Source organism: Ilyomonas limi, assembly GCF_005233845.1.
Classification (GTDB): Bacteria; Bacteroidota; Bacteroidia; order Chitinophagales; family Chitinophagaceae; genus Ilyomonas; species Ilyomonas limi.
In genome coordinates, this window is the sequence record NZ_SZQL01000010.1 from 1 (window position 1) to 228,084 (window position 228,084).

The window sequence follows — 228,084 nt, forward strand, 5'->3', positions numbered from 1 at the left end:
TTCATTCTATCGGGTCAGGTTATCCCTTAAAAGGTTGCTCCTCAGCAGCGCCTTTCTCCGTTTTGCCTGACAGCATAAATGTAACATAGGAAAATCTTTTGACACAGTTTAAATTACACTCCCGTTTTCAGTCAGCAAACATCTATTTTTCTCGATTTATCTAATCAATGTTATAATTCCCCGTGCTGTTTCAGATGTGCCATCAATATCTGTCAGTGAAATTATTCAAAGCTTAATGCAATGCTGTATACATGATTATATGTACAGTAATGCGAGGCTTGCTGTGTCAGCTATAGTTTAAGAGCCGTCTACTCGATTGATAGAACACTTTTACTTAAAAAAAATTTAATTAACAATGAGGCATTGCTACATTCTTAATGCTGCGTGTGCACCCTATTTAAAGAGCCCTTTTACTTTGTCTACCACCCCGCCGCTGCCGGTAAAGAATGCTTTAAGGTCCTGCAGATCTACATCACCATCAGCATCCCTGTCCAAACTTGTTTTAAACTTGTTCAGCATTCCCCGCACATTAAGTCCTTGTGTTTTACCCTCACTCACCTCATTGAAAATCTTTTGGAGATCAAAGCTGTTATCAGCAGGATCAGCAGCTTTTTGTACCAGTCTCTTCAACACCGTTGGTATCAGGTTGTTGGCTATGTTTGCTGCGTGTTGGACATTTAAGCCGAAATGGCTCTGTAGCCGGTCCATAAAGCTGCCGGTAGCTTGTTGGGTAACAGGGTTGGCAGTTATATTTTCACCATTACTGTTAAAGAGATTAGCCACTTCTTTTACATTGCCGTTGGATAAAGACGTTTTTAAAGAATTCTCAATAGCAGTGCTGGCTTCCTGTACAGCTTCTTCATTCCGCTCATCAGGGATGGCCGTATTGTTGATGATAGTGGTATCTGCGTTTTGTTTTACGAGGTGGTTCAAATTTTCTATCATAAAAATTGATTTAGTTGTTTTATTACAATAGCTAAAATTAATACTTTAAACACAAATGTTTTATTACTCTGATGCAACAAACATTTTATTTTAAAGAAGCCATATAGAGTTTTAACAAAAAAGACTTCCGGGTGATAAAGAACTTTGAGTTGCAAAACAAAAAGGTCAGTTATCATGGAAGTCTTAAACAAAGATACGATTGAGTAGTGGATAGTACCACATTTGAGCAGTGGCAGGCGTGGTACTAAGGTGCGGGTAGAGTCCTGGAGAATAGTAGCAGCTATTCTGTACCGGTTGAAAAGCGGGTGTCAGTGGCAGATGCTACCAGTAGAAAAGTTCTTTACTTCGGAAAAGCGCTTAACCGCTAATGGTGTATATTATCATTTCAACAAATGGGTAAAGAATGGCTGTTTTAAAAAGGTGTGGATAGAACTATTAAAAACTAATCATAAGCTTTTAGATTTGTCTTGTATGCAACCTGACGGCTCACATACACCTGCAAAGAATGGAGGTGAGCACATTGGCTACCAGAGCAGAAAGGCAGCCCGCACTACCAATGCACTTTTCTTTAGCGATAATCAGGGGCTGCCGCTTGCTGTGGCTACCCCTCAGAGTGGTAACCACCATGACTTGCACGACGTCGAGCAACTGTTTGAAGAGTTGTATCATCTGCTCAGCGAAGCAGATGTTGATCTAAAGGGTGTATTTATGAATGCAGATAGTGGCTTTGATGCACAAGTGCTGCGTGAGCAGTGCAGTGAAAAACAAATAGAAGCCAACATTGAAGTCAATGAAAGAAATCAGAAGCAAGCGCTATCAACTGATTATGTTTACTTTGATGACCTGCTCTATAAAAGAAGATTCGTAACAGAGAAGATGAACGCCTGGATAGACTCCTTCAAAGCTTTGCTCATCCGATTCGAAACATCTGTTAAAGCATGGATGGCACTGCACTTCATCGCCTTTTCCGTGCTGTTGTGCAGAAAAATCCCAAACTGTTAAACTCTAAATAGGTTCAAGGTATATAAGACTTGTCTATGACTAATTTATCGCCTGGTAAATCAACTTCAAACAAATAAGGAATGCGCACATACCGGCCAGTGATGTTTTTGTGACTATGAATAGACATTAACAGTTTGCCATCTAATGTGCGGAACAACATTCCATGACGGTAATTAGGCGGTGTAATCGGGTCTTTCTCCTGAATCCAGAAACCATCGAGGGTGCCGCTTTTGAGTAAGCCACGCCTTGTGTATATACGTCGTAAATCCAACTGGTCCATATCATTCCCAACTGTCCTGTTTTTGTTTGGAACAAGTAAGCGCCATCAGTTATTTTGTTCGGTATGTCATTGCCGTTTTCGTCTTTTTCAAGACTCCAGGGAGCGTCACTGGCACGGAACAACACCTTGCCTTTACCAATTGTCCCACTTAAATTTGGTTTCAGTTCCATATTTTCGATAGTGCCGTTCCAGTTCTGTAGCCATTCGTAGCAATAGACCATATAGAGTTTTCCATCTTTATCTATCCAAAAAGTTCTATCTAAAGTAGGCATATCAACAGGTAAATAAATGGAATCCTTCATTGGTACATAAGGTCCATCAGGCTTATTGCTTACCAGTACGTGGCAGGCTCGCCGTTCTATGGCGTTTTCTCTAACGGTATCAATCTTGACGACTCAGTTGGTGAAGGTGGCAAAATAATAATATTTATTTCTGTAGGGGTGAATTTCAGCGGCCCAAATAATATAGATCTTCTTTAAAACTTTTAAATCAGAATATATTTGAAATTCTAAGCCTGAATACGATAACAGAAATTCTAAGCCTGGATCTTTAATTTATTAAATTCCAAATGATATAACGTAGAATTGATTTAGGAAAGTATATAACTACTTATCGTGCAGCTTTTGAAGATAATTCTACATTTTCGAAATTCCAGTTGCCTTGTGAAATAAAGCGTAGCACTTAAAGAGGACTTTTATTATAACTTTTTTATTGTTTAGAAGTAAGTTTTAAAATAGATTCTGGAATTGCATTAAATAGCGTTTTAATCAGTTCGATAATATCTTTAATTCCCTCGCGATTGCCAAGGACGTTTACTTCCCATCCTTTGCCTGTTTCATATTTTATTTTTGAGGTCGCTAAAAGCATTATAAAAGAAACAACACCACCCATAGCAAGAATAACCTCTGCGGATTGCTCATCGTCCTTGTAATTTTTAATGGCTTCGGCTAAGGCAGGCGCTGTGTTTTTTTCCTGGGCGAGTTGCAGCAAACTTGCCCTGGCAAATTTGATGGCTTCTTCTGATTCTAACGGCATGGAATATTGTTCCTGATTATCCATAACCGTTTTCATTTCCGGAATGTTTTTCACATTCGCCGGTAAATGCCTGATTATTGTTTCGGCGTCTGCATCAACCTTGTCGAACAGCGTTGTGCTAAAGTGATTAAAAAATCGCAACAGCCGAAAACCGTCCATATTTTCTATCAAACTTATTGTTTCTGATTTCATATAAATAAATTTGGTTTTTATCTCCAGTCACCTGACAAGATCATGCCTGCCCAATAATAGGGGCCGTGGTTTTGAAAAGGCACTTCAGACATTATTTCGAGCATTGCCTTTTTGTAGGCGGCTGCTTTAGTAAGTTTTTCTTTAAGCCAATAGTGATAGAAGCGAATACAGAAATTGTTTGCCCATACGATTGAAATATTCCATCCGGCGGTCAACATGCTCCTAGCCCCGAGAAAGAAGGCTGCGTTTTCCATACCAAGAGCATCACCCCCTACGCCTTCTTTAGAACGTGCACTAACGCATGCCTGAAAAGTAACATGACTATTTTTCCAGCTTTTATCAGCATCAAATAATTTGCAGGAATTTAGAAAATAACTTTTTTCAAAGTAATTAAATTTCGGATCTAAAGCAGGCAGCTTTTCACCATCTTTTAGTAGTAAGCCACTATTGTAAAACGGATTTGCTTTTGCAGGATCAGTCCCGGGCGACGGAAAAACACCGTGTGTTGAAAAATGGATAAGTGAGTTTATGTAATCGTTTCTTGAAAATTTATCAAGGGAGTCAGCTTCGGATACTCCGTCAAAGGACGAGTAGTTTTTTGATAACCATTGTTTTACTTCTGAAAACTGCTGTATTTTTTCAGAATTGTCCAGATCCTGCACTGCCGGTACCGTACAGCAAATAATTTTCGTTGGGAGAACAGGTGAATGTTCCAAAAGAGAGATTAATTGATACGCTCCGTGTATCCTTGACAGCGAAAATTGCTGAATCAAATAACTGTTATTAAACAAAGCATATTGCAGAGGAAACAAAAACAATACTTCATGGGGCGAATAAATCAGGTGATCACCCAAATTTAAATTTCCTTCCTCCAAAGCTCTCTTCAGAACATTGAGAAGCTTGCCTAAGTTCTCCGGAATATTAATCTTTTTGGTGAAAAACCCCTTAGTGGATTTGCTGTTCCATTCTTTGGGATCATCCAAATGGTCATCAACCCATTTCTTCATAACTGTTTTATCAACGTCAGGTGTACGCTCAACATAAATCTTTCCGTTCGATGTCAGCAATACGCTGATAGAGTAGTCATCATACAAAAAGAAACTAAGATAAGATGCATGGTTCTTCAAAAGCAAAGAAGGTAATTTCTCAACGGGCAATTCATAATTAGCCACCTCCATTTCAGTATCTGATTGTTCTGCGATCGCATCTGCCAGCAGTCTGCCTTTTGAAGCTTCTATGGCTTTTAATACACCTCTTTCATTCCCACTTCGGTGATATAGTTCTATAAGGCTTGGAAAAAGATATTCGAAAGTTTTAAATACACCCGCCCGTTCTTTTTTATTATAAATTGATGCGCGTTTATGCTCCAGGTTTACCCTTAATTCTTCTAAGGTGTCCGCTCCTTCGGCAGACAAACGCAGTCGTTTTTGGCAAATGTGGATACTCCACAATGTGTCGTTGGATTCGTCTATATATTTGCTTCTGAATTTGGGAAGTAGCTGTTGAAGGTCATGTAATGTGTTTTTCAACACATCTGGATTTGATTTAGTAGAGTCATTTAAAAATACACCCTGCAGATCGTAAAGTTTCAGGCGGAGATCCATTATGTTGTATTCCTCCTTTTCTTCACTTACCGTTTTAAAATAGTTATTAAATTTACGGTAAATACTTGTTGCATTATTAAATTGTTCGTTATTGTTTCCCGTATTTCCTATTAAGGGTCTTAACTGATTGATCATTTGGGAAATTTCATTTGATTGTTGTGTTTCACCTTCGGATGTTTGCGTAAACATTTCACCAATAGCATCAATCATGTTTTTTAACTCAGCCTGCTGTTCTTCTGTTTCTGATTTTTTTGCTTCTTCAGAAGTAACACTGATTTCTCTGAATAATGCTTTTATTTTTGTTCCTAACCGCTCATAATTAATTCTTGAATAATAAGGAATATTACCAGGAGAAAGGCTTTGAAATATGCTTCTTGCCGTTTCAGGATTATCAATGGCGAGATATAATTCAACAGCATTCAACTGTGCAGAGATGAATTCGGGCTTGTTAAAATGTTTTTGGAAATCTTTGACCGTCCTGTCGTAAAATTCTATTCCTTCACTATAGCGGGCGCTATCGAGATATGATTTCGTAATGAAATTGGCCGACGAAGCAGCAAAGTATAGTACTTCTTCTTTTCTCCTCTCAGCCGATTTAAATAGATAGTGATACACACATTCATACGTTGCTAATCCGTACAGCAAAGCATGATTGTAATTGCCGCCCTGCGCATAAGCGCTTGACATGGCGTTTAAGCTGCAAATACTATAAAATGGATCACCACTTGTCATCATCGCAAGTGAACTTTCAGTGTTGGCATTTTGTGGTGAATTCTTTATGAATTCTGTGATGAATTTAAAATCTCTTTTAAGGTATGCCCGGATAAGAATTTGAAAATTGATTGAAGTCATTCTGTAGAATTAATTGAGGTGAGATGAAATATGAAAACAAATGCAACTTCAAACAAGCGAAAACTACTTCAATATGAAAGTTTCAATGTAGGATCTCCGAAAACGATATTACGATAAGGATGTGGAATTTGTCCTGCCACGTTTTCGTTACGCATCAGTTGAAGTATGCCGTCGCCAAGACATTGCCCCTGTTGCCACGCCTCATAAACCGGCGTGTAGTCCGCTGGTATACTGGTTACATTATGTGCAAGTACTGCTAAACCATTACACCGCATGAGGTAGGTTACCGCAAGATTTTGGGCGCCATACTGACGGTGTAATGGTGTGGCTGGTGAAATTCTCTCGCCGGCAGCGAGATATTGTGGCCGGTGTATGATATCACCCACATCACATCCACCCAAGAGGTAAAATCTTGAATACGGAGAACGGTTTGGAAGTGCAAAGTGGTGCAATGCTTTTACAGAAGTTTGTCCTCCAGGCACACTTACGCTAAACACTGAGCCAGGACTCGTAAAGCTTTGAGGAAAGGCTGCCGGCACCACTTCTGTACTTCCCGGTTGTGCTGCAAAGTAATGATTAAGAAAGTCACTGTGCATCATATAGTAGCATACAAGATGCTCTTCCGAAAATGAGTTGAAGTAGTTTTCTATTGTCGCCCATTGTGTTGCGGGAAGGGAGTTACTATCTGCATTCACTACAATGCTTGATTGTGTAACAGAATTCGTCCATTTATTGCTTTCCGATTCCCAGCCACCTGCAAAATCCAGGTCAAGAAATATATACCCCCGCCGTTGGCGCGATGTTGTCCGATGCTCGTGATTTCGATTAAAATAATCTACAAGAAGCCTCAGTTCTTCTTGTTCTGAATACTCCAGTCCACTTTGACCAGTACGCCATGCTGATTGCGATGCCGTAATGCGGCCTACCCAAAACTTAGAATCTGCAGCATGCTTTTGATTAGTCCGTTCAGCGTGATGAACCTGCCACTGAGCAAGGGCGTGCGTAATAAAACCTGGCGCACTCCACTGATTGCGATTGTAAAGACTTCCATTCGGGTGGCGGGAATCATCGAATGGAAGCCTTCCGCCAAGATTGCTCCCGGGAGGAAAGGTGGGGGCTGTAGCCATCCACTCCCAGTACCCATGCGGATCAGCAAGTACTGCGTCAACCGAAAAATAATCCAATTCATGTTGTTCGAGTATTTGTCCAACTTGCCGGTCTTCAAGATTTACTATACCTGCGGTGGGGAAATCTCCAACCAGTAATACGCCCCCAAGCGTTTGTGCTGCATGGTAAAACTTTTTAACGAATCGGTAGAGATCCAGAAATTCATCGGGTAAATGGCGGTGATAACGTTCCCTGGTTTCATGGCTGCGTACATCTAAACTGTATGCTACTACTTCCCAGCCTTCGTTTTGCAGGTCATCAAAAAACCGGGTAAGTATTGATATTCCGTCAGAAAGGCTTGACAGGAGTGCTCCCGAAATTCGTTCTTCAACAATTACCAAAACACGCTGTGCTCCTGGTGAACTCGCCCTATAGTCAATAGGAAGAATTCGGGGGTTATCAAATGAGAGCTCCAATAAAGGCGAAGGCATTCGCCGGCCAAACCAGGTATAAGAACTTCCAGCCTGCAAAAAAGTTCCTCTGAGGTCATCGCCTCTAACCTTTGCAGAATATTGTTGATCAATTCCGGATCGGGTAAACCTGAGTTCATCGTTGATGAATGATAATGAGGAGAGATTTTCGGTATTAGAAAGGTCGTCAAATTTTATTTGTCCATTTAAATTGTTACCAGCTTGCCATAAGTGTAAAGAAGCTGGATTTTCATTAGCGACAATACGCCACATCCCAAGGATTTCATTAAGTGTCATATTATTTAATTTAATGTTTGTACAGTCGGCACATCTTCTAAATCACCAATGCCCTTTACATTTTTATTTCTTTGCCGATAACAGATTAAGTTAAGTGCATGTATTTTTCCAAAATCAATCCAGTTGTAATCAAAAAGACATTTATCTTCATTGTTATCAGGAGGTTTATTGGGATTAAATTTTTCTGTTTCAGTCATATTAAGTTTCGGCATTCTTACATCGGTGACAAATCCTTCAAATAATTGAGAAATTAACTGATCTCCTTTCGCACTTTCTGATGTTAATTTTCTCTCAACAAATACAATGATTGCTTCACGGTTTGTTACTGTACCGCCACTGATTTTTGATCCATAATCAACCCCCAATACTCCATCGTATTGAATGAACTTTTGCTTTGCATTTAAGTATGCATGAAAAAGTTTAGTATTCATAAATTAAAATTTAATTTGTTGTCTACTCTTTGAATTGGATTTACGGCATACTCCTTTTTAGTTTATGTAGAGTTTATTTATTAAATTGTATTGATCAGTAGTTGCAACAGGGCTGGGCAGTTGCTCAAGTCTTATCAATGATAAAACATATTTGATGTGTCAATTGTTAACCGCTACAATGTCGGTCTGTATGGTACATCACATAAGGATTACCATAATTGTATGAATTTTAAATAATTTTTATGCCTTTGATTATTATGCCTTTCGTTTTCGCTTGTGTTAATTGTTTAGTAACGTAAATGCAGAAATAATTTTGCCCTGCCTGCCAAAGCTATCAATGGAAATTGCTCAGGCACTCTCAAAGCTATCGTCAACTACTTCCCATCACCATGTGAAAAACATCCTCTATTACACCGCGTTTAGCCAGGGAAATCAGTACGAACAATCAGGAAAAAAAAGTTAAGAATTGAATTTGATAGGCTAGTGGTTCTTATAATCGTCTAAAGGGGCTAAGTATTAGGCTTGAAATAAAGATAAAACATTTTTAATTATAACATCCAGACAAAAAATTTTACAATAAGAACACATGAAGTTTTTAGCTCTTCCAAAAACTTTGCACAAATATATTACTACATATAAAGCAATATATAGCTTGTTTTGTTTTTTAATATCTCAAATGCACATTTGACTGCTTATGTCAATTCCTGATACCAAAAAAGCGAAATCAGATACCCGAAAAACGAAATTCTTTGTTTTCAAGTAGTACTGATACTCTGTTTTATTCTTTGTTTCCCCAAATTAAATTTCCTACCGCACCCATGAAACGAATCAATCATTATTTGTTGTTTTCCGTTTTACAATATTAGAGTTTATCTCAAAAACAGGTTATTCCAGGTATATATCTGAGCGATAGGGAGTAGACGATAATAGAGCCGCTATTACCAAAGGTGAAGAGAAGAAAAGATGGCAGGGGTAGACTGCCACGGCATCCGCACGAAGTACTCAGCCGCCATCCTTATACTACTGAGATATTTTTGAGATAATCTCTGGATATTTATCCAAACCTGGTGACCCAAAATTGTCAAATACCTCATTTTTAGCAATCGTTAAAAAGGCTCACTGCTACATACGTACTTATGCTAGCACTTACCAACCAATAATACCTAAATACAGGATTTAGATGGATATAACTGAGCATTCGCAAAAGCAAGTTTCAACTCTACCAATTATCCTACTTTTCATTTCAGTTCCTACACTGTCTACAAAGCGTGCCAGGTATTGCATCATTATGTATCATACTGCATCATTGTTGCCCGTCATTTCCTTTTTCATGTGATTTCGGTTACAAACTGGATTAGTAACCGGATTCGTCACAACATTATGGCTACTAAAGGCAAAGAAAGGCAACAATCGGCAAGAATAAGTGGCTGTAAAAGAATGTAAACCCCACAGAATGTGCGTAAACAGTGGATTGGTTACTTTCCGATACAGAAAGTGAAATGTGTTTTTTTTAATGGATTGTAGCGTTTTTAGTAACGGAACAGTAAATTGAGTATAGAATCAAGTACATTAGGCAATTTATAATAATTTAGCTTCCATCTAGGTTTAGTCATGGTTCCATAAACGGAGTTGTAAAATTTCTTGCTTTAATTATATGTTTGTGGCGGTTTATGCTAATGCATCAAGTACATTAGGCAATTTATAATAATTTAGCTTCCATCTAGGTTTAGTCATGGTTCCATAAACGGAGTTGTAAAATTTCTTGCTTTAATTATATGTTTGTGGCGGTTTATGCTAATGCATTTAAGTGTTATCATTAAGCATTATCAATTTGTTTAAGTTGCAGCCAACAACTGCCCTTTCCGGAAGGAGCGACATTGACAAAACAGAAGCTGAAGAAAGATAAATAGCTAAACGAACTATTCTTTCAATTCATAGTAATTGTCCAGCCGCTCCTTTTGAGGACGAATGTAGGAGGAAGCAGTTCTATTTTTGTTCTAAGTTTTAGCAAATTGGTCAGCACTCAACACTTCGATTCCAACGAAATCTTCACTCCCCTCCACCCAAGCATCATGTCCTGGAGGAATGGTGTAAGATTCACCTCCTTTAATTGTCTTCTGTGTGCCATCATTCATGCGCACGGTAAGCGTTCCTGATACTGCATATCCAACATGGGAAAGCTGGCATGAATCAGTGTGAACTACGGGCTTAATGCATTGTGACCATCGCCATCCCGGTTTCATGTTTAAGCGTCCAATAGTAAACCCTTCCAGCCGGACAATCTCGACTTTTGTCTTATCAGGCTGCCGAATCTCATCCGGGGTTTCATGAGATTTCGTTTCGAATTTTTTTACTGTTACCGGATCCATGTGATTTAAATTTATTTTGCCTACTTTTTTGCATGATGCAGGGATTTTCGGCATTTTTCCCTTTTTTGTTTCAGGAAGGATCAGTTGACAAACTAACCATTTATTAAAGATAGGATAATATTTGGGGCGTCTGTTACTGTTGCCATCAACGTCCGGCGATATCTGCTGAAGTATATGAATTTTAGAATACTTCAGTTCATTCTATTGCTGAAGCAATGTCGAAGTTCTTCCGCTTGGTTTTATATTGTCATTGACCGCCTTTTTTGAAAGCAGTTGTAGTGAGCAGTTGTTTCTAATGCCGCTTGCAAGATGATTGATACGAGAATGGCTCTATTTAGCGTTTAAAGCTACCGTAATCCGGTTATATGTTTTTCTTGGTGAAATCCTGCTAGGACGAGCAATATCCGTTTGGGGAAGAAATAAACGTTATCGAAGGATAGGTGTCTTTTATGCCCTTTCGTTTAATGGTGCGTGTTTATACTTATTATATTATTGAATATAATTGGCTTTACTCCTTTGATCAACTGTCTAAAGATCATTTGCGCATGTGTGCATAGCATAGTGAAAGAATAATAAGAATACCACAAATAATACAAATAATACAATTGTTATCCTGTTAAGACCTTCCTTATTATAAGATATTATGTTGGTTTACTCTGATCAGATTTCTATTGGATTGCAATCTCCTGTTTAGCATTTGTAATATTTATATTATTTGGATTATTTCACATTTTGTCCAAGTACATAAACACACAAAATAGGGTAGAGGTGAATTCGCCAGTTACCTCCCTCTTTGACAATCAAATCATATTATCTAAATGGCAAATTTTATCTCGTGACGATACAGAAAGTGAAATGTGTTTATTTTAATGGATTGTAGCGTTTTTAGTAACGGAATAGTAATGCGAAACAGAAACGTGATGAATATCTATTTCATCATTATATCTAATCATCGTTACAGTCCCCTGTGCTGCTGCAGATATGCCATCATTATCAATCAGTGAAATCTTCCATATATACATTCCTGCATCTTGATCAACATTGTTAATAGTTCCATTCCAGCCTTTGGCAATGTCGTAACATTCAAACACTTTCTGTCCAAAGCGGTTGTAAACAATCATATCAAAGTGTTTTACAGGAAACGGATACTTTACTTTGAATACGTCATTGAGTCCATCCTTATTGGGTGTAAAGGCAGAAGGCATCATCAGTTTACAAAGCTGGCTGGTGATACGAATAGAATCAGTTAGCACGCCGCACTGATTACTTGCTGTTAACCTATAGACACCTGCTCATTCGCTTTTTGTATTTTCAATGTTCGGTAATGCGCCGTAACCTTTAGTCAAAGGAGTGCATCGATTGAAATAGAATAGCCATTTGGAGGAGGTTGGCAGTACTTTACATATGCTGAGCATATTAGGATTTATTCTTTTCTGTTCTATACTGCTCAGCACAATCCAGAACAGGAGCTTACATAAGGAAATTACGCTAACTGGAGAGGAATATTATGAACGATTGGTAAAGGCAAGGACCGGGGGCTGAGGTTTAATGATTGAAGACTTTGAAGAATCATTTTCATCCTTTACTTCGAGGTGCGCTATCGCTAACACCTCGAAGAGCGGGAATAAGGGCTTTAAAATCTTTTGAAAATTATATGACCATCATATCTATAAACTCATCAACTGGTGTATTAACAAGCCTATAAAAATCGAGTGAATTTTCCAATACTTTTCTTTGCTGTTTTTCAGGAAAAACACGCGCAAGATTAATCCTGAACTTATTTATGAGTTGCGGTATTCCTTCTTCTCTTCTACGTTTATGCCCAATCGGATAATCGACCTGAACCTCCTCTAAAACAGTTCCGTCATTTAATTCAATAGTTATTGCATTGGCAATAGAACGTTTGGCAGGATCGTGATAATCTTTTGTAAACTGAACATCTTCCACGCATTCTATTTTATCACGCAGCACATCAATCCAAATATCTGAAGCAATATCATCTTCATAATCCGAAGCTGTTAATCGCCCATAAATCAACGGCACAGCTACCATGTATTGAATACAATGATCGCGATCGGCAGGATTGTTCAACGGACCTTTTTTATCAATGATTCGAATCGCAGCTTCGTGTGTGCGAATCGTTATTTTCCGAATATCTTCCGCTGATTTATTCAAAGCCTTTAATTTATAATGTAATGTCATCGCCGCTTCCACAGCCGTTTGCGCATGAAACTCTGCCGGGTAAGAAATTTTAAATAACACGTTTTCCATTACATAGGAACCATAATCTCTTTGAAATGTAAATTGATTTCCCTTGAAGCACACATCATAAAATCCCCAGGTTTTCGCAGTAAGCACAGAAGGATAGCCCATTTCGCCGGTTTGTGCAATCATTGCTAAACGCACTGCTCTTGAAGTGGCATCACCGGCTGCCCAAGATTTACGGCTTCCTGTATTTGGTGTATGCCGATATGTTCTTAAAGATTGTCCGTCAACAAATGCCAGTGAGAGTGCATTAACTAACTCTTCATGCGTTAGCCCTAAAAGTTTTCCTACAACTGCTGTTGATGCAACCTTTACCAATATGACATGATCTAAACCCACTTTATTAAAAGAGTTTTCGAGTGCCAATACGCCCTGTATTTCATGCGCGCGAATCATCAGGTCCAATACATCTTTCATAAAGAGTGCAGGTTTGCCTTCTGCAATAGATGTTCTGGAAATCCAATCTGCAGTTGCCAAAATGCCTCCTAAATTATCAGAGGGATGCCCCCATTCTGCTGCCAGCCAGGTATCGTTGAAATCCAGCCAGCGAATCATAGTGCCAATATTAAAGGCAGCATGAACCGGGTCTAATTGAAACTGCGTTCCCGGCACCTTAGCACCATGTGGGACTATTGTACCTTTTACGACTGGTCCTAAGAGTTTGGTGCACGCAGGATAAGTTAAGGCTTCAAATCCACAGCCAAGTGTATCTAAGAGGCAATAATGCGCAGTTTTCCAGGCTAAGTCACTTTTAATCTCATAGTTTAACACATAATCCACTATATCTACCAATACTTTGTCTGGTTGTGTTCTTTCATTTATGACAGGCGATGCCATTATTTATTTAATTTTAAATTTAGGTTGTACGATTTTCGATTGAGATAAAGGCTCTATTTTCCGGGCCGATATAATTTGCGCTCGGGCGAATAATTTTTCCATCCTGCCGTTGCTCAATAATGTGTGCGCTCCACCCTGTAACTCTCGATACAACAAACAGTGGCGTAAACATCATGGTTGGTACGCCCATCAGATGATAGGAAACTGCCGAAAACCAGTCGAGGTTGGGAAACATTTTCTTTTCATTCCACATTACCGTTTCTAATCGTTCTGCAATATCAAACAATAGCCTATCACCCGCTTCGTCAGAAAGTTGTTTTGCCACTTTCTTAATCACTTCATTTCTTGGATCTGAAACAGTATAAACCGGGTGGCCAAAACCAATGATTACTTCTTTATTTGTTAATCGTTTTTTTATATCGGCTTCCGCTTCATCGGGCGAATGATAACGACTTTGAATATCATAAGCTACTTCGTTGGCACCCCCATGTTTTGGTCCGCGCAAGGCACCAATGGCGCCGGTTACAGCAGAATAAATATCAGAACCTGTTCCTGCAATTACTCTTGCTGTAAAAGTAGAAGCATTAAACTCATGCTCTGCATACAACACCAAAGAAATTTGCATTGCTTTTATCCAGGAATCCGAAGGCTTTTTGCCATGTAACAGGTGAAGAAAATGTGCACCAATGGTATCTTCATCCGTTACTGTTTCTATTTCTTGTTTATTGTTTGCATAATGATACCAATACAATAAGGCGGAACTGAAAGATGCCAATAACCTGTCCGCAATGGTTTTTGCGCCTGCTTCACTATGGTTATCTTCTTCCGGTTCTATAGTACCAAGTGCCGAAGCGTAGGTACGCATTACATCCATCGGGTGCGCTGTGGGAGGAATGTTCTTCAGTATATTTTTTACCGCATGGGGTAAACCTCGTAATGACTTCAACTTATTTTTATAATCATCCAATTGCTGTTGCGTTGGCAATGAACCGTAAATTAATAAATAAGCCACTTCCTCAAATGTTGCGTTAGCTGCAAGGTCCAAAATATTATAACCGCGGTAATGTAAATCGTTGCCACTTTTACCAACACTGCACAGCGCTGTATTGCCTGCTGCAACACCGGAGAGTGCCACACTTTTCTTGGGCTTGAATGTTGTTTGCTGATTAGTTTCCATTATTGCTTCTTTTTAAACAGGCTATCTAATTTTTGTTCGTAATCATAATAACCGATGCTTTGATACAAAGCTTCTCTTGTTTGCATGGTGCTTAAAACATGTTGCTGCGTGCCGTCTTTACGAATATGTTCATATGCATTTTGCGCAGCTTTATTGGCGGCACGAAAAGCAGACAAAGGATATAGTATCAGTTCAACACCAGCAGCTTTTAATTCATCAACGGTGTACATTTTTATCATACCAAACTCTGTAATATTTGCCAGCACAGGAATGCCGGTTGCCTCAACAAACTTCCTGTAAAGCGCTAAGTCATTCACCGCTTCGGCAAAAATAAAGTCGGCACCGGCTTCTTTATAAGCCACCGTTCTTTCTAATGTTTTTTCCAAACCTTCATTAGCAAATGCATCCGTTCTTGCACCAATTACAAACTGTTCATCTGTTCGTGCATCAACAGCAGCTTTCAACCTGTCCACCATTTCTTCTTTGCTCACCACTTCCTTGCCTGGTCTGTGCCCGCAGCGTTTAGCGCCAACCTGGTCCTCAATATGCAATGCCGCAGCACCGGACTTTATCAATGACTTTACTGTGCGTGCAATATTGAAAGCAGAAGGACCGAAACCCGTATCTACATCCACCAACAAAGGCAATGTACAAACGTTGGTTATGCGATTAATATCAATCAGCACATCTTCCAATGTGGTAATACCTAAATCAGGAACACCCAATGAACCTGCAGCCACACCGCCACCGGAAAGATAGATAGCATTAAAACCGGCTTGTTGCGCAAGTAACGCATGGTTCGCATTGATTGTTCCAACAATTTGTAAAGGCTTTTCTTGTTTCATTGCTTCGCGAAAACGAAGACCAGCAGAATATATTTGTGTTGTTTCCTGCATTAGTAATAATGATTTTAAATTTAAAACATTAGCATTTGTTTGCATTATTTCGGCGAAGATAACATGATATAAAAAGAATAAGACCTTTCAAAAAAGGTCTTATTCTTTTTAAGGCATATGACTTATTGCTTATACTCAGAATTACGAACCACAACTGATGCGGCCATCCTGCATGGAGCAGGTTGCGCCGGTGACATTTTCATCTTCTTTTTTACTCAGTATGATTTGTGATTTTAATTTTTTTTCACCTGCAATTGGCTCAACAACCTGGTTTCCTTTTTCAACTGTGAACTGCACTGCCTGTGCAGCAGCTTTTGTACGCAGATAATACATACCTGTTTTCAATCCTTTTTTCCGCGCATAAAAGTGCATTGACGTAAGCTTTGAGGTGGTGGGATTTACCAACAATGAATTCAGTGATTGCGACTGGCAGATAAATGCACCGCGATCTGCTGTGTCATACTGTAGGCTTCCCCGAAGTTCAGCCAGTGAATTTAGAGTTAACAAACTGAAGTAATGTTAACTTTAAATTTTATACACAATGAAAAGGAAGTTTACCGAAAGCCAGATAGTGGCTGCTATTAAGAAACAGGAAAGCGGCATAGCAGTAAAAGATATATGCCGGGAGTTATCCATCAGCGATGCAACATTTTATAACTGGAAAGCTAAATATGGCGGCATGGAAGCATCAGATGTAAAAAGGCTTAAAGAACTGGAAGCTGAAAATGCTCAGCTTAAAAGCATGTTTGCAGAGATGAGCATTGAAAACCGTGCACTGAAACATCTACTGGAAAAAAAGTTATAACGTCTGAAGTGAAACGGGAAGCTGTTCAGTACCTGGTAACAGAAGAGCAGCTTAGTAACCGAAAGGCGTGTAAACTGGTAGGTATATCCCGTACTACCTGCCAGTACAAAAGAAGATAAAAGATGACAGCGAGGTGCAGACAGCCCTTAGGGAGCTCACCGGATAAACATGCAGCTATAGGCTACTGGCAATGCTGCTACCGGCTGTGGGACAAGATACCAGTGGAACCATAAGCGCATCTACAGAGTGTATACGAGCATGAAGCTCAACATACGCAGAAGGGCAAAGAAAAGACTGCCTGACAGGATTAAACAACCACTTACAGTGCCTAATGCACCTAATGAGATGTGGAGCATAGATTTTATGAGTGACAGCCTGGTAGATGGCAGGAAGTTCCGCCTCCTGAATGTAATAGATGACTTTAATCGGGAGTCGCTGGCTATAGAAGTGGACACCTCACTGCCATCCTTAAGGGTCATCCGGGTGCTGGAAAGATTGATAACAGACAGAGGAAAACCACTTGCCATTAGAACAGATAACGGACCTGAGTTTATCAGCCATCAATTGCAGCAGTGGTGTGAGAAGAATGCTATTACGATACAGTACATTCAACCGGGCAAGCCCATGCAGAATGCTTATATTGAAAGAAAGAACGGAAGTATTAGAAAAGAACTGCTGGATGCTTACCTGTTTTACAGTCTTACAGATGTAAGAGCTATGAGTGAAGAGTGGCGGGCAGATTACAACCATCAAGACCGCACTCAGCATTAAGTTATCTCTCACCCGTAAAGTTTATGGAAGCTTGCAAGGAGAAAACGCAGCAGCTTTATCCACAAACGGCGACAGCGTAAAACCCTCTCAAATTGAAGAGAGCCGTTTAGTGGATAAAGCGGTCAAAACTTGACCATCTAACAATTAGAAAACTCTAATTTCTATTGGCTCTAAAACAAGGGAAGCTGACAATTTCCCTTTTCATGCTAAAATGGTTACAAACTGAATTAGTAACCAGAATCGTCACAACAAAATGGCGAACAAAGGCAAAGAAAGGCAAGAATAATTAGCTGTATATGAATGTAAACCCCACAAACACTGCGTAAACAGTGCATCGGCTACTTTCCGATACAGAACTTACTAAAAATAAAATCCAACTGATCTTCATTCGTGATCTCCCCGGTGATCTCCCCAATATGATACAAGCAAGCTCTGATATCAGAAGTAATTAAATCCAAAGGTGTTCGTTGTGCAAAGCCATCTTTAATCAATACAATAGATTGCAATACTTTCTCCAGTGCTGCTACATGCCGCGTGTTGGTTACAATTGTTTCGGGCGTACCAACCTCGTCATTTACTACTGATGTATATAAAGCATCTTGTAACACATCCATATTGCGCTGGTAGCGTGCAGAGATGAATACTATACCAGCAATACCAGTAAACTTTGTTGCATAATCCACACCTTCTTCGTCTGTCTTATTTGCAACGGCGATTATTTTACTGCCTTCTGTTTGCATAGTTGCTAATGTTTGTTGCAGTTCCGCTTTACTTATGGCGGTAGCATCAAATACATACAGCACAATATCAGCACTGCGCATCTTTTGCAGACTGCGTTGCACGCCTACGCTTTCAATTACATCCGATGTATGCTCGCGGATGCCGGCAGTGTCAATGAGTCTAAATAAAATGCCATTGATGTTTAATGTTTCTTCTATCGTATCCCGTGTAGTGCCGGCAATCTCACTTACTATTGCGCGTTCTTCATTTAGCAATGCATTCAGTAAGGTGCTTTTACCGGCATTTGGCTTGCCGATAATGGCTACCTGTACGCCGTTTTTTATTACATTGCCCAGCATAAAAGATTGTAATAACTGCTTTACTTTATATGCTGCTTCATCCAGTAAATTCATCAATCTGCTTCTGTCTGCAAACTCCACATCTTCCTCCGAAAAATCGAGCTCTAATTCAATTAATGCAGAGAATGTAAGCAGTTCTTCTCTTATATTTTTCAAGACTTCTGTAAAGCCACCGCGCATAGTATGCAATGCTGCTTTACGGCTGGCAGCGGTATTGCTTGCAATCAGGTCTGCCACTGCTTCCGCCTGGGCTAAATTCAATTTACCATTTAAAAAGGCCCGTTGCGTAAATTCGCCTGGTTTTGCTGCCCGTGCGCCGCATTGCGCCAGTATTTGCAAAATATTGTTTTGTATAAAATAAGATCCATGACAAGATATTTCTACCACATCTTCTCCCGTATAGGAGCGTGGGGCTTTATATAATCCAATCACCACTTCATCAATAATGGTATCGTTATATTTCAAATAACCAACATGCAGTGTATGTGTAGGCGCTGCCTCCAAATCTTTTGAAGGAAATAATCCATTTACAATGGCTATGGCTTTAGGTCCGCTTACTCTTATTACGCCAATTGCGCCAACACCTTGCGGTGTGGCTAGTGCTGCTATTGTATCGTCCCACCCTGCTAATTTACCTAACATGCGCCAAAAATAAGAAGAAGCCCTTAACTCCCTAAAGGGGAAAGCAGAGTTCCTGTTCTCTGAAAGAGGAATAAAACTTTAGAAATTTCATTAAACAGTTTTGTCTTCCTAAATATTCAATATTATCTGTCCAATATCCAACCTTTATCCCAGTAATCCTTTCCATCCCCAATCCCAGTCCCTTTTGATACTTTCCCTCTTTACAATTAATTTCGCTGCCTGAAAAAAGTAATAATTATTATTACTTCAGCAGGTAATTACCTTTAACATTGTAAAAAACACTCCTCTATGGCATACGACGTTATAGTCCTCGGCAGTGGCCCCGGCGGTTATCCGGCAGCCATCCGTGCCTCACAGCTTGGTTTTAAAGTAGCAATTATAGAAAAAGAAAGCCTCGGCGGCATTTGCCTCAATTGGGGTTGCATACCTACTAAAGCCTTAATTAAAAGTGCCAATGTGTACGATTATTTCAAGCACAGCACCGATTATGGTATTAATGTAACCGGCGGTCAGCCCGACTTTGGCGCAGTGATTAAGCGCAGCCGCGGTGTTGCCGATAAAATGAATAAAGGTGTTGCCTATCTCATGCGCAAAAACAAAATTGATGTGATCATGGGCTATGGCAAACTCACCGGCAAAGGCAAGATTGAAGTAACCGCCAATGACGGCAAAAAGCAAACGGTAGAAGCAAAACATATCATTATCGCTACCGGTGGCCGCAGTCGGGAGTTGCCTAATCTAAAGCAAGATGGCAAAAAAGTAGTGGGCTACCGCGAAGCCATGGTGTTGCCGCAACAACCTAAAAGCATGATTGTGGTAGGCAGTGGCGCAATAGGTGTTGAATTTGCGTATGTGTACAACAGCATGGGCACCAAAGTAACCATCGTTGAGTTTATGCCGCGTGTTGTGCCGGTAGAAGACGAAGAAATTTCAAAAGAACTGGAAAAACAATTCAAAAAGCAAGGCATCGAAATAATGACCAATGCTACTGTTGAATCGGTAGATATATCGGGCAATGGCGTAAAGGCGCAGGTAAAAAAGCAGGATGGCAGCACCGTAACGCTGGAAGCTGATATCGTGTTGAGCGCAGTAGGCGTGGTAGCGAATGTTGAAAATATTGGCTTGGAAGAATTAGGCATAAAAACAGAAAAGGGCAGAATTGTGGTAGATAAATACCAGCAAACCAATGTGCCCGGTTTTTTTGCTATTGGCGATTGTACACCGCACCAGGCGCTTGCCCATAAAGCCACAAGAGAAGGCATTAATGCAGCCGAATATATTGGATATATCGAAAAGAAAGCCCCGCACCAGCCCGATGTAATGGATTATTCCAATATTCCCGGCTGTACCTATTGCACACCGGAAATTGCGAGTGTAGGTCTTACCGAGAAAGCAGCAAAGGAAGCTGGCTTTGAAGTGAAAGTGGGTAAGTTTCCATTTAGTGCCAGCGGCAAAGCTACGGCTGCCGGTGCCACCGAAGGTTTTGTAAAAGTAATTTATGATGCGAAATACGGCGAGTTCCTCGGTGCACACATGATTGGCAATAATGTAACCGAAATGATTGCCGAAGTGGTAGTTGCCCGCAAACTGGAAACCACCGCGCACGAAATCCTCAACGCCGTTCACCCGCACCCGACCATGAGCGAAGCAGTGAAAGAAGCTACTGCTGTTGCGTATGGGGAGGCTACGGATATTTAGTTTTTAACCTTATAATTATAAAAAAAGTCCCGTTCAAAACGGGACTTTTTTTATGAAGTATGATCACTTACGATATACCACTTGCCAGCCACTTTTTTAAACAATAAATCAAAATGCCCGCTTGCATTACCCTTTTCTCTTTCTAACATAAATTTTCCTACTACGAAATAGTAATTCCCGCATAGCGGTTTTAATTCCTTCAATTCAAAAGTGAGCTTCCCCATCGTTGCCCTATCGGGATAACCTCTCTTATAATGCGCCAATGTGCTGTCCCAACCATATGTAATGCCATTATGACCAATGAACATAATGGAATCACTCTTCAGATACGTTTGCATAAAGCTTTCAATATCGCCATTGTTCCATGCCGTTACCTGTTGGTTCATTACGGCTCGTATGGCTTGTTCATCGGTGGATTGTGCATGGCATATTACACAAAAGCAAAGCATTGAAGCAGCTAGTAGGTATTTCATAGTTTTTGTTTTCATAAACTAACAAACAGGGAATTTCATCGAGTTAAATTATAAATATCGAAACCGCTATTCCGCCCTTTTATAACTTATTACTACTTGCAAAATACGGCGCTTTGTGCATGATCTGTGAATGGTAGTAAAATTAACGGTAATGCAAATATTACTGATTCCTAATGGCTACTTGCAGGTAAATTCAATCTGCAGATTTATGCAAGGCTGCTGCAAAACCCAAAGTAAAAACAGCAATGTATCGGCAGCTCTGCGAAATGACGAACCGCCTGCAATTCCATAATTTTCTACCAATTTTCACCACCAAAATCCCCTTACTCCAATTTAAACAATCCATTTTATCGTTTTACAGTATGTTCGCAGTTGATAAAATTAAAAGAAAAAGTGCGCTTAAAATCATTAGAGATTAAAGGCTTTAAAAGTTTTGCCGATAAAACGGTTGTTCATTTTGATGAGGGAATTACCGGCATTATCGGCCCGAATGGCTGTGGCAAAAGCAATATTATTGATAGTATCCGCTGGGTAATTGGCGAGCAAAAAATTTCCGCTTTGCGCAGTGAAAACCTGGAAGCGCTGGTTTTCAACGGCAGCAGAACGCGTAGCGCCAGCGGGCTTGCCGAAGTAAGTCTCACTTTTGAAAATACCAGGCAGTTATTACCTACCGAGTTTACCACCGTAACCATTACCCGCCGCTTTTATAAAAACGGGGAAAGCGAATACCGCCTCAACGATGTGTCCTGTCGCTTAAAGGATATTCACAACCTGTTTATGGATACAGGCGTAAGTACCGATAGTTATGCTATTATTGAGTTGGGAATGGTGGATGACATCATAAAAGATAAAGAAAGCAGCCGCCGCCGCATGTTGGAACAGGCAGCCGGTATTACCATTTATAAAACACGAAAAAAAGAGGCTAAAGCAAAGCTGGAAGCCACCGAGCAGGACATTAACCGCATTGAAGATTTATTGTTTGAAATAAATAATCAGTTAAAAACTTTAGAAAACCAGGCTAAAAAAGCAGAGAAATATTACGAGATAAAGAAAGATTACAAAGAAGTTTCTATTGAATATGCCAAAGCGGCATTAGAAGGCTTCAATGTAACATATAAAGATTTGCAGGAAAAAGGCGAAACTGAAGCTGCCAAGCGCGTGCAGATAGAAACAGAGATTGAAAAAGAAGAGGCAGAAATAGAAAAACATAAAGCTGGTTTTAACGAAAAAGAAAGTCAGTTACAGCAGCAACAGCAAGCGTATAATACGCTGGTGCAAGGGGTAAGAAGCAAAGAAAATGAGAAGAATTTAGCTACTCAAAAGCTGCAATATTTGCGCGAGAAGCAAGCATCAATTAAAGATTTTTTAGAGAAGGCAGAAGGGCAGCTAAAAGGTTTAACCAGCGCTATTGAAGTTACGCAGTTGCAAACAGCAGATGAAGAGGAAAAATTAGATGAGCTGCAGGCGCGGGTGCAACTGGCAAAAGGTACGATTGAGGATAAGCGTACGGTGGTAGATGAAAAAAGAAAGAGCTTGAATGTGCTCCGCAACGAATACCAGCAGTTACAGCGCAACCAGTTTGAAGCCGAGAAAAAAGTTGCTGTTGCCGATACGTCCATCCAAAATTTGCAACGTCAGCATTTGCAACTTTCCGATGAACAACAACAGCGCAGCCGCCAGTTGGTACAACTGCATACCGAGCTGGAAGAAAAAGAAGCAGTACTGCAAGACAAGCGCGATTTGCTACAGGAACTGCAGGAGCATCACGAAAAAACAAAATCACAAATCTTTGAGGCGCAGGCAGGGCTTGAAAGGCTGCGCAATGAATTAGCTGAAGAAAGTCGCAAATTAGATGCGCGGCGCAACGAACATGATTTGCTCAAGAGCCTTATAGATTCTATGGAAGGCTATCCGGAAAGTGTAAAGTTTTTGCACAAAAACAAAAACTGGAATCATACCGCACCTATTTTATCCGATATTATTTATGTAGCGGAAGAATACCGCACCGCAGTAGAAAATGTGCTGGAACCTTATCTCAATTATTATGTAGTAAATAACTGGGAAGAAGGCTTGCAAGCCATTCATTTACTCGATCATAATAAAAAAGGGAAAGCCAATTTTTTCATGCTGGAAAAGTTGGACGAAGTGAATGTAGAATCGCATCAGCCTGCAGGCACACTCAAAGCATTGGATGTAATAGAAGTAGAAGACCGCTATGCAAAGCTTGCCGAGTATTTATTAGCCAATGTGTTTATCGCCGATAATGAAGAGGTGATTGCCAGCAGCAACGGCGCAGTGGTATTGGAAAAGAATGGTAAATATGTAAAAGGAAAATATACCTTATCTGGTGGCAGCGTTGGGCTATTTGAAGGAAAGAAAATTGGCCGCGCCAAAAACCTGGAAAAACTGCACGATGAAATAGTGTTGCAGGATGCAGTAGTAAATGCATTAAAAATTGAAATTAAAGATTTGCATAATCAGGTTGTCGCTTACAACGAGCAATTGAAAGAGGGCGCTATTAAGCAAACACAAAACGAAATTAACCAGCTTACCAATAATGTATTTGCAACAAAAAATAAAATAGAAAATCTACAGGCAGCCCAGCAACAGGCGCAAAATAGAATTGCAGATACCGAAGAACGATTGACAGATGTGCAGGATAATATTGCTGATACCCGCGAACAATTACATACGATAAATGAAAAAATGCAGGCACTTACTGCAAATTTGAAACAAGCTGAAAACAACTTTCATTCAGCAGAGCAGGAGTATAATTATGCTTCCGCGCATTACAACGAAATAAATATGCAGCTAATGCGTCAACAAAGCAAGCTGACTTCTTTGAAGCAGGATCTGACTTACAAGCAAAATCAATTACAAAACCTAAACGGGCAAATTGCGGCAAACAGCAGGCAATTAGAAGAATCGGTTATTACCATACGAGAAAACGAAGCTGCCTTGCAGGATGCAGAAGGCGTATTGCAACAACTAATAAATACTAAAGAAGAAGCGGAAGAAGCGTTGAGTATTGCTAATAAAACGTATTACAACATTCGCAACCAGTTGCAGGATAAAGAAAGCGCTTTACGGTTAAAGGTAAAAAGCCGTGAAATCATCGACCAGGTATTGAATTCAGTAAAAGATAAACTGAATGAGTTGAAACTGCAACTTGCCGGTATGAAGGAACGGTTGAGTGTGGAATTTAAAGTAGAACTGGATGCTATTTTGGATGAGCCACGCAATACCACTTCGCCATTGGAAGAGTTAGCGGCAGCCAGCGAGCGTATGCGCAAGCGCTTAGAAAATATTGGTGAAATTAATCCTACGGCAGTGGAAGCTTTTACCGAAATGAAAAAACGCTATGAGTTTATATTGGAACAAAAGGCTGATTTGACCTCCGCAAAAGATAGTTTACTCCAAACTATCCAGGAAGTGGAAGCCAGCGCCAACCAGCAGTTTTTAGATACTTTCAACCAGGTAAGAGAAAATTTCCAGCGTGTTTTTAAAGCCTTATTTACCGAGGAAGATACGGCTGATATGATATTGGAAAACCCTGAAAATTTAGCTGAGACAGGCATTGATATTGTGGCAAAGCCTAAAGGCAAACGACCATCTTCGATTAGCCAGTTAAGCGGCGGTGAAAAGACCTTAACCGCAACAGCTTTGCTATTTGCTATTTATTTGATTAAGCCCGCACCTTTTTGTATCCTAGACGAAGTGGATGCACCACTCGATGATGCGAATGTGGGTAAATTTACCAATATGATTAAGCAGTTTAGTCAAAATTCGCAGTTCATTATTGTTACGCATAATAAAACTACCATGAGCACGGTTGACGTAATTTATGGTGTAACCATGCAGGAGCCGGGAGTAAGTCGTTTAGTGCCTGTTGACTTTAGAAATCTCAATTAAGCTTGTATAAAATTGTAGCGATATTATTCATTGTTTGTTATCCGCTGTTTGTGTTGTACACGCGCGAGCCGGATTTTCAGGACAGCGATTATACCAAAGGCATTATTCATTTTGTAAAAGATTCATCAAGCAACCGTATAGAGCCGGTTGCTTTTTTTATTTTTCTTCATCAACAGTATATTGTTAAGGCAGATTATCTGTTTAAAACATATAAGGAAGGTCAAAAGGTAGATATTATTTACAACACCGGCGATCCTTCCGATGCGAGTGTGTACAGTTGGTGGGGCTATTGGATACGGTGGAAAGAATTGCTGGCATTCCTTGCCGTGTTTATAGGATTGTACCAGATAGCAGCCGCTTTAACCAGCAATCCAACGCCCGAAGCACTAATAGAAGAACTGGAAGGCAGGGAAAATAGGCCAAAGCGAAGAAAATATGATGATTAAGATTACTGGTGCCAGCGTCTTTTTGTGTCAGGTTTTTATGAGCGTCCGCTCAACTGTAATTTACCTCAAATGAAAGCATTGCATATTGTGGAAGGCTTAGAAGCGAATGCTTCGGTGTGACTGGCAGAAATAACCATTTGTGTCAGTGATTACCGTAAAAAATGTGTTTCATCCGTGTACATCTGAAAGAGGATGCTTGAGCATAAGCAGCAAATCATCCCTACAATCTGTAATTGTAAGAAAAAATAAAGGTGCCCGCATCCGCGGCGCACCTTATTTTAACCCCTGCTGCAAAAATTATTGTAACTTAAAACCATTTTTACACTCACAACAATTCATAGATATTGCAAAAAGGGAAAGGTTTAAAAGGAAAATAAATTTTTTTTTATTCCATTCCATTCATCAGTTCGCGCTCTATTTCATCCATTTGCACAATGTCCCATGCTTCACTTTCGGTAGGGGTAATATTTAGTACATCCGGCAGATCTTCATTTTCAAACTGGGGCATTATTTCCTTTGTCACTTCACAAATCACAAAAGAAGCATTGTTATCGTAAAAGTGCTTTTGCAAACCTGTCAAATCATTTACCGCATCGGTATCCGCTTTTTTCACGTGGCGCAGATTAACTATTACATTATGCGGAGGTTCGGCGAGGCGCATTGTGGCGGTTTTCCACAATTCACCTGCTATATTGGCATCTAAACAATCCGTTTCCGGCGTAATTACCGTAAATTTTTCCTTGGTATCAATTTTGAAATTCATAAGTGTTTAATCGTATTTTGAAATAGTAATTAAATCGTATTTTAACGTAATTAACGGATTGGTGCTGAGTTTAGCTCAAAAATATTCGTTATACTTGTAACTCAATTTAAAAATCATGGATAATAATTTTTCAGCTCAGGTTAAGGAAATTATTTCATTCAGCAGGGAAGAGGCGCTGAGGCTGGGGAATGATTTCATTGGCACAGAACATCTGCTATTGGGTTTGATAAGAGAAGGAGAAAATACAGCCATAAAAGTTTTAAAACAACTCAATGTTGACTTGTACGAACTCCGCAAAGAGGTAGAGCTTGCGGTAAAAGATAAAACAGGAAAAAATATCGCTAACATCAATAGCTTGCCGCTTACCAAACAGGCAGAAAAAGTAATACGGGTAACCGTTTTGGAGGCGAAGGCGCTCAAAAGCCCGTTGGTAGAAACAGAACATTTAATGTTATCTATTCTTAAAAACAGGGAAAATATCGCTACCCAAATTTTGGGTCAGTTTGATGTGGATTATGATATTTTCCGCAACGAAATTGGCGTAGTACGCAGTGGTGAGCCGCGCAGCGAATACACCGAGAATGATGATGACGATTTTGATGATGAAAAGAAAGGCAGCTTTTCTTCGCAGCAGCGCAGCAGTAAGCAAAGCAATGCCAAGAGTAAAACACCGGTTTTGGACAACTTTGGTCGCGACATTACCAAATTGGCAGAGTCCGGCTCACTTGACCCGATTGTAGGCCGTGAGGAAGAAATTGAACGTGTTTCACAAATTCTTTCGCGCCGTAAAAAAAACAACCCAATACTCATTGGTGAGCCGGGTGTAGGCAAAACCGCCATCGTAGAAGGCCTGGCACTGCGAATTGTACAGCGCAAAGTAAGCCGCGTATTGTTCGATAAGCGCGTGATTAGTCTTGACCTGGCAGCTTTGGTGGCTGGTACAAAGTACCGCGGTCAGTTTGAAGAGCGCATGAAAGCTATTATGAATGAGCTGGAAAAGAACCGCGATGTGATTTTGTTTATAGATGAAATACACACGATAGTAGGTGCCGGTGGTGCCAGTGGCTCATTGGATGCCAGCAATATTTTCAAACCCGCATTGGCAAGAGGTGAGTTGCAGTGCATTGGTGCATCTACGTTGGATGAATACCGCCAATACATTGAAAAAGATGGCGCCTTAGACCGTCGTTTCCAGAAAGTAATGGTTGATCCGCCAAGCGTAGAAGAAACGATTATGATATTGAATAATATCAAATCGAAGTATGAAGACTATCACAATGTTATTTATAACGATGAAGCAATAGATGCCTGCGTAAAGTTGAGCGACCGCTATATGACCGACCGTTTGTTGCCCGATAAAGCAATAGATGTGCTGGATGAAGTAGGCGCCAGAGTGCACCTGAAAAACATCAATGTGCCCCAAAACATTCTGGATCTGGAAAAGAAGATAGAAGAAATTAAGCTTGAAAAGAACAAAGTAGTAAAAAGTCAGCGTTTTGAAGAAGCTGCTGCATTGCGCGACAATGAAAAACGCCTGGGTGAAGAACTGGAAAGAGCCAAAAACATTTGGGAAGAAGAAAGCAAGCACAAACGCTACCCGATAGATGAAGAAGCCATTGCCGAAGTGGTAAGTATGATGACCGGCATCCCTGTAAAACGTATGGTACAGGCTGAAACAGAAAAGCTCCGTAAAATGAGCGAAGACATGGCAGCTATGGTGGTTGGTCAGGAGGATGCCATCAGCAAAGTGGTAAAAGCCATCCAGCGTAACAGGGTAGGTTTAAAGGATCCTAAAAAGCCAATCGGTACCTTTATTTTCCTGGGACCAACCGGCGTAGGTAAAACAGAGTTGGCGCGTGCATTAGCCCGCTACATGTTCGACAGTGAAGATGCGCTCATTCGCATAGACATGAGTGAGTACATGGAAAAATTTACTGTAAGCCGTTTAGTAGGTGCGCCTCCCGGCTATGTTGGCTACGAAGAAGGTGGTCAGTTAACAGAGAAAGTTCGCCGCAAACCATACAGCGTTATCCTGTTGGATGAAATAGAAAAAGCACATCCGGATATTTACAACATTCTCTTGCAAGTGTTGGATGATGGTATTTTAACCGATGGTTTAGGCAGAAAGATTGACTTTAAGAATACCCTTATCATCATGACTTCCAACATTGGTGTACGTCAGTTGAAAGAGTTTGGCGATGGTGTTGGTTTTGCTACCGCAAGCCGCGTTCAAAATCAAGATGAGAACAATAAAGCGGTGATAGAAAAAGCGCTGAAACGCACATTCTCACCCGAATTCCTCAATCGTATTGATGATGTGGTCATCTTCAACTCGCTCACTAAAGAACACATCTTTGCTATTATTGATATATTAATGAGAGGTGTGGTTAAGCGTTTGAACAATCTTGGCTACAGCCTTGAATTGACAGAAGACGCGAAGAACTTTATTGCCGATAAAGGATATGATGTTCAGTTTGGTGCGCGTCCGTTACACCGCGCCATCCAAAAATACCTGGAAGATCCTTTGGCCGAAGAAATCCTGAACATGAACGTGAAGAACGGAGATGTGTTGATTGCTGACCTGGATAAAGAAGCTCAAAAGATAAAATTTGAATTTCGCCAGAAAGAAGCAGAAGCAAATGTTTAAATGGGAATAGTTGATAAAAGAAAAGCCGGTTTTTGACCGGCTTTTTTGTTTTGTGCTCTAATAGATTGACAAGATATCATCCGTTCTTCCGCAATTGCCGCTAATTTGGTGCTGCACTACTTTAAATTCAATGGCGGCTTTGTGCGAAGTCTGTTTCATGCCTTCAGTTGCAAATAATTGTTAGGAAATGCAAATACAACTTTCTGCATTTGCTTTGATTTCGCTACTACCTACAGTTTCGGCACAAAGCCGCCGCAAGGTTGTAAGTAATAATAAGTTCTTATTGGCGGCAATTGCTGAAGGATAGGCTTGCCTGCACCTTTTAACTATTATCTTGCATATTTTCCACGAATTACTTATCCATTTACTAAAGCTTCTTATGCAAAAAGTAATCAAAGCCATCATTTTCGATTTAGACGGCGTTATCATAGACTCTAATCCTGAGATAGAAAAGTTCTGGCACCGATGGGCAAAAAAAACAAAGCGGCAACTCACCCGGCAAAACATCACCGAGCACATTCATGGGCGTAAAGGTGTAGAAACGTTAGCAGCCTTATTCAACGATATAGATGATAAAACCAAAGAAGCCATCATTAAAGATGCTGTTGAGTTTGACAGTCAGATGAATCCTGAACCGATCAAAGGGATTTATCATTTTATCCAAACTTTATTACAGTTAAAAATACCTGTGGGCTTGGTTACCAGCTCACATGAAAAGCGGGCATTGCTCATGCTGCAAAAACAAAACCTGCACAATAGTTTTGAAGCACATGTAACTGCCGAAGAGGTAACAAATGGTAAACCGCACCCCGAGCCGTATTTGACCATTGCAAAAAAATTAAATCAGCATCCGGCGTATTGCCTGGTCTTTGAAGATGCTATTAGTGGTGTACTATCGGCAAAGGCTGCGGGAATGGAAGTAATTGGTGTTAATACTGAAGAAGCTGCTCAAAGTTTGTTGAATTATGGTGCTGCCTGTATAATTTCCAGCTTTGAAGAGTTGCGCGTGGAGCAAAACATATTACTTGGAAAAAACGGTATTTCCTACACACTTCAGGCGCCTTAGCTAGTGCGTTCCAGGTGCTTGTTGATGGTTGCCAATAAGTCATTTACTTCAAAGGGTTTATGGATAAAATCGTCTGCACCGTATTCGTGTATGTTTTCGGCGGCGCTTGGGTTTGCCGAAAACATTACAATCGGAATATTTTTGGTAGAAGGCTTGTGTTTTAGTTCGCGGCAAATGTCACGGCCGTCATTTCCCGAAAGCAATACATCCAGCAATAAGAGATGTGGCTTAAACGTTTCTACTTTTTCGTACACTTCTTCCCATCGGGAGAGCGCTACAACGTCAAATCCCTTCGTTTTAAACAAGAGTTGCATTACGGCCAGAATATCCAGGTCATCATCTAAAATCAAAATCTTTTTTGAAGCCATTTTATTGCTTGATATCGTTTGTTTCTTTAATTGGATTCACACGTTATTTATGCCTGCGCGTCAGGCCGCGGTTTTATAAAGGAAAAGGGGATAAAAAAGCCTGCATCATGTCGCAAATAGAAATGCTATGTTATTTCCGTTACTTCAATTGTGTACTAATTGCTGTTTTGCATCTCCCTCACAATAAAGCAAATATGACGTATTCCCTTTTAAACACAAAAAAAATTAAAGTTGTTTTAAAAAAGTTTTTATTAGAGAATTTATATACATTATCACAATTTTCTGTTTTTTTATTTATACATTCATCTTACCTTTGCCGCCTTATGCATTTTGCTGTTTTCTGTCCGGTTCTGTCTTTCTTATCAATAAAAAATAAACCATTATATCAGTTTGGAGTTTTGTGCTCATTCGTATGCTATTGATTGCTAATCAATAGCATTGATTTTTATTGCTATGGAAAACACCCTATAAAACAGGTAAAACGAATGTTGTTTACCAATTTTTGACAGGCGGCAAACTGCAACATTTAAGCATTTAAAACTGCAATTTTAAAATATGGCCATAAAAAAAGAAAATCGCCCAAGGGCAACTTTCTCCAAAATCACCATCGGGTTGGCTAGCCCCGATAGTATTTTGGAGCGCAGCTTTGGAGAAGTATTGAAGCCTGAAACAATCAACTACCGCACCTATAAGCCGGAGCGCGATGGTTTGTTTTGTGAAAGAATTTTCGGGCCGGTAAAGGATTATGAATGTGCCTGCGGTAAGTACAAGCGCATCCGCTACAAAGGTATTGTATGCGACCGTTGCGGTGTGGAAGTAACTGAAAAGAAAGTGCGCCGCGAAAGAATGGGGCACATCAAACTGGTAGTGCCGGTGGTGCACATCTGGTATTTTAAGAGCCTGCCCAATAAAATTGGTTATTTGCTGGGTATGAGTTCTAAAAAACTCGAGAGCATTGTTTACTACGAGCGTTATGCAGTAGTACAAGCTGGTGTTCGCGAAGATAAAGGCCTGCAGATGGGCGACCTTTTGACCGAAGAAGAATACCTGGATATTTTAGATAATTTGCCGAAAGACAACCAGTTTTTGCCCGATGAAGATCCGCAAAAGTTCATTGCCAAGATGGGCGCTGAAGCGGTACACGATTTACTGGCAAGAATTGATTTGGATGAATTAAGCTATACCTTGCGTAATGCCGCTGCCACCGAAACTTCTCAACAGCGTAAAGCCGATGCTTTAAAACGTTTGAGTGTGGTAGAAGCGTTCCGCGATGCAGCAACGCGTATTACTAACCGTCCGGAATGGATGGTAATGCAATACATTCCGGTTATTCCACCAGAATTGCGCCCGTTAGTTCCACTGGATGGCGGCCGTTTCGCATCTTCTGACCTGAATGACTTGTATCGCCGTGTGATCATCCGTAACAACCGTTTGAAGCGTTTGTTGGAAATCAAGGCGCCTGAAGTGATCTTGCGTAATGAAAAACGTATGCTGCAGGAAGCGGTGGACAGCTTGTTTGATAACAGCCGTAAGTCCAATGCCGTTAAGGCTGAAGGCGGACGTGCGCTGAAATCACTTTCTGATGTACTGAAAGGTAAACAAGGTCGTTTCCGTCAGAACCTGTTGGGTAAACGTGTGGACTATTCTGGTCGTTCGGTTATCGTGGTAGGTCCTGAGCTGAAAATGCATGAGTGCGGTTTGCCAAAAGATATGGCTGCCGAACTGTTCAAACCGTTTATCATCCGCAAGCTGATTGAACGCGGTGTTGTAAAAACCGTAAAATCGGCTAAAAAATTAGTAGATAAAAAAGAAGCCATTGTTTGGGATATTCTCGAAAACATATTGAAAGGACATCCTGTAATGCTCAACCGTGCACCAACACTGCACCGTTTGTCCATCCAGGCATTCCAGCCCAAACTGGTAGAAGGTAAAGCTATCCAGTTGCACCCGCTTGTTACCGCTGCTTTCAACGCCGACTTTGATGGTGACCAGATGGCGGTGCATGTGCCATTGAGCAGTGCTGCAATTCTGGAAGCACAACTGTTAATGCTTTCTTCTCACAATATCCTTAACCCGCAAAATGGTACACCTATTACACTGCCTTCTCAGGACATGGTGTTGGGCTTGTACTACATCACCAAAGGCAGAAAATCTATGGATGGTGAAGTGGTGAAAGGCGAAGGAAAAGCATTCTACAGCCAGGAAGAAGTGTTGATTGCTTATAATGAAGGTCGTGCAGATTTACATGCCAACATTAAAGTAAAAACAAATGTGCGTGAAGGCGGTGAACTGAAAAAGAAACTGATTGAAACAACCGTTGGACGGGTGTTATTCAACCAGTTTGTACCAAAAGAAGTAGGCTTTGTAAACGCATTGCTTACCAAGAAAAGCCTTCGTGAAATCATTGGTGATATTATTAAAATTACCGACGTTCCTAAGACAGCTAAATTCCTCGATGATATCAAACAGCTTGGTTTCCGCATGGCGTTCCGTGGTGGTTTGTCATTTAATGTAAATGACCTTATTATCCCGGATATGCGTAACGAATTGCTGGATCAGGCGAAAGCTGAAGTAGAAGAAGTGTGGGAAAGCTACAACATGGGCTTGATCACTAATAACGAACGCTACAACCAGGTAATTGATATTTGGAGCCGTGTGGATACCCGCATTACAGAAACGCTCATCCGTGAGATGGCAACAGACAAACAGGGCTTCAACTCTGTATATATGATGCTCGACTCCGGTGCGCGTGGTAGTAAGCAACAGGTAAAACAGTTGGCTGGTATCAGAGGTTTGATGGCGAAGCCAAGAAAATCTGGCTCAACCGGTTCTGAGATCATCGAAAACCCAATCCTTTCCAACTTTAAAGGTGGTTTGAACGTATTGGACTACTTCATCTCTACCCACGGTGCGCGCAAAGGTTTGGCGGATACTGCCTTGAAAACAGCCGATGCCGGTTACCTTACCCGTCGTCTCGTGGATGTTGCACAGGATGTGGTAATTAATGAAGAAGACTGTGGTACACTCCGTGGTATTGCTACTTCTGCATTGAAAGATAACGAAGACATCATTGAACCATTAACAGACAGAATCGTTGGCAGAACTTCGTTGCACGACGTGTTCAATCCTGTTACAGATGAATTGATAATTGAAGCTGGTGAAGAAATCACTGTGGATATTGCGCACGCCATTGAAGCGGCTGGTATTGAAACTGTTGAAATCCGTTCGGTACTCACTTGCGAAAGCAAGCGCGGGGTGTGTGTAAAATGCTATGGCAAAAACTTAGCTACCGGCTATACTGCACAACGCGGCGATGCAGTAGGTATTATTGCAGCACAGTCAATCGGTGAGCCAGGTACACAGCTTACATTACGTACCTTCCACGTGGGTGGTATCGCCGGTTCTTCTTCTGTAGAATCTACTTTGGCTGCTAAGTTTGATGGTACTATACAGTTTGATGGTTTGCGTACCGTAACTGCAGAGAATAATGAAGGGGAGAAGGTCCAGATTGTAATTGGCCGTACCGGCGAAGTGAGGATTATGGATGTGAAGAACGACCGTTTACTCATTACTAATAATATTCCTTATGGTGCTACACTGAACGTGAAAGATGGTCAGCAAATTAAGAAAGGAGATATTATCTGTACATGGGATCCGTTCAACAACGTAGTAGTTGCTGAAACTGCCGGTGAAGTGAAGTTTGAAAACGTACTGGATGGTATTACTTACCGCGAAGAAGCAGATGAACAAACCGGCCATCGCGACAAAGTAATCATCGAAACAAAAGATAAAACGAAGATTCCGGGTATTATTGTAGAAGGTAAAGACATTAAAAACTATAACCTTCCGGTGGGTAGCCGCCTTATAATTGAAGAAGGCGAAAAGGTGAAAGCAGGTCAGGTGATTGTAAAAATTCCACGCACGCTTCGCAAGTCTGGTGATATCACAGGGGGGCTTCCTCGTGTAACCGAATTGTTTGAAGCACGTAACCCAAGCAATCCTGCCATTGTATGCGAAATTGATGGTGTGGTTGCATTCGGTAACATAAAGCGTGGTAACCGCGAAATCATAGTAGAAGCAAGAGATGGAGTTGTTAAAAAATACCTTGTTCCGCTTACCCGCCAGATTTTAGTTCAGGATGGCGACTTTGTAAAAGCTGGTACTGCTTTATCTGACGGACAAACCGCACCAGCAGATATTCTTTCTATTAAAGGACCTTTTGCAGTACAGGAATATGTGGTGAATGAAATACAGGAAGTGTATCGCTTACAGGGTGTGAAAATCAATGACAAGCACATTGAAGTGATCGTTCGCCAGATGATGAAAAAGGTAGAAATTGTAGATGCCGGTGATACCAGATTCTTAGAAGAAGATCTGGAAGACAGGTTTGATTTTAACGAAGAAAACGACCGCATCTTTGATAAGAAAGTAGTAACCGATCCAGGTGAAAGTACCAGGCTGAAAGCCGGACAAATTGTAAGCGTACGCGAATTGAGGGAAGAAAACTCTCAACTGCGCCGTGCCGACAAAAAACTGGCTGAAGTACGCGATGCACAGCCTGCTACCGCGCAACCGGTACTGCTGGGTATTACTAAAGCATCACTGGGTGTACAAAGCTGGATTTCCGCAGCTTCCTTCCAGGAAACAACAAAGGTATTAAGCTCTGCCGCTATCCAGGGTAAATCCGATGATATGCTGGGCTTGAAAGAAAACGTAATCACGGGTCATGCAATACCAGCAGGTACTGGCTTACGCGACTTTGAGAACCTGATAGTTGGCAGCAAGGAAGAATACGAACTCTTAGCTACTACCAAAGAAGCCATGAGTTTTGATGATGAAGAGTAATGTCGGAACCGGGATTTTATGCGATTAAGCTGATTAACCGGATGAACGATAAGAATGGATAAATTAAGAGGCGGTCTAAATTATTTTAGACCGCCTCTTTTTATTTTGTACTTGAGAAGATTCTTTACTCATAAGTTATCTTAAACACCCATGCATTTTTACCCGGCGGGTCACTGCTCACTTTTTGTGGCACTACAATACTTAAACGGTTGTTGTCATACCGCCAGATCATTCTTCCTTTTTCGCCTAATAAGGTTACCGTTTTTACTTTACCAACTTTCAGGTTGTCTATGCTTTGTACCGATGGGAGTGCAGTTTCTCCTTCATTAGCACGGTAAATAGCATATACAATTCCGGGTTTATGGGTAAATACAAAATTGTTTTGTTCGCCGATTGCACTGTCACCTTTCGTGTCGTAAATGGCTTCTCCGTTTTGCTGCATCCATGCGCCAATTGCTTTTAATGTATCATACGCATCAGCATGCCAGTCGCCATCAGGGCCGGGTGCAATGTTTAATAACAAATTGCCATTTCTCGATACTACATCCGTTAAAATATGAATGAGCTTGTTGACAGATTTAAAATGTTCCTTTGGAATATATGACCATGAGTCGCCCATGGTAATGCAGCTTTCCCAAGGGTAGGGCAGGTAAGTAGCCGGAATGGACTGCTCGGGTGTTACATAGTTCTCATATTCCCCGCTTACAGTTCTATCCACTACCAATAAACCCGGCTGATGTTCTCTTGCCATAGCTGCAATTTTTGGCATATCAATGTCCTGATTGTAGGTGATAGAGCGTTGCCAATCCACACTGCTATCCACCGTTTTTCTGGGTCTCACCCAACCGCCATCAAGCCATAAAATGTCCATCTTACCATAGTCACTCATCAGCTCCTGTATCTGGTTGTACGTATAGTTTTTAAAGGCATTCCAGCGTTCAGGATATTTTGCCGGATTGTAATTTACATTTCGATCTTTTGGCGGAAAATAGTGCCACCAATAGTCATTACTATTCCAGTCGGGCTTGGAGAAATAAGCGCCAATCATAAAACTATCTGTACGAAAAGCATTGAATACTTCTTTGGCAATGTTGCTTTTTGGATTGGTGGAAAACGAGCATTTGGAGCTCGTTATTTTATAATCCGTTTGCTTTGTATCAAACATGCAAAAACCATCGTGGTGCTTGGTGGTAAATACCACGTATTTCATGCCTGCATCTTTTGCCGCAGCAGCCCATTTATCGGGATTAAAGTTGGTAGGATTAAAAGTCGTCTGCAGGTTTTCATACGCTTTCAGGTATTCAAAATAATTATCGGCATACGGACCGCGGCGTTGTGTCCAGCCTTCATCTTCGGGGCAAATGCTCCAGCTTTCCACCACGCCCCATTGGCTGTAAGTGCCCCAATGCATCAGCAGGCCAAATTTTACATCCTGCCACCGGTGCAGCTTATTTAACACGGCTGAATCCTTAGGATAAATATACGCTTTGCTGGCATTGTGCTGCTGGCAAAAACTACTGATTGCAAGCAATAAGAAAATGGAAAAACAGTAGAAGTTTTTTTTCATAAATAATGTATATAAGATCAAACAATCGCGTATTATTATGGCTGCTACATCTCTTTACATAACTGTATTTCACTCCAGCACATACCAAGTATAGCTTTCGGGCGCCAGCGTAAATTGGAGTGTAAGTTCCTCATTTTTATTTAATTTGATATTCCTTGCAGTTCCTTCTTTTTCAGTAAGTGTAATATTGCCGCTTAATCCGGCATAACCGGCATAATACAATGGTACTTTGATAGTGCGTGTAATAGTTTCCTTTAATGGATTGAATAATAGCAGCAAACCCTTAGTAGATAATTGAGGATTTACATGCAGCCAGCCATCCCAATCCCTGCCATCTGCGCGCCGCAGGTGAATAAGTGGGCTGTTTAAAATATCCCTGTATTTTTTATACCAATGGATGGTATTGATAACGGCTTGTTTGGTGGAATCTGTATCGTACAATCTTGGCCCGCGATAACAAGCCTGTACGCCTGCGCCATAGTACTGCATCATCAGTTGTTTATAATCTTTCAGATGTTCGCTTAACGGCTCCAAAACTGCTTCCGCACCGCCACCCTGGTATTTAGTAAGCGGCACAAAACCCCAGCTCATGCTGCTCGTTTTCTCCCACAAACCATCATAAATATTTTGCCTGTTTAATATCATTTGTTGCTCGCGAGGTAAAGAGAAATTCACTTCGCGGTAGCCAATAGCAATCTTATTAGTGCCGTCTAAAAAATACCAGTCGGGCGCATTTACATAGACCCCATGCTCGTTGCACCAGTGATACAATTCTTTCTGCAACTGCATTTGCTTCCATTGACTGTCATCCAGATTTTTATGTCCGGGATGCGTGGTAGAAGCACATACATCACCGGGATAAGGTCCGTCATTTTCAAATAGATTAAATCCTGTATGGCTGATGAAATATTTAAGTTTAGCAATATAAGCTAATCCCCATTTGCTGCCCAGGCAAGGAGCATTGCCAAAGAAAGCGCCTTTGTCAGGCAAGCCGGTAACCGGATCTATCACGTCATCTTCGTCGCTTATTCTGCGTGAGCTAAAGAGCGAATAGCCGCCAATTAATACTCCTTTTTGGTGTGCGTAACCTGCTAATTTTTTCCATTTAGCAATGTTGCTGGCAGAAGTGTCTTCTATGTTGCAATGACTGCCGAAACTCAAAATCAGTGCTTCATAGCCGGTTGCATGGCATTGGTCAATAGCTTTGATTACTTCTTCGTCATTCTTACTCACCAGGTGCATGAAAATAGGGTTAGCAGTTGTCCATGGTGCCACCACCGAATACATTTTTCGTATTGCCAATCCTCTTCTTTCGCGGTCGTAGCTATCCATCAGCAATTCATAACTTCTTACAGAGGTGAAAGTATCTTTTGGGGCTAATTCAACACCGGTAACTTTTGCTGGATACACTTCCAGCAAGCACGGCGTTTGGTAGTTGTAATTGACCTGCGAAGTGTAAGAAGAATCGGCAAGCCAATGTGTAGTTTGATCGCTGAGATCGTAGCGCATGGCATTGTTGAAAGCATAGTTGGTTTCTATATAGATGCCATGTTGCTTTTGCATTTGTTCTGTAGAGCCAACTACCGCACTTTCTTCTTCCACCATTGCTAATACTTCATTCACTGCCCGGTTGATGGTAATGCTTTGGTTTTGATGGTTGATAATGCTTAGCCATTTTACAATAAGTGGTAAGCCGTCGTATAGTTCATAATTAACGGTTACATCAACGCCTTGCAATGCTGGCAATTTAGATTGAAATAAAAAGCTTACCATTTTACCTGTTGGCTGTTGCTTGTTCATTGCCCAGGTAGCACTACTCTTCCAGTTGAGGAAAGGTTGGATAGGAGCAATGGCGTATTTTACAAATTGAAAATCACTATCGTGCATCTTAAAATTATCCAGCCATTCCGGTAATAAATAAGCCCTTTCTTTTTGACCGTATAGTCCACCGATATTGTACCGTGTGCCATTGATGGTTAATAAGGCCTCCGGCATAACAGCCCGCAACAGTTGCTGCCCGTTGCTCATATTTTTATATCCGGTGCAGGTAACGTTGGGTTGCAAACGAAAGCTTCTTTTCACCAATCCATTGTATAAAATGATGTCTTTGCCATCTGCAGATTGGTAAACAGTTGCCTTGGAAGTAACAGGTTTTACCAGCCAGTCTGTTGAAATTATACTATCGGCATCATTAGTCCAAACGGGTAATTGCTGTGCTTTACAAAAGCAGAGGGCTAATAATAATTGGAATAAAAGCAGGTATTTTTTCATGGATGAATGATGCTATTATTTATTATTCTTTTGCTTGTTTGTATAAGCCAAACTCAGCAAGCGTAGGTTGCAGGCGCGCAGCCAAAATATGCAATCGTACTTCTTGTGCTGTTATGGGATTAAAACGCAACAAACGCTTATAACCCACGGTTGTTCCTGTTACCACTTCTTTCCATTCATTACCATCTTTGTATTCCAGTACAAAATTTTCTATACGCTGACCAACCGCAATATTTTCCTGCAACCACAATACATCAAAAGTGGAGGATTGTTTTAGATGAAAATTAATGGTTGTAGTATCGCCTTTTTTTGTAGTAAAAGCAGTAGTTATTTTACCATCCATCATGCTGCCAGTGTTAGTGCCATTAGTAGTAGTAATAGTTGCTCCTTTAGCCATATTGGTTTTAAAAGTAGCATCCAGTATTTTCTTCCACTGCATCAAACTAAGGCTGTCCTCTTTACTAATCAGTCCTTTTCTGTTAGGCGGAATATTGAGCAGCAACACCCCATTCCTGCCTACCGAACTATAATAAATATCCAGTAATTTTTCAGGTGATTTTACTGCCGTATCTTCAGATGGATGATAAAACCAGCCCGGCCGGATAGACACATCTGTTTCTGCCGGATACCAGGCGAGCCCTTTTGCCTGCATCAGCTTGCTGCGACTGCCTAAATCATTGTCTGTCATATCACCGGCGGGCTTAAAAGCAACACTCGTTTGCGAGTTGGCAGCAATGGCGTTTGGGTTTAAATTATTAATGGGCACTACACTCCATTCTGTTTCCCTGCCGTAACCGCTTTCGGTGCCTACCCAGCGCACATCTGGCCCCATGCTGGCTATCACGGCTGTAGGTTGCAATTTGCGGATTAAATTATACCATGCTGCAAAATTATATACCTGCTTTTTACCGTTAGGACCTTCGCCGTTGGCGCCGTCAAACCATACTTCATCTACTCTGCCGTAGTTGGTCAGCAACTCGGTAAGCTGGTTCATAAAATACTGGTTGTACTTTGCCGAATCGCCGTAATACGGAGAATTTCGGTCCCACGGTGAAAGATACACGCCAAAGCCAATGCCGTACTCGTGGCAGGCATCCGCCACTTCTTTTACCACGTCACCTTTGCCCCCTTTCCATGGGCTGTTCTTTACTGAATGTTCGGTGTATTTGGATGGCCACAAACAAAAGCCATCGTGGTGCTTGCAGGTAAGAATTACTTGTTTAATGCCCGCTGCTTTGCACGTGCGAACCCATTGTCTGGCATCTAATTCAGTAGGATTAAATACCTGTTCGCTTTCATTACCCAATCCCCATTCTCTATCGGTAAAAGTATTGACCGTAAAATGTAAAAAACCCACTACCTCCAACTCCTGCCAACGTAATTGCCTTGCAGAAGGTACTACCATTGCCGCTTTGCGAACGACGGTAGCAGAATCATCGGTGGGTAGAATAGTAACCGCATTGGACTGCGCATAGACAGAGATGGCAGATGCAAATGCGATGGAAAAAAGGGCTGTTTTTTTCATGAATAATTTTTGTGTTAATGAAATAATTGCTTCGTATCAATGGGTTGCTTGTTACCACCTTCGGTCTGTATAAAAGCAGTAAGATTGTTGCCGCCACCGCTATCATAATACGCCACTTTTATTTTGTGATAACCTTTCTTCAAAGCTATTTTCCCTTCGCGTTCCAAACCGCCGGCAGCTTCATCATTGTTTACAATCTGCTCGCCATCTATATACAATGCACTGCCATCATCGCTGGATGTGGAGAAAGTGTAAATGCCATCCTTAGCAATGTTAATATAGCCTTCAAATAGAAAAGCAAACTTATCCGCACGTTGTTTTTTATCTATACCAATGCTATTGGTAACACCTGTGTTTACCGGCACGCCTTGCATAGATTGCATGTTGATACGCCCCTCGGGTTCAAAATAACGGTAAGCAATCCCTTGTTGCAATGTACCCACTTTTGTAGCAGGCACTAAGTGATAGGTTTTTGCCTCGGCAACCGCCATATTACTTGCCAGATTGCCGGTATGAAAAGCAATGGATTTTATGGTAGCTTTTTTATTGAGTATAAAAGGTTTTGTATAAAGGGGAGAAGCTGCTGTTGGCTCGCTACCATCCACCGTATAATGAATGGCACTGCCGTTTGCAGCCGTAATACTGATAGTAGGGAGCGGCGAACTGTTTGGATAAGTTATATTGATCTGGGGCTTTGCCGCGAATGCGCCGTAGTTTTCTATCTTGAGTACATACGCATAAGGAGATTGTATCACATTTGGATCGTAGTCCGGCAGTTGCACTGCTACATTATCGCCCATTTGCTTCCATTGGAGTGTTTGTTCCGTAGATAAAAAGTAAATGCGGGTACCCGCAGGAAGTGTAGTGTTTTTAATAATTAATTTTTTATCCGAAGGATATTTGGGCAGAATGGCATACAAGGAATTAGTAGCTGGATTGTAGGTGTAAAAAATTTCCTTTACTGCATAGCCGGGATCGGGATTAACCGTCAGCTTCAACATGATATCGTTGTTGCTGCTCGCTTCACTGTTTTTCTTTTCACTTTTTCCGGGTTTATAATCGGTTCTTCCTTCACTCCACTGAAAAGGTGTTTTCCAGCGTACGGTATTATAAATAGCCTCCCCGTTAATCTTCAACCAGCCGCCTATCTCCAGCAGGCGCTCCTGCATAATGGGCGGTATTTTGCCATGTTCATCCGGACCAATATCCAGTAAGAAGTTACCGCCCCGGCTTACCTTATCTATCAGGCTTAATACCAACACCTGCGCAGAGTTGTAATCCCATGCATCTTCTGCACGGTTGTAACCATAAGAGAAGCCCATACCGCGGCTTTCTTCCCAGGCATGGTCTGCAAAGTCAATATCGGGCTGATATTCGGGCGTATAAACTTCGCCATGATGAAAGCGCACGCCGCTGCCCCAGCGGTCGTAGGTTACCACGCTGTTTTTTACGGGACTTTCATTATACAGCCACGCTAAAAAGTCTTTACTTTTCCATTCCTCATCACTTAAATCCCACTCGCCATCCGTCCAAAAAACATCAGGCTTGTAAGTATTGACAAGGTCTTTCATTTGCGGCCACATGTGCTCCGAAATATACTTCGGCTTATTTGTTTTCCACAGGGGATTGTACCATTCATATAAAGAATAATACATGCCTGGGTGCACCGATGTTTTGCGCACGGCAGCAAATAAATCACCGAGCAAATCGCGGTGCGGACCTGCACTTACCGCATTCCATGCAAAGCCCCAATCGCGGTCGGCTTCTTTGCTGGGCCATAATGCAAAACCATCATGGTGTTTGGAAGTAAGCACAATGTATTTTGCGCCGGAGGCTTCAAACAATTTTGCCCAGGCTTCGGGGTCAAACAATTCTGCCTTAAAATCATTTTTCAGATCGTAATAACTTCTGTCGCCAAACTTTTCTTTGTGATATTTGATGCGGACAGAATCGCCGCTCATCAATCCATTTTGATACCACTCGGCATAAGCGCCCACTCTTGAAAAGCCCGGCACCGAATACACGCCCCAATGAATGAAAATGCCAAACTTACCATCTTTCCACCATTGTGGTACCGGCCTGGAGTCCAGGCTTTGCCAGGTAGGCTGATAGTTTTGTGCAAACAAAAAACTATATAAAACGGTAAGTAAAAGCGTTGAAAGGATTTGCTTGTGTAATCTATTCATAATAACGGTTTTAACGGCGTTTACCCGGCAGGTGAAAATAGGCGCAATGGCTTGTACTACATTACTACTCTTTCACTTTTTATACTTTTTGTTTAACAGGAAATGGAATAAAATTATAAGTAACCGGACCTGTTTGTTTATATTCATCCAATACTTCAGCCTTACATCTTAGTCAGACTCGAATTGAGCCGTGTAAGAGCGTTATTTAGTACAAAATAAGAACTACCATATTGCTCTTACAGCGCTTGAATAAGCGACATCAATTTTTAGTCACGAGTGTATTTTGTCAGTCAAACTAATCTCATCTGATTATGTACTTGCAATTTATTTGCTCACCAGCCAGCTATCAGGAATGTCTTTCGGGGCTTCATTGCCTATGCTGTATTTCAGTTTCAAAGTATAACCCCCGCCGCCTTCTATAAAGTTTACAGTAATAGGCTGCAAACCTTTTGTAAGTGCCACCTGGCCGCTCTTTTCCTTGGCCGAATGTAGTCCATCATTATCTACCACCAGCCGGTTGGCAATGTACAGCACACTGCCATCATCGCTGGTGAGGTAAAAATTGTAAACAGCCGTTTGCGGCACATTAATGTAGCCTGTAAACTTTAGTGCGAATGGTTTGCCGCCCAGATCTTTATTAAAGGAAACATCTGGCGTTTTAAAGCTGCTGTCTGCCTCTTTTTTGATAGCTGTTGTGGTGGGAAAACTACCGTTGTAATAATCGCATTGAAGCCCGGGAGTTGCATTACTCAACTGTACCGATGCTGCAAAAGTTTGCTTGTCAAAATTTAAAGTATATACATCCCCTCTGCGGCCGGCAGGCGTAAAGAGTGCTAATTTTATTTGTACCGATTGCGAAATATTTAACGGCCTTGATAAGGCCGGTGAAGCTGCTGTTGGCAGACTGCCATTAGTAGTATAATGAATACTGAAATCTTTTAAAGGCGATGGAATAAAGAAAGCAGTATCATGGATAAAAACGCTGCGTACAGGCAACGTGCCCAGATCGGGCAGCCGGTAATTAACATGCAGGTCTTCCAGACGTGGGTACTGTGCTGAAAGCCTTTGCAGGTAAGAAGCGTAGAGCGAAGTATCATTACTCCATACCGATTCTGCCAATGCAGTCAGGCGCGGCATAACAAGGTAATCTGCCCGCTGCTCCGATGGTACCTGCTCGGTCCAGAGATTGGCTTGGCCACCGGTAATATATTTTGTTTGCGCTGCCGTAAATGCTTTTGGAATGAGCGGGTAATGATATACTTCAGATAATGAATTTTGATCGGGAAATGCATCAAAATAAAAAGGGCCATCTGGTGTCATAATAATATTGTTGCCGTTTTTTGCGGCATGCAGCAGCGTTTCTTTTGCCCACACACGCCACCACATTACAACAGCCGATGCGTTGATACCGCCTTCCACTATTTCATCCCAGCCTATCAGTGTTTTACCTTTAGAGTGGAAAAAGCTGTCCATATAATTGGTAAAATAACTTTGCAATTGCTCAATGCCTTTTATGTGGTGGGTAGTCATAAAATCCTTGCATTCGGGCGATTGTGCCCAGGCACTTCTTTCTACTTCATCGCCCCCGATGTGCATGTAGGTTGATGGAAAAAGTGCTGCAATTTCTGTATAGACATTGCGTGCAAACGTGAACACATTTTCATTGCACGGGCACAGCGGACTGGTAAATAAAGCACTGTTGCCGCCTTGCTCTTCGCATAACAGGTTTGAATAAATATGCGTTGCAGTAGCCATGTGACCCGGCATATCAATTTCGGGAATTACGTCTATATGTCTTGCCGCGGCATAGCGTATAATATCTTTTATTTCTTCCTGTGTATAAAAGCCGCCATACAATGTTTTGCCGTTTTTATGAATGATATGGGTAGTATCAATATTAAAATCGGTGTTGCCGGTTTCTTTGGCGAGCCGCATACAGTTGGAGTCCTGGTTGTTGAATGTGCGCCATGCACCTTGTTCAGTCAGTTCGGGATATTGCTTTATTTCAATACGCCAGCCCTGGTCGTCTGTCAAGTGCAGATGCAGCTTATTCATTTTGTATAAAGCCATCATATCTATGTATTTCTTTACGTAGCTTACCGGAAAGAAATGGCGCGCTACATCGAGCATCATGCCGCGCCAGGGGAATGCCGGCTTGTCTTCTATAGTCACGCATGGAACGGCAATTTCATTGCCTTGCCTGTTCTCCACATCAGCAGGCATTAGTTGCCGCAAAGTTTCCATGGCCATAAACATACCTGCCGGCTTACTTGCTGATAAGGAAATAAACTGCGGCGTAATATGTATTGTATAAGCCTCCGAATCTTTTATAGAAGCATCGTAGCGTAAAGCAATATTGTTTGTAGACGAATTGGAAACTACTGGCTGTAAAGCACTTTTACCAAGATAGCTTTGAATCATTTGCCTCAGCAGGTTAGCTTCATTTTTAAAAAGGTCATTATCAGCAGAACTGCTGAGTGTTGTTTTTTTATTAATAACGAACTGTCCCTGCAACGGCTTCAAGGAAGCGGGGTAAGGAATAATGTTGTATGGCGAAGCGTTTTGCGCATGTGACGCAAAAAAGACACCTGAACAACAAATAAACAGCAAGCACTGTATTATCTTATACTTTTTCACCAACAGCATGAGCATAGATTTTAAAAGTGAAAGTTAGGATAAGATAAGACAATAAAAAGACAGATAAGAATGCTGGTTATTATTGTATGAATGTTAGACAAAGGGGAATAAAGCAGCAGTAGGTATTACCGGTTTCAATTTGTAACTTTAAATAAACGGTAGGCAACAGACTTCAGGCGGGAAGATCAAGACTTGTATATTATGCCACTTATTTCAGATTGGTATAAAAATATTGATGAGATTGAAGTTAAGTGATTAGATAAGCCGGTGTTTTTGCAAATAAAAAGCGATCATCTATAAAAAGTGACCGCTTTAAAAACTTGAAAAGGGATATATGAACATGCAGTTAAACGGCCAAAGCCAGCTCTTTATCTGCACAGTGCTGTTTGTAAGCTTTGTTAATGATGTTATCGGCAAAAGTGAAATCTTTCTCAAGCGATGAAGCCGGCAGCTCAACACTGAATGAAGCAGCTATTTGTGCCAATTCTTTATCGTTGTAATAACTCCATAAAACTGCATTAATCATTCTTTCCTGTTCATTCAGTTGTTGCAACACCGAAGCAATAAATTCATCAAAGCGGTATAGCAAGGTATGGCTGAACAGTTTACTTTTTTGTTTATCATTGGCAGCTTGCGCGGCAGTAAATAATTCACAAAACGCATTCAGGTAGTGCATACGATTGCGCTGATTATCACGAAGAATGGCAACGAGCGCCGGCTCATAATTGTGCAGGAGTGGAAACAAAATGCTTTCTTCTTTTTCTGCATAGCTCTTAAAAATTATACAGGTTTTCTTTATCTGCTGAATGAGGCGCACCCACTTGGCTGTTGCAGTATAATCGGTAGTTTGAAGGCTTAATGCAGCCTTGCACAAAAGTGTACTGAGTTGTTGATACGTTTCGTTAAGCGGTTGAAGGCGGATCTGTTTCATATAAGTTCAGTTTGATGGTGATTGATGAAACAAAACTATCCTTGATTATATAGCATTGCAATAGCATAAACATGCGATGCAATACAGATTGCCGGAAAGTCATTCAGGAATATTACGGCAAGCTCCAGTCTATCGGGTCCTTTCCTTCTTTTACCAATAAGTTGTTGGTTTTGCTAAAGTGCCGGCAGCCAAAAAAACCTTTATCGGCACTGTATGGCGATGGATGAGCGGCCTTTAAAATGTGGTGTTTGGTGGCATCAATGAGTACTTGTTTTTCCTGTGCAAATTTGCCCCACAGTAAAAAAACAATGCCTTCTTTTTCATCAGATAAAGTTTGTATTACTCTATCGGTAAACTGCTGCCAGCCAATCTTTTGGTGCGATGCCGGTTCTTTGGCTCTTACAGTAAGGATGGCATTCAATAAAAACACGCCTTGCTCTGCCCACTTCGTCAAGTTGCCGGTGTGCGGAATGGGCATACCAATATCGTTGTGCAGTTCTTCAAAAATATTTTGTAGCGATGGGGGCAGCTTCACACCATCAGGTACCGAAAAAGAAAGCCCCATTGCCTGTCCTTTACCATGGTATGGGTCTTGCCCCAGCAGCACTACTTTTACTTTGTTGAATGGCGTTTTATCAAACGCATTAAAGATGAGTGGGCCAGGCGGGTAGATAATAGCACCGGTGGCTTTCTCGGTTTTAAGATGTGCCGCTATTTGCTGGAAATACGGTTTGGAAAACTCGCTGTGCAATGCTTCTTTCCAGCTTGGATCAATCTTTACATCCATGCTTAAATAGGTTTGGTTGCAAACTAATTAAAATTTAGCTTTGCTGCCTCAAAAAGGTCCGGTAGCTCAGCTGAATAGAGCAACAGCCTTCTAAGCTGTGGGTCATTGGTTTGAATCCAATCCGGATCACAGAATACTTCTAAAAGCACCCATAAAACAATCGTTTTATGGGTGCTTTTTATTTAGGAAGCGAAGACTCTCAGTCAACACTGAAAAGCTGCCGGTTTTTAAAAGGTTAGCGGCAGCGCATTTACAATTTTAGTCCTTTCAATATAGCTCTTTCTACAGGACAGCAATCTTCTGGTTCTCTATAAATATTAAAATCTTTCTTCGTTAGCAAGGCAGGTTGTGCCATAAACTTAGGGTTTGTACCATGGTGGTCTTGCGCGGCATGAACAATAAACGGATGGCATAGATAAACAGTTCCAGCCTTGCCTGTAGCCAATACTATTTCACCTGCTGGTAAAACATCCAGTTTTTGGGCTAACTCCGTAAAGGAAAGTCCCTGCTCCCCTGCGGATGCCAAGATTCTTGCAACGTGTATATGCGAACCGGACTTAATAAGGGTTGGTGCGTCTTGTATAGAAACATCTGAGAAAAGAAACAGCATCAGCAATGCCCGTCCTTTGGAATGAATGTTGATCCGCCAGCTTAAGTAATCATAGGCTTTTTCTCCGGGAAAACTGGCATCTACATGCCAGCCGGTATCGCCCGCGGGTATTTTGCTGGGAAAGCGGATTGGAAATGATCCAAGCATTTCTCTAGGCAGCCAATTGCCTTTGCCTGCTAATTGATCAAAAGCAGTATGAAGGATGGAGGTGTTTGCTGCTTTTCTGAAAGGTTTATGCGCCATTTCTCCAATGCGAATTACAGGCTGCATCCAGGTTTCTGTATTGTACGGATCACATTGTGTGGCTTCCCACAAAATGGCACGACATTCATCCGCAGCATCTGCAGAGAAAGCGTTCTCTATCTTTACAAAACCTTCATTGATAAACTGCTCTATTTGCCTTATAGATAGTTGTTGCATTTATCTAAAACTATTAATTACCGATGCTTTATTGCTGACGGCCTATTGCCTATTTAAGTAGCGGCAATTGCATACATCCGTTTAAATATAGCTATTAGTGCAACAGAATTTTTGATGCTGAATAGCTGCTGTAAACCGCTACATTTTAAGTGACTGTTGATACCCACTTTTGTCATTTAAGTATTGCCCTCAATGCAGCAAGGTATTTAGGATTATCCGTTATGCCGCCATGCCCTTGTCCGTTTAGTGTAATCAGCGTATCGCCGCTCTTCATTTCGCTTTTTAGTTTAAGGGAAGAGCCATAGTAAATCACCTCGTCTTTGTTTCCATGAAAAATTACCACCGGCATCTTGCAGTTTTTGAGGTATTCGTTCGTTTGAAATTTGTATTTCAATAAAAGTGCTGGAATGAGTGGATAAGTATGTCGCATGATGTCGGTCATGCTGTAATAAGGTGCCTGCAGGATGAGCAGTTTTGGATGATTGGTAGCTGCAATTTTAGCTGCCGGCCCTGTGCCGATGGAATAGCCAAGTACAACAATCTGCTCTTCTACATATCTCTTTTTCATCTCGTCATAAGCAGTTTGCAGATCATGAAATAGTTGTACCTGGTTTTTAATAGAACTGCTGCTTTTTCCGTAACCAGGGTAATCTAAAATGAACACATCATAATGCAGGTTGATGTACCGTTTTGCTACGCCTCCCCAATGTTTTAAAGAACCTGCATTCCCATGCAGATAAAACACCAGCCCTTTTGTACTATCTGATTTAAATAGTAAACCATTCAACTGATTATTATTGTTGGTTCTGATATTGATTTCTTCAAATGGCTGAGCAAAAGAGAATTGATAATTTTTGTCCAGCTTTTCGGGAAAAAAAATGAGTTTCTCCTGAAAGAAGTACAATACAATGCAGATAAAAACGTAAAAAATGAGCAGCAGTTTTAGTGTTTTTAAAATTATCTTCTTTGTAGAACGCATGGTTGAATTAAGGTGATAGTAATATTTTCACATTGGCGATATAGCTGAATTTGAAACACGTCAGCCGACATCCAATGCTGAAGAAACTTACAAAAGATGAAGATAGGAACTGTAGCTAAATTAATAACGTCAATGTAATGTTGGCTGCTGTATTAATTATTTTTTGTAGTGTAAATGTTTATAATAGCTCCTGATACAAACGGAGTAGAACTTACCAATTGTAAGTCTATCAGATGTGGAATTGTAGCAAACATTGAAATTCCTTTTCCTATAACAACAGGGTGAATGGCGAATCTGTATTCGTCAACCAATCCATGCTTAACGAGTTCCTGGGCAAAGCTTGCCCCGCCATGAGCTAAAATAGGTTTTCCTTCTTGTTGTTTCAGTTTAGTAATATCGGCAACAAGGTCGGTTGCAACAGCAGCATTTGCCCACGTAAAAGCATAGGGAGAAGTGGCTCCGGTTGTGTCACCATAACTTGTTTTAGGAACAAAACCACCTTTGGAAAAAATAACTTTTGGAAGCCTGTTCATTGGTTCAGCAAGTTGGTCAGATGAAGTGACCCAATAGGGAGCCATGACTTCAAATGTGCAACGGCCCATTATATGAACGCCGCCTTCCCAAAGAGATTTTTCAATCCAGTCCTTTACTGATTTGTCCCTCGTCCGCATGAACCAGTCAAGTTCATGATTAGGCCCGCAAACAAAACCGTCGGCAGTTACGGTCATTCCTAAAACTAATTTTCTCATCGTTATTATTTTATTAGCTACAAATCTCGCAACAACCTTCAATGCCCCGGCAGTGTGAATGCGACTATTGCAGTGGCTGAATGCGACAGTGTGATACTGCAATGTTCCTCAAAACTGTCAGTTGAATTAGACATTTTTAAAACTAATTTTCGCATTATTACCATCTATTCTTTGCAGATTGAATAATGGTGAGCTGTTCTGAAGTATTGCAGCTAACCTGTAAATTTATGCTATTGCACGCAGTTGCAAAAGACTTTACTACTTAAACTTAACTTTTTGCCGCTATACATTTTAGATTGTAATTGCGTTAGTACAACTTACCGTTCTTTAGGGTGTAAGTACAGCGCACTCAAGTACAGAGACCGATTAAAACGTGCAGCTATTTATGATTGGGCAGCAGCTTTCACGTTGTTCAGGGCAAATCGTCTTGTGGACATTTGTAGTTAGAATATCATCTTGTATAAAACAATAACAGCGATGAAAAAACAATACATTTGTTACTAAGTGAAGTGTAGCCCAGGAACAGTAGCAATGAAAAACATATACAGGAAGGAAATAAAAATGCTGCCATACCATGAATAAAAAAGAAAAGGTAATTATTGCGGTTGCATTGGTAGTTACCGCATTGTCCGGCGTGCTGCATTATACCGGCGCCAATGCAGTATTTGGCTTCATCGTTACCGCTGGTGCGCTCACGCTCATAGCCATGATTGTGGGAGATGCTACGGAGCAACTGGGCAGCCGTATGGGACCGGGTGCCACCGGCATTTTGCAGTCTGCATTGGGCAATCTCCCCGAATTATTTGTTTGCATTTTTGCTTTACGGGCAGGCCTGGATACTGTAGTGCAGGCAGCACTCATTGGCTCTATATTGGGCAATTCGGTACTGGTTTTTGGGTTGGCATTACTGTTGGGTGGTCTTAAGCACGGCACGCAGCGGTTTAAATCAGAGCCGCCGCGGATGATATCAACATTAATGATACTGGCATTTGCTGCGCTTGCCATACCTACACTTACCCATCAACTGCACACCTCTGCCGAAAGGCACATTAATGCACTGGATATTTTTGTAGCGGTTATTCTGCTCCTGTTATTCGTTGCCAGTACTTATTTCTTTTTAAAAAACGATAAATCGGTAGTTCCCGAAGAGCAGGCTGCAAGGAAACATGCAGCTTCCTGGTCGTTGCCGTTGACGCTTGTTGTGCTGGGTGCCAGTGGACTGGGCGCGGCTTTTGTGTCGGACTGGTTTGTAGAGGCATTACAGCCTGCCATGCACGCACTAGGTATCAACGATATCTTTGCCGGCCTGGTGATTGTAGCTATTGCCGGTAATGCTATTGAAAACTTAGTAGGCATTCAACTTGCCATGCGCAATCAGCCCGATTATGCAATCAGTGTAATCCTGAATAGCTCTTTGCAGATTGCATTAGGATTGTTCCCATTGTTAGTATTGCTTTCTTATGTTTTGGGCGGCGCTGTTTTATCTTTTGTATTAACGCCTATGTTGCTCGCCTGTCTTGCACTGGCAGTAATAGTAAGTGCCTTTATTGTTTTTGATGGAGAATCTATCTGGCTTGAGGGGCTGGCTTTGGTAGGCTTGTATTGCTTGATAGCCGCTGCTTTTTGGTGGGGATAATTTTTTATCCGTTATATTTTAGAATGTCTGCGATATTTATAAAGTGCTTATTGAGGTATGCAACAGGTCTTACATTATTCAAGTGCAATTGGCAGTTCGTATTGCCTGCTTCCGTCTTTTGGGCTTGCTTCGAATAGTATTAATATAAGTGTTGAGTTTGGTCTCTCTTTTTGTACTTCAACAGTGAAATTAAAGTTCCCCCATGCTGGTGCGCCGGCATCTGTCATTTGATGTCCCTTTTTAAGTTCATTATGTCCATCTTCAACCACCCAACTAAAAGTCGCCTCAAATACTTGCGCCTTCCCCTGAACCGTGTATTTATCTGCGCCCACTTTTTGTACCGTCACCTCTTTGAAGCGTGCATTGGAATAACCTTTTCGCTGCTTTGAAGTGTCCGCCTGTTTTTGCCTTTTAAAAGTTGAATCTGCATTGTTATTTTCGGAAGCAGAAGGAGCCGTAACAGTATCTGAATTTGATAAAGAGGTATGCTGCTGTTCATTTTCTGTACAAGCAAATAAACTGATGACAATCAGGCTATACAATAATTTCATATTTCCGTTAGATTGAAGAATAGTATTCAAATGGTAGCTATTTAAAACGTCTGTAATAATCGAATGATTGCAAATTGCCGGCCGGAGTAAGTGTGAAATTAAAAAGAAAATAAAGTAACTACTGAATAAAATAATTATAAAGCTAAAATGAATGCTGCTAAATAGTTGGCCGTGTATCAAAATGTATAATGATGTTTACCGCTGAGAACAAGAGTAAATAGCGTTTTTCGCAGCGCTATTCTTAGCGTAATCTTCCTTTTTATGCTCTTTGCGGTGAGAGAAAGAGGCCTTCTAATACGCATCATACATTTAAAACACAACAAATGGTTTACAAAAAACTAAATAATTAAGAACTAACTCTATAATACACAAAGGTTTTGCAGCCTGCAAAACCTTTGTGTATTATAATTTGCGTATTATAATATAGATTACTACTGAACAAATAAATGTGGCCTATTTTAAGCAGCAGCAATAACAAAAAGTAAAAAAGTGGCCTTAATACGTCACGCTCTTTTTGGCCTTATGACTGATGTTAAATACGCGCGAAATATTAAACCCGAAATACACATCACCATCGCCCCACTCGCCGGCAGTGCGGGCAATTACCTGTGGCTCAGTCATACCTTGTGCATTGCTAAAGACTAACTGAAATACATGCCCGCCCGTTTCTATTTCCCATGCCAATGATATCGCATTATGCACGTCTATAGAGTTGACCTGATCAGGCAATAAATAATTGTATTCGGCAGAAATACTCATACGTTTGGTTAGCTTCATGCGACCGCCTGCATTGAGGGCAAATACGTCATTCTTATCATTAACTGTAGGTACCAGATTGTAATGCAGCCACATCGGCACCAACTGCAGCGATAATGCCGAGCTGAATTTCCTGGCAGCAATCAACTGCGTTACATACGTAGTGCGGTAGCGTGCATTCAGATATGTTTTATCAGGAAATTTTAAGGTATAATTCGTTAACCCGCTTGAAACGCTCAGCGATAATGGCACTCGCTCGGAACCATCGGTTTGCCACAACAAACGGTATTTAAAATAGGCATCAAATGTTTTCTCCAAAGAACTTCTTCCAATACCAATTGCCAAACGGTCTGTAATGCCATAATCCAATCCTAAGCGAATGGAGGCATTATCCAGTCCGAAAAAGTTATACGCGCCATCATTCAGCCTGCCAAAGCGGTGCATAATCAGGAAGTTCAAAGCGCCTCTCGCAGACGATTCAACCGTTTTCATATTTACAATATACAATCCTTTGAAAGTGCCTCTTACCGGCATTGGCTTTTCATTAGCCTGCATCGAATCGCTCAGCATATTCAGCAGGGTACTATCCTGTGCCTGCAGGCGATTGGCGGTTATTATAACAACAAAAAGGAATAATAGGCGTTGCTTCATGATTTATTGTTTTAGTGTGCAATCAGCATTAATGTTTACGGTTATTTCCTGTGCAATTTTGCCTCGCACCAATGATGGAATAGTAATGTTGAAATCTTCCGGTTTTGCTTTAAACGTTGCGGTTCCAATCAGGTGCGTATCTTTTACTTCCAGGGTAGCAGGTGTTGTTATTGCTTTGGTAATATTATGCAGGGTAAGATTGCCCTGTACTGTTACATTATACACACCATTTTTAGTAAGGTCCACATCGCCCGTATAAGTGCCGCTAAACGATGCTTTGGGGTACTTATCGCTCTCTACATAATTCTCATTAAAATGCTCCTGCATCAGCTCTTTGGTAAACGTAAAACCCTTGAGCAGCAGCGAAAAAGCAAGGTTCTTTTTGCCTGCATCTACTGCAGCATACACCTGGTTGTTAACAGCTTTTATATCCTCCGCCGGTGTTTTGGAAAAGAAGCCAACATAGGCAGTTCGGGTAAGATATACCTGGCTGTAACTACAACAATACACCATTAATAACAGCAGGAAAAGCAATATTTTTTTCATAGTAAAAAGAATAAAAAGTTAGTTATTTGATGCGCCTCTGTTTATCCAGTCTTTTATTTTATTGATGTCGCAATCGGATAGTTTACCACCGCCATCGGGCATAGGCGGATAGCCCGGAGCATGAGTAATAACGCCGATTAACAAGCCATTATCTGCAACCAATTTTACACCTGTATAAGAGTCTAAGGTTACGCCGCCATTCACATTTCCGTTGCCATGACAGCTATAGCAATTGGCTTCTAAAATAGGTTGTACATCGCTGCTATAGGTCATGTTTACCGTATCGCAATCCGATGGTGGTATGGGCGTGGTTAACCGGTCTTCGCTGCTTTTGGAACAGCCGATAATCAGCATCATACTTCCTGCAATAAGGCATAGCAATGTGCCTGTTTTCCTGCTCATATTCTACATTTTTGGTTTAATAAATTAGAGTAAATATTTATTTTTCTACTGCACAATCGGCAAGCATTACATCGGCTAAGAAACCGGTGCATCTGCCTTTGATTGATACCGGCTCGCCGTTTTTGATGCTTGCCGGAGTAGTATTTTTAGCTGTTACATTGCAGCTTACACCACCGGCTATATCATTGCTTTCGAGCAAAATAGTAAACGTGCTGTCGGTGTGCGCAACATCACTTACGGTACCTTTTACTAATAGTACTTTATCCAAAAAACGTTGATTTGCTGCTGCTTCATTTTGCGCATAAGCTGCATATAAATCTGCTGCACTGATGGTAATTGCCGGTGCCATAGCAGCTACGCTGGTATGTGGTTTATTGTATAAATAAAAGGCATAAGCGACGAGGCAAAGCATGAATATGCCGATGGAAAAAAATATTTTTTTTCGCATGGTACAAAGTGTTTAATCAATCAAAAAGATTTGTGAAGCGGCAGCGTATAAACTGCGGAGATACCGGTGCTGGAGAATGGCAGCTTTCCAATGCCCAATCCTCTCAGCGGAACCTTCAAGTAAGGCTCTACCCGCAGGCTATTGTTGTTTTTAAAAATAAACTGATAACCACCGCTTATATTGGCTACCGAAAAAAGATTGTTTGTTGAGTTTTTATACGCGCGTTTACCCACATAATAATTGCCACTGCTGCCGGTAGCGTGGTACTCGTAATTTTCCTTTTTCATTATATAAGAAGATAAACCGGCCGATACATAAAAACCACTCAATTTTTTACTGTTGAAATCATACTTAATATTCAGCGGCACCTCGTACATGCGGCAAGTGCCATATACATAATGAATGTAAGTGGTAGTTGGGATATCGGTTCTTTTCCTATCGAAATATTCGCCGGGGCTGTAATAGTTTTTATTATCCCACATCAGTCCCGACTCTACCGACCAGTGGTTATTAATTCTGTATCCTACAACCAAAGCTGCACTATAGCCTGGTTTTTCCACCTCCCGAAACTTAACTGCTGTAACATCCAACCCAGCGGCGGCACCTGCATATAAACCCTTTGCTTTTATCGGAGCTGTATGTTTCAGATTTATTCTTTTTGCAGTTGCAACGCTGTCTTTTTGTGGTGTAGCAACTGCCTTGCCGTCTTTATCAGTATTAATATTTGCAGCAATTGTATCTTTCTTTTCAGTAGCGTTCTTCTTTATTTCGTTGCCTGCAATTATTGCATCGCTTGCTGTTTTATTATTGTTTTCAATTGCTGAGTAATTGTTATTATTACTACTATTATTTGTATTACTATTATTACCTGCAATTACATCGGCAGGCAGTATAAACTGACGGCTATTGTTGTTATCGTTACTTTCATCAATGGTTGCTATTGTTTTATTATTTCTACTTTCTAAAATGTTCTCATTATTGTTCCTTTCGGTTGTTGTACTTGTTATAAAATGATTGCCGCGCAGCAAGTCCTTTTTCTTCCCTGCACTACCCATTTCTTTTGCTTGCGAAGCGGGTACATCAGTACCTGCAATAGCCTGCTCTGGTGCTTTATCGGCATTGTTTATTATCGTATTTGAACCTTGTTGCTGCACTGTTGTATCAGTTGCTGTTGTGTTTGAAGAAGTAACTGGTTTTTGAAATTCCTTATTATAATAATAAACCGGAACTGCTATTAATAATGGAAGTAAAAGCAAGAGCAGCCACCAATACCTTTTTCGGTTCGATGGTTTCTGTTGCATAGCAGCTTGCATACCAGTGGCTACCTTCTCCCAGTCACTACCGCCTGTTTTCAAAGGATAGTCATCCGCTGACTGCCGTATCAAATCGTCCATATCATTGTTTAAGTTCAACATGCTTCCAACTCCTCCTGACCGTTGATGTATTTTTGTAATAAATGACGTGCTTTCCACAGGTTAGACTTAGACGTGCCAACCGATATACCCAACGCGTTTGCTATTTCCTGGTGGCTCAAACCATCAATTACATACATATTAAACACAGCCCTGTACACGGGAGGTAACTTTTTTATTTGAACAATAATTTCTTTATATAACAGCAACTGGTCTGCATTATCACTTTTATCAGTGTCTTCCCACACCGCCCCCGGAATCAATCCTGCTTCTGGAAGCATTTCATTTTTACGCAGCGCATCTATCGCACAATTAATCATTATTTTCCGTATCCATCCCATTAGCTTCGGTTCCAGAAATGCATCGTCTTCTGCACTAAACCTGTCAAAGTGTATAAAGAGCTTTACAAAACCATCATTTACCACATCCACAGCTTTCTCGTAACGATAGATGTACCTGAAAACAATCTTTAATGCATAACCGTAATACGCTTCGTAAAGTATCTTCTGACACTTTGATTCATGCTTTATACATGCTTGTATTACTTTGCTGAGGTCTTTCAAACTCAATGGGGACGGCTTTTGTAGGTAAGTACGAATGACTGTAATAATGGTTGCCTTAACAATAAAAATAAAATTACAAAAATGAGTTTACAATAATGAGGTTTCCTGATTATTTTGGATCATGATTTTTCTGATTTTTTGCTGATAAGCTGATAGAAGCCGCTACGTACTTCTGCGATCAGACGCCTATTGCTCTGCGGTGAAAAACGGACTCGTTTAAAAGCTCAATTCTTATTATACCCTTCGTATCATTAAAAAGAAAAAACACCGCGAGGTGTTTTTATACTATTCTTTACAATAAGATGATTGAAATACTTAAGCACATTGATTGCATTTGCCACTGGCTAACACATCTACCTGGCGCAGCTTAAAACCGTTAGGCAATTGCACCTGTGGAATAGCGGTATGTTGCAGGCAAAAGGTAGCGCCACATACATCGCATACAAAATGGACATGCTCATCATGGTGATGACCAGCACTGCATTCATCTTGGCACAATGCATAACGCACTGCATTATCTGCCGATGGAATGGTGTGAATAATACCTTTTTCTACAAAAGTCTGCAACGTGCGATAAACGGTTACGCGGTCAAACTGGTCGCTGCTCAGTTTTTCTATATCGGCATGTGCCAGGGCATTGTTGCTTTCCAGAAATAATTGCAATATGCGCCTGCGGCTATCGGTAAGGCTTAGCCCGCTTTTCTTTAAAATATTAGTTATTCCCTCTTTCATAAAGCAACACATTAAGGATTATTGGTAAACATACCATTTACAAAATGGGTGTTGGTTTCCGGCTCGTTCAACAGCGTGTTAATATCGCTTTCCAACTGCTTTAAGTCCGACGTTTTCAGCCCGTCGTAAATCTGCCCGCGCACATTACCATTTTTGTCAACGAGTGCAAAAAACTGCGTATGCAAAAACTGGTCGTCAATATTTTTTACACTGTTTTTAGGATCATCCAGCAAATAGCTGTTGCGTGCCTGTTGGTAAAGGCTGTCTTTGCGTCCCGTAAGAAAAACCCATTTATGAGTATCTACCTTCATCTTTTCTGCATATTTCAGTAGCGTAGCGGCAGAGTCTGTTTCGGGGTCGCTGGTGTGCGATACAATCATAAAATCGGGTTGATCTTTAAACGCCTCATATACTTTCTTCATATTGCCGTTCATGCGTGGACAGATGCCTTTGCAGGTGGTAAAAAAATAATTCACTACACACACTTTTCCCTGCATGTCCTTATCTGTAAACGTTTTTCCATTCTCGGCAGTAAAAGAAAATGGTTGTACAGCCGATAGCGTTGGCAGGCTTGTTTTCCAGTTATCGGTGCCCCAAAAAACAAAAAAGAGAAACAATGCAATCAGACCTGCAAAAAATAAGCTGTAGGTCAATAGTTTTTTGCGCTTCATAACCTCAAAGTTACACCACTTGTGTAGCAGTTTTGCAATGCTAACATTCTATTAGAAAAATATTTGCAACTCTGTTGCAAAATACTGCACTGCCTGCTTTACATTTGCAGTATGCGTTTGAAGTTAAACTGGGATGTACTTGGTATTTCTGCTTCGATAGCCTGTGCTATCCATTGCGCGGTGCTGCCGCTGGTACTTACCAGCCTGCCTGTTTTTGGCGTGGAAATTATAGATAATGCCGGCTTCGAAATTGTAATGATAATGATTGCTGCCGCTGTTGGTGTTTATTCATTGTATCATGGTTATAAAAAACACCATCGCCAGCTTACGCCTTTATTTATTTTTACTTTCGGCATCCTGTTTTTATGCGCCAAGCAAGTGTGGCACGAGCAGCAGCTATGGTTGTTGCCACCAGCAGTATTCTTTATTGTAACGGCACATTATTTTAATTACCGCAGTTGCAAAAAAGCGGCGCATTGCCATGTGGAAAACGTCTGAGCCTGTATTTATGAGATTAACAGGATAAATAGGTATGCGGATATTTGTTATTTTCCTTTCTACATACGTTCATCCAATTGTATAGCTGATATTGCCGTCTTTTTCATCTTTCAACTGGATACCTAAAGCACCCAATTCATTTCTTATTCTATCACTCAGGGTATAGTCTTTCTTTTGCCGTGCTTCTTTGCGCAGGTTAATCATCAGTTCGATGATGCCGTTGAGTTGTGTATTGTTGTGTTGCTGAATGCTTTGCAGTCCCAGTATATCTTCAACATATATTTTCATTTGCTGCTGTAGCAACTGCAATGTGGAAGTGCTAATGGTATCTGCAGCTATGTGCTTGTCTTTAATGCCATTAATAATGGGCACCAGCTCAAACATATTGGCTAATACTTTAGCCGTGTTAAAATCATCATTAATAAATTCTTCAAACTCGTTTACGAGCTTTACAATTTTAACATCCAAATTTTCTTCAGTTGACGGTTGCTGGTTAACAGTTGACTTTTCATTGTTTTTATCTGTCATCTGTCCGCTGTCGTTTGTCAACTTATTTAAGTTTTCATACGCTTCCCACAAACGTTTCAAGCCTTTGTCGGCTGCTTTTAATGCATCATTACTAAAATCGAGCGTAGAGCGATAATGCGTTTGCAAAATAAAAAACTTAATAGTCATGGGATGATAAGCCTGGTCGAGCATTGGATGATTGCCGGTAAACAGCTCGCTTAACTTAATGACGTTATTATAGCTCTTACCCATCTTTTTACCATTGATGGTAATCATGTTGTTGTGCATCCAATACTTGGCCAGTATTCTGCCATTGCATACTGCACTCTGTGCTATCTCGGCTTCGTGGTGCGGAAACTGCAAGTCCATACCACCGCCATGAATATCAAACTGGTCGCCCAAATACTTTTGGCTCATTGCCGAGCACTCAATATGCCAGCCGGGAAAGCCTTCACCCCAGGGACTTGGCCACCGCATGATGTGTTCCGGCGGCGCATTTTTCCACAAAGCGAAGTCAGTTTTATTTCTTTTTTCTTCCTGGTTGTCCAGCTCGCGCGTGGTTTCCAGCATTTCTTCCAATACACGACCACTTAAAATACCATACGGTAGCCCTTTTTGTGCAAATACTTCATTATACTTTTTTACATCAAAATAAACCGAGCCGTTTACTACATACGCAAAACCGTCTTCAATAATCTTTTTAATCATTTCTATCTGCTCTACAATATGCCCGGTTGCAGTCGGCTCTATGCTCGGGCGCAACGTATTAAACCGCTCAAATGCCCAATGAAACAAGTTGGTATATTTTTGTACCAGTTCCATGGGCTCCAGCTTTTCTATAACGGCTTTTTTGCTTATTTTATCTTCGGCTTCGCGACCTTCTTCCTCAAAGTGGCCGGCATCGGTGATGTTGCGCACATAACGTACTTTGTATCCTAAGTGCATGAGATAGCGGTACACTACATCGAACGTAATATAAGGTCGCGCATGGCCTAAATGGCTTTCACCGCTTACAGTTGGTCCGCACACATACATGCCTGCATATCCGGGAATTAAGGACTCAAATACTTCTTTGCGGCGGGTTAAAGAATTATATACTTTAAGCATAGCGCGAAGATAAAAGGAGATTAGGTAAAGGGAAATTTAATTATGAAAGGCACAAGATTTAAAGGATAAGGAAAAGACCTGAGAACAAAACAAAAAACGAGACTAGAGGTATATATTTTAAGACTCCAATATTCAGGACCCAACGCTTACTTCTTGCTACCCGAAGCTTGCTGTTTACTGCTTGTATCTTGAACCTTGTAGCTTATATCTTGAATCTTGTTTCTTCTACCAGTCTTTTTCTTCAAACTTATATCTGTTACCAGCATCGAATGGTCGCTTAAATCTTCGTCCACCATATCAAACTGGTGAATATTGAAAGTAGTATCGGGTAAAATATAATCTATACGCAGGGTAGGAGCCAGCGCATTAAAACTTTTGCCAATGCCAAAACCCTTGGCTAAAAAAGCATCCCGCCGCAAGCCGCGGATACGAAAATAGGTGTAAGAATTGGGCACATCATTAAAATCGCCGCACATAATAGAAGAGTACTTACATTGGCTAAGTGCTTCGCGCACTACATCAGCCTGCTCGCCACGCCGCTGAAAGGCATATTTCATTTTGGTGATGATGTTTTTAGAAGCTTCCAGTGCTTCTTTGTTTTGCTCTTTAATGCGGTCCATGTCTTCATAATCACTGCTGGTAAATTTAAAAGATTGCAGGTGCGAGGTAAAGAGGCGAACCGTATCGCCATTTAACAAAACATCAGCATAAATGAGGCTTTCCACACTGCCATGCGGGTAGGGAATTCTGGCTGAATTAATGATGGGATATTTCGAAAAAATAATAGAACCATACTGGTAATAGCCATCATTTTTATTTACATCTTTCGCAAAATAATAATGCGGGTATTTATCCGAAAACAACCCGATGTTGTTAGCCTCTTCGCCTTGCCTGGTAGAATGGTTAAATTCCTGTAAACAAATAATATCAGGATCCAGTTTTAAAATAGCGCCGGCTATTTCGGTACGGTTGTGCTTGCGTATGTCGCTGCTATTGCTCAGTCCGTACATATTGCCCACATTCCAGTCCACAATACGGATGGCTGAATCACTTTTTGCTTCCACAAAATCCTGCATTGGGTGCATGGCAAATAATACACTTATCTGCTTGTAACCAATCAGCAATGTAATAAGCGGAATGAGTGCCAGGCGGGGCTTGGCAATGAGCCAGAAAATAACAGCAAAGATGAGCAGCGTAGCCTGATAGGGAAAGGTTAAGCCTAAAAAGCCGATAAACCACCATGTAGCCGGGTTGAGATACGGCAACAGGCACGAAATTAAATAAGTAATGCAGCAAAGAATAGTGATAAAGCTGCATACTTTTCTAACCAGTTTTCTTACTAAGCTGCCTGCCATACCGTAAATGTAAGACAATCAAAGTGTTTATTTACTGCTTCCAGCAAACATCTGTTACTACGGCATAATGGTCTGATAATTTTCGCTCTGCCACCTTGCATTGCAGCACCTCAAAAGCAGTATCGGCAAAGCATACATCTATGCGCAGTGTTGGTGCTATTTTATAAAAAGTATTACCAATTCCATTGCCATTTTTAAGAAAAGCATCCTGCCGGTCGCCTTTCAAAATGCGATAAGGATAAGAAGTAGGTACTGTATTCATATCGCCACAATAAATTACCGGGTAAGAACTGGTATCCAGCACGTTGCGGATAATGGTTGCCTCGCGCTGATGCTCTACCTCGGTATTGCGCATTCTTTGCTGAACATTATCTTTATAAGAATATAACTTCTTCATCATGTGGCGCTCGCCACCGTCGTAGCCATAATCCGACTCTGGAAAAAGAAAAAAGGAGAATAAATGTGCCGTAGCTACGCGTACTCTTTTGCCTTGCAGCATCACATCGGCATACAACATACTCTCGTTGCGGCCGTCGTATGTAAAATGTATTTGCCCTGAATCTACAAATGGTGTTTTGCTGCAAATCGCAACACCCTGGTACAGCGTTGCCCATGGAGTTTTGGTGATCCGGTCGTTGGATTGAAGAATGTACTTATACCCGAGCGAATCCAGTTCTTTTCTTACACTGGCAAGTTTTGGATTGCCCACCAATGTATTGTATTCCTGCAGGCACAATACATTGGGGTTGTAGCCTGTAATCATTTCCAGCATTTCTTTTCTGGTCTCGCCTTTATGAGAAGACAGGGGATGGGCATTTATAAAATCAGCCACATTCCAGGTAAGGACACGCAAAGTATTCCTTTCTTTAGCAGCATTCCAATGGCTGCCCGGAGATACAGCTATTGTTTGGGATAAATTATATAATCCAATTACGAGCAATGTCAGTAAAACATAACCCAATTTTTTATGGATGAACAGGCTGATAACAGCCAAAATTATCATGGCTGCAAACAGGTAAGGAAAGGCAATAGCAAAAAATATGATATAGCTAAAAACGGCAGGCGGTATAAATCTGCTGCAGGCTGCAATAAGGAAGATTACTGAAAAAACAGAACAAAACAGTATCCAGCAAACCTTTAAAAAATGCTTCATTATAAAGGTTTATCAAAAATCTTCTTTGCTGGCTTTTTTCAAAAATTCTTTCTCGTCATTGCTCAGGGAGGAGTAACCATCTTCGTTTATTTTATCCAGTATTTCATCCAGCCGCTGCTGTGAAAAACGGGACATTTTTTCAAACGGTTTTTTGGTTGTTTTATAAAATATCTGCTGTTTGATGGATGGTTTATTGTATTTTTTATCTGGATTGCACAGGTCGTTTACCCAGTTGGCGAGGCTTATCATCCATGCACCCGGGTCTCTGCCTTTTTGCAATTGTTTTACATACAAATAACCCACGCCTGCACCAGCTAAGTGTGCTACCGCTGTGCCTGCATTGCCACTTGCAACAGTAGCATAATCAAATGCAACAAAAATAAGCGTAAGCACCCACAGTGGTATGCCGCCGTTGAGCATGGGCAGCAGCCGGTAGTTGGGTGCAAAAGTAGTGGTAGCTACGGCAATAGTCATTACAGCAGTGCCGCCGCCAATCATAGGGTGTACCGCGCCAATATTTGCACGTAAAGCGGGGAAAGCATAAAAAGTAAGTACAAAAAACAAGGCGCCTGCCAGTCCGCCGTAGATGTACAACGGAATAATTTTTTTGTTGCCGGTAAGGTCTTGCAGTATATAGCCAAATCCCCACAGCCATAGTAAGGTGCTGATAAGCCCCCATACACTATCGTGGGTAATCATATAGGTAAAAATGGTCCAAGGACGGGCAAACAGTTTGCCTGCCTGCGCGGGCAGCGTAATCCAATCGAGCACCTGTGTATAAAACTGAGGCAAGCCACCGGCATCGGCTAAAACATAAATGATTTTTATAAAACTAATCAGCACAAAAACAACCGCATTAATGACGATGAGCCACACCAATGCATTATTGTCGGCGCCCAGCAAAATAGAATTCCGTCTGTTCTGTTGCATCACACCCATAAATATATAAAGTTTTCAAAATTGCTTATTAAATGTCGGAAATCCTGTTAAGTTTTAATAAAAATTCCGGCGGTTATTTTTATTCCAGAAATATACTAAAATAAATCCAACCAATGCACCGCCAAGATGCGCCACGTGTGCTACATTATCGCCCGCACTGTTTTGAATAGCGGTTAGCAATTCAAAAGCCGCATACATAATGACGAACCATTTGGCTTTTATTGGAAACAAAAAGTACAAATAGATATATGTATTCGGAAATAAATATCCAAATGCCGCAAGGCAGCCAAACACTGCACCTGATGCACCTAAAGTAGGCTCGTCAATAATTGCAAAGACCCTGTCTCTGTACGCCTGTTGTTCAGCATAACCCAATGCATTATACTGCTGTAGCAAGTTATGGGTTTCAACATACAACACAATCATGTGGCACAAGGCAGCGCCCAAACCACACACTATGTAAAAAATCAAAAAACGTTTTGGTCCCCACAAATTTTCCAGTACGGCACCAAACATCCACAATGCAAGCATATTGCCGAAAATGTGCGCAAGGCTGCCGTGCATAAACATGTGCGTGATAAACTGCCAGGGTTTAAATAAGGGACTTTGAAAGGTATGCAGGGCAAACACATCGTTGAGCGAAAAGCCAAGTCTGTCGCCAAATACATTCTGTGCCAGAAATACCAGCCCATTAATGATCAATAAATTTTTAATAACCGTAGGTAAAATCTGAAAACGTCCGGGTCTAAATTCAGTCATGTGTGTGCTGGTATTTTTCTTTGTATCTAAATATACGAGACAAGCGCGCCGAATACATAGTTGCACCGGCAAGTATTTTTGCAAAAATTATGCACATTGTTTTACCGCAACTTCAATTGCACCACATTCTCAATGTGTAATGTATGCGGAAACATATCCACCGGCTGCACGCGCGTTACTGCATATTTTGCATCCAGCAGTGCCAGGTCGCGCGCCTGGGTAGCCGGGTTGCAGCTTACATACACAACAAGCGGTGCCGCAATATCGAGCAGTTTATTTACCAGTTTTTCGTGCATACCGGCGCGCGGCGGATCGGTAATAATCACATCAGGACGGCCATGCTCCGCAAAAAAGTCATCGTTGCATATCGTTACTACATCGCCGGTAAAAAACTGCGCATGGTTGATATTGTTGAGTGCTGCATTTTCGCGTGCATCTGCTATGGCTTCTTCTACCATTTCTACCCCAATAATTTTTTTTGCCAAAGCACTTACAAAAATACCAATACTGCCAGTGCCGCAATATAAGTCATACACCGTTTGCGTGCCATCCAATTCTGCAAACTGGCGTGTAATAGCGTACAGTACTTCGCCCTGCAAACTATTGGTTTGAAAAAAAGATTTCGGACTAATCTTGAAATAATAGTCTTCTAACTTTTCTGTTATAAAACCCTTGCCATGCACCACTTGCGGCTCCAGGTCGTACAAACTATCATTTTTTTTGGTATTAATGGTAAATAATAAAGTAGTGATTTGAGGAAATTGTTGTAGCAATAGTGTTTGCAATGCCTGCTGATGTTGGTTGTCTTCGTAGCCAACCACCACATTTACCATGAGTTCGCCGGTTGTTGTTGTGCGTACCTGCATTGTGCGCAGCCAGCCGTGATGCCCTTTGATGTCGTAAAAAGGCAACTGGTTATCTTTTGCATATTGTGCAATGGTTTTACGCAACGCATTGGTTGGCTCCTCCTGCAAGTGGCAAATATCAATTTCCACTACTTTATCAAACACACCTTTTGCATGGTAGCCCGCTACATCTTTGTAATGCGCACTGGCGGCTTCTTCGCGGCTCAGTTGTTTAAATTCCTCATCGGGAATATAGCGCTTGTTAGAAAAGGTATATTCCAGCTTGTTGCGATAGCGAATGGTGTGCTGGCAACCGGCAATAGACTGTATTTGGGGCAGTTGTATTTTACCAATGCGGGTAAGATTATCTACCACTTGTTGCTGCTTGTATTGCAACTGTTTTTCATAAGGCAAATGCTGCCACTGGCAGCCACCGCATACACCAAAATGCCTGCAAAAAGGCTGTACTCTTTCGGTTGAATATTTTTTAAAATGCAGCGGAAAACCCTCAGCCCAGTCCTTTTTGTTTTTATACAACTGCACATCCACTACATCGCCGGGCACTACATTCTCTATAAACACAGCTTTGCCTTCCACACGGCTGATGCACTTGCCTTCTGCAGCATAATTTTCTACTAAAACGTTTGATAAAATAACAGGTTTTTGCTTATGTCTCACGGGTGCAAATGTAAGGTGCAGCCCCCAGCCCCTAAAGGGGAGTTTGGATGCTGCGTAGATATTTGTAGATTGATTTTTAAAATCATCTTTACAAAATAAATTTGTATGGTAAGGTACATTGCTGCACCCGTGGTGTAATAAAAATCTTTTTGGAATAATTTTAAATTAGAAATCACATTCCGACAAACCAGGCTATATCCAAGCTCCTCTTTAGGGGTTGGGGGCTTTGCTTAGTTTCTCCAACACAAAAACTACAATAGGACAGAATGTGGAATTTTTTAATGTAATATTCGGACGTTTCAATAACACATCCTCATCGGTGTAAGGAAAACGCTCGCAGTCGGAAGGACGTACATCATAAATAGTGCAATAATTGTCGGCGCCAAGAAAAGAACAAGGCGTGCTTTTTACTACATAATCGCCTTCTTCATCCAGCTTCAAATACGTATCTATAAAAACACTTTCTTTCAGCTTTAAATGCTTGCTGATGCGCTTGATGTCGGGTGTTTTAAAACGCGGCGAATAGTTTTTGCAGCAGGCAGCACAATTTAGACAGTTGACATTTTCAAAAGCTGCTTCGTGTGCATCGGGCAATTGCTTCAACACTTTATTTTTATCAGCACGTTGCAGCCATTGCTTGTATTGCTTTTGATGGTCTGCCGAGCGCTTTTGCCAGTTACTGTTTAAAAAATCTGCCATTGCGCTGCAAAGCTATTCCGTTTTGTGTAAAAACTTCGTTGTGTAAATGCTAAACCGAAAATGTATTCAGGATAATATTTTGATAAAAATTCCTTTTCTTTAGTGTAATTATTTTCTACCGTAAAAGCACCAACATGCCTTTACTTATTTTTTGTACACCGTTGTACTCATAAGATGCTACGTAAATATAAGTGCCTGTTGTTGTAGCATTTTTATACATACCGCTCCATTTTTGTGCTGGCGCTTTACTGGTGAAGATAAGTGCACCCAAACGGTTGTAAATGCGTAATGTATATTTCTTGAGTAAAGTAATATTTCCAGCAGGTCCAAAAACATCATTTAGCCCATCGCCATTGGGTGTAAATGCAGATGGAAAATAAACATCCCCACAATCATTGGTTATCTTTATGGTATCAGCAACAATACAGCCGTCGGCGGTTGTTACTGTTACATAATATACCCCGGCTTTATCAATTTTTCGCTGTGACTTATTACTTAAATCATCCCATATATAGGTGTTGAAATCTCCGGCACTTAAAGTAAGTAGTTCGCCATAGCAGGTGGTGGTATCGTTGCCTAAGTTGAGCCGTGCCATAGCGGCAGGCTGCAATGTAGCATTAACCGTTGCTGAGCATAAATTTTTATCTGTAACGGTTATAGTATAGCCGCCTTCCGGGAGGTTATCAGCCTCAGCAGTATTGCTTATCCCCGGCTGCCAGTTATACCTGTATGGCGCTGTACCACCGGACACATTTACCAGGATACTGCCATTGTTTTTATTACAATCAGGCTGCACAACAGCCGTTCCGGTAAGCAGTGGCGTTGGCTCAGCAATGGTAACGGGCACCTGAACCGGGCAGGTGTTTTCACCACTTACTTCCAGCATAAAATTGCCGGCAGGTAAAGCAGCATCAGGCGTTGTAATGTAGGGCGATGTATTCCAGTTATATTGGTAAGTACTGGCATCACCTTGTACAACGGCCTGCACATGGGCAGTATCGCCTGCACATGTAATGGGTGTTACGATTTTTACAGATGCAGCAATAATGTGTATGCTATTGGTTTGGGTTAAAACAATTCCATTGTTGTCGGTGGCAGTAAGATTTACGAGGTAGTTGCCGGGTGCGGAAAAAGTATGTGTTGCCATTTCGCCGTTCCACTGATTGGCGCTGCCGGAAACTACATCACCAAAATCCCATTGTAAATTGGTAAGACAAGGAGATGCATCGGCTGTAAAGCTAATCGTTGATTCACTTACACAACTATAATTGAAAGATATATTAGCCCCATCAGGTGTTTCACCCATAAAAAAATCATCTATACCAAAGCCGTCGTAGTTGTTGTTTTTGTCGCCCGCACCAAAATAAAACCGGAACATAACCGTCTTGTTGGTGCCGCCGGTAAACGGTAATTTTATTTGTGCTGTTGTCCATTTTCCGCCGGTAGTATCTCCGCCGCTCCAGCCATCCTGCTCACTTACAAAGTAAATGTCTTTGCAATTGTACCAGCCACTGTTAATGCAATCTTTGGGCTGACCAAAATAGCCAATCTTTATCCATGTTCTTGCATTATCGGGCGAGTATTGCAGGTTGGCACCATCCCAGTCCCGTTCGGTATCGCAAAAGACTTTGAAGCGGATATAAGGATAATTTAGAGCAGTCAAATCAAAGCAGGGACTTTGCAGGTAAGAGCGTTCATTATTGTTGTATGCATCTTTGGTAAGTCCGCCGGTAATCCAGCACTTAATACCACTGGCTGCACTTTTAATAATGTGCTTTTGTGGTGTGCCCCAAGCCCAATCTGCACTCCTGCCATCAGTTGTCCAGCCGGCACTGAGATTTTCAAAATCTTCCTCGTATGGATAAGTGGTTATTGTGCCATTGCATTGCGCAACAACCGGGTGGCGGCATAGCAAAAAGCAAAGAAATAATGCAACAGCCGTGCAGCTTTTGCGGGAAGAAAATGATATATGCCAGTTCATAAACCGGAGTAATGCTTTACTGAAAATAGTAAAAATTCGTAGTACGCAGCAGTGAATGTTTTGCAACAACCTATCACCAAATTCAAAAGCCATCCGGCTGTACCAGATGGCTTACGTTTTTGTACTTTTATAAATGAACAGTTCGGAAAATATTTTACAAATCAGCCGTTTCCATTTTTCTTTTACATACAAAAAAATAAATGGCTAAATAAACGGCTGCCGCAATAAGCATGTATGTAACGTTTGCCGGCTCTATAATCTGCTCTTTCGCATTTTTGAACAAGGGAAACGGAATCAGATTATCATTGCTTTCGAGCGGAAAATATTGGCCTGCATTGTTGAGGTAATGGCTGGCAGCAAGCGACAACAACTGGTCAAGTATTTCGGCATATAAAAAATAAATACCTATGGCTATGCCCGAGCGCCTGAACAAAGTAGCAATTACCAAGGCAACCGCAGTATAGCTAAGCGTTTGGATGAAAAACATGCCTATATATTGTACATTTTGAAAGCTGAAGGCAGCAGCATTTTCATACATACCGAAAAAGAATGCAACCAGGCCAACAATGATTGTGGAGACCAGTGCAATGAGTACGCACAACATCATTTTTACATAAATAAATTGGGTGCGGCTAAGCCCGTCAATGATATTTTGCCGGTGTGTTTTATACGAGAATTCATTGGTCATTAAAATGATAATAATCAGTCCCGGAAAGAACAGCAAATAGCTGCTTACATAACTTATGGTATGCCATACTTCGGGAAACTGAAATGGCGGTGTGCCAATAAGCATCTGTGCCTGTGGTGCACTGGCAAAAGCATTGTGCTGTGCCGTATAAACAATCTCATTTACACCATAAAGGCTTAAGGCAAATAAGGCGCTCAATATCCAAAAGGTACGGTAGTATTTTATTTTCAGCCATTCTATTTTTAAGAGATGCAACATAGCAGTTATTGATTAGTGAGTTCGAGAAATTTGGTTTCGAGGCTTTTCTTTTTTAGTTGCAAATGGTTCAATACAATACCCTTATTAAAGCAATACTGATTAATTGCTTCGAGATTGGCAGTACCGGCAGGGTATTTCAACTGAATAACCGTTTCATTTTTACTCATCGAAGTATAACTATTCATTGTTTGCAGTGTGTTGGCCAAAGCTTGCATATTGGTAGCTGCTACTTCGGCAATATCTTCGGTTTGCAGCACTTCATCTACTGCGCCGGCAGTAAGTAAGGTGCCTTTTTTAAGAATAGCTACATGCGTACACACTTTTTCCACTTCATCCAGCAGGTGGCTTGCCATAATGATGGTTTTGCCGGTAGCCGCCAACCTTTTTATCAAATCTCTTATCTCGGCAATACCCACCGGATCAAGTCCGTTGGTTGGTTCATCAAAAATTAATACATCGGGGTTGCCGAGCAATGCGGAGGCAATTGCAAGGCGTTGTTTCATACCCAGAGAATAGGTGTTGAAACGGCTTTTCTTACGCTCATATAAATTTACCTGTTGCAACACTGCATCTATATTTTCTTTACCTTTTTCTTTTATTTCGGCTGCAATGGCGAGGTTTCTTTCGGCAGATAAATAATGGTAAAAGTTGGGTGTTTCGAGCAAGGTGCCAATATTTTTACGTATGTCGTTTGTTAATGGCTGGTCGTAAAATAACACTGTGCCCGAAGAGGCTTTCAGTATATTTAATACAATGCCCAGCAGCGTTGTTTTGCCACTGCCATTAGGGCCTAAAATGCCAAATACACTGCCTTCCGGTACTTCAAAAGATACATTTCGGAGCGCCTGAATGGCGCCGTATTGTTTACTTAAGTTTTGGATGCTTAGTACATTCACTTAGTATAATTTTTTATGGAAAGATAAGATAAAGCAGTACAGTGAAAAAGATATTATAAAAGCGGCAAAACACATGTGCTAAACGGTGAATGCACATGGAACAGATTTTAAAAAGTATGAGCTGTTTGCACCGTTTTTGAACCGCAAAGGCAAAAGGAACAGTAAATAATAAGCAATCGTTTTGTTGCCGTAAGAATTTTTAGTAGTTCTTTGTGTCTTTGTGGCTCACATAAAACTCAGGACAATTTATATATTTTTCCCGGAAGGCTGAGCACAATGTTTTGTAGCTCGAGGTTTAGAATAGCTGCTGCAACTGCGCTGCTGCTTAGCCCGCTTTGCAGGTACAGCTCATCAATGTGTACATTATCTTTTTCTTTTAGAATATCTACAATTGTTTGTTCATCGTCTGTTAACTGAATAAATAATTCTCTTTGTGTTTTCTTTTTTACTACAGGCATTTGCCAGCCCAGCTCTTCTGCCAGTTGCTTTGCATCGGTAAGCAAAATGGCTTTGTTGTTTTGTATCAGATAATTGCAGCCGGCACTTTTAGTATCAGTTATTCTGCCGGGTACAGCAAATACATCCCTGTTATAACTATTCGCCAATTCTGCCGTTATCATACTTCCGCCGCGGATAGCTGTTTCAATAACAATCGTTGCATCAGCAATAGCGGCCACAATGCGGTTGCGCCGCGGAAAGTTGTGCTTGTCGGGTTTTGTAGAAGAAGTAAATTCTGTAAGAACGCCGCCGTGTAGTGTCATTTCTTTTGCCAGGCTTTTGTGTTGTGCCGGATAAATCGTTTGCAACCCATGTGCAAGCACTGCAACGGTACCGAGGTTGTTTTGCATAGCTGCTTTATGTGCAATGGCATCTATACCAAATGCAAGTCCGCTTATAATAAGTGGTGAAAATGCTTTTAAATCGGTTACTAATTTTTCGCTTATTATTTTTCCATACTCGGTATTGCTCCTGGTACCAATAATGCTGATGATGCGTTGCGCATTTAAATCGGCATTGCCACGATAGTATAATAATACAGGTGCGTCATAGCTGTTCAGCAGCCGTTTAGGATAATTACCGTTCGTCATAAACAGTGGCTGAATATTGTACTTTTCTATGAAATCAATTTCTGTTTCGGCAGCAGCAAAATCATTGAAATTTTTAATGCTTCTTGCTTTTATTTCACCAATATTTTCAACGGCGCTCAGTTGCTTTATGGAGGCTTTAAAGATGCTTGCTGCATCGCCGAAATGTTCTGTCAAAACCTTTGCCTGTACAGGTCCTATGTTGGGTACAAGTGTGAGTGCTATCTGGTATAATAAATCGTTATTCTTGTTGGTTTGGCTTGCAGCAATCATATATGTATGCGTATTATCGGCAGGCAATATACATTACATTTTTAGTTGTGGTTATACAACCGTTCATCACTAAAATACTTGTCTTAGGCATCCTGCCACCTTTTCTTTGCATCACTTTTAAAAAACACATAAAAACCCTAAACGTTATGAAAAAAATCTTCTTAGCAATCGTATTAATTGCAGCAGTTACCGTTGGAGCAAACGCACAAAAAGGTACTAAACAAATAAGTGCAGGTGTTGAACTTGGACTGCCAGCCGGCGCCTTTGGCGATGCTGCCAAAGTAGGTTTTGGCGTAAATGGAAAAGCAATATTTGGCATTACCGACAATGGTGCTATTACCGCCACTACCGGCTTTTCTAATTTTGGCTATAAATACTACAGCAGTTCCAATGTAAGTATTATCCCTATTCTTGGCGGCTACCGTCACGACTTTGGTGGCAGCGTAAAAGGCTTGTATGCCGAACCACAAATTGGCGCTGGTATTTACATGTCAAAGTTTGGAACCGGCAGTTACAAATCCAAAGATTCAGAAGTTAATTTTACATGGGCACTCGGTGGCGGCTATGTGTACGACAACTTTGATTTTGGCTTACGTTACCAAAGAGCGCAAGGTGAAGGCGGCGGCGCCGGTTTCTTTGCCCTCAAAGTTGCTTATAACTTTCCGCTTGCAGGCAAATAAGTTTTTTATATTAAAAGGTTGGATTAGGAGGAGTGATTCAACCTTTTATTTTAGTGTAACTCACTTTAAAAGTTCACTTTCCCATTAATCTATTATCAATCCTTTTTCAACATTCTAAACTAAACTTAAACAAAAATGAGAAAAGCATTTCTTGCCTTAGCTGTGGGTATTGTTGTATCGTTAGCAGCAAGTGCACAAAGTGGATCAAATCAAATTGGTATTGGTGCAGAAGCCGGCATCCCTACCGGTAAAGATGCTTCCGAAACTACTAAAATAGGTTTGGGAGGCTCTCTTAAAGGCTTATTCGGTATTGGCAATGCTGGTCAAATTACGCTCACTACCGGCTATATGTCGTTTGGCAGTAAGAATTTGCCGGATGGCTTCAAATCAACCTTAAACATCATTCCGGCAATGGCTGGTTACCGGCAAAATTTTAGTGGTTTTTATGTAGAGCCACAAGCAGGTGTTGGTTTTATAAGTGAGAAAGACAAATTTCAGGGAGAAAGCGAGACTGTTTCAGTTACTAAATTTACCTGGGCAGCAGGCATTGGTTACGTTATCAGTAATGTAGATATAGGTGCCCGTTATCAAAGATCGGAGTTTAAAGGCGGGAGCATCAGTCTTATAGGGATTAAAATAGCTTATAACATTCCTGTTGGCGGTAAGTAAATTTTCTTGTATAAAAAGAAAGGAGCAAGCCGTTATTGGCTAACTCCTTTCTTTTATTTTATATAAAGGTTTAAAGCCTTGGTATAAAGTCTTATTCACCCCATTGCAGAAAATAACATTAGTTTTTACTGCTATTCAAGCAATGCTTATTGTTTTATTATTGCAATAACTGCAAATGCAGTGCATTAAAGTTTTGCAGGGAAGATAGTTTTAAGTCGGCAGCACCCCATTTTTCTTCTTTATAGCGCTTATGTTCCGGTACTACCACGCATTTCATACGAGCCGCTTTGGCAGCAATCATCCCATAAAAAGAATCTTCAAAAGCTACGCAAGTGGCTGGTAGAGAGCCTAAGCTTTCGGCACAATTTAAATATACCTGTGGGTGCGGCTTGCCATATTGCAAATGTTCGGCAGAAGCAGTAGCTTTTACATATTTTTTTATTCCGCATAAATCCATTACCACTTCTATCATTTGCAGCGGCGAAGAAGAGGCAATACCAATTTTGAATTTCAGGGAATGAAAGAAATCAAATACATGCTGCACGCCACTCATCACTTTGCAGTTGGTGCTTACCAGTTCCAGCACGCGCTGTAATATTTTTTCTTCTGCAGCCGGCTCATTGATCTCGGGTATCTGAAAGTAAGTAAACCACCAGTGTACAAATTCCCGTGTACGCAAACCGGTAGTAGTAATATGCTGCTCCGGCGAAAGGCGGAAGCCATATTCTTCAAATATTTCGTTTGATGCAATAGCCCACAAAGGTTCACTGTCTACCAACAATCCATCCATATCAAATATAACCGTATCCAACTGCATATGTGCACTTTTTAAAAAGCGCAAAGATAAGCGGGTAAACTTCGTTATTTTTTATCAAAAGTAAAAGATAGATGCAGCGTAAGCATTCCGACACTTTCAAGAGTCCGGAATGCTTACGCTGCATCTATATATCAAGCTTCTATTTCAGTGCAAACACCACATTCACATCAAACTGCACTTTCATTTTCTTAAAATCCACATTCATGGGCGGTGCTGCATTATCTGCAACGGCTGCTTCTTTTAGCATCATATTGCTGTACATTGGTCTTGGATAATTGTCCACCTCGTTAGGCTCATTAATAGCAATCGCTCCTCCAACTTGTTCATTGATAGCGGCTGCCAGATAGGCGGCTTTTTCTTTAGCTGCTTGTATTGCTTCTATTTTTAACTGCTTTCTCAGTTCTTCCATCTTGCTGTAATCTGTTTTGGCAATGCCGAAACTTTGTGTGGCTTCATCATCCATTTTGTTTACCAGCTCATCCATTTTACTGGTACTGGCAACTTTTACCCAATACGTAATGCCTGCCTTCAGATCGGGGTTTTCTTTCTTCTTTTTCTTGTACCACCACCAGTTACCATCCCAGCCGTTGTAGCTTTGTACTACTACATCAGTGTCATTCAAGCCAATGCTTTTGCATGCAGCTAAAAAATTATTTTTAATAGTTTCAATGTCCACTTTTCCGCCGCCTTTTCTATCATATTCACGCAATGAAACCTGTACATATATCTCATCGGGTGTTACTTCTTTTTGAGCGCTGCCATTAACGGAAATTGTTTTTTGCGGAGGTATAACTGCTATTTGCTGTGCCGACAATTTTGTACATAAAAATACTGCTAAACACATAAAAGTCAATACCTTAAGCGTTTTGATGATTGTAAGACTGTGCTTCAGTTGCTTCATAAATAATGGTTTTAGTAATAAAGATGATACTAAGATGCGCATTACATAAAGCTGTTGTATGCAGCTTTGCACATTAACAGATTATTTGCAATGCGCCAAAGCAAAGCTGCAAAAGAGTAACAAAGGTTATTAAGACTTTTTTAAGTGCCAACACTTAGTTTTGCCTTGAAATAATCAGTAAAATTTGCTAATTTTGTTAGCATTTGAGATATAAATTATGGCTGAAACAAAACAAATATTAGACTATACCGAGGATAGTATAAGAAGTCTCGACTGGCGCGAGCATATACGTCTGCGCCCAGGTATGTATATAGGAAAATTAGGCGATGGCTCTGCACCGGACGATGGTATTTATGTATTGATTAAAGAGGTGGTTGATAACTGTATTGACGAGCACATGATGGGCCACGGCAAGCAGATAGAAATAACCATTGAAGACAAAACCGTAACCGTGCGAGATTATGGTCGCGGTATTCCGCTGGGCAAAGTAGTGGATGTAGTAAGTAAAATAAACACTGGTGCGAAATATGATAGCAAAGCATTTCAGAAGAGTGTGGGCCTGAATGGCGTGGGTACAAAAGCGGTGAATGCGCTAAGTGAATATTTTAAAGTAGAAAGCTATCGCGGTGGCAGAACGAAAGTGGCTGAGTTTAACAAAGGTGTGCTGATAAAAGAGCATCGCGAAAAAGCGACAGAAGAGCTGAATGGCACTTTTGTGACTTTTATTCCGGATGATAGCGTTTTTAAAAACTACCGTTTTATTCATGAATATTTAGATAACCTGTTGTGGAATTATTGTTATCTGAATGCAGGGTTAACGATTACCTTCAATGGAAAAAGATATGTAAGCAAAAATGGCTTGCTGGATCTGCTGAAACGCAAGACCAATGAAGATGAAATCCGTTATCCTATTATTCATTTAAAAGGAGAAGATATTGAAGTAGCCATTACGCACAACAACGATTATGGCGAAGACATTTTTTCATTTGTAAACGGTCAATATACTACGCAGGGCGGTACACACCAGCAAGCTTTCCGGGAAGCATTTGTAAAAACGATCCGCGAGTTTTTCAAGAAAGATTATGAAGCTGCAGATGTGCGGCAAGGTATTGCATCTGCTATTGCTGTTCGCGTGCAGGAGCCGGTGTTTGAAAGCCAGACTAAGACAAAACTGGGTTCGCTCACCACATATGAAGGTGGACCTACCATGCGCAATTTTGTAATAGACTTCTTCTCTAAAGAGCTGGACAATTACCTGCACCGCAATGCTCCAATAGCAGATGCCATTAAGAAAAAAATTGAGCAGAGTGAGCGTGAAAGGAAAGAGTTGGCGGGCATTAAAAAGCTGGCGAACGAGCGTGCTAAAAAAGCTAACCTGCATAATAAAAAACTGCGCGATTGCCGGGTGCATTATAATGATGAGCCGCCCGTAAAAAACAAAGCAGAGTTTAATTCCCTAATTAATAAAACCACCATTTTTATTACAGAAGGGGACAGTGCCAGCGGAAGCATTACCAAGAGTCGTAACGTGGATACACAAGCTGTTTTCAGCCTGCGTGGTAAGCCGCTCAACTGCTTTGGCTTAACTAAAAAAGTGGTGTATGAAAATGAAGAATTTAACCTGCTGCAACATGCGTTGAATATTGAAGAAGGACTGGAGGATTTACGTTATAAAAACATTGTTATTGCAACCGATGCCGATGTAGATGGTATGCACATTCGATTGCTGCTGATGACTTTTTTCTTGCAGTTCTTCCCCGATTTGGTAAAGCAGCAGCATGTATATATTTTGGAAACGCCATTGTTCCGCGTACGCAATAAACAGCAAACTATTTATTGCTACGATGAGCAGGAAAAGCAGGCTGCTATTAAAAAATTGGGCAACAAGCCGGAGATTACAAGGTTTAAAGGTTTAGGTGAAATATCACCCGAGGAGTTTGGGAAATTTATTGGTGATGATATGCGCGTACAGCCGGTAATTGTAGAACAGGGCGAACATATACAGCAGTTGCTGGAATATTTTATGGGTAAAAACACGATGGAAAGGCAAGAGTTTATTATTAACAACCTGAAGGTAGAACTGGATTTGGTGGAAGAGATAGCAAGTGTGTAAGAGGGAAGTTGTAAATTTGGGGGAAATGAAGTTGTATGGAAACACTTGAATTTATAAAAAAGGTGGAAGATGGCAAGATTGTGATAGAGTTACCTGCAGAAATGGAAGGTAAAAATTTAAAGATAAAAGTAGAGGAAAATATTACAACAGAACCGCCACCGGAAACATGGGCAACTTTACCTGCTGCAGAAAGGTTGAAGATTTTACAAAGGTTTGCAGGCACAGCGAAGTATCCGGATGTGAAAATAGATAAGACAGAATGGTATGAACAATAAGGTAATGATTGATAGTTCAATGTTGATTGAATATATCAAGAAATCAAAAATAGCCTTACTTGATTCATTACTTGGAGATAGTACTTTGACCTGTTGTATTTGCGAAGTGGTGGTTAGTGAATTTTTGTTTTATTACTTGAAAATAAACGCAACCGCATCGCCGCTTTCTGTACAGTCTTCTAAACGAATAAAGCCGGTATTAGAAAATTCTTTAGATTATCTATTGATTCAGCTGTTTCACTTTCTTCCAACAAATAACAGTTTATACAATACTGTTCCACGCCTCATGTCCAAATATAACCTTTTACCCAACGATGCTATTATTTTAGCAACCTGCAAAATGCACAACATCACTAAGTTGGCAAGCCACGATACCGATTTTATTTTTTCCTGCCAGGAAGAAGGAATTGAATTATTGATAGAAAAAGATTAGATAATTACATGTTGCACATTGTTTTTCAGGAAGCAGATGTTTCCACTTTGCAAAAAGCTATAGAACTGGATGAAAAATTAAACGGCGAAGTATGGCAGATAAAAGATGAATTTGCCGTTGGTCCCATTGCTGATATATATGAAACGGAAGGTTATCAGAACCGGCGAGATTGGTGGAAAGAAGTGCTGGAAAATTCACCATATACAGATGCTATAAACATAGTGGATGATAAACTCACTGTGCATCATTTAACCCAAAGAATACAAGATGAAAATGAAGTATGCTGGATATGGATGGGGCAAAATACACATGATGTTTGCGGCTATTACTGGCTGATGAGCCAGTTGAAAGAGCACCAGGGAAAAATATTTGTTTTATACTTAAATAATTTGCCTTTCATCAACGAAAAAGGACAACTATTTTATCCAAATAACTTATTTGAAATTCAACCTAAAGAATTTTTAAAAGCAAAGAAATTAGCACGGCCAATCAGTTTAAGTGAGTTTGAAGTAGATCCGGATGAATGGAAAAAGTTGTGCAACGAAAATGCAATTATACGAACGCTGGAAGGTGGAAAGAAAATAGTGGGCAGAAGTGAAGATTATTATGATGCTGCTTTATTAAATCTGCTGAATACAGAGTCGCAAAAGTTGAGTAAACTTTTACATTCTTTTTTTACTAAAACAAAAATTCAAACAGGTGATGTGTTCCTTGTATGGCGAATAAAAAAGCTGATTGAGCAAAACAAAATAGTGATGCAGGGTGATTGGAGCAAAGGCTGGAAGGACATTACACTTTCCCTGGCTAATTACAAACAATCAGAATTCTACACAACCGAAATGTAAATGTTGTAAAACTTTACACAAAAACATTAATTCGTAATCAGATACTTTTTATAGATAACATGGCGAAAGATTTTGAAAAAATACTAAATCCGGACAACGATAAAGGCGTGCAGGGGCAGTATAGGACATGGTTTTTAGATTATGCATCTTATGTAATACTCGAGCGTGCGGTACCAGCTGTTGAAGATGGGCTCAAGCCTGTACAGCGCCGCATCTTACATGCAATGAAAGAAATGGATGATGGCCGCTTCAACAAGGTTGCCAACATTATTGGGCAAAGCATGCAATATCACCCTCACGGCGATGCCTCTATCGGCGATGCATTGGTGAATATGGGGCAAAAAGATTTATTAATAGACACGCAAGGCAATTGGGGCGATGTGCGCACCGGCGATGATGCGGCGGCGGCGCGTTATATAGAAGCACGCTTATCTAAGTTTGCACTGGATGTAGCTTTCAATGCAAAAACAACCGAATGGCAGTTGAGCTACGATGGTCGTAAAGAAGAGCCGGTAACGTTGCCTATGAAGTTTCCATTGCTCTTAGCGCAAGGTGCCGAGGGTATTGCAGTGGGATTATCTACCAAAATATTGCCGCACAACTTTATTGAATTGTGCGAAGCTTCTATCAAGTATTTAAAGGGTAGAAAATTTGAATTGGTCCCCGATTTTTTGACCGGTGGACAAATGGATGCAAGTAATTATAACGAAGGCAAGCGGGGTGGCAAAATTCGCGTACGTGCAGTGATTGAAGAGCTGGATAAAAAAACATTGGTGATTAGAAATGTGCCTTATGGTGTTACTACTACATCTTTGATGGAGTCTATTGTAAAAGCGAATGACCAGGGCAAGCTGAAGATTAAAAAAGTAACTGATGCCACAGCTAAGGATGTGGAGATATTGATAGAACTGGCACAAGGTATTTCGCCCGATATTACCATAGATGCACTCTATGCTTTTACCGACTGCGAAATAAGTATTTCACCAAATGCATGCGTAATTATAGACCAGCGTCCGCACTTTGTGACTGTGTATGATTTGCTTAGGGTTTCTACAGACAACACCAGGAATTTACTGCAAAAAGAGCTGCAGATAAAGTTGAGTGAACTGGAAGACAAATGGCATTATACTTCTCTGGAAAAAATATTCTTTGAAGAAAAAATCTATAAAGAATTAGAGAAAAATCATGAAACCTGGGATAAGGTAATTGCCGCAATAGATAAGGCGTTTGCGCCATTTGCTAAAAAGCTAAAAAGAGCAATTGTAAAGGAAGATATTCTAAGGCTTACCGAAAAACCGGTAAGAAGGATTTACAAGCTGGATATTAATGAACTGAACGAGCAGATAAAAGCCATTGATGCAGACATCCAGAAAGTAAAATACGATTTGGAGCACCTCACCGAGTTTACCATTGCTTACTTTGAAGGCTTGGTAAAGAAATACGGTAAAGGCAGAGAGCGTAAAACAGAAATTAAACTCTTTGACACCATAACGGCAAAGCAAGTTGCCATTGCTAACACCAAGTTGTACATCAACCGTGGGGAAGGCTTTATTGGAACAGGTCTTAAGAAAGATGAATTGCTGTGCGAATGTTCCGACCTGGATGATATTATCGCATTTACAAAACGCGGTGTTATGAAAGTAGTACGCGTGGCTGATAAGACATTTATTGGTAAAGACATTTTACATGCAGCCGTCTTTCAAAAAAATGACGAACGCACAACGTACAATATGATTTATGTAGATGGGGAAACGCAAATAAGCTATGCCAAGCGCTTTAATGTAACCGGCGTTACGCGCGATAAAGAATACGATCTTACCAAAGGCAGCGATAAAAGCAAGGTGCTGTACTTTAGCGCCAATCCAAATGGCGAAGCAGAAACAGTAAAAGTATTGCTAAGTCCCAACACCAATGCCCGCATTAAAGAATTTGATTTTTCCTTTGAAACCATAGATATTAAAGGGCGTAGCAGCATGGGCAACCAGGTGAGTAAACATGCCTTACGTTCGGTAAAATTCAAAGAAAAAGGCCGACCTACATTGGCTGGCCGCAAGCTGTGGTTTGATGAGGTGTATGGCAGGTTGAATGTGGATGGTAAAGGCAGATATGTTGGCTCATTTGAAGGTGATGAACGTATATTGGTGATGTATGCCGGTGGTTATTATGAATTGACTGATACCGAAATTACGCAACGTTTTGAAGCAGATAAAGTGTTGCTTATTGAAAAATTTGATCCGGAAAAAATCATTAGCGCGGTGTATCTCGATAATGAAAAACAACAGTATAATGTAAAGCGTTTCCGCATTGAAACTACCTCGTTGCACAATCATTTTTACTTTGTAAAGGAAGGTGCCGGCAATGTGGTAGAAGCCGCTACTTCGCAAAAAGCACCGGTGCTGCTGGTGCAAACAGGCAGAGGTCAGCAGGTGCGCAAAGCCAAGTTTAAAATAGACCGGCTGGTGGATGTAATGGGCTGGAAAGCGGTTGGTGCCAAGCTGATGGACTTCAACAAAACGGTAGCTATGGAGTGGGAGCAACCCGCAGCAGACAGTAACGGCGCACCAGAATTGTTTGAGTGAAAGGCTTTCAGTTAAGTTCTGATTTCGTTGTTCATTTTTTAACGCTGATAGGGATTCTAAACTCTATCAGCGTTTTTATTAGTGTATGCAGGAGTGTTTTGCTGAAGGGAATTGCTAAACATTGGAGGGTATGTTCTATAAAAGTTCTTACCTCTTCCATCTTCATTCATCAATTAAACATTACCCATTAACAATTAACAACCTCAAAGGCATTATTCTTGATATTTTAGTAGTATGAAGCTATCTATCAATTATTTAATTATTATACTCATAGGCATTGGATTTGTACAGCAGGCACAGGCGCAACGGGTAATCAGGCGCAAGATTATGGGGTATGTCCTCGACAGCATTACCGGCACACCAATAGTGAATGCTATTATCAGCAACGAAACCACGCATAAAATAACTACGCCAGATCAAAAGGGCTTTTTTAGTATTACTGCGGCGCCTGATGATGTGATTTTTATCAATGCTTTTAACTACAACTACGATACTTTAATTGCTACCAGCCATTTGCCGGATACGCTACAGGTTGCGTTGGTGAGAGAGCCGGAATATTTGCCGGGCGTAACCGTAACCACTACTACACAAGGCTATTCGAGGTACCAGTTGGATAGCATACGTCGCCGGGAAGCTTTTGTAGAGGAAATGGGCGCGCCTAAAATGAAGACCGTTTCCAAAGCCAGCAATATGCCCGCGGGCTTTGCCATTAATTTGGATAAATTTTTCAGTAAAAAGGATAAAAACAGAACCAAAGCTTATAATACTTTCGATTTTCTGGAGAAACAAACTTATATAGATTACCGTTTTTCGCCGCAGTTGGTGGCGCAATACACTGGTTTGAAAGGTGATTCGCTGGTAACTTTTATGCGGCAATACACACCAGGCTACGATTGGTTACGTGCCCATCCAACCGATGAGGATATAGTATATTACATTAATGATAAACTGAAAGTATTTGCTGATAGACCTAAGCAATAATTGTTTATTGAACCACAAAGACACGAAGAAGAGAAGTTACACAAAGGCTGTTTTTATTCTTTATAATTTATTACATACCGTAATTCTTTTGAGTCTTGCAATTAATAGAACCGTCTTTTTCAAATTGTTGTATGCTGTTCTTTAAGAAATTCCGTGTCTTGCAGTTTAATCATCAATGAATATGGAATGCATTTTCGCTTTCAGAATCCTGCGCAGCTATAGCTGGTACTACATTCATACATTCTCTTTTATAAAAAACAAACAACGCGAAGATAGCAATAATAGCGAGTATGCCTACATATACCGGATAGGTTTCATCTCTCATGCTTTCAGCGGTCAGTTTTCCTTCGCGACTTAGCATATAAATGCTCGTTACAACTACTGCATTGTTTAAAAAATGGGCAAGTATATTCAACCAGATATTTTTGCCATAATAAAAAATATACCCGAGCATCATACCTAAAAAAAGCCTGGTGAGAAAACCTTCAAATGAAAAGTGGGCTATGCTAAAGATAAGGCTCGTGAGCAGTATGCCGGCAAACGCATTGCGAAACAGTTTAACGAACATTTGCTGCATGGCACCGCGAAAAAACATTTCTTCAAAAATAGCGGGCAACAGTGCCAGCATTAGCAGCGACAAAATATAATCCGTTGCATTGTTCATCCGCGCCATTGCCATTACCTGTTGCGTATATTGTTCATCCAAATGCTTAAAAGTATTGCGCAAATTATCGGGCAAGGGTATCATCTGGTTCAGCTCGGAGAAAGTGCTTTGCGCATACAAGGCCGCAAACACCAGCAATAATACGATAAACAATTGCCTCAAATTGAGATGATTATTGAACCCAATATACCGCAAAGGACGGCGATTGACTATCCTTGCAAATACAAATGCCGGCAGGGCAAACATGCAAAAAGTGCCGGCAAACTGCAGCCAGCGCAAGAGCGCAAGATTATCAGATTTATTGAGTGCATCGCCCAGTTGCAGCAGCGGCAGGTGCAATACGGCTTGTGCAATCAGTAATGTAGCAATGCCACCCAGCAAAAAACCGGCGCCAAAAAGTGCCAATAAAATACCAAACTGCGAGAGCGGACTAATAGTTAAGGAAGTGTAAGGATAATCTCTGTTCATGTATAAGCTTGTACATTTGCGAAAATAAAAGTATAAAGATTACAAGATACAAGAATCAAGGCACAAGAGCGCAATAAAACAAGATGAAAGGAGTAAGCGTAAGGAACGAGCTATAAAAGATAATTTTTGGAATCTAAAGCGTGTCTCTTAAAGCTTTTAAACTTGAATTTTGCTTTCATGTTCCTTGTCTCTTTATAATGTTATGGTTAAAATAGGAAACATACAATTGCCCGGTTTTCCACTGTTGCTGGCGCCTATGGAAGATGTGAGCGATCCGCCTTTTCGTGCCGTGTGTAAGGCTAATGGTGCCGATTTGCTCTATACCGAGTTTATCAGCAGCGAAGGTTTGATACGTGATGCAATAAAAAGCCGGCAAAAGCTGGACATTTTTGACGCAGAACGCCCTGTGGGCATTCAAATATTTGGCGGCGATGAAGAAGCCATGGCTATGAGTGCCCGCATTGTAGAAACCGTAAATCCCGATCTTGTAGATATAAACTTTGGCTGCCCGGTAAAAAAAGTAGTGAGTAAAGGTGCAGGCGCTGCCGTGTTGAAAGATATTGATTTAATGACGCGGCTCACCAAAGCAGTAGTAAATTCAACTAATAAGCCGGTAACGGTAAAAACCCGGCTTGGCTGGGATGAGCAAAGCATTAATATAGAAGAAGTTGCCCTCCGGTTGCAGGATTGCGGTATTCAGGCACTTTCCATACATGGGCGCACAAGGGCGCAGTTGTACAAAGGTACTGCCGACTGGCGCCTGATTGCAGCCATAAAAAACAATCCCCGCATTCACATACCTATTTTTGGTAACGGTGATATAGACAGTCCGCAAAAAGCATTGGAATATAAGAACCGCTACGGCGTAGATGGCATTATGATTGGTCGTGCAGCTATTGGTTATCCCTGGGTTTTTAATGAAATAAAACACTACCTGCAAACCGGCGAATTATTGCCACTACCAACCATACAGCAGCGGGTTGCGGTTATACGCAAGCATCTCCATAAATCAGTAGAATGGAAAGGAGAGGTGTTGGGCATTTTAGAAATGCGCCGGCATTATACCAATTATTTAAAAGGTTATCCTAACATCAAAGAATACCGGACTAAACTGGTAACACTGCAATCGCTGCCGGCTATTGACGAGGTATTGCAGGAAATAGAAAGGGTGTATGCCAATGTACCTGCATTAGCTACAAAACCAGTGGTAAATAATGAATATGCGGAGTGTTGCGGAGGATAAACAAAAAGGCTTTAAGAATTTAAATGGGCGCTTGCAGGCGCCCGTTTGTTTTAATCCTTTATTACCATATTTGATTTATGGAAAAATATTGCCGGAGTGCAGGAAATAGAATTCCAGCAGTATTTTGACCATACACTTATTAGTGGTTTTTTAATGGTTTTAGTGCTTGCGCTCTTGAATTTAATTTCCCTGCTCTTTAGTAAAGCTTTAGCTTACGGAATATGTCAGGCATTGTTTCCACATCTATCGCCTCCATATCTATAAGTTTCAACGATTTGACCATTTTAAGCGTTGTGGTTTTATATGTCTGAAAATGCGGTGTTTTTAAATGCAATTCATACGCTTCCCTGTTAGCATATATCTCCAGGATTCTTACCTGCGTTGGATTTTCCTTCTGATACATCGGATAAATGGCAATGACACCCGGTTCTAATTTCACAGATGCCCCGGATTCCTCCTTTAGAATTGCTTTGTACTCTTCAAGATAATTTGAATCAATCTCTATTTCTGATATACGAATCATCATATTATTCTTTTGAGCATGAACACTACCGGATGATAAGAGAATCAGAACTGCAATCAGAAAATACTTCATATTATTTGATTGTAATTTTATTGCCTTAAAGATTTTTGCGCTTCATCCATAAAACGATCCACAAATCTTTGCAGCTTACGTTCGAGTATTTGCGATGGCAGGGCGTTCTGCGTTCCGTCGCCCCTGCTATTGCAAATAGTTTTGTTGTGTGCTTGTGCTTGCCCTTATGCTGGAATTGCTACTTTAGTTTTTGGTCTATAAAAATAGATTATAGCTATAGCAATTGCCATGATTAATAAGTAACTAATCCATGAATTTCTTTCTACAACGTTTTCATAACCCTTGTCAGCAATGCCATGAAAAATGCCTGACTCTTTTTTAAAACCAAAACACCATTGTCCAAAATTCCATGCTGCATGTAATCCAAATGGCAAAGCTATTCCTTTCGCTTTTAACGCCGCAAATCCAAATAATAATGCGCCTGTTCCTGCTCCTAAAAATGCTTGTACCCATGTCATTCCGCCCACGATGTGTTCCAATGAAAATATTACAAGAATTATAAATTGGGAAGCCCACAATCCAAAAGAATAATTTAAGCTAAACAAAGGATAACCACGAAATGCTAATTCTTCACGGATTGCTACTAAAAAATAAAGCGTGAAATAAAAGAAAATTGGATAAGCAGAAATAGCAGGATTGAAGGACATGTTGTAATGTCCTAATAATAAAACAATAACTGGCTGAAGCAATGTCATTAATAATCCAAGTCCAAAACCAACAGCTACTTTCTTAGGAGTTCTTTTATTGGCAACTACTCCCACTTTTTTTAAAGGAAGTTTCTCCCACCTCGCAAACAATATTGTTAAACCATACGTAATAACTATTGTGATGATAAGTAATAAATGCTGACTCCACTCCGAAAGAAAATTTTTAATCAACCCTGAAACTGTAGCAAGGACTATAGCACAAAGCAAACAAAAAAGTATAGGTTTAATAATTTTCAATATTGGATTTTCAATTTTATAAAGTTCTCACGAAGTCTGTCAGCATAGCACACAATAGTATTATTTTCCGCTGCCAGCAAATTCCTCATTGTCTAAAATCTGTTGTTTACTTTATACTTATTTATTAAACAATGTATTCAGCAGATAGCTGCAAAAAGGTTACTGTATCCAACTTCTCCTTTAAGATTTTTCACAAAACATTCAAACAATATCATACGTTTCTTCAAATATGTCCTTGGCACATGGATACATTTCGCCTTTAATCCCAACCATTAAATAATCGCCGGCTTTACCTTCCAGTGTTCCTTCGAGGGTTTCTACTTTAAAAGGTTCATTTATTTGTACGCACCGGACAGGAATAGGTTTCTTAACAGCTTGCTTAAACTCAAACTCCGGGATCTCACCACTCTTAAAAATTTTCATTCTTATTTATTTAATTACTTACTTCTTGCCTGATGATGTGCTTTCTATATAAACATCTAATTCTATCTACCCTGCACTAATCACAGATGTTCTTTTTTGCAAAATATCCTGTACCTGCTTTTGGTAAGTATAGCTTACGGGGATGGTCTTATCATCGAGTGTAATGGAGTTTTTATTCCAACTGGTAATACGGTCAAGTGGTACAATATACGAGCGGTGCACACGGATAAACATAGGTGAAGGCAGCTTTTCCGAAACTACTTTCATACTCATGTGTATGAGATAGGATTTGCCGGGTGTTACAATTTTTATATAATCGTCCAATGCTTCTACCAGTTCTATTTCTTTAAAGAAAACCTTGCACCACTGATAATTGTATTTTACAAATAAATACCCGTCGTTTACCTCTTTACTCTGCCGGTATTCAATGAGTTCTTTTGCCTTCATAACGGCTCTGGCAAACCGCTCATAGTCATAAGGTTTTACCAAATAATCCACTGCATCCAGGTCAAAACCCTGGGCAGCGTAGTTGCTGTAAGCCGTGGTAAAAACAACCGGCGGTTTATTGGCCAAATTGGTATAAAACTGCATACCGTTTATATCCGGCATTTGTATGTCGAGAAACAGCAGATCCACTCCATTGTTGTTGATGTATTCTTCGGCACTCACAGGGTCGGTAAAAGTGTTTACCAGCTCCATTCCTTCGGTTTGTTGTATATAATTTTCAAGCAACTGCAAGGCAAGTGGCTCATCGTCTAAGGCAATACATTTCATACTTAATTAAGATTGATGGTTAGCGATACTTTGTACAGGTGTTCTTCGGTTGTGATCTTTAGTTCGTGCTTTTTGTAATAGAGCAATTCCAGCCGCCGCTTCGTATTGTTTATACCGGTGCCGGTACCTTCTGCCTTGCTTTTTCCATTTGCCTGCAAATGATTTTCGCACGTAAAGGTGATTGCCTGTGGGCTCACATCCACCATTGCTTTAATGGAAGAAGGGCGGTGGGTACTGGTGCCGTATTTAAAAGCGTTTTCAATAAACGGAATAAACACAAAAGGCGCTATGCGTGCACTGCTGATATTGCCCGTAATAGTAAAACAAACCGCATTATTATTGGTTATCCGCAACTTTTGCAGCTCGATGTAGCTGTTGATAAAATCAATCTCCTGTTGCAGGGCTACATCATTTCCCTGGCAGTCTTCAAGCGTGTAGCGCATAATGCGCGAGAGCTTCATCACCGCATCCGCTGTTTTTTGATTATTGGCAATGGCCAGTGAATAAATGCTATTGAGGGTATTGAACAAAAAGTGCGGATTCACCTGCGTTTTTAAGAGGCTCAATTCGGTTTGCAACTGCTGCTTCGATATTTCTTCTTTTATTTCCTCGGCGGTAAACCATTGTGTTATGACTTTAATGCCGGTACTTACCAAAAAAGCAATTAAAAATAGGGTAACGGCTCCGCCCGAAAAAAAGTAAGGTCCTTTATAATTAATACTTCTGCCTGCAACAGATTGTGCAAACGTCTTTGTCTCCTCCGAGGTAACCATGATGGCATACATTACCGAGAGGTAAAGGAAAAAGCAAAGGAATATACTTGCAATGTATTGCGCTATTTTTTTTACCGCCAGCAATTTGGGTATAAATACTTTGCTGTTGAGATAATAAAAACAAACAAGCAGCAGATTAGAAGCGATAAACATGGTTATGAATCGCTGGCTTGCAAATGGCGACCTTGTTTTGTCGTAATAGAAAAACTGAAACGGAAGCATGAAAAAGCACAGCCATGCGGCAACTACAATGCTTACCTGTAAAACGATATTTTTTTCTTTTGGTGGCACAACTAACGAATAAGGTAAGAAATATAGTACAACTTTATTTTGAAGGTACAATTTTTAGACAATTTGTACTATTTCATCGGTTAATACGATTCCTGTTCGTTAGGGAAATCTTCGTGTTTTATATCAATAATATATTGCTGCACGGCATTGGTTATTTGTTCCTGCAGGTTAAGGTATTGCCGTAAAAAACGCGGTCTGAATTCGGTGTTGATGCCCAGCATATCGTGCATTACCAGCACTTGCCCGTCGCAATATTTGCCGGCACCAATGCCTATGGTTGGGATGTGCAGGCTTGCAGTTACTTCTTTTGCAAGTGTAGCCGGAATTTTCTCCAGTACTACTGCAAAGCAGCCTGCTTCCTGTATCAACAGTGCATCCCGCTTTAGTTTGTTAGCTTCGGCTTCGTGCTTTGCACGCACATTGTAGGTGCCAAATTTATAAATACTTTGTGGCGTCAGTCCCAGGTGCGCCATTACCGGTATGCCTGCCGATACAATGTTTTTAATGCTTTCCAGCACTTCTTCGCCACCTTCGAGCTTTATTGCATGAGCACCCGTTTCTTTCATAATGCGGATGGAGGAAGCCAGCGCAATCTGCGGGTTACTTTGATAAGATCCAAACGGCAAATCCACTACAACCAGCGAACGTTTAACAGCACGTATTACCGATGACGCATGGTAAATCATTTGGTCGAGCGTAATAGGCAATGTGGTTTCATGGCCTGCCATCACATTTGAGGCGCTGTCGCCCACGAGTATCACATCTATGCCTGCATTATCAAACAGTTGGGCAAAAGAAAAATCGTAAGCCGTAAGCATCGAAATTTTTTCGCCATTATCCTTCATTTTTTGCAGCGTGTGCGTAGTAATCTTGCGTATTTCTTTTGATACAGACATAGTGTAGTTTAAATAAAAGCACAAAACTATATAAGAAATCTTTCAATAACAGCTTTAAAACTTTCAATAACAGATCAGGTTGAAAACTATCAATAGCATATTGTACTGATAAAATACAAACTTTCATGTTCATAAAGCAAACTGATGTGAACTGATGTTTAAAAATTGCACCGGTTGTTTTTTTAAGAATATTTCGGCAGCATACGTTGCGTTAGTATCGTTTTTAAAAAGAAGGCATTTTTGAAAAGTAGAAATTAATGAAAAGAAAAAAATCCTCTCAGCATGGAGAGGATTTTTTTCTTGCAATCAACTGCCTCTGCTGCCGCCGGTTTTTACCGGCTTCTTTGCAGCACCGGCCGATTTACTTGCCGGTTTGGTAATAAACTTAGAGCTGCCGCCAGCACCATTTTTAGGCGCTTTGCCACCTTTGCTGTTACTGTTTTTGTTGTTGGTAGGTAAAGACATAATGCGTTGGTTTTAAGAAAAATGAAGTTAGTGTTTTACGGCATTGCAGTAAAAAGATAATTGTTAATGCTTGTTATAAACAAGGGCAAATTTCATTGGGAGTAAGCAACCAATTGTTTATTCATACGTATATTCTGTTAATAATGTTTAAAATTAAATATTGGGAAAAATTATAACCTTAATAATTAAGATTGGGTAGTTTTTGTGAAGAGTGAGAAACAAAGCGCGTATGCAATTTTGTAAAATTTTCGAAAGTCAGGTTGTAAAAATCTGACACAGGCTAAGGGGAAAGTAGGTTTCAAAACAACCTATCAGGCAGCTTAATTCTTTAAGCTGCCTTTTTAGTGTAAGAGATTAACGATTGTTTCATTTATTGTTTTTGCAAATAAAATGTTTTTATTTTTAACCTCTATTTTTCTGCATACAAAACTGCTTTTTATGAATCGTATAGACCGGCTTTTTGGTATTCTCCTTTTTTTACAAAGTAAAAAGTACGTCTCTGCCGAGAAGATTGCCGATAAATTCAATATCAGTATTCGCACGGTGTACCGCGATATTAAAGCGCTTTGCGAGCAGGGGGTGCCGGTAAATTTTGAGCAGCATAAAGGGTATTGTATAATGCAGGGGTATTTTTTATCACCTGTTTCTTTTAGTTCCGAAGAAGCAAATGCTTTATTGCTGATGGAACGGCTCGTAGCAGGCTTTGCCGACCAGTCTATACAAACACATTATTCCAATGCATTGAATAAAATAAAAGCGATACTACGCCATCAGCAAAAAGAAAAGCTGGAATGGCTGGAATCCAACATCAGGATGCAACTGCCTTCATGTATCAATAATAATTACCAATATCTTTCCCTTCTGCAACAGGCTATAACCCTCCAAAAAATAGTGCACATAGAATATGAGAACAGCAATAAAGTGGTGAGCAGCCGGCGAATAGAACCTATAGGTTTAATATTTTATGCATTTAGCTGGCACGTGATAGCCTGGTGTCATTTGCGCGAGGCGTACCGCGATTTTAAACTCTCGCGTATTGTAAAAATGCATTGCTTAGAAATTGCTTTTACGAAGCCTGCACATATTTCCCTGGATGAATACATGCAGTTGTTGCCGGTAGATTATTAAGCACAAAAATATTTTCGATAAGATAAGGTACACTGCCATACTGTTGTCAGTATGCGCTATTTTCTTTGCTATTCTAAAAACGAAAACACTATGCAAATTATTCCCTTGCTTTTGAAAGAATTGGACTCAGAAGCTGCTATTACCCGCAAAATGCTTTCCCGCATTCCCGATGACAAATACGATTGGAAACCGCACGAAAAAAGTATGAGCATTCGCCAGTTAGCAGCACATATTGCTGAGATACCGGGATGGATAACACTGGCATTAAACACTAACGAACTGGACTTTGCCAAAGGTGATTACAAACCTGCGAACGTTAACAACACACAGGAACTGCTGGGTGTTTTGGATCAATCGGTGGCCAGTGCCAAAAGCGCATTGGAAAATGCCAAAGAAGAAGACCTGCTTCCCGATTGGACTATGCGCAACGGCGATCAGGTGTATATGGTACTTTCTAAATACGAAGTAATACGCCATGCTTTTGCACAGCTTATTCATCACCGTGCGCAAATGGGTGTATTCCTGCGCCTGCTGAATGTACCCATACCCGGCACTTACGGGCCAAGTGCCGATGAAATGGCCTTTTGAGAAGTGAAAAATAAATGCTGACAAGGTTCAAAACTCTGTTAGCGTAATACTTAAAAAAGTTACCCAGAATTGTTAGCTTCTATTATAGCAAAAAGCCTGTAGCAACAACTACAGGCTTTTTGCATTTATAAATACTTTTTTCTATCTTAAATACTTTGTAATTTCTTCACTTTCCGGTGTCACCTTACTATCAAAGTGAGCTAAGAGGTTGCCTTTTTCATCAATCAAAAACTTGTTGAAATTCCAGCTTATCGTGGCATCCAACACACCGTTTTTGCTTTTGTTGGTGAGATATTCATATACAGGTGTAATATTATTACCTTTTACATCTACACGCGTAGTGAGTGGAAAAGTAACACCGTAGTTTTTTTCACAAAAACTATGGATAGCAGTATCATCCTGAAATTCTTGTCCGCCAAAGTTGTCCGATGGGAAACCTACAATCACCAGCTTGTCTTTATTATCTTCGTACAGCTTTTCCAACCCCTTGTATTGTGGCGTAAAGCCGCATTTGGAAGCGGTATTCACAATTAAAATTTTCTTGCCTTTGTACTGCGAAAAATCAATAGTGCCGCCGGTAAGCGATTTTACTTTAAAGTCGTAAATGCTTTTTTGTGGAGTATGTAAGGAAGCGCTTTGTGCAACAGCTATGCTGCATACAACAATGGTAGTGAGCAGCAATAAAAAGTGTTTCATGGTAAATAAATTTTTTACGGTTTTGCTTCATAGCAACCTATATCCGGCTGTGCATCGCGTGGGTTGCCATCAAGGTCAATGTTGATGCCTGACGGTGCACCGGCGTTAACACACGGCGAGGAAGGCTGTAAATGAAAATCAAAGTTATCTTTTTCTGTATCAATTGTTTTAAAGAAGGGATCATTCAAAGTTAAACAATTGATATAAGTTGCCGATGGATTTTCTGCCGGACTGCTGTACAGTGTATGTTCAAATACAACATCGAAAGCGCTGTTGCCCTGGCGGTCAACCGCTATTTCCCCGGCAACTGCATTATTGCTTTCGCCGTAAATGATACAATTACGGAATACTGCTCTTAATGGATTGATGTCAGTCCCACTGCTGCCCGCGCTGCTTAGCGAAAGCACCGGATATTGATGATAAAAGTATTGCGTATTATACGAAGCAATAGTACATTGAGCAAATGCATAATTGCCACCGCCAATGATATATACATTGCTGCTGCAATTGCTTATCAGGCAATTGGCTGCTTTTAAAGTGCTGTTGTATGCAATAATACCTGCCGCCGGACAATTATCTATAATACATTGGTTGAGCGAGACGCGTGAGGCGTTATCGGCAGCAATACCTTGTTTTGCATTTTTGATGAGGGTGTAATTGAGCACATTATCACTGCTGCCCGCACCAAAGTATAAGCCTTCCCAGGTGCCGGGCTGGTCTTTGTAGGGTGCATCCAGCCGGTCGCTGGCAAATACTACGCGGTCTGCCGTATCCTTATCACCATTTACCCGCAAGCTGCCATCAACATAAAATGGTGTGTTGGCATGACAAAATATGCGCACTCCTTTTTCAATGGTAAGTGTAGCATCTGCCGCTACCGAAAAACTATCCAGCAATACATAAGGCAAATCATTGGTCCAGGTAGTATCGTGGGTAATGGATACATTTCGTAAAAAATGCGCATTTTGCCCGTACGCGTCCAATTGTACATATTGCGTGTTGCCGTTGAAAGCAATTCGGATACTGTCTTGTATTAAAAAAGGCAATTGCTGATTGTTGGCGGGCGCATTCACCGTCACAAACACATACAGGCTATCTCCGGCAGCCAGGTCAATATCATTAAACATCGTACCTGCCGAGCCGCTGACATTTATTTTAAAAAAGGAGTTATTACCACCCATCAGTTCGAGATTACTGATGCGGAGTTTTTGATCATTAATATTGAAAATTTTGAGCTGTTTGGTAACGGAGCCAGCAGCCGAAAATACTGTATCGAAATGCAAGGCCGTATCTGAGGTAACAATGAAAGCATTCTTATCAGTAATAAATTTATCTTTTGTGCATGAAGAAATAAAAAACAGCAGAGTAGTAATAGTAAGTAAAAACAGCCGGTTCATACAATAAAAATACAGGTATTCAATTGCAAAGTGGTTTTTAAATTGTGCAGGCAGCCGTTGCGATACTCAACCTTGTACCGGGCAAAGCCGCAATATGCTGACCGCAGGCTTCCAGCGTGGCGCCGGTAGTAATAATATCGTCTACCAGCAGCACGTGCTTGTTGTGCAAGGCTTCGGCATTATTCACCATAAAAACATACTGCATACTCTGCCAGCGGCTGATGCGGTCTTTATGCGTTTGCGTTTCGGTATATATTTTTCGCATGGCTACATTATCCATTACCGGTTTGTGTATTACATCGCTTATTCCATTGGCAACCAGCGAGGCCTGGTTGTAGCCACGCTGCTGCAACCTGCGCTTATTTAGCGGTAGCGGAACAATCACATCAATTTCTTTATGCCATTCGGTTTGTAATAATGCTTTGCCGGTTTGCTTACCCAAAAAAATACCCGCTTCTTTATTGCCACGGTACTTCATGGCAAACACTATATTTTGCAGGATAGATTTGGTAGTAAAATGAAAAGTGCTGCCTGCATGTTGTACAGCCAGTCTGCCGGCAAAGCGCTGCTGCACCGGATTGTCTTCGTATCCAAAATAGCCTGTAACGGGTAAGTTTGCAAAACATTCGCTGCATATCAATTGCTCTGTATCCAGCACATCACTGCCACAGCCGATGCACACATGCGGATAAATAAGGTGCAAAAAATCGTTGGTTATATTTTTTACAAGGTGTAGGATAAAACAAATATTTTAGATGCTGAAAGTAATGCTTTTGGCTTTACATTCGTACGTATGCAACTTTATTTAATAATTATTCTTAATATCTTATCGCAGCCCGCTTATTTCCTGAACACCGAAAGTAAAGAGAATTAAAAACCAGACCTAATGCAGCAAGCCAGATTAATCAGGCAAGAATAGTTTTGTTTCTAAATGGCCTTCCTGCAATTTCAAAACTAAAACAAATATTGATACACCTCATCCACGCGGCTCAGCGATACTACTTCAATATCAAATTTCTTATTATCAAAGCCTTTCTTGTTGTATCTGGAAACGATAATTTTCTCAAAGCCCAACTTTTCTGCCTCGGCAATGCGTTGCTCAATGCGGTTCACAGCGCGAATTTCTCCGTTCAAGCCCACTTCACCTGCAAAACATATTTGCTGGCTCAGCGGCACATCTTCATACGAAGAAAGCAACGCACAAATCACTGCCAGGTCAATCGAAGGATCTTCTACTTTCAATCCACCCGCTATATTTATAAATACATCTTTTACTCCAAAATGAAGGCCGCCACGCTTTTCCAGCACAGCCAATAACAACTGCAAACGGCGCAAATCAAAACCACTTACCGTGCGTTGTGGCGTGCCATAAACACTTTGCGTTACCAGCGCCTGTACTTCTATCAGGAGCGGGCGCAAACCTTCCATGCTGGCGGCAATAGCGCTGCCGCTTAATTGTTCTTCTTTTTGGGTAATGAGAATTTCGGATGGATTGGTAACGCCGCGCATGCCTTCGCCGGTCATTTCGTAAATACCGAGTTCAGCAGTGCTGCCAAAGCGGTTTTTAAGCGTGCGTAAAATGCGATAAGTATAATGCCGATCGCCTTCAAACTGCAGCACGGTATCCACCATGTGTTCCAAAATTTTTGGGCCGGCAATACTGCCTTCTTTGGTTATGTGACCAATCAAAAAAACAGGCGTGTTGGTTTCTTTGGCAAAGCGCTGAAATTCGGCGGCACACTCACGTATCTGCGAGATGCTGCCGGGTGAAGACTCGATTAGATTGGTTTGCAGCGTTTGTACCGAATCCACAATTACCAACTGCGGTTTTAATTTTTTTATCTCCTGAAAGATGGTTTGTGTTGAACTTTCTGTAAGCAAATAAAACTGCTCGTTATTGATCTTTAGCCGGTCAGCGCGCATTTTTATCTGCTGCTCGCTTTCTTCGCCGCTTACATATAGTATGATTATATCTTTCATCTGCAAGGCATTCTGCAAAAACAAGGTGCTTTTGCCAATGCCCGGCTCGCCGGCAACCAGCACAATGCTGCCTTTTACAATGCCACCGCCCAGCACGCGGTTGAGTTCGGTATCGTTGCTCAGCAGCCGCTTTTGCTCCGTAGCACTTACTTCCGACAGGGAAACAGCTTTGCTAAACAGGGGCTCGCTGTTGTAAGATTTCCAGCCTATGGTATCTTTTTTGTCTTGCTTGGCGATTATTTCCTCTACAAAAGTATTCCACTCGTTACAGGCAGGGCATTTGCCAAGCCATTTGGCACTTTCGTAGCCACAATTGCTGCAAAAAAATGCAGTCTTTACTTTACTCATCGTATAAAGATAAGAAGTGCAAATAACACCTTTATTTTAATAATAGTTAAGATGAACTACCTGCCTTTATTTAGTTATTTGCTTTTATAAAGGTTGTAATATGAGCAGTTACCATCTTTATAAAACGGCTAAAAGGCACCCAAATAAAAAGCCGGCTATGAAAGCCGGCCATTTACTTACTAACCCATTAAATTCTGCCACTAAATTACAAAAACAGCCCACACCGCAAAATTATTTTTTCCTGTTTTTTCGTAGTTTATTCATTATCAATGATTCTTTTTGTGACATAGATTAAAATTTTAATATATCTGATTTTGGTAATATTTTAAAATAAAGCTGCTTACAGAGGCGAAAGAGATAAAAAAGATAAAGACATGGTGGCAGTATAATTTTTTATGCCTGATAGCAGCAATAAAACTTAAAACCTGTCTGCCGGGGAATAAAGACTATTACAAATAATCTATTCATTTGCTTCCGTTCTGCTAATCTACCTGTATCTATGGTAATATCTCTGTTTGAAATTTAAATTGAAAAGTCAAAAATTCAGATAAAAACAGCTTAACCGGACATCTTTACTGTTTCCTGTATTGTTTTAAAAGCGACAGTACATGAATAAGGAAAGTGATGTTAATTACTCCCCTTTACTAAGTTTCTGAATAAAACGCGTGGCTGCCTCATTTACTTCTTTATGTCTTTCCAGCAAAGCCTGGTGATTACCCGGTGACAGCATTACCAGTTCGGCATTCGGAATGTGCTCTTGCATATACGTGCTCGCATCCGGCCTTGTAAGCCGGTCTTTATTGGCGCCAATAATAAGGGTAGGCACTCTGATATCCGATAACTTATCTGTTACATCATAGCGAAACATGCCCAAACATCCCCTTGCCATTACCGCAGGAGGAGTAAGCGTGGAAAGAAGGGTGCTAAAGTCTAATTGTTTGGCGGTTTGTGTTCCGGCAAAGGTGAGCCAGCGAGTCATAATGTGTGCATTACCGTTAAGATAACTCATCCAGCGACAGATCCAAATTACTGGTGAGAGGAATATAATCAGGTAGCAAAGTGGTGTAAGAACAGGTTTCTGAATAGCAGTCATTAGTCCTCTAAAAAGAATGGTGCGAACAGGGTTGGTATAAGTCGTATGCTCCAGAATCACTCCTTTGATAGCAGGAAAGCCGACATCTCTATTTTTTGCCAGTAAAGTAAGGACAGTCATGCCGCCCATGCTGTGACCCCAAAGAATAGGGTTCTTTGCACCTGTATGTTCAATGACTGCCTGGAGGTCAGCGGCCAATTTGGTAAGGGATAAGTCTTTATTTGCCGGACGTGTGGACTTACCCATTCCCGGCAGGTCCATCATGATAAGCCGATAATCCTTTTCAAAATACTTTCGTTGGTAATACCAGTTCTTAATATTCGCGTTCAAGCCATGCACAAAGATGATGGACTGCCCATCTTCCCGTCCATAATATTCAACATTAATGGTACTGCCATCGGGACGTCTGACAGTTTCCTGCTTATTAGTATCAAACATATGAGGCTCGTCTTCTCCTTTTCTGTTTTTACTAAGCAGGACTTTGATCAGAAACTTGCCCAGCACAATAAACAGCAGCAACACGATTGCTCCGTAGAGACATCGCTGTGCATAGTCATCATTTACGGTATCCTGGTATTTATCCCACTCCCGGTACAAATAGTATGCAATGAACGGGTAAGCCAACGATAACAGGTCGGCAATAAAAAAGGCGAGGAAAAGTAAAGGCATTCTGATTAATTTAAATGATAAATGGATGCGAAAAACTATGCCATGAAAAAACACAGAAGTTGAGCCAATGAGGCAATTTATTATTACTACCGGTTTAGCTATCGTTGAACAGCTAAACTTCTCCATCTCCCCAAGTCCCTATACAAATCTCCGTTATGCGTACCTTCGCCGGCACTATGAAAAATGCATTTATTTTTGACCTTAACGGAACTATGGTGAACGATATGGGCTTTCATGCCGAAGCATGGGGCACCATTATCAACGGTGAACTGAACGGCAATCTTACTCCCGAACAAGTAAAGCGCGAGATGTATGGCAAAAATGAAGAAGTGCTGGAGCGCGTATTTGGAAAGGGAAAATTTACGCCGGAAGAGATGGGGAAATTGTCTATAAGAAAAGAAGAAATGTACCAGGAAGCATTTCGTCCTCATCTGCAATTAATAGATGGTTTGCACCAGTTTTTGCAAAAAGCTTATGACTATCGAATTCCTATGGCAATTGGCTCTGCTGCCATTACATTCAACATCAATTTTGTGCTGGATAATTTGAATATACGCCGTTATTTTTCTGCTATTGTAAGTGCCGATGATGTAGTAAAAAGCAAGCCGCACCCCCAAACCTTTTTAGACGCTGCCGGAAAGTTAGGCGTTAATCCTGCTGATTGTATTGTGTTTGAAGACGCGCCAAAAGGGGTGGAGACCGCACAAAATGCCGGTATGCAAACGGTTGTTATCACTACCATGCACGAGCCAGAAGAATTTAAACAGTACCAGAATATTTTGTTGTTTATAAAAGATTATACCGATGAGCGTTTAGAAAAATTCTTCTTTACATACCAGTAATAGATTTCATCACGCCGGATGATTTGAGCCAGCCATTGGCAGCCATCCAGTTTTTGCAACGGTCGAGCCACAGGTCTTTGTTTTTGGGCAGGTGCATGCCAAAGCCATGTCCGCCATTTTGATAAATGTGCATTTCTGCCGGTACATGATGATGGATAAGCGCTAAGTAAAAAGCAATGCTGTTTTCTACTTTTACCACATCGTCATCACTGGCGTGTACCAGAAAAGCAGGCGGTGTGCTATCAGTTACCTGCATTTCGTTGGAATAGTAATCCTTCTTTTCCTGTGCCGGATTTTTGCCCAGCAGGTTATCGCGCGAGCCAATATGTCCCAAACTATCCTGAAAGGAGATAACCGGGTAAACGAGTATCATAAAGTCGGGACGGAGGCTGGTATTGCTCCCATTTTCTATCAATGATTTGGCGTAATGTGTGCCTTCGGTAGAGGCTAAATGCCCGCCTGCCGAAAAGCCCATAATGCCAATGCGGTTGGGGTTGATGTTCCATTTGGCTGCGCCGTCACGTACCATTTTAATGGCCTGTTGCGCATCCTGCAAGGGACCAATTTCTTTATTCTTCATCGCGGCATCATTGGGCAGGCGATATTTTAATACAAAAGCGGCAATCCCTGCTTTAGTTAATTCTTTTGCCACATCGGCGCCTTCATGCCCGGCTGCCTCTACGGCATAGCCACCGCCCGGACAAATAACTACAGCCGCGCCGGTTGCTTTTTCTTTGGGCGGCAAATAGGCAGTAAGCATTGGGCGCGTTATTTTACTAATAATCAGCACGCCATTATTGGTGGTAGTTTCTTCATCCTGGGTAAAAATAAAATTAGGTATGCTGTCTTTATACAAAGGCATTACCTGTTGACCAAAAGCAATAGTATTCACGAGTAAAAAAATAGTAGCGATGAGGAGATTTTTCATAATGGAAGCTTGGTAAATATAATGGCAAAATAAGTATTAAATGAATAAATGTGTTGTTTAATTAAACGTTGGAGTTCAACATTATTTAGCTAAAAACGTAATTATTCAAACATTATAACGTCACTCCTTCGGGGCTGAACTATTTAATTGACTATTTATTATTTTTTCTATAATCTTGTCAGCCTTTCCAGCTTCTGAATCCCGAAGGAATGAACATTATAGAATTGCAATAAATGAGTAAACCTTAACCCCAAATGGGCGAAATCATTACCTAAATGAGTTGAGAGTGAAATCCTGGAGATTGTTTTACATCTCCCATTCATTCACCAATGACTACCCACAAAATCACATCCATCATTCCCACCTAAATACCTTTACCGCCACCACATAAATCAGCACGCCCCATAGCAGCAATATGCTTACATCTTTCCACGTACTCCATATACTGGCACCTTCGTAAGAAACGACACGCATGGCATTGTTGAAACAGGTAAGCGGCAGGTATTTGCAAATTTGCTGCAACCAAACCGGAAAAACAGAAATGGAAAAGAAGGTGCCCGATAACAAAAACTGTGGAAAAACAAAAATGTTGGAATACACCGGAATAACATTATCGGTACGGGCAATGCTGCTAACAATAAATCCGGCGCCCATAAATACGATGCAGGCTAAAAAACAAATTAACATCATATCTATAAACGTAACTACCCCATTTACAAAACTGAACTGGAAAAAAAGGTAACCAAATACAATAATAATAATAACCGAAAGCAACTGAAACAAAATACGGCTTAAACCTTCCCCCAAAATAATAGCGCTCCTGGAAACCGGCGTTGCAAAAAAGCGCTTTAATACAAGCTGATTACGAAGATTAAAAAACAGAAAAGCTACACTAAAAACGCCGGTTCCCAGCAGCGAAAAGCCAAGCATGCCGGGCAATATGCGATCAATTTCTCTAAACTCGCGCGCCTGTACAATAGCTACATCCGGGTTGAGTTTGGCAATGTGATAGCTGGTATCACTTTGAATAATAATAGCATTAAGAATAGATTTCAGCACCTGTAAATCCTGCGGACGTACCACATCGGAACTTTTTAGTTTGATGTCGTAAGGCGCATTATCGCTTTTATGTATATCTATAATGGCAGTGATAGCCGCACTTTTAAGATCGGCATTTAAAGCACTATCGCTAAGGTGATAAATAGTAATTCCTTTCATGCTTTTCAAACCATTATACACCGGGTTCAGCGTATCGCTTGCCGGGCTTACGCCTACATTCATCGAAAAACCATTCTCGCCAATAGAGCCAAATACCAGGATAAAAATGATAGGGAAGCCAAGGCTGAAAACAACCGTGGACGGGCTGCGAAGAATAGCCCGCAGGCTGGCTATTGTAATAGCTAACATAGCTTTTAGCTGGCTATATTGTTTTTTCATATCAACCAATAAGGAAATAATTGGCGGCAAAACTATCTTATAAAATCCATTGTTGCGGGCTTCATTACCGTACTGTTAGTGTACGCTTTCGTACACCTTTTTTAAAGTATTTGCTTGAAATCCTTGCTGCATAAGGCTTTCAAGCATTGGCACAACCGTTGAAAAAAGCTTATTACTCAATAAAACACAAAGCACATTAAACATTTAAACCGGTTATTTAACATTATCATTCATCAATCAACCTGTAACAACCATGTTTAAAAACCATTTGAAAATAGCCTGGAGAAATTTGACGCGTAACAAGGCATTTTCGATTACCAACCTGCTTGGACTTACCATTGGCATTACGTGTACCATACTCATCTTGTTATGGGTGCAAAACGAATTGTCGTGGAATACCTTCCAACCCAATTACAACACTACATATCAGGTTTTGGCAAACCGCAATTTCAACGGGCAAATCAATACCGATGGTGCGCTGATGTTGCCATTGGCAAAAAACATTGAAACCCGGTTTCCGCAAGTAAAGAATGCTGTTTTTACTTCTTATGGCAGCGAAGGCCATGTGCTCATGTATGGTGATAAAAAACTAAAGCAAAATGCTTTGCGCGTGAGCGAGCATTATTTCAACATTTTCCCATGGCATTTTGTAAAGGGCAATGCTGCCAATGCAATGAGTACGCCCGATGCGCTGGTATTGACGCAATCGGCAGCCAAAGCATTGTTTGGCAATGAAGAAGCGATGGGTAAGATGGTAAAGCTGGATAATAATTTTGATGTAAAAGTAACCGGCGTGATAGAAGATGTGCCTGAAGCATCTTCTATGCAATTTGATTTTATCACCCCTTTCAACTACGATCCGAAAGCTGCGGAAGACTGGGTAAATTGCTATACGCAATTGTTTATACAAACACAGGGCAACATCAACGAAGCCGCTTTAGGTAAAGGTTTTACAAATCTTGTAAAAGAACATGATCCAAATGCAAATGGTCAATTCTTTTTGCACCCGATGAGCAAGTGGCGCCTGTACAGCAACTTTAAGGATGGCAGAAATATAGGTGGTTTGATTGAGTATGTAAAATTGTTTACCATTATTGCTGTTATTATCCTGCTCATTGCCTGTGTAAACTTTATGAATTTAAGCACGGCGCGCAGCGAAAAACGTGCAAAAGAAGTAGGTATCCGCAAAACATTAGGCTCTGCAAAAACACAGTTGATGCTGCAGTTTTTTACCGAATCCATGATACTCACTTTTGCGGCATTCGTTATATCTATCGGGTTAGTGTATGTACTATTACCTGCCTTTAATAGCATGGTAGATAAGCATTTGGCGTTGCACTTAAATGAAGCTTCGTTCTGGATTACGGCAGTTGGTATTTTACTTTTTACAGGTATTCTGGCTGGCAGCTATCCCGCTTTTTATTTATCTTCTTTCAATCCCGTAAAGGTATTAAAAGGTACTTTTTTACCGGGCAAAAAAGCTGCGATGCCACGAAGAGTGTTGGTGGTATTGCAGTTCATTACATCTATCCTGCTTATATCAGCTACCATTGTTATTTACCAGCAAATACAACACGTAAAGAGCAGGAATATTGGTTACCATCCGGACAACTTACTTATGATTCCTGCATCATCGCCCGATGTAGATAAAAACTATAACGTGATTAAACAGGAACTGTTGAAAACGGGTTTGATAAAAGGCGTTACCGCCAGCACAGCTCCGGTTACGGCTATTTATAATTATTCACCCGCACCCGACTATGCCGGTAAACCCACTAACAGCAACCTGATTGTAGCTGCGTTAGGCGTTACTGAAGATTTTGCAAATACTATAGGTATGAAAATGGTGCAGGGCAGCGATTTCAAAGGTTTGCCTGCCGATTCTGCTTACATGATTTTGAATGAAGCGGCGGTGCAAACAATGGGATTAAAAGATCCGATTGGTATGAAGATGAATTTCTTTGGTAAAGATTATACATTGAGTGGCGTTGCGGCTAACGTAGTAATGGCAAATCCATTCAAACCTGTAGAACCATTAATGATATTGTACCGCCCTTTTGGTAACAACTTTGTAAACATTCGCCTTAACGATGGCGTGCAACCGCAACAAGCTTTAAAAGCCATTGAAAATGTTTTCAAAACGTACAATCCTGCATTTCCATTTGAATACCAGTTTGCCGACCAGGAGTTTGGTAAAAAGTTTTTGACCGAAGATTTAATTGGTAAAATCAGTTTTGTCTTTGCTGCTTTAGCCATTTTTATCTGTTGCTTAGGACTGGCAGGTCTGGCATCTTTCACCATTGAAAAACGTTTTCGCGAAATTGGTGTGCGCAAGGTATTGGGTGCTTCGGTGCAGCAATTATTACTACTTATTTCCAAAGAATTTTTGAAGCTGGTGGGTATTGCATTTCTTATCGCCGTTCCTATTACCTGGTGGGCAATGACCAACTGGTTGCAGCATTACGAATATCGCATTACTCTTAGCTTATGGTTGTTTGCAATTGTTGGTGTGTTGGTGTTGTTGCTTACACTCATCATCGTTAGCTTAAATACCATCAAAGCGGCAGTTGCCAATCCGGTGAAGAGTTTGAGAACAGAATAGTACGATGTAAAAAGGAGTGTTAAGATACAATTTTATATGCTCCTATTCAATCATTCACAAACTCACAAAACTCTCCACTTATTTTTCTTCGTCCCTTCACAAACTGTAGAGAGGATGCAGGAGCGGGGTTGTAACATTATTCCATCATCTACGTTTAATTACATTCCATCATAAAAATAAACCAACATGAAAAAGTACTTGTTTTTGCTGTTAGCTGCTTCAGCATCCTATTTTACTATAAAAGCACAAACCTATAATTCGCAAGAACCTTATCTCACAAAATCATTTGCCAATGCTGCTGTTAAAAATGTGGAAGTAAGCACTTCGGGCGGCAGTATATCGGTGGCAGGTGGTAGTCCAGCCGAAACACGCGTGGAAGTATATATTAATGGCAATAATAACCGCCAGCTTACCAAAGATGAAATTCAGCAACTCTTGAATGAAAGCTATGAGCTAACGGTAGCGCTGGACGGCGATAAAATAGTTGCAAAAGCAAAGCAGAAAGAACGCAATATGAACTGGAAAAAAAGTATCAGCATTTCTTTTCGTGTATATGTACCGCAGGCAGTATCAACCGATCTGGCTACCAGCGGCGGCAGTATAAAATTGACCAATCTTACCGGCAATCAAAGATTTACTACTAGTGGCGGCAGCCTGAAAGTAGATAATATAAGTGGTAAAATAGACGGCGCTACCAGTGGCGGTAGTATTAATGTATCCAACTCTAAGAGCGATATTAACCTAACCACCAGCGGCGGCAGCATTGAAGCTACTAACTGCGATGGCAAAATTAAACTGGCTACTTCCGGCGGCTCACTGCGGCTCGAAGAATTAAACGGAAACATAGAAGCCAATACAAGTGGTGGCAGCATCAGGGCAAATAATATACAAGGCGCACTTTCTACGCATACCAGCGGCGGCAGCGTACGGCTGGAAAATTTGGCGTGCAGCATAGATGCTTCTACCAGCGGCGGTAGCATGAGTGTGGAAGTAACAAAACTGGGTGAATATGTGCGCCTAGGTAATTCGGGTGGTAATATAGATTTGACCTTACCCAAAGGTTCTGGCCTTAATCTTCGCCTCAGCGGTAATAAAGTAAATACAGTTGCCTTATCCAACTTCAACGGCAGTGTTGAAGATGATAATGTAAACGGCACCATGAACGGTGGTGGTACAGAAGTAGTAGTAAGAGCAGGCAGCGGCAAAATCAATCTTTCTTTACAATAAATCCTTACTCCAACACATACTACAAGCCTGTATGATTAAATAGTCATACAGGCTTGTAGTTTTAGTCCTATTCTTGCACGGTAAAACAATATGAAACGCAGCTACGATGCCATTGCGGGTGTATATGACCGCTTAGCTAACATTTTTATTGGCAAGGCATTGCGCAATGCACAAATTTATCTGGTGCAATATATTCCGGCACGAGCAAAGGTATTGATTGCTGGTGGTGGCACAGGTTGGATATTGGAAGAAATAACCAAACTGCACAACACCGGCTTGCAAATAGATTATGTGGATATTTCGGCAGGCATGATTGCTAAAGCAAAACGCAGGGATACAAAACAAAATGATATTCGTTTTTTACACCAATCTGCAGGAGAAAATTTTGAAGGAAAAGATTATGATGTAATACTAACACCTTTTTTCTTCGATAATTTTAGTGAGGCTACCATGCAAGCTGTTTTTGAAAAACTGCATCAAAAACTTAATCAGAACGGACTTTGGCTGTATGCCGATTTTCAGGTGGCGGGAAAACACCGTTTTTTTAAAGAAGCAATGCTGTTTATTATGTACATTTTTTTTCGTGCCGCCTGCAATATAGAAGCGAACCATTTACCGGATGTTACGGGTCAGTTTGCAAAAAATAGTTACCAATTAATCAGTAGCAAAACTTTTAAACAAGAGTTTATTAGGAGTGCTGTTTACAGGAAAAGGCATAATTAAGATTTAAATGATGATACTCGAAGCCGTCTTTGCACAAGCCTGTGGCGTCTTTAGCGTCATGCCGCCAACCGGGACTAATTAATACCAACAATTGGCGGCGGCTTTGTACGGAATCTGTGAGTTGTAATAAAATCAAAATAAATGCTAACAAGTACATTATCACAATTATGTTTGATTAACTTTCATTCACAGATTTTGTACAAAGCGCCTATAAGTTGTTAGTAATTGTGGTCCCGTTTTGATGCAATGGCGGGCTTAAAACACCTCATAAAAATATTCTCCTAAAATACCAAAAAATATTTTGTACAACTAAAATTTTTAGTAGCTTGCGTACTAAATAAGTTGGTTATGTCATTTGCCGGAAAAAATCTTCGTTACCTGCGCAGGCTGCGCGGCTGGACACAGGAAGAATTTGCTAATAAACTCAAAATTAAGCGTTCGCTGGTAGGCGCCTATGAAGAAGAAAGGGCCGAGCCTCGTCTCGAAGTATTGCAAAACATTTGCAGCATTTTCAAGCTGAGCCTCGACGACCTTTTCTTAAAAGACCTGACAGATGAAAAAGCAGGTACTTATTTGGATAAACGTCGCCTGATGAAAATGAGTACCGATGCAGAACAACGGCAGATACAGTTTGTGCCGGTAAAAGCGGCCGCCGGTTATTTAGCCGGTTATGCCGACCCCGAGTTTCTGGATGAACTGAATACTTTTACATTGCCCATGCTGGCACCCGGTCAGTACCGTGCTTTTGAGATAATAGGAGACAGTATGTTGCCTACACCCAGCGGCAGTGTGATTGTAGGTGAAAAAGTAGAGAACCTGGAAGATGTAAAAAGCAGCAATGCCTACATTGTAGTATCAAAAAACAATGGCATTGTATATAAAAGAATCAACCGGAGCAACCGTGTAAGAAATAAAGTAATGCTGGTGAGTGATAATCCGCAATACGAGCCTTACCCCATTAATACCGAAGAAATTATTGAACTGTGGAAAGCGCAGATGATCATCACCAAAGCCACTACGCAGCAGCGGTGGGATGTAGGGCAGATTGCCGGTATGGTCAATACCTTGCAGGAGCAGGTCTCCAGTTTGAAGAAAAAAATGAATTAGCTTTATACGCTGTCTCCAAAAAGGCAGCGTATTTTATTATGCTGCGTTTCCTATTTTTACCAGTTATCCTTCTTGCTTGCTGGTCTTGTACCAATTCGCCGGGGAAAGCTGTTGCGGCTAATAGTGATACAACTTTGCGTAGTTCTGCTCCTTCAAGGGTCTTAATTGAACTGTTTACTTCCCAAGGTTGCTCCAGTTGCCTGGCCGCAGACAAATTGATTGGTAATATTATTACCACAGATACAAATGTAATAGCCTTATCTTTTCATGTAGATTATTGGGATAGACTGGGCTGGAAAGATGTGTTCAGCAATCACGATTATACATTGCGGCAGCAGCAATATGCACATGTATTACATGCCGAACAGCTCTACACGCCACAGGCAGTAGTGCAGGGTAAGAACGAAATGGTAGGTAGCAATCGTACGCGTGTTTTGGAGGCAATAAATAAAGCTAAAGCCCCAATAGCCAGTCAAATAATTACGGCTAATGCAGTTGTAAATGGAAGCAATATAAAACTCAACTATTCTTTATCTGCAACATCACCTAAACAGCAAGTAGTGATTGTGCTTGTACAAAACAATGCAACAACGCCGGTTGCACGTGGCGAAAATGCAGGCGCTCAATTAACCGGTTACAATGTAGTTCGCAATTTTATTGTTCAGCCTTTGCAGGACAATGGCAGTCAGGAATTGACCTTGCCCGATGATTTGAAAAAAGAGAATGCTTCAATCGTTTTGTTTACACAGGATGAACAAACAAAAGAGGTGCACGCCATTACGCAGCTTCATTTATAAATGGCTGTTGAGTTCAAATTCATTCACCATCTTTTCTACCTCCTCCTTAGTAACCGGCTTTTGTTGATTATCCAAATTTATCACAAACAAAAAACCGGTTTCTTCTATATTCTCTTTAATAAAAGTGTTTACCAGGTTTAGCTGGTCACTTTCTACAATTTTTCCGGTGTACATGTTCCAGCTTTCCTTTGCACAAAGACAACCCAGTGTGGGCGATATAGGATAATAAGGTTTGCCTTTAAAATAAGACGGATCAATGGTAGTGCCGTGCGCAATAATAGCGTTTCTGCCCGCTTTGCCTGCATCAAAAGCTTCGAGCATGGGCAAATAATTTCGCCATTCCATTGGCAATAAATCAATATAATTTCTTAAGGCATCTTTTGAGGAATCGTATTGACTGCCCCAATACAACGGATCGTCTTCAAAAGGCAATACCGTTTGCAGGTTAGGCGATGGACCGATAATTTTATTAATACTTTTAGCGGTGCTCCAAATGCTGTAAATGCCTTGCGGCGTGCTGCCGCTACTAATGAAATAAGGCATGTTAGAAGCCGAGCGCGCCAACTGTTCAAATAGCAATAAACGACCGGCGCTGTCGCGCGCAAAACAGCCATCAGGATTTTGAACAACCGCTATTCCCGGATAATCCCTGTTCCATCGCTGAAAGGAATAAACAGTAGCGCTGCCAGCCGCTTTTCGGTAAGCAAAAAGCTTATTAATATTGGGTAGTTCTTTTTGCTTGTATGTTTGCTCATTATTCAAATACGACTTCAATAACTGCAATAAAAAAATGGTATCATTTGCTCCAAAGTTCTTTTTTATTTGCCGCTCTAACTGTTGAATGTTTTGCCTGGACGAATCATTTTTATACAAATAAACCGCCTGCATACAAAATAGTTTCGGTTCTGTTTCGCCAGCAATCAATTGCTTAAACCAAGCCGTATAATTGTGCGGATAAACGCTGTACACTGCTTCAATAAAAGCTCTTTTGGTGGCGTATTGCAAACTATCATAATGCTGGTAAAGCGAATCGAAACCAGCCTTCACTACATCATTTGTAATCATGAATTGCGAAATGGCGAGGCAGGCTGACTCATAATAGTCTTCTGAATTACTATCTAACGGCTCCTGAAAAGTTTTGTCAATGACCGTTTCACGCAGATACTTATCAAACGATTGCCGTTTGGCATATAACACTACATCCGATTGTATTACATCAGGATTGTATTGTGCGAATGTATGTGTACCGAAGATCAGTAAAAAGAAAAGGATAAAAAACTTCATCTTTATATTTAAACAACAAGTTGCCGTGCAATGTGCAACATTCAACTGAATAATAGGGCTTCGTTATTATTCATTAATGTTAATAATCATTTATAAACAGGCAAACAGATTCCGTTGCGATACCATTACCTTGCACCGATGGACATTGTATTTTCTTATCAACAACTCTATCATTTTACTTATTCTGTTTTTAAAAGCATAGGTTGCAGCGACGAAGATGCGGCAACAGCTACCACCGTTTTGCTGTCTGCCGACGTTCGCGGCGTAGATAGTCACGGCGTAGCAAGGTTGAGTGGTTATGTACGGTTGTGGCAGGCAAAGCGCATCAATGCAACGCCAGGTATTCAGGTAGTGCATGAAACGCCTTCGACTGCCGTTGTAGATGGCGATGCAGGCCTGGGATTGGTGGTAGCGCCTTTTGCCATGCAAGTGGCTATTGATAAAGCAAAGAACGCTGGCACTGGCTGGGTAAGCGTGCGTAACAGCAATCATTTTGGCATTGCCGGTTATCATGCCATGATGGCTTTACAACATGATATGATTGGTATGGCAATGACGAACGCAAGTGCGTTGGTTGCACCTACTTTTAGTATAGAAAGAATGCTGGGCACCAACCCTATTGCGGTGGCTATTCCTGCTGGCAAAGAGTCGCCGTTTGTAGCCGATTTGGCTACCACTACGGCAGCAAATGGCAAGCTGGAAATATTGCAACGCAAAGGCGAAGATGCACCGCTTGGCTGGGTGCAGGATGTTGCCGGAAATCTTGCTACCGACGCCAGCATATTGAAAAAAGGTGGCGCGATGTTGCCCCTGGGAAGCGATAGAGAACATGGCAGCCATAAAGGGTATGCACTGGGCAGTATTGTAGATATTTTTTCGGCTGTACTGAGTGGTGCGAGCTATGGGCCGTGGGCGCCGCCGTTTCCCGCGTATGTGCCGGTGCCGGAGAATATGCCCGGCAAAGGATTGGGACATTTTTTTGGCGCGATGCGTGTAGATGCGTTTCGCCCGGCGGAGAAATTTAAAGCGCACATGGACAACTGGATACAACGCTTTAGAAATGCAAAGCCGGCAAGTGGTTATGAAAAAGTATTAATACCCGGCGATCCGGAAAGGGAGATGGAAACAATAAGAATGAAAGAAGGAATACCGGTGGTAGAAAGTGTAGTAAATGAGTTGAAGAAAGTAGGGGAGATGATGGGAGTGGGATTGTGAAAACAGCATTAAATGAAAAAGTAAAAGGGGCTTGGCAGTACGTACTGCCAAGCCCCTTTTACTTTTATCAAACATTATCGCATTAGCCCCTTTTTTCCAGGCATTAGTATCCATGGATAGGCTTGTTTTGTCATGTATTTGGGCAGGCTTAAAGTATTTTTAGGTGCAATTACCGGCGACCTTAAATCTGGGCGCAGCACGTCGCAGGTGGACAAATTATAAAGATTGATTACATATGTAGATGTATCACTAATATAGTAATAATAAGAGCTGTCGAATTGATGACTTGCAAATCCTTTATCATTATATTCATATTTGTACCATTCATGAAATCCCTGATCTGGTCCGGAATAAACACCTTTATCTTCCCGTATGTTATTTCTGCTTTGCAGATCATCATAGGAGGGAATTGGCTGTGTCATAAATAGAAATTTAAACCAGAAATTTCCTCCCCAAATGTTAGGTTTACGATCATAATCTATTTTGTCTACTGTTAGCGTATAAAGATCCTGATAATCGCGCGTTACTTTAGCGAGGTTATCCTGTCCATCATATTCATAACTCACTTTATAGCGAGCAACAGGAACCCAGAACAAATTCACAAAATCTATGGTTGTAACATTCCCTCTAAGGTTATATTTAAATCTCCATATGGCATTAACCGAGTCTGTAAACCCCGCTTCTTTATAATCCGCTGCGATATATTTTAACTGGTTTGGTAATATCCCTTTTGCATACGTCAGCAACTGATAATCCTTTTCTATAGGTCCATCAAAATTAGCCCAGTGAATTTCTCTCAATCTGTCAAATTCATCATATTTGGCATATACGCGTAGCCAGGGAGACCCTGGAAGACCAAAATACACTGAATCGGCATTCTTATGATCATTATAAAAAATGGTAATTCCAGAGCCGTCTTCGTAAAGATTTTGGGTAAGCAAACACCTGTTTTTATTAAACGGATAAATGCCGATTCCAGCTTCATCCGTTTGCTGTTGAGTACCAGTGTTGAGTGTTGTGCTCGTTACATCCACTGTTTTGCGGCAAGCGGTAGTTATACATATAAGTGCAATGACCAGCAAGAGAATGAATTGGGTCGTTTTCATGTTGGAAGTTTTTTATTGATAGATGGAGGAAGAGATTTTTTTTCTAAGCGTAGCGGTGTTTTTGTCAAATAAAAGTAAATGACGCAGGAAAGGTGTCAGATACTTTTTACCTTTCTTTTCTATTATACAACTTATTTTTTCTTAAAGCTATTGCGGTTATACCTATTCAGTTTCAGCATCCAGAATGGATCGCGAAGTTGCTGTGTTCTGTCGGGAATTATAAGCGTAGATGTTGGTGCTTTGATTGTAGTTCGTAAATCGGGTCTTAGCATATCGCAGGTAGAACTATTAGTTTGTGTAGCAGTGTAAACCACATTTCCATCAGTATCCAAATTCTGAATATCTTTCCTTATTGCAAATCCATTATCATCGTATTGATACATGTATTGCTCAACATATCCATCTTCTGTTATCATTTTTCCGGAGTTGTTTTTGCTAAACATGTAAAGAATATCAGGATAAGCCCAGGTAACGTGTGGTAAAATATATTTAAACCAGAAATTACATCCTAAGTAATTTGGCTGATGGTCATAGTCCGAGAATTTGTAGATAACAGGATCAGGAGCATCGCTGTAAGTAAAAGTCATAGAAGTGGTATTCCCTTTGTTGTCATACTCCAAATTCAGATAGTAATAATTACCGGGATAATATAGGTTGTTTCCAAAGATTTGTGTTAACTCTCCTTTGAGGTTATAAGTAAAGTATTCTACATAATTAACGGAGTCCGAAAAGCCATCTTCTTTATAAGTGGCATCGATATATTTTAGCTGGGCAGGCCAAATTCCTTTACCATACGACAAAATTCTGTAATCAGCATCCCAGGGCTGGTCTTCAAATGCCCAGTGAATTTCTTTTAATCTGTCGAATTGGTCATACTTAACAAAATAATGAAGACCGTTCCAACCATCGTGAAGGGAGTCTACATTATTGTGACTGTTGTAAAAGTAAGTAGTGATGACATCAAAAAATCCATTGCCATAATCTGAATAATCCACCAGGCACCTGTTTTTATTAAACGGATAAATGCCGATTCCGGCTTCATCCGTTTGCTGTTGAGTACCAGTGTTGAGTTCCGTACTTGTTACATCCACCGTTTTGCGACAGGCAGTGGTTAGACAAAAAAAGAGGATAATCAGCAGGAGAATGGGTTGGTTCTTTTTCATGTTGATAGGTTTAGTTTAGTGGTGATTTTGTTAAATAAATGTAAATAGCATACCTTTCTGATACAATACTCACGATGAGTATTTTTTTATATAGCCCAAAAACTCCCACTATGCCTTTTGAAAACTTTCCCTATAGCTTTTATAATATTGCATTACACACTTATAAACCGAAAACCGCTTTAAAATCCGGCAACACACAAACCGAAAAATGGAAAGCCTGGATACCATTGCTGGAACAGGTATCACTTCAAAGCTGTGTACAGGTGTTATTGTGGGATGTGGCTGCTAATAAGTTTATTTATCAGGTGGATAAAAGAAATATAATTGGTCATCATGCCGGTTTATACCTTGCACACGATGGGGCAGCATTTTGCGTGTCCAACTTTCATCCGCATTTTTTTACAGCTATCAGGCAATGCCGTACCACAGGAGGTGAATACCTCTTACAAATTCAACAAGATGCGTGCAATGCCATTCTAAATGTTGATTTCTTATACAGGAGAAGCACCGGCTCCTATATGCACTGTCTGTTGCAGGGAAAGTGCATAGCAGCAGACGAGGATGGCGACCCGGTTTTAATACTCTATTATCAACGCGATATTACCCATCTTAAAAAAGAAAAAACGCTAAATCTGGTTATTACTACACCTACCCGTATGCAATGGTGGAATTATGACTTCAACGGCAATTACTTAGAACGGGTACAGCCGCTTTCAAAGCAGGAAAGGAAAATCCTCACCTGCCTGGCTGACGGACAAAGTAGTGCCTGCATTGCAAAAAAATTATTTATCAGCTTACATACTGTTAATACACATCGCAGGCATTTGCTGCACAAAACCAATTGTACCGATACTACCGGCATGATTACCTATGCTAAGCTGGTAGGATTGCTGTAGTTGTTTACCCTGCGTCTTATTTACACCGCTATTCTCCAGTAATTGTTGTACATCTTCTCTTTCTTACTTTTATTGCTTTAAATAATTCAGATGATGCGCTTCTTACAATTATTCATTCCTATAGTTCTTTTTTTTGCATGCAGCAGCCATCAGTCATCGCAAAATGAAACAGCCACGACTAGCGTAAAAAACACCAGTACGGTACAACCTATAAAAGATAGTTTGCTAACAGGTAAGATCATCAAAAAGGTAATTTGTAATAACGATGCAGCCCAATCTTATGCTTTATACATTCCCCCTACGCAAAACAATGCACCCATGCCGGTTATCTATTGTTTTGATCCGCATGGAGACGGCTCTTTGCCTTTGGAAAATTATCAGGCTTTAGCAGATGCTTATCATTTTATATTGATAGGTAGCAACAACTCAAAAAATGGTAATGATTGGAATATTACTCAAAACATTTGGAATACGCTGTTTAATGACACGCAAAATCGTTTACCAATAAACAACAACCGCATATATACCTGTGGTTTTTCAGGTGGCGCAAAAGTAGCGGGCTTTATCGCGCTGCATCAAGGCAATATTAAAGGTGTGATTGCTGCCGGTGCAGGTTTGCCCGAAGATCAACCTATCGGTAATCTTGCTTTTTCTTTTACAGGCATGGCTGGCAGAGGCGATATGAACATGACCGATTTGATTGCCTTGAACAACGAACTGGATAAAAGCGGAACCACTCACCGCATCATTTTGTTTAATGGCAAACATGCATGGCCGCCTGCTAATGCCATGCGTATTGCTTTTACCGGCTTGCAGTTGGATGCCATGCGTAATAAAATCACTGATAAAAATGACTCACTTATTCAGTCTTTCACTGCTGAAATGAATAAGCAAATTGAGCAGGATATTGCTGCAAAAAAATTAATAGAAGCACATCAGACTTATACGCTTGCCATCAATATGCTTAATGGCTTAACACATACTACTAATGCTTTTGCAAACAAAGAAAAAGTAATCACCAACAATCCACTTTACAGTCAACAATTACAGGAAGCACAGCAATTATTTGCTACGGCGCAAAGGCAAAAGCAGATATTTCAGCAGCAGTTTCAGCAAGGAGATATACAATACTGGATTTCAACCATTAATGACCTTAATGCAAAAGCCAAAGCATCAACAGCAACAGGTGCGATGTATCAACGCCTGCTGGCTTATTTGTCGCTGGCTTTTTACTCTATCAGCAATCAGCTTATCCATAATAATCAAAACGAACCGGCGCAGTATTTTGTAACGCTTTATAAAATGGCGGATGTAACCAACCCTGAAGCCTGGTATTTTTCTGCCTTGCTTAATGCCCGCAGCAACAATGCAAAAGAAGCCGAAGCAGACCTGCTGAAAGCCGCCGGTTATGGCTTTGCCGATACCGCACGAATGCTGCAACAACCCGAATTTCAAACACTTTCACAACAACTAAACTTTATACTGATTGAAAGCAGGATGAAGAAGACAGAGTAAAATTAGCTATGCCTTTCGGAGAAATTTACTAATAATGAAAGTGTAATAAAAACCTGCAATTTATATTTATCGTATTGGTCGAAGTATTTGTTTAACACACTCCGCATCACAGGATACATTGATCTTACACAACAAACAACCTATAAGCATTACATTTACAAAGTAAAAATGATTTCCAATATTTATATCATTTACACAATACTATTACTAACAAACAATATTATGCAAGCAAAGACCATTGTATGTGGCATCGCCTCAGTCATTATATTGAATTTTACAGCTTATGCACAGGTACAAAAGGAAAGCACTTCTATAAAAGTGGATATTAAAAAAGATACCCTTATTAATTACAAAAAGCCGCAACGTTCCATTACGCACGGAACAGTTACCGTTGAAGGTAATAAGATGAACTATGAGGCAATAGCCGGAACACTTATTCTTAAGAACAATTTGGATACGCCTACGCTCAGCATGTCGTATGTTGCTTATTTTAAAGAAAGTGCTGACGCTAACCAACGTCCGCTTACTTTTATTTACAATGGTGGTCCGGGCAGTTCCACTATCTGGTTGCACATGGGCGCGTGGGGACCACAACGCGTATATCTCAATGATACTTCGCGCACCAAAGCACCTTATAAAACGGTGAACAACGATTACAGTTTGCTGGATGTAAGTGATCTTGTTTTTATTGATGCGCCCGGCACTGGCTTTGGCGAAGTAATTACGAAAGAAAAAGGGGGCGCCGGCGAAGCCAAAGATTTTTTTGGCATTGATCAGGATGCACATGCGTTCGCCCATTTTATCACCCAATTCCTTTCTGATTATAACCGTTGGAATTCACCCAAATATTTATTTGGAGAAAGTTATGGCACCTTTCGATCGGCTGTTGTATCTAATATTTTGCAAAGCGAAGACAATGTGGGTTTGAATGGAATTATTTTATTGTCTCAGTTATTAACCTATGGCAATATGACTGAGGGCGGTAAAAGCAATCCAGGTGATGATCAGTCTTATCAGCTTGCATTGCCATCGTATGCTGCTACGGCATGGTATCATCACAAGCTGCCCAATCAACCCGAAAAATTAGAACCCTTTCTTAAAGAAGTAGAGCATTTTGCATTGAACGATTATGCGCTTGCACTCAACCAGGGCTCACAGCTCGATTCTACTGCATTCAATCAGATGGCAGAAAAGCTGCATAGCTATACGGGGCTGCCTGTTGCTTATATAAAGAAGGCTAATCTGCGGGTAAATGGGCCACAATTTGAACAAACCTTACTGGGAGATGAAAATAAAGTAACCGGTCGGTTAGATTCGCGCTTTAGCGGCGCAGCCATAAATCCGTTGAGTGAATATCCCGATTACGACCCGATGGATTCTTATATTGATGCAGCTTTTACTGCCACTTTCAACAATTATGTACGCACCGAGCTTCGCTTTGGAAAAGGTATGAAATATAAAGTGTATGGCAATGTGCATCCCTGGGATTTTAAGCGGCAAACTGGTTTTGGTATTTTTCCAAATGTGATGAATGATCTTGCCCAGGCAATGATTTACAATCCGGATTTGAAAGTGATGCTCAACATGGGATATTTTGATTTAGGCACACCTTATTTTGAAGGAATATACGAGATGCATCATTTACCTATGCCCAACTCCTTTCAAAAAAACATTGAGTTTGACACCTACTTTTCCGGGCACATGGTTTATCTCCATCCCGAATCATTAAAGCTTTTGCACGATAACGTAGCAAGGTTTATTGAAAGTACGCATTAATATTAGTGCGTAGAAAAACCGGATAATTCACCTGCTAAAAAGTATAAAATATGCGCATTGCGGCGCTTGCAACTGCAACCAAAAGACTTGCAAAGTGAGTTGGTATTTAAGTAAGAAACGGAATGGTTTGCTAATAAGTGCGTACAGGAGTTTATTAATGTATGTGGTCCTTATGGCTGCTATCTTTTTCCAACACATGTATATCCATTAATTTTGCCTGCATACTAATTTTATTTTTAAAAGCATAGCATTGCTATATCATGCAACCGCATAAAAATTACCACCTATGCAAAACAACTCAGTAGAATACTGGCTTCGCGGACCGGTTGAAGGCGTGCCGTCTTTGCTTCAGCCCGTGGCACATGCACTGCTGCAAGCCAATAAAGAAATTCAGGATATTGTAAAAGACTTTCCAAAAGAAAAACTATGGCAAAAGCCAGCCGGTGTTGCTTCTGTTGGTTTTCACCTTCAGCATATTGTGGGTGTGCTCGATAGATTATTTACATACAGCAAAGGCAACAGCCTTACAGAAACCCAATTGGATTATTTGCATAAGGAAGGAAAGGAAGGAGATACGCTTACGTCCGGCGATTTAGCCGCTGCATTACAACAGCAAATCCATACTTCCGTTGCGTATTTAAAAACAATTGACGAAAATACACTTACGCAGGCAAGACCTGTAGGTCGTAAACAACTCCCCTCTACTATAATGGGCCTGCTGTTTCATGCTGCCGAACATACCATGCGACACACCGGGCAGTTGCTGGTAACAGCGCGTGTGCTAATGCAATAGTTACAAAGGCTGGCTCACCGGCACGGCAGGTTGTAAACTTTTCTTTGCTAAAACGGTACTGACAACAAGCAATATAGCAGCCAATATAAACGGTGCTCCTGCAAACTGCACGGGCGCACTTTTATTGGTAAAAAAATAAAACAAATTAGTCATAATCAGTGGGCCGATAATGGAAGTGGCGCTTGCAAGGCTGGTTAATGCACCTTGCAATTCGCCCTGCTCGCTCGGTAATACCTGGCCGGAAATAATGGACTGCAAAGCTGGCCCTGCAATGCCGCCCAAACAATAAGGTACACAAAAAGCAAACATCATCCACGATTGTGTGGCAAAGCCAAACAGCAACATGCCAAAAGCATATAAGCCCAGTCCAACATATACGCTTTTTTCATTGCCCAGCTTGGGGTTGATATATCGTATCAGCCAGCCTTGCACCAGCGCCACCAGCACGCCGATAACACCGAGTGAAATACCAACCAGTTTTTCGCTCCAGCCAAATTTGTACATGGTATAATAGTTCCAGTTGCTTTGTACCGCATGGGCAGCTATATATACCAGCGTTAAAGCAATCACCAGCGGGCCAAGTGAGCTGTATCGTTCAAACAATTTAAAAGAACCAATTGGGTTAGCACGCTTCCAGTCAAAAGGGCGGCGGTGTTTTTGATCCAGCGATTCTGGCAAAATAAAATAGCCATATAACCAGTTGAGCAGGCAAAGCACTGCCGCTGCATAAAACGGTACTCTTGCACCATATTGCCCCAACAATCCACCCACCACCGGGCCAATAATAAAACCCATACCAAAAGCCGCACCGATAAGTCCGAAGTTTTTTGCACGGTTTTCTTCGTTGCTGATGTCTGCAATGTATGCCGAGGCAGTTGTAAAGCTTGCACCTGTGATGCCCGCAATTACGCGACCAATAAACAACCAGACAATAGAGGTAGAGAGTGCCTGGAAAATGTAATCTATTCCAAAGCCAAACAGGGAGAATAACAATACCGGTCTGCGCCCGTATTTGTCACTTAGATTACCGAGTACCGGTGCAAACAACAATTGCATCACGGCGTACGAAGCATTGAGCCAGCCGCCGTAGGTAGCCGCCTCGCTTACATTGCCATGAATAAGTTCTTCAATTAGTTTGGGCATTACGGGAATAATAATGCCCCAGCCGGTAACGTCGAGTAAAAGGGTAATAAAGATAAAGCCGAGTGCAGCTTGTTTCTTGTCGCGCATAGAAGAGTAGTCAATTACTGCAAAGTAAAGGGTTTAAATGAGTGTTTAAAGATATAATTGATAACAATAGTAGCTTCTAAATTCATATCCACACCTGCTGAAAACCAATACATGAGCGGCTTGCGGCATAATTTAGTATTTTCGCGGCTCAATTAAATTTAAAATGTGATGGCCAGTAAAAAAGACAAAGCCCCGTTGCAACCTTCGAAAGGCAATGATGCGAATGAACCGAAGGCAAAGAAGGGTGCAAAAAGCAAAGCTGCTGCAGAGAATGAAACACCTAAACCTGCACAGCCCGAAGAGCCAAAAGCTACCAAAAAAGCAGCCACTAAAAAAGCAAAGGCAACCACTGCTACCAAAGAAACACCAGCCGCTGCCGACCTTAATACACCTGTAGAAAGTGCTGCGCCGGCAGAAGAACCTATAAAAAAAGCTACTAAAAAAGCAGCTACTAAGAAAGCTGCCATAAAAGAAAATCAACCCGGTACTGAAGCTGCAACTGCCAAGCCATCGCCTGAAAGTGATAAGGCTGCGCAGCCTGCTCCGGAAAAAACAGCCGAACCAGCAAAGCCGAAAAGAGCTAAAGCCGCAAAGTCAAAAACGCCACAAATAACTGTACCATTTGACGTGGTAAATGAGAAGCAGGTTTCCGAGCCTTTACTTCCTACATCCACTACTACAGGGCAGGAAGCATTACCGCCTACAACTACCCAGGAGCCTGAAGCTTTGCTTCCTGCAACTGAGCAACAGTCCGAAGCTGCACCTGCACAGGCAAATGAAGCATTAATACAACCTACTATAGAAAGCGCTGCAGCAACCGAAAGTGGTATGCTTACAGAGGATACGCTGACGAGTGCCGGAAATAAGGAAACGCCTGCGGATGATGCAACTGTAGAAGCAGTATCGGCATTGGCGGAAGTATCTATGGAAGCGGCAGAAGTGGAAAAGCCAGCGGAAACTGCACAAGCAGCAATTCCTGCCGAAGCTGCACCTGAAGAACATCATGCTGTTGCAGAGGAAAAGAATGAGGCAGTTGCACACAAGCTCGCTGCAACTCAAACGCATAAACACACAAAGCTGCAAACTATCCGGTTTTATCTCCGGTTTCGTTCCAATCCCGGACAAAACCTGTTTATTACGGCACAGCATTCATTATTCAGAAATGGCAATCCTGAAGAGGCTTTGCCCATGCAATACCTGAATGAAGAAACCTGGACAGCCACGCTGCCAGTGGTGGATAGTTTTATTACAGAACCGATAGTTTATAATTATCTGTTGAAAGAAGCCGACGGCACTTTTGTATATGATGCCGGCAGCGATAAAACAATTGATTTAAAAAGCTACGCAGCGGAAGAGGTAAGTATTGTGGACTCGTGGAATGTACCGGGATACTACGAAAATGCCTTTTATACCGAACCATTTAAAGCCGTTTTATTAAAGAATAATTACACTCAAACAGCATATACAGCGCCTGTTATTTATACGCATACCTTCAAAATAAAAGCACCTTTACTGGCACAGGGGCAAGTGCCTTTTATTGCCGGCGGCATTGATGCTTTAGGTAATTGGAATGCAGATGAAACCTTGCTGCTGCACAAAGGGGAAAACGAAGATTTCTGGTCAATAGCTATTGACCTTACCAACGCCAATTTTCCTATCGAATACAAGTATGGTGTGTACGATGTGAAGGAAGGCAAAGCTGTGCAGTATGAAAACGGTGAGAACCGTACCTTTTTTGATACCATTGCACCCAACAAAAAAACAATCGTCAACGATGGTTTTATTCGCCTGCCTGCCAACACGTGGAAAGGCGCCGGTGTTGCCATTCCGGTGTTTAGCCTTAAAACACATCAGAGTTTTGGTACAGGTGAATTTACCGATATAAAAAAGCTGGCAGACTGGGCTAAAAGTGTGGGTATAAAAATGGTGCAAATACTGCCTGTAAATGATACCACTGCTACTAAAACATGGCAGGATTCTTATCCGTACGCAGCTATTTCGGCTTTTGCCTTACATGCCATGTATCTCAATTTGAGTGAAGTAGTAAGCGAAGAAAATAAGCATTTCTTAAAGGAACACGAAGAAGAATGTCGGCAACTCAACACTTTGCCAGTGATGGACTACGAAAAAGTAAATGACATTAAGTGGAAAATCATTCACCAGATTTATCCTTTACAAAAAGATGCCGTTTTCAACAGCGCCGATTATCAGGAATTCTTTGATAACAATAAACATTGGCTCGTGCCGTATGCTGCTTTTTGTTATCTGCGGGATAAAAATCACACCGCCGATTATAGCCGCTGGCCAGAGTATAAAACGTATGATGAAAGAGCCATCAACAAATTGTTGCAGGGCGAGGAAGCTAAGTTTTGTACCGGCATGTATTGTTTTGTACAATACTATTTGCACTTGCAATTAAAAGACGCAACCGATTATGCACACAGCCAGGGCATTATTGTAAAAGGCGATATTGCTATTGGCGTTGCCCGCTACGGTGCGGATACATGGCAGGATCCTCAGCTTTTTCATCTTGATATGCAAGCCGGCGCACCACCGGATGATTTTGCAGTAAAAGGGCAAAACTGGGGTTTCCCAACGTACGACTGGCAAAAAATGCAGGAAGATGGCTTTGCCTGGTGGAAGCGCCGTTTTGAGCAAATGAGCCGTTATTTCGATGCTTTCCGCATTGACCATATTCTTGGTTTCTTCCGTATCTGGAGCATACCTATCAGTGCTATTCAAGGTATTTTAGGCCGCTTTGTACCTGCTTTGCCGGTGCACGTAAGTGAGTTTCATCAGCGCGGTATTTACTTTGATTATAATCGCTATGTAAAGCCGTTTATAAATGACCAGATATTGAATGATTTGACTGGTGATCAGCAGTGGTGGATAAAAGATACTTTGCTAAATGCAGATGGTAATGGCACGTATTCACTAAAAGAGGAAGTAAGCACCCAGCGGCGTGTAGAGACATACTTTGCTATTCGCGAGGATAATCCGCATAACCAATGGCTGAAGAATGTTTTGTTCGATCTGATAGCAAATGTGATTTTATTGGAACAGAAAGGTAGTAACGGACAAGAGTTTCATTTCCGTTTTGGCATAGAAGACACGCTCTCTTACAAGCTGCTGGATGAGCATACACAATGGCAGTTGAAAGAGTTGTATGTCAACTATTTTTACGAACGTCAAAATGAGTTTTGGTATCACGAAGCCATGAAGAAATTGCCAGCTTTGAAAAGGGCAACCAACATGCTCATTTGCGGCGAAGACCTCGGTATGGTGCCCGCTACGGTGCCAAGAGTAATGAACGAGCTGGGCTTACTGAGCCTCGAAGTGCAGCGTATGCCTAAAGACCAGCGCCACCGGTTTACACACATCACCAATGCGCCTTACCTTAGTGTAGTTACACCTTCTACCCACGATATGAGCACCATCCGCGGCTGGTGGGAAGAAGATACGGAAGTAACACAAGCTTTTTATAACGAAGAGTTGGGACAGCAAGGCGAAGCGCCGCAATATTGCGAGCCGTGGATTAATAAATTGGTTGTTGAACAACACCTGCAATCGCCTGCCATGTGGAGCATTTTTCAACTGCAGGATTTACTGGGCAGTGATGAAAGCCTGCGCCGTCCAAACCCGCACGAAGAACGCATCAATCAGCCGGCAATACCAAAATATTACTGGCAATACCGTATGCACTTGTATCTTGAAGATTTAACAGGTGCAAACGACTTTAATAATGAACTAAAACAAAGTATTGTAAACAGCGGAAGATAGTTTTGGTTTGACTGTTTGTTTTAAACCGGCTGTGTGGAGCAGCCGGTTTTTTATTTAAAATAGAATAAAGAATTACACCGCTAAGGCACAAAGACGCTAAGTAATGCAAAGTGATTAACGCCTTTCCCGGTGTTCTTCACTATAGCTGTTTGGAAGATTTTTTAGCTGATTATTGAATGAGTAGAGTGCATAAACTGATTGCATACATATAGTACTTATCTTTCTTTTTCCCTTGAAAGAAAAAGTAACCAAAAAGATCAAGGACGGCATGATCGCTCCGCGCATCCGTCCGTGCCTCCGCACTACTTAGCCTAAGAGAGATTTTAGTTTTAGGTTGTTTAATTTGGCTCATAAAATCCCCGTTCAGACTTATCTTGCACATACATGTTTAAAAAAGATTCTTCCATAGATGTGATTGATAAAATACTGGATGCTTGTTACAGGCACAACCCTGATGCGCTGTTTATTATGAGTCTGATGCATCAATATGAGGAGCGGGGCAGCCTGAGTAAAAAACAGTTGCAGGGTTTATATCTAAAAGCACAAAACGTAAAAGATATGCCTGCCAATTGGCTCGCTACACTGGAAGCGGTAATTGCAAAAATGCCTAATCGCTTTAAATCTGAAAAAGCGGAAAGCACACCATTATACCAAAAAGATGAAGAAGCGGGTAATATAATTTCAGCCATCCTAAACAAATATCCGCAGCATAAACGCGTGCTGTATTTGCAGGCGAAGTATAACAATAATGATCCTTTAACTGCTGCTGAAATTGCGGAATTGGAAAAATTTAAAAAGCTGTTACTATAATATCTATGAAAATATCTATAAAGTATTTGTTTATTTTCCCTTTCTTACTATGCAGTTTATTTGTAGTGTTAAGTTGTTCTTCAATACGTAAGAATACCACAGCTTTACAAAAGCAAAGTGCAGGCAATCTTCTTTATCAGGCAGACCCAACTATATTTTACGATAAAGGACAGTATTATTTATATGGAACAAATGGCGGCAATGCCGATTCGGGTTTTAAAGTATTTATTTCAAAAGATTTAAAAAGCTGGCAACTATCAAATAAAAATAATGGCTGGGCATTGGTAAAGGGTAATGCGTTTGGTACCAAAGGCTTTTGGGCGCCACAGGTATTTTTGTATCGTGGTAAATATTACATGGCATACACGGCTAACGAGCAAATTGCAATAGCGCAAAGCAATAATCCGGAAGGCCCGTTTACACAAAAAATAATACGACCAATTGATACTACTATAAAAGAAATAGATCCGTTCGTTTTTATAGATACTGATGGCAAAATCTATCTCTATCATGTGCGCCTGCAAAACGGCAACCGCATATTTGTAGCACAATTGAATGATAGTTTATCTGCTATCATTCCAAACACAGTGCAGGAGTGTATAAGTGCCGTTAACAATCCACAGCCCTGGGAAAATACAAAAAGCGTTTCCTGGACAGTTACGGAAGGACCTTGCGTGATAAAAAGAAAGGATGATTACTGTATGTTTTATTCGGCGAACGACTTTCGTAATCCTGATTATGCAGTAGGCTATGCAACAGCAAATAGCCCTATTGGCCCGTGGACAAAATATAGCGGCAATCCTATTATCAGCCGGCAATTATCAGGTATAAAAGGTACTGGTCATGGCGATATATTAAAAGATGAAAAGGATGATTGGTGGTATGTTCTTCATACGCATTATTCAGATAGCGTTGTTGGTCCGAGAAAGACAGCTATCGTACAATTCCGCTTCAATTCTACAAATAATGTAGTGATAGATACCAGCAGTTTCCGGTACTTAAAAATGTAGGGCAATCAGGCTTCACTTTTGTATTGTTCAAAATAAAAAATAACCGGCTTTTCTATCTCCTGCAGCAAGCCATAACGCCTGGCGATTCTGTACTGCACAGAATCTCTGTTTAACGAAGTAATAAAGCCGCTTACCAGCTTTCTAAAGTCTTCAATAGATAGGCTGTGTTTATTTATATTGCAGCTTGCACATGCCGGAAAATAATTATCCGCACATTCCCTTTTCGGATGACGACATTCGCCGTTGTGCACCAATTTTTGCTTGCTTTTATCGTACTTAAATTTTCTCCTGATAGGTTTTACATGGTCGGCATGCCAGCCTTTTTGCAACACGCAACCGCAATACGCACAATGCCCGCCAAACTTATCAAAAATGGCTTGTCTTTCTTTTTTAGTCATATTTTACCCGGCTCAAAGCACGCAAATATGATATAAAAAGGTGCAATTGCGAAATGGTGAAGGTAGCTCGCAGTACCATACTCAAAGATGATGCATGATGAAAGACAGCTTCTACGCTTCATCCACTCATAATGCACTACGTTTGCAGCTAAAAATTTGGTAACGTATGCAACTGCAGCAAAACGTATCATTATATCCTTACAACACTTTTCATATACATGCAACGGCAAAATATTTTGCTGCATTTACTACATTGGATGAACTGCAGGAAGCACTTGATTTTTTTTATAAGCAACAATCAACCAGCACACCACAAGACCTGCTCGTGCTCGGTGGCGGAAGCAATATTTTATTTACCAAAGATATAGATGGATTGGTTTTGAAAAACGAAATGCACGGCATTGAAGTCGTGGATGAAAGCGAAGAGTTTTATTATGTACAATCTGCTGCCGGCGAAAACTGGCATCAACTGGTAATGTACTGTGTAGCACACAACTATGCAGGCATGGAAAATTTAAGCTTAATTCCCGGCAGCGTTGGTGCCAGTCCTATGCAAAATATTGGTGCGTATGGAGTAGAAATAAAAGACATTTTTCACCAGCTGCAAGCATACGATTTATTGGAAAAAACTATCGTAAACTTTGACTCAGGTGAATGTCATTTCGGCTATCGCGAAAGTGTTTTTAAGCATCAATATAAAGGGCGTTTTGTAATACTCAATGTTACGTTTAAACTGCGTAAAACGCCTGTATTCAATATTGCTTATGGTGCCATAAAAGAGGAGCTGGAAAAAACAGGAGTGCAGGAATTATCTATTCGTGCTATTTCACAAGCGGTCATCAACATCCGCAAAAGCAAATTGCCCGATCCGGCAGTCATAGGCAATGCCGGCTCCTTCTTCAAAAACCCGGTGATTGACAATGCACATTTTTACCGGTTAAAAGAAACATTTCCAACTATTGCAGGTTATGCAGCCGGCAGGCAACAAACAAAGGTAGCTGCAGGCTGGCTGATAGAGCAATGTGGCTGGAAAGGATACCGAAACGGGGATGCAGGCTGTTATAATAAACAAGCTTTGGTGCTGGTCAATTATGGCAATGCAACCGGCGGAGACATTTACAATTTATCAACTGCGATCATTCGCAGCGTGCAGGATAAATTTGGAATTACATTAGAGCGGGAAGTAAATATATTATAATTATTCTCATACCCTTTACCTCACAATTACTAATACTAACTGTATTCACAAGCACGTATTTCGGGAAGAAATTATTTTGATAAAAAATTAAACAAGTGTTTAATTAATTCAAACAATTGTTTAATTTTGCGCCCGGAATTCGCCTGCATATTGTACTGTTTAAAAAACATATTCACCTCTTTTCAAGGCAATCAAGGCTTGAATATTGTATGGAAAATATCGCAACCGGCGGTTGTTCCAAAAGTCAATATCGGTTTCAAATTTTGATGTTTATGAATGTAACCTTATTTAAAAAAATTACCCTTTCCCTCCTTTTTCTGGCGGCAGGTACGGCGCTTTTTGCCCAGAACACACAGGTGCTTTCTTTGGATAGTGCCATTACGCTAAGCCTGCAAAACAGCAATCAATTAAAGGGCAGCCGCGCACGCATTGAAGAAGCTACTGCTGCCACCAGAGAAGCTACAGAGCGGCAATTGCCCGATGTGAGTGTATCTGGTTCTTACCTGCGGGTAAATAGCCCCACTTTTGATTTGAAACTCAAACAACCTGGCAGTTCGGGCGGCATAGATAGCACCGGCAGCTCTGCTAAAGTATCGCAAGCCGTTTATGGTATAGTGAATGCTTCGTTGCCGCTTTATTCTGGATTGCGTATAAAATACGGAATAGAATCTTCCAAATACCTCGAAAAGGCTGCTTCGCTAGATGCTGATAACGACCGCGAAGAAGTAATAATGAATACCATTGATGCTTTTAATAACCTGTATAAAGCCAAAGCACAGGTGCGCCTGATTAATGAAAGTCTGGAGCAGGCAAGGCAACGTGTAAAAGATTTCACCAATCTGGAGAAAAACGGTTTGCTGGCGCGCAACGATTTATTAAAAGCACAACTGCAGGCTTCCAACATTGAATTATCGCTGGTAGATGCCGAGAACAATGCAAAGCTTTCCAACATCAACATGAACCTGATGCTGGGCTTGCCCGATAGCACCAATTTGATGCCCGACAGCAGCAGCTTGCAACGAGGTGGTAGTTTGATGAATGCCGAAGATTATTTGCAGCTTGCCGTACAAAACCGTAAAGATTACGAGGCTTTGGGCTATCGCAAACAAGCAGCCAGCGTGGGGATAAAAGCAGCAAGGGGCGAAAAATATCCGTCTGTTGCACTCACCGGTGGTTATATAGCCGCAGATATACCGCACGTTCTTGCATTGTACAATGCAGTAAACATAGGTATTGGGTTGAATTACAGCTTAAGCTCGCTGTGGAAAACCGATGCCAAAGTGCAGCAGGCGAAGGCAAGAGAAAAAGAACTGGAAGCCAGCCAGGACCAGCTTTCGGATGCTATAAAGCTGCAAGTGGGAAAGGCTTATCTCAACTACATTTCGAGCGTTAAAAAAATTGATGTGTACACAGTCGCAATCGAGCAGGCAGAAGAAAACTACAAGATTGTAAAAAATAAATTCGACAACAGCCTTGCTACTACAACCGATTTGCTGGAAGCAGAAGTTGCGCAATTGCAGGCAAGATTGAACTATTCGTTCGCAAAATCCGATGCAGCGGTTGCGTATAAGCGTTTGCTGCAGGCAACTGGAACGTTAAATACTACAACCAACAAATAACTTATTACTACTAATCAATTATTATAAAAAATTATGGCAACAGCAACAGCAGGTACACCAGCCGATATATCGGTACAACCTCAGGAACCCCCTAAAAAGAAAAGCAAGGTTTTTCCAATTATTCTCATTTTGCTGATAGTTGCAGGTGCATGGTTTGGCATCAGCCACTATATTTATAGTCAGCACCATGAGACAACGGATGATGCACAAATAACATCCAACATCAGCCCGGTAATTCCGCGTATCTCCGGCTATGTAACCGATGTGCGCGTAACAGATAACCAGCGTGTGAAAAAGGGCGATACGTTGATTGTGCTTGATGACCGCGATTTAAAAATAAAACTGGAACAGGCTGAAGCGGCATTGGCAACAGCTAAGGCTAACCTCAATGCTGCACAGGCATCTTCTACGGCAGCCAACTCCAACATTGGTACTACAAGAGCTGCTGTAGGTACTATAGATGCGCAGATAGAGCAGGCTAAAGTAAACGTGTGGCGTGCTACGCAGGATTATAACCGTTATGCCAATTTGATTAAAGATCATTCTATTACCCAACAGCAATATGAACAGGCACTGGCAGCCAAACAAACTGCCGAGCGCCAATTGGATGTGCTGGAAGGGCAACGGAGGCAAGCCGCCAGCGAGGTAAGTGCCACTGCCACGCAAAGCGGTGCTACTTCCCAGCAGATTGGAGTGGCAAGTTCGATGATAAAGCAACGGGAAGCTGATGTAGACAACGCAAAATTGGAATTGTCGTATGCTGTGATTACAGCACCTGCAGATGGCTTGGTATCAAAGGTAAATATCCAGCCAGGGCAGTTTATAACAGCCGGACAATCGCTCTTTAGCATTGTGCTCGATCAGAATGTATGGGTAGTCGCTAACTTTAAAGAAACGCAATTGACCAGGATGCGCGTAGGGCAAGATGTGGAAGTACATGTAGATGCATACCCTGACCATGAATTTAAAGCTAAAATAACTTCGTTTGCTCCGGCAACAGGCGCTTCTTTTGCTTTGCTGCCGCCCGATAATGCATCCGGCAATTTTGTAAAAGTAGTACAGCGTGTACCTGTTAAAATTGAATTTACCGATAAGAATGATCCCGATATTAAGCAGTTGCGTGCAGGTATGAACGTAGATGTGGAAGTAGAGCTGGATTAATTAATAATGGATGAGGAGGTGTGAATGGTGAATATATGAGTGATGGGTGGTTAGTTGTGAGTAGAGAACCGCCTTCATTCATCGTTCACGATTGACAATTCACATTTGATACTCACCACTCTCAACACACAGTATTTATTTTTATGCAACAACAATCATTGGTAGAGTATGGCAGCCGACGCGTAATTATTACGATTACCGCCATTGTTTGCGCCCTGCTCGAAATTGTGGATACCACTATCGTAAACGTTGCACTCAATGATATGCGGGGCAATCTGGGCGCTACTATGACCGAAGTGGGCTGGGTAGTGACAGCGTATGCCATTGGCAACGTGATTATCGTTCCCATGACAAGCTGGCTGTCGCAGCAGTTTGGACGGCGCAATTATTTTGCGTTCTCCATTATGCTCTTTACTGTATTTTCTTTTTTGTGCGGTAATGCCACCAGTATTTGGGAACTGGTAGCTTTCCGTTTCTTCCAGGGATGCGGCGGTGGTGCATTGCTCGTTACTTCCCAAACCATTATCACCGAAAGTTATCCACCCGAAAAGCGCAGTACGGCACAGGCTATTTACGGTTTAGGGGTAATTGTAGGCCCTACATTAGGACCTCCGTTGGGAGGATATATTGTTGACCATAATTCGTGGCCTTACATTTTTTATATCAATATTCCTTTAGGTATCATTGCTACTTTGCTTACGCTGGCATTTGTACGCAGCCCTAAATATGGCGAAAAAACTGCGGCATCCGATGTAGATTGGCTGGGCATTGTTTTACTGGCTGTTTCGGTTGGCTCGCTGCAATATGTGTTGGAGCGGGGTCAGGACGAAGACTGGTTTAATGACATCTGGATAACCACTTTTGCTGTAACAGCGGTCTTTGGATTTTTCTTTTTTATATGGCGGGAACTTACATATCGCAACCCTATTGTGGAGCTGCGTGTGCTTAAAAACGGCAACCTGCGTATAGGTACTATCATGTCGTTTATACTGGGTTTTGGCTTGTATGGCTCCACGTATATTATTCCATTATATACACAGGCAACACTTGGCTGGACGGCGCAGCAATCGGGTATGCTCATGATTCCATCATCACTTACGACCGCCTTTATGATGCCTATTATAGGGCAGTTATTGCAACGCGGCGTAAAGCAGCAATACCTCGTATCGCTGGGTATGTTACTGTTTTTTGTATATAGTTTATGGGGATACAAGATACTTACGCCTGATACCAGTCAGGATGCATTCTTCTGGATGCTGATTGTACGTGGTGTGGGTATGGGTATGTTGTTTATTCCAATTACTACATTGGCTTTATCTACACTCAAAGGCAAGCAGATAGGGCAGGGAGCATCCTTTACGGGTATGATGCGACAGTTGGGCGGCTCATTTGGCATAGCCAGTATTACTACCTTTATGGCACGCCGGCAGGAGTTGCACCGCAGCGATCTGGTAAGTCAGTTAAACACTAATTATCAGAGCGTGCAAAATTATATAACTGGTCTGCAACATAGTTTTATGGCAAAAGGTGCCTCGTTCGATGTGGCTTTAAAACGCGCTTACGCTGTATTGGAAGGCATGATATACAAGCAGGCTTCAGTGCTGTCTTATATGGATGTGTTTTTATATTTAGGTGTCATGTTTTTAATTTGTATTCCCTTCATTTTATTTGTAAGAAATGAAAAAGGTACTAAAATTGACGTGTCTGAAGCGATGCACTAATACCAGCTTCAAACAGGTAAACTTGCATAAGCCATAAGCAACAAGCTGCAGGCAAAAAACTGAGATTTTGAACTAAGCGTATATGGTACTACTTCATTGAAAATAGTATAAGCTGATTGTATATGAATAAAAAAGCCGGCGATACTCGTAAGTATCACCGGCTTTTTATGTGTAGTTGTAAATATAAGTGTTGAAAACCAGACTGTAATAGTATTCATCCAATTCATAGCAAAAATAAAGCCCGGTTCAAAATGCTTTCATCCTGTTCAGCTCAATAAATCAGCCCAAATCTCCGTTAGTCATTTTTCAGTAGGTGCGCCCGCATCATTTGCTTTACATGCTCTGCCACTCTCTTCCTGAACTTTTCGTCATCATAAGGCAGTTCTTCCGAGTCTTTACACATCAGAAGCTTACCAACCTTTTTAGATAAAACCAGGGAGTTGAAAGTGCCGGTCATAGTTGCAATAGTAAGTGGCACATCCACTTTTCTAAACTCTTTTTTACGAATACCAGCTTCAATAATGCTTTTAATAATCTGGTAATTTTTACCAATCACGTTAGAGATGGCTTTACCTAATTCCGGGCGCTGGTTCAACTGTACTTCGTGGTGCAACACCTTATGAAACTCGCGGTTGCTAAAAATACGATTGACATAGATGTCAATGATTTTATCTATCTTTTCTATTTCAGCCAGTGAACTATCGTTCGAAATTTCATCGTATGCGCCGCGCGTATAAGCCACATTGTGCTCCACCATGCTTTCAAACAGCTTCTCTTTTGAGCCAAAATAATAATTCACCATGGCTACATTCACATCGGCGGCAGCGGCCAAATCGCGTATCGAAGTACCTTCAAATCCTTTAGTAGCAAACAATTTTATTGCTGTATTAATAATATGCTCCCGTTTATCCACGCTCATTACGCTCTCCATTAAGATTCATTCAAAGTTAAACAATTGTTTGAATTTAAACAAATGTTTAATCTCTTTTTAAACCATTAAAAACTGCTTTATTTGTTCTCAGCGATAAAATCCTGAATAATGAGTGTGTATCGAATACAAATGGATGCCTGCGCCAGTGGAAGATTCCCGTGAATAGATAGCGTATTTGCCGGTGAAGAGTATCAGAAGATGTGAAAAGAGAACAATGGCTTTATTGCTATTGTTCTCTTTTGTAAAACTTGTTTATTGTTTGAATATAATTAGTCCAGTTTCAACACTGCCAAAAAAGCCTCCTGCGGCACTTCTACGTTACCAATCTGGCGCATGCGTTTTTTACCTTCTTTCTGCTTTTCCAGCAGTTTGCGCTTACGGCTGATGTCGCCACCGTAACATTTAGCAGTTACATCTTTGCGCATGGCGCTGATGTTTTCGCGGGCAATTACTTTAGCGCCGATAGCTGCCTGTATCGCAATCTGAAATTGCTGTCGTGGCAATAATTCCTTTAATTTCTCGCACAATTTCCTGCCAAAATCCTGCGCACGGCTGCGGTGGATGAGTGCGCTTAACGCATCTACTTTTTCACTGTTTAGTAAAATATCCATCTTCACAATATCACTTTCACGGTAGTCAATCGGCGTATAATCAAAAGAAGCATAACCGCGTGTCTGACTTTTTAGTTTATCGTAAAAATCAAACACTATTTCGGTCAGCGGCATTTCAAATATCAGCTCTACGCGCGTGGTAGTAAGATAGCTTTGATTTAATAAAATACCGCGTTTGCCCAGGCACAATGTCATAATGTTGCCAATGTATTCGGGCAGGGAGATTATCTGCGCTCTGATATACGGTTCTTCAATGCGGTCGAGCTTTGTTAATTCGGGCATTTGCGCCGGATTGTTCACTATTATTTTTTCGCCACGCGTAGTATAAGCATGAAAGCTAACGTTGGGAACCGTGGTAATTACCGTTTGGTTAAACTCGCGCTCCAACCGCTCCTGAATAATTTCCATGTGCAGCAGGCCAAGGAAGCCGCAGCGGAAGCCAAAACCTAATGCCTGTGAAGTTTCCAATTCGTAAGTAAGCGAAGCATCATTCAGTTGCAGCTTATCCATGCTGTCGCGCAGCTCTTCAAAATCTTCTGTTACCACCGGGAAAATACCGGCAAATACCATCGGTTTTACTTCTTCAAAACCTTTAATCATTTCGCCGGGATTGGAAGCCAAAGTAATGGTGTCGCCTACCTTTACCTCTTTTGCATTTTTAATGCCGGTGATAATATAACCTACATTGCCGGCGCTAATTTCATTCACAGGCTGCATACCTAACTTCAATACACCCACTTCATCTGCAAAATATTCTTCGCCGGTAGCTACAAATTTTATTTTATCGCCTTTCTTCAGCGTGCCGTTAAACACCCGGAAATAAGCAATAATACCACGGAAGCTATTGAATACACTGTCAAACATAAGGGCTTGCAAAGGTGCTTCTGTATTGCCGGTAGGTGCAGGAATGCGCTTCACAATAGCTTCCAGAATGGCTTCTATGCCTATGCCGGTTTTACCGCTGGCGAGTAAAATTTCGTCTTCTTTACAACCAATTAAATCTATAATCTGGTCTTGCACTTCCGGTATTTTAGCGCCATCCATGTCTATCTTGTTAATGATAGGGATAATTTCCAGGTCATTATCAATGGCTAAGTACAAGTTGCTAATCGTTTGCGCCTGGATGCCTTGAGTGGCGTCAACCAACAGCAATGCGCCTTCGCACGCTGCCAAAGCACGGCTTACTTCGTAGCTAAAGTCAACATGGCCAGGTGTATCTATGAGGTTGAAAATATAGGTAGTGCCATTGTGCAGGTACTGCATTTGAATAGCGTGGCTTTTAATGGTAATACCTTTCTCACGTTCCAGGTCCATATCATCCAACACCTGGTTCATCATGTCGCGCTCGCCAATGGTTTTAGTATGCTCCAGCAGGCGGTCGGCAAGCGTACTTTTACCGTGATCAATATGTGCGATGATACAGAAATTGCGGATTTGCTTCATAAGAAAGCAAAGATAATCGGCTTAAGCATACCTCCGTTAGCATTACTTTTAAGGTATGCTAAAACCTGTGGTACAAAAAAGATTCTATATTGTAAAAAACGTATTGGCAAATACAACACGCACTTTTCTTCTCAACACTTGTGGCGTTCTTCATCAACAAGCAACTTTTGCCGGTGAAGAACACCGCAAGGGTGAAAATCCCTGTTTTATCCAATTTATCTATTCACCATTTACTATTCTCAACAATTATTTCCCTTTACCCAACATAATTATTCTTATAGTATAAACCATAATCTTCAAATCCAGCAACAACGAAATGTTTTTGATATAGAGCAAATCATATTGCATGCGCTCCAGCATTTCCTGTATGTTGGAGGCATAGCCAAACTGCACCATGCCCCACGAGGTGAGCCCGGGCTTTACTTTCAATAAATACTTATAATACGGATTGTACCGGACGATTTGATCTATGTAATATTTGCGTTCCGGCCGCGGGCCAACGAGGCTCATATCGCCCACCAAAATATTAAAGAGTTGCGGCAACTCATCTAACCGCCATTTACGCATAAACTTTCCCCAGGGTGTAATGCGTGGGTCGTTATCGGCAGAAAGCTGCGGTATGCCATTTTGCTCCGCATTCATATACATGGACCGGAATTTATAGATTTTGAAAGGCTTGCCTTTGTACCCTATTCTTTCCTGTACGTACAATATGGAGCCGGGCGAGGATAATTTAGTGCGCAATGCTACGAACAGCAACAACGGACTTAAGGTAATTAAACCCACCATGCTGGTCAAAGCATCCATGGCACGCTTTATATTTTCCTGCCATGCAGGCATAATGTTGGTGCTGATGTCTATGAGTGTGGCGCCTATCACATTACCTGTTTTTACAGAACCAGCGAGTATATCAAAATTATCAGGAGCAATTTTTATCAATACATCCTTTTCACTCAATCGTGCCAGCATGTTTTGCTGCTGTTGTAGTTCACTTTTGTCCAGCGAGACAATTACTTGCTTTACCTGCTCTTTATCTATAATGTGCTCTACCTGTGCAAGGCTGCCAAGCCGTGGCAGATATGCCGATAGTCCATTGCCAGAAAAGGCGTCGGCTGATACAAAACCAATAGACGTAAAGTAGGACGGGTGACGGCGATTATAAATTTCGCGATAGATTTCGAGTGCCTTGCGGCTGTTGCCTATGAACAGTGTTGTAAGGCTGTACAAGCCTTTGGACAAATGAGCTTTTACAATACTTAAAATGAGCAATCTTCCTGCAAATACAACCGTTATCTGGCAAATTAAAAAGGTAAAAAAAATGTTGTAATAATAGTGGTAATTATCCTTTGCGTCGTTCAGAAAAATACAAAAGAAAATAACAATGCAGCCAATGAGCGATTCAATAATGGTGTTGGTTAGCTCGCTTAGCCGCGACTTTACATACAACGATTCTTTGTACGAACCCACGGCTGTAAAAAACAATATCCAAAACAGCGGAAGGAATAAAAAAGATTTTAAAAAAAAATGATTATTATAGGTTAATAATTGTTTGATTGACCAAGCAGGCTGATATAAGAACGATTGCCGGTACAGCGAAATGCAAATCCACACCACACCCGATGTTATAAAATCCATCAGTACATACCATTTGACAGAAAGGGGTGGTTTGAAGAGCCGCATGTCATTTAAATATCAAGCAACGATAGCTGTTGCGCCAATTTTATCTAATATTTTATGCGCCACTTCCATTGCCAGGTACCCATCTATTTCGCTTACCACTACCGGCGTATTGTTGATGATGGCATTGGTAAAAGATTGCAGCTCGGCTTTGATAGCATTTACCGCAGGAATAGAAGGCATGTCCACCGCAATTTTTTTAATGCCGTTGGGCGTTTCTAAATCAAAACCAAAGCCGGTAGGTTCCTGTCCGTTTTGCAGGCGAATAATTTCTGCTTTTTTATCTAAGAAATCAATACCGATATAAGCATCTTTCTGGAACAAACGCATCTTACGCATTTTTTTCATACTAATGCGGCTGCTGGTAAGGTTAGCTACACAACCATTATTAAATTCTATGCGTACATTGGCAATATCGGGTGTATCGGTAAGTACGGCAACGCCACTTGCAGATATGTGCTTTACATCACTTTTTGCGATACTTAATATAATATCAATATCATGGATCATTAAATCAAGAATCACACTCACTTCGGTGCCGCGCGGGTTGAACTGCGCCAGGCGGTGTACTTCTATAAACATGGGTTTTAGCTCCATATCTTTCAATGCAAGGTAAGCAGGGTTGAAGCGTTCTACATGACCAACCTGCAGCTTAATATCTGCTTCGCGCACCATCTTTACTATTTGTTTGCCTTCGGCAATGGTATTTACCAGCGGCTTCTCTACAAACACATGCTTACCAGCACGTATGGCGGCTTCGCATAATTCATAATGGTAAGTGGTAGGCGCTACAATATCAGCAGCATCAATGTCTGCAAGTAATGCGCTTACATCAGTATATCTTTTTAAGCCATAATCCTGCGCTACTTTAGCAGCGTTCTCATCATTTGGGTCGTAAAAGCCCACCAATGCTGCGCTTTCAATTTCCTTCCAGTTGTTCAAATGAAATTTGCCCAAATGACCTACGCCAAATACTCCAACTCTCAACATAAAACATGATTTAAAGACTCAAAGATATATAAATTGAAAAGTTTGATAATTGAATGTATAGGAAGTGACCGGAAGAGTACTGCTGTTTTTCCTGTTAAGTATAAGTACAGCATTCAGTTCGAATTGTGGTTATTGGATAATTCGTCTCTATTGATATTCTTCGCCAACAGATAATTCTTTGCCGGTGAAGAACACCGGCAAAGGCGAAAAATGACATTGAGCTGAAGCCTTGTTTTATATACTGCATTATAGTAACAATCCTAACCACTTCAATAACAAAAAACAGCCGTCCATTTAAGGAACAGCTGTTCAACAATAATGAAAATATATGAATTAAAAACTATAACGCACGCCCAACTGCATACTCCAGCGGGATAGATAATCGGCATATTGCCAGGGGCGGTGTGTATATTGGTTTAAGCCAAACGTGGGGTTGAAATAATAATAGGGTTTTACACTGCCATCGGCCTGTAGTTCAAAATGATCTACGTTTAATGGCTGCACTTCCTGGTTGCTTACATAATACGATTTACCCCAATTTTTGCTTATTAAATTACCAACATTAAAAATATTTGCAACCACAGAAATAGTGTGTGTTTTATAAAAAGCAAACGCCTGCTCTACTTTCAAATCAAAGTGGTTTTCCCAGGGAAGCCGATCGCCATTTCTTTTAGTGTTTTCGCCAGTATGCGAGCGCATATACGCATCTGAGTTTATGTATTGCTGGAAAGCAGCAAACTGGTCGGCAGCCGTTAAGCCACCATGGTCTGCAAACTGGGAGGCGTCTGTGGGCATATAAATAAGATCGTTACCGCCCGAAGTACTTGGCTTAGTTAGGACAGATCCATCATCGCCATTCAGATCTCCAAAATAAACATAAGAAAAAGGTTGGCCAGACTGACCGCTGTACACCAAGCCTATATTAGTATAGCATTTACCATACGTGAATTTTTTACCAATATAACCTACTATGCGCGATCCCTGGTCGTAATTGCTTCTTGCCAGTTCAACATTGTTGGAGCCATTAACAGCATACACAAACCGGTATTGCGAAGCCGCCGTAGAAGAGGTACCGTCATTCATAGTGTAGGAATGCCCTAAACTATAAGCCAGGCTTCCAGACCAGCCATTGCGGGTACTCTTTGAAAGTGAAACAGTAATGTTGTAAGAATAGCCTTTGTTCGTATTTCCTAAGGAATAAACATTGGAATAAAGGCTATCCACTTTTTTGCCATAGAACGGCCGGGTGCTGTTGCCAAGTATTAAATCGGTAGCAGAAGGAGCAAGGTTTAAATCCTGATACAGGATATCCTGCAACGTTTTGGTATATAATCCTTCAATAGTACCTGTAAAACCAAAAGGCAATCTTTGGTCAAGTGCAAGATTTGCCCGCAGCGTTCTTGGATATTTAAAATCAGGATCGGTTACATTAATGCCCGGGCCAGAACCTACACTCGGCTGATATGGATTATTGGGGTCGAAGTGTATATTGTTTCCTGCGATATCAGCGCCAAAAAGATTGCTTGAAATAGTGCCGATACCCGTATTGGTATATTGGTTAGATACCCATACAAAAGGTATGCGGCCGGTAAAGAGACCTGCGCCGCCACGAATCTGTGTTCTTCTGTCGCCATGCACATCCCAGTTAAAACCTACGCGCGGCGATAGCAACAGTTTGGTAGTAGGTATTTTGTTGGTAGCTACATCGTTGTTTTTGGCAATGTTAGAACTGTTAAACGCTTCGTTTACGGCTGGCTTGCTGGTGAAAATCGGAATATCCATACGCACGCCGTACGTTAATTTAAAGTTGCTCCTAATACTATAAGCGTCCTGTGCATAAAAGGCAAGCTGGGTAAAATGCACATTAGCTATTGGTTTGGGATTTTTTGGATCGGTGGAGTAAACAGTCCGGTAATTGGTTGCATAGGCGGTATCTACACCGGAAGCGTCATCATAAAAACTTTGCAGGCTGCCGTATGTGTAACCGCCTACTAAACCCTGTAAAAAAACGTTTTTAGAATTGTAGATGGTGTTATCGGTACCAAGTGTAATATTATGTTTACCGGCATAAATATTAAAGTTGTCGGTGATGGTAAATGTATTTTGGTCTAATGAATTTGCCTGAGAACTGTATTCTGTTCCAAAATTATACGTAGCACCATTATCGGTTATGGCAACAGATGGAAACAACTCGCCGGGCGTACCTCTTTTATCGCGGGCAGCGGTGTAGGTGAGCCGCAGCATATTTGCAAACTTATTGCTGAAGTTGGAGTTTAATTCTGCAACGGTTGAATTGGTGGTAGAATAGAAATTGTAGCCATTGTTGTAAAAGCTCATGGAACTGGTGCCATCGCTAAAAACAAAATTGTTTCCTTTTACGTAGTTATGCCTAAGTGTGAGCTTGTTTTTATTATTGATATTCCAGTCTATACGTGCAAAAAAAGCATCAGATTTTTTATCCTTATTAAAACCATTATAAGCCCCGGGATTATAGCTCCAGCCTGGATGTTTGCTTTCATCTTTTAGAAAATCAGCTAAGCTATCCAGTGTGGAAGTGCGTATTTTGGAATTTGCAGAGCCAGGCATATTATCTATTGGCTGAGAGCGTGTTTCTCCTTCATAATTAATAAAAAAGAACAGTTTGTTTTTAATAATCGGACCACCTAACCGCACACCGTAGATATTGTCTTTAAAATCACCATATTTACTTCTGTCGGTAGGACTTTTGCCTACTAAATTTTGATTTTGATTATATCCATACAGAGAGCCGTGAAACTGATTGCTCCCCGATTTGGTAACGGCGTTGATGCCACCGCCAGTGAAGCCGCTCAATGTAACATCGTAAGGCGAAAGCACTACCTGTACCTGATCTATGGCATCAAATGGAATGGGATTTAATGCAGCCTGACCACCGTTGGTACCGCTGGCAGCTAATCCAAATACGTCTGTTGCATTAGCACCATCTATTGTAAACCGGTTGTACCTGTTACTTTGCCCGGCAAAAGAAACGCCTAACGTACTCCCGTCCGAATTGCTGCGTCGTACCTGCGCCTGAGGCGTCAATCGGGTATAATCGTCAATATTACGGGTAATGGTAGGCAAGGTTTGCAACTGTAACTGGGTAATTTGTGTAGCGGTTCCCTGCGTACTTCTGCCTACATTCCGGTTGGCGGATACTACTACTTCTGCGAGTGTTTGCGAAGTGCTTTGCAGTACGAGCGTTAATTTCGTATCTACCCCCAACTCCAGATAAATACTGTCAAGTGTTTGGGGTTCATATCCAACATAACTGATGTCTATCCTGTAAGGTCCGCCAACGCGCATATTGGAAATAGCAAAGGTTCCGCCCTTCCTGGACATAGCAACATACTGCGTACCGGATGGTACATGCACCGCAGTAACAGAAGCGCCTTCCAAGCCGGCGCCCGCCGCGTTTTTAATGGTTCCCGAAATACTACTTGTGGTTACCTGTGCCGTCACCAAAAAAGGTACAAACAGTACAAACATTAATCGTAAAGCTTTCTTCATTTTAAAAAATATTTCAGTGTGCAAAGTAAAAGCAATAAAATGTTAAAAGGATGGATTTTGTATTATTAAAATATTAACAATCAGCTACTTTATAAATTATTTTATTACATTATATATAATAAAAAGGTTGTTGGAGAAAGCCGTGTTTTCCAAAAAAATGGCAGCCAGGGAGTTCTTTGTAAGACAACAAAAGAACAATATTTGTTGCACAAAAATATTCCATGCCATGCAATAAATGGTAAAACGGTTTTTAGCAGCAATCGTCATGCCTCACTAACTATCTTAATTTTCTGTTCGCAGCCTGTTGAAGGGAGCGCTTAATCGTCAATTGTTTGCAATCATTTGCAACAACAAGCTGCAAAGTATATTAGTGTTGTACCTTTGCGGCACAATTGAATGTATGTTAGATAGTATTGAGAGCGCCATAGATGATATTCGCAATGGCAAGCTGGTGATTGCAGTAGATGATGAAGACCGTGAAAATGAAGGGGATTTTATTGCGGCTGCGCGCAATGTAACGCCTGAGGTCATCAATTTTATGAGTAAAGTAGGTCGTGGTTTGATTTGTGCCCCCATTACCGAGCAACGGGCCGACGAACTGGATTTGCAACTAATGGTAAATACCAATACCGCGCTGCACGAAACCCCGTTTACAGTAAGCATAGATTTATTAGGTCATGGTTGCACAACCGGCATCAGTGCGCACGACCGCGCCAAAACGGTACAGGCATTAATTAATCCTGCTACCAAACCTTCTGATTTAGGTAGGCCGGGACACATTTTTCCGCTACGTGCCAAAAACGGCGGTGTACTGCGCCGTACCGGTCATACCGAAGCTACCATTGATCTTGCGCGGCTCGCGGGTTTTGAACCTGCTGGTGTGCTGGTAGAAATTATGAATGAAGACGGCAGCATGGCGCGATTACCGGAGCTAATTGCGTTGGCCGAAAAGTTTAATTTGAAAATTATCTCTATAAAAGATCTTATTGCGTACCGGATGCAGCACGACTCACTGATTGAGGAAGTGGTACGTGTGGATATGCCAACCAAATATGGTCAGTTTAAACTGGTAGCTTTTAAAGAAAAAACCACTGGTGCCGAGCATCTGGCGCTTATCAAAGGTGAGTGGCAAAGGGGTGAGCCGGTGCTTACGCGTGTGCACTCCAGTTGTTTTACCGGCGATATATTGGGCAGTATGCGCTGTGATTGTGGCGAGCAACTGCACAAAGCTATGCAAATGGTAGAAAAAGAAGGTAAAGGCATTGTATTGTACATGAACCAGGAAGGGCGTGGCATAGGACTGATGAACAAACTGCGTGCTTACAAGCTGCAGGAAGAAGGTATGGATACCGTAGAGGCAAATTTGAAACTGGGTTTTGGCATGGATGAACGGGATTATGGTATTGGTGCACAAATTTTAAATTACCTGGGTGTAACCAGGCTGAAACTAATGAGCAATAATCCGCGCAAGCGTGCTGGCCTCAAAGGTTATGGACTGGAAATAGTGGAATTTGTACCCATAGAAGTACCACCCAACCGCCACAATCATCGCTATTTGCAAACAAAGCGTGATAAGCTGGGACACGAGATAATGACTGAAAAGAATGAAGCACTGTAAAGAACAGTGCTTTTTTATTTTAAAACAAAATCCTGTTGAAGGCATATTATTTTTCTATAGCCTGGAAGCAAAAAGCTTACTCATTGTTTAAAGCCAAAACTTCTTTCCATACATTTGTTTCTATTGCAAAAGCTTCTACAAAAACCTTATAGATAACGATTACCTTCTTTTTGCTATTTAAACAAAACACATGGCTGCAAAAACTGATACTTTTCAATCACCCGACTATTATCTGGTAGATGAATTGCTTACCGGAGAGCAAAAGCTCATTCGCGAAGTAGTCCGTAATTATGTAAAAAAGGAAATTACGCCTATCATTGAAGACTATGCACAACGTGCTGAGTTTCCGCAACAGATTGTACAGCAAATGGGCGAGTTGGGCTGCTTTGGTCCAACTATTCCGGTGGAGTACGGCGGTGGCGGCTTGGATTATATTAGCTATGGACTGATGATGCAGGAACTGGAACGTGGCGATAGCGGCGTGCGTTCTACCGCCAGTGTGCAAGGCAGCCTGGTGATGTTTCCTATTTACCAATATGGCAGCGAAGCCCAACGCAACAAATATTTACCCAGATTAGCTAATGGCGAATGGCTTGGCTGTTTCGGACTGACGGAGCCTGATTTTGGAAGCGATCCATCCGGCATGCTTACATCCTTTACTGATGCAGGCGACCATGTAATATTAAATGGTGCGAAGATGTGGATAAGCAATGCGCCGTATGCGGCTATTGCAGTAGTTTGGGCAAAAAATGAGCAGGGCGAAATACAAGGTTTAATTGTAGAAAGAGGTATGCAAGGCTTTAGTACGCCTACCACGCACAACAAATGGAGCCTTCGTGCCAGTGCTACCGGCGAGCTGGTTTTCGATCATGTAAAAGTGCCAAAGGAGAATATTTTGCCTAATGTAAAAGGCTTAAAAGGTCCACTGGGTTGTTTAACCAAAGCCCGCTACGGCATAGCCTGGGGTGCATTAGGTGCAGCAATGGACTGCTACGACACGGCATTGCAATACAGCAAGGAAAGAATCCAGTTTGACCGCCCGATTGCCGGCTTTCAGTTGCAGCAAAAAAAGCTGGCGGAAATGATAACTGAAATTACTAAGGCACAATTGCTGGTATGGCGCCTGGGCGCGCTGATGAACGAAGGCAAAGCCACACCACAACAGGTAAGCATGGCAAAACGCAACAATTGCGAAATAGCCATTACCATTGCCCGTGAAGCCCGGCAAATGCTTGGCGGTACCGGCATTACCGGCGAGTACAGCATTATGCGCCACCTGATGAATTTGGAAAGTGTGATTACCTACGAAGGCACACACGATATACATTTATTAATTACCGGCATGGATGTTACAGGAATAAATGCGTTTAAGTAAAGTGCAGTCCTTTACCTTTGGCGGCTGGTGCTGTACCTTAAATAAAACAATAAAAAGAAGCTGAAACGAATAGAAAAAGTGCATAATTAAAGTGACAAATTTCTCCAACATGAACAATGATAACTCCTATTCGGGCTTAGGAGCTACAAGCTCCCCTTCAGGGCAGGGGAAGCATGGAGGTACCAAAATCTTCCTCATTGGTATTATGGGTTCCGGCAAAACGCATTGGGCACAGCGATTGGCTGATCAATTGAATATGGATTGGATAGATCTCGACCAGCAGATAGAAAAAGCAACCGACATGCCGGTGCACGATATATTTGCTACCGAAGGAGAGGAATACTTCAGGCTAAAGGAGCGCGATACATTGCGCCAGTTTGCCGGTATTGAGAACATCATCATTTCAACCGGCGGCGGAACCCCTTGTTTTCATAATAATATGGAGTGGATGAATGATAACGGCATTACTATTTGGCTGAATGTGAATAGCGCTACATTAGCCGAACGGCTTAAACGCAAAAAGTACAAGCGCCCGTTAATCAGCCATTTGAATGATGAGGAAATGCAAGATTTTATTCAGGCTAAAATAAAAGAACGCGAGCCATACTATGCACAGGCTAAACATCATATTAGCGGTTCGCAGATAACTATAGAAGACTTCACTAAAATATTAACTTATGCTCAATAGCTTTTTACGAATCGCTGGATATTTGGGGGCTTTATCAGTAATACTTGGTGCTTTTGGTGCCCACGCGCTTAAAAGCATGGTGCCGCCAAAAGCCCTGGAGATTTTTGAAACCGGTGTTCGCTACCAGTTTTATCATGTTTTTGCGCTGGCGCTGGCAGGCATTTTATATCAATTCTTTCCCAATAAATTGATGTATTGGAGTGGCAATTGCTTTATTATTGGTATTATTTTATTCAGCGGCTCATTGTATCTGCTCACTTATGCTTCTGCAACAGATAGTGCTGCGTTTCGCTGGGTAGGTCCTATTACGCCGCTTGGCGGCTTGCTGTTGATAGCTGGCTGGATTTTGTTAGCTTTGGGTATCCGGTAATATTATTCATTATGCTAATAGATATATCCTCTGTTTTGCTCAATATTATTGTAGCTATTGCTTTGCTTTGGCTTGTTGTCTTATTTATTGCCATCGTTACGCTCAGCAGGCGGCGCGATATGGCGACTCCTGTAAAAATATTCTGGGCAGCCATTATCTTTTTTGCCCCGGTAGCCGGACTAATTTTATACTTTGTTTTTGGCTTTAGAAAAAAAGACCATCGCATCAAACGCTATTAACCTGAAAGTAATGAGAAATGCTTTTTTACCGCAGAGAACAGGAGTTTGGAGCAGCTTCGCAGCGTTTGTTTTCTGGCTACGGTGAAAGAAAAAGCGGCATAAGAAAGTACTTCACCATTACTATTCAATTCTGCTTATATGATCCATTTTACTGCAACCATTAAAAAGTTTGGCATTCAGGGTGAAAAAACCGGCTGGAGCTATATTGAAATTCCGGCTGCTATTGCGCAGCAATTAAAACCCGATTGCCGGCAGTCTTTTAGGGTGAAAGGGAAAATGGATGATTACCATTTTACGCAAACAAGCTTGTTACCAATGGGAGAGGGTAATTTCATCATCCCCTTAAATGCAACCATACGAAAGAATATTCGCAAAGGTATAGGTGCTACACTTGCTATCTCTATAGATGAAGACACGAGCCCTTTTGAATACAATGCTGATTTTATGGAATGTTTGCAGGATGAGCCGGCGGCTATAGCTTATTTTAAAAGTCTGCCCGGATCACATCAAAAATACTTCAGCAAATGGATTGATAGTGCCAAAACCGCGCCCACCAAAGCCAAACGTATTGCGCAGGCAGTGACTGCTTTGGCGCACAGGCAAGGCTATGCACAAATGATTAGAAGTTTGAAAGGGCAAAAAGAATTATAAGGTTGTTTTGCTGCATCAAAACGGGTGAATTTATAAGCTTAAAAAGCTGCATGACGTTCATCAAAATGAGTAAAATAATAAATGGACGTAATAACTTGCCGGCTAAACGTGTTTTTTATTGAAGTATCCTATTCCTTAGCTTATTGTTCCGGCGAAGCCGGAGTAATTGCCAGGCTTATAGCGAAGCGTTGAAATGAAAGTATAAAATGAAAAGAGTATTTTTATAACTGGCAGCTGCTTCTATTTCAATTAATAGCGAATGGCTTACCCACATTTCGGCATAGCAGTTCACCGGCTTCACAAACCAGTTGAAGGCGGTGAACATTCAAGACTTATTAATAGTTCTTCAGTCTCATAAGGTCAAATCCCTGATAATATCAGCTTTTTAGCTTTATAAATTTAACTATTTTACTCAGGTTGGGATTATAACCATCTGTTGTATCAACCTGCAGTATAGGAACCGGTAGGATAGGAGCTTCATAAGATGCTATTGGCACTCCGACTAATTCATTTGCTGAATTTAGTGATAGATCTCCATGAAATCTTTCCCGGTCCTGATCATTCAAAGCTCTATTGATAAATCTTGTTTTTGCTAATAGAGGCGGAAGTTCACATACTACAATCCTAACCTGAGCTTTGCCAAGGTAGTTTGATAGTTTAGGCTCCCACAATTTATGCTGAAAAGCAGCCTCGATGATAAGTGATATATTAGCTGAAATTAGTAAATCAACTGCTTTAAAGAATGTTTCATAAATGTCTCTCGTAACTGTTTTATCTAATTGATTATGACAACATTCAGCAGTATTAATATATCCTTCTTTAAATTCGTCTCTCGAGAGAAGCGGATACTTTATTTCTCTTGCCAAAAGATGCGCTAAAGTAGTTTTTCCAGACGCGGGCCTTCCTGTAATCACTATTAATAAAGGCTTCTTCATATTTCTTTACAAAACTTGCTTTTGCAGAACTCAAATTGCCATTAATTAATCAGCAGCCTACCGCTTGCTATAATTTGGTGATTCTTTGGTGATTTCCACATCATGTGCATGGCTCTCGCGCATACCGGCATTGGTGATTTTTACAAAGGTAGCCTGCTGCAAAGCTGCAATATCTTTTGCCCCGCAATAACCCATGCCTGCCCGTAATCCACCTACATACTGTGCTACTACTTCGGCCAAATTGCCTTTATATGCCACGCGGCCTTCAATACCTTCGGGCACCAGCTTTTTAATGCCATCTTCCACATCCTGAAAATAGCGGTCACCGCTGCCTTGCTGCATTGCACCAATACTACCCATGCCCCGGTATTCTTTAAATTTTCTGCCTTCGTAAATAATAGTTTCGCCAGGGCTTTCTTCCACACCGCCAAACACACTACCCATCATTACCACACTGGCACCGGCAGCGAGTGCTTTTACCATATCGCCGGTATAACGAATGCCGCCATCAGCAATCAGCGGAATACCCAATTCCTTCAATACAGAAGCTGCTTCCATAACAGCAGTAAGTTGTGGTATGCCAGCACCTGCTACAATACGCGTGGTGCAAATAGAGCCTGGGCCAATACCCACTTTTACAGCATCGGCACCTGCTTCCGCTAACGCCCTGGCGCCACTTGCCGTACCTACATTACCCGCAATAACACTTAAATCTTTAAAGTTTTGTTTTAAAGATTTTAAAGCATCTATTACGCCTTTGGTGTGCCCGTGCGCACTGTCAAGCGCTACTACATCTACCCCTACCTGTTGTAGTGCGTAGGCTCTATCGGCTAAGTCTTTGGTGATGCCTAAAGCAGCGCCAACGAGCAAGCGCCCAAATTTATCTTTTACTGCATTGGGGTAATGCCTTACCTGGATAATATCGCGGTAGGTAATCAAACCCATCAATGTACCACTGCTATTTACCACCGGCAGTTTTTCTATTTTATATTTATTCAAAATAGTTTCTGCCTTTTTTAAATCGGTACCTTCCGGTGCGGTAATAAGATTTTCACTCGTCATTACTTCACTTACTTTCTTCTTACGGTCTTGTTCAAAACGTAAGTCGCGGTTGGTAAGAATACCTACCAGTTTATTTTGGTGGTCAACAATTGGAATGCCGCCAATCCTGTTTTCTCTCATGAGTGTGAGTGCATCGCCAAGGGTAGCATCAACATGCAGCGTAATCGGGTCTATGATTAAGCCACTTTCGCTGCGTTTTACTTTGCGCACCTGCTCGGCTTGTTCCTCAATACTCATGTTTTTGTGCAAAATGCCCAGCCCTCCTTCGCGTGCCAATGCCATTGCCAGTCCGGCTTCAGTTACGGTATCCATTGCTGCAGAAAGCATAGGAACATTCAGTGTAATAGAATTAGTAAGTTTTGACTGGATATTTACATCGCGTGGTAATACCTCGCTATAAGCGGGCATGAGTAAAACATCATCGAACGTTAAGCCATCACCAAAAAAACGGGAAGAGGAATCCTGATCAGGAAGAGAAAAGTTGTTTGCCATGTGCAAAGATATAAGCTGCAATAAATACGAGACAAACAAATTTTTCAAACAAATTGTTAGATAAAAAGAACAGCAGGTATGCAAGAAAAAGGAAAATACTGTGCAACAGATTATTGTAAATGAATTTTTTTCAATACCCATTCACCCACCTGTGCGCCTTCGGTTTGCCCGTTTTGTATAGAAGGTAAATAGTGAATACCACCGTATAAGCGGCTAATAGCAGCTTCGTTGCAGGCATTGGTAAAAGAGATAAAATGCCTTACGGGCAAGCCATAGTTTACTTCCGTATCATCATCAAAAGCAATATCGCCAAACAAAGCAGTTAAAATTTTGGCAGAAGCTGTTGAAACAACGCTGTGCCCGCTGGTGTATTCAGGAAAAGGTGGTGTTTGCAAAAGTGGCCGCCAATTTTCATCAATTATAGCATTGATGTATGTTTCGGGGCGAATAACATTGCTGCGATACTTTTCATCCCAGCAACTGATGAATGCATCGAACAAGCCAATAGAAACCATTGTGTAAGCCGCAGCCGATTTTATAATATCAGCACCGGTTTGTTTGCAAACAATGCTTGTGATACACATCCAGTGTCCGCCGGGCGAAATTTTTTTGATAGCAAAATTCAAATGGCCCTCGGTATTTATTGCAAACGGGTTACAATCCCAAAAGGATGCAATAAACTTTTGCTCATTGCTGAGATGGTTGGTAGTAGTGTACACTTCGTAAGCCTGCTTATAAAAATCACTTTCCTTTCCTTTGCCATAAGGTGTTGATGGTAATGGTGGAAATTGGTTGCAGGAGTCGAGTGCTATAGTGCGTATTTTACTCCAGTATGGCTCTACTGCAGCCATGTATGCCGGCGGCGTAGGTATCCATTTACCTTCTTCCTTTAAGAAGTTATACCTGCGTAACTTGCGTGTTTCTCTATATTGGTCTTTATTTATCCAATTGGTAATGCTGTCTGCTACCTGCTGTCCATATGCCAGTGAGTTGTTGTATAACTCTTTATTTAGTTTTTTGCTCTTAAACCAGTCAAGTATATTATTTAAAGAATCCTGCAGAATAGGTTCTGAAAAGACAAGGTGTTTGCCAATGAGCAAGTACGCATACACGGCTGCTAAAGAGGTCGCCACATTTTGTGCAGGTGGCGGAATATTGGGAAAATCTTTTACCTGACTGTATAAAGAATGATAATGATTATCCATTTTGCAGGCTGCCTCATAAGCAGCAATACTGGTATAAGCATAAATGCGGGCTGCTACCGGCGGAGCAAAAATATCATGTACAATTACATCGGTTAAAGCCTGCTGCGCGCGATGCAGCGGGTAAGCATCATTTTGCCAGGACTGTGCAGCAGCCTGCGTGAAAAAGGCAAAAAGTATAATTATATAAAGTAATATCTTTTTCATTCTGAAACACACTTTAAAACCTGTACTGCACTATTATTTTTTGCAACAACGATAAGTTTTTCTCCTGTTGCATTTTTCAACATTACCATATTCCTCACATCACCATCCATATAGCAGCCACTCTGTGCCGGATCAATGGGAGTGAAGTTGTTGCTGTTATTTCCCTTTAATAATAAACCCAAGCTCGCATCACTCTGCCCAAGCTGTACCCGATAAGCATTAAAATTGCCACTCACTAAAACATCTTTTTTCCCATCGCCATCAAAATCATTAACAATAGCAGATGACACTCTTGAGAACTGCGCCTGTAGCGGTAAAGGTTCAAATGTAAAGTGCATTTTTCCATTGTTGTATAAAATACCGGAAGCCAACTGATTGCAAGAATAAATAGTGGCGTCGTCTATTTTATTTTTTGGAAAAATGTCATTGATAGTAGCATCTGCATAATCTTTATAATGGATATACTTCTTTTTCAGTGAAGTAATTTCATCCAGCAGTTCATCTCTGGAAGCCATTGGATAACTTTTGCCTTGTATGTAATAGCAAATGATAGGGTCAATTACACCATTATCATCAAAGTCTGCTACATACATTGTCATAGGTTTTTCTTCGTTGGCGCTAAACTGGTTGTTGTAGCCACAGTTGCCCAATACAAAGTCTGTGTCGCCATCGCCATCTACATCAGCCGGTGTAACGGAAGCCCACATACCGCTGCTATTTTGAAGTCCTGCATTTGCAGATATATCCTGCAATAATCCCTTATTGTTTTGAAATAATAGCACCGGCATCCAGTCGCCGGCAATTATTAATTCAGGATACTGATCGCCATTTAAATCAGTAAATGCAGCGGCCGTTATCATGCCGGCTTTTCGTAAAGCAGGGCAAACTCCTTCAGTAACATCGGTAAAATGAACAATGCCGTTCTGACTGTCGTTGCGCAGTAAATAACTATTGGATGGCAAAGGAAAAGAGCCGGGTACACCGCGTCCGCCAATAAACAAATCTATATCTCCATCGTTATCAAAATCGCCGGAAGCAATTGCCAGCTTACTGCTAAGCATTGCGGGTAGTGCATTCAATGCTTTGGTAAAATTCCCTTTGCCATCATTAATGTATACATTGTCTCCATATTCCGGCGATCCATCGTCATATTCGTTACCGCCACTTACAACATATAAATCATTGTCGCCATCTTTATCCGCATCAAAAAAAAGTGCATTTACCTGCTCGCTGGCAGAATCGGCAGCCCAGGGTTGCAAAGGTGCAAGGGAGAATGTGTTGTTTTTATTTTGAAAGTATAAAACACCTGGCTCACCAATAGCACCACCAATATAGACATCTTCCAAACCATCACCATTTACATCTGCTTTTGCCAATGCCGGACCCAACTTAGAAAGTTGATAGGGCAGGAGTACTTCTGCTTTGAAGTCTATAAAATCATTCTCTTTATGAGTAAAATGAATACCGGATGAAGCTGAAACATCGGTGAAAAGATGTTTGTTATTCATTGCAGGTAAAGGCGGCTTGCCAGTATCTTCCTGCTTAATGGTAACAGTTGTATCTGCTGCTATATTTTGTAGTTGTGTTAGGCTGCCATCGGGCCAGGTTATAGTAATGTGTGCTGCTGCTTTGTTTTTACCTATGCCGAATAAAAGCTCTTCACTTACACTACTTTCGTAACCGCGAACAGGAAATGATTCCTGGTATTGAAGACTGCTGTCTGCTGTAATTAAAGTAACTTTTGCACCTATTGCCTTGGTGTTTAAACCTGCACCATATAGAAGAAGCTTTATGTAATGGTTGCCGGTTAACTCATTCGCATTGTTCTGGTAAATAAGTGCAGGTTCGTTGTTGTTGCAAACAATTAAATCGAGGTCGCCGTCATTATCCAAATCGGCATAAGCTGCGGCATTGGAAACGGTCAGTTTATTCAAACCCCAGTCTGCTGTTTTGTTTTTAAAAGTAATGTTGTGTGCATTTTGAAAGATGTAATTGCTTAGTTTGTTGGATGGCATTTGCTTTACCAAATCAAGCGTTTGAAAATTGAAATTGCCTTTTTTGAGAGCGGCTGCCTGTGCATCGGCAACAGTATATTTCAAAAAATCCATGTCGGTATAATCGCGCAGGTAGCCATTGGAAATAAACAAGTCTTTCCAGCCATCGTTATCAAAATCAGCCAGTAAACCAGCCCAGCTCCAGTCGGTATTCGATACACCAGCTAATTGCCCGATCTCGCTAAAGCGAATATTCCCTTGCTCATCTACGCCTTCGTTTAGCTGTAGCATATTACGCATCTGCTGATGATAATAACCACTATCGAGCAGCAGATGATATTGGTCGTATTCATCAGGACCTTTTAGCAGTTTTTGCCGGTGGTTATCTTCAGGCAGCATATCGAGTGTAAAGACGTCCGGGCGGCCATCATTGTTATAATCTGCAACGTCGGCACCCATTGCATACTTAGAAATGTGCGTAAAAGATTTTTCGAGCGATTCGGTAAAAGTGCCATTGTGGTTATTGAGGTAAAAGCAATCCCGCTCGGTATAATCGCTGGTGGTATAAATATCCGGCCAGCCATCTTTATTTATATCACTAATGGTTACACTCAACCCAAAGTTTAATGCATTGTTGATGATACCTGCCTGTAAGGTAACATCGGTAAAATGTATGTTGCCTTGTGCATCTCTGTCGTTGCGAAACAGGCGATTGCCAAAATGAAAATCGGGCGTGGCTCTTATTTTTTTAGTATTTAAAAACGGGTTGTAGGTGTGGTTGGAATGGTTGAGTAAAAACATATCCAGGTCGCCATCCTTATCGTAGTCAAAAAAAGCTGCCTGTGTACTTTGCGTACCCGGTGCATCCAACCCGTACTGCTTTGCTACATTTTTAAAATGGGGCACACCATCTTGCACGCCTTCATTAATGTACAGTTCGTTGCAAAGCCGGTTGCTATCCTTAAATTTGCCCGAATGGCAAACATAAATATCCGGTAGTCGGTCTCCATTTACATCGGCAATACTTACGCCGGTGCTCCAGGTGCCATTACCTTCAACACCAGATTTTTTGGTAATATCTTCAAAAGAAAAATGCCCTTTATTGAGATATAGTTTATTAGATGAGGTATTACTAGCGAAGAAAATATCAGTTAATCCATCGCTATTAAAATCTCCTACGCCAACGCCCGCCCCATTGTATAAATACTCGTACCGAAATACGTTCAAAGAATCGTCTTCTTTGATGGTATTAGTAAAATTGATGCCTGTTTGCTTACTGTTAAGCAAACTAAATAAAGGCTTTGGCTGTGCATGCGCAACAACGATTGCAATTAAAAAAATAATATGTAAAAACAGCTTACGCATGTGTGATTGTTGAATATACATTTGGCAATCGCAGCAGTAATGCAATAGGCTCCATAAAACAAAGTTTAATATTGAAGCACCATGTTTTCATCGCCGGGCTTGTATGTTAAAAATACCATCATCAGTGTCATCATTTCATCGGTTGAGCGCATATCGCCATACGACATCACCGGCTGCGGCGGGTCGCGCGGATTAAATGGATTTTGCGCAGTATTATCGTAAGTGCCTTCTATATGTATCACCGAGCCTTTTGGTATTTTAACCAGTTTATTAAAGCGGTAAATTTCCTGCCAGCGAAAATCCCAATCGGGAATATGAACGAGTTTTATTGTATCCCCACCTGGCTTAATAGCATATGCTTTAAATGCTTTGCCTAAATAATGCATGTGTGGCCAAACATATAATATTGAGAAATCTTCGGCGGGATTGGTAATATCCAGCTTAAATGTTTTTTGCTCATTGGCTGGAATGTAAAACATGGGTGTAATATCTTTCTCGCCAATACCACCCGAACCAAAACTGATGACCTTTACCGGCCGTGTAACAGGTGTTTTTTTGAAAAATAAGTTGATGCCATCAATACTGCCGGCATCTTTGGAAGTGGGTGCAAAATGAACCGTCATTAGTATCACGCCTCTTTTAGGCATTACCCAACCCATGTTTTTTGGATAAGTTTCAAAAGTAGCGCCGGGTATCCAGCCGCCGTAATAGGTGATGGTTTTGCGGTAAGGTTTGTACTGATCGTACTTTGTGCGGTCATCTTCGGTAAGATTAATAAAGGCGTCTGTTTTATAAATATCAATGGAAGTATCTTCAATTGCATGCACTTCATAGTTAGCGTGATGAATGAGCTTGCGGTTGTTGCTGTAAAATTCAATGGCTTCTACATTTTGTGGCTGCTGTAACTCAAAAGGAATTTTAAAAACAATAAAGCGTTCGAGGTTATCGCCTTTTACCAAAAAGCTGTCTTTTGTTTTCAAAGTAAGGTCAGGCTTGCGCTTGTACATAGTGCCGGTAAGTGTATCTTGTTTTACCACTTTTCCCGGTACCGGCGTGCCTTCGGGTGCTTTATCTTTTATCCATTGCAGCAGTGCATCTTTCTCCCTTTGGGTAAGCGAGCGGTCATTTGCAAAGTGCACGTATTTGTTGTCAGCTTTCCAGGGAGGCATATAATTAGCCTCTATCACATCTTTAATGAATGATGCTCTTTTGGCTACATCTTCGTAAGAGGTAAGTGTAAATGGCGCCGCTTCGCCGGGTCGGTGGCAAGGCGTACATTTAGTTTGAATAATAGTTTGAACAGTATTGTAGTAAGTAATTTGCTGTGCCTTAAGATTTGCAGCCATCAGCACAATTGCTATCATTCCTATCCATCTCCACATAATTAGTAGTCGTTTATTTTACAGCCAACAGCTTTGGTTCTTTTTATGGCAATTAGTTCGTTTTGTAAACTTTCTTCAATAGCATCTTTAAGGTAGAACTGAGTTGGTTTTACACGTTGCTTTCCCAAACTTACAGCCCAATTATCTATAGCTCCTTTATATAAAAGATGATGCTTTTCATCGAGTAAAATTACCTGAGGGGTTATGGATGCCTGCAGGTAATTACTTACTATTTTATTGCTATCAATGAATAATGGAAAGCTGATTTGGTAATTTGAGCTAAATGCTTTTATCTCCTGAGAGCTATATGCCTTGCCTGGGATAATACCGTAGAAAGCAACCCTATTCTTGAATTGTTGATAAAGCGTATTTAACGTAGAAGAATAATTTTTGCAGAGCGGACATTCAGGCGAAAGAAAAATAAATACGCTGGGTTTTTCTGAGGTAGGATTTAAAAAATAGCCCGATTGATTATTGTTTGCATTTAAGAGCATTATAGCAGATAAGGTAGTGACAGAAAAAACAGAATCGTTTGTTTGCGCATTAACATGTAAACAATTCATTACAATAATCAACAAATAAAGTTTTCTCAGCATAAGCCACACCCCGGTTAACAGCCTGAAAGTAATTAATTCTAAAAAGTGAATTTATTAGCTAATTACCAAAATTATATTTGAATTAAAAACCTTTATAATAAAAATAACTTTCAGAAGTAGAGATTTTCTGAAAGTTATTTTTATTAAATCATAAGTTTATATTTTATTGTGCATCCCACCAAACACGACCAAATACATCAGAAGGACCACTTCCAAATCCAGGGTCTTGTTGCATCTGCTGAATGGCGGCTTCTTTATTAGCATAGTTAGGATCGTTGGAAGCTGGTAGCGAAATGGCAGCGCGACGCGGTATTGCTTTTACAGTACCATCTATTACAATGTTTTCCAGCGCAAGTGCAGTATTGCTGTTAGGCATACCTGTACGTTTCCACAATGCCCAGGCTTCGTTGGGCTGCTTTTCAAAGTTAATGTAAGATTGTACAGCAATTTGCTCCAATGCTTTTGATGCGTCAAATTGTACATCAGGTGCCATTAAATAAGCTGTAATTTCTGCATCAGTAACTGCAGTATAGTCTTCTGTTTGTGCTTTATTTGCCGCATCATCCCAAAAGCGGATAGATGCTTCTACACCTTTATTATACCATTCTTCAGCAGTACCACCAGTGGTTACAAAGCCCCTTGCCTCAATTTCAGCACGCATAAAACAGTAATCTGCATAAGTTATTACGGGCGTAGTTACAATGCCGGTTCCTCCACTATAGTCGGCATTCCATAACCTTCTTTTTAAAAACGAAATTGTATCTAAAATGAGGCTGCCATTAACAAATTTTGGAGTAAACCAGCTTTTATATTTTCCCTGGGCAGAATCGGGGCTGATAGGAGCACCAACATATCTATTTGGTTTTTCAACTGTTCCGGGTGCAAGAATGTTACTGTCAATGGCAACATTAATATTTGCTTGGGTATAGTTGTTTTTTTCGTAGTAATCACGTATGCGTGGATCACTATTCTCAATCATAAAATTAACCGTGGGTCTGGGTGCTTTAAAAGAACTTATATCCCAGTCTCCGTTTGATCTATATATATCATATAACGCAGGACTTGCATAAAAAGCCCAGCTATCATCATTGCTTGCCATTTGATTGTTATCAGATAAGACGTCAGCGAAAATGGCTTTTGCGGCAGCTTCATCTCTTTTTGATAAACGAAAAGCAATTCTTAACCTTAATGCATTTGCAACTTTACTCCATTTAGTTACATCTCCCTGGAAATACAGATCGTTTGCACCCAATGATACCTGGGCTGTTGGCTGAGTTGTTTCTAAGGTAGTTGCGATTGCATGCAAACTGGAATCCCAAAGCGCAAATAGTTCCTGTTGGGGTTCATAAACGGGCGTAACCGTTCCGCCATACCGCCCCTGGAATGCTTCACGATAAGGAATGCTGCCATAAATATCTGATACGTAAAAAGCATAATAAATCTTAAGTATATCTGCTATGTTAGACATATAAACATAGCTTGCCTTTTCGTCCTCCGGCATGGTATTGATGATGTAATGCAAATCTTCAATTTCGGCTCCTAAGGTTGGATAAAATATACCATAGCGGGTACCAAAATTACCAATGTCCGTAACTAAGGTTTTACTGTTGCCGGTTTGTGCCACATCCATTTGCATCCATGGCATAATGCGCCTGTAATAATCATAATATGCCTCAAAACGCTGGTTATGCATTTGAAGCGTGGCGTTTAAAAATTCCTTTGCCGGATCGATAGTAGTAAGAATTTCAGGATTAGTATTTTCTTTTACGAAATTCTCTTTTTTACAACCCGCTATCGTTATAACAGATAGTAAAAGGAAAATGACTGATTTATATTTACTCATTGTTATTTCTTTTGGAATTAGTTGAATTAGAAGCTTGCATTTACTAAGAAGCCATAGGTTCTGATTAAAGGAAGTCCGCCGTACTCTGCAAAAGCTCCAGGGCGGCTTGAAAAGATGCTTTCGGGATTGATATGGTCTTTAGCCGAATTGTACAGGTAAATAAAGTTGCGGGCAACCAAACTCAATCTTAAGCTTTGAAATTTTATTTTTTGAGTAAAACTTTTTGGAATGTTATAGCCTATAGATACTTCGCGAAGCGAAACCCATGAGTTTTCGAAAACAGAATATTCGCGAATGCCTGTGCCCCAGCTTGCTATTCCTTCGTAATACTGCCATGCAGCCATTGGCTTGGTTAAACCTGCATCTACAGCCTGCTGGTAGGTCATACCGCTTACATCGGTGCCACCAATAATGGTTCCGCTTGCATATACGCCTTCTGGTATCACACCATCGTTGCGTGTTACGCCATTATCATCGGTCCAGGTTACACCGCCATGTGCTGCATCACGTCCGTACAAAGTGCTTTCAAAACTTCCGAATTCAGAACCGTACTGGTGCGTAGCAGAGGCCATTAAGCCACCCACTTTTGCATCAACCTGAACAAAAAGATTAAACCCTTTGTAGTTTACTTCATTAATGTTGCTCAGGAGGAATTTCTCCATCATGGTACCAAGATCTTTTGAGCCTTGACCATAGTCGCCGGAGCGCCAATAGGTGCCATCTTGCTTAAGCAGTTTTTGTCCATACGTTTTTGAACCTTTATCTAAATCATAAGCATAAGCATAGCCGGTTGTGATAGTACCATATTGTTTACCTACTTCTGCTACAGAGGCAACATCGGCTCCAAAGGCAAGATCAAGGCTGTAAGAATTTACGCCATCTTTAGCATCAATGTCAATAACCTTATTTACGTTTCTTGTAAAGTTAAAAGTGGTATTCCATTGCAGGTTTCTCGATTTAATTGGCGTGCCGGTAAGTGATATTTCAATACCCTGATTTTGAATATTACCTGCATTAATTATTCTACCACCTAAACCAGTTTCCGGCGCTGCATTGATAGTAACAACTTCGTTCTTGGTATTTTTTCTATACCATGTTGCATCAATACCTAACCTGTTATTAAAAAACCTCAACTCAGTACCAAATTCCCATTCGCGAGCCAATAAGTTTTTTAAATTTTGATTGTTTAATGTGAGACTATTCAACCCATATAGCGGTATTAATGAGCCATTATAATCGGTATAATTACCATTAAGTATATACCCGGTTCCTTTAGAAGTAGCGTAAATATCTGTTCCGCCACCGGTGTACCCTAAGCTTGCTCTTAGCTTGCCGAATGATAGAAATTTTAATGCATTATTATCGTTCAACAACTCGCTAAATATCCATGATGCGCCAATGGAAGGATAGAAGTAAGTGTAGTTTCCATGACCGTCAGGGTAAGTTAAAGTAGAGCTCCAGTCGTTTCTTCCGCTAAAATTAACTGTAAGCATGTTTTTATAGGTAATATCTCCATATAAATACATTGCATCTAAGCGTTCGTGACCAACTGTCCTAAAATCTGTACTTAAGGCATTAACTGAATTAGATAAAGTAAAAATATCAGCATTTTTGAATCCGCCGGAAGTGGACAGGTAGTTATAAGCGCCGCCCAAACCTCGTTGTGTTTCACCACCAACAGTTACATTTAAATCTAAATTTTCATTTAATTGCTTAGCCGCAGTTAGTAATGCCTGCACACGGAAATCCTGATTGGTTGTTATACCGCGGCTATACTGCGCGCTCGAACCTAAGAAGCCAGGTCCGTCACCACGGTTTTTAGTTGTGTTGGTTGTGGTAAGACTATTAAAGTTACCTCTGATTAATAAGGTTAACCACGGACGGATTGTACCTGTTATATCAATACCCGCACGCAGGTTATCTTCTACCTGTTTTACCCTGTTTTGGTAGTAGTTCCAGAATACGCTGGTCATGGAGCCGCGCGTGTACGGATTGCCGGTTGGGTTGCCATTGCCACCAATGCTACCGCCATGTAAGGTATCTATGTAATGGTTTTTATAATAATCTACATCGTAATTGCGGGCATTGGAGTAAGCAAAGCGGAATAAGGGATTTGAATTGCCGCCTTGTAATATCGGATTTAAAGTATTGGATGTTACATACGTTGCATTCGCATCAATATTGATAAACTTACCTAATTTTTGCGTAGCTCTCAGTGTAAAGGTATTTCTTTTAAAATAGTTATTTTCCATTACACTGTTGTTCATCAGGTTACTGTACGAAAAGCGGAAAGTAGTTCTTTCTGTACCACCTTCCAGCGCTACGTTTGTATTAACGTTTGTACCTGTTCTGAAAAGGTCTAACAGGTTATTCCCTTTAAACGGAACAAGCCTGCCATCGGCATCATGTACTATGTGCCCGTCCAGCTTAGGTCCAAAGCTGTAATATGGACCATTATCCGGGTCAACCACATCATACCCTTGTGCGTCCTTCGAAAGAAAATAAGGATCTATACCACCGCCATATACATTTTGAAAATCGGGTAATTTATATGCTTGATCAAAATTGGTGGCATTAGATACGCTCACGCCCAATCCGTTTCTTACCCTGCCTTTTTTAGTGGTTATTAATATAACGCCGTTAATACCCTGAGAACCGTATAAAGCACTTGCAGCAGAGCCTTTCAGCACACTAACGCTTTCATAATCATCCGGGTTCAGATTTTTAAGAATATTACCAAAGTCTCTGGCATCACCCCACGAATCTGCACCGGTTGCATTTGGCTGTATCAATACACCATCTACAACAAACAAGGGCATGGTAGAGCCAGAAAGATTAGAATTGCCTCTTATTCTTATTCTTGAACTGGAGGATGGACCACCGGCACCCTGGTTAATCATAACTCCGGCAACTTTGCCTTGTAAGGAATTAACAATGTTTGTAGCACCAGCCCTGTCCACTTCGGCACCACTCACCTGGGCTACCGAGTAAGACAATTTTCTTGTATTAGCCCGTGTGCCAAAACCCGTTACTACTACTTCATTCAGGGCATTACTTTGCACATCTAATGAAACAGATATAAAGTTGTCTGTGCCTACTGTCACTTCCTTGGAAGTGTAGCCCACACTGCTAAAAACAAGTGTGCCACCCTCTGGTGCCGAAATTCTAAAATTACCTTTGTCATCCGATATGCCGGATGTAGTTGTGCCTTTCACGGTTATAGTTACACCTGGCAAGCCATTACCAGTACTATCTTTTACTATACCTGTAATCACTTTGCGGTCTTGCGAGAACGCCGTGAAACAATACATGCACAGCAACAGAGTAACTAATCGATAAACGATTTTTTTGTTCATAGCAGTTGTTTTAATTAATAGGAGTTTTTAAATTTTTTAAAAAGTACGGGGAAGTTTTAAAATATAAAATTAGACAGATGTATTTCGCCGGGCTTGTCCTGTATTACCCATTTCTTACAATAGATTACCATATCTTTTTATACTTACACAAACGTTTGCGTGCGTATATAAAGCACAATTTTGCCACCAATGTGCTTGAATTATCTTTTTTTTCCCTAAAATTGTCTTTTATACTTCTTAACGGCTGCTTAACCTGATACTATGAAAATTTTACAAACTGAAATAACACCGGCACATAACAGCTACATTTCTGTTATTGAGCGCAACGAACCTTTTTTTAAATCTCCCTTCCACTATCATCCGGAAGTAGAATTGGTGTATATCAAAGAAAGTTATGGCAAGCGTGTAATCGGCGATAAAATTGAACCTTTTTATGCCGGCGATTTGGTGTTGGTGGGCTCCAACCTGCCGCATGTATGGCTGAGTGATGAGAACTTTCACCAGGGATTGGAGAGTACGCGCGCAAAGTCTGTAGTTACTTATTTTAATAAGGATATATTCGGTGATGGTTTTTATAATTTGCGGGAAGTGGAAAAAATAAATGTGCTTTTTAGAAACGCGCAACGCGGGCTAAAAATAGAAGGCGCTACCCGCATTAAGATAATTGATATAATAGAGCGCCTGGTATATAAAACAGGCTTTGATCGTGTATTGGGTTTGCTGGAAATTCTACATATTCTTTCTACTTCCGAGGATATTCAATTCATCAACAGCGAAACGTACTCCGGTGTTGTGTATAATAAAGATACCGATAGACTGGCAGAAGTTTTTAAGTACATTAAGACTTCTTTTGGTACCGATATTACGCTGAATGATGTGGCTAAAAAAGCTAATCTTACACCGCAATCATTCTGTCGTTTATTCAAGAAAAGAATGAACAAGCACTTTATGGAATACCTCAATGAAGTGCGCATCTCGCATGCCTGCCGCTACCTGATGGATACCGATTGCAGCATATCGGAAATAGCTTATATGAGCGGTTTTAAAACAGTATCTAATTTTAATAAAGTATTCAAGGAAAATACCGGCTATTGCCCAACAAGCTATCGGCTGAAGGCATCCTGAGATGTATGATGTACGATAAAGGCGTTTAAGTTATAGATTTATAGACACTCATTCAACATTCACTGCTTGATATTGATGCTAAAAGGCTGCTTCAGAGAGTATCTGAACCAGCCTTTTATTTTATAGAATTACAGCTTTATAAGAACCAATACTGCTCATATTTCTCTGCCTCGCTTAAAGGCTTTTCTACCAGCTTTTGAGTAATTTTATTTAGCTCGTCCACTTTGTTTTTAAAATCGCCTTGTAAACTATTGCGTACTACTTGCAGGTTGTTGATAATATCATCCAGTTCGTCGGGCAACAGTTCATTAAACACTTCCCGCAGGCGTTTAGACATAGTAGGCGATTTACCGTTGGTAGAAATAGCAAGCTTAAGATTGCCTTTGGTTACTATGGAGCCTAAATAAAAATCGCACAGGTAAGGCTTGTCTGCCACATTAATCAGCTTGCCTCTTACTTTGGCATCGTTGCGGATGGTAGTGCTCAGGGCAATATCGTTAACGGCTGCAATTACAATATCGCAATCATTTAGGTATTCGGCATTATATTCAGTTTGTCTGATGTGTACATTAGGATGCAGCGCAGCGAGTTCGTGAAATTCATCATTGATTTCTTTTGCAATTACCAGCACTTGCGTAGCTGGGGCATTGTTTACTATCGCATTCAGCTTTTCTACGCCTACATTACCTGCACCAATAAGCAGCACGCGCAGATCTTCGAGCTTTAAAAAAACAGGAAATAAGTTGTTGGTTTCTTTCATCGTATTAGTTAATGATAAGGATTATACTGATGGCGGTTTAGGATAATATTTTAAGATGATGATTAACCTGATGTTTTACTGATAGTACCTGATGATTAAGTGGAAATACCTTTTTCCGCGTCTGTATCATCAACAAAACATCAGATTAATCTGCAATCTAAAAAGTCCTCGATTTAACCTGTGACCGAGAAAATTGTTCGCACAATAAAATCACCAAATGGTTCGCCCGCCATCCTTCCGGTAGCATATTTTCCAAACAAATCATCCAGCTCACTTACTATAGCTTCTTCGTCGAGGTTTTCTTTGTACAGTTTATTTAGCCTCATACCCTCCACATCGCCACCAAGCATCAGGTTGTAGTGTCCGTAAGAGATACCAATAAAACCAATTTCAGCCATGTATGGTCTCGCACAACCATTGGGACAGCCCGTCATGCGTATTACAATGCTTTCTTCGCCAATACCGTGCTTATCCATCAAACTTTCAATGCGCGTCATCAGGTGTGGCATATAGCGCTGCGATTCTGCCAGTGCCAGCGGACAAGTATTCAATGCTACACATGCCACCGATTGCTTACGCGCGTTGGATGCGTTTGCAGTATGCGCAATGACGCCATATTTGTCTAAAATCTGGTGTACAAATGGCTTATCTTCCTCTGTTACATCGCTTACAATCAGGTTTTGATTGCAGGTAAAACGGATATTGGCTTTGCGTGCCTTTGTAATTTCTAAAAAGGCAGTCTTAAGGAATAAATTATTTTCATCCAGTACCCGGCCGTTCTCTATAAAAGCCGTGTAATACCAGTTGCCCTTATGGTTTTGTTTCCAGCCGTAATCGTCGCTGCGGTCTTTGAAATGAAAAGGTCTGGCAGGCTGAAGAGAAAATCCAATACGCTTTTCAACTTCTTCTTTAAAAACATCCACACCCATGCGGTCCATGGTATATTTCAGGCGCGCTAATTTTCGATCACTGCGGTTGCCAAAATCGCGCTGAACAGTTATAATTTTATACACAACATCTTCTATATCGGCTTTATCCACATAACCCAGTACCGTACCAAGGCGGGGATAGGTGTCTGGGTTGCCGTGTGTTGCGCCCATGCCACCGCCGGGAGCTAAATTAAACCCAACCAATTCGCCGTTTTCTATAATAGCAATCAAACCCAGATCGTTGGCAAAAACATCTATATCGTTGTACGGCGGTATAGCAATGCCTATCTTAAATTTGCGGGGCAAATACCTGTCCTGGTACAGCGGATCTTCTTCTGTTGTTTCTACCAGCTTTTCTTCATCCAGCCATATTTCATAAAAGGCCCTTGTTTTTGGTTTGAATAATAAGCTGAATTTGGTTGCATATCCAAACACTTCTTCATGCACAGGCGATGCGTTTGGATGTGCCGTAGCAATCACATTGCGGTTTACATCGCCACAGGCAGCAATGCTATCCAGGTGCACCGAATTAAATGCTTTGAGCGTAGGTTTTACATGATTTTTTAAAACGCCATGTAATTGTATCGTTTGCCGTGTAGTAATTTTTATGGTGCCCGTTGTATGCTCGCCCGCAATATGGTGCAGCATTTCCCACTGTTCTGCCGTCATAAAACCGCCGGGCAGCCGCAGGCGTATCATAAAAGAATACAGGCGATCCAGCTTTTTTGCTGCACGTTCTTCGCGGCGGTCACGGTCGTCCTGCAGGTACATGCCATGGAATTTTACCAGTGCCTGGTCGTCTTCGCGTATAGCACCGGTATGCTCATCCAGCATACTTTCTTTTAAAGTACCACGCAAGCCAAGACTCCCCTTTTTAATTCGTTCGGTAGATGATTCGTTCATATTTTTAAGTGTTTGCTTCCAGCTATAAACTGTAAGCTTTTGATAAATTGGTTTATTGTAAAATAAGCTGTGAGCGCTTAGCCGTGAGCTTCGAGCTGTATGTTAGTGCTTGCAGCTTGTTGCCTGAGGATGGTGGCTTACAACTCGTGGCTCACCGCTCGCAGCGCCCGTTAATACACATCTTTATGGTACTTGCCGTGCTCGCTCAACTCATTTAAAAAGTGCATTGCCTCCTCTTCGTTCATGTTGCCTTTTGTTTGGATGATCTGCAACAAAGTATTTTCTACATCGGTGCTCATGGGATATTTGGCGCCACAAACATAAATGCTTGCACCATTTTTTATCCATTCAAACAGTTCAGTAGCCTGTTGCAACATACGGTGCTGCACATATATTTTCTCTTGCTGGTCTCTGGAGAAAGCGGTATTGAAGCGTGTAAGCGTTCCCGTTTCAAACAAAGTAAGTAACTCTGTTTGATATAAGAAATCGGAAGTAAAATGCTGATCGCCAAAGAACAGCCAGTTACGTCCCTGTGCGCCGGTTGCATCTCTCTCAAACAAAAAAGAACGGAACGGTGCGATGCCCGTGCCCGGCCCAATCATAATGATATCGGTATCTGCATGTGGCAGCTTGAACGAGCTGTTGCGTTGCACATAAATCTCCAATATGTCATTCACATTCATGCACGACAGGTAATCGCTGCACAAGCCAAAACGCTTTTGGCTATCTACTTCAAAACTGCTTCTGCCCACGGTAATATGCACTTCGTTTTCGCCATGTGCTGCCGGTGAAGAAGCAATGGAATACAACCTTGGTGCAACCGGATCCAGTATATCCACCAACTGCTGCACACTTACAACTTGGTCAAAAGGATAAATACGCAACAGGTCAATCAAATCCATGCGGATGGCTGGTATTTCCTTTTGCGCCAAAGCTGCATATTTTTGAATAATACGCTCCGGTAAGTATTGTATGTTTATTTTATGCTTAAATAGATCAAACAGCTTGTAACTTTCATTTTTAAACGCTACTGTTTGCTCCGGTGGTGATGCGTCCAGCAATTCCAGTATTTTCATCACCGCCGCATCGCTGTTTTTTGCAATAATGCCAATAGAATCGCCCGGCTCATAAATGATGGGCTCTTCGGTAGCAATTTCTATATGGTACGTTTCTTTATTGCTGTCAATATCGTTAAGGTTTACGCTTGTAACAATTTTTCCCGGCTGTATTTTCTTGCCCGCAGATGCCGGCTTTACGGTAGCTTTTGCCGGTTGTGCTGCAGGTGCAGCCTTTAAGGTAGTGTTGATGAGTTCATCAATCCAGGCATGTGCTTCCGGCTCGAAATCGGTATCACATTTACACAAAGGAATAATGCGTTCTGCGCCTAATCTTTCCAGGCGTTCATCCACATCTTCTCCGGCTTTACAAAACAGCGGGTAAGAGGAATCGCCCAGTGCCAGCACACCAAATTTTAACTGGCCCAGTTGTACATCGTTCTGCTGTATATAATCGTAAAACTTTTTGGCAGCGGCAGGTGGTTCGCCATCGCCTTGCGTACTCATTACCACAAGCAAGCAATTTTCCTTTGGCAAATCCGCCACTCTATATTGGTCAAGGCTTTTTGTTTTTACCTGCACGCCTTGCTTTTTCAGCTTCGAAGTCATTTCTACCGCAACTTTTTTAGAGTTACCACTTTCGGTGCCATACACCACGGTACAGACTGCCAGCGTGCTTTGCGGTGCAGCATCCGGCAGTACATTTGCTGCATGACCGTTGCTCTCCATTAACGCACTTACATACCCATTTATCCAAATGAGTTCTTCTTTTGAGACGCCTGTTATCAGTTCACGAAACAATTTCAGCTTAGGCTCTGCTAACATTATTGCCATTTTTTATATCGTTGAATAATTCTGTTAAAGTATCTAAAGGTGCAAAGTAAGGTACACGTTCCTCCTTGTTGGGCAGCCATGCAAACTGCTTGTACAACCCTGCCACCTTACCAATAATTACCAGCGACGGGCTGATGAATGCGGTAGCAGGCGGCTGATTTTTATACTGTTGCAATGTAGCGCTATATACATATTGATTGGGCGTAGTGGCCTGCTCTACTACTACAAACGGGGTAGCCACGCTGGCATCATGCTCCAGCAATTTATCTACTACTTCGGGTAGCGAAGCGCCAGACATATACAATACCAGGGTGTCTTTCATTGTTGCCAGTTCGCGCCAGGCATCCGGCGCAATAGCCGTGTGTTTGTAATACGTGAGGATTCTTACACCTGCAGCATGTTCCCGTGCTGTAAGTGGAATACCGGTATAAGCAGCAGCACCGGAGAGCGCAGTAATACCAGGAATAATTTCATAAACGATACCCACAGCATTGAGCGCCAGCAATTCATCTAATATATTGGAGAAAATGCTGGTATCGCCACCTTTGAGGCGTACTACGGTGGGGTATAACCCTGCTTTCTCTACTAGTAATTCGTTAATTTCCTTTTGCGAAGCAGAAGCGCTGCTGCCACCTTGCTTGCCCACAGCAATTATTTGTGCAGAACATGGAACATATTCCTGCAAAATGTCTTCGCTTACCAGTCGGTCGGTAATTACCACGTCTGCGCGCTGCAATATTTTGGCGGCTTTCACAGTCATTAAACCTGGATCGCCGGGACCGGCGCCAATAAAATACACTTTGTGCGGTTGCTGCATTTTTTACTTACATTAGTCCACCATTTTGGTAGATTATTGTGTAAAAGTAAAACAGAAAAAAGTTTGAGCCAAAGTTTTATCATTAATCGTGTTTTACTTAATGATTCTTTAGCATGTTATGAGTAATGATGCAGCTTAATATGAAGGTAATAAAGGGTAAATTGTTAATTATGGATAGTGGGTGTTGAATTTAAAAATTCCGGTGGAAAGTTCTTCACTCACTACGCGCAGAGAGGATAATTTAGCAGATATTTTTTGATGATCAGGCCACCACGGCTGATAACAGGGTGATATACGGAGTGAGGCTTGAAATAGTAGCCGGCTTTTCCATAAACCCAATTACGTTCTTATATTTTGCAGCCTTTGTGCGGTCCATAGCGTTTACAGATGAAGTAAGAATAACCACTTTATAGTCTGTTGCATCAACTTGCATTTTATCTAAAAAGTCCCAGCCATTCATCATCGGCATATTAATGTCCAGCAATATCAGATCAGGTTTTATAAAGTGCAACTTGCCGAAAGCTTCTACGGCATCGTTAAATGCAATGGTATGTATAGCAGCATCAATGTTTTCTATCAATTTTTTGTTGATAAAATTGCTGATATACTCATCATCAACTAACAATACATTCATACTTCACTTATTAGCGGTTCTTATTTTTTGCATCTGCAATTGCCTTATTATCACATCCATAGGGCAATTCATTATATCATAATGCAGGCAGCATTAATATTCTACAATCTTGGGTACAATATTCACAATTACACAACTACAAATCTTTTAATAAACCTAATACCTTTATCGGCCTAAGGACATTAATAAATGAAACCGGTGCCGGATGTTTTTCTTAATAGCATCAAATGTTACAAAATATTGTGATACAAAATACCTATAAAAATAGGGAAGCATGATAACGGAACAACACTTTTAAGCACATATTAATATAAAACAGGTATATGAAGGCTGAAACTGTTGAACTTAGTTATACCTGGTAAAACTGTTTTTGAGTAAGACGGGGTTGTTACACAACAATATATATGGCTTGAAAAATACTGCTTTTAACAACAGCTATCATAATATTCTCATACTATTTGACAGTTGCGCCGTTAATTTGTACCGAAAATGCTGACAAAGAGAATTATCCCATGCCTTGATATTAAAAACGGCAGAACCGTAAAAGGCATCAATTTCGAAAACCTGCGCGATGCCGGTGACCCGGTGGAACTCGGTGCTTTTTATGCCCGGCAAGGTGCTGATGAACTGGTATTTCTCGATATTACTGCCACCAATGAAAAGCGCAAAACACTAAGCGAGTTGGTGAATAAAATTGCGCACCGCATTAATATTCCATTTACGGTGGGCGGTGGCATTAGCAGCGTAGCCGATGTGCAGGTATTGTTGCAAAATGGTGCTGATAAAATTTCGGTAAATACGGCGGCTTATAAAAATCCGCAGTTGATTAATGATTTAAGCAAAGAATTTGGCAGTCAGTGCGTAGTGCTGGCAATAGATACAAGAAAGGAAGAAGATGGCGAGTGGTATGTATATCTCAACGGCGGCAGGGTAAAGACAAACACAAAATGTTTAGATTGGGCTAAGGAAGGCGTGGAGCGGGGTGCCGGTGAAATATTGCTCACTTCTATGAACAACGATGGCACAAAACAAGGTTTTGCTTTAGATATAACGCAACAGTTAGCCGCTACGTTACCAGTGCCGGTTATTGCATCGGGCGGTGGCGGTACGGTACAACATTTTGCCGATGTTTTTGAAGAAGGGCAAGCCGATGCGGCACTGGCAGCCAGCATTTTTCATTTTAAGGAAGTAGATATTTCGCAGTTGAAAGCTTTTTTGAAAGACAAGGATATTAGTGTCAGGCTTTAGCGTATTATCGCTTACATAAAAAGCAGTTAATTATTTACATGGATATTGATTTTAAGAAATATGCAGACGGATTAGCACCGGCGATTGTGCAGGATTACACCACCAATCGTGTGCTGATGCTAGGCTTTATGAATGCCGATGCTTTGGAAGTAACCGGGCGCACCGGCATGGTTACATTTTATAGCCGTAGCAAAAAACGACTTTGGACAAAAGGTGAAGAAAGTGGCAATCATTTGCTGGTAAAACAAATAATGGCGGATTGCGATAAAGACACTTTGCTTATAAAAGCTACGCCGGTTGGTCCGGTTTGCCATACCGGCGCTGATACTTGCTTTAGCGAAAAAAATCACCGGCAGGACTTTTTGCAGTATCTGGAAGAAATTATACAACTCCGGCAACAGGCAAGCCCCGAAGATTCGTATGTATCGCGCCTGCTGCACAAAGGCATAAATAAGGTGGCACAAAAAGTGGGCGAGGAAGCGGTAGAACTGGTAATTGAAGCAAAGGATAACAATGAAGGTCTGTTTTTAAACGAAGCGGCTGATTTGCTGTTTCACTATTTGATTTTGCTCAATGCAAAAGGGTATAATTTACAACATGTAACAGACGTTTTACAAAAACGTCATTCAAAATAAAACTATGAAGCGATTATTGATTGTGCTGCTGGTGGTACCGGTGCTGTTGCCTGCACAAAAGGGAAATAAAAACAGTGTGGCGCCGGCAAACGATGCTGCAAGTACCACCATAAATGAAGGCTTTGAAATTAATGGTCATCTCAAAGGAGTACCCGATAACAGTGTTGTATTTTTAGCAGGCTTTAGCGGTACTGATACATTGGCTAAAACCACTGCGCAAAACGGTCATTTTGTGTTGACAGGAAAATTGGATAACACCGATGCGCGCATCTTGAATATACCTTCGCTCAATCGCAGGATGGTGTTGTTTATGGGTAATGATCATATTACTATTAAAGGCGACAGCACCGATTTTAGCGATATAAACATCAGCGGCTCCGATGCTAACCACGATTACGAAGAATTTATTTACCACATCAAACCACTGAATGATTATGTGGAGTATTACCGTGGTATGTTGCAGGCAGCACCCACGCAAGCTGCTAAAGACAGTGTAATAATTTCACTCAATACGGCTTACAATATTTACCAGGAAAGTATTGACCGCTTTATTAACCGTAAAAAGAATTCGCCGGTGGCTTCGCTCGTACTGGCATACAGCTACGATACCGACCCAAATAAAGATGTTGCTTTAGTTCAAAAGCGCTACAACCTGCTCACCGGCGCGGCATTGGAAAGCCAGTTTGCCAAAAATTTAAATCTTGCCATTACAAGGGATAAAGTAGGTGCAATTGGCAGCCCCGCAATTGATTTTACCCAAACCGATACTGCCGGCAACAATGTATCGCTTTCGCAATTCAAGGGCAAGTATGTGCTGCTCGATTTTTGGGCAAGCTGGTGCCGTCCCTGCCGCATGGAAAACCCAAATGTGGTGGCGGCTTACAATACATTTAAAGACAAAAACTTCACGGTATTGAGTGTTTCATTAGATGAAAGGCGTGAGTCGTGGCTGAATACTATTAAGGTGGATAAACTTAACTGGACACACGTAAGTGACCTTAAATACTGGAGCAATGAGGCAGCGCGTCAATATAATATTCAGTCTATTCCGCAAAACTATTTGATAGATCCTAATGGTATCATCATAGGAAAAAACCTGCGTGGTGAAGCGTTAATTGCAAAGCTGAAAGAAGTGTTGAAATAACATAACGCAATATTTCACCTTGGTATTAATACTTATTAAAAATAAGCAACCGGCTTTAGTGAAAGTGAATGCTTTCACTAAAGCCGGTTTTATTGTGTACTAACTTCAGGGGTAAAGTTTTAGAGTAGAGTATAGTTACTGAAAGCTTCGCACCAGCATCGTATTATCATGGGGTATGTCGCCGGGTTTGTCTTTTAAAATATTCACCACAATTTTATCTAATGGCAGCGACACTGTTTCAACTGTAAGATCGTCCCATTCTATCCAGCGAAACACCTCGCATTGAGCCGTTTTATCAGCAACCTGTTCGGGCAAAAAGTCGAATATTTTGGTCTTTGTTTCCAATGCAACCGGCTCTGCAGCATGTACAAAATAATAGATGGAAATAATTTGATGTTCTTTATTAAAAGCAGAAAGCTGGAAAATATCAGTAGTATAAATGTGATCGCCAATTGTTACAGCCAACCCTGTTTCCTCCATAAACTCACGTGCCAGGCAATCGCGCGTACCTTCTCCAAACTCCAATCCGCCACCCGGAAATTTTGTATAATATTCGCCCCTTATAAACTCATCACTCACCAGCACGCGGTTGTTGCTATCTCTTAAAATACCATATACCCTGATATTAAAATTAAACATACTTTTCCCTTTATACTTTTACAATGTTCGTTAATAAATTGTTTCCATTAGCCGTATTACCGGTAAATAAATTTGCTTAAACAAAATCACGCTTTATTTTTGCCGGCATGAACAGCAATACGCATACACATCATCATATCTTACTGTACCGGTAGGCTGGTGTGTTTGTTGTATCTGCAAAAAAACATTGGGCTTACTTGTACGGTAAGCCTTTTTTATTGTATTTAAATAAACAAAATGATAAACGCTAATACCGTTCTTAAGCTGGCGGTGCAAAAATCGGGTCGCCTGCACGACGATTCTATGAAGCTCTTAAAAGAGTGCGGAATTGACATTACCAACGGGGTGAATAAACTAAAAAGTGAAGCTTCCAACTTTCCGCTGGAAGTATTCTTTTTGCGTGATGATGATATTCCGCAGTACATAGAAGATGCTGTTGCCGACATTGGTTTTGTGGGTGAGAATGTAGTGTATGAAAAAAATAAAAATGTACAGGTAGAACATAAACTGGGTTTTGGCAAATGCCGTTTAAGTATCGCTGTTGATAAAAACGAAACATACGATGGCGTGCAGTACTTGCAAGGCAAACGCATCGCTACCAGTTATCCGTTAATCCTTAATGATTTCTTGCAAAAAAATAATGTAACTGCCGAGATTCACGAAATTAGCGGCAGTGTGGAGATAGCACCTGGTATTGGGCTGGCACATGCTATCTGCGATTTGGTAAGCAGCGGTTCTACCTTATTTATGAATGGCTTGAAAGAAGCTGAAACCATTCTGCAATCGCAGGCAGTGCTTATTAGAAATAAAGATCTGGATGAAGCACAACAGACAATTCTGGACAAACTACTCTTTCGTATACAAGCGGTAAAAAAGGCAAAAAACAACAAGTATATTTTACTGAATGCGCCCGAAGAAAAACTGGGTGAAATTATTGCTTTATTGCCGGGCATGAAAAGTCCGACTGTTACACCACTGGCCGAAAAAGGCTGGCACAGTGTACACAGTGTATTGAGCGAAGATACTTTTTGGGATATTATAGAAAAGCTCAAAAATGCAGGCGCACAAGGCATTCTGGTGATACCGATTGAGAAGATGATTATCTGATTTATTGAAACAAAACATACTATGATTGTCGTTAAAAATCCTCCCCGGGAAGCATGGCAGGGACTACTGCAACGTCCTGCTTTTGACGCGGTTTCGTTGCAGGAAAAGGTAGCTGCCATATTGAATGATATAAAAACAAATGGCGACGAAGCTGTGTTGAAATACACAGCTTTATACGATGGTGTACAATTAGATAATTTTATTGTAACTAAAGAAGAAATTGCTGCTGCACATCAACAAATAAGCAACGAGTTGAAGGCGGCAATTGTACTTGCTGCAAACAACATCAAGACTTTTCATGCAAAGCAATTAACTGCAAAAAAGGAAGTGATAGAAACAATGCCCGGCATTGCCTGCTGGCGCAAACCGGTAGCAATCGAGAAAGTAGGTTTGTATGTTCCCGGCGGCAGCGCACCGCTTTTTTCTACAGTATTGATGTTGGCTATTCCGGCACAATTAGCTGGCTGCAAAGAGATTGTATTGTGCACCCCACCGGCAAAAAATGGTACAATCCATCCAGCTATTTTGTTTGCAGCAGCGCTTACGGGCGTTACTACCATCATTAAGGCAGGTGGCGTACAGGCAATTGGGGCAATGGCGTATGGCACTGAAAGCGTATCAAAAGTGTATAAAATTTTAGGACCAGGCAATCAGTATGTAACCTGCGCCAAGCAGTTGGTACAGCAGGAGGGCATTGCTATAGATATGCCTGCCGGCCCCAGCGAAGTATGTGTGCTGGCTGATGAAAGCGCCAATGCAGCTTTTGTTGCAGCAGATTTATTATCGCAGGCAGAGCATGGGGTAGATAGCCAGGTATTACTCGTAACTACAAGCGCAAGGCTGATAGAAGAAACAACTAAAGAAATAGGCAAACAGTTGGAAAATTTGCCACGGCAGGAAATTGCTGTGAGAGCATTGGAGAATAGCAAAATGATTTTGCTGGATAATATGGAAGATATGATTGCGATGGTCAATGAATATGCTGCCGAGCACTTAATTCTCGCCTGCAACAATGCCGATGCAGTTGCAGAAAGAATAGTGAATGCAGGTTCTGTATTTATTGGCAATTTTTCGCCGGAAAGTGTGGGCGATTATGCCAGTGGTACCAATCATACACTGCCGACACATGGGTTTGCAAAAGCCTACAGCGGTGTAAGCGTAGATAGCTTTGTAAAAAAGATAACCTATCAAAAGCTTACACAAAACGGCTTGAATGCAATTGCTTCTTCGGTAATAACAATGGCAGAAGCAGAGGGCTTGCGGGCACATGCAGAGGCGGTGAAAATAAGGGTAAAAGGATAAAAGTAAAAAACTACAGCTATGCACTATAGTTTTTTACTTTTATAATTATTCGCTTCTCTTGCTTCGTACAAAAGACTGGTTCATGTATTTGAGCAGGCGTATTTCTTTCTCGGTAAGTAAGCGCCATTTACCGCGGTCCACATTCTTCTTGGTGAGGTTGGCAAACATCACTCTGTCCAGATTTTTTACATCATACCCCAAAAACTCAAACAAACGTCGCACAATCCGGTTTCGTCCACTATGTATTTCAATGCCAATTACGCTTTTATCTTTTACATCGGCGTAGCCAACCGCATCAGCTTGTATAAAGCCATCTTCCAGCGTAACGCCCTGCAGAATGGCGTCTGCATCTTTTTTAGTCAAAGGCTTATCTAATCGTACTTCATACACCTTTTTTATTTCAAAAGAAGGATGTGTAAGCTTTTGCGCCAGCTCGCCATCATTGGTCAGCAAGAGCACACCGGTAGTGTTCCGGTCGAGGCGGCCTACAGGATAAATGCGCTCTTTGGTAGCGTTGGCAACCAAATCAAACACCGTTTTTCTGCCTTCCGGGTCTTTAGCAGTGGTGATATAATCTTTAGGCTTATTGAGTAAGATGTACACGAGATTTTTTTGCAGGAAAACAGGCTTGCCTTTTACTTCTATTTTGTCTTTGGCAGATACTTTATAGCCCGGCTCATACACGATATCTCCGTTTACTTTTACATGCCCTTCTTTTACCAGGTTGGCTGCTTCGCGGCGGGCGCAAACACCAGCATGTGCAACAAATTTATTGAGTGGCATTTGCTCGTCTGTAACAGGTGCAGCAGTGTAAGAATAGTTTGCTTTTTCGATGCCTTTTGTCCCTGTTCCCGTTGTTTCATGGCCATGTTTTACAAAGCGCGATTGGGGTGATTCTTTTGTTCCTCTTCGTTGTGCAGAACGGTCAAATGTTTTCTCTTCTTTATTATCCCTTTTGAATCTTGAATCTTGTGCCTTGTTTCTTGTGCCCTGAATTTTTCCGTTTGTATCCTGGTTCTTTTCTCCCCAATGGTTGGCACCACGGGCTGTGTTTTGCCTGTTGCTTGCTCCCTGAACCCTGCTCTTTGCTCCTTCTTTCCCGAATCTTGTTTCTTGAAATTTGTTACCTGCGGATTGCGCTTTATTTTCCTTTGTCACTAAGCCGTATTTGGCTGCGTTTTGTTGACGTTCCTCATCAGCTTTAGCACGTATTTCAGCTTTTACTTTCTTTTTTTCCTGCTTAATAGCTTCCTTTTTTTTGCCGCCGCTAGGTTTGGGGTTGATGAATTTGTCGAATGCTTGCTTGCTCATGATGTAATAGTTTGCTGTTTTTCAACAGGATGAAAAAATGTTTTTGAACCAAAAAGGCATAGAGAACACAAAGTAGCCCGAAGAATAAGTAAAGATACCTGCTGATGCTTATTCACTTTACGTTTTAGCTGTACGTATTCTTACAAACGTAAATAATATATAAGTTTAAAATTAATGCTTATTACTTGCTGTTTGTAGCATGCAGCTTAATTTTTATTCGCCAACTGCCCGCAAGCCGCATCTATGTCTTTTCCGCGGCTGCGGCGCAATCTTGCATTTACCTTATTCATATCAAGATAATGCATAAACTGCTCCACTGTGTCCTCATCGGGCTTTGCAAAGGCTGCATTTTCTATGGGGTTATATTCAATGAGGTTGATTAAATCTGCGGGAATCTGGCGGTAAACTTTTACCAGTTCTTCTGCATCTTTCAAAGAATCGTTGAAGTTGCGAAATAGAATATATTCCAGCGTAATTTCGTTTTTCGTTTGCCTGTAAAAATAATTCAGGGCTTCTATTAAAGCCTTGATGTTATTTGTTTCATTAATCGGCATGATTTCGTTACGCTTCTTATCATTAGCTGCATGCAGCGATAAAGCCAGTTTAAAACGTACTTTATCATCGCCCAGTTTCTTAATCATTTTTGCCACGCCGGCAGTAGAAACAGTAATGCGGCGCGGGCTCATACCCAACCCATCCTCAGCACTAATGCGCTCAATAGCTTTCAGCACATTGCTGTAGTTGAGCAGCGGCTCGCCCATACCCATGAACACAATATTCGACAGCTTTTTGCCATATACTTTTTCCGACTGTTGGTTGATGAGCACCACTTCATCATAAATTTCATCAAAGTTTAAATTCCGCTTTCGCTCCATGTAGCCGGTTGCGCAAAACTTACAGCTCAGGCTACAGCCAATCTGCGAGGAAACACAGGCGGTTTTTCGTTCTTCGGTAGGAATTAAAACGCCTTCTACAAAATGCCCGTCGCTGGTTTTAAAACGGCTTTTTACCGTGCCATCGGCACTGTATTGGGTAGCATCTATGGTTAAGGCTGGCAAAGTAAAATCTGCTGCCAGTCTGGTGCGCAAATCCTTGCTCAGATTGGTCATTGCCTCAAAACTTTGCGCTCCCTTCAGCCAAATCCATTCATACACCTGTTTTGCTCTGAATTTTTTATCACCAATATGTATAAAGTATTCTTCCAGAGCAGGCAGGCTTAGCTCCCGGATATTTTTGCTTGTTGACATGAGATGGCAAAGATACAACAGCAGCGGGGCTTTGCAGCAATTTTAACGGCTTGTTGCGAGGGGAATAAAGTTGAATATTAGAAGCTATTTGCATACATTTGATTGTATAAAATTGGGGCATGAATGATACGGACAACAATCACACCCATCGATACAAATATCACTTTATCGGTTCCTGAAAGCTATGTAGGAAAAAAGGTAGAGGTACTGATGTTTGATACTGATGAGGTTAAAAATAAGGTGGAGCCAATAATGAAGCCTTCCGCATTAAGAGGAGGATTGTCAAAAGAGACTGCTGAAAAAATGCAGCAATATATACAACAAAGCCGGGATGAATGGAATACTTAATTGATAGTAACGTCTTGATAAATTATGCAGCAGAACGGTTTTCTGAAAAACAGATTCAGCTCCTTGATAGTATTTTTGATGTAGCATTAAATTTATCTGTTATTAGCAAAATTGAAGTGTTAGGATATAATATGACGACTGCCGAAAATCAGTATTTTTCCAAATTGTTTTTAACAGTTAAAGTTTTTCAGATGAATGAGAATATTGTAGAAAAGACAATCGAATTAAGAAAGACTTTAAAAATCAAAATTCCGGATGCACTGATTGCCGCCACTGCCTTAACAAATGATTATACGCTATTAACCAGAAACAAAACTGATTTTTCCAAAGTACCGGGATTACAGATTATGAATCCACATGAATGGTAATTTAATCAAACCAATATGCAACCAGAAACAGACACTCGCATTGATGCTTATATAAACAAATCGGCACCTTTTGCCCAACCCATTTTGCAACACATCAGAGCTTTGGTGCACCAAGCCTGCCCTGATGCAACAGAAACCATCAAATGGGGGATGCCTTTTTTTGAATACAAGGGTATTGTCTGCAACATGGCGGCTTTTAAAAATCACTGTTCGTTGGGCTTTTTCAAAGCGGGGCAAATGCAAAGCGCTGCTGAACTGCAAGCCAATAATGAAGAAGGAATGGGGCATTTGGGTAGGATTACTTCGCTGGAAGATTTGCCCGCTGATGAGGTATTAATAAGTTATATAAAAGAAGCCGCTGCACTGAATGAAGCTGGTGTAAAAAAAGCTACACCTAAGAAAACTACCGAAAAAAAGGAATTGATTATTCCAGATGAAATAACAAAAGCCTTAAAAACGAATGAAGCTGCTAAAACCACGTTTACCAATTTTCCCTACAGCCACAAAAAAGAGTATGTGGAATGGATAACTGAAGCTAAAACAGAAACCACCCGCAACAAGCGTCTCGAAACTATGTTGGAATGGTTGCAAGAAGGCAAAAGCCGTAACTGGAAATACGAGCGAAAGTAACAAGGTATAAGATAAAAGAAACAAGATAAAAGATTCAAAATGCAAGGAATAAGCTGCAAGCCTTGAGCTATGGGCAACGAGCTGCAGGCAATAAGCTTCAGATTTTGAATCACTGGCTTGTAGTTTTAATCTTACCTACTTGTCTCTTGAACCTTGTTCCTTGTCCCCTTATTCGCTTATCTTGCCTTCCTTTTTACACCTATAATGAATACAGCTTATATAATTGATGCCGTGCGTACACCCATTGGTAAATATGGCGGTAAACTTGCCTATATGCGTGCCGATGATATGCTGGCTTATGTTATTAATGCGTTATTACAACGCAATGACCATATAGATTTGCATGCCATAGAGCAGGTAATTGCCGGAGACGCCAACCAGGCAGGTGAAGATTGCAGGAATGTAGCAAGAATGGCTGCCCTGCTTACCGGATTGCCGGCGGGCATTGGTGGCACTACCATCAACAGCCTTTGCGCTTCGGGAATGGAAGCCATTATGCAGGCTGCACGTGGCATTATATGCGGCGATGGATTGCTCTACATTGCCGGTGGTGTGGAAAGCATGACACGCGCCCCGTTTATTATGCCTAAAAAAGAGGGCGACTGGAACACGCCATCTAACGGCGAGGTTTATAACAGCACTATTGGCTGGCGCTTTACCAACAGCAAACTTGCTGCTATGTATCCGCCATACCCGATGGGCGAAACAGCAGAACACATTGCCCAGCAATGGAATATCAGTCGCGAAGCACAGGATGCTTTTGCGCAGCAATCGCACCAAAAATATTTTGCAGCGCTGGAACAGGGTAAGTGGGACGATGAAATAGTGCCGGTGGAAATGAACAATGAAGACCAGCTAATTAGTTGGTTTACAATGGATGAAGCACCGCGTAAGTTGTCTGCCGAAACTTTGGCTGCACTGAAGCCTGCCTTTGTACCTAACGGGACGGTAACAGCCGGCAATTCATCGGGACTGAATGATGGTGCGGCGATGCTCCTGCTGGCAAGCGAGGAAGCAGTACGTATGTACGACCTGCAGCCGATGGCAAAAATAGTAAGCATGGGCGTAGCAGGAGTGGACCCTGCCATTATGGGTATGGCACCCGTGCCTGCTACCTTCAAAGCACTGCACCGCGCAAAGCTGAAGATGTCAGATATGGACTTGATTGAACTGAATGAAAGTTTTGCTGCGCAAGCATTAGCCTGTATAAAGGAGTTGGAAACAGATGAACAGAAAGTAAATGTAAATGGTGGCTCTCTCGCTATTGGTCATCCAATGGGTTGCAGCGGCGCAAGAATAACTACTACGCTGGTGCATGAGATGCTGCGGAGTAATGCGAAATACGGATTGGCGACAACTTGTGCCGGTATGGGGCAAGGCGCTGCATTGGTGCTGGAGAGGATATAATACCCGACTGTCGGCTGTTGTGTTATATCGAGTTGTAGGAAGATTTCAAATTATGGAGGTGAATGGAAATTTTATTCTTTTACTTCCATTGTTTTTCGATTGTGCTGTCTTTTAAAGAGGGATTTGAACTTTATCCAGTTGAAAAAAATAGTCATAAAAAAGCCATCCAAGTCGCATAAAAAATATGAGATGCCATCGAATGCTTTTCGTTATAAAATACCCGGTCCCTTGCTAATGATGCGATAAACCAAATAATCCAGTTTGTTATAAATGCAACACTAAGTTGTTTTAGCGGGGTTAGATTTTTAAACCAAACAGGTATTCGCTTTAGCATATTTTATCCTATGATAATTTTAATGTAACAGACCAAAAATAAGATTATTGTACCGATTATTAATGCGATTTTATTAGCTTGCTCTTTCCAAACAAGTACTTACCAGGAGAATGAATTTCAACTCCTGTGCTGATTATTTTTCATGTATTCTGCAATTAATTGTTCGTTTGTGGGCTCGCTCTTTGAAAGTGCATTGATAATTTTCTTCCGTTCGTTTTCAGTCTTGTTTTGACTTAACTTTTTCTTTCCCTGTAATTCTGTTACCACCATGTCAAACGCAACAATTCCTTTTGAAAGCCCGGCCTTATAATAATCTGGCAAATTGTTCCATTGGTGTTTATATTCAATCTCGTAGTTATCGATAGTTCTTTCAAGTATTTCAAAGACTTTGCTGGTTTCTGTTATTAGTTCCCCTCGTCCATAAGCGTGTACCGAAATGTAGTTCCAGGTTGGTACATTTAATTCTTTGTCATAATGTTTGGGAGAAATGTAAGCGTGAGGTTCACTAAAAATTACTAGAATTTTATTATTCTCAATATCTTTCCACTGATCATTTGCTTTTGCAAAGTGTGAAGTCAGCACGATATTATCGTCCTGAATAGTTACGAGAAAAGGCAAGTGTGTTGCTATTGGTAAACTATTTTTTGCGGTAATAATTGTTGCAAAACTAAACCTCTTCATAAACGCAACAGCCTCTGTTTTATCCGTCAATAAATTGCTGTTTGGAATATACATGACTTTTCTTCCTGCTATTTTGGTTATTACGGTCGCTCACAAAATTACCAAACCCGTTTCCATTTCTGCTAACCAGAAACGCAAATGAAATTATACGTATGCAGCCATCTCACTTTATATAGGTATAAAACATTTTTTCACCTTCCAGATAACCCGTTAATTCATCTCCTACGGAACATTCGCCAACGCCTTCGGGTGTGCCGGTAAAAATAAGATCGCCAATATTAAGCGAGAAAAACCGGGATATATAAGTGATTAATTTAGGTATTGTGTACAACATATTGGCAGTATTGCCACGTTGTACTACTTCGCCATTACGCTCCAGGCTAAAATGAATTGGTCTGTTCAATGCTTCGGGTTTTATTTTTATAAATTCACCCGTTAATGCCGAGTTGTCCCATGCCTTGGCAATTTCCCATGGCAGCCCTTTCTTCTTCAGTTCGCGTTGCAGGTCGCGGGCTGTGAAATCTATACCCACCGTAATCGCATCCACATATTGCAGGGCATGATGCGGCTCAATATATTTACCATTTTTGCATACGCGCAGCACCAGCTCTGCCTCATAGTGCAGCTCGTTGGTAAACTCGGGATATATAAATGTAGGCGGCTGCGGGGTATATGCCGTTTTGGGTTTCATAAAAATGACTGGCTCTTCCGGAATTTCGTTGTTTAATTCTTTGGCGTGTTCTGCATAGTTGCGCCCAACACAAAAAATTTTCATATAAGGGTGGTTTCGGTTTTAAGGTTCAAGCAATCTCCATATTGTTGTACATATTCATCGTGCGTTCGATACCAATGGCAGCAAAGCTTTCAATGGCTTCCACTGCAACTTCAGTCTTTTTATTCACTATCGGCAGTTCTTCTTTAAGCCATTTGCCCAGAACATATTCCACTTGCATTCCCTTTGGAAAATGGTTGCCAATTCCAAAGCGCAACCGTGGATATTTATCGGTACCTAATGTTTGCTCAATATCCCGCAGGCCATTGTGTCCTGCCGCGCTTCCGGATGGACGGATGCGCATTTTGGTAAGTGGCAATGCAATTTCATCTACAATGGTTAAGGTATGTTCGAGCAAAATCTTCTCTTTATCCATCCAGTATTTAAAAGCTTTTCCGCTGAGATTCATGTAGGTAGTTGGCTTAATGCAAATAAATGTTTTTCCTTTCCACTTTACTTCCGCTACCTCGGCCAGCCGGTCTGTTTTAAACATACCACTGTGCTTCAAAGCAAAGCTATTAACCACATCAAAGCCAATATTGTGTCGTGTATGGGCGTATTCTGTTCCGATATTTCCTAAACCAACAATCAAAATTTTCGACATATAAATTTACGTTTAAACAGCATTGCACAAAATGTTTTGTCTCACTTTGATAAAATAAATTCAAAGTGGAACAATAAGTTGTTTTATTATTTGAGCATGCCCCGCAGCGGTTCACAGTTTGGCAACTTTCTACTGTAAGCAGCAGGTTGTAAACTTTTCCGCCGCGGGCCGGCTTTCCGCTACTATTCGGGCACAAACTCCGCTGCTACGGCGTTATATCTTCCCATACATCATTACATCATACACAAACATCCCATCTCATCCGTACATGAATATACGTGCCACCTCTGTCTGCCAGCAGGCAGGCATGTGTTATAAATCCATACAAAACAAAGCCCCGCATACAAGCAGGGCTTTGTTTTTTTGAAAACGTTGAATACAATAATAAATACTATTTTTTCTTTTCTTCTTTTGCTGCAGCAGATTCTTCCTGCTTCAACTGGCGGGTAAGCACAACCGATGCAATAGGAATACGTGGAGAGTTTAAGATTTCCAGGTTTGGTTCTTTTACATCTTCCACACGGATGTTCCCATTTAAATCCAGGTTGGTAATATCCACTTCAATGTGCTCTTTCAGGTCTTTTGGCAAAGCCTTTACTTTTAAAGCATTCATCTTTGTAATAAGCTTACCACCAGCCTTTACACCCACCGATACACCCGTAAACTTAAGAGGCAAAGTAGCAACCACTTTTTTATCTTCTACCAGTTCCAGCAGGTCTATGTGGTTCAGCTTATCGCTTACTTTGTCAAACTGCAGATCCTTCATAATGCAGGTGTAGCTGCTGCCATCTACATTTACCTGTGCTAACTGAAACTCGCCTGTGTAAACCAAAGGTTTTAACGCTTTGGCAGAAGTGTAGAAGTTAACTTCATTGGCACCCCCGTAAATTACACCTGGCACGTTATCCTGAGAGCGGAGCTGGCGGGTGGCTTTTTTGCCGCTTTCGGTCCTCAGGTGACCTTCGATTGTAATTGTCTTCATTGTTATAATTGATTAAAAAATTAATACTTTTTGTTTGCTGCTTACAGCTTCTGCTTGCTTCTTGTCTCTCGTACCTCCTACCTGATTCCCCTCAACTGAGAATGAATAAACAGGCTGGTGATACTTTTATTTTCGTATGCATTGCGGATGGCAATGGCAAATAAATCGGCTACCGAAATCACTTTTATCTTTTGGCTTTCTCTCTTCAATGGTATCGTATCACAAACCACCAATTCTTCCAACACACTGTTTTCTATTGTTTGATAAGCGTTACCGCTGAGTATTGGGTGCGTACATAATGCGCGTACGCTGGTTGCACCTTTATCTTTCAATAGTTTTGCCGCTTTTGCCAGTGTGCCGCCGGTATCGCAAATATCATCTATCAGTATAATGTCCTTGCCAGCTACTTCACCTATTACCACCATGCTTGCTATTTCATTTGCCCGCTTGCGATGCTTATCGCAAATCACCATATCGGCACTGAAATAAGAGGCAATTTCCCTTACCCGATTGGTACTTCCTACGTCGGGGGCGGCAAAGGTAAGGTTTTCCAACTTTAATTGTTCAATATAAGGGATAAATATGGCAGAACTGTCCAGATGGTCAACCGGGATATCGAAGAACGCCTGAATTTGTGCGGCATGTAAATCCATAGTTATTACGCGGTTGGCGCCAGCAGCTTCCACCAGTGTGGCTACCAGTTTTGCACCTATAGCTACCCGCGGCTTATCTTTTCTGTCCTGCCGCGAAAAGCCGTAATACGGCATCACCGCTATAATTTTATACGCACTTGCCCGCTTGGCTGCATCTATCATCAGCAGGAGCTCCATCAGGTTATCTGTTGGGGCAAACGTGCTTTGTATCAGAAATACATAATCACCGCGTATGCTTTCTAAAAAAACAGGCTGAAACTCGCCATCGCTAAACTTTTGAATATTAATCTTGCCGAGCGGCGCACCAAAGCGCAGCGCTATCTTCTTTGCAAGCTCCTCAGAGCCAGTGCCTGAAAAAATTTTTACCGAAGGATTCATAGCTGGATATAAGCGGCGAAGATAATTACAAAAGGAATTTGTATTTTGATGCCGTTTTATTTTTTACCATGACTAACGCAACAATAAAAAACTGGGCGGAAGATGACCGTCCGCGCGAGAAAATGATGCTGAAAGGCGCTGAAGCCCTGAGTAATGCAGAACTTTTAGCTATATTAATTAACAATGGCACGCGCGACCAAAGTGCTGTGGATGTATGCAAAAGCTTGTTAAATAAAGTTGACAACGATTTAAACCGCCTTGGCCGACTTTCTATAAAAGAACTATTAAAATTAAAAATAAAAGGTATTGGCGAAGCTAAAGCAATAAGCATTGCCGCTGCTTTGGAGTTGGGCATTCGCCGCGATGCTGCCGAGAAGAAAAGAGATACCATTACGCACAGCCGTGATGTAGCTGCATTTTTAAAAGCCAAACTGCAATACAAAAAGCACGAAGTATTTGCGGTGTTGTTTCTTAACCAGGCAAATAAAATTATGCATTACGAAGTGCTGAGCGAAGGCGGCATTACCGGCACGGTAGCTGACCCGAGAATTATATTGAAGAAAGCACTTTCGCACGATGCGGTAAATATCATCCTTTGCCACAATCATCCCAGCGGCTCTTTTAAGCCCAGCCGTGCCGACCGCGATCTGACTGCCAAAATAAAAGATGCAGCAGCCATGCTGGATATGACCGTGCTCGACCACATTATTGTAAGCGAAGACGGACATTACAGCTTTGCCGATGAAGGTATTTTGTAAAATAAGAGTTGTTGAATTACAGCGATATAGAAGTTAATGCACTCACGAAGCCCTCTTACCAGCTATAGAACACTGCATTATTAAGTACTGTTATTAATCCGGTAGATCATAAAATCTTTCCAAATCTCCATCTGAATGCTAACAATCATTAGTTTTGATTTTTATAGATGAAATTATGAACCTGCAACTGACTGAAGAACAATTAATGATTAAGCAAGCGGCGCACTATTTTGCCGTAAATGAATGTTTGCCCGGCGTAATAGCAAGAGACGAACAACAACGTTTCCCGTACGAACAAATAAAAATGCTGGCACAGCTTGGCTTTATGGGTATGATGATTAAGCCGGAATATGGTGGTGCGGGTTTGAACACAGTAAGCTATGTGCTGGCAATGGAAGAAATTTGTAAAATAGACGCCAGTACAGGCGTGGTAATGAGTGTAAATAATAGCCTGGTCTGTTCTGGTTTGCAGGAGTTTGGCACCGAAGCACAAAAAGAACAATACTTAGCGCCACTGGCGCAAGGAATAAAAGATGATAAATTATATATCGGCGCTTTTTTATTAAGCGAACCCGAAGCAGGCAGCGATGCAACGCATCAAAAAACAACTGCCGAAGATAAGGGTGATTTTTACTTATTAAACGGTACTAAAAACTGGATAACCAACGGCTCTACGGCAAGCGTGTATCTGGTAATGGCGCAAACAGATAGTAGCAAAGGTGCACATGGTATCAGTGCTTTTATTGTAGAAAAGCATTGGAAAGGGATAACCGTAGCTGCTAAAGAAAATAAGATGGGCATTCGTGCCAGCGATACCTGCAGCATTTTGTTTAATGATGTAGCAGTGCCAAAACAAAACCGTATAGGAGCGGAGGGTTTTGGGTTTACATTCGCCATGAAAGTATTAGCCGGAGGCCGCATTGGTATTGCATCGCAGGCAATGGGCATTGCTGCCGGTGCTTATGAGTTATCATTAAAATATGCCAATACACGTAAAGCTTTTGGTGGTGAATTAAGCAAGCACCAGGCTATACAATTTAAGCTTGCAGATATGGCTACACGTGTAGAGGCTGCACGCATGCTGTGTTTGAAAGCGGCTTGGGAAAAAGATAGTAATTTGGATTACTCACTTAGCTCCTCCATGGCAAAAGTATATGCCAGCGAAACAGCAATGTGGGTAACTACTGAGGCTGTGCAGATACATGGTGGTTATGGCTATGTAAAAGAATATCATGTGGAGCGCATGATGCGCGATGCCAAAATAACACAGATATACGAAGGTACCAGCGAAGTGCAGCGTATTGTTATCAGCCGGAAAATTTTACGATAAGTATTTTCTTTCATAAACTCGTATTCTCATTCGTGTAATAATGTTTTATTTGTGCATTCGTCTTTATCATGCGCAAGTATTTTTTCTTCATCTTTTTGCTCCTTATTTCGCTGCATTCATCTGCGCAGGATAGTGCATTGATGAGTGAATTAATGAAAAGGATTGCTGCACATCAGGTAAATAATAATAGCTTTTTTGTTAATGGTATTTTTCCTTCGTATATCTCTAATCAACTTCATTTTAGTGAGCGTAAAAAAGACAATAATATTTTCTTTACTGCATTGATTGATTATACACTCCGCAACCTTCGTTCAAAACACCTAATTAATCCTACTCCGTACGATAGCATTCATGTACAAGCTTCAACTGCTTATACTTATTTTAAGAATAAAAAAGGGCGCACTACCTACAACTTTTGGCGTACAGATAGCGCGTATATTTTCCCTTATACTAACTGGATTCATAAGATGAAAAAGAATACGGCTTTGCCCGATGACATGGATGATACCGTATTGAGTTTGCTGGCGCAAAATGCAGACAGTGCAAGGGCCTCAGCGGTGCACAAGGAGATGCAGTATTACATTAATAAGAATAAGGAGAACGCAAAAGCTATTAATAAAAACTATCGAAAATATGCAGCTTATTCGGTGTGGTACGGCAAAGATTTTCCAGTTGTTTTTGATGTATGTGTATTGAGCAATGTTTTACATTTTGTGCAGTATTACAACTTGCAGTGGACTGCTGCCGATAGTGCCAGCCTGCAGATAATTATACAATCAATTACCAGTGGCGATTATATTAAAAAGCCAGTTTCCATCTCGCCTTATTATGGTAATACATCCATCATATTGTATCATCTTTCAAGGCTGATGAGCAATAAGCCTATACCGCAATTGGAAGTGTTGAAAATTGCATTAATAACAACTGCTGTACGTCAATTTGCACAAACAAATAATCCGTTGGAAAAGGCTATTCTCTGCACGGCTATTATGCGTTGGGGCTATGTTCCGCCGGCATTTAAGATACCCAACATTGATGCCATCGAGCAAAACGATTTACCCTTTTTTATCGGTAATATTCCTTCTTATTTTCCGCTGCCAATAAGGAAAATTTTTACGCGCAAAGGCTGGGGCTTGTTCTATCATTATTGTCCTGCTTACAACGATGCTTTGTTTGTAGAATACTTAGCATTAAGAAGATATTTAATCGCTAATTAAACTGACGAATTCCGGATTGCAGATTATGCTGATAAGTAACTGATTTAACTGATAGTAAATTATAATGGCAGCTTTATAAACCATACATATTCTATTCTTATGCTTGTAGTTTACATCTGGCTAATAGCTTGTGGCTTATAGCTCATGGTTCACAACTTCTCTACACATACAACACCTGCACCGTTTCTTTTGTTTGCTGTTGCAGCAAAATATTTTTTCCCGATAGCATAGTATTCATCAGGTCTTTGGTGAAATGCCGGATGGTGAGCAAGGTTAAATTTTTTACCACCTGTACGTCAAACAATTGAGACGCTTCTGCAGCCAACTGATCTGTTTTATCGCTTTTATCATCCATGCACAATTGCACATTGATGGCGCCGGTTTGAATGAGGTTGGGTTTAATTTTTAATTGTCCAAAAAGGTTGTATAAGCGGCTCATAGGCGCTTCGCCAACAAACGAAAAATCCTGCGTGCTCAGGTGTAGCAAAGCCTGATTATTTTTTAGAATAATAATGGGCGGTAAGTTTTTTACCTGCTTATTATAAATGATAGTGCCGGGCAACCGAATGTCCAAGAAACATTTTACATGCAATGGTATGCTTTTGTTTTGCAAAGGCTTAATGGTTTTTGGATGAATAACCTGTGCACCATAATAAGCCATTTCAATCACTTCGGCAAAGCTTAATTCTTTAATCAGTTGTGCATCGCTAAAAATTTTTGGATCGGCATTCATCACACCTTCCACATCTTTCCAGATAGTAAGGCTTTCTGCATCTAAAATATTAGCAAAAATAGCAGCCGTAAAATCACTGCCTTCGCGCCCCAGTGTAGTACTTTCGTTTTCATCGGTGCTGCCTACAAAGCCTTGCGTGATAGCGATATTGTTCTCCCTAAAAAGCGGCTGCACCCATTCTTTTGTTTTTGCTTCCGTTACTGTCCAGTCTATCGTTGCATCACGAAAATTATCATCGGTGCGTATCACATCGCGCACATCTATCCATTTATTAGCTATGCCTGTCTCCCGCAAATAATGACTTACAATGCAGGTGCTCAGCATTTCGCCCACACATACTACCTGATCGTAATAATAATCGTATGGCTTGGAAGGTTTATCGTGCAGGAGCCACTCAACCTCTGTAAAAAAATCGGTAAGTTTTGCTAAACACGCATTGTAATGTGTAACCAGTAAATACTTGGCGGTTGTAATGTGTTGTTGCTTAATCACATCAAACAGGCGCAGGCTTTCCACTGTGTTGCCGGCATAAAAAGCTTCCGCTACTTTTTCCAATGCGTTGGTGGTTTTACCCATTGCCGAAATAATCACCATCAGCTGTTCGCCGTTATATTCCTGTAGTATATTGCCTACATTATGAATCCGATCCACCGTGCTTACGCTCGCACCACCAAATTTGAAAACTTTCATCTATACTAATTAATGCTTTGAATGCAAAGAGCAGCAAAGATAGCAGTTGCGTGAAGAAGAAATATTCAGGCTTTAATTGACTAATAGATGTGTTGCTGGCTGAATAGTTGCACCTGTTAACAGAAGCTTATTTTAAACTTTCTTACAATTTGCAGGTTTCAATAATCGTTATTAACATCAATCGTTTTTAAAGCATGAGAAACATAGTAACAATATTGTTGGCATTTTTATTCCTCACCAATTTTTCTGCCTGTGCACAGGCAAAAGACTTGCATACAAGAGTGACTAATTATAATAAAATCAATCTTGCAACGCTTAATACAGATATTCTTACACTCATCAACCAACATCGTAAAGAGATGGGTTTGAATGAACTGCAAATGCTGAATGTAGCCAATACAGAAGCGCAGCATCACAGCGTAGATATGGTGAAAGGTACTACACCTTTCGGTCACGATGGTTTTGAAAGTAGGATTGCTGACATTCGTAAAGTAACCGGCTTTATCAGCGGCGCTGCCGAGAATGTGGCGTATGGCAATTTAACTGCTGCTGAGGTAGTGGATGGCTGGCTGCATAGTCCGGGGCATAAGAAAAACATTGAAGGTAATTACAATCTTACCGGCATTGGCACTGTGCAACGTGCAGATGGCGTTATCTTTTTTACACAAATTTTTATTAAGAAATAATTTCCTTTCACCGCAGAAAAGAGAAGTAAGCAGCGTTTATGAATAGGAAATTGGAAGGCGTTTAATTGTAAATTTTGCTTTTGAAAAGTATAATAAACCTCGTCATTACAAGCATTGCTAAGCAATCTATACTATGCTAATAAATTATTACTGATAGTTATTTTGATTACACTACAACGTACAGATGCTTCGCTATGTTTGCAGTGACAAATACATCTGTATTAAAACAAACGCTCTGCGTAAACGCTATTTACTCCTCTTCTCTGCGGTGAAAGCAAAAATCACTTTTAAAACTTCATTCCAAAACGAAGCACTAACTTGCCGCCATGAACAGGACCATTATTTCTGTAAAGAATTTGGTAAAAAATTACGGGGATTTTCAGGCAGTAAAAGGTATCAGTTTCGATGTGCAGGAAGGCGAAATATTTGGTTTACTTGGGCCAAACGGTGCTGGTAAATCTACCACGCTGGAAATTATAGAAACGCTGCGCGAAAAAACCAGCGGCGAAGTAATAGTAGATGCTTTTAACTTAGATAAACAGCCTAATGAAATAAAGAAGATTATTGGTGTACAGTTACAATCTTCGGGTTATTATCCGGGTTTAAATTTAGTAGAACTGATGCAACTTTTTGCAGGTTTATACAACAAAAACATCGACCCGATGACTTTACTGGATTCTGTAAACCTGCGAGATAAAGCAAAGAATAAATACAAGGAATTAAGCGGTGGGCAAAAACAACGGTTTTCTATAGCTACAACGCTTATCAACACACCAAAAATTATTTTTCTGGATGAACCTACAACCGGGCTCGATCCACAAGCGCGACGTAATCTTTGGGATTTGATTATTGAAATCCGTAATCGCGGCACCACTGTTATTATTACCACGCATTACATGGATGAAGCGGAAGTGTTGTGCGACCGCGTTGCCATTATAGATTCCGGAAAAATTATTTCTTTAGCTTCTCCCGACCAACTGATTGATGATTTGTTAGCATCGGGTTTTGAGCGGACAAAACAAGTGAAGCTGGCAAATCTGGAGGATGTGTTTATCAATCTCACCGGCAAACATTTGCGTGAAGAATAAAATTTATTGAAGATTGAATATTTAAGATTTAATATTGAGGTGATTTACATTTAATCAATGTTCCATCTTCAATATTCCATACATTATGTCTCCCGATCCACGTTATCCTATTGGCAAATACGAGCCGCAGCCTTACTCACAACAACAAAAAGATAAGTGGCTGCTCGACTTGCAACTCTTACCATCCGACCTGGAAAATGCCGTGCACAACTTAGATGAAGCGCAACTGCACACGCCTTACCGCGAAGGTGGCTGGACAGTGCATCAACTGATGCATCATATTGCCGACAGCCATATGAATGCATATATCCGTTTTAAGTTGGGATTAACGGAAGACAATCCACCCATTAAACCGTATGAGGAAAGGCTGTGGGCGGAATTGAATGATGTAAAAATATTGCCTATCAATATTTCTGTTACTTTATTATTTGCTTTGCACGAGCGCTGGTTTGCTACTGTCAAAGATTTAAGTGAAGCGGAATGGATGCGTACCGTTTTTCATCCCGAACATAAAAAAGAATTAACGTTGTGGTTTTTACTGGGCTTGTATGCATGGCATGGCAGGCATCATGTGCAACATATTTTATCATTAAGAGAAAGAATGCAATGGACATAATACACAACGCCGATGAGGAAAAGATGAAGTGGAAAACACTTTCATCGGAATATCTTTTTAACGATACCTGGTTGCGTGCGCGCCGGGATAAATGCCAAAAAAGTGATGGCAAAATTGTTTATCCATACTATGTTGTTGAATATCCGCAATGGGCTACCGGCATGGGGCTTACGGATAGTAATGAAGTAATACTCGTAAAGCAATACCGCCATGCAGTGGAGATAGTAAGTACCGAAATACCTGGTGGATGTATAGATGCTACCGATGCTAACCCCGAAGCCGCCATTCGCCGCGAGTTTATAGAAGAAACTGGCTACACCTTTGACGAAGTAGAATACCTGGGCAAAACATCGCCAAACCCCAGTACCAACAGCAATTGGATGCACATGTTTTTACTCACCGGCGGCAAGCTCACGCATCCGCAATCGTTTGATGAAAATGAAGAAATAGAAGTGTTGTTAGTGCCGCTTGAAGAGTTTGTGCAAATGGTATTAAACAACCAGATTATACAAGCAATGCATATGACCACTATCTTTTTTGCTTTGCATAAAATGGGTAAGCTGCGTATTCATTTGTAATAAGCTATTTTTAACCGCAGCAACACACTATGGCACAACATACATACAAAGAATAACAATAATAATATTCTTTTGTGTGCCTTTGCCTGTATGGTTTAAGAAAAGCTATTCTGCATTTACTACATTATGATCGCTGTTATTCTGCTCTACGGCATTATTGGCAGCCTGCGCAACATTGGAATTAGTGCTAATAAACTGGTTCAGGCTGTCTTCAAAAAGGGCATAGAACTGCGCATCAGGAGTTTGGCCATTATTCATGTTGCGCCAAAGCTGGTTATAATCGGGTTGCATACAAAAAGTTGATATTGGTTATATTGGATTTTAAAACTGAACGCTAAAATAGCAACAGAATGGTTCTGCAAGAAGTATTTAAGCTAACTATAATCAATCATTAATGAGAAATAAATCAAAAAGCCCGGTAAGAATACCAGGCTTTTATTTTTATTCAACGATTGCTTGCTTATGTTCTCTATTAATTTTTATTTATCGTAAGGAAAATTGCGGGCTACTTTGCGCATCATACGTTCAATCAGTTCGTCGGTCGAGCTCATTACATCGTCGTTCATGGCTTTGTAAAAGCGCCACAGCAAATCACCGTCGGTGCCATTATAAATCTGCATTGTTAATCCGCCACTGCCGGTTTTACTGCCGAGGCTGCCAAACAGTACGGTTTTAGCAATAGCCGCACCTTCGCTGGCCGTTTTTTCGTATGCATATTTCGCTTTTATTACAGCATCTACACCCAATATTTGGCAAACAGAATCCTGGGTCATCTCATCCAGCCTGTCGTACACGCCGGCTTTTTTCAGCAGTGCATTTGTACGCTCTACATCCTGAAAAGTGCAGGAATATTTGCCGCCTTTGCGCAGCAGGAAAGTGTACATCGAAGATTGCAGGTCGGTAGTTAATGCTTTTTCTTCTGCTTTGTGTGCGTTTTCGTCGTAATTCTTTGGTGGTCTTTTGTACGTAATAGTGGCACTGAATGGCAGGATGGCTACAGTCTTGTGTTTGGGAATTTCTGCATTCAGTTTAGGTGACGAATACACTTCTTTGCTGCTCTCAAACTGAGCAAAAGTGTTAAAGGATACGGCGCATAACAAAAGTGCGCCAAGGATTGAAAAAATTTTCATGATGGTGATTGTTTTTATTAAATGCAATATTATTTTAATTGATTAACGACACAAAAGTATAACGATTGAAAAACGATTAAAATAGCATAAACATGTGATGCGGTACTGTTAGTCCGGTTTTGTTTAACACTGCATTGCATTATGCAAAAAAGTTTCTGATCTATTTTGCAACCAAAATTATTGTATGCGTTTTATGCTATTGGCTTTGTTGTGCTGTGTGTTTTTTGCCTGCAAAAAACCGCAGGGCTTTGAGTATAGAGATGTGCAGAATTTCTCGATTGACAGCTTAGGTTTTGACCGTTCTACCATTTCGATGAATCTGGTATATTTTAATCCCAACAACTTTGGCGTGGATCTGAAGCATGTGGATTGCGATGTGTACATCAACCATAATTTTTTAGGTAAATACACACTTGATACCACCATGCACATTGCTAAACGTAGCGAGTTTTCATTACCATCAAAAGTGCAGGTGGATATGCGGAATGTTTACAGAAATTCGCTTAATGTATTATTTAGCAATGAAGTGCAGGTGGACGTTACAGGCAATACGCGCGTGGGTAAAGCAGGCTTTTTTGTAAATGTACCATTTAAGTATTCGGGCAAGCACCAACTGAGCTTGTTTTGAGATTGTTGTCCGGTTGTAAAGAAAGTATGCCGATGAAAATAGTAAGCGACATGCTTCCACTACTCACATGCTTCTTTTCTTCTGGTATCAATTAAATACTGAATTTTCCATACACCATCTATCCTGATTAATTGAAAAGAGTCTATGCCGCAGTGGCTGAACTTGCCTTTCCAGTAAAACTTGTAAGGCGCCCACACAATAGCCAGTTCACCATCTGCTTTTATCACATTAAAAGTTACCTGCTCATCCGCATCGCCTTTTTGCAGCTTTGCAATAGAAGATGCAAAACCGGTTACCTGCTCATTGTGCACGCTAATCTTACCCTCATTATCCACAATCGTTTGCAATACAGCACTGTCTGCAAAGCAAGAAACCAAACTAACTGAATCTGCATTTTTCATGGCAGTAAACAATTGATTGATCGCTTGTTTTATTGCATCTTCCGTAGTTTGTGCATGGGCGGTTTGTATGCAAAAAACAACAGCCATAAGCAGGAGCGTGGTGGCAGAGCGAATCATATGTTTTGTTTGTATAAAAATAGGGAATGATTGGCCTTAATATAAACCGGTCACGTAATTTTTATGCATGTAGGTTAAGTGCTGAAAAAACAGTATAGAAAGTGAATATATTGTTGGATAAATAGGCTTAAGCTGTTAATGAACTTTTATTTAGTTTCATTCAACAATTACATCAACTTTCTTTTTATAAGTAACCTAATATCTTCAACATACTTTGTGCTGATTGCTCTTTGGCGTACAGCCAGTCTATCAGCTTGCCACTTTTATCGTACTCTACAATTACGTGCTTTGGCGAAGGAATAAGGCAGTGCTTAATACCGCCATATCCGCTTATCTGGTCCTGGTATGCGCCGGTATGAAAAAAGCCAACATACAACGGCTCTTTATTCTGCTCTTGCTGTTTAGGATCTGCGCTTTCTATCTTAGGCAAAAATACTTCATTGATGTGTTCTTCGCTGTCGTAATAATCATGGCTGTCGCACGTAATACCTCCTAATACCACACGCTGATAATCGTTATTCCATTTGTTGATTGGCAATAGTAAAAATTTTTCGCCAATGCCCCAGGTATCGGGCAATGTGGTGATGAAAGAGGAATCAATCATGTACCAGTTTTCACGGTCATTCTGCCGTTTCTCGCTAATTACGCTATAGATATGCGCCATACTTTCGCCAACGGTAAAAGAACCAAATTCTGTATAAATATTAGGCATTGGCACACGGGCGCGCTTGCAGGCTTTTTTGATAATACCTGTAATTTCATTAATCATAAACTGGTAATCGTATTCAAAACCCAGCGAATGCTTGATAGGAAATCCACCGCCGATGTTAATCGAATCCAGTTCGGGACAAATTTTCTTTAACTGGCAATACAGATTAACTACTTTGTTCAGCTCGCTCCAGTAATAAATGTCATCTTTGATACCTTTATTTAAAAAGATGTGCAACATTTTCAACTGAAACTTATCTTCATAACCTTCTATATTGTCCACATAAAATTCCAGTATGTCTTTGGCGCGAATGCCTAATCGGGATGTATAAAAAGGAAAGCTTGGTTCTTCTTCTGCTGCCACGCGAATGCCTAATTTAAAAGGATGTTTCACGCTACGGCGATAGGCCTGCAACTCCTCTTTATTATCCAATACCGGAATTACATTTTTAAAGCCGGAGTTGATGAGCTTGGCAATACGTGAAGTATAACTCCTTTGCTTAAAACCATTGCAAATAATGGAGATGTCTTTGGTTATTTTCCGGCGTTCGTACAACCGGTTGATAATTTCAATATCGTAAGCATAAGACGTTTCTATGTTAATATCATGCTTCAAAGCTTCTTCTACCACAAAAGAAAAATGCGAGCTTTTGGTGCAATAGCAATAAAAATATTTGCCCTCATACTTGTGCCTTTTAAAGGCGTTTTCAAACATTTTTTTTGCTCTGTTTATCTGCCTGCCAATCTTGGGCAAATAACTTAGCTTAAGTGGTGTACCATACTTATCAATAATGGCTTTCAGATTGAGACCATTAAATTCGAGGTAGCCATTGTCGTCGAGATTAAACCCTTCCTGCGGAAAGTGGAAGGTTTGCTGCACCAGTGCGGTATAAGTATTATTCATCCTTTTGGTTAGAAAAATGTTTTTTCAGATGAAAAATGATATAAACCACACAAAAGTAATTGTTTGACAATATAAGGGGGTGATAATTTTTTGGATAATGATGTTGCGGTTACTTTGCTGATTAAACTAATGAAAGTATGTTGTTGAACCAGTTGGGTTAGCCATTCAAAATATAACATTATCATTGCGAACGGAGTGAAGCAATTTGTGAATTTTTTTTAAATCAGGATAAGCCGGTAATGACGGAAAGCAAAAAAGGAAATGAATATCATTCATTTCCTTTTATCAAATTATTTCAGCTTACTATTTTACCGAATTAATCAGGGCTTTAAAGCTCTCCGGCTCGTTCATAGCTATATCGGCTAATACTTTGCGGTTCAATTCAATACCTTTTTTATTCAGCCTGTCTATAAACTGGCTATAGGTCATTCCTTCTTCTCTTACGGCTGCATTGATACGCGCAATCCACAACTGGCGGTACTCGCGTTTTTTCAGTTTACGGCCTACATAGCTGTAGGTCATCCCTTTTTCTACAATATTTTTGGCAACGGTATATACATTTTTGCGCTTGCCATAAAAGCCTTTGGCTTGTTTTAAAATTCTTTTTCTGCGTGCCCTTGATGCTACTGCATTTACTGAACGTGGCATGGTTAATTATTTTAGATTTTAGATTGAATAATGGTAATTAAATTATTTCATCTAAAATGAATGATAGAATAATGATTAAAATCCCTGTGCATTTACTCCCTTCAGGGGCGGGCTTACTTCAGGCGAAGTAAACGCATTACAAAATCTTTGTTGGGAGCACTCACCATTCCTTTTTTGCGTAAGCTACGCTTGCGCTTGGTAGATTTTTTGGTAAGAATGTGACGTTTAAAAGCTTTCTGATAGGTGATTTCTCCTGTAGCGGTCACCTTAAAGCGCTTCTTGGCGCTGGAGTTTGTTTTAACTTTAGGCATAAAAAATAATCCTGTTAAGATTACACCCTGCTGGTGGTTCGCACCGGCGAACACTTGTTGAACCTTACGGGTAATTCGCTGTTTTCTGCGATTTAAATAAAAACAGCCCTTTAAAGGGGCTGCAAAAGTAGTACAAACAGCGTATAAATGCAAGTGTTATGTTTAATAAATTGTTGAATCTTACATAGGTTTTTGATAAACTTTTACTTTCTGGCGCGAACCATACGCATTTACCGAATCGAAAAGCGTTTGCAATGCGGTTGGGTGTGCCTCGTAATAAGCAAAGCTTTTGTAAAATGTAGCCTTATCAATTTTATGCAGGCTGAATACTTTACTATACAAGCCAGTCACCATCATGCGCTGCGAATCTTTATGTAGGGTGTATTTCTGCGAAGCCATAGCATCTGCCAGCGACAAATCCCAAATGACTGTCTTCATTGTGCCAACGGGCAATACACCTTTTGGCATTTCATTGCCCGATGAGCAGGCGGTTAGCAGTATAATACATGTAAAAGCAACGTATTTTTTCATTTCAGTTCAGCGCGGTATTTATCAGCATTAGATGGATCAATTTGTTGCAGAATATTGGCTGCACGGCTTCTTATATCGGGCGACGCTTTTTTAAATACCCCCACCAGCTCAGAATATTTGCTTTGCAAAAAAAACTGCATAATCATCGTATTAGGATTTTCACGATTAAAAGTTTGCAGTTGCATCAATGTGCCCAGTATGTTTTCGCGTGCAGCAGTGGTATTATCATACATTTTATCCATGCCCTGACGGTAGTAATTATAAACGATATCGTTAAATACGTTATACCTTGTATTTACTGCATTATTGGCAAGCCAGTAGCGGTTACGCTGTCCGTCAAAGGCCTTCCAGCCACTGATGTTGCGGCTTTCCGGTGCATTGTTTACCACATTTTGCGCTTCCATAAAATACGGGTTCCCGCCCTTAGGTGCAAAGGAATTGTAATCGAACCCTAAAATAATATACACGTAATAAGCAATTGTTGCCGTGAGGTTGGCACTGAGCGGATCATTGCCGGCAACATTATTCTCGTTAAATTCTATTGGCTGGTATTCTACATATTTAAAATCTACATTCGGATCCTGAAAATTGATGATGGGCGATTTATAGGCAGAATTGTACACGGGCCGGGCCGACTGTATCGTAAGGGTTGCTTTAAAGTTGTCTTCGCCCGATGCTTCTGTTACATTGAGTAAAAAATTACATTCTATTTTTTCCTGTGCAGTATAGGTATCATCTGTCCACTTGCGGTTGTTGAGCAGGTTGGTAAGCTGCGATTGCAGGGTATTAAACCGTTGTTTATTTACCGATGTAGGCAACGATTGGGTAAGCACCGTTACTTTAGCCTGTAATTCCTGTGCCTGCAATAGCTGCGCGCCAGCCAGCAACAGCAAACAACAAAATAGTTTAAGCTTTATCATACAATTTATTGGTTATTACAGTAATAATAAAGTTTGCAATAGTTTTTTTACTCACTAAATCAGATGCAAATGCATTGCCGGCTGTATCAAAAATGGTCACTTTATTGGTATCGTATCCAAAAGCTGCTCCTGCATCCTGCATCGAATTTAAAACGATAAGGTCGGCATTTTTAGTTTGCAGCTTGTGCAAAGCATTGGCTGTTTCGTTGTTTGTTTCCAGTGCAAAGCCAACCAGCAGTTGCGCCCCTGTTTTTATTTCACCCAGCGATTTAAGAATATCTTTTGTTTTAGTGAGTTGAAGTATCAATTCTCCATCAGCCTTTTTTATCTTTTCTGTAGCCGGATGTACCGGTGTGTAATCGGCAACCGCAGCGGCAAGAATAGCTATATCCTGCTCTGCAAAAACATTCATACAGGCATCGTACATCTGTTGCGCTGTTGTTACTTTTATAAGCCGGATAGCATTATTATGTAATGAAAAGGAAACTGGTCCGCTTACCAAAGTAACCTCAGCGCCTTGTTGCGCACAGGCTTCTGCCAGCGCATAGCCCATTTTGCCCGATGAATGGTTGGCTATAAAACGCACCGGATCAATAGCTTCGTGCGTAGGACCAGCCGTAATCAATACTTTTTTCCCCGTTAATTGTTGGGTGTTGGAGAAAAAGGATTCCAATTGTGCTACCAGCTCTTCCGGCTCTGCCATACGGCCTTCGCCGGTTAGTCCACTCGCCAGTTCACCTTTATTTACATTGATAATGGTATTGCCAAAAGATTGCAGTATTTGTATATTTTTCTTAGTTGCCGGGTGGTGCCACATGTCTTCATCCATAGCGGGCGCAACCATTACCGGGCAGGTGGCGGAGAGGTAAACGGCTAATAACAAGTTATCGCAGGTGCCGTTTGCCATTTTACTCAATGTATTGCAACTCAATGGAGCCACCAGCATTACATCGGCCCAGCGACCAAGTTGCACATGGTTTGCCCAGGTGTCTTCTTCAAACAGCTCAATCAACACTTTATTTTTGGATAATGTGGAAAGCACCAGCGGCGATACAAATGTTTTTGCCGCCGGCGTCATCACTACTTTTACCTCTGCGCCCGCCTTCACGAGCAAACGCACCAGCAAAATAGCTTTGTAAGCGGCGATGCTGCCGGTAATGCCGAGTAATATTTTTTTGTTTGCTAACACCTGTGCGATTTTGGGGATTGTAGCAATTGATTGTATGTAAAGATAATGAGTGATAGCTACAAGCCACAAAGTGCAAGTAAAGCTACAATCTACCTATTTTAAAATAGGATGCTCTAAAAAGCCTCTACTTAATATTGGTTGCAGCTATGGTAATTGCTTATTTTATGTTTTACAGTTGAAGTAAGCAATTATCCTAATGCTTGCAGGGTGCTATAACTCTGTCAGCGTTATTACTTCAGCCTGTTATATAAGCAATAGCCAACGGCAAAGCCGCTGGCTATTCAAAAATTTCTACAGGAATGAAATGCTCTTATCTGAACAAATCATCATCGTTTTTGCGATAATAGATTTTGTCTTCCATAAACTCCTGCGTTGCAAGGATAGCTGCGTTGGGCATCTTTTCGTAAGCGCGCGAAATTTCAATTTGCTCCTTGTTTTCGTGCACTTCTTCCAGGCTGTCGGTATGCGTAGCAAATTCTTCCAGCTTGCTATGCAGCTCGTCCTTTATAGTTACATTTATCTGGTTGGCTCTTTTAGCAATAATAGCAATAGATTCATACAAATTGCCTGTCTTCCCTTTTATATCAATAAGGCTTTTTGTTTCTATTACGCTGGGCGTGTTATTGCCGAGTTGTCGCCTTAGCTTGCTCATCTTGTATGCGTTTTATATTGTTTGTTGATTGTGTTTTATAGTCCTGTACCTGTGGCAGTAAGTTACTTTGCGGAAAGCGGTCTTCAAAATCGGCTACATCCGTTAAGACCTGCTGATAGCGTTCTTGCTGCTTTTCAGGAATGCTCATCTGGGCATATTTATAATCCGATTTTATCACTTCCAGCTTATAGCTGTCACTTTGGTCCGAGGCCGGATAATCATCCATCAAAGTACTAAATGCCACGGCTGCTGCTTTGTAATAGCCTAAGTTGTAATACAACTGCGCCGCTTTCAACTCTTTCGTTTCCAGCTTACTGCGTAATTGGTTAATGAGATTTTCGGCTTCCTTATTGCGCTCGCTGCCGGGGTGGGTATTGATGAAAGCCTGCAACAGTGCAATGGCTTTGGAAGTGCTGGTTTGGTCTAAATCTACTTTGGGCGATTGTTTAAAAAAGCAAAATGCCCGCATAAATTCCACCTCTTCGGCACGCTGGCTGTTGGGAAAACTCTCTAAATAATTCTTAAACAGGTTTTCTGCATTCAGGTAGTCTCTCTGGTAGTATGCGCAATAAGCATATTTGTAGTATAAATCTTCAAAACGCGCCGTTCCTTTCACATACGGAAACAACTGCTCAAACAATTGCGCTGCCTTATCCCACTTCTTTTGCGCATAATACTGTTCAGCCATTTTATATTTATATTCATTGTCCTTGCTCTTGAGCACTTTGCCAAATTGGTTGCTGCAAGAGCAAAACAGAAGAATAACCGCCAAAAACTGAACTACAATTTTCATAAAGTGTGCAAAATTAGGTTTTATTAGCAATAATAGAAAGGCTTTTGTTGTAGTAAACAGCAGCTTAGGTTAATTAAAACATAAAGAATGTTGGCATGTAATCTGTTTTAGAAATGTGAAATATGCCAGCCGTTAAACGATTGTTTGAAATCTGCATCTTATTACACATAACAATTCAACTATTTTTGCCACCCAAAAATTAAAATTTTGATGAAAAAGATTGTACTGTTTTTTGTTTTTGCGATAGGATTACTAAGTATGAGTTTTGCACAAACAGGCAATGCCAAAGCCATATTGGACAAAGTAAGCGATAAGCTGAAAGGTAATACAGGTATTACTGCTAATTTTTCTTATACTACCAAAGACCGTAAAAATGTAGTGCGTGGTATTAAAAAGGGTATTATTTATATTAAAGGTCAGCAATATTATTTAAAGCAGGGAAGCACCGAAATTTACAGTAACGGCGCCAAAAGCTGGAATTACAACGGCGAGAATGAAGTAACTGTCTCGAATGTGGATGATGATAGCAAAGCTTTTACACCACAAAAATTCCTGAGCAATTTTTACGATAAAGATTTCGATTATAACCTCGTTTCTTCTGCCGGCAGCACTTACCAGATTGCATTAACGCCGGTAGATAAAAGAAAGAACTTTAAGCAGGTAACGGTATATGTTGATAAAACCAAAGACCTGGTAACCAAGGCAAAAATAACAGACAAGGCAGATAATGTTACCGAGTTTACATTATCCAACATTAACGCCAATGCAAATATTCCCGACAGCAAATTCACGTTCGACCCCAAAGCACATCCGGGTGTGGAAGTGATTGAAGAGTAAGTTTTTAATTTAAGTGAGAGAGGCAATCAACTTTTATTGATTGCCTCTTTTATATTCTTTATACATTACTTTTACTTTTATCTATTTTGTGCAAAAAAAATGTCCGTTAAAAGTCCAGTACCTGTCCGTAAGGTCGTAAAAAAATCAGAACCAACTTATAGTATTCCGGTCTCGTACCGTAGAATGGAAAACTTACATATTGTTTTCTGGCTCTTTAAAGATATTTCGTGGTGTATTATTTTAAAGCCACTGGGTATCCTGATGATCTTTCCAACGCTCATTATCTCCATTGTTATAGCCTGGCGCACCAGAGCATTGATGAGCGAGCTGTGCCACAATCTCGCTATTACATTCTGGATAACGGCCAATTCGTACTGGATGATCAGCGAGTTTTTTGCATTTGATGAAAAGATGATATGGGGCGGAATTAGTTATAAGCAACTTACGCTCGTTCCTTTTCTGCTGGGTATGTTTATACTGATGTATTATTATCTTTATTGGCGGCCCCGCCACCTGGATGTAATAGAAACAATGTAAGCTGGTTTGCTATATTTGCGCCTCCTAAAAGCAATTATCATGTACAGAACGCATACCTGTGGCGAATTGAGGACGGAAAACGTTGGGCAAACCGTAACACTTGCCGGCTGGGTACAAACCATCCGCAAGTTTGGTGCTATTACTTTTATTGACTTGCGCGACCGCTATGGCATTACGCAATTGTTGTTTGGCGAAGAACTGAATGCAGAGCCCGATAAGAATCCTTTGGGGCGCGAGTATGTGTTGCAGGTAACTGGCATTGTACGCGAGCGCAGCAATAAAAATAAAAATATACCTACCGGCGATATTGAAATTCAGGTGACCAGTTTTAAAGTGTTGAATAAATCGGCAGTACCACCCTTCACTATTCAGGATGATACCGATGGCGGCGACGATTTGCGCATGAGATACCGCTACCTGGATTTACGCCGTAATGCAGTGAAAAAGAATTTAGAACTGCGCTATGCTGTAAACCGTGCTGCCCGCGATTACTTACATGCAAATGATTTCATGGATATTGAAACACCGTTTCTCATCAAATCCACCCCCGAAGGTGCACGCGATTTTGTGGTGCCTTCGCGTATGAATCCGGGACAATTTTATGCCTTGCCGCAAAGCCCCCAAACTTTCAAGCAATTGCTGATGGTGAGTGGTTACGATCGCTATTATCAGGTGGTAAAATGTTTTAGAGATGAAGACTTGCGTGCCGACCGCCAGCCGGAGTTTACGCAAATAGACTGCGAAATGGCTTTTGTAGAGCAGGAAGACATTCTCAATATGTTTGAAGGTTTAATTAAATACATTTTTAAAGCAGTAAAAGGTATTGATTACACCGAAAGAGTAGAGCGTATGAGTTGGGAAGATGCCATGTGGAACTATGGTATTGATAAGCCCGACATCCGCTTTGAAATGAAGATTGCCAATCTTAAAAAGCCTGCATCGGTGTATGTAAATAAAGAAGATAAAGCTGATTTAATCAACGGTGCGGATTTTAAAGTTTTTGATGAAGCAGAAACTGTATTGGCCATTGCTGTTCCGGGTGCTGCAGAATACAGCCGCAAGCAAACCGATGAGCTGATAGATTGGGTAAAGCGTCCGCAGATTGGCATGAAGGGTTTGGCTTTTATAAAAGTAAACAACGATGGTACTTACAAAAGCAGTATAGATAAATTTTATAACGAAGAGCGCCTGAAAGCCATTGCCAACGCAACAAATGCGCAAAAAGGTGATTTGGTATTAATACTCGCCGGTGCCGAAGAACGTACCCGCAAAGCAATGAGCGAACTACGCCTCGAAATGGGTAAACGTCTTGGATTTCGCAAAGAAGAGGAGTTTAAATTATTGTGGGTGCTCGATTTTCCGCTGTTTGAATATGCTGAAGAAGAAAACCGCTGGGTAGCACGCCACCATCCATTTACATCACCAAAACCAGGTGATATTGAGGTGATGATTAATAACGATCCGGTGATTGAAAACGCTGTAAAATATTTAGAGCATCCGTACACCAACATCAAAGCCAATGCGTATGATATGGTGCTCAATGGCAATGAAATCGGCGGCGGCTCTATCCGTATTTATCAGCGCGAACTACAGGAAAAAATGTTTGCTGCGTTGGGCATGAGTAAAGAAGAAGCGCAGCACAAATTTGGCTTTTTGCTCGGTGCTTTTGAATATGGAGCACCACCACACGGCGGTATCGCATTCGGTTTCGACAGGCTGTGTGCTATTTTGGGCGGCAGCGAAAGTATTCGCGATTTTATTGCTTTCCCCAAAAATAACTCCGGCCGCGATGTAATGCTGGATGCACCTGCTGCTATAGACCAAAAACAGTTGAATGAGCTTCAGATAAAAACGGATGTGCAATAAGAAGAAAGTAAGACAAGAAGTGGGGGCGGGTTAACCAAAAAGGTGTAAAACAACAATACATTAAGAAAGATCGAAAGCTAAATAAACTATACGCTCATACCTTTTGCCACAAGTTGTATGCTGGCAGCACATTATTTTTGCGTTCATGAAGACACTGTTGATTGTTTATCGCGTGCTTACCTTTATACTACTGCCTATAGCAGCAATTTTTGGTTTTATAGATCTTTCGTTGCTGCTGATGGCATTAGCCAATCCTGCCGCGCTGCTGCCGGTATTTGCCATAGCCTGCATTGTTATTTATGTTTTTACGTCTTTGTCTTTCTTAACAAAAGGCATTATAGGCGGCAGGAAATGTAAACCCTCTTTACGCGACTGGATAAGAGTAAATGCTTTTGTCAGCATTGCGTTCAGTGCTTTGGGTATAATAGAATACATTACTTTGATCAACAACAAAACGGTTGCATCCGAAGTAATAAAGCAAGCCATGCAGCACCAAACTATTCCGGCAGGTATGAGCACTGCTCAATTAGAGCAAATGCTGTTAAGCTTCCTGCTGTTCTTCTTTATCTTCTCTGTGCTGCTCATCATTCATATTTACATGACTTTCCGTTTGCTTAAGCAGTTCAATTATTTGTTTAAATGAAATAGTTTAATAACAGATCGCTATAAAAAAGCCTGTAACTTTTAAGCATTACAGGCTTTTTTATTCAGGATAAGGTAAATGTTTTGATTTACTTTAATAAAAAACACTATACCATTTTCAATTAAGTGCATGCCCTGTTTTCTGCTCGCAGTTCAACGCATACGCCTTATATAATAACCTGATTGAAGCCCGTGCTATTACATTCTCTACTCACCTGCCAGTTCAATCCACACCGGCGCATGATCGCTTGTTTTTTCCCACCCGCGTACATTAGTATCCACGCCTGCATTTACTAATCGTTTATCCAATTGCGGACTTAGTAAAAAATGGTCAATGCGTAAACCTGCATTGCGCCCAAAAGCATTGCGAAAGTAATCCCAGTAGGTATAAATGGTCTCATTCGGATGCAGTTTTCTGATGGCATCCGTCCAGCCTTGTGCAACAAGGTTGTGAAATGCGCTGCGCGATTCCGGCCTGAACAAGGCATCGTTTATCCAGCGTTCCGGTTTATATACGTCTTGTTCGGCAGGCATTACATTGTAATCACCAGTTAAAATAACGGATTTGCCCGAAGCCAATAAGTTGGCCGCATGTGCAGTTAAGGTTTCAAACCAACGAAGCTTATAATCGAACTTTGGACCCGGCGCAGGATTGCCGTTCGGCAAATAAAGACAGCCTATAACAAGGCCATTAACCTTTGCTTCTATATAACGGCTTTGCGTATCATCGGGATCTCCTGGCAGCCCACGCCGCATTTCCTCCGGTTGTGCATTACGCGATAAGATTGCCACACCATTCCAGCTTTTCTGACCATGCCAAATGGCATGGTAACCTGCATTTTGTAAAGCTTCCACTGGAAAGTTTTCCTGCGGTGCTTTTAGCTCTTGTAAACACACTATATCCGGCCTTGATTCATCAAGCCAGCGCAGCAATACAGGTAAGCGTGCACTGATGCCATTTACATTATAAGTAGCTATTTTCATGTTTAAAGTTTATGCAATTGTTTGTTGATAAGGCGTGCTGTAAGTCCGGTAAAAATAACAAGCAGATCTCGATTGTTCATCAACAGTTTCTTTATAAATACTACCTTTTTATTTTCAACTTTATAATAATATCAATATTGCCCACTATCTTATTCCCTAATATTGCTGCATGATTACAATGCCTTCTTACTTACAAAATGGGGATATGATTGGCGTGATTTGTCCATCGGGCTACATGCCGTTGGAGAATATGGAAACGTGTTTGCAAGTATTAGAACAATGGGGTTTTAAGGTAAAAAAGGGAAAAACATTAGGTACTCATTTTAACTACTTTTCCGGTACCAATGAAGAACGATTGGCAGATTTACAACAGATGTTGGATGATGAAAATGTAAAAGCCATTTTATGTGCACGCGGCGGTTATGGACTGAGTAGAATTATTGATAAAATTGATTTTACATCTTTCCCCGAAAAACCAAAATGGATAGTTGGTTACAGCGATATTACGATATTACATTCGCACCTCTTCAACAACTATCATATAGCTTCTTTGCACTCACCCATGGCGGCTGCATTTAATAATGGCGGCAGCGAGACGGAATATGTGCAATCGCTGCTGAAAGCTTTAACAGGCATGCATTACACATACCGTTGCGAAGCATATAAATTGAATAGAGTGGGCACTGCCACCGGCGAGTTGGTGGGTGGAAACCTATGTTTATTGGCCCATCTTGTCGGCTCCAAAAGCAGTATCGATACAAAAGGTAAGCTACTGTTTATAGAAGATATTGGCGAGTATATTTATAACATAGACCGGCTGATGATACAACTGCAAAGAGCCGGTAAGCTGGATGATTTAGCAGGTTTAATAGTAGGCTCTTTTGCCGATATGAAAGATACGGTGATTCCATTTGGTGCTTCGGTATATGATGTGATTTATGATGCCATAAAAGGTTACGGTTATCCTGTTTGCTTTAATTTTCCGGTAGGTCATACACAAGAAAATTATGCATTAAAACACGGTATTGCACATACTTTGGAAGTTAGCGAAAGTGATGTAAAACTTACAGGAAATAATTAATTACAAACACACCAATCAGCCCTACAATAGAAACCAACGTTTCCATAATAGACCAGGTTTTGATGGTGTCCTTGATAGATAAATTGAAGTACTCCTTAAAGAGCCAGAAGCCGGCATCATTTACATGCGAAAACATCAGACTACCGGCGCCGGTTGCTAATACCATTAAGTTAGGATTGACGCCTGTTGTTGCTATTAGCGGTGCTACAATGCCTGCCGTTGTTAGTCCGGCTACGGTTGCCGAACCTAAACAAACACGAATCAGTGCACTAATACTCCATGCCAATAACAATGGATGCACATGCAAAGTGGTTAATCCTTGTATGATTTGATTACTGATGCCACTGTCGGTCAGTAATTGTTTTAATGCACCGGCACCGCCAATAATAAAAAGGATCATAGCAATATCTTTAACCGCCTCGCCCAGCGAAGACATGATGGCACTCATGCGTGCACCCGTGTGTAAGCCCAGCGTAAAAACGGCAAACAAAACAGATATGAGCATTGCCATGGCAGGGTCGCCAATCGCTTTAAAGAAAATAGTTACAGCATGTTGCGGTGGCAAAAAATAACTAGACAGCGAGCTAAGTGCTATAAGCACCACAGGCATAAAGGCCGCTGCCATACTCACTGTTAACGAAGGCAGCTTTTCTTCGTCCATTTCTTTAGAGGCAAATGCCTGCAATGGTTTATTGGTATATTTTTTTAGGGTTACGGCAAAGCCGGGACCTGCTACTAAAATGGCCGGAATAGCAATGAGAAATCCATATAACATAGTAGTGCCAATGTCAGCATTGAACTGTTGTACGAGTGCTACCGGTGAAGGATGTGGCGGTAAATAACCATGCGTAACCGAGAGTGCCGAAAGTGCCGGTAAGCCAATATAAACGGCTGGTAAATTATAACGTGCGGCTACCGTAATAATAAGCGGTACCACCAACACAAAGCCCACATTGTAAAACAACGGAATACCTACTATAAAGCAGGTAATTACGAGTGCCCACATGATATATTTTCTGCCAAAAGCATTTATCAGGGCAGAAGATATGCGCAGGGCTGCACCACTGTCTGCCACTAATTTACCCAGCATGGCACCTAACCCAAGAATAACTACGAGGCTGCCCAAAATATCGCCGATCCCTTTCTGTACCGAAATAATAATTGCCTCTGCTGATAAACCACTTAGCAAACCAATAAAAATGCATACAATTAAAAAGGCGAGAAATGCATTAAAGCGTGCCCAGGCAATAAGTATGATAAGCAATGCGATGCCACCAATGAGTATAAGATATGACATGCGTTAAAGATAAGGGAAAGAAGAAATAATTGATAAGAAACAAGTTATAGGAAATAGAGAGGAGGCTAAGATACATGATGAAAGACGCAAGACGCAAGATTACAGTAATAATCTATCATTTTCATCACGGTGAAATAGCTGATAAGCAAACTATAATAAACGGACTGCTTGTTATCTCCTTCTTTAGAGACATATCAACTTCACTGCAACCAAGCCCATTTAGAAAATTAGGCTATCGCTATACCCATTCTTTTGGATGCAGGCATACTTGCAATAACTTGTCTTCGTCGCTACCGGGCTGCGGATGATAGTTATACTCGAAACGTACGGTAGGCGGTAGGCTCATCAAAATGCTTTCTATGCGCCCGTTGGTTTTTAAGCCGAATATTGTACCACGGTCGTGCACCAGGTTAAACTCTACATAGCGACCGCGGCGTATTTCCTGCCAATGCTTTTGCGCTGCATTGTAAGGTATGTCTTTTCTTTTATTTACAACAGGTATATACGCATCTATAAAAGCATAACCACAGGCGCGTGCAAAATCTATCCAAAACTCCGTATTCCTTTTTTCATCAGCACGTTTGTAATCGTAAAAAATACCGCCAATACCGCGGCGCTCATTGTTGCGGTGCGTGTTTACAAAATAATCATCGCAATGCTTTTTGAAAACGGGATAAAAAGTTGGGTCAAATTGGTCGCAGACATTTTTATAAGTCTGGTGAAAATAAATGGCATCTTCCTCAAAAAGGTAATAGGGGGTAAGATCGGTACCGCCGCCAAACCAGCGGTCTATAACATTATGCGCCTCATCGTACAGCTCAAACATGCGGTAGTTGCAGTGTACTGTTGGCACAAAAGGATTGATAGGGTGGATGACTAAACTAAGTCCGCAGGCAAACCAATAAGCACCATTTATGTTTAGTTGTATGCGCATGGCATCTGTTACTACACCGTGCACAACCGAAGTATTCACGCCGCCCTTTTCAAATACATCACCATTGGCAATTACCCTTGTTTTACCGCCACCGCCCTCTGGTCGTTGCCAGGCATCTTCTGTAAAGGTCGCCTTACCATCGCATGCTTCTAATGCGCCGCAAATATCATCTTGCAAGGTGTAAATGAATTGTACCCAACGGTCTCTAACTGCTATGTCGGTGGTTAATTGCAACAAGGTAAATGGTTAAGGCTGCGAAAATAAAACAATAGGAGGATTGCAAAAAACGCCGACAGGTCTCTAAACCTTGTCAGCGTTGATAAAGTAATTGCCGGAAAATAGTGAGTAAATATTATAAATTTTCGTTTACAACAGGCGTTGTGGTAGTTGCTACCGGAGCGTTATTGGTAACCGCAACCTCTTTTTGCGAAAAGAACTTTCTTTGCCAGATTAAAATGGCAATAACCCCAATCGAAATAGAAGCATCTGCAAGGTTGAATACAGGACTGAAGAATTCAAATTCCTGTCCGCCCCACACCGGAAACCAGGATGGATAATGTGTTTGAATAATAGGGAAATACAGCATATCCACTACACGCCCGTGCAAAAAGCCTGCATAGCCGCCATGCGGTGGAAACATAACAGCAACATTGCGTACAAAATAGTCGCTGTTGTTGAAGATAAGTCCATAAAACATGCTGTCTATCAGGTTACCGGCAGCACCTGCAAAAATGAGTGCTGCGCAGGTGATGAAACCTTTGTGGTATTTCTTTTTAATAATGCTACGCAAATAAAACACACCCAGTATTACTGCAACCAGCCGGAATAAGGTAAGTACAATTTTACCAAAATCGCCACCAAATTTCCAGCCCCAGGCCATGCCCGCATTTTCTACAAAAGTTAGTTGAAAATACTTACCTAACACTTCATGGCTTTCACCTAAATGGAAGTGCGTCTTAATATAAATTTTTAATGCCTGGTCGGCAACAAGGATAAGGATAATTAACAAAGCAACCTGCCAGCCTTTCTTCATTGGGAAATTATTGAGCGCGATACAAATTTTTACGAAGATAACAGATTTGATGGATGTGTGCCTTCAAAGGCGTTGCAAAAGAAAGTTTAAGATTGGTTGCATAAATAATTAAACCAAAACCTTTCTGTCAAATCGAAGTTGCCGGTTACCGTTATGTATTGTTGCGATAAGTACACGGGTATATTTCGTGAATTATAAATAATAAGAATATATGAAAAATATTATTTTATATACTTTGGTATTAATATTATTTTTCTCTGCAACAGGTTGTACTTCAGGGCATTATGTAGCCACGCGTCCCGCACCGGGGATGTACAGCCGCCCGCCCCGGCCTTATCCTAATTACATTTGGGTAGATGGGAATTATTATTGGCGCGGCGGCAGGTATGTGCATCGGCCAGGCTATTGGGCTGCGCCAAGACCTCACCGGGTATGGGCGCCGGGTGTATGGATAAGAACCCCCAGAGGGTATTACTGGCGCCGGGGGCATTGGAGATGATAATTCTTCTTGATACCAGATTAGATTGATATTTTCTGATGTAACGTATGGAATATGATTTTATACATCAGGTATATCAGAAAATATCAGTTGTTTTATCAGTGATTCCCAAGCAGTCTCATCTGTGATCCCAATAAACTATTCCTCGATATAAATCCGTTTTACACGCTGACTGATACCAGTTAAAATTTCGTAAGAAATGGTACCGCATTGTTGCGCCACCAGTTGAACCGGGATGTTTTTACCAAAGATCTCCGCTTCATCACCCTCCTGTACGCCTTCTATACCAGTCGCAACCACCATCAGCATATCCATACATACATTGCCAATGATGGGGGCCGGTTTTCCTTTTATCCATACACTACCTACGCCGTTGCTCAGCCTGCGACTCACACCATCGGCATAGCCAATCCGCAATGTAGCAATCAGTTCGTCCTTGGTGGCTTTACCACGGCGGTTGTAGCCAACCGTGTCGCCGGCCTTTATCCAGCGGAGCTGCGCGATGGTGGTTTTAAGTGTACAGACCGTTTGCAGCTGAAGCTGGTGTTCATTAGCACTATCCACCCCATACAAGCCAATGCCCAGCCGCACCATATCAAGTTGTATCGCCGGATGGCGAAAAATAGCAGCAGAATTGGCGATGTGCCGGATGAAATTGTACTTCAACGCTTTTTGCAGGCGGTTGCTGCAACGGTCAAAAATGTTGTATTGCTGTTGGGTAAAAGTATCTTCTTCCTCGGCTTCGCTGGCAGCAAGATGTGTAAAAACCGATTTTACCGCAATACTTTTTGTATTGGTTAATACGGCAATCAGTTCAGGAATATCTTTTTCTTCAAAGCCCAGCCGGTGCATACCGGTATCTACTTTTATATGCACGGGGTATTGCTGGATGCCTTGCCGGGAGAGATAATGAATAAAGGCTTGCAGGATATTAAAAGAGAACAATTCCGGCTCTAAATTGTTGTCAACAATAGCTTCAAAAGCAGCTTCGTCTACGTTTAACACCAAAATGGGGAGACTAATGCCTGCTTTGCGCAATTCTACTCCTTCATCAGCATAAGCCACGGCAAGGTAATCTACTTTGTGATATTGCAGCACATTAGCCACTTCGGCACTGCCACTGCCATAGCCGCCAGCCTTTATCATGGCCATCAGTTTGGTGCCGGGTTGTAAATGTTGTTGATAGGCTTTTAAATTGTGTGCCAGCGCCGTCAGGTTAATTTCCATTATGGTGCTGTGTACCTTATCTTCCAGTTGGGCAACAATACGCTCAAAGGCAAACTTGCGCGCTCCTTTCAGCAGGATAGCTTCGTTGCGAAACTGCGAAGTATGCAACTGACCCAGGAACGACTGCATGGATGCGAAATGCGTGGTGCGCCTGATTTTATCTTTTAATATGTCTTGCAGGCGGTACCAGTTTTCGCCAATGGTAATAACGCGATTAATTTTCTTTATGGCTAATACATCGGCTATCTGATGATAATGGCTATCATCTGTGGTAATAGCAAAGTCGGATAAGATAACTGTTTTTGAAGGATATTGATGTTGCTGTAATAAAAAATCCAGTGCTATATTAAACGAATTAATATCAAAACTATAACTGTCATTTATAAGCGAGCAGCCATTTGCTGCTTTCAACAATTGCAGGCGCATATCTACTGGTTGCAGTCGTGCCATGCGCTCGGCAATGATGGAGTGGGAGAGTTGAAAATACAAACAAACATTCCAACAGGTAATCGCATTTTCTACAGCAGCATCATCGGTAAAAGGAATGGTGATACGGATATTTTGCGATTGTTGGTATAAAGCTGTTATGAGCGTTTGCTGGGGTTGCTTTTCTATTTTTTGTATTACTAAATCTGCATCATGCAGCAGGCTCCAGTTTTGTATTTGAGGAATAGAAAGTGACGATAAATTTTCTTGTACAACCTCATTATCCCTATTGCAAAATAATGTTTGTACATTAGTAAACAATCGCAGCTTTTCTTTTACTTTTTGCTCCACATTTTTAAAGCCTTCCTGGTGCGCTTCGCCAATGTTGGTTAAAATACCAATGGTTGGTTGAATGATTGGCTGCAACTTCTCCATCTCTTCCGGTTTGGAAATACCGGCTTCGAAAATGGCGAGATTGTGTTGGCTGTTCATTTGCCACACACTCAATGGTACCCCAATTTGCGAGTTGTAACTGCGCGGACTGCGAATAATATTATACTCCGGCGATAACAATTGATACAGCCATTCTTTTACAATTGTTTTGCCATTGCTGCCGGTAATACCAATCACCGGGTAATGAAAATGACTGCGGTGCCAGGCTGCTAATTGTTGCAGTGCTTCTAATGTATCTTTTACAATCAAGAAATTGGCAGCAGGATATTTACTTGCCTCCGGTAAGTGTGTAACCACAAAATTGACAACACCCTGATGATATACGTCATCAATAAAGGTAAACCCATCACGACGCGAAGACTGCAATGCAAAGAATAAAGAAGTAGCAGGAAAAACAATGCGCCGGCTATCGGTGAGCAGGTTTTTAATAATGGCTTTGCTGTTAGTAATATGTGCCTTTGCATCTAAGGTTTTTGCTATAATATCTATCGTGTACACGCTGCAATTTTGCGCAAAGTAAGTAAGTGTAGAGATAAGTTTGTCTTAAGCAAAGACTTTGAGTTTATGTGGTGCAATTAATTATGTCACCTCTCCGGGGTTTAGCTAATTTCATTATTGATCATATACTATAATCCTGTCACCCCTTCAGGCTTTTAATCCGCAAAGCGGATATCATTACAGCATTTTTATGATTGCACATCTACAAAACCCGACGGGATGGAATTATCCGCTTTTGCATTTCACCTTCTTATCTAAATAACATTAAACTGCGATATTGGTTTAGCAACTTGCTTTTTACCAATAAAAAATGCCGGTTAAAATAACCGGCACTGACATTATTTTAAAATAAAATTTATTTAATCACCTGGAACTTGCCTGCAACAACTGTTGCGCCGCTTTTATCACGAAGCTGATAAACGTAAATGCCGCGGTTAAAGTCGGTAAGCGTAATGGTAATTTTATTATTTACCACTGGTGTTTCCACCATTTTTTTCCCTACAAAACTATATACCTGCAATACATAGCTTTTATCAATATTTTTCTGAAATTCAAAATTAACAATCGAAGTGGCTGGATTTGGATAGCACTTGATTACCTCCACTTTTGCTGATTCTGAATGTGCGTGAAAAGTGAAACTGCTTACAGCAAAGCCGGCGCATACGAAAACCAGCGCTGTAAGCAGGGTTTTTAAATGACGAACAAGTATGAGTAGAGTTTTTTTCATATTTATATGTTGCTAAATTAAACAGAATCAGATTCTTTGCCAAAAATTTAAATTTTTATTTTTTTAATGACAACTTAAAAATGCGGACACATCACTGCATTTTTACTGGAATTATCTCTGTCTAAAAAACCAACATACGCTATGGATAATTCTACGCCGCCGCGGTACTGGCTTACCGTTTTAAGCGTAGAAACATTGATATCATAGCTTATAGCTACCGAGAATGGATGGTAGTCCAGCTTTACTACCGGGATGAAAGCATCATTTAAGCGCATATAACCACCAAAATGAATGGTGTATAAAGGATTGTCGTAATCATCGCCAATCTTGCGCGAATACATACCACCAGCAACGATTTCACTGGCTGTATTCTGGCTGGTATAGTCTGCTTCGAGTGTAAAATAGGATGTTTCATCTACCGGAAATTTAATACCGCCCGAAGCGACCCATTTGGGCTTGATTGCTACTGCCGGATTGCTGTAAAAAGAAGCTTTGGGCTGATTAAAATGATGATAGGCAAGTCCTACAAAATAGGTCGTTTTTTCATCATATCCAATAGTTGAATTGAACGACATACCAGCACTGCCATCCAGATAACCATAGCGCGGGTTTAGGTTTCCTTCACCATCCACACCATTATCATACGTATGATTGGTAGTTACTTTGGAGCGGTCAAAACTGCGTTGCACCAGCCCACCCATGAAGCCCATAGAAAGGTAAGTAGATTTATCGGCGCTTAATGCTTTGTGGTAGTTGAGTGCCGGATACACATTGGTGGTAGTGAGTGCAGTGGTACCAGCTTTGTCGTGTAATATTTGCATACCCAGCGTTACAAAATCATTGCTTTGTCCTACCGGCATTTTATATTCGGCATTAATAGATTGTGTAACGAAAGGCACCGTTACACTTCCCCATTGCGAGCGATAAACGCCCTGCACGCGCACATCGCCATCAAAGATGCCGGCGAGTGATGGATTGCGCACCAACGGGGCTTCAAAAAACTGGGAAAAATGTACATCTTGTGCATTGGATTGAAGCATTGCTGTAAGGCACAGCATAGCAGTTAAGGTAAAAAATTTTTTCATGGATATTGGATTTTGATACTGGATAATTGATCATGGAAAGCTGGCTTTCCGTTCACAGTATAAAGTTGAAGAATATTTATTAAAAATATTGTTGTGAAAACTTTTTTAATGAAGAATAAATGTTTTCAGCGCTCTCTTAAAATCAGCTTTATATGATTGTTGTTTTCTTTAATGAGTTATTAAACTAACAATGATTTTTATCTGGTTTAAAACCTGTAAAAAAGCAATTAATCCAGGTGTTTTAATGCATGTTTTTATAAACAAAAAAGCTACTCCCAAAAATGGAAGCAGCTTCTTAATCATCATTCAAATAATCCTTATCTCAGCAATGTAACATTGCCTTTAAATGGAACCACAGCGTTGTTATCACAAGTAATTTCTATCATATACACATATACATCGGAGGCGAGCGGCTGGCCTTTGAAAGTGCCATCCCAGCCATCATTTTCTACATTGGGCAAAAAGTTGTTTTTCTCAAACACTACCTGTCCCCAGCGGTTAAAGACGCGCAACGATTTAATATTGAAAACCCCTTGTCCGCGCGGGAAAAAGTGATCATTAATCCCATCGCCATTTGGAGAGAAGGTGTTGGGCACAAACATATTTGCCTGATTGCACATCACATTGATAGAGATCTGGTCACGGGCAAAGCAGGAACCGTTGTTGGAAGCCACACAGGTATAAGTGATAGATTGCTTGGGCGTAGCAATTGGATTTTGTGCCGAAGCATCGCTTAAGAAAGTGGATGGACTCCAGCGCCACTGTGTAATATCTGCCGAACTTTTCATCATCAACTGCACTGAGGAACCAACATTCAGATCAATTTGTTTATCTGCAATTTCAATATGTGGTATCGGATACACTTTTACGGTTACATTCTTTGTATCTGCAAAGCATTTCTTTTCATCAGTACCTGTTACCGTGTAGGTTATGGTGGTATCTTTTGCAGCTTTAAATACAGGCGCACCGGAGGTAGCATCGCTCAGGAAAACAGCAGGTGACCAGTTGTACAGTTTTGCACCACTTACCTGCAACGTAGCATTTTCACCTAAGCACAACGTGTCGTTTTGTGCGATTACGTTCACTGGCTCTATCACTCTTACGTTTACCGTATCGCTTGCCAGGCAGCCAAAACCATTATTGCCGGTAACAATATACTGCGATGCCTCTGATGGACTCACCATAGTGCTGGCGCAATTAGCACAGCTAAGATTGGATTGGCTGCTCCAGTGATATTTGTTAGCACCAGTTGCGGAGAGCAATGTAGCGCCGCCTTTGCACACAAAAGTGTCTATGCCGGCATTGATGTTGGGGGCTGCTACTACAAATAGCCTATGTGTAGCAGTATCAGTACAGCCAAAAGAGGTGGTAGCAACCGAAGAAAGTACAAAAGCGCCTGGCTCGTTAAACTGATACAAAGCATTTTGTGCAGTGCCGATGGATGTGCTTTTATTCAATGCCCATTGCCATGTAGTGGTTGGTGCTTTTGCCGCATCATTTGCTTTTAATGTTGCTAAAGTAGCTACGCAAAGAGAATCGGGAGCAGTGATGCTTGCCACAGGTGAAGTGTGTACTGTTACATCCACCATTTGCGATAGCGAGTCGGTACAACCAAATGCTGTATTTACGGTAAGTGTTGTTCTGTATTTGCCGGATACTTTATAATAATGAATAGGGTTTTTGTCATCGGATACAGTACCATCGCCAAAGCTCCATTGGTACGATTTTACTTTATCCCAATACGGTGTGGAAGCGTCTGCAAAACCTGCCATAGAAGAGTCGCAGGCAGTTTGTGTTGAGAAAAGGTAAGCTGGTTTGATACCCGAAATATAAATAGTATCGGGGTTTTCAATGCCTACCTGACAACCTGCATTATCGGTAATCACCAGCTTGGGAATGTATTGTCCATATTCGTTGTACGTATGCTTTTTTGTGCTTTCCATGCCCTCATCTACGTTGCCATCGCTATAATCCCAGATAACTTTGGTTGCATTTTTAGTAATCGCATTAAAGGTAACAGTAGTAGGGTTACAACCTTTTAATATATCGTATGAGAAAGAGCCGGAAGGACCTTTCAACTTAATTAATTGCGTAGCTGTATCATAACATTCACCATAACCTTTTGCAATCAGCTTCATTTCAAAATTGCCACCTTGTGTATAGATGTGCGTAGGATTCGCCATGGCGGCTATAGCACCATCGCCAAAGATCCACGATACAGATGTAAAGCTGGTAGAGGCATTTGTTGGCTTTACAATCAGGGGCGGACAAGTGCCTTCTGTTGGGCCGTTCATTTTGAAAGCAGCTTTAGGATTGGAGATGGTTACAAAGTTTTGTTTGTCCATCTCTGCTTTGCAACCGTATTTATCGGTTACGTTCAATTTTACTCCGTACAGACCTTCGTTTTTATAAGTATGCACCGGCGATGCATCGGAAGAAGCAGCCGTATTATCTCCAAAATTCCAGCTATATACTAAACTTTCACCCACTGCTTTATTTACAAAAGATATATTATTTCCTACGCATTTTACAGGTGCTGCCGAAGTAAAATCAGCAACCGGGTTAGTAACCTGTATTGCTTTTGTTTTTACTACCGAATCTTTACAACCATAACTGTCGTATACTGTAAGTTTCACATTAAAATAACCTGCGGTATCGTATAAATGATTGAAAGGTGCAGTGGTATAACTGCTGGTTTTTCCATCGCCATAGCTCCATTCCCATTTAGTAATGGGATGCGCCCCATCGCTTTTTGAAGTATCGGTAAATGCGGCGGTAGAATTGATACAAATTCCTGCCAGATTGCTAAAGCCCGCTTTTGCTCCAAACACTTTTATGGCTACTTTATTATCTATGGTGTCTTTACATCCCAACACATCAGTAGTAATAAGCTGGGGTGCAAAGTTGCCGGCGGCTGCATATTGGTGTGTAGGTGTTGGATTGGAGGAAGTATTTACAGGGGTGCTATCTCCAAAATTCCAGCTAAAAGAACTGATGCTTTCCCCGTTGAAATTGGCTGCAGCAAAATTCACTGCATCGTTGCGGCACGCTGCTTCACCTGCCATTGCATAAGAGAAAGTTGGATGCTCATCCACTATTCTTAATACCTGCTTTGCAGTATCCGAACACTGCTCATTTTTAACTATCAATTGCACATTGTAAGTGCCGGTGGTACTATAGTTGTGCAGCGGCGAAGGTGTTGTTGTGGAAGTGCCATCACCAAAATCCCACTGCCACGAAAGAGCGCCTTTACTCGTTTCTTTGAATGTGCGTTTATATGGTTCGGCACAATCTATTTTGTAATAAAAAGCTGCTACCGGCGGACGGATATGTACATATTTTTCTTTAGTAATAGTATCGCGGCATTGGTTGTTGCTTACTACAAGCGTTACTTTAAAGTAACCTGTGTCGCCATATTTATGCACCGGGTTGGGTAATGTGGAAGTACTGCCATCGCCAAATTGCCACGACCAGTCGGTAACAGTGCCTCTGCTGCTATCGGTAAATGTTACTGCACTTTTGGCACACACATCCAGCGGGCTGGCGCTAAAGCCTGCAACCGGGCTCATGACTGCAATAACAGCTTTTTCAAGCGTAAGCGTATCGCTGCAGCCGCTGGCTGTAAATACTATCAATTGCACAGCAAATACACCTTCTTTATTATATACATGCGTAGGATTGGCTTCTTCCGAGGTAGTGCCATCACCAAAATTCCATTTATATTTCACAATGGGTTCGGCAGAAGTAATGTTGGGTTTTGGATTAATGGCTTGTGGTACACAACCCGATACCGGCAAGTTGCCCCCCAATGAATTAATAACCGGCGGACCAACACGCACGGCTTGTTTTTGAGTAATGCTATCGGCACAACCATTGGCTGAGGAGGCAACCAGCTTTACATCAAAAAAGCCGGCAGCAGTATAGGCGTGTTCGGGATTGATTGCTGCATCAGTTTGTCCATCGCCAAACGTCCATTTATAGGTAACTGCATCGGTGCTCCTGTTGGTAAATTGTACCTTGTATGGCAGTTGGCATATATCTGTTTTAGATACATCAAATGCAACAGACGGGCGGTTTTGTATAGTAATATCTTTTTTAATACTGCTCACACAACTGCCAAAATCAGCCCTCATTGTTACTGTATATTTTCCGGCATTTTTATAAATATGGTTTGGCGAAATAATGGTTGAGGTAGTGCCATCGCCAAAATCCCAGCTTACAGATGCCGGTATAGTAGAAGAAGTGTTGGTAAATGCCACCGCGCTGTTGGTACAAGCAGTGGAAGTGTTGTAAGTAAAGTCGGCACCTGCTTTACCGATGGTCAGACTTTTGATGATTGTGTCTTTGCAACCGCTGTTGTTTACAGCAACAAGCTGCACTTTATAAGTGCCAATGTTATTGTAGGTATGTGAGGGTGCACTGTCGCTCGATGTTTGTCCATCGCCAAACGTCCAGTTGAAAGAAGACAGCGGTGTTGCCGAAGAAGAACGATTGGTAAATGCTATCGGTGCAGGTGATTGACAAATATTGGTGTACTTGTAATCGAAATCAGCATTCACAGTGTCAGCCACCTGTATATACTTTTCCCAGGTATATGTTTGCTTACAACCTTCGCTGTTGGTGGCGGTAAGCGATACTGTGTAAATATTAGGCAATGAATAAGTGTGCGACGGGTTTTGTTCGGTTGATACGGTACCTTCGCCAAAGTCCCAAAGCCAGGAGGTAACTGTTCCCGAACCGTTTTTACTTTGATCTGTAAAATGTGCAATAAATGGCGGACATCCCTGCGTTATATCGGATGTAAAAGCAACCTGTGGATTGGAATAAACGGAAATATATCGCTCCTTAACAACAGAATCTGCACCGATACTATTTTTTACCACCAGTTTGATGGTATAAGTAATAGTGCCTGTACCTGCATTTAAAAACACAGCCGACGGTGATTGATTAGTTGATTTGGTACCATTACCTAAATCCCACAACCACTCGGTGGGGTCACCGGTCGAATTGTCGGTAAACTGCACCACCAGCGGCGAACAACCTTGTATAACATCACTGGAAAAGGCAGCATGTGGCTGTGCTTTGGCACTAACAGCAAACAGCGAAAGAAGAACTACTGTACAAAGCTGCAGAAAATGTATAGGCTTTTTCAAGAGGATGATATTGGATTTGGTAAAAAAACTGTAAGATGATAATGGGCTTACCATTTTACAGGTTAAAATTGATAAAAAAAAGCGTACGATTAGTATGTATCGAAGCTATTTTAATGAAGACTAAATGATTTTAGGAAGATTTAAATAATATCGGTAAAGGAAGCATTTTTCTTTAAGTGGTTTTTAAGAATAGGAAAGGGAATGTAGCGATTAGTCATTTACATAAAAGAATTCACTGAAGAATACTTGCCATTATTGCTATGGTAACTCGCTCCAATGCATGGAGGCGCGCGCCTGTCGAAAACACAAAGGTTCAAAGTGCGGGTAAATTACCAGCACTTTGAACCTTTGTGTTTTGGAGTTGACATTATTACATATCCGTCACAATTTTTTTGTAGCTCGTTACCACACCCTTTATCAATGAAGAGCTGAAGCCCTGGTGTTCCATTTCGTTAAGTCCGGCAATAGTGCAGCCTTTTGGTGTGGTTACTTTATCAATCTCTTGCTCCGGGTGCGTATGTTTGGTTAGTAATAATTGAGCAGCACCTTTCACCGTTTGTGCTGCAATGAGCGCAGCAGTTGCAGCATCAAAACCTATTTCTATACCACCTTGTATATTGGCGCGGATATAACGCATGGCATAAGCCGTTCCACAGGCACCTAATACTGTTGCCGCATCCATCAGTTTTTCTTCAATGAAAACGGTTTTGCCAAGATTATTAAACAAGTTGCTGATATATTCAGAATCGCCGCTGCTGGCGTTGTAGCGGCAAACGCAGGTAATACTTTCGCGAATAGCAATGGCGGTATTGGGCATGGCACGAAAGAGCGTAAAATCGTTACCCAAAATCTCCTGCATATCTTTTATCCAGATGCCGGTGATAACGCTTACCAGCTTGTGCCTGCCGGCTTGTAAATGTGGTTTTAGTTGTTGTAAAATATCTTTTATCTGGAAGGGTTTTACAGCCAGGATTACCCACTCTGCAAACTGAATGGCTGCTGTATTATCACTACTTACCTGCACGCCTTTTTGCTGCAACGGCTCCAGTGTGGCAATGTTTCTTTTAGTAATAATGATCTGTTGCGGTTGTGCAAAGCCGCTGCTGATAAGACCTTCGGCAATGGCGCTACCCAAATTGCCCCCGCCAATAATAGCTATATTGTTGTTCATAGATGTTTATAATGAAATAGGTTGTGTGTTTTGCTGAGGCCAAAGTCCAATGTCTTCAAAGGAGATGTTTGATGAAGCTATATCAATTACAAAATTATAAGCCATTTCCTGATCTGCTGCAATCAGCAAACCAACGCGATATAATAATGCAAAACCTGCAAGAAATCCTGTCCGTTTGTTACCATCAATAAAAGGATGATTCCTGACTATACTCTCTATAATAGCGGCTGCTTTATCGAAGGGAGTAGGATAAAATTCTGTACCGCCGAATGACTGAAGAGGTCTTACTACTGCACTTTCCGGTAAATTCATATCCCGCACGCCCAAACTGCCTTCATAATCTCTTATAGACTTCTCATGAAGTTGTAATACTTCATCTAACGTTATCATTGAGCCAGTTTTTGCGGGGTTTCATTATATTTTGACACAGCCTCTTTGTAAATATGATCAATTGTTGAGTTTTTTGCATCATTTATTTTTGATAATAATTCTTCAACAATAGCCAGCTTATCTTCAGGCAGATGACTGATTGTATTTATCAGCTTTTCTCTTCTTTCTTCTACTAACATAAAATTGCATTTTTCCAAATTTACAAATCTTTATACACTTATGCTTGTATGAGCTTTTCAATGGCGGTGTCGTATTTGTATTTCCATTCATTGATGTTGCCCCAGTTATCACCATTTACTAACACATCGCCGCTGGTTACTTGTCCAAGTTCTACTGTTTCGATGCCGGCATTTTCAATGTGTTGTAAAAATGCTTCCATGTGCTCATCGGCAACCGAAACAATCACCCGTCCCTGTGCTTCGCCAAACCAAAAGGCATCGTTGCGTTCATTGCTTTCATCTACATAATGATTGTTGAACGAAACATCAAAACCCAGCCCCCTGTTAAACCCACTTTCCATTAATGTTACCATTATGCCGCCTTCGCTTACGTCATGTACACTTTGTACAGCTTTATTCTTTATTAATGCAGCAATTACTTCGTGCAAATGCTTTTCTTCTTCCATGTTAAAATAAGGTGCGGGCGAATAGTTCACCCCTCTTATTTTATGCAGGTATTCCGATGAAGCAATATCATTTTTCACCTTACCAATCAGCAGGATAACGTCATTAACTCTTTTAAAGTCCAGCGTCATGTGGTTGCTGATATCATCAATCACGCCCACCATGCCAATGGTTGGTGTAGGATAAACCGGACCATCGGGGTTCTGGTTGTAAAAGCTCACATTGCCACCGGTTACAGGGGTGTTGAATGCCCGGCAAGCCTCGCCCATGCCGGTAACTGCTTTTACAAACTGGTAATATACTTCCGGAATATAAGGATTGCCAAAATTGAGGCAGTTGGTTACACCAATGGGTTCGCCGCCGCTGCATACAATATTGCGGGCAGCCTCGGCAACGGCAATGGCCGCGCCCACCTGCGGATTGGCATAAACGTACCGGCTGTTGCAATCAACGGTCATAGCTAATGCCTTGCCGGTGCCTCTTGCCAGCACTACGGCTGCATCGCTTGGGGCGTTGGTGCCGGCATTTGCAGCACCCACCATGCTGTCGTATTGCACGCTTATCCAGCGTTTGCTGGCAATGTTGGGAAGTTGTATTATTTGCTCTGCAACATTTCTTAATTCAGTAGCATCTTTTATATCGGGCACGTCATTAACGGAGAACTTCGCTATCTCCTGTAAATAAGCTGGCTCTTTGTATTCCCGCGCGTATTGTGGTGCACCGCCGCCCAATACCAATTCATAAGCAGGCACTACTGCTTCCAGCTCGCCGTGCATATAAAATTGCAGTAAGCCATCGCCGGTTACTTCGCCAATATTACTGCAAGGCAGGTCCCATTTTTCAAATACTTTCAATACCGCATCTTCTTTACCTTTTTCCACCACAATCAGCATACGTTCCTGGCTTTCACTCAGCAGCAGTTCCCATGCTTTCATATTTTGCTGGCGTGTAGGCACTTTGTCTAAATCTATGCGCATACCTACACCGCCCTTGGCGCTCATTTCGGCAGTAGAACAAATAATACCTGCCGCGCCCATATCCTGCATACCTACCACAGCACCGGTTTCTATTACTTCCAGGCAGGCCTCCAGTAATTTCTTTTCCTGAAAAGGGTCGCCAACCTGCACGGCTGGCAGTTCTTCCACACTTTCTTCAGTAATGTTGGCAGAGGCAAACGAAGCACCACCAATGCCATCTTTACCCGTAGCACTGCCTACAAAAAATACAGGATTGCCAATGCCTTCCGCCGTAGCACTCACGGTTTTGCCTACTTTTACAATACCTACACTCATGGCATTGACCAGCGGGTTGGTGTGATAACATTCGTCAAAATACACTTCGCCGCCAACGGTAGGTACGCCAAAGCAGTTGCCGTAATGACCAATGCCATGCACTACGCCGGCGAGCAATCTTTTTGTTTTATTATCCTTTAAATTGCCAAAACGTAAACTGTTGAGGGCCGCAATAGGACGTGCCCCCATCGTAAAAATATCGCGGTGAATACCACCTACGCCGGTTGCCGCGCCCTGGAAAGGTTCCAATGCGCTTGGGTGGTTGTGGCTTTCTATTTTAAACACCACGCCATAGCCGTTGCCCATGTCCATCAGCCCGGCATTTTCTTCGCCGGCGGCTACCAGCATCCTGCCGCCTTCCCTCGGCAAGGTTTTGAGCCATTTGATAGAGTTTTTATAACTACAGTGCTCGCTCCACATGGCGCTGAATGTGCATAGCTCGGTAAAGTTGGGTGTGCGGCCAAGCTTTTGTTTTATTAATTCAAACTCTTCGGGTGTAATGCGAAGCTGTTCGGCGGTTTGTGCGGTTATTTCCATGTATGTTGTTTATAATGACTGTTCAATTGTAAATGAGGTTGCGAAGGTAAGAATATGTACGATGTGAGTTGTGAGATGTACGATGTAGATGAGAATAGAATGCAGATGATACGGTTGGAACGCACGGATGCGTGGCGGATGTGTATTAAGCTATCAGATAAAAGTGTGGAAAAATGTACGATGCGTGTGTACGGAATTACTGTAGTCTTTTCCATTTCTAATGGATTTTTGCTATGCTACTGGTGTGCTGCTTCTATGCATCTGTACCAGCTACAATTAACTTCACTCTTACTGTGTGAACTCATTTACACAATAACGCTTAAACATGTGCCAACTGTCTGGCGCTACTTAAATATTTAGGTATATTTTAATTATAGGAAAATGATTATAAAAGTTACAAATCCGTTATTTATGCATTCAAATGAAATACAATCATTTGCTTTGCCACCAGCCTTTCGTTAAATGATGATTGCTGCAAATAACAAACTGGAATGATTTTAATATACAATAAAAAAATTTAGTCAATGAACTGGTACGAAGAAGAAGTAGCCGAGCTGATACAACGTCGCGATGCGTTGACATACGAGCCGCAAACTATTTTTTATGGCAGCTCTTCCATCAGAATGTGGGAGAGCCTGTATGAAGATTTTAAAGATTGCCAGCCGGTCAATCTGGGCTTTGGCGGCTCTACCCTGGCGGCTTGCGTGTGGTTTTTCGAGCGCATTGTAGCACCTGTAAAAAAACCGCATACGATGTTTGTGTATGCCGGCGACAACGACCTGGGCGATGGCAGAAAGCCGGAAGAAGTGTTTATTTTTTTTGAAGAATTAATGAATAAAATGAACCAGTATTACCCGGGTATGCCTTGGTATTATATCTCTATTAAGCCAAGCATCAGCCGGTGGAATATTGACGATAAAATAAGATATGCCAATGAACTGATAGCAGCCGAAATACAAAAGCAAAGCAACATCACTTTTATTGATATTTACAATGCCATGCTGGATGAAGACGGATACCCTAACGCAGCTTATTTTGAAGAGGACGGACTGCACCTGAGTAAAGAAGGATATGAAGTATGGAAGGAAGCACTGGGTACATTATGTTTGCCCGCCCAATAAATAAGTGTAGCTTGATTATTGCTGCTATGCAGATGGCATAAAACCTATGAACAGAGAATATTACAAATGGCGCAGCAGAAATTTAAAGCGGGAAATGGAGTTGCTGGTGTTTGGACATGCGGGGGTGCCTGTGCTTTTTTTCCCTACCCGTACTGCGCGGTTTTACGATTACGAAAACTGGAAAATTATTGATGCCCTTAAAGATAAAATTGAAGCCGGCTACCTGCAAATATTTTGTGTTGATAGCGCCGATATCGACTCCTTTTACAACCCAACTATTCATCCGGCAGAACGGATTATCCGGTATGGACATTATGAGAAATACATCATTAAAGAAGTAGTGCCATTTATTAAAAAGAAAAACCCTAATAAATATCGCATTGTTGCGGGCTGCAGCCTCGGTGCTTTTCATGCTATGAATATTGCACTCAAGCACACAAAGTATTTTAATAAAGTAGTGGGTATGAGCGGTCGCTACGATTTAAGCCTGCAGGTACAAAACTTCCGTGATTTGTTTGATGGCTATAAAGATGAAAACATCTACTTCAATACGCCCACCATGTTTATACCCAACCTGGAGGATAAAAAGATATTAAAAGCACTCCGGGCATTAAAGATTGTAATGGTGATTGGTAAAGAAGATCCGTTTTTTGAAAATAATGTATTGCTGAGTAATGTGCTCTCCGAGAAAGGTATCTGCAATACCATGTATGTATGGAACGAAGAAGCGCACCGCCCAAGGCACTGGCGGCAAATGGTGCAGATGTATTTGTAGAACGAAATACGATTAATAAACTATTGCCTTTATGCAGGCATACTGTTGAAGAAAATTGAACTATGGAGAAAGTGATTATTCTTTAAAAGCTGTTTAGAAATAATTGGTTTACCCGCAAAGGCGCTAAGGGCGCAAAGAATAATAAAGCATACTTCGTGTAACCCTGTCTCCCTTCAGGCAGGTTCTTTTCTTTGAGTCTTACGGTTCCTAATTCTTATAGAATTTAAATAACCTTTTAGTAAATCACTGCTATAACATGATATTCCATTGTTGTTTTTCCCAATAATTCCTGAACTTTCCAGCCTCAACTTTCAATCAACAACAATGAAAACAACCATTGCTTTCCTTGCATCGTTTATCTTGTTTTTTACTGCATGCAACAACGCACCCTCCGCCAACAATAATGGCGCAGACAGCGCCACAGCTACATCCGTTAATCCTACAACTGACTGGCATTTAGGCGTAGCTTTATGGACATTTCATACCGTTCCGTTTTCCCAATCTTTAAACCTGGTGGATAGTACCGGTTTGAAATACATTGAACCCAATACGTTTCACAAAGCCGGCCCGGAGCTGAAAGACTCCATGATTTTGCAATTATCACCTGCAGGTATTGATACCCTTAAAGCCATGATTGCGCGGCATGGATTTACCGTTCCATCCATTTACATCGTAGGCGATTCTACTATTGCTTCGTGGAAAAAACAGTTTGACATTGCCAAACAGTTGGGGGTGCAATTCGTAACTACCGAACCGCCACTCCATATGTGGGACAGCATTGATTCGCTTGCCGGTGCTTACGGCATCAAGGTGGCCATCCATGAGCATTGGAAAGGGTTCAGCCATTACTGGAATCCGGATACTACATTAATGGCTTTAAAAGGACATCCTAATTTTGGTGTATGCGCCGATCTGGGGCATTGGCCAAAAAGCGGCATCAACCCATTGGATGCCATAAAGAAATTAAGCGGGCATATCATAGCTATTCATTTAAAAGATATAGCTGCTTACAACAATCCTGCATTGGTAGATGTGCCGGTTGGAACTGGTGTTGTGGACTTTCCTGCCATTTTTCAGGAGTTAAAAAAGCAAGGTTTTCAAGGACCGGTTTATATTGAAAGAGATGCAGAAGAACAGCCAAACAATTTACAATCGGTAAAGCAGGAAATACAATATTACAACGGGCAGGTACAGAAGTTGTAATAACGGGCAGATCGCTTTAGTGCTATGTTGTTTTATATAGTAAAACGTAACTCTTGTTTTGTTCTGATTTAAACAGTAATAAGTATCCCGTCAGAATTATATTTGATTAACTCTACCCACAGAATCCGCACATAGCCCCCGCTAAGTTGTAAGCAATAATTGCTTCCAATCAACGGCATGGCGTTAAAGACGCCGCAGGCTTGTGGAATGACGGCTTCGATTATCACCATTTAATTCTGACAGACTACTTAAAGTAAGTTACCAGATTATTTCACAATCATTATCCAATACATAACAAATTTCCAATGGAAGAGCAACAATTAAGAAGTGCAGGCTGGTTTGGCCGCACCGGAAAGGATGGATTTATTTACCGCGCCTGGATGAAAAAGCAGGGCATTCCGTCTTATGAATTCAGCGGCAAGCCGGTAATTGGCATTTGCAACACCTGGAGCGAGCTAACACCCTGCAATTCGCACTTCAGGCAACTGGCAGAATTTGTAAAAAAAGGCGTGTTGGAAGCCGGTGGTTTTCCGGTAGAATTTCCGGTAATGTCGCTGGGCGAAACACTGATGAAGCCCACCGCCATGCTATACCGCAATCTTGCAAGCATGGATGTGGAAGAATCTATCCGTGCCAATCCGCTGGATGGCGTGGTGCTGTTGTGTGGCTGCGATAAAACCACGCCATCGCTGGTAATGGGTGCTTGCAGTGTAAACCTGCCCACTATTGTTGTTTCCGGCGGGCCCATGCTCACCGGAAGGCATAAAGGCAAAAGCATCAGCACCAGTGATTTGTGGCGCTTTAGCGAAGAAGTGCGTTCCGGACATATGACCAATGAGCAAATGATGCTTGCCGAAGCTGGCATGTGCCGCAGTGATGGGCATTGTGCGGTAATGGGCACTGCTTCTACGATGGCATGCATGGTAGAATCGCTGGGGCTTTCTTTGCCGCATAATGCAGCTATTCCGGCGCCTGATGCTGCACGTAAAGTGCTGGCGCAATTATCGGGGATAGAGATTGTGAACATGGTAAAAAAGAACCTGAAACTTTCTGATATCCTTACCCGCGAAGCTTTTGAAAATGCTATAAAAATAAATGCAGCTATTGGCGGCTCTACCAACTTTGTATTACATCTGTTAGCCATTGCGGGCAGGATAGGCGTGCCGCTTTCTATTGAAGATTTTGACCGTTTTTCCCAGGGCATTCCGCTCATTGCCAACCTGCAACCTTCGGGATTGTATTTCATGGAAGACTTTTATTATGCCGGCGGATTACCGGTAGTTATCAAAGAATTATTACCTCAATTGCATAACGATTGTATTACCGTAAACGGCAAGACAATCAAAGAGAATTTTGAGGGTGTTGAATGTTATAATGGGGATGTGATTACCTCCGTTGAAAAGCCTTTTAATACAACATCAGGTATTGTTGTTTTAAAGGGAAATATTTGCGAGGAAGGAGCGGTTTTAAAACCATCTGCAGCCAGTATCCGCCTGATGCAACATACTGGCAAAGCAGTGGTATTTGAGGACATAGATGATTATAAACATAAGATAAATGATGAAGAGCTGGATGTGGACGAAAACAGTGTTTTAATATTGAAAAATGTAGGTCCGAAAGGTTACCCCGGCATGCCCGAAGTGGGTAACATGGGGTTACCTGCAAAGCTGCTGGCCAAAGGTGTTACCGATATGGTGCGTATCTCCGATGGTCGTATGAGCGGCACCGGCTTTGGGACTGTGGTGTTGCACGTTTCGCCCGAAGCGGCGGCCGGTGGCACATTAGCTATTATACAGGATGGCGATGAGATAACTTTAGATGTGGAGAAACGTTTATTGCAGGTTCATCTGTCTGATGAAGAAATTGCAAGGAGAAAACAAAGCAAAAATGTGCAGGTTACCATGGCAGAAAGAGGCTATGTTTATTTATACCAAACACATGTTGAGCAGGCGCATCTTGGTGCAGACCTTGACTTTTTAAAAGGCAGTTCGGGAAGTGAAGTAACAAGAGATTCGCATTAAAAGAAATAAGTTGCAAGTGGCAAGCAACAAGGTGCAAGTAGCAGGTTGGAAGCTATAAAAATGCAAACCAGGCTATGCACTTTGTGTGTACAGTTTATGCTCATAGCTTGTTGCTCCAATAATATTATTTACAAAAACAAAATTGCTATATGAATCTGAATGGAAAAGTAGCTATCGTTACCGGTGCCGGACAAGGCATCGGATTGGCAATATGCAAGAAACTGGCTGCGGCAGGTGCTGCCGTTATTTTGAATGATATAGATAACGAACTGGCAGCAAAAGCAGCAAATGAGGTAGCACTTAATGGCACTTGCATTGCTATCCCCGGCGACTCGAGCGATATGAATATTATTCAACAGTTGGTAAATACAGCGGTTGACACGTTTGGCAAACTGGATATAGTGGTTGCCAATGCAGGCATTACTTTGTTCGGCGATTTTTTGACTTATACACCCGACGCTTTTTTCAGGGTAATGCAGGTAAACCTGGGCGGCACTTTTTTTCTGGCACAGGCTGCTGCGGCGCAAATGAAGCAACAAAATAGCGGCGGCACTTTACTGTTCATGTCTTCTGTTACCGGCCACCAGGCACATCAAAACTTAGGTGCTTATGGCATGAGCAAAGCTGCCATTGAAATGCTGGCTAAGAATTTAGTGATAGAGCTTTCGCAATACGGCATCAATGTAAATACTGTTGCGCCGGGCGCGACCCTCACCGAAAGAACTTTGGAGGAGGCGGATTATGAAAAAACATGGTCGCGCATTACGCCGATGGGCCGCCCTGCAACCGTAGCGGATATTGCTAATGCCGCCCTGTTTTTAGTGTCTGATGAAGCAAAGCATGTTACCGGCCAAACCTTAATTATTGATGGGGGCTGGACGAGCATCAGTCCTTCGCCATATTAGTTAATTGTTGCTGAGCAGGCAATCAAAATAAATTAGCAAAATGCAGATTGTTATTCGATAATTGTAGCAGATTGATAGGAATGCGTACTGTCGTGGCATGCATCTTCACGCATCATTGCTGTGCCGCTTATCGCTGTTGCGGCGCGTGAAGGACCGACTAATTCGCAGATAATACCATACGCCTACAGAGGGCATGTTGCTAAAGATACTACAGGCTTGCTGAATAACCTTTTACACTACTGGTTAGTAGTTTATCAGTATAATATTTATACCATTTCAAGGTAGATAACCCGGTTAATCAGTAGAGATAAATCAGTTGCGTAATCTTATTAATCCGCACAACTTTATTTGAAATGGTATTATTCGATTTTGCCTGAATAATTAAAGATGAAGAATGAATGAAAGCTACCAGTCTCTGACCAGGCTTATCCTAGGCTTTACCCAGGCTTTAGGTAGGCTTTACCTACGCTTTTGACTCGTCCTGACTCGTCCTAAAATAGCTATATGACTCGTCCTAAAATAGCTATACAGATTATTAAATAAATCCTGATTCGGTTATACAAATATAATTTTTAGTCCTGTAATTGCTATACAGTTGCTTTTTGATGGCTATAAGTTCGGTTATAATTTTTCCATTTCTTATTCA

191 protein-coding genes, 1 tRNA gene and 1 pseudogene are annotated in these 228,084 nt (G+C 41.1%); 75 read left to right on the forward strand and 118 right to left on the reverse strand.

The genetic code is table 11. The features are described from left to right. Nucleotides 1–393: 393 nt before the first annotated feature. Nucleotides 394–945, reverse strand: coding sequence for a hypothetical protein (locus tag FC093_RS12870; RefSeq protein ID WP_137262205.1), 552 nt, complete (start codon nucleotides 943–945; stop codon nucleotides 394–396). A gap of 222 nt (nucleotides 946–1,167) precedes the next feature. Between FC093_RS12870 and FC093_RS12875 the strand changes: the two genes are divergently transcribed. Next, on the forward strand, nucleotides 1,168–1,947 hold the full coding sequence (locus FC093_RS12875) for an IS5 family transposase (RefSeq protein ID WP_206106567.1): 780 nt from the start codon (nucleotides 1,168–1,170) through the stop codon (nucleotides 1,945–1,947). A 141-nt stretch (nucleotides 1,948–2,088) separates the two neighbouring features. On the opposite strand, the gene FC093_RS24055 is transcribed toward FC093_RS12875, so the two are convergent. From FC093_RS24055 to FC093_RS12930, 11 genes are all read right to left on the reverse strand, one after another. Further along, nucleotides 2,089–2,529 (reverse strand): glycoside hydrolase family protein, encoded by a 441-nt coding sequence (locus tag FC093_RS24055; protein WP_240743289.1) that lies wholly within the window; start codon nucleotides 2,527–2,529, stop codon nucleotides 2,089–2,091. A gap of 406 nt (nucleotides 2,530–2,935) precedes the next feature. Next, nucleotides 2,936–3,454: a hypothetical protein gene (locus tag FC093_RS12885; protein WP_137262206.1), complete on the reverse strand. Its 519-nt coding sequence runs from the start codon at nucleotides 3,452–3,454 to the stop codon at nucleotides 2,936–2,938. A gap of 17 nt (nucleotides 3,455–3,471) precedes the next feature. Further along, nucleotides 3,472–5,910, reverse strand: a complete 2,439-nt coding sequence (locus FC093_RS12890) for a CHAT domain-containing protein (RefSeq protein WP_137262207.1) — start codon at nucleotides 5,908–5,910, stop codon at nucleotides 3,472–3,474. 68 nt (nucleotides 5,911–5,978) lie between these two features. Next, the gene (locus FC093_RS12895) at nucleotides 5,979–7,784 is read right to left on the reverse strand and encodes a hypothetical protein (RefSeq protein WP_137262208.1); all 1,806 of its coding nucleotides are present in this window, start codon (nucleotides 7,782–7,784) and stop codon (nucleotides 5,979–5,981) included. Nucleotides 7,785–7,789: 5 nt separating this feature from the next. Beyond that, nucleotides 7,790–8,215, reverse strand: a complete 426-nt coding sequence (locus FC093_RS12900; protein ID WP_137262209.1) for a hypothetical protein — start codon at nucleotides 8,213–8,215, stop codon at nucleotides 7,790–7,792. 1,997 nt (nucleotides 8,216–10,212) lie between these two features. Next, nucleotides 10,213–10,638, reverse strand: a complete 426-nt coding sequence (locus FC093_RS12905) for a cupin domain-containing protein (protein WP_206106568.1) — start codon at nucleotides 10,636–10,638, stop codon at nucleotides 10,213–10,215. An 812-nt stretch (nucleotides 10,639–11,450) separates the two neighbouring features. After that, nucleotides 11,451–11,837 carry a T9SS type B sorting domain-containing protein gene (locus tag FC093_RS12910; RefSeq protein WP_137262210.1) on the reverse strand — a complete coding sequence of 129 codons (387 nt, stop codon included), beginning with the start codon at nucleotides 11,835–11,837 and terminating at the stop codon, nucleotides 11,451–11,453. 397 nt (nucleotides 11,838–12,234) lie between these two features. Continuing rightward, a complete protein-coding gene (locus tag FC093_RS12915; protein WP_137262211.1) occupies nucleotides 12,235–13,686 on the reverse strand; it encodes a bifunctional 2-methylcitrate dehydratase/aconitate hydratase in 1,452 nt (483 codons plus the stop codon). Nucleotides 13,687–13,705: 19 nt separating this feature from the next. Then, the gene (gene prpC / locus FC093_RS12920) at nucleotides 13,706–14,863 is read right to left on the reverse strand and encodes a bifunctional 2-methylcitrate synthase/citrate synthase (RefSeq protein WP_137262212.1); all 1,158 of its coding nucleotides are present in this window, start codon (nucleotides 14,861–14,863) and stop codon (nucleotides 13,706–13,708) included. Beyond that, nucleotides 14,863–15,759, reverse strand: coding sequence for a methylisocitrate lyase (gene prpB / locus FC093_RS12925; protein WP_137262213.1), 897 nt, complete (start codon nucleotides 15,757–15,759; stop codon nucleotides 14,863–14,865). The genes prpC and prpB overlap by 1 nt, the downstream gene beginning before the upstream one ends. Before the next feature lie 141 nt (nucleotides 15,760–15,900). Further along, nucleotides 15,901–16,266 carry a hypothetical protein gene (locus tag FC093_RS12930; RefSeq protein ID WP_137262214.1) on the reverse strand — a complete coding sequence of 122 codons (366 nt, stop codon included), beginning with the start codon at nucleotides 16,264–16,266 and terminating at the stop codon, nucleotides 15,901–15,903. 34 nt (nucleotides 16,267–16,300) lie between these two features. Between FC093_RS12930 and FC093_RS12935 the strand changes: the two are divergent. After that, a pseudogene (locus tag FC093_RS12935) lies at nucleotides 16,301–17,415 on the forward strand (IS3 family transposase). 258 nt (nucleotides 17,416–17,673) lie between these two features. On the opposite strand, the gene mnmE reads toward FC093_RS12935, so the two are convergent. Next, nucleotides 17,674–19,056: a tRNA uridine-5-carboxymethylaminomethyl(34) synthesis GTPase MnmE gene (gene mnmE, locus FC093_RS12940; protein WP_137262215.1), complete on the reverse strand. Its 1,383-nt coding sequence runs from the start codon at nucleotides 19,054–19,056 to the stop codon at nucleotides 17,674–17,676. 288 nt (nucleotides 19,057–19,344) lie between these two features. Here mnmE and lpdA point away from each other — a divergent pair, with 288 nt between their 5' ends. Next, on the forward strand, nucleotides 19,345–20,754 hold the full coding sequence (lpdA, locus tag FC093_RS12945; RefSeq protein ID WP_137262216.1) for a dihydrolipoyl dehydrogenase: 1,410 nt from the start codon (nucleotides 19,345–19,347) through the stop codon (nucleotides 20,752–20,754). A gap of 50 nt (nucleotides 20,755–20,804) precedes the next feature. Here the strand turns inward: lpdA and FC093_RS12950 are convergent, their stop codons facing one another. After that, nucleotides 20,805–21,227, reverse strand: a complete 423-nt coding sequence (locus FC093_RS12950) for a YybH family protein (protein ID WP_137262217.1) — start codon at nucleotides 21,225–21,227, stop codon at nucleotides 20,805–20,807. Nucleotides 21,228–21,599: 372 nt separating this feature from the next. On the opposite strand from FC093_RS12950, the gene smc reads away from it, so the two are divergent. Both smc and FC093_RS12960 read left to right on the forward strand, forming a co-directional pair. Continuing rightward, nucleotides 21,600–25,139, forward strand: coding sequence for a chromosome segregation protein SMC (gene smc / locus FC093_RS12955; protein WP_240743290.1), 3,540 nt, complete (start codon nucleotides 21,600–21,602; stop codon nucleotides 25,137–25,139). Between the two features lie 2 nt (nucleotides 25,140–25,141). After that, nucleotides 25,142–25,585, forward strand: coding sequence for a hypothetical protein (locus tag FC093_RS12960; RefSeq protein ID WP_137262218.1), 444 nt, complete (start codon nucleotides 25,142–25,144; stop codon nucleotides 25,583–25,585). Between the two features lie 385 nt (nucleotides 25,586–25,970). Here FC093_RS12960 and FC093_RS12965 read toward each other — a convergent pair whose 3' ends face one another. Next, nucleotides 25,971–26,348: an STAS domain-containing protein gene (locus FC093_RS12965; RefSeq protein WP_137262219.1), complete on the reverse strand. Its 378-nt coding sequence runs from the start codon at nucleotides 26,346–26,348 to the stop codon at nucleotides 25,971–25,973. A gap of 115 nt (nucleotides 26,349–26,463) precedes the next feature. Between FC093_RS12965 and FC093_RS12970 the strand changes: the two genes are divergently transcribed. Together FC093_RS12970 and FC093_RS12975 are read left to right on the forward strand one after the other, a co-directional pair. Then, entirely contained in the window at nucleotides 26,464–28,995 is a 2,532-nt protein-coding gene (locus tag FC093_RS12970) for an ATP-dependent Clp protease ATP-binding subunit (protein ID WP_137262220.1), read from the forward strand. Between the two features lie 379 nt (nucleotides 28,996–29,374). Next, nucleotides 29,375–30,061, forward strand: a complete 687-nt coding sequence (locus FC093_RS12975) for an HAD family hydrolase (protein ID WP_137262221.1) — start codon at nucleotides 29,375–29,377, stop codon at nucleotides 30,059–30,061. Here FC093_RS12975 and FC093_RS12980 read toward each other — a convergent pair. Continuing rightward, the gene (locus FC093_RS12980) at nucleotides 30,058–30,429 is read right to left on the reverse strand and encodes a response regulator (protein ID WP_137262222.1); all 372 of its coding nucleotides are present in this window, start codon (nucleotides 30,427–30,429) and stop codon (nucleotides 30,058–30,060) included. The two genes, FC093_RS12975 and FC093_RS12980, sit on opposite strands and share 4 nt — an antisense overlap. Nucleotides 30,430–30,984: 555 nt before the next feature. Between FC093_RS12980 and rpoC the strand changes: the two genes are divergently transcribed. Next, nucleotides 30,985–35,274 (forward strand): DNA-directed RNA polymerase subunit beta', encoded by a 4,290-nt coding sequence (gene rpoC / locus FC093_RS12985; protein ID WP_137262223.1) that lies wholly within the window; start codon nucleotides 30,985–30,987, stop codon nucleotides 35,272–35,274. 124 nt (nucleotides 35,275–35,398) lie between these two features. On the opposite strand, the gene FC093_RS12990 is transcribed toward rpoC, so the two are convergent. The 7 genes from FC093_RS12990 to ung all read right to left on the reverse strand — a co-directional run bounded on the left by FC093_RS12990 (nucleotide 35,399) and on the right by ung (nucleotide 47,178). Further along, nucleotides 35,399–36,841, reverse strand: coding sequence for an alpha-L-fucosidase (locus FC093_RS12990; protein ID WP_137262224.1), 1,443 nt, complete (start codon nucleotides 36,839–36,841; stop codon nucleotides 35,399–35,401). A 69-nt stretch (nucleotides 36,842–36,910) separates the two neighbouring features. After that, a complete protein-coding gene (locus FC093_RS12995) occupies nucleotides 36,911–39,112 on the reverse strand; it encodes an alpha-galactosidase (RefSeq protein ID WP_137262225.1) in 2,202 nt (733 codons plus the stop codon). 22 nt (nucleotides 39,113–39,134) lie between these two features. Further along, complete coding sequence (locus FC093_RS13000) at nucleotides 39,135–40,637, reverse strand: alpha-L-fucosidase (protein WP_137262226.1); 1,503 nt, start codon at nucleotides 40,635–40,637, stop codon at nucleotides 39,135–39,137. A gap of 14 nt (nucleotides 40,638–40,651) precedes the next feature. Beyond that, nucleotides 40,652–42,823, reverse strand: coding sequence for an alpha-L-fucosidase (locus tag FC093_RS13005; protein WP_137262227.1), 2,172 nt, complete (start codon nucleotides 42,821–42,823; stop codon nucleotides 40,652–40,654). Between the two features lie 324 nt (nucleotides 42,824–43,147). Continuing rightward, nucleotides 43,148–45,433, reverse strand: coding sequence for a family 20 glycosylhydrolase (locus FC093_RS13010; RefSeq protein WP_262711025.1), 2,286 nt, complete (start codon nucleotides 45,431–45,433; stop codon nucleotides 43,148–43,150). A 373-nt stretch (nucleotides 45,434–45,806) separates the two neighbouring features. Next, the gene (locus tag FC093_RS13015; protein ID WP_137262229.1) at nucleotides 45,807–46,391 is read right to left on the reverse strand and encodes a hemerythrin domain-containing protein; all 585 of its coding nucleotides are present in this window, start codon (nucleotides 46,389–46,391) and stop codon (nucleotides 45,807–45,809) included. 112 nt (nucleotides 46,392–46,503) lie between these two features. After that, the gene (ung, locus tag FC093_RS13020) at nucleotides 46,504–47,178 is read right to left on the reverse strand and encodes a uracil-DNA glycosylase (protein ID WP_137262230.1); all 675 of its coding nucleotides are present in this window, start codon (nucleotides 47,176–47,178) and stop codon (nucleotides 46,504–46,506) included. A 55-nt stretch (nucleotides 47,179–47,233) separates the two neighbouring features. Here ung and FC093_RS13025 point away from each other — a divergent pair. Next, a tRNA-Arg gene (locus tag FC093_RS13025) sits at nucleotides 47,234–47,307 on the forward strand. A 121-nt stretch (nucleotides 47,308–47,428) separates the two neighbouring features. Here the strand turns inward: FC093_RS13025 and FC093_RS13030 are convergent. From FC093_RS13030 to FC093_RS13040, 3 genes are all read right to left on the reverse strand, one after another. Beyond that, nucleotides 47,429–48,208, reverse strand: a complete 780-nt coding sequence (locus FC093_RS13030) for a phytanoyl-CoA dioxygenase family protein (protein ID WP_137262231.1) — start codon at nucleotides 48,206–48,208, stop codon at nucleotides 47,429–47,431. A 172-nt stretch (nucleotides 48,209–48,380) separates the two neighbouring features. Further along, nucleotides 48,381–49,187, reverse strand: coding sequence for an alpha/beta hydrolase (locus FC093_RS13035; RefSeq protein ID WP_137262232.1), 807 nt, complete (start codon nucleotides 49,185–49,187; stop codon nucleotides 48,381–48,383). A gap of 152 nt (nucleotides 49,188–49,339) precedes the next feature. Next, nucleotides 49,340–49,936 carry a dihydrofolate reductase family protein gene (locus FC093_RS13040; protein ID WP_137262233.1) on the reverse strand — a complete coding sequence of 199 codons (597 nt, stop codon included), beginning with the start codon at nucleotides 49,934–49,936 and terminating at the stop codon, nucleotides 49,340–49,342. A gap of 574 nt (nucleotides 49,937–50,510) precedes the next feature. Here FC093_RS13040 and cax point away from each other — a divergent pair. Further along, nucleotides 50,511–51,572 (forward strand): calcium/proton exchanger, encoded by a 1,062-nt coding sequence (gene cax / locus FC093_RS13045; protein WP_137262234.1) that lies wholly within the window; start codon nucleotides 50,511–50,513, stop codon nucleotides 51,570–51,572. A 74-nt stretch (nucleotides 51,573–51,646) separates the two neighbouring features. Here the strand turns inward: cax and FC093_RS13050 are convergent, their stop codons facing one another. The 9 genes from FC093_RS13050 to FC093_RS13090 all read right to left on the reverse strand — a co-directional run bounded on the left by FC093_RS13050 (nucleotide 51,647) and on the right by FC093_RS13090 (nucleotide 58,304). Then, nucleotides 51,647–52,123 (reverse strand): Gmad2 immunoglobulin-like domain-containing protein, encoded by a 477-nt coding sequence (locus FC093_RS13050; protein ID WP_137262235.1) that lies wholly within the window; start codon nucleotides 52,121–52,123, stop codon nucleotides 51,647–51,649. 495 nt (nucleotides 52,124–52,618) lie between these two features. Continuing rightward, nucleotides 52,619–53,530: a DUF5777 family beta-barrel protein gene (locus tag FC093_RS13055; protein WP_137262236.1), complete on the reverse strand. Its 912-nt coding sequence runs from the start codon at nucleotides 53,528–53,530 to the stop codon at nucleotides 52,619–52,621. Between the two features lie 3 nt (nucleotides 53,531–53,533). Beyond that, nucleotides 53,534–54,076, reverse strand: a complete 543-nt coding sequence (locus FC093_RS13060; protein ID WP_137262237.1) for a YceI family protein — start codon at nucleotides 54,074–54,076, stop codon at nucleotides 53,534–53,536. 18 nt (nucleotides 54,077–54,094) lie between these two features. Next, nucleotides 54,095–54,478, reverse strand: coding sequence for a c-type cytochrome (locus tag FC093_RS13065; RefSeq protein WP_137262238.1), 384 nt, complete (start codon nucleotides 54,476–54,478; stop codon nucleotides 54,095–54,097). A gap of 37 nt (nucleotides 54,479–54,515) precedes the next feature. After that, the gene (locus tag FC093_RS13070; protein WP_137262239.1) at nucleotides 54,516–54,926 is read right to left on the reverse strand and encodes an OB-fold protein; all 411 of its coding nucleotides are present in this window, start codon (nucleotides 54,924–54,926) and stop codon (nucleotides 54,516–54,518) included. 20 nt (nucleotides 54,927–54,946) lie between these two features. Then, nucleotides 54,947–56,320 carry a porin family protein gene (locus FC093_RS13075; protein WP_170971080.1) on the reverse strand — a complete coding sequence of 458 codons (1,374 nt, stop codon included), beginning with the start codon at nucleotides 56,318–56,320 and terminating at the stop codon, nucleotides 54,947–54,949. A 14-nt stretch (nucleotides 56,321–56,334) separates the two neighbouring features. Next, nucleotides 56,335–56,901, reverse strand: a complete 567-nt coding sequence (locus FC093_RS13080) for an RNA polymerase sigma factor (protein WP_137262241.1) — start codon at nucleotides 56,899–56,901, stop codon at nucleotides 56,335–56,337. 315 nt (nucleotides 56,902–57,216) lie between these two features. Further along, complete coding sequence (locus tag FC093_RS13085; RefSeq protein WP_137262242.1) at nucleotides 57,217–57,633, reverse strand: Fur family transcriptional regulator; 417 nt, start codon at nucleotides 57,631–57,633, stop codon at nucleotides 57,217–57,219. Nucleotides 57,634–57,644: 11 nt separating this feature from the next. Then, nucleotides 57,645–58,304 carry an SCO family protein gene (locus FC093_RS13090; RefSeq protein ID WP_137262243.1) on the reverse strand — a complete coding sequence of 220 codons (660 nt, stop codon included), beginning with the start codon at nucleotides 58,302–58,304 and terminating at the stop codon, nucleotides 57,645–57,647. A gap of 111 nt (nucleotides 58,305–58,415) precedes the next feature. Between FC093_RS13090 and FC093_RS13095 the strand changes: the two genes are divergently transcribed. After that, nucleotides 58,416–58,802 carry a MerC domain-containing protein gene (locus FC093_RS13095; protein WP_137262244.1) on the forward strand — a complete coding sequence of 129 codons (387 nt, stop codon included), beginning with the start codon at nucleotides 58,416–58,418 and terminating at the stop codon, nucleotides 58,800–58,802. Between the two features lie 69 nt (nucleotides 58,803–58,871). Here the strand turns inward: FC093_RS13095 and cysS are convergent, their stop codons facing one another. From cysS to dprA, 11 genes are all read right to left on the reverse strand, one after another. Then, the gene (cysS, locus tag FC093_RS13100; RefSeq protein ID WP_137262245.1) at nucleotides 58,872–60,416 is read right to left on the reverse strand and encodes a cysteine--tRNA ligase; all 1,545 of its coding nucleotides are present in this window, start codon (nucleotides 60,414–60,416) and stop codon (nucleotides 58,872–58,874) included. Between the two features lie 146 nt (nucleotides 60,417–60,562). After that, nucleotides 60,563–61,771 (reverse strand): endonuclease/exonuclease/phosphatase family protein, encoded by a 1,209-nt coding sequence (locus FC093_RS13105; protein WP_137262246.1) that lies wholly within the window; start codon nucleotides 61,769–61,771, stop codon nucleotides 60,563–60,565. Nucleotides 61,772–61,802: 31 nt separating this feature from the next. Next, nucleotides 61,803–62,924: an endonuclease/exonuclease/phosphatase family protein gene (locus FC093_RS13110; protein ID WP_137262247.1), complete on the reverse strand. Its 1,122-nt coding sequence runs from the start codon at nucleotides 62,922–62,924 to the stop codon at nucleotides 61,803–61,805. A 12-nt stretch (nucleotides 62,925–62,936) separates the two neighbouring features. Continuing rightward, the gene (locus FC093_RS13115) at nucleotides 62,937–63,863 is read right to left on the reverse strand and encodes a rhomboid family intramembrane serine protease (RefSeq protein WP_137262248.1); all 927 of its coding nucleotides are present in this window, start codon (nucleotides 63,861–63,863) and stop codon (nucleotides 62,937–62,939) included. A gap of 54 nt (nucleotides 63,864–63,917) precedes the next feature. Then, entirely contained in the window at nucleotides 63,918–64,622 is a 705-nt protein-coding gene (locus tag FC093_RS13120; RefSeq protein WP_137262249.1) for a rhomboid family intramembrane serine protease, read from the reverse strand. 101 nt (nucleotides 64,623–64,723) lie between these two features. Continuing rightward, nucleotides 64,724–66,145 (reverse strand): 23S rRNA (uracil(1939)-C(5))-methyltransferase RlmD, encoded by a 1,422-nt coding sequence (gene rlmD / locus FC093_RS13125; RefSeq protein WP_137262250.1) that lies wholly within the window; start codon nucleotides 66,143–66,145, stop codon nucleotides 64,724–64,726. A 210-nt stretch (nucleotides 66,146–66,355) separates the two neighbouring features. After that, nucleotides 66,356–66,844, reverse strand: coding sequence for a YkgJ family cysteine cluster protein (locus FC093_RS13130; protein ID WP_137262251.1), 489 nt, complete (start codon nucleotides 66,842–66,844; stop codon nucleotides 66,356–66,358). Nucleotides 66,845–66,959: 115 nt separating this feature from the next. After that, nucleotides 66,960–68,825 carry a T9SS type B sorting domain-containing protein gene (locus FC093_RS13135; RefSeq protein ID WP_170971081.1) on the reverse strand — a complete coding sequence of 622 codons (1,866 nt, stop codon included), beginning with the start codon at nucleotides 68,823–68,825 and terminating at the stop codon, nucleotides 66,960–66,962. Nucleotides 68,826–68,979: 154 nt separating this feature from the next. Then, a complete protein-coding gene (locus FC093_RS13140; protein ID WP_137262253.1) occupies nucleotides 68,980–69,771 on the reverse strand; it encodes an ABC transporter permease in 792 nt (263 codons plus the stop codon). Nucleotides 69,772–69,776: 5 nt separating this feature from the next. Next, nucleotides 69,777–70,667, reverse strand: coding sequence for an ABC transporter ATP-binding protein (locus FC093_RS13145; RefSeq protein ID WP_137262254.1), 891 nt, complete (start codon nucleotides 70,665–70,667; stop codon nucleotides 69,777–69,779). A gap of 236 nt (nucleotides 70,668–70,903) precedes the next feature. Then, nucleotides 70,904–72,025 carry a DNA-processing protein DprA gene (dprA, locus tag FC093_RS13150; RefSeq protein WP_137262255.1) on the reverse strand — a complete coding sequence of 374 codons (1,122 nt, stop codon included), beginning with the start codon at nucleotides 72,023–72,025 and terminating at the stop codon, nucleotides 70,904–70,906. A 146-nt stretch (nucleotides 72,026–72,171) separates the two neighbouring features. On the opposite strand from dprA, the gene FC093_RS13155 reads away from it, so the two are divergent. After that, nucleotides 72,172–72,705 (forward strand): porin family protein, encoded by a 534-nt coding sequence (locus FC093_RS13155; RefSeq protein WP_137262256.1) that lies wholly within the window; start codon nucleotides 72,172–72,174, stop codon nucleotides 72,703–72,705. A 135-nt stretch (nucleotides 72,706–72,840) separates the two neighbouring features. After that, nucleotides 72,841–73,374, forward strand: coding sequence for an outer membrane beta-barrel protein (locus FC093_RS13160; protein ID WP_137262257.1), 534 nt, complete (start codon nucleotides 72,841–72,843; stop codon nucleotides 73,372–73,374). Nucleotides 73,375–73,531: 157 nt separating this feature from the next. Here FC093_RS13160 and hxpB read toward each other — a convergent pair whose 3' ends face one another. Both hxpB and FC093_RS13170 read right to left on the reverse strand, forming a co-directional pair. Continuing rightward, nucleotides 73,532–74,191 (reverse strand): hexitol phosphatase HxpB, encoded by a 660-nt coding sequence (gene hxpB / locus FC093_RS13165; RefSeq protein WP_137262258.1) that lies wholly within the window; start codon nucleotides 74,189–74,191, stop codon nucleotides 73,532–73,534. Between the two features lie 139 nt (nucleotides 74,192–74,330). Beyond that, a complete protein-coding gene (locus FC093_RS13170; RefSeq protein ID WP_170971082.1) occupies nucleotides 74,331–75,092 on the reverse strand; it encodes an SIMPL domain-containing protein in 762 nt (253 codons plus the stop codon). A gap of 217 nt (nucleotides 75,093–75,309) precedes the next feature. Between FC093_RS13170 and FC093_RS13175 the strand changes: the two genes are divergently transcribed. The 6 genes from FC093_RS13175 to FC093_RS13200 all read left to right on the forward strand — a co-directional run bounded on the left by FC093_RS13175 (nucleotide 75,310) and on the right by FC093_RS13200 (nucleotide 82,318). Continuing rightward, nucleotides 75,310–77,205 (forward strand): DNA topoisomerase IV subunit B, encoded by a 1,896-nt coding sequence (locus FC093_RS13175; RefSeq protein WP_137262260.1) that lies wholly within the window; start codon nucleotides 75,310–75,312, stop codon nucleotides 77,203–77,205. Between the two features lie 35 nt (nucleotides 77,206–77,240). After that, nucleotides 77,241–77,480, forward strand: a complete 240-nt coding sequence (locus FC093_RS13180; protein ID WP_137262261.1) for a hypothetical protein — start codon at nucleotides 77,241–77,243, stop codon at nucleotides 77,478–77,480. After that, nucleotides 77,470–77,913 carry a PIN domain-containing protein gene (locus FC093_RS13185; RefSeq protein WP_137262262.1) on the forward strand — a complete coding sequence of 148 codons (444 nt, stop codon included), beginning with the start codon at nucleotides 77,470–77,472 and terminating at the stop codon, nucleotides 77,911–77,913. The genes FC093_RS13180 and FC093_RS13185 overlap by 11 nt, the downstream gene beginning before the upstream one ends. Nucleotides 77,914–77,921: 8 nt before the next feature. Further along, nucleotides 77,922–78,758, forward strand: a complete 837-nt coding sequence (locus FC093_RS13190) for a DUF1835 domain-containing protein (protein WP_137262263.1) — start codon at nucleotides 77,922–77,924, stop codon at nucleotides 78,756–78,758. A gap of 59 nt (nucleotides 78,759–78,817) precedes the next feature. Then, on the forward strand, nucleotides 78,818–81,337 hold the full coding sequence (locus tag FC093_RS13195; RefSeq protein WP_137262264.1) for a DNA gyrase/topoisomerase IV subunit A: 2,520 nt from the start codon (nucleotides 78,818–78,820) through the stop codon (nucleotides 81,335–81,337). 234 nt (nucleotides 81,338–81,571) lie between these two features. Then, nucleotides 81,572–82,318: a carboxypeptidase-like regulatory domain-containing protein gene (locus tag FC093_RS13200; protein ID WP_137262265.1), complete on the forward strand. Its 747-nt coding sequence runs from the start codon at nucleotides 81,572–81,574 to the stop codon at nucleotides 82,316–82,318. A gap of 172 nt (nucleotides 82,319–82,490) precedes the next feature. Here FC093_RS13200 and FC093_RS13205 read toward each other — a convergent pair whose 3' ends face one another. Then, nucleotides 82,491–83,450, reverse strand: coding sequence for a CPBP family intramembrane glutamic endopeptidase (locus tag FC093_RS13205; protein WP_137262266.1), 960 nt, complete (start codon nucleotides 83,448–83,450; stop codon nucleotides 82,491–82,493). A gap of 202 nt (nucleotides 83,451–83,652) precedes the next feature. Here FC093_RS13205 and dusB point away from each other — a divergent pair, with 202 nt between their 5' ends. After that, the gene (gene dusB / locus FC093_RS13210; RefSeq protein WP_137262267.1) at nucleotides 83,653–84,693 is read left to right on the forward strand and encodes a tRNA dihydrouridine synthase DusB; all 1,041 of its coding nucleotides are present in this window, start codon (nucleotides 83,653–83,655) and stop codon (nucleotides 84,691–84,693) included. A gap of 196 nt (nucleotides 84,694–84,889) precedes the next feature. On the opposite strand, the gene FC093_RS13215 is transcribed toward dusB, so the two are convergent. From FC093_RS13215 to FC093_RS23775, 7 genes are all read right to left on the reverse strand, one after another. Continuing rightward, nucleotides 84,890–85,288 (reverse strand): putative quinol monooxygenase, encoded by a 399-nt coding sequence (locus FC093_RS13215; protein WP_240743293.1) that lies wholly within the window; start codon nucleotides 85,286–85,288, stop codon nucleotides 84,890–84,892. Between the two features lie 164 nt (nucleotides 85,289–85,452). After that, nucleotides 85,453–86,232 carry a CPBP family intramembrane glutamic endopeptidase gene (locus FC093_RS13220; protein WP_137262268.1) on the reverse strand — a complete coding sequence of 260 codons (780 nt, stop codon included), beginning with the start codon at nucleotides 86,230–86,232 and terminating at the stop codon, nucleotides 85,453–85,455. A gap of 201 nt (nucleotides 86,233–86,433) precedes the next feature. Further along, nucleotides 86,434–86,655, reverse strand: a complete 222-nt coding sequence (locus FC093_RS13225; RefSeq protein ID WP_137262269.1) for a hypothetical protein — start codon at nucleotides 86,653–86,655, stop codon at nucleotides 86,434–86,436. Between the two features lie 66 nt (nucleotides 86,656–86,721). Next, nucleotides 86,722–87,429 (reverse strand): LytR/AlgR family response regulator transcription factor, encoded by a 708-nt coding sequence (locus FC093_RS13230; protein WP_137262270.1) that lies wholly within the window; start codon nucleotides 87,427–87,429, stop codon nucleotides 86,722–86,724. A gap of 2 nt (nucleotides 87,430–87,431) precedes the next feature. Next, nucleotides 87,432–88,493: a sensor histidine kinase gene (locus FC093_RS13235; RefSeq protein ID WP_137262271.1), complete on the reverse strand. Its 1,062-nt coding sequence runs from the start codon at nucleotides 88,491–88,493 to the stop codon at nucleotides 87,432–87,434. 80 nt (nucleotides 88,494–88,573) lie between these two features. Beyond that, entirely contained in the window at nucleotides 88,574–89,389 is an 816-nt protein-coding gene (panB, locus tag FC093_RS13240; RefSeq protein ID WP_137262272.1) for a 3-methyl-2-oxobutanoate hydroxymethyltransferase, read from the reverse strand. Nucleotides 89,390–89,695: 306 nt separating this feature from the next. Beyond that, the gene (locus FC093_RS23775; RefSeq protein WP_170971083.1) at nucleotides 89,696–89,854 is read right to left on the reverse strand and encodes a hypothetical protein; all 159 of its coding nucleotides are present in this window, start codon (nucleotides 89,852–89,854) and stop codon (nucleotides 89,696–89,698) included. A gap of 438 nt (nucleotides 89,855–90,292) precedes the next feature. Between FC093_RS23775 and FC093_RS13245 the strand changes: the two genes are divergently transcribed. Both FC093_RS13245 and FC093_RS13250 read left to right on the forward strand, forming a co-directional pair. Further along, the gene (locus tag FC093_RS13245; RefSeq protein WP_137262273.1) at nucleotides 90,293–90,982 is read left to right on the forward strand and encodes a helix-turn-helix transcriptional regulator; all 690 of its coding nucleotides are present in this window, start codon (nucleotides 90,293–90,295) and stop codon (nucleotides 90,980–90,982) included. A gap of 90 nt (nucleotides 90,983–91,072) precedes the next feature. Then, on the forward strand, nucleotides 91,073–91,570 hold the full coding sequence (locus FC093_RS13250) for a DinB family protein (RefSeq protein WP_137262274.1): 498 nt from the start codon (nucleotides 91,073–91,075) through the stop codon (nucleotides 91,568–91,570). Between the two features lie 141 nt (nucleotides 91,571–91,711). Here FC093_RS13250 and FC093_RS13255 read toward each other — a convergent pair whose 3' ends face one another. From FC093_RS13255 to FC093_RS13275, 5 genes are all read right to left on the reverse strand, one after another. Continuing rightward, nucleotides 91,712–92,266: a glutathione peroxidase gene (locus tag FC093_RS13255; RefSeq protein WP_137262275.1), complete on the reverse strand. Its 555-nt coding sequence runs from the start codon at nucleotides 92,264–92,266 to the stop codon at nucleotides 91,712–91,714. 14 nt (nucleotides 92,267–92,280) lie between these two features. After that, complete coding sequence (locus tag FC093_RS13260) at nucleotides 92,281–93,663, reverse strand: right-handed parallel beta-helix repeat-containing protein (RefSeq protein WP_137262276.1); 1,383 nt, start codon at nucleotides 93,661–93,663, stop codon at nucleotides 92,281–92,283. A gap of 37 nt (nucleotides 93,664–93,700) precedes the next feature. Further along, entirely contained in the window at nucleotides 93,701–94,366 is a 666-nt protein-coding gene (locus FC093_RS13265) for a ComF family protein (protein ID WP_137262277.1), read from the reverse strand. A gap of 251 nt (nucleotides 94,367–94,617) precedes the next feature. Next, complete coding sequence (gene radA / locus FC093_RS13270; RefSeq protein ID WP_137262278.1) at nucleotides 94,618–95,991, reverse strand: DNA repair protein RadA; 1,374 nt, start codon at nucleotides 95,989–95,991, stop codon at nucleotides 94,618–94,620. A gap of 631 nt (nucleotides 95,992–96,622) precedes the next feature. Next, nucleotides 96,623–97,753 (reverse strand): alpha/beta fold hydrolase, encoded by a 1,131-nt coding sequence (locus tag FC093_RS13275; RefSeq protein WP_170971084.1) that lies wholly within the window; start codon nucleotides 97,751–97,753, stop codon nucleotides 96,623–96,625. Nucleotides 97,754–97,929: 176 nt separating this feature from the next. Between FC093_RS13275 and FC093_RS13280 the strand changes: the two genes are divergently transcribed. Continuing rightward, nucleotides 97,930–98,595, forward strand: coding sequence for an HAD family hydrolase (locus tag FC093_RS13280; RefSeq protein ID WP_137262388.1), 666 nt, complete (start codon nucleotides 97,930–97,932; stop codon nucleotides 98,593–98,595). On the opposite strand, the gene FC093_RS13285 is transcribed toward FC093_RS13280, so the two are convergent. After that, nucleotides 98,582–99,523 carry an alpha/beta hydrolase gene (locus tag FC093_RS13285; protein ID WP_137262280.1) on the reverse strand — a complete coding sequence of 314 codons (942 nt, stop codon included), beginning with the start codon at nucleotides 99,521–99,523 and terminating at the stop codon, nucleotides 98,582–98,584. The two genes, FC093_RS13280 and FC093_RS13285, sit on opposite strands and share 14 nt — an antisense overlap. A gap of 354 nt (nucleotides 99,524–99,877) precedes the next feature. Beyond that, nucleotides 99,878–100,960, reverse strand: coding sequence for an ABC transporter permease (locus tag FC093_RS13290; protein WP_137262281.1), 1,083 nt, complete (start codon nucleotides 100,958–100,960; stop codon nucleotides 99,878–99,880). A gap of 253 nt (nucleotides 100,961–101,213) precedes the next feature. On the opposite strand from FC093_RS13290, the gene FC093_RS13295 reads away from it, so the two are divergent. The 5 genes from FC093_RS13295 (at nucleotide 101,214) to FC093_RS13315 (ending at nucleotide 107,416) form a co-directional block, all read left to right on the forward strand. Next, entirely contained in the window at nucleotides 101,214–103,562 is a 2,349-nt protein-coding gene (locus tag FC093_RS13295) for an ABC transporter permease (protein WP_137262282.1), read from the forward strand. 186 nt (nucleotides 103,563–103,748) lie between these two features. Continuing rightward, nucleotides 103,749–104,789 carry a DUF4097 family beta strand repeat-containing protein gene (locus FC093_RS13300; RefSeq protein WP_137262283.1) on the forward strand — a complete coding sequence of 347 codons (1,041 nt, stop codon included), beginning with the start codon at nucleotides 103,749–103,751 and terminating at the stop codon, nucleotides 104,787–104,789. Nucleotides 104,790–104,879: 90 nt separating this feature from the next. Continuing rightward, nucleotides 104,880–105,512: a class I SAM-dependent methyltransferase gene (locus FC093_RS13305; RefSeq protein ID WP_137262284.1), complete on the forward strand. Its 633-nt coding sequence runs from the start codon at nucleotides 104,880–104,882 to the stop codon at nucleotides 105,510–105,512. A 348-nt stretch (nucleotides 105,513–105,860) separates the two neighbouring features. Further along, on the forward strand, nucleotides 105,861–106,619 hold the full coding sequence (locus FC093_RS13310; protein ID WP_137262285.1) for a LexA family transcriptional regulator: 759 nt from the start codon (nucleotides 105,861–105,863) through the stop codon (nucleotides 106,617–106,619). 38 nt (nucleotides 106,620–106,657) lie between these two features. Continuing rightward, on the forward strand, nucleotides 106,658–107,416 hold the full coding sequence (locus FC093_RS13315; protein ID WP_137262286.1) for a DUF1223 domain-containing protein: 759 nt from the start codon (nucleotides 106,658–106,660) through the stop codon (nucleotides 107,414–107,416). Here FC093_RS13315 and FC093_RS13320 read toward each other — a convergent pair. Next, nucleotides 107,411–108,700, reverse strand: coding sequence for a hypothetical protein (locus tag FC093_RS13320; protein ID WP_137262287.1), 1,290 nt, complete (start codon nucleotides 108,698–108,700; stop codon nucleotides 107,411–107,413). The two genes, FC093_RS13315 and FC093_RS13320, sit on opposite strands and share 6 nt — an antisense overlap. 138 nt (nucleotides 108,701–108,838) lie before the next feature. Between FC093_RS13320 and FC093_RS13325 the strand changes: the two genes are divergently transcribed. Continuing rightward, the gene (locus FC093_RS13325; protein WP_137262288.1) at nucleotides 108,839–109,915 is read left to right on the forward strand and encodes an Ldh family oxidoreductase; all 1,077 of its coding nucleotides are present in this window, start codon (nucleotides 108,839–108,841) and stop codon (nucleotides 109,913–109,915) included. Nucleotides 109,916–109,989: 74 nt separating this feature from the next. On the opposite strand, the gene FC093_RS13330 is transcribed toward FC093_RS13325, so the two are convergent. Then, on the reverse strand, nucleotides 109,990–111,021 hold the full coding sequence (locus tag FC093_RS13330) for a hypothetical protein (RefSeq protein ID WP_137262289.1): 1,032 nt from the start codon (nucleotides 111,019–111,021) through the stop codon (nucleotides 109,990–109,992). A 131-nt stretch (nucleotides 111,022–111,152) separates the two neighbouring features. Beyond that, nucleotides 111,153–112,184, reverse strand: coding sequence for a hypothetical protein (locus tag FC093_RS13335; RefSeq protein ID WP_137262290.1), 1,032 nt, complete (start codon nucleotides 112,182–112,184; stop codon nucleotides 111,153–111,155). A 110-nt stretch (nucleotides 112,185–112,294) separates the two neighbouring features. On the opposite strand from FC093_RS13335, the gene FC093_RS13340 reads away from it, so the two are divergent. The 4 genes from FC093_RS13340 to FC093_RS13355 all read left to right on the forward strand — a co-directional run bounded on the left by FC093_RS13340 (nucleotide 112,295) and on the right by FC093_RS13355 (nucleotide 117,164). Further along, nucleotides 112,295–113,080, forward strand: coding sequence for a response regulator transcription factor (locus tag FC093_RS13340; protein WP_170971085.1), 786 nt, complete (start codon nucleotides 112,295–112,297; stop codon nucleotides 113,078–113,080). A 90-nt stretch (nucleotides 113,081–113,170) separates the two neighbouring features. Then, the gene (locus tag FC093_RS13345; RefSeq protein WP_137262292.1) at nucleotides 113,171–114,595 is read left to right on the forward strand and encodes a hypothetical protein; all 1,425 of its coding nucleotides are present in this window, start codon (nucleotides 113,171–113,173) and stop codon (nucleotides 114,593–114,595) included. Nucleotides 114,596–114,817: 222 nt separating this feature from the next. Further along, nucleotides 114,818–116,371: a S10 family peptidase gene (locus FC093_RS13350; protein ID WP_137262293.1), complete on the forward strand. Its 1,554-nt coding sequence runs from the start codon at nucleotides 114,818–114,820 to the stop codon at nucleotides 116,369–116,371. A 286-nt stretch (nucleotides 116,372–116,657) separates the two neighbouring features. After that, nucleotides 116,658–117,164, forward strand: a complete 507-nt coding sequence (locus tag FC093_RS13355; protein WP_137262294.1) for a DinB family protein — start codon at nucleotides 116,658–116,660, stop codon at nucleotides 117,162–117,164. Here FC093_RS13355 and FC093_RS13360 read toward each other — a convergent pair whose 3' ends face one another. Beyond that, a complete protein-coding gene (locus FC093_RS13360) occupies nucleotides 117,165–118,394 on the reverse strand; it encodes a TCR/Tet family MFS transporter (RefSeq protein WP_137262295.1) in 1,230 nt (409 codons plus the stop codon). A gap of 168 nt (nucleotides 118,395–118,562) precedes the next feature. Between FC093_RS13360 and FC093_RS13365 the strand changes: the two genes are divergently transcribed. The 3 genes from FC093_RS13365 to FC093_RS13375 all read left to right on the forward strand — a co-directional run bounded on the left by FC093_RS13365 (nucleotide 118,563) and on the right by FC093_RS13375 (nucleotide 123,994). Beyond that, nucleotides 118,563–122,174 carry a 4-alpha-glucanotransferase gene (locus tag FC093_RS13365; RefSeq protein WP_240743300.1) on the forward strand — a complete coding sequence of 1,204 codons (3,612 nt, stop codon included), beginning with the start codon at nucleotides 118,563–118,565 and terminating at the stop codon, nucleotides 122,172–122,174. Between the two features lie 384 nt (nucleotides 122,175–122,558). Continuing rightward, nucleotides 122,559–122,984 (forward strand): hypothetical protein, encoded by a 426-nt coding sequence (locus FC093_RS13370; protein WP_137262296.1) that lies wholly within the window; start codon nucleotides 122,559–122,561, stop codon nucleotides 122,982–122,984. Nucleotides 122,985–122,989: 5 nt separating this feature from the next. Next, complete coding sequence (locus tag FC093_RS13375; protein WP_137262297.1) at nucleotides 122,990–123,994, forward strand: glycoside hydrolase family 43 protein; 1,005 nt, start codon at nucleotides 122,990–122,992, stop codon at nucleotides 123,992–123,994. Between the two features lie 5 nt (nucleotides 123,995–123,999). Here FC093_RS13375 and FC093_RS13380 read toward each other — a convergent pair whose 3' ends face one another. Then, a complete protein-coding gene (locus FC093_RS13380; RefSeq protein WP_137262298.1) occupies nucleotides 124,000–124,392 on the reverse strand; it encodes an HNH endonuclease in 393 nt (130 codons plus the stop codon). A gap of 166 nt (nucleotides 124,393–124,558) precedes the next feature. Between FC093_RS13380 and murB the strand changes: the two genes are divergently transcribed. From murB to FC093_RS13400, 4 genes are all read left to right on the forward strand, one after another. Further along, nucleotides 124,559–125,590: a UDP-N-acetylmuramate dehydrogenase gene (gene murB, locus FC093_RS13385; protein ID WP_137262299.1), complete on the forward strand. Its 1,032-nt coding sequence runs from the start codon at nucleotides 124,559–124,561 to the stop codon at nucleotides 125,588–125,590. Between the two features lie 272 nt (nucleotides 125,591–125,862). Next, on the forward strand, nucleotides 125,863–127,209 hold the full coding sequence (locus FC093_RS13390; protein ID WP_137262300.1) for a TolC family protein: 1,347 nt from the start codon (nucleotides 125,863–125,865) through the stop codon (nucleotides 127,207–127,209). 33 nt (nucleotides 127,210–127,242) lie between these two features. After that, on the forward strand, nucleotides 127,243–128,370 hold the full coding sequence (locus FC093_RS13395; RefSeq protein ID WP_137262301.1) for an HlyD family secretion protein: 1,128 nt from the start codon (nucleotides 127,243–127,245) through the stop codon (nucleotides 128,368–128,370). A 143-nt stretch (nucleotides 128,371–128,513) separates the two neighbouring features. Next, entirely contained in the window at nucleotides 128,514–130,091 is a 1,578-nt protein-coding gene (locus FC093_RS13400; RefSeq protein ID WP_137262302.1) for a DHA2 family efflux MFS transporter permease subunit, read from the forward strand. A gap of 295 nt (nucleotides 130,092–130,386) precedes the next feature. Here the strand turns inward: FC093_RS13400 and FC093_RS13405 are convergent, their stop codons facing one another. The 5 genes from FC093_RS13405 to FC093_RS13425 form a co-directional block, all read right to left on the reverse strand. Then, entirely contained in the window at nucleotides 130,387–131,022 is a 636-nt protein-coding gene (locus FC093_RS13405; RefSeq protein WP_137262303.1) for a TetR/AcrR family transcriptional regulator, read from the reverse strand. A 269-nt stretch (nucleotides 131,023–131,291) separates the two neighbouring features. Continuing rightward, nucleotides 131,292–133,076 (reverse strand): translation elongation factor 4, encoded by a 1,785-nt coding sequence (lepA, locus tag FC093_RS13410; protein ID WP_137262304.1) that lies wholly within the window; start codon nucleotides 133,074–133,076, stop codon nucleotides 131,292–131,294. A 246-nt stretch (nucleotides 133,077–133,322) separates the two neighbouring features. Continuing rightward, the gene (locus FC093_RS13415; RefSeq protein ID WP_137262305.1) at nucleotides 133,323–134,756 is read right to left on the reverse strand and encodes a sugar transferase; all 1,434 of its coding nucleotides are present in this window, start codon (nucleotides 134,754–134,756) and stop codon (nucleotides 133,323–133,325) included. A 12-nt stretch (nucleotides 134,757–134,768) separates the two neighbouring features. After that, nucleotides 134,769–135,743: a Gfo/Idh/MocA family oxidoreductase gene (locus tag FC093_RS13420; RefSeq protein ID WP_137262306.1), complete on the reverse strand. Its 975-nt coding sequence runs from the start codon at nucleotides 135,741–135,743 to the stop codon at nucleotides 134,769–134,771. A gap of 333 nt (nucleotides 135,744–136,076) precedes the next feature. Beyond that, nucleotides 136,077–139,271: a TonB-dependent receptor gene (locus FC093_RS13425; RefSeq protein ID WP_137262307.1), complete on the reverse strand. Its 3,195-nt coding sequence runs from the start codon at nucleotides 139,269–139,271 to the stop codon at nucleotides 136,077–136,079. A gap of 400 nt (nucleotides 139,272–139,671) precedes the next feature. Here FC093_RS13425 and FC093_RS13430 point away from each other — a divergent pair, with 400 nt between their 5' ends. The 6 genes from FC093_RS13430 to FC093_RS13455 all read left to right on the forward strand — a co-directional run bounded on the left by FC093_RS13430 (nucleotide 139,672) and on the right by FC093_RS13455 (nucleotide 144,212). Beyond that, the gene (locus FC093_RS13430) at nucleotides 139,672–140,889 is read left to right on the forward strand and encodes a bifunctional 3,4-dihydroxy-2-butanone-4-phosphate synthase/GTP cyclohydrolase II (protein WP_137262308.1); all 1,218 of its coding nucleotides are present in this window, start codon (nucleotides 139,672–139,674) and stop codon (nucleotides 140,887–140,889) included. 190 nt (nucleotides 140,890–141,079) lie between these two features. Beyond that, nucleotides 141,080–142,264 (forward strand): acyl-CoA dehydrogenase family protein, encoded by a 1,185-nt coding sequence (locus FC093_RS13435; RefSeq protein WP_137262309.1) that lies wholly within the window; start codon nucleotides 141,080–141,082, stop codon nucleotides 142,262–142,264. A 109-nt stretch (nucleotides 142,265–142,373) separates the two neighbouring features. Beyond that, entirely contained in the window at nucleotides 142,374–142,952 is a 579-nt protein-coding gene (locus FC093_RS13440) for a shikimate kinase (RefSeq protein ID WP_137262310.1), read from the forward strand. After that, complete coding sequence (locus FC093_RS13445; RefSeq protein WP_137262311.1) at nucleotides 142,942–143,322, forward strand: DUF423 domain-containing protein; 381 nt, start codon at nucleotides 142,942–142,944, stop codon at nucleotides 143,320–143,322. The genes FC093_RS13440 and FC093_RS13445 overlap by 11 nt, the downstream gene beginning before the upstream one ends. Before the next feature lie 11 nt (nucleotides 143,323–143,333). Continuing rightward, entirely contained in the window at nucleotides 143,334–143,561 is a 228-nt protein-coding gene (locus FC093_RS13450) for a PLDc N-terminal domain-containing protein (RefSeq protein WP_137262312.1), read from the forward strand. Between the two features lie 138 nt (nucleotides 143,562–143,699). After that, nucleotides 143,700–144,212 (forward strand): YdeI/OmpD-associated family protein, encoded by a 513-nt coding sequence (locus FC093_RS13455; RefSeq protein WP_137262313.1) that lies wholly within the window; start codon nucleotides 143,700–143,702, stop codon nucleotides 144,210–144,212. Between the two features lie 377 nt (nucleotides 144,213–144,589). Here the strand turns inward: FC093_RS13455 and FC093_RS13460 are convergent, their stop codons facing one another. The 8 genes from FC093_RS13460 to FC093_RS13495 form a co-directional block, all read right to left on the reverse strand. Continuing rightward, complete coding sequence (locus tag FC093_RS13460) at nucleotides 144,590–145,147, reverse strand: AAA family ATPase (protein WP_137262314.1); 558 nt, start codon at nucleotides 145,145–145,147, stop codon at nucleotides 144,590–144,592. Nucleotides 145,148–145,204: 57 nt separating this feature from the next. Further along, nucleotides 145,205–146,701: an IMP dehydrogenase gene (gene guaB, locus FC093_RS13465; protein WP_137262315.1), complete on the reverse strand. Its 1,497-nt coding sequence runs from the start codon at nucleotides 146,699–146,701 to the stop codon at nucleotides 145,205–145,207. A 110-nt stretch (nucleotides 146,702–146,811) separates the two neighbouring features. Continuing rightward, nucleotides 146,812–148,110 carry a vanadium-dependent haloperoxidase gene (locus FC093_RS13470; RefSeq protein ID WP_137262316.1) on the reverse strand — a complete coding sequence of 433 codons (1,299 nt, stop codon included), beginning with the start codon at nucleotides 148,108–148,110 and terminating at the stop codon, nucleotides 146,812–146,814. Next, nucleotides 148,107–151,469 (reverse strand): VCBS repeat-containing protein, encoded by a 3,363-nt coding sequence (locus FC093_RS13475; RefSeq protein ID WP_170971086.1) that lies wholly within the window; start codon nucleotides 151,467–151,469, stop codon nucleotides 148,107–148,109. The genes FC093_RS13470 and FC093_RS13475 overlap by 4 nt, the downstream gene beginning before the upstream one ends. 65 nt (nucleotides 151,470–151,534) lie before the next feature. Continuing rightward, nucleotides 151,535–152,851, reverse strand: a complete 1,317-nt coding sequence (locus FC093_RS13480) for a monooxygenase (RefSeq protein ID WP_240743295.1) — start codon at nucleotides 152,849–152,851, stop codon at nucleotides 151,535–151,537. A gap of 2 nt (nucleotides 152,852–152,853) precedes the next feature. After that, nucleotides 152,854–153,447 (reverse strand): redoxin domain-containing protein, encoded by a 594-nt coding sequence (locus tag FC093_RS13485; RefSeq protein WP_137262319.1) that lies wholly within the window; start codon nucleotides 153,445–153,447, stop codon nucleotides 152,854–152,856. Nucleotides 153,448–153,610: 163 nt separating this feature from the next. Beyond that, on the reverse strand, nucleotides 153,611–155,290 hold the full coding sequence (locus FC093_RS13490) for a SusD/RagB family nutrient-binding outer membrane lipoprotein (RefSeq protein WP_137262320.1): 1,680 nt from the start codon (nucleotides 155,288–155,290) through the stop codon (nucleotides 153,611–153,613). 26 nt (nucleotides 155,291–155,316) lie between these two features. Continuing rightward, nucleotides 155,317–158,646 (reverse strand): SusC/RagA family TonB-linked outer membrane protein, encoded by a 3,330-nt coding sequence (locus FC093_RS13495; protein WP_137262321.1) that lies wholly within the window; start codon nucleotides 158,644–158,646, stop codon nucleotides 155,317–155,319. Nucleotides 158,647–158,907: 261 nt separating this feature from the next. Between FC093_RS13495 and FC093_RS13500 the strand changes: the two genes are divergently transcribed. Beyond that, a complete protein-coding gene (locus tag FC093_RS13500; protein ID WP_137262322.1) occupies nucleotides 158,908–159,771 on the forward strand; it encodes an AraC family transcriptional regulator in 864 nt (287 codons plus the stop codon). 136 nt (nucleotides 159,772–159,907) lie between these two features. Here FC093_RS13500 and FC093_RS13505 read toward each other — a convergent pair whose 3' ends face one another. The 5 genes from FC093_RS13505 to FC093_RS13525 all read right to left on the reverse strand — a co-directional run bounded on the left by FC093_RS13505 (nucleotide 159,908) and on the right by FC093_RS13525 (nucleotide 165,703). After that, entirely contained in the window at nucleotides 159,908–160,531 is a 624-nt protein-coding gene (locus FC093_RS13505; protein WP_137262323.1) for a precorrin-2 dehydrogenase/sirohydrochlorin ferrochelatase family protein, read from the reverse strand. Between the two features lie 173 nt (nucleotides 160,532–160,704). Continuing rightward, nucleotides 160,705–162,411, reverse strand: coding sequence for an NADPH-dependent assimilatory sulfite reductase hemoprotein subunit (locus FC093_RS13510; RefSeq protein ID WP_262711026.1), 1,707 nt, complete (start codon nucleotides 162,409–162,411; stop codon nucleotides 160,705–160,707). Between the two features lie 122 nt (nucleotides 162,412–162,533). Then, nucleotides 162,534–164,243 carry a diflavin oxidoreductase gene (locus tag FC093_RS13515; protein ID WP_137262325.1) on the reverse strand — a complete coding sequence of 570 codons (1,710 nt, stop codon included), beginning with the start codon at nucleotides 164,241–164,243 and terminating at the stop codon, nucleotides 162,534–162,536. Further along, nucleotides 164,227–165,069, reverse strand: coding sequence for a uroporphyrinogen-III C-methyltransferase (gene cobA / locus FC093_RS13520; protein ID WP_137262326.1), 843 nt, complete (start codon nucleotides 165,067–165,069; stop codon nucleotides 164,227–164,229). Before cobA ends, FC093_RS13515 begins: the two co-directional genes overlap by 17 nt. Nucleotides 165,070–165,331: 262 nt before the next feature. Then, nucleotides 165,332–165,703 carry a response regulator gene (locus FC093_RS13525; RefSeq protein WP_137262327.1) on the reverse strand — a complete coding sequence of 124 codons (372 nt, stop codon included), beginning with the start codon at nucleotides 165,701–165,703 and terminating at the stop codon, nucleotides 165,332–165,334. A gap of 489 nt (nucleotides 165,704–166,192) precedes the next feature. Between FC093_RS13525 and hisF the strand changes: the two genes are divergently transcribed. From hisF to FC093_RS13540, 3 genes are read left to right on the forward strand one after another with little or no spacing between them, the layout of a single operon-like run. Beyond that, nucleotides 166,193–166,951: an imidazole glycerol phosphate synthase subunit HisF gene (gene hisF / locus FC093_RS13530; protein WP_137262328.1), complete on the forward strand. Its 759-nt coding sequence runs from the start codon at nucleotides 166,193–166,195 to the stop codon at nucleotides 166,949–166,951. A gap of 38 nt (nucleotides 166,952–166,989) precedes the next feature. Further along, a complete protein-coding gene (hisIE, locus tag FC093_RS13535; RefSeq protein ID WP_137262329.1) occupies nucleotides 166,990–167,586 on the forward strand; it encodes a bifunctional phosphoribosyl-AMP cyclohydrolase/phosphoribosyl-ATP diphosphatase HisIE in 597 nt (198 codons plus the stop codon). Nucleotides 167,587–167,590: 4 nt separating this feature from the next. Further along, nucleotides 167,591–168,730, forward strand: coding sequence for a TlpA disulfide reductase family protein (locus tag FC093_RS13540; RefSeq protein WP_137262330.1), 1,140 nt, complete (start codon nucleotides 167,591–167,593; stop codon nucleotides 168,728–168,730). Between the two features lie 135 nt (nucleotides 168,731–168,865). Here the strand turns inward: FC093_RS13540 and FC093_RS13545 are convergent, their stop codons facing one another. Then, nucleotides 168,866–169,369: an NUDIX domain-containing protein gene (locus tag FC093_RS13545; protein WP_137262331.1), complete on the reverse strand. Its 504-nt coding sequence runs from the start codon at nucleotides 169,367–169,369 to the stop codon at nucleotides 168,866–168,868. A gap of 237 nt (nucleotides 169,370–169,606) precedes the next feature. Here FC093_RS13545 and hisG point away from each other — a divergent pair, with 237 nt between their 5' ends. Together hisG and hisD are read left to right on the forward strand one after the other, a co-directional pair. Continuing rightward, nucleotides 169,607–170,476 carry an ATP phosphoribosyltransferase gene (gene hisG, locus FC093_RS13550; protein ID WP_137262332.1) on the forward strand — a complete coding sequence of 290 codons (870 nt, stop codon included), beginning with the start codon at nucleotides 169,607–169,609 and terminating at the stop codon, nucleotides 170,474–170,476. 21 nt (nucleotides 170,477–170,497) lie between these two features. Beyond that, nucleotides 170,498–171,778 carry a histidinol dehydrogenase gene (gene hisD / locus FC093_RS13555; RefSeq protein WP_137262333.1) on the forward strand — a complete coding sequence of 427 codons (1,281 nt, stop codon included), beginning with the start codon at nucleotides 170,498–170,500 and terminating at the stop codon, nucleotides 171,776–171,778. A gap of 45 nt (nucleotides 171,779–171,823) precedes the next feature. Here hisD and FC093_RS24230 read toward each other — a convergent pair whose 3' ends face one another. Continuing rightward, nucleotides 171,824–173,089, reverse strand: coding sequence for a pseudouridine synthase (locus FC093_RS24230; RefSeq protein WP_137262334.1), 1,266 nt, complete (start codon nucleotides 173,087–173,089; stop codon nucleotides 171,824–171,826). A gap of 206 nt (nucleotides 173,090–173,295) precedes the next feature. Then, nucleotides 173,296–174,336, reverse strand: a complete 1,041-nt coding sequence (rlmN, locus tag FC093_RS13565; protein ID WP_137262335.1) for a 23S rRNA (adenine(2503)-C(2))-methyltransferase RlmN — start codon at nucleotides 174,334–174,336, stop codon at nucleotides 173,296–173,298. 123 nt (nucleotides 174,337–174,459) lie between these two features. Here rlmN and FC093_RS13570 point away from each other — a divergent pair, with 123 nt between their 5' ends. From FC093_RS13570 to FC093_RS13585, 4 genes are all read left to right on the forward strand, one after another. Beyond that, nucleotides 174,460–174,684 carry a hypothetical protein gene (locus FC093_RS13570; RefSeq protein WP_137262336.1) on the forward strand — a complete coding sequence of 75 codons (225 nt, stop codon included), beginning with the start codon at nucleotides 174,460–174,462 and terminating at the stop codon, nucleotides 174,682–174,684. Next, the gene (locus FC093_RS13575; protein WP_137262337.1) at nucleotides 174,672–175,052 is read left to right on the forward strand and encodes a type II toxin-antitoxin system VapC family toxin; all 381 of its coding nucleotides are present in this window, start codon (nucleotides 174,672–174,674) and stop codon (nucleotides 175,050–175,052) included. Before FC093_RS13570 ends, FC093_RS13575 begins: the two co-directional genes overlap by 13 nt. A gap of 15 nt (nucleotides 175,053–175,067) precedes the next feature. Next, a complete protein-coding gene (locus FC093_RS13580; RefSeq protein ID WP_137262338.1) occupies nucleotides 175,068–175,682 on the forward strand; it encodes a YdeI/OmpD-associated family protein in 615 nt (204 codons plus the stop codon). A gap of 204 nt (nucleotides 175,683–175,886) precedes the next feature. Continuing rightward, nucleotides 175,887–177,089, forward strand: a complete 1,203-nt coding sequence (locus FC093_RS13585) for a thiolase family protein (RefSeq protein WP_137262339.1) — start codon at nucleotides 175,887–175,889, stop codon at nucleotides 177,087–177,089. 451 nt (nucleotides 177,090–177,540) lie between these two features. On the opposite strand, the gene FC093_RS13590 is transcribed toward FC093_RS13585, so the two are convergent. From FC093_RS13590 to FC093_RS13610, 5 genes are all read right to left on the reverse strand, one after another. Continuing rightward, nucleotides 177,541–178,158, reverse strand: coding sequence for an FMN-binding negative transcriptional regulator (locus FC093_RS13590; protein ID WP_137262340.1), 618 nt, complete (start codon nucleotides 178,156–178,158; stop codon nucleotides 177,541–177,543). Between the two features lie 109 nt (nucleotides 178,159–178,267). Then, nucleotides 178,268–178,879 carry a fumarylacetoacetate hydrolase family protein gene (locus FC093_RS13595; protein WP_137262341.1) on the reverse strand — a complete coding sequence of 204 codons (612 nt, stop codon included), beginning with the start codon at nucleotides 178,877–178,879 and terminating at the stop codon, nucleotides 178,268–178,270. A gap of 25 nt (nucleotides 178,880–178,904) precedes the next feature. After that, a complete protein-coding gene (pth, locus tag FC093_RS13600) occupies nucleotides 178,905–179,480 on the reverse strand; it encodes an aminoacyl-tRNA hydrolase (protein WP_137262342.1) in 576 nt (191 codons plus the stop codon). A 391-nt stretch (nucleotides 179,481–179,871) separates the two neighbouring features. After that, entirely contained in the window at nucleotides 179,872–180,462 is a 591-nt protein-coding gene (locus FC093_RS13605; RefSeq protein WP_137262343.1) for a 50S ribosomal protein L25, read from the reverse strand. 77 nt (nucleotides 180,463–180,539) lie between these two features. Further along, nucleotides 180,540–181,493 carry a ribose-phosphate pyrophosphokinase gene (locus tag FC093_RS13610; RefSeq protein WP_137262344.1) on the reverse strand — a complete coding sequence of 318 codons (954 nt, stop codon included), beginning with the start codon at nucleotides 181,491–181,493 and terminating at the stop codon, nucleotides 180,540–180,542. A gap of 68 nt (nucleotides 181,494–181,561) precedes the next feature. On the opposite strand from FC093_RS13610, the gene radC reads away from it, so the two are divergent. From radC to FC093_RS13625, 3 genes are all read left to right on the forward strand, one after another. Further along, on the forward strand, nucleotides 181,562–182,251 hold the full coding sequence (radC, locus tag FC093_RS13615) for a RadC family protein (RefSeq protein ID WP_137262345.1): 690 nt from the start codon (nucleotides 181,562–181,564) through the stop codon (nucleotides 182,249–182,251). A 154-nt stretch (nucleotides 182,252–182,405) separates the two neighbouring features. Beyond that, entirely contained in the window at nucleotides 182,406–183,581 is a 1,176-nt protein-coding gene (locus tag FC093_RS13620; protein ID WP_317129048.1) for an acyl-CoA dehydrogenase family protein, read from the forward strand. A gap of 68 nt (nucleotides 183,582–183,649) precedes the next feature. Continuing rightward, the gene (locus FC093_RS13625; RefSeq protein WP_137262347.1) at nucleotides 183,650–184,798 is read left to right on the forward strand and encodes a hypothetical protein; all 1,149 of its coding nucleotides are present in this window, start codon (nucleotides 183,650–183,652) and stop codon (nucleotides 184,796–184,798) included. Nucleotides 184,799–184,958: 160 nt separating this feature from the next. On the opposite strand, the gene FC093_RS13630 is transcribed toward FC093_RS13625, so the two are convergent. Then, nucleotides 184,959–186,221, reverse strand: a complete 1,263-nt coding sequence (locus FC093_RS13630; RefSeq protein WP_137262348.1) for an aspartate kinase — start codon at nucleotides 186,219–186,221, stop codon at nucleotides 184,959–184,961. A gap of 194 nt (nucleotides 186,222–186,415) precedes the next feature. Between FC093_RS13630 and FC093_RS13635 the strand changes: the two genes are divergently transcribed. From FC093_RS13635 to FC093_RS13650, 4 genes are all read left to right on the forward strand, one after another. Next, nucleotides 186,416–186,907, forward strand: a complete 492-nt coding sequence (locus FC093_RS13635) for a CAP domain-containing protein (RefSeq protein ID WP_137262349.1) — start codon at nucleotides 186,416–186,418, stop codon at nucleotides 186,905–186,907. A 326-nt stretch (nucleotides 186,908–187,233) separates the two neighbouring features. Continuing rightward, nucleotides 187,234–187,995 (forward strand): ABC transporter ATP-binding protein, encoded by a 762-nt coding sequence (locus FC093_RS13640; protein WP_137262350.1) that lies wholly within the window; start codon nucleotides 187,234–187,236, stop codon nucleotides 187,993–187,995. A gap of 85 nt (nucleotides 187,996–188,080) precedes the next feature. Continuing rightward, nucleotides 188,081–188,611: a YfiT family bacillithiol transferase gene (locus tag FC093_RS13645; protein WP_137262351.1), complete on the forward strand. Its 531-nt coding sequence runs from the start codon at nucleotides 188,081–188,083 to the stop codon at nucleotides 188,609–188,611. Beyond that, on the forward strand, nucleotides 188,602–189,189 hold the full coding sequence (locus FC093_RS13650; protein ID WP_240743296.1) for an NUDIX hydrolase: 588 nt from the start codon (nucleotides 188,602–188,604) through the stop codon (nucleotides 189,187–189,189). The genes FC093_RS13645 and FC093_RS13650 overlap by 10 nt, the downstream gene beginning before the upstream one ends. Before the next feature lie 105 nt (nucleotides 189,190–189,294). On the opposite strand, the gene FC093_RS13655 is transcribed toward FC093_RS13650, so the two are convergent. Both FC093_RS13655 and FC093_RS13660 read right to left on the reverse strand, forming a co-directional pair. Further along, a complete protein-coding gene (locus tag FC093_RS13655; protein ID WP_137262352.1) occupies nucleotides 189,295–189,480 on the reverse strand; it encodes a hypothetical protein in 186 nt (61 codons plus the stop codon). 188 nt (nucleotides 189,481–189,668) lie between these two features. After that, nucleotides 189,669–190,319, reverse strand: a complete 651-nt coding sequence (locus FC093_RS13660) for a hypothetical protein (RefSeq protein WP_137262353.1) — start codon at nucleotides 190,317–190,319, stop codon at nucleotides 189,669–189,671. A 184-nt stretch (nucleotides 190,320–190,503) separates the two neighbouring features. Here FC093_RS13660 and FC093_RS13665 point away from each other — a divergent pair, with 184 nt between their 5' ends. Further along, entirely contained in the window at nucleotides 190,504–190,947 is a 444-nt protein-coding gene (locus tag FC093_RS13665) for an LEA type 2 family protein (RefSeq protein ID WP_137262354.1), read from the forward strand. 59 nt (nucleotides 190,948–191,006) lie between these two features. Here FC093_RS13665 and FC093_RS13670 read toward each other — a convergent pair whose 3' ends face one another. From FC093_RS13670 to FC093_RS13710, 9 genes are all read right to left on the reverse strand, one after another. Beyond that, on the reverse strand, nucleotides 191,007–191,465 hold the full coding sequence (locus FC093_RS13670; protein ID WP_137262355.1) for a nuclear transport factor 2 family protein: 459 nt from the start codon (nucleotides 191,463–191,465) through the stop codon (nucleotides 191,007–191,009). 184 nt (nucleotides 191,466–191,649) lie between these two features. Next, nucleotides 191,650–193,077: a type III PLP-dependent enzyme domain-containing protein gene (locus FC093_RS13675; protein WP_137262356.1), complete on the reverse strand. Its 1,428-nt coding sequence runs from the start codon at nucleotides 193,075–193,077 to the stop codon at nucleotides 191,650–191,652. A 303-nt stretch (nucleotides 193,078–193,380) separates the two neighbouring features. Continuing rightward, entirely contained in the window at nucleotides 193,381–193,725 is a 345-nt protein-coding gene (gene rplT / locus FC093_RS13680) for a 50S ribosomal protein L20 (protein ID WP_137262357.1), read from the reverse strand. A gap of 113 nt (nucleotides 193,726–193,838) precedes the next feature. Beyond that, nucleotides 193,839–194,189: a 50S ribosomal protein L35 gene (gene rpmI / locus FC093_RS24780; protein WP_449404367.1), complete on the reverse strand. Its 351-nt coding sequence runs from the start codon at nucleotides 194,187–194,189 to the stop codon at nucleotides 193,839–193,841. Nucleotides 194,190–194,216: 27 nt separating this feature from the next. Beyond that, nucleotides 194,217–194,567: a DUF4296 domain-containing protein gene (locus FC093_RS13690; protein WP_137262358.1), complete on the reverse strand. Its 351-nt coding sequence runs from the start codon at nucleotides 194,565–194,567 to the stop codon at nucleotides 194,217–194,219. Further along, nucleotides 194,564–195,487, reverse strand: coding sequence for a type IX secretion system protein PorD (porD, locus tag FC093_RS13695; protein ID WP_137262359.1), 924 nt, complete (start codon nucleotides 195,485–195,487; stop codon nucleotides 194,564–194,566). Before porD ends, FC093_RS13690 begins: the two co-directional genes overlap by 4 nt. Next, the gene (coaBC, locus tag FC093_RS13700) at nucleotides 195,474–196,676 is read right to left on the reverse strand and encodes a bifunctional phosphopantothenoylcysteine decarboxylase/phosphopantothenate--cysteine ligase CoaBC (RefSeq protein ID WP_137262360.1); all 1,203 of its coding nucleotides are present in this window, start codon (nucleotides 196,674–196,676) and stop codon (nucleotides 195,474–195,476) included. Before coaBC ends, porD begins: the two co-directional genes overlap by 14 nt. Nucleotides 196,677–196,986: 310 nt before the next feature. Further along, the gene (locus FC093_RS13705) at nucleotides 196,987–197,328 is read right to left on the reverse strand and encodes a DNA-directed RNA polymerase subunit omega (RefSeq protein ID WP_137262361.1); all 342 of its coding nucleotides are present in this window, start codon (nucleotides 197,326–197,328) and stop codon (nucleotides 196,987–196,989) included. Continuing rightward, on the reverse strand, nucleotides 197,297–198,121 hold the full coding sequence (locus tag FC093_RS13710) for an outer membrane protein assembly factor BamD (protein WP_137262362.1): 825 nt from the start codon (nucleotides 198,119–198,121) through the stop codon (nucleotides 197,297–197,299). Before FC093_RS13710 ends, FC093_RS13705 begins: the two co-directional genes overlap by 32 nt. 210 nt (nucleotides 198,122–198,331) lie before the next feature. Here FC093_RS13710 and FC093_RS13715 point away from each other — a divergent pair, with 210 nt between their 5' ends. The 4 genes from FC093_RS13715 (at nucleotide 198,332) to FC093_RS13730 (ending at nucleotide 202,004) form a co-directional block, all read left to right on the forward strand. Beyond that, complete coding sequence (locus FC093_RS13715) at nucleotides 198,332–198,958, forward strand: LolA family protein (protein ID WP_137262363.1); 627 nt, start codon at nucleotides 198,332–198,334, stop codon at nucleotides 198,956–198,958. A 183-nt stretch (nucleotides 198,959–199,141) separates the two neighbouring features. Beyond that, nucleotides 199,142–199,495: a hypothetical protein gene (locus FC093_RS13720; RefSeq protein ID WP_137262364.1), complete on the forward strand. Its 354-nt coding sequence runs from the start codon at nucleotides 199,142–199,144 to the stop codon at nucleotides 199,493–199,495. A 39-nt stretch (nucleotides 199,496–199,534) separates the two neighbouring features. Next, nucleotides 199,535–201,361, forward strand: coding sequence for an aspartate--tRNA ligase (gene aspS, locus FC093_RS13725; protein ID WP_137262365.1), 1,827 nt, complete (start codon nucleotides 199,535–199,537; stop codon nucleotides 201,359–201,361). Between the two features lie 145 nt (nucleotides 201,362–201,506). Then, on the forward strand, nucleotides 201,507–202,004 hold the full coding sequence (locus FC093_RS13730; protein ID WP_137262366.1) for an RNA-binding protein: 498 nt from the start codon (nucleotides 201,507–201,509) through the stop codon (nucleotides 202,002–202,004). A 206-nt stretch (nucleotides 202,005–202,210) separates the two neighbouring features. On the opposite strand, the gene xth is transcribed toward FC093_RS13730, so the two are convergent. Beyond that, entirely contained in the window at nucleotides 202,211–202,987 is a 777-nt protein-coding gene (gene xth / locus FC093_RS13735; protein WP_137262367.1) for an exodeoxyribonuclease III, read from the reverse strand. A gap of 169 nt (nucleotides 202,988–203,156) precedes the next feature. On the opposite strand from xth, the gene FC093_RS13740 reads away from it, so the two are divergent. After that, nucleotides 203,157–204,068: a S66 peptidase family protein gene (locus FC093_RS13740; protein WP_137262368.1), complete on the forward strand. Its 912-nt coding sequence runs from the start codon at nucleotides 203,157–203,159 to the stop codon at nucleotides 204,066–204,068. On the opposite strand, the gene FC093_RS13745 is transcribed toward FC093_RS13740, so the two are convergent. From FC093_RS13745 to FC093_RS13755, 3 genes are all read right to left on the reverse strand, one after another. Beyond that, nucleotides 204,052–205,365 (reverse strand): gluconate:H+ symporter, encoded by a 1,314-nt coding sequence (locus tag FC093_RS13745; RefSeq protein WP_137262369.1) that lies wholly within the window; start codon nucleotides 205,363–205,365, stop codon nucleotides 204,052–204,054. The two genes, FC093_RS13740 and FC093_RS13745, sit on opposite strands and share 17 nt — an antisense overlap. A 238-nt stretch (nucleotides 205,366–205,603) precedes the next feature. Beyond that, entirely contained in the window at nucleotides 205,604–206,536 is a 933-nt protein-coding gene (hemF, locus tag FC093_RS13750; protein WP_240743297.1) for an oxygen-dependent coproporphyrinogen oxidase, read from the reverse strand. A 115-nt stretch (nucleotides 206,537–206,651) separates the two neighbouring features. Then, complete coding sequence (locus tag FC093_RS13755; RefSeq protein WP_137262370.1) at nucleotides 206,652–207,332, reverse strand: lipoprotein signal peptidase; 681 nt, start codon at nucleotides 207,330–207,332, stop codon at nucleotides 206,652–206,654. Between the two features lie 211 nt (nucleotides 207,333–207,543). On the opposite strand from FC093_RS13755, the gene FC093_RS13760 reads away from it, so the two are divergent. Continuing rightward, nucleotides 207,544–207,831, forward strand: coding sequence for a YXWGXW repeat-containing protein (locus FC093_RS13760; protein ID WP_137262371.1), 288 nt, complete (start codon nucleotides 207,544–207,546; stop codon nucleotides 207,829–207,831). A 138-nt stretch (nucleotides 207,832–207,969) separates the two neighbouring features. On the opposite strand, the gene FC093_RS13765 is transcribed toward FC093_RS13760, so the two are convergent. The 8 genes from FC093_RS13765 to purL all read right to left on the reverse strand — a co-directional run bounded on the left by FC093_RS13765 (nucleotide 207,970) and on the right by purL (nucleotide 221,413). Continuing rightward, on the reverse strand, nucleotides 207,970–210,435 hold the full coding sequence (locus FC093_RS13765) for a bifunctional UDP-N-acetylmuramoyl-tripeptide:D-alanyl-D-alanine ligase/alanine racemase (RefSeq protein ID WP_137262372.1): 2,466 nt from the start codon (nucleotides 210,433–210,435) through the stop codon (nucleotides 207,970–207,972). Between the two features lie 355 nt (nucleotides 210,436–210,790). After that, nucleotides 210,791–211,162 carry a T9SS type A sorting domain-containing protein gene (locus FC093_RS13770; RefSeq protein ID WP_137262373.1) on the reverse strand — a complete coding sequence of 124 codons (372 nt, stop codon included), beginning with the start codon at nucleotides 211,160–211,162 and terminating at the stop codon, nucleotides 210,791–210,793. Between the two features lie 74 nt (nucleotides 211,163–211,236). Next, complete coding sequence (locus tag FC093_RS13775; RefSeq protein WP_137262374.1) at nucleotides 211,237–212,247, reverse strand: PorP/SprF family type IX secretion system membrane protein; 1,011 nt, start codon at nucleotides 212,245–212,247, stop codon at nucleotides 211,237–211,239. 317 nt (nucleotides 212,248–212,564) lie between these two features. Next, the gene (locus FC093_RS13780) at nucleotides 212,565–217,400 is read right to left on the reverse strand and encodes a PKD domain-containing protein (RefSeq protein ID WP_170971087.1); all 4,836 of its coding nucleotides are present in this window, start codon (nucleotides 217,398–217,400) and stop codon (nucleotides 212,565–212,567) included. Nucleotides 217,401–217,770: 370 nt separating this feature from the next. Beyond that, a complete protein-coding gene (gene proC / locus FC093_RS13785; RefSeq protein WP_137262376.1) occupies nucleotides 217,771–218,571 on the reverse strand; it encodes a pyrroline-5-carboxylate reductase in 801 nt (266 codons plus the stop codon). A 6-nt stretch (nucleotides 218,572–218,577) separates the two neighbouring features. Beyond that, nucleotides 218,578–218,961 (reverse strand): type II toxin-antitoxin system death-on-curing family toxin, encoded by a 384-nt coding sequence (locus FC093_RS13790; RefSeq protein ID WP_137262377.1) that lies wholly within the window; start codon nucleotides 218,959–218,961, stop codon nucleotides 218,578–218,580. Further along, on the reverse strand, nucleotides 218,958–219,140 hold the full coding sequence (locus tag FC093_RS13795; RefSeq protein WP_137262378.1) for a hypothetical protein: 183 nt from the start codon (nucleotides 219,138–219,140) through the stop codon (nucleotides 218,958–218,960). The genes FC093_RS13790 and FC093_RS13795 overlap by 4 nt, the downstream gene beginning before the upstream one ends. Before the next feature lie 38 nt (nucleotides 219,141–219,178). After that, nucleotides 219,179–221,413: a phosphoribosylformylglycinamidine synthase subunit PurL gene (gene purL / locus FC093_RS13800; RefSeq protein WP_137262379.1), complete on the reverse strand. Its 2,235-nt coding sequence runs from the start codon at nucleotides 221,411–221,413 to the stop codon at nucleotides 219,179–219,181. A 524-nt stretch (nucleotides 221,414–221,937) separates the two neighbouring features. On the opposite strand from purL, the gene FC093_RS13805 reads away from it, so the two are divergent. The 5 genes from FC093_RS13805 to FC093_RS13825 all read left to right on the forward strand — a co-directional run bounded on the left by FC093_RS13805 (nucleotide 221,938) and on the right by FC093_RS13825 (nucleotide 227,438). Next, nucleotides 221,938–222,534 carry an SGNH/GDSL hydrolase family protein gene (locus tag FC093_RS13805; RefSeq protein WP_137262380.1) on the forward strand — a complete coding sequence of 199 codons (597 nt, stop codon included), beginning with the start codon at nucleotides 221,938–221,940 and terminating at the stop codon, nucleotides 222,532–222,534. Nucleotides 222,535–222,580: 46 nt separating this feature from the next. Then, nucleotides 222,581–223,309 (forward strand): esterase family protein, encoded by a 729-nt coding sequence (locus FC093_RS13810; RefSeq protein ID WP_137262381.1) that lies wholly within the window; start codon nucleotides 222,581–222,583, stop codon nucleotides 223,307–223,309. Nucleotides 223,310–223,633: 324 nt separating this feature from the next. Further along, nucleotides 223,634–224,512: a sugar phosphate isomerase/epimerase family protein gene (locus FC093_RS13815; RefSeq protein WP_137262382.1), complete on the forward strand. Its 879-nt coding sequence runs from the start codon at nucleotides 223,634–223,636 to the stop codon at nucleotides 224,510–224,512. A 305-nt stretch (nucleotides 224,513–224,817) separates the two neighbouring features. Then, nucleotides 224,818–226,533 carry an IlvD/Edd family dehydratase gene (locus FC093_RS13820; protein WP_137262383.1) on the forward strand — a complete coding sequence of 572 codons (1,716 nt, stop codon included), beginning with the start codon at nucleotides 224,818–224,820 and terminating at the stop codon, nucleotides 226,531–226,533. A 149-nt stretch (nucleotides 226,534–226,682) separates the two neighbouring features. Next, nucleotides 226,683–227,438 carry an SDR family NAD(P)-dependent oxidoreductase gene (locus FC093_RS13825; protein ID WP_137262384.1) on the forward strand — a complete coding sequence of 252 codons (756 nt, stop codon included), beginning with the start codon at nucleotides 226,683–226,685 and terminating at the stop codon, nucleotides 227,436–227,438. Nucleotides 227,439–228,084 lie beyond the last annotated feature (646 nt).

Coding starts and splice junctions, on each gene's coding strand:
- FC093_RS12980 (WP_137262222.1), bottom strand. CDS start 30,429: ATGGCTTCAAAAAAGATTTTGATTTTAGATGATGACCTGGATATTCTG.
- FC093_RS13000 (WP_137262226.1), bottom strand. CDS start 40,637: ATGAAAAAAACAGCCCTTTTTTCCATCGCATTTGCATCTGCCATCTCT.
- FC093_RS13275 (WP_170971084.1), bottom strand. CDS start 97,753: ATGCCTTTACTTTTCCTCGCCTTTTTTATTGCCGACCTGTTATCGTTG.
- cax (WP_137262234.1), top strand. CDS start 50,511: ATGAATAAAAAAGAAAAGGTAATTATTGCGGTTGCATTGGTAGTTACC.
- FC093_RS13720 (WP_137262364.1), top strand. CDS start 199,142: ATGGAAAACTTACATATTGTTTTCTGGCTCTTTAAAGATATTTCGTGG.
- FC093_RS13260 (WP_137262276.1), bottom strand. CDS start 93,663: ATGAACCGGCTGTTTTTACTTACTATTACTACTCTGCTGTTTTTTATT.
- FC093_RS13315 (WP_137262286.1), top strand. CDS start 106,658: ATGCTGCGTTTCCTATTTTTACCAGTTATCCTTCTTGCTTGCTGGTCT.
- FC093_RS13435 (WP_137262309.1), top strand. CDS start 141,080: ATGGCTGCAAAAACTGATACTTTTCAATCACCCGACTATTATCTGGTA.
- FC093_RS13095 (WP_137262244.1), top strand. CDS start 58,416: ATGCGTTTGAAGTTAAACTGGGATGTACTTGGTATTTCTGCTTCGATA.
- FC093_RS13280 (WP_137262388.1), top strand. CDS start 97,930: ATGAAAAATGCATTTATTTTTGACCTTAACGGAACTATGGTGAACGAT.
- FC093_RS13645 (WP_137262351.1), top strand. CDS start 188,081: ATGTCTCCCGATCCACGTTATCCTATTGGCAAATACGAGCCGCAGCCT.
- prpB (WP_137262213.1), bottom strand. CDS start 15,759: ATGCAGGAAACAACACAAATATATTCTGCTGGTCTTCGTTTTCGCGAA.
- radC (WP_137262345.1), top strand. CDS start 181,562: ATGACTAACGCAACAATAAAAAACTGGGCGGAAGATGACCGTCCGCGC.
- FC093_RS13245 (WP_137262273.1), top strand. CDS start 90,293: ATGAATCGTATAGACCGGCTTTTTGGTATTCTCCTTTTTTTACAAAGT.
- FC093_RS13365 (WP_240743300.1), top strand. CDS start 118,563: ATGGCCAGTAAAAAAGACAAAGCCCCGTTGCAACCTTCGAAAGGCAAT.
- FC093_RS24230 (WP_137262334.1), bottom strand. CDS start 173,089: ATGAGCAAGCAAGCATTCGACAAATTCATCAACCCCAAACCTAGCGGC.
- FC093_RS13450 (WP_137262312.1), top strand. CDS start 143,334: ATGCTAATAGATATATCCTCTGTTTTGCTCAATATTATTGTAGCTATT.
- FC093_RS13300 (WP_137262283.1), top strand. CDS start 103,749: ATGAAAAAGTACTTGTTTTTGCTGTTAGCTGCTTCAGCATCCTATTTT.
- FC093_RS13030 (WP_137262231.1), bottom strand. CDS start 48,208: ATGCAACAACTATCTATAAGGCAAATAGAGCAGTTTATCAATGAAGGT.
- pth (WP_137262342.1), bottom strand. CDS start 179,480: ATGTCGAAAATTTTGATTGTTGGTTTAGGAAATATCGGAACAGAATAC.
- FC093_RS13405 (WP_137262303.1), bottom strand. CDS start 131,022: ATGGAGAGCGTAATGAGCGTGGATAAACGGGAGCATATTATTAATACA.
- FC093_RS13425 (WP_137262307.1), bottom strand. CDS start 139,271: ATGAAGAAAGCTTTACGATTAATGTTTGTACTGTTTGTACCTTTTTTG.
- FC093_RS13230 (WP_137262270.1), bottom strand. CDS start 87,429: ATGAAATGTATTGCCTTAGACGATGAGCCACTTGCCTTGCAGTTGCTT.
- FC093_RS13415 (WP_137262305.1), bottom strand. CDS start 134,756: ATGCGGCTCTTCAAACCACCCCTTTCTGTCAAATGGTATGTACTGATG.
- FC093_RS13545 (WP_137262331.1), bottom strand. CDS start 169,369: ATGTTTAATTTTAATATCAGGGTATATGGTATTTTAAGAGATAGCAAC.
- FC093_RS13630 (WP_137262348.1), bottom strand. CDS start 186,221: ATGAAAGTTTTCAAATTTGGTGGTGCGAGCGTAAGCACGGTGGATCGG.
- hisIE (WP_137262329.1), top strand. CDS start 166,990: ATGGATATTGATTTTAAGAAATATGCAGACGGATTAGCACCGGCGATT.
- FC093_RS13040 (WP_137262233.1), bottom strand. CDS start 49,936: ATGAGAAAATTAGTTTTAGGAATGACCGTAACTGCCGACGGTTTTGTT.
- FC093_RS13295 (WP_137262282.1), top strand. CDS start 101,214: ATGTTTAAAAACCATTTGAAAATAGCCTGGAGAAATTTGACGCGTAAC.
- FC093_RS13475 (WP_170971086.1), bottom strand. CDS start 151,469: ATGCGTAAGCTGTTTTTACATATTATTTTTTTAATTGCAATCGTTGTT.
- FC093_RS13005 (WP_137262227.1), bottom strand. CDS start 42,823: ATGAATAGATTACACAAGCAAATCCTTTCAACGCTTTTACTTACCGTT.
- FC093_RS13170 (WP_170971082.1), bottom strand. CDS start 75,092: ATGAAGCAACTGAAGCACAGTCTTACAATCATCAAAACGCTTAAGGTA.
- FC093_RS13790 (WP_137262377.1), bottom strand. CDS start 218,961: ATGATAACGTTAGATGAAGTATTACAACTTCATGAGAAGTCTATAAGA.
- FC093_RS13760 (WP_137262371.1), top strand. CDS start 207,544: ATGAAAAATATTATTTTATATACTTTGGTATTAATATTATTTTTCTCT.
- FC093_RS13345 (WP_137262292.1), top strand. CDS start 113,171: ATGATGCGCTTCTTACAATTATTCATTCCTATAGTTCTTTTTTTTGCA.
- cysS (WP_137262245.1), bottom strand. CDS start 60,416: ATGCTTAAAGTATATAATTCTTTAACCCGCCGCAAAGAAGTATTTGAG.
- FC093_RS13525 (WP_137262327.1), bottom strand. CDS start 165,703: ATGAATGTATTGTTAGTTGATGATGAGTATATCAGCAATTTTATCAAC.
- FC093_RS13585 (WP_137262339.1), top strand. CDS start 175,887: ATGAATACAGCTTATATAATTGATGCCGTGCGTACACCCATTGGTAAA.
- FC093_RS12905 (WP_206106568.1), bottom strand. CDS start 10,638: ATGCCGAAAATCCCTGCATCATGCAAAAAAGTAGGCAAAATAAATTTA.
- FC093_RS13710 (WP_137262362.1), bottom strand. CDS start 198,121: ATGAAAATTGTAGTTCAGTTTTTGGCGGTTATTCTTCTGTTTTGCTCT.
- FC093_RS12915 (WP_137262211.1), bottom strand. CDS start 13,686: ATGGCATCGCCTGTCATAAATGAAAGAACACAACCAGACAAAGTATTG.
- FC093_RS24055 (WP_240743289.1), bottom strand. CDS start 2,529: ATGAAGGATTCCATTTATTTACCTGTTGATATGCCTACTTTAGATAGA.
- FC093_RS13105 (WP_137262246.1), bottom strand. CDS start 61,771: ATGGCAGGCAGCTTAGTAAGAAAACTGGTTAGAAAAGTATGCAGCTTT.
- hisG (WP_137262332.1), top strand. CDS start 169,607: ATGATAAACGCTAATACCGTTCTTAAGCTGGCGGTGCAAAAATCGGGT.
- hxpB (WP_137262258.1), bottom strand. CDS start 74,191: ATGCAGTTGGATACGGTTATATTTGATATGGATGGATTGTTGGTAGAC.
- FC093_RS13330 (WP_137262289.1), bottom strand. CDS start 111,021: ATGAAAACGACCCAATTCATTCTCTTGCTGGTCATTGCACTTATATGT.
- FC093_RS13400 (WP_137262302.1), top strand. CDS start 128,514: ATGCAACAACAATCATTGGTAGAGTATGGCAGCCGACGCGTAATTATT.
- xth (WP_137262367.1), bottom strand. CDS start 202,987: ATGAAAATAGCTACTTATAATGTAAATGGCATCAGTGCACGCTTACCT.
- FC093_RS13225 (WP_137262269.1), bottom strand. CDS start 86,655: ATGAAAATTTTTAAGAGTGGTGAGATCCCGGAGTTTGAGTTTAAGCAA.
- FC093_RS12965 (WP_137262219.1), bottom strand. CDS start 26,348: ATGAATTTCAAAATTGATACCAAGGAAAAATTTACGGTAATTACGCCG.
- FC093_RS13570 (WP_137262336.1), top strand. CDS start 174,460: ATGATACGGACAACAATCACACCCATCGATACAAATATCACTTTATCG.
- FC093_RS13675 (WP_137262356.1), bottom strand. CDS start 193,077: ATGAATAATACTTATACCGCACTGGTGCAGCAAACCTTCCACTTTCCG.
- dprA (WP_137262255.1), bottom strand. CDS start 72,025: ATGATTGCTGCAAGCCAAACCAACAAGAATAACGATTTATTATACCAG.
- FC093_RS13655 (WP_137262352.1), bottom strand. CDS start 189,480: ATGCAACCCGATTATAACCAGCTTTGGCGCAACATGAATAATGGCCAA.
- prpC (WP_137262212.1), bottom strand. CDS start 14,863: ATGGAAACTAATCAGCAAACAACATTCAAGCCCAAGAAAAGTGTGGCA.
- FC093_RS13140 (WP_137262253.1), bottom strand. CDS start 69,771: ATGTTGCATCTCTTAAAAATAGAATGGCTGAAAATAAAATACTACCGT.
- cobA (WP_137262326.1), bottom strand. CDS start 165,069: ATGCAGCAACCGCACAAAGTGTATTTTATTGGCGCCGGTCCCGGCGAT.
- FC093_RS12890 (WP_137262207.1), bottom strand. CDS start 5,910: ATGACTTCAATCAATTTTCAAATTCTTATCCGGGCATACCTTAAAAGA.
- panB (WP_137262272.1), bottom strand. CDS start 89,389: ATGTCTGTATCAAAAGAAATACGCAAGATTACTACGCACACGCTGCAA.
- FC093_RS13135 (WP_170971081.1), bottom strand. CDS start 68,825: ATGAACTGGCATATATCATTTTCTTCCCGCAAAAGCTGCACGGCTGTT.
- FC093_RS13110 (WP_137262247.1), bottom strand. CDS start 62,924: ATGAAGCATTTTTTAAAGGTTTGCTGGATACTGTTTTGTTCTGTTTTT.
- FC093_RS13215 (WP_240743293.1), bottom strand. CDS start 85,288: ATGAAGTATTTTCTGATTGCAGTTCTGATTCTCTTATCATCCGGTAGT.
- ung (WP_137262230.1), bottom strand. CDS start 47,178: ATGGATGTAAAGATTGATCCAAGCTGGAAAGAAGCATTGCACAGCGAG.
- proC (WP_137262376.1), bottom strand. CDS start 218,571: ATGAACAACAATATAGCTATTATTGGCGGGGGCAATTTGGGTAGCGCC.
- FC093_RS13500 (WP_137262322.1), top strand. CDS start 158,908: ATGAAAATTTTACAAACTGAAATAACACCGGCACATAACAGCTACATT.
- FC093_RS13490 (WP_137262320.1), bottom strand. CDS start 155,290: ATGAGTAAATATAAATCAGTCATTTTCCTTTTACTATCTGTTATAACG.
- FC093_RS13740 (WP_137262368.1), top strand. CDS start 203,157: ATGATTACAATGCCTTCTTACTTACAAAATGGGGATATGATTGGCGTG.
- FC093_RS13690 (WP_137262358.1), bottom strand. CDS start 194,567: ATGAAAAAATACGTTGCTTTTACATGTATTATACTGCTAACCGCCTGC.
- FC093_RS13155 (WP_137262256.1), top strand. CDS start 72,172: ATGAAAAAAATCTTCTTAGCAATCGTATTAATTGCAGCAGTTACCGTT.
- FC093_RS13085 (WP_137262242.1), bottom strand. CDS start 57,633: ATGAAAGAGGGAATAACTAATATTTTAAAGAAAAGCGGGCTAAGCCTT.
- FC093_RS13650 (WP_240743296.1), top strand. CDS start 188,602: ATGGACATAATACACAACGCCGATGAGGAAAAGATGAAGTGGAAAACA.
- FC093_RS13715 (WP_137262363.1), top strand. CDS start 198,332: ATGAAAAAGATTGTACTGTTTTTTGTTTTTGCGATAGGATTACTAAGT.
- FC093_RS13130 (WP_137262251.1), bottom strand. CDS start 66,844: ATGGCAGATTTTTTAAACAGTAACTGGCAAAAGCGCTCGGCAGACCAT.
- FC093_RS13175 (WP_137262260.1), top strand. CDS start 75,310: ATGGCTGAAACAAAACAAATATTAGACTATACCGAGGATAGTATAAGA.
- FC093_RS13395 (WP_137262301.1), top strand. CDS start 127,243: ATGGCAACAGCAACAGCAGGTACACCAGCCGATATATCGGTACAACCT.
- FC093_RS13670 (WP_137262355.1), bottom strand. CDS start 191,465: ATGATTCGCTCTGCCACCACGCTCCTGCTTATGGCTGTTGTTTTTTGC.
- FC093_RS13820 (WP_137262383.1), top strand. CDS start 224,818: ATGGAAGAGCAACAATTAAGAAGTGCAGGCTGGTTTGGCCGCACCGGA.
- mnmE (WP_137262215.1), bottom strand. CDS start 19,056: ATGTTAGGTAAATTAGCAGGGTGGGACGATACAATAGCAGCACTAGCC.
- FC093_RS13515 (WP_137262325.1), bottom strand. CDS start 164,243: ATGTTAGCAGAGCCTAAGCTGAAATTGTTTCGTGAACTGATAACAGGC.
- lepA (WP_137262304.1), bottom strand. CDS start 133,076: ATGAAGCAAATCCGCAATTTCTGTATCATCGCACATATTGATCACGGT.
- FC093_RS12900 (WP_137262209.1), bottom strand. CDS start 8,215: ATGAATACTAAACTTTTTCATGCATACTTAAATGCAAAGCAAAAGTTC.
- FC093_RS13440 (WP_137262310.1), top strand. CDS start 142,374: ATGAACAATGATAACTCCTATTCGGGCTTAGGAGCTACAAGCTCCCCT.
- FC093_RS12870 (WP_137262205.1), bottom strand. CDS start 945: ATGATAGAAAATTTGAACCACCTCGTAAAACAAAACGCAGATACCACT.
- FC093_RS13640 (WP_137262350.1), top strand. CDS start 187,234: ATGAACAGGACCATTATTTCTGTAAAGAATTTGGTAAAAAATTACGGG.
- FC093_RS12885 (WP_137262206.1), bottom strand. CDS start 3,454: ATGAAATCAGAAACAATAAGTTTGATAGAAAATATGGACGGTTTTCGG.
- FC093_RS13195 (WP_137262264.1), top strand. CDS start 78,818: ATGGCGAAAGATTTTGAAAAAATACTAAATCCGGACAACGATAAAGGC.
- FC093_RS13375 (WP_137262297.1), top strand. CDS start 122,990: ATGAAAATATCTATAAAGTATTTGTTTATTTTCCCTTTCTTACTATGC.
- FC093_RS13805 (WP_137262380.1), top strand. CDS start 221,938: ATGAACTGGTACGAAGAAGAAGTAGCCGAGCTGATACAACGTCGCGAT.
- FC093_RS13190 (WP_137262263.1), top strand. CDS start 77,922: ATGTTGCACATTGTTTTTCAGGAAGCAGATGTTTCCACTTTGCAAAAA.
- hisD (WP_137262333.1), top strand. CDS start 170,498: ATGATTGTCGTTAAAAATCCTCCCCGGGAAGCATGGCAGGGACTACTG.
- FC093_RS13075 (WP_170971080.1), bottom strand. CDS start 56,320: ATGGACGATTTGATACGGCAGTCAGCGGATGACTATCCTTTGAAAACA.
- FC093_RS13205 (WP_137262266.1), bottom strand. CDS start 83,450: ATGAACAGAGATTATCCTTACACTTCCTTAACTATTAGTCCGCTCTCG.
- FC093_RS13590 (WP_137262340.1), bottom strand. CDS start 178,158: ATGTATATTCCAAACAGCAATTTATTGACGGATAAAACAGAGGCTGTT.
- FC093_RS13200 (WP_137262265.1), top strand. CDS start 81,572: ATGAAGCTATCTATCAATTATTTAATTATTATACTCATAGGCATTGGA.
- FC093_RS13320 (WP_137262287.1), bottom strand. CDS start 108,700: ATGAAGTTTTTTATCCTTTTCTTTTTACTGATCTTCGGTACACATACA.
- FC093_RS13180 (WP_137262261.1), top strand. CDS start 77,241: ATGGAAACACTTGAATTTATAAAAAAGGTGGAAGATGGCAAGATTGTG.
- FC093_RS13730 (WP_137262366.1), top strand. CDS start 201,507: ATGAAGACACTGTTGATTGTTTATCGCGTGCTTACCTTTATACTACTG.
- FC093_RS13445 (WP_137262311.1), top strand. CDS start 142,942: ATGCTCAATAGCTTTTTACGAATCGCTGGATATTTGGGGGCTTTATCA.
- rpoC (WP_137262223.1), top strand. CDS start 30,985: ATGGCCATAAAAAAAGAAAATCGCCCAAGGGCAACTTTCTCCAAAATC.
- rplT (WP_137262357.1), bottom strand. CDS start 193,725: ATGCCACGTTCAGTAAATGCAGTAGCATCAAGGGCACGCAGAAAAAGA.
- FC093_RS13350 (WP_137262293.1), top strand. CDS start 114,818: ATGCAAGCAAAGACCATTGTATGTGGCATCGCCTCAGTCATTATATTG.
- FC093_RS13250 (WP_137262274.1), top strand. CDS start 91,073: ATGCAAATTATTCCCTTGCTTTTGAAAGAATTGGACTCAGAAGCTGCT.
- FC093_RS13065 (WP_137262238.1), bottom strand. CDS start 54,478: ATGAGCAGGAAAACAGGCACATTGCTATGCCTTATTGCAGGAAGTATG.
- FC093_RS13625 (WP_137262347.1), top strand. CDS start 183,650: ATGCGCAAGTATTTTTTCTTCATCTTTTTGCTCCTTATTTCGCTGCAT.
- FC093_RS13470 (WP_137262316.1), bottom strand. CDS start 148,110: ATGAAAAAGATATTACTTTATATAATTATACTTTTTGCCTTTTTCACG.
- FC093_RS13185 (WP_137262262.1), top strand. CDS start 77,470: ATGAACAATAAGGTAATGATTGATAGTTCAATGTTGATTGAATATATC.
- FC093_RS23775 (WP_170971083.1), bottom strand. CDS start 89,854: ATGTCTTTACCTACCAACAACAAAAACAGTAACAGCAAAGGTGGCAAA.
- FC093_RS13115 (WP_137262248.1), bottom strand. CDS start 63,863: ATGGGTGTGATGCAACAGAACAGACGGAATTCTATTTTGCTGGGCGCC.
- FC093_RS13325 (WP_137262288.1), top strand. CDS start 108,839: ATGGACATTGTATTTTCTTATCAACAACTCTATCATTTTACTTATTCT.
- FC093_RS13745 (WP_137262369.1), bottom strand. CDS start 205,365: ATGTCATATCTTATACTCATTGGTGGCATCGCATTGCTTATCATACTT.
- FC093_RS13050 (WP_137262235.1), bottom strand. CDS start 52,123: ATGAAATTATTGTATAGCCTGATTGTCATCAGTTTATTTGCTTGTACA.
- FC093_RS13430 (WP_137262308.1), top strand. CDS start 139,672: ATGTTAGATAGTATTGAGAGCGCCATAGATGATATTCGCAATGGCAAG.
- FC093_RS13575 (WP_137262337.1), top strand. CDS start 174,672: ATGGAATACTTAATTGATAGTAACGTCTTGATAAATTATGCAGCAGAA.
- FC093_RS13335 (WP_137262290.1), bottom strand. CDS start 112,184: ATGAAAAAGAACCAACCCATTCTCCTGCTGATTATCCTCTTTTTTTGT.
- FC093_RS13160 (WP_137262257.1), top strand. CDS start 72,841: ATGAGAAAAGCATTTCTTGCCTTAGCTGTGGGTATTGTTGTATCGTTA.
- FC093_RS13340 (WP_170971085.1), top strand. CDS start 112,295: ATGCCTTTTGAAAACTTTCCCTATAGCTTTTATAATATTGCATTACAC.
- FC093_RS13610 (WP_137262344.1), bottom strand. CDS start 181,493: ATGAATCCTTCGGTAAAAATTTTTTCAGGCACTGGCTCTGAGGAGCTT.
- porD (WP_137262359.1), bottom strand. CDS start 195,487: ATGATAAAGCTTAAACTATTTTGTTGTTTGCTGTTGCTGGCTGGCGCG.
- hisF (WP_137262328.1), top strand. CDS start 166,193: ATGCTGACAAAGAGAATTATCCCATGCCTTGATATTAAAAACGGCAGA.
- FC093_RS13035 (WP_137262232.1), bottom strand. CDS start 49,187: ATGCGTTCTACAAAGAAGATAATTTTAAAAACACTAAAACTGCTGCTC.
- FC093_RS13660 (WP_137262353.1), bottom strand. CDS start 190,319: ATGAAAATTTTTTCAATCCTTGGCGCACTTTTGTTATGCGCCGTATCC.
- FC093_RS13810 (WP_137262381.1), top strand. CDS start 222,581: ATGAACAGAGAATATTACAAATGGCGCAGCAGAAATTTAAAGCGGGAA.
- FC093_RS13070 (WP_137262239.1), bottom strand. CDS start 54,926: ATGCGAAAAAAAATATTTTTTTCCATCGGCATATTCATGCTTTGCCTC.
- FC093_RS13355 (WP_137262294.1), top strand. CDS start 116,658: ATGCAAAACAACTCAGTAGAATACTGGCTTCGCGGACCGGTTGAAGGC.
- FC093_RS12895 (WP_137262208.1), bottom strand. CDS start 7,784: ATGACACTTAATGAAATCCTTGGGATGTGGCGTATTGTCGCTAATGAA.
- FC093_RS13420 (WP_137262306.1), bottom strand. CDS start 135,743: ATGTTGAGAGTTGGAGTATTTGGCGTAGGTCATTTGGGCAAATTTCAT.
- aspS (WP_137262365.1), top strand. CDS start 199,535: ATGTACAGAACGCATACCTGTGGCGAATTGAGGACGGAAAACGTTGGG.
- FC093_RS13505 (WP_137262323.1), bottom strand. CDS start 160,531: ATGAAAGAAACCAACAACTTATTTCCTGTTTTTTTAAAGCTCGAAGAT.
- FC093_RS13775 (WP_137262374.1), bottom strand. CDS start 212,247: ATGAAAAAATTTTTTACCTTAACTGCTATGCTGTGCCTTACAGCAATG.
- FC093_RS13305 (WP_137262284.1), top strand. CDS start 104,880: ATGAAACGCAGCTACGATGCCATTGCGGGTGTATATGACCGCTTAGCT.
- purL (WP_137262379.1), bottom strand. CDS start 221,413: ATGGAAATAACCGCACAAACCGCCGAACAGCTTCGCATTACACCCGAA.
- FC093_RS13495 (WP_137262321.1), bottom strand. CDS start 158,646: ATGAACAAAAAAATCGTTTATCGATTAGTTACTCTGTTGCTGTGCATG.
- FC093_RS13290 (WP_137262281.1), bottom strand. CDS start 100,960: ATGAAAAAACAATATAGCCAGCTAAAAGCTATGTTAGCTATTACAATA.
- FC093_RS13795 (WP_137262378.1), bottom strand. CDS start 219,140: ATGTTAGTAGAAGAAAGAAGAGAAAAGCTGATAAATACAATCAGTCAT.
- FC093_RS12970 (WP_137262220.1), top strand. CDS start 26,464: ATGGATAATAATTTTTCAGCTCAGGTTAAGGAAATTATTTCATTCAGC.
- FC093_RS12990 (WP_137262224.1), bottom strand. CDS start 36,841: ATGAAAAAAAACTTCTACTGTTTTTCCATTTTCTTATTGCTTGCAATC.
- FC093_RS13310 (WP_137262285.1), top strand. CDS start 105,861: ATGTCATTTGCCGGAAAAAATCTTCGTTACCTGCGCAGGCTGCGCGGC.
- FC093_RS13485 (WP_137262319.1), bottom strand. CDS start 153,447: ATGCTGAGAAAACTTTATTTGTTGATTATTGTAATGAATTGTTTACAT.
- FC093_RS13540 (WP_137262330.1), top strand. CDS start 167,591: ATGAAGCGATTATTGATTGTGCTGCTGGTGGTACCGGTGCTGTTGCCT.
- FC093_RS13380 (WP_137262298.1), bottom strand. CDS start 124,392: ATGACTAAAAAAGAAAGACAAGCCATTTTTGATAAGTTTGGCGGGCAT.
- radA (WP_137262278.1), bottom strand. CDS start 95,991: ATGAGTAAAGTAAAGACTGCATTTTTTTGCAGCAATTGTGGCTACGAA.
- FC093_RS13755 (WP_137262370.1), bottom strand. CDS start 207,332: ATGAAGAAAGGCTGGCAGGTTGCTTTGTTAATTATCCTTATCCTTGTT.
- dusB (WP_137262267.1), top strand. CDS start 83,653: ATGGTTAAAATAGGAAACATACAATTGCCCGGTTTTCCACTGTTGCTG.
- FC093_RS13460 (WP_137262314.1), bottom strand. CDS start 145,147: ATGAAGAAGCCTTTATTAATAGTGATTACAGGAAGGCCCGCGTCTGGA.
- FC093_RS13825 (WP_137262384.1), top strand. CDS start 226,683: ATGAATCTGAATGGAAAAGTAGCTATCGTTACCGGTGCCGGACAAGGC.
- FC093_RS13665 (WP_137262354.1), top strand. CDS start 190,504: ATGCGTTTTATGCTATTGGCTTTGTTGTGCTGTGTGTTTTTTGCCTGC.
- lpdA (WP_137262216.1), top strand. CDS start 19,345: ATGGCATACGACGTTATAGTCCTCGGCAGTGGCCCCGGCGGTTATCCG.
- FC093_RS13015 (WP_137262229.1), bottom strand. CDS start 46,391: ATGAAACAGATCCGCCTTCAACCGCTTAACGAAACGTATCAACAACTC.
- FC093_RS13285 (WP_137262280.1), bottom strand. CDS start 99,523: ATGAAAAATCTCCTCATCGCTACTATTTTTTTACTCGTGAATACTATT.
- rlmN (WP_137262335.1), bottom strand. CDS start 174,336: ATGTCAACAAGCAAAAATATCCGGGAGCTAAGCCTGCCTGCTCTGGAA.
- FC093_RS12995 (WP_137262225.1), bottom strand. CDS start 39,112: ATGAAAAAATACCTGCTTTTATTCCAATTATTATTAGCCCTCTGCTTT.
- guaB (WP_137262315.1), bottom strand. CDS start 146,701: ATGGCAAACAACTTTTCTCTTCCTGATCAGGATTCCTCTTCCCGTTTT.
- murB (WP_137262299.1), top strand. CDS start 124,559: ATGCAACTGCAGCAAAACGTATCATTATATCCTTACAACACTTTTCAT.
- FC093_RS12950 (WP_137262217.1), bottom strand. CDS start 21,227: ATGAAATACCTACTAGCTGCTTCAATGCTTTGCTTTTGTGTAATATGC.
- FC093_RS13360 (WP_137262295.1), bottom strand. CDS start 118,394: ATGCGCGACAAGAAACAAGCTGCACTCGGCTTTATCTTTATTACCCTT.
- FC093_RS13705 (WP_137262361.1), bottom strand. CDS start 197,328: ATGAGCAAGCTAAGGCGACAACTCGGCAATAACACGCCCAGCGTAATA.
- FC093_RS13255 (WP_137262275.1), bottom strand. CDS start 92,266: ATGAAACACTTTTTATTGCTGCTCACTACCATTGTTGTATGCAGCATA.
- FC093_RS12975 (WP_137262221.1), top strand. CDS start 29,375: ATGCAAAAAGTAATCAAAGCCATCATTTTCGATTTAGACGGCGTTATC.
- FC093_RS13060 (WP_137262237.1), bottom strand. CDS start 54,076: ATGAAAAAAATATTGCTTTTCCTGCTGTTATTAATGGTGTATTGTTGT.
- FC093_RS13090 (WP_137262243.1), bottom strand. CDS start 58,304: ATGAAGCGCAAAAAACTATTGACCTACAGCTTATTTTTTGCAGGTCTG.
- FC093_RS13055 (WP_137262236.1), bottom strand. CDS start 53,530: ATGAAGCAACGCCTATTATTCCTTTTTGTTGTTATAATAACCGCCAAT.
- FC093_RS13605 (WP_137262343.1), bottom strand. CDS start 180,462: ATGAAGACAATTACAATCGAAGGTCACCTGAGGACCGAAAGCGGCAAA.
- FC093_RS13120 (WP_137262249.1), bottom strand. CDS start 64,622: ATGACTGAATTTAGACCCGGACGTTTTCAGATTTTACCTACGGTTATT.
- FC093_RS13815 (WP_137262382.1), top strand. CDS start 223,634: ATGAAAACAACCATTGCTTTCCTTGCATCGTTTATCTTGTTTTTTACT.
- FC093_RS13455 (WP_137262313.1), top strand. CDS start 143,700: ATGATCCATTTTACTGCAACCATTAAAAAGTTTGGCATTCAGGGTGAA.
- FC093_RS13770 (WP_137262373.1), bottom strand. CDS start 211,162: ATGAAAAAAACTCTACTCATACTTGTTCGTCATTTAAAAACCCTGCTT.
- FC093_RS13480 (WP_240743295.1), bottom strand. CDS start 152,851: ATGTGGAGATGGATAGGAATGATAGCAATTGTGCTGATGGCTGCAAAT.
- FC093_RS13370 (WP_137262296.1), top strand. CDS start 122,559: ATGTTTAAAAAAGATTCTTCCATAGATGTGATTGATAAAATACTGGAT.
- FC093_RS13390 (WP_137262300.1), top strand. CDS start 125,863: ATGAATGTAACCTTATTTAAAAAAATTACCCTTTCCCTCCTTTTTCTG.
- FC093_RS13635 (WP_137262349.1), top strand. CDS start 186,416: ATGAGAAACATAGTAACAATATTGTTGGCATTTTTATTCCTCACCAAT.
- FC093_RS13580 (WP_137262338.1), top strand. CDS start 175,068: ATGCAACCAGAAACAGACACTCGCATTGATGCTTATATAAACAAATCG.
- FC093_RS13595 (WP_137262341.1), bottom strand. CDS start 178,879: ATGAAAATTTTTTGTGTTGGGCGCAACTATGCAGAACACGCCAAAGAA.